This window comes from Aminobacter sp. UC22_36 (assembly GCF_044056035.1).
Classification (GTDB): Bacteria; Pseudomonadota; Alphaproteobacteria; order Rhizobiales; family Rhizobiaceae; genus Aminobacter.
Genome location: NZ_CP171996.1, coordinates 2,352,104 through 2,575,239 on the forward strand (window position 1 = coordinate 2,352,104; position 223,136 = coordinate 2,575,239).

Here is a 223,136-nt window from a genome sequence, read left to right on the forward strand (position 1 = left end):
GCCGCCGAGCCGCGACCTGCGCGAGACCAATGACGATAGCGGTCTGCTCGCCACGTTGGGGCGCGCGGACGAATATCTGACATTGCTCAAGCGGCTGTGGGCCAATGCGCAGCCTTTCGACTATGAGGGCGCGTTCTACCGCATCCATGGCGGCTTCGTGCCGATGAAGGCGGCCGACGGCGTCGACATACCGCTGCAATTGGGCGGACTGTCGGGTACGGCGCTCAAGATCGCCGGCCGGCATGCCGACCGGTTCGAACTGCTGGCGGGCGGGCTTGACGAGACGCAGCGGCTGATCGAGCGCGTAAGGGTGGCGGCCGAGCCATTCGGCCGGGCGCAGCGCATTCGCTTTTCCCTGCCGGTGCATGTCGGCGAGGCCGGGCCGAAGGCGTGGCAGCTTGGCGGTTCGCCCGAGCAGGTCGTTTCAGCGCTGGCCGGCTTTGTCGAACTCGGCGTGAGCGATTTCATCGTGCACGGCCTCAATGAGGCCGATGCTGTCGAGGCGTTCGGGCGCCGGGTCATCCCGTCGCTGCGCCGGGCATACAGGCGACAGGAGCCAGGGCACGTGCATCGACGCAGCCGGCCAGTGGTGTTGCGTCAGGTCGTCTGAAGACGCATCAGGCGTGGTGCAACGCGTCGGTGAGGATATCGTCATTGGCGGCGTCGCGCACCTGGGCGAGGCTGCGGTTGTCGAGCACCCCGGCAATCGCTTGCCGGACCTCGAGCATCATGTGCCTGATCTGGCAGGTGGCTTCGTCGCAATCGTCGCAAGGCTGGTACTGGGTGCGGCTGGCGCAGGGGATCGGCGCCAACGGCCCGTCGAGCACACGCACGACATGGCCGATCTTGATCTCCGCGGCCGGCTTGGCGAGGCGGTAGCCGCCGTCCTTGCCCTTGCGGCTCTGGACGAAGCCGGCATTGCGGAGTTCGCCAAGGATCGCGTCGAGGAACTTTTTCGGAATCTTGTTGGCGGTCGCGATGTCGCCGACGAAGGCGAGCTGGCCGGCAGGCAGTTGGGATAGGTGGACGAGGGCCTTGAGGCCGTATTTGCCTTTTTTAGTCAGCATGGTGAACGCATGTCATCGGCTTCGGCTGCTTGTCGCAGCGTGAGGTTGCTTGCCGAGGATAACGATTCGTCCCCATCGCATTCCGGCCTTCACCAGAGATAAATTCCACAGACTTGATATACAAGCCGAAACGCGTTGATTTTCCGTAAGTTTTGCGGGTTTTGGCCGCAAACGAAGCAGAATCAGCCCGCTGCGAACACCTTGGCGCGCTCGATGGTGATGATACCCTGTTCGCGGGCGCTGACCTGGGTCTCGGGCGCGACGTCGAGCTCGACGGCTGCGCCCGTTGCCGTCAGCGCCAGGATGCGCCGCCCGGCCGGCCGGTCGATGACGCGGGCGACAGTCGCGGGGATGCCATCGCCGCTGCTGCTCCAGCCGAGATCGCTTGGCCGCAGGAAGATTTCGACCGGGCCGTCGGCAAAGCCGGGGGCGGGGATTCGCGCCTCGCCAAGGCGGGCGATGCCACCGGAAACCGCGGCTGTGAAGCGGTTGGTGTCGCCGAGAAAGTTCATGACGAAGGCGGAGGCCGGGTTGCGGCAGACATCTTCGGGCGTGCCCTGCTGGACGATCTGGCCCTTGTCGAGGATGACGACGCGGTCGGCGAGATCGAGGGCTTCCTCCTGGTCGTGGGTGACGAACAAAGTGGTGATACCGAGTTCCTGGTGGATCTCGCGCAGCCAGCGCCGCAGGTCGCGGCGGACATTGGCGTCGAGCGCGCCGAAAGGTTCGTCGAGCAGCAGCACCTTGGGATCGACGGCGAGCGCGCGGGCAAGGGCGACACGCTGGCGCTGACCGCCGGAGATCTGGCCGGGGAACCGTTCACCGAGGCCATCGAGCTGGACAAGCCGCAGAAGGTCGCTGACGCGCGCGTCGATGGCGGCCCTGTCGGGGCGGGTTTTCGACACCTTCATGCCGAAGGCGATGTTCTCAGTGACTGTCATGTGCGGGAACAGCGCGTAGTGCTGGAAGACGAAGCCGACGCCACGGTCGCGCACCGGAATGTCGGTGGCATCCTCGTCGCCGAAATAGATGTGGCCGGCATCGGCATATTCGAGGCCGGCGACCATGCGCAGGATGGTGGTCTTGCCCGAACCGGAGGGCCCAAGCAGGGCAACCAGTTCACCACTTCCGATTTCGAGCGAGACGCCATGCACGGCGCGGAAGGTCTCGAAGGTCTTCACGACGTTGTCGAGGCGGATTTTCATGACGAAACCTCAGCGGAAGTGGTCTTTGGTGCGGCTACGGGGGCTGCAAGTGCGGGGCGACGACGGGCGCGGCCGGCGCCCTGGCGTTCGAGCAGCACCTTGGCAACGAGGGTAACGACGGCGAGCAGCGCCAGGATCGAGGCGGCGGCAAAGGCGCCTGCGGTCTGGTAGTCGTGGTAGAGCAGCTCGATATGCAGCGGCAGCGTGTTGGTCTGGCCGCGGATGTTGCCCGATACCACCGAGACGGCGCCGAACTCGCCCATGACACGCGCGTTGCACAGCACGACGCCGTAAAGTAGCGCCCAGCGGATGTTGGGCAGCGTCACTGAAAAGAAGGTGCGCCAGCCAGAAGCGCCGAGCGATGTCGCGGCTTCTTCCAGATCACGCCCCTGCGCCTGCATCAGCGGGATCAGCTCGCGGGCGACGAAGGGAGCGGTGACAAACATCGAGGCGAGCACGATGCCGGGCAGGGCGAACAGGATCTTGATGTCGGCCGATTCCAGCGCCGGGCCGAACAGGCCCTGCAGGCCGTAGACGAAGAGATAGGCGACGCCGGCGACGATGGGCGAGATGGAGAACGGAATCTCGATCACGACCAGCAGGAAGCGACGGCCCCAGAAGTCGAATTTGGTGATCGCCCAGGCGGCGGCGACGCCGAAAGTGGTGTTGATCGGAACTGCGATCAGGGCGGTGACCACCGTCAGCCCGATGGCATGCAGTGTATCAGGATGGGCGATCGCCGCGGCATAGACTGCGACCCCTTGCGAGAAGGCCTGGTAGCCGATGACGACCAGCGGCGCGACGATGACGATGGCGACCAGTGTCAGAACGATGCCGATCAGGGCGCGGCGGAAGGCTGGTGCGTCGCCGACGCGGGGCGGGCGGCCTTTGGCGGGTGCGCTCATCTCAGCCCCTCGCCGTGTAGCGCAGGGCACGGGCCTGCAGGATGTTGGTGATGGCGAGCATCAGGAAGGCGGTGATGAGCAGCACCGAGGCGATCGCTGCGGCTGCCTGGTAGTCGTATTCCTCGAGCCGGATGAATGCCAGCAGGGCGGTGATCTCGGTCGACATCGGCTGGTTGCCGGCGATGAAGATGATGGCGCCGAACTCACCGAGGCTGCGGGCGAATGACAGTGACAGGCCGGCAAGCAGAGCGGGGGCCAGCAGCGGCAGGATGACGCGCAGGAAGATCGAGCGGTCGCTGCCGCCAAGCGTTTGGGCGGCTTCCTCAAGGGCCGGGTCGAGGTCTTCCAGCACTGGCTGCACAGTGCGCACGATGAAGGGCAGACTGGTGAAGGCCATGGCGACCATGATGCCGAGCGGGGTGTAGGCGACCTTGATGCCGGCATGGACCAGCGCCGAGCCGAACCAGCCGTTCTCGGCAAACAGCGTCGTCAGCGCGATGCCGGCGACTGCCGTCGGCAGGGCGAAGGGCAGGTCGACGAGTGCGTCGATGAAACGGCGGCCGGGAAAACGGTAGCGCACCAGCACCCAGGCCAGCGCCATGCCGAAGACAAGGTTGAAGGCGGTCGCCCCCAATGCGGAAAACGCGGTGACGCGGTAGCTGGCGACCGCGCGTGGTGACGAAACGATGCGCCAATAGTCCTCGAAACCGAGGCTGGCCGCCTTGAAGACGAGCGCTCCGAGCGGCAGCACGACGATGATCGAGACGTAGACGAGGGTAATCCCCAGCGCCAGGGGAAACCCTGGCAGAATGCGGCGCGCCACTGAAATGCCTTCCTAGATGCATCAATGCGGAAAGCCGGCATGGCCGGCTCTCCAATTCTCAACAATAATGGCTACAGCGCCGCGCGTCCTTGGACGCGCAAAGGACGCTGTAGCATCTTGAGTTGTGCATGATCCTTTTCCGAAAATCGATATCGATTTTCAGGGTCATGCACCTCAGGTCAACGCTCGCCGTAAATCTCTTCGAGCAGGCCGCCCGAGCCGAAATGCTCCTTCTGGACCTTGTCCCAGCCGCCGAAGACATCTTCCACGGTGACGAGGCGAACCTCAGGGAACTGGTCCTTGAATTCGGCGGCGACCGCCGGCTCATGGACACGGTTGCCATGCTGGGCAGCGATGCGCTGGCCTTCGGCCGTGTAGAGGAAGTCGAGATAGGACTTGGCCAGATCACGTGAGCCACGCTTGTCGACGACCTTGTCGACGATGGCGACCGGGAATTCGGCGAGCAGGCTGACCGATGGGATGACGCTCTCGACCTTGTCGGAACCGTATTCCTTGGCGATCGAGCGGGTCTCGGCCTCGAAGGTAATCAGAACGTCACCGATGTTGCGCTCGACGAAGGTGGTGGTGGCGGCGCGACCACCAGTGTCGAACACCGGCACGTTGTCGAACAGCTTGGTGACAAACTCCTTTACCTTGGCGTCGTCGCCCTTGAAGGCTTCCTTGGCGTAGGCAGTAGCCGCGAGATAGGTGTAGCGCGCATTGCCCGAGGTCTTGGGGTTGGGGAAGATCACCTTGACGTCTTCGCGGACGAGGTCGGACCAGTCCTTGATGCCCTTGGGGTTGCCGGCGCGGACGAGGAAGGACGGCAGCGAATAGAAGGGCGAAGCCTGGTTGGCGAAATCCTGCTTCCAGTCGTCTGATACAAAGCCGTTCTTGACCAGGAATTCGATGTCGGTGACCTGGTTGAAGGTGACGACGTCGGCCTCGAGGCCCTCGACGATGGCGCGCGCCTGCTTGGAGGTGCCGGCATGCGACTGGTCGACTGACACGCCCGAGTTCTTGGCGATGAAGGCCGCGTTTTCAGCGGCGAACAGTTCGCGGGCGACGTCGTAGGACGCGTTGAGCAGCTTGTCGGCGGCGGACGCCTGCAGTGGGCCGGCGAGGATCGCGGCGAGGGCCACGCCAACGAGAAGGAAACGTTTCATGGGGGCATTCTCCTGAGACAAGCGGCAAATGGCTAAACTTTACCGCAAGATAGCCGGCGACCTGTTTCAGGTAGAGGCAGGGGCGGGTTGCCTCTGCGCTTGTATGAGGAATTTTCTTCTATCTCGCTGCTAATTGAAGAAATCGAATTCCGGTTTCGCGATTTCAGAAAGGCTGCGTGCGGAATGCCCGACTATTTGTCGGTGACTCCCGCCTCGGCGAAGCTTGCCATCCTGGCGTGGCATTCCAGCGCCGAACGCACGAGATTGACGGCGAGGCATGCGCCCGAACCTTCGCCAAGGCGCATGCCCATGTCGAGCAGCGGCGTCAACTGCAGCGCTTGGAGAAGCTGGCGGTGGCCGGCCTCGGCGGAGACATGGGCCGACAGCGTATGCGCTAGGCCTTCCGGGTGGAGCTTTGCCAGGGGCGCTGCTGCTGCCGTGACGACGAAGCCATCGAGCAGGACAGGCACGTTGTGGTGGCGCGCGGCAAGCGTGGCGCCGAGGATGGCGGCGAGCTCACGGCCGCCGAGATTGGCGGCGACGGCCAGCGGATCAGTGAGCGTTGCGGCGTGACGGGCGAGGCCGGCATCGATGGCGGCGAATTTGCGCGCCAGGCCGGAATCGTCGACGCCGGTGCCACGGCCGGCCCACTGCCGAGCGGTGCCACCGAACAGGCCGGCGGCGATGGCAGCTGCGGGCGTCGTGTTGCCGATGCCCATTTCGCCGAAGCAGACGAGGTCGATATCCGGTGTCACCGCGTCATAGCCGGTCGAGACTGCGGCGAGGAAATCGGCATCATTCATGGCGACGGTCTGGGTGAAATCGCCGGTGGGACGGTCGAGTTCGAGCGGGATGACGGCGAGCTCCGCGCCGGCAAGGCGGGCCAGCTGGTTGATGGCAGCGCCGCCACCGGCGAAGTTGGCGACCATCTGCACCGTCACTTCGGACGGATAGGCCGACACGCCTTGGGCAGTGACGCCATGGTTGCCGGCAAAGACGATGACCTTGACCTTGTCCAGCCTGGGCATGTCGCGGCCCTGCCAGCGCGCCAGCCAGGCGGCGATGGATTCGAGCTTGCCGAGGCTACCGCGCGGCTTGGTCAGCGTGTCCTGGCGGCGGGCGACGGCGTCGGCGGCAGCATCGCTACCGGCCGAAAGATCAAGGCAGGCGGCGCGCAATTCATCTGATGATTTGAAGGCCATGGCTGCGAAAACTCCTGATATGATTCAAGCCAAGATGGCGGAAGCGGCGAAAAGTAGAATGATCTCGGCGAGTTGCTGGATGGCGCCGATGGTGTCGCCGCTCTGGCCGCCGATCTGGACGAGGCAGAGTTTTCGAAACGCGACAAACAACAGCGCAAGACAGATGGCGGCCACCACCGCACCCTTGAGGCCGAGCAGCAACAGCGCCAGCGCGCCGATGGCAAGCGCTGTCAGGACAACGCTGTCGGACAAGGTGCCGACGCCAGCCGACAGCCCGTCGAGGCGCGCCTGCGGCAACATCTGCATGAACATGGGGATCAGCGCGCGCGCGGCGACATGGGCGACGACGAGGCCGCCAAGGACATGGCCGGGCGTGGCAAGTTCGCCTATGGCGCTCCAGCGCGCGAGGATCGACAGCGCCGATGCGCAGGCACCGTAGGTGCCGATGCGGCTGTCGCGCATGATCTCGAGCTTGCGTTCACGCGTTCGCCCGCCACCGAACCCGTCTGCCGTGTCTGAAAGCCCGTCCTCATGCAGGCAGCCTGAGACCAGCATGCCTGTCGTCAAGGCGAGGGCTGCGGCAAGGCTGGGCGCGAGGCCGAGCAGTGTGGCGACGGCGTAGGCGGACCATGCGATGACGGCGACGACGAGACCGATCAGGGGGGCAGTCCAGATCGCGTCGGCGAGCGAACGGTCCTTGGCCTCGAAATGCGGCAGCGGCAGGCGGGTGAAGAACACCAAGCCGATGCGCAGGTCGTCGAAGATGGTTGCCGGCGTGCTCATCTCAGGCCTTGGCGATCGCGTGGAAGAAGGTGCCGGTGACATGGCCGCGTCGACCGCCGAATGTGCCGAGCGGATTGCCCTGGCCGTCAGCGATGTCGCCGAGTGGGGCATCCTCGCCCTTCTTGACCGTCTGGGCGTAGTGGAATTCATGGCCCCGGATGGCGCTGCCGGCATTGCCTAGCGGGCAGGCCGCAGCAAGGCGCGCCTGGCGATAGCCGAGGTTCATCTTGCGCTTGGCGAAGCTGGTGGCGTGGTCGAGCAGGCCAAGCATGGGATGGGTCACTGCCTCGGCGTCTTCAATGGTCTCGCCCAGCACCATGAAGCCACCGCACTCACCGTGAATTGGCCTGGTTTCGGCGAAACGGCGGGTGCCCGACAGGAAGTTGGAAGCTGCGGCGAGCCGGCCGAGGTGAAGCTCGGGGTAGCCACCGGGTAGCCAACAAACGTTGCAGGAGGGATCGGGCGCCTGGTCGGCCAGCGGTGAGAACGGCACAAGCTCCGCCCCCATGGCGCGCCAATGGGCAGCGACATGCGGGTAGAGAAAGGTGAAGGCGGCGTCCTGGGCAAGCGCGATGCGCTGGCCGGGCGGTGGCAGGGCAAAAGACTGGTCGCCCGCCCCCGGCGCCAGCGGCGTCGCCAGCGCGATGATGGCGTCGAGGTCGAGTGAACGCTCGACCATGTCGGCGAGTCTGTCGATATGGGCGAAGAGGTCGGCGTGCTCTTCAGCTTGGACGAGGCCGAGATGGCGTTCTGGAATGGACAAAGTCGGGTCGCGCAGGATGCCGCCGACGACGGGCAGGCCGAGTGCTTCGATGGCATCGCCGGCGAGCTTGCGGTGACGGTCGCTGCCGAGGCGGTTGAGGACGACACCAGCAATGCTGACGTCCGGATCGTAGGTGGCGAAACCCTTGGCGATGGCGGCAGCGGTTTGCGATTGGCCCGACACATCGAGCACCAGCAGCACCGGCAGGCCGTAGAGGCGGGCGAGATCGGCGGCGGCACCGGAGCGGCCCTTTTCGGCCGGGATGCCGTCGAACAGGCCCATGGCGCTTTCGATGATGACCAGGTCGGTGTCGGCTGCGGCATCGGTGGCCAGCGTGTTGAGCAGCGACGGGGCCATCGCCCAGCTGTCGAGATTGACGCCAGGCAGGCCGGTAGCGGCCTTGTGGAAGCCGGGATCGATGTAGTCGGGGCCGGACTTGGCGCCGCGAACACGCAGGCCACGGCGGGCAAGAGCGCGCAACAGGCCGATGGTGACGCTGGTCTTGCCCGAACCGGAGCGCGGCGCGCCGATGATCAGCCCGCGCGCCGTCATTTTTGCCCCAAAAGTTCAGCGCGCAGCGCAACGATGCCGCCGACGACGATGAGCGAAGGCGAGACGACCTTTTCGCGCTCGGCGGTGGCAACCAGCGTGCCGAGCGTCGCCGTCACCGTCCGCTCCTCAGGCGTCGAGGCATTCTCGACAAAGGCGGCGGGTGTATCCGCCGACAGACCGCCTGCCATCAACTCGGCCACCGTTTCGGCGATGTGGGTCAGACCCATATAGATGACGATGGGCTGGCCGGTGCGGGCCAGCGCCGCCCAGTCTGGCCGGTCGTCGCTGACTGCGGCAAAGCCGGTGGCGAGAATGATCGCGCCGTTGACGCCGCGCATGGTGGCCGGGATGCCCGCGGAGGAGAGGCCGCCGAATGCCGAGGTGATGCCTGATAGCACGCGCCACGGAATGTTCTCGCGCGTCAACACCAGTGCTTCTTCAGCACCTCGGCCGAAGACGAAAGGATGGCCGCCCTTGAGCCGCACGACCTTGCGGCCTTCGCGCGCCAGCTTGACCAGAAGCGCATTGATGTCGCCCTGCGGGATCGACAGCCGGCCGCCGCGCTTGCCGACGAAAATTTTTTCCGCTTGCTCGGCGATAGCGATGATTTCGGGCGACACCAGCGCGTCATGGACCAGCGCGTCGGCCTGGTCGAGCGCCGACAGCACATCGAGCGTCAGCAGGCCGGGATCGCCGGGACCGGCGCCGGCCAGCCAGACATGGCCGGGCTGGAGTTCGTGCTGCCGGTAGTTCAGGCGCGAGATGGCTTTTTCGAGACTCATGCGTGTCGCTTTCGCCGATGACGCACAGGCTTTGCCAGCCTATAGATCGCGTCATGAATGAAGAAGATCGTCCGCTCAAGCGCGGCTGGACCACCGGTGCCTGCGCCACCGCTGCCACCAAGGCGGCGTGCATGGCTTTGAAAGTAGGGCAGTTTCCCGATCCGGTTGAGATCACCTTGCCGGGTGGTCAGAACGTGGCTTTCGCACTGGCAAGGAACGAGCGCGACGACGGCTGGGCGATGGCCGGCATCGTCAAGGACGCCGGCGACGACCCTGACGTCACCCACGGCGCGCTTGTCATGAGCACGGTGCGACCGGGCGCTGCTGGCAGCGGCGTTGTGTTCAAAGCGGGTAAGGGTGTCGGCATGGTGACGCGTCCGGGCCTGCCTATCGCGCCGGGCGAAGCCTCGATCAACCCGGTGCCGCGCAAGATGATGACAGGCGTCGTCGCCGAGGTTCTTGGCGAGGGCGCCGATGTCGAGGTCGAGATTTCCGTCGCCGGCGGCGAGGAGATGGCGCTCAAGACGCTCAACCCGCGCCTCGGTATCCTCGGCGGCATCTCCATCCTGGGCACGACGGGCATCGTCATTCCTTATTCCTGCTCGGCGTGGATCCACTCGATTCATCGCGGCGTCGACGTGGCACGCGCCATGGGCTTCGGCCATGTCGCGGGCTCCACAGGCAACGCCTCCGAAATGGCGGTGCAGAAGTTTCACGGATTGCACGAGGTGCAGTTGATCGACATGGGCGACTTTGTCGGCGGCATGCTGAAATACATCCGCGCCCATCCGGTGCCCAAGGTCACGATTGCCGGCGGCGTCGCCAAGATGACCAAGCTGGCGCAAGGGCTGCTCGACCTGCATTCGAGCCGCGGCTCGGCGGATCTCGACGGCCTGGCGGCGGTTGCGGTCGAGGCTGGTGCAGACGCCGGGCTCGAGGCCCGCATCAAGGGCGCAAATACGGTGGCCGAAGCCTTCAGCGAGGCGAACAAGGCCGGCATCGCCATCGGCGATGCGGTCGCGAGCGCTGCATGGCGCACGGCGGCAAGCGTGTTCGACAGCTCCGACATCGCGGTCGAGATCCTCGTTTTCAACCGCGAGGGCGAGCTGAGGGGGCATGCGCCCTTCGCGCCAAGTCATAACCCGTCGCGGCCCCTGAAGCGGCGCTGATAATAGGCGTCGTAGAGCGAGCTTTCGCGGAAATCCTCTGCCGCCAGCGACTGGCCAACGAAGATGATGGCGGTGCGCTCAATCGGGTCCTTCGCCAGTTCGGCCGCGATCGTCGCCAGCGTGCCCCTGACGATACGCTCGTCCGGCCATGAGGCGCGGAAGACGACAGCCACCGGGCACTCCGGCCCGTAATGCGGGGTAAGCTCTGCTACAACCTGATCGATGGCGTGGATGGACAGGTGGACGGCGAGCGTCGCACCGGTGCGACCGAAACCGGCGAGGGTTTCGCCGGGCGGCATCTTCGAGGCGCGGCCGGAGGTGCGAGTCAGCACCAGACTTTGCGCCACTTCGGGAATGGTCAGCTCGCGCTTCAGTGCTGCTGCGGCTGCGGCGAAAGACGGCACGCCGGGGGTCAGCGTGTAGGGGATGCCGTGCTTTTCCAGCCGGCGAATCTGTTCGGCAACCGCGCTCCACACAGAGAGATCGCCGGAATGCAGGCGCGCGACGTCGTGCCCGGCCTTGTGGGCGGCGACATATTCCGCCTCGATTTCGTCGAGCGACATCGGTGCGGTGTCGACCAGCCGTGCATCCGAGGGGCAGTAGGTCAGAAGCTCCGGCGAAACAATGGAGCCGGCGTAGAGGCAGACCGGGCAGGAGCCGAGCAGGCGGCTGCCGCGCACAGTGATGAGGTCTGCCGCGCCCGGGCCGGCGCCGATGAAATGAACGGTCAAGCAAGGGCTCCAGAACTGGCAATGGCGCAGGTGGCCGGACCGACAACGGTGCGCGGGCCGAGCAGGGTGGCATCGGCGCCGGCGGCGGCGAGAGCCGCTGCTTCCGATACGGATGGCGTATTGGCGGCTTCCAGCGAGGCTTGCGAGCGGCTCAGCGTGCGTGAACTCGGCGGCCTTCAACTCGGCGTTCTCGACCACGAGCAAGGGTAGGTCGAGCCGCCGGGCGGCGGCCAGGATGCCCGGTTCGTCGCGCTTTAAGCTTGCTGTGGCGAGCGCCGTCAGTGCGGTGACAGCGAGACCGTGCGTCTCGAGCGCGGTTTCGATCGCCGAGAGGATGTCTTCTTGTGCCGCACCTTTGCGGCAGCCTATGCCTGCAACCATCATGGCTTCACCCAGCTCCATTGCGTGACCGGCATCGCCGGCCGCCAGCCGGTCATCGAGCCAACAGGGGCGGCGCGGGAGACTTGAAGGCGCAGAAGTTCGCCGCCGAGGGCCGCATGGCGGGCGAGCAACAGCGCTTCCATTTCGAGGGTGACGGCGTTGGCGACGAGGCGCCCGCCGGGTCGAAGAGCGGCGATGGCCGCGTCGAAGACACCTGAATCCGAACCGCCACCGCCAATGAAGATCGCTTCGGGCATGGGCAGGCCGGCCAATGCTGCCGGTGCTGCGCCGCGCACGAGCTTCAGACCGGGCACGCCGCAGGCGCTTGCATTGCGCGCGATGCGCTCCGCGCGCTCGGCGTTGTGCTCGATGGCGATGGCCTGTAGCGAAGGGTGGCAGAGCATCCATTCGATCGATATCGAACCGGAGCCGGCGCCGATGTCCCACAGCAGTTCGCCCCGGCGGGGGGCGAGGGTGGAGAGGGTCATGGCGCGGATTTCGCGCTTGGTGATCTGGCCGTCATGCTCGAACAGGTCGTCGGCAATGCCACAGGCCAGCGGCAGGATGCGAGCCTGAGGACTTGATTCAATCTCGAGCGCCAGAACGTTGAGCGGATTGATGTTTTGGACGTCGAACGCGCCAGCGATTGCCTCGCGAATGCGCTCGTTGCCGCCGCCGAGGGCTTCAAGCACAATCAGGCGTGAGCCGCCGAAACCGCTGTTGGCGGCAAGTTCGGCGATCTGTGCCGGCGCTTCGCCGTCCGAGGTGAGCGCGATGATGCGCGCGCCGGGCTGCAGCAGCGGGCGGATGAGGTCGATGGCATGGCCGTGCAGCGAGACGGTCTCGACGTCCTGCAGCGCCCAGCCCAACCGCGAGGCGGCGAGCGAGAAGGCGGATGCGGCCGGCAGCACGTGCATGTCAGATGTTGCGACTTGGCGCGCCAGCGTTACGCCGACACCATGGAAAAAGGGATCGCCGGAAGCGAGCACGCAGACTTTTTGGCCGCGTAGCGCCACGATATCACGCATTTCGTTGTCGAAAGGTGTGGGCCAGGCGCGGGCTTCGCCGCGGATCAGCTCGGCTGCCAGGGTCAGATGACGCTTGCCACCGAAGACGTGGGCAGCGGCCGAAATCGCGCGCTTGGCCTCGTCGCCGAGACCCGCCACACCGTCCTCGCCGATGCCAACGACGGTCAGCCATTTTTGCCCTGCGTTATGTGCGTTTGTCATGTCGCAGTGCCCCTCATCCGCCTGCCGTCACCCTTCTCCCCGCAGGCGGGGAGAAGGGTGAAGCGGCGACGTTGACGAACCCCACTCCCCGTTCTTACGGGGAGAGGGTAAGGGTGAGGGGCAGTTTCATTCGAACACGGACGATCATGAAGACGGTTTTGATCCTGGGCGGCACCACCGAAGCGCGCCTGCTGGCGGCGAAGCTTGCCGCGCGTGGCGATCTCGACATCACGCTGTCGCTGGCCGGCCGGACCGAAAAGCCGGTCGAGCAGCCGGTGCCGGTGCGAACAGGCGGCTTTGGCGGCGCGCAGGGGCTGGCCGATTGGCTGGCCGGGCACAAGACCGATCTTCTGATCGACGCCACCCATCCTTATGCCGCGCGCATCTCGGCCAATGCGGCGGAGGCGGCACGCATTTCCCGAGTGCCAATCCTTGCTTTGCGCCGTCCCGGTTGGGAGCCGGTCGAAGGCGATCGCTGGACGCTGGTGGATGATGCCGAACAGGCTGTCGGTGCGCTGCGCGAAAAACCGCGCCGCGTGTTCCTGGCGCTCGGCCGGCAAGAGGTGGCGGCGTTCGAGAATGCGCCCAGGCATGCCTACATCATCCGCAGCGTCGACCCAATCGAACCGCCGCTCGGCGTGTCCGATGCGACCTACATCCTGGCGCGCGGGCCGTTTGCCGAGGCCGACGAGCGAGTGCTGCTCACCAAGCATCGCATCGACGTCATCGTCGCCAAGAACAGTGGCGGGCAGGCGACCTATGGCAAGATCGCGGCGGCGCGGGAACTCGGCATCGAGGTGATCCTGTTTCGCCGGCCGCAGCTTCCCGACGTGCCGTCCGCACCAAGCGTCGCCGCTTTGGTCGCGATGGTCGATCATTTCGCCGCTCCAGCCGAAAAGCGTGGCGTGTAGACCAGCGGGCGCTTGCCGTCGCGCTCGATCAGGCGCGTTTCCGGCGAACCGATGACGACGCAAGTCGCCATGTCGGCCTTGGTCGCGTCGGCTTCGCCGAGCGAGACAATGTCGATGCGCTCGTCGGGCCGGCCGGCCGCGCGGCCGAAGATGACCGGCGTCGATGCCGGCAGTTGGGTGCGCAGCGTCTCGAGGGCGCTGCCGAGCTGCCAGGGGCGAGCCTTGCTGATCGGATTGTAGAGCGAGATGACGAAACCGGCCTGAGCGGCTGCTGTGAGGCGGCGCTCGACCAAATCCCACGGCTTCAGATTGTCCGACAGGTTGATGGCGCAGAAGTCATGGCCGAGCGGCGCGCCGACACGGGCGGCGACGGCGAGCATGGCGGTGACGCCGGGCACGACCGCCAGATCGATGTCGCGCCACTCCCTGGGGCCGGCCTCGATGGCCTCGCAGACAGCCGCGGCCATGGCGAAGACGCCGGGATCGCCGCCGGAGACCATAGCGACGCGATGGCCGCTTGCTGCCATTTCGAGGGCCGCGTTGGAGCGCGAGATTTCCTCACGGTTGTCGGAAGCGACGCGGGTCTGGTCGGGGCGCAGCTCCAGCCTGTCGAGATAAGGCTTGTAGCCGTAGAAGTGGCTCGCCTCTGATACAGCGCGGCTGGCCTCGGGCGTGACCTGGTCAGGATTGCCGGGCCCAAGGCCGATGACGACGAGGCGGCCGCTCACAGCTCCGCTCCCGGCTTGCCGGCCCAGCCGGGCACCAGCACGATGGCGAAATAGGGCGCGATGTCGTCGGCCTTGTCGACGAGTTGCATATGCTGCGTCGTCGGCATGGTGCCGCGCTCGACATAGATGGCGCGGCCGAGCTTGCCGGTGGCTTCCAGGGCCTTGCGGATCTTGGGCAGGTTGCGGCCAACCTTCATGATGACGGCGGCGTCGGTGTCGGCGAGGCGGCGGGTGAGCTCGAATTCGCTCATGGTTCCTGGTAGCACCGACAGCACGTCGTCGCCCTGGACGATCGGCACACCTGTTTGCGACCAGCAGCCGGACATGGCGGTGACGCCGGGGATGACCTCGGTCGGGTAGAGATGCGACAGCCTGATATGCAGGTGCATGTAGGAGCCGTAAAACAGCGGGTCACCTTCGGACAGGATGGCGACGGTGCGGCCCTGGTCGAGATGGGCGGCCACTGTTTGCGCCGATTCCTCGTAGAAGCCTGTGATGGCGGCGCGGTAGTCGTTGTGATCCTTGTCGATCTCGGTCGTGACAGGATAGACGAGCGGCAGCTCGATGACATCATGGCGGAAATGCGCGTCGGTGATGGTGCGGGCGTTGCCGTTGGCACCGCGCTTGGCGAAATGGGCGATCACGTCGGCCTCGGCCAGCGCACGCACCGCCTTGAGCGTCAGCAACTCGGGGTCGCCGGGACCGGTGCCGACGCCGATGAGGCGGCCTTTTGGTGCAGTGGTCACAGGCCCGGCCTCGCCAGTGAATTGAGTGCGGCGGCCGTCATGGCGCTGCCGCCGAGGCGGCCACGCACGATGGCATAAGGCACGCCATAGGAATTCTCGGCCAGCGCGTCCTTGGATTCGGCGGCGCCGACAAAGCCGACCGGCATGCCGATGATGGCGGCGGGCTTGGGCGCGCCATCGCGCAGCTTCTCGAGCAGATAAAACAAGGCGGTTGGCGCGTTGCCGATGGCGACGATCGAGCCGGCCATTCTGTCGCCCCAAAGGTCGATGGCGGCGGCAGAGCGGGTGTTGCCAACCTTTCGTGCGATCTCGGCGGTCTGCGGGTCGCGCAATGTGCAGATCACCTCATTGTCGGCGGGCAGGCGGGCGCGGGTGACGCCACGTGCCACCATCTCGGCGTCGCAGAAAATCGGCGCGCCGGCCCGGAGGGCGCTGCGTGCCGCGGCAACGAAATCTTCAGAGAAGACGAAATGCTCGGCGGCCTCGACCAGACCGCAGGCGTGGATCATGCGCACGGCGACATCGGCTTCTGCCTCGGAAAAGCGCGTGAGGTCCGCCTCCGAGCGGATGATGGCGAAGGAGCGTTCGTAGATGGCCGTGCCATCATGAATGTAGTCGTAGGCGGCCATGTTCATCCCTGTGCTATCGTTCGCGCCAGACGCTTTGCACCCAGCCGGGTAAGGCAAGCAGTCGCGTTTTCGCGCGATCGCCGTTCGGCGGCGACAAGAGCCACCAGCCGGCCAGCGCCAAGTGCCGCTTCATATCCTGCGGTGTAACCAGCCGGTAGTCCTTTTGCCGTTCCGCCGACGACAAATGCCGCGCCTTTTTCGTCACCGACGATGGTCAGCGCCGCGGGGCCGGGATGGGCGCAGCCCTTGGCGCAGCCGGACACATGCAGGCTGAGCGTCGGATCGAGGTCTTGGCCAATTCCTTGGGCAATTTCGGCGGCGACATCGCGCGCGGCAATCATGCCCGAAGCGCAGGCCGGCGCGCCGGGGCAGGCGGCAATGCGGATGCGGGGATCGGCGGGGGCAGTGACGAAGCCGAGAGTTTTGGTCGTTTCTGTCAGGGCGTCGCATGCCGGGTGGTCTAGACCCAGGACAAGTACGGTCCGACCGTGGGCGGGCCGGATGCCGGTCGCGCCGCGTTCGATCGCCGCCTCGCAGAAGGCGATCAGCGTAGCTGCGTCGATGCTACCGAAGGGCAGGGCGATGCCTAGTGCGGTCCGATCATCGGTCAGCGGGAGGATTCCGATTGGGGACGAATCGGTTGGTGCGATTGGCTGATAAATCGAGTGAGGCGTGGCCGATCCTGGGACAGCAGCAGCGATCTGCGAAGGATTGAGATCGCGGGCTCGGGCTTGGCGGCCGAGCGCTGCAATGGACTGCAGGATCGCAACTGCTGCACCGCTCGCGGCATGGGCATCGTATTCGCCGACAAACGTCGCAGCCTGCTCATCGCCAGCTACCGACAGGCGCCAGCGTGACGCGTCGACCGCCACCAGCCTGACATCGGCCATGATGGCGCCCAGTCCGACCTGTCCACGGCCGTCGACGACGACCGAAACCTTGGGGCCGAGGCGCGAGGCGAGGCCGGCGTCGGAGATGGCCGTGCGGATGCCAGTTGCCACAGAGGCGGGGTTGGCGACCTCGCGTGGATCAATGCCGGCGAGCGGGCTGGTGTCGACGGGCACGCCGGTGCGCACCGCGATGCCGAGCGCATCGATTTCCTCGGCCAGCAGGCAGGCGCTTGTCTCGGTCAGGCCCCTGATCTGCATGCTGCCGCGCGCGGTGATCTCAACGATGCCGTTGCCGTGACGCTGGGCGGATTCACAGAAGTCCGATCAACGCCTTGGGTGCGATTTCGCCAGCGAGCGGATTGAGCCGGACAAGCAGGCCATCGCCGGTCAGCATCGGCGCCGAGAGTGCAGGGCAGGCGCCGCGACGCGAAAAGGTCGTCATGCCGCGACCTCCTTCGCCGACGCTTCGGCGATCAAAGAGGCGAGGTCGTCGTCGATCGAATTACGCAAGGGGTGCCAGAGCCCGCGCCGGCGCGCGGTGGCAAAACGTTCGGCGATGAATTTCGCAGCGGCGGGGTTCTCGCGCAGCATGAAGGCGCGCACATCCTCATTGCCGACATAGGCATCATGGACGGCCTCGATCAAGGCACCTGGAATGGCGTTGGTGGTTTCGGCAAAACCGATCAGGCGGTCGACCGTCTCGGCGAATTCGGAGGCGCCGCGCGGGCCGTGGCGCATCTGGCCGGCGATGAAGCGGGCATTGGTGGCACGGGCGCGAACGACGCGGCCAACCGCCTCCGTGACCGAGCGGGGCCGAGGCTTCTGCGGGTCGGTCGTGTCGAGCACGATGACGTCGGCATTCCTGCCGAGCGCTGCAAGGGCAGCGGAAAAGCCGCCGATGAAGGCGACGTCGGCGGAGCCTTCGAGAATGTCGCGGCCGGGGTCATCGCCGGTGTGAACCAGAAGGTCGGCCTCGGCGATGCGGCCGGCAAAGGCGCCGGGTGCGGAAATGCCTTCGCCTTCGGCACCGCCATAGGCGTGTGAGGCGGCGTCGAGATAGGCGCGGCCAAGTTCGTCGCGCGTGGTCCAGTCGCCGGAGGACAGCAAATCTTCCGGACCAGCGCCGTAGGTTCCAGGCGATGAGCCGAAGATGCGCGGCTCGACCTTGCCGCAAGCGCGGGTGCTGGCGGCGAGCGGGTTTTCGCTGTCGTCCTCGTCGCGGATGGCGACGGCGCGGGTGGCGGCGTCGATCAATGCGATCTGGGTCGGGAACATGTCGCGGAACAGGCCTGAGATGCGCCAGGTGACGTCGACACGCGGTCGGCCGAGCGCTGCCGGCGGCAATACTTCAATACCCGTGACGCGGCCGGTGGCGGAATCCCACTGGGGACGGCAACCCATCAGCGCCAGGCCCTGGGCGATCTCCTCGCCGCCGGTGCGCAGCGAGGCACTGCCCCAGAGATCGATGACCAGCGCGTGCGGCCAGTCGCCATGGCCTTGCAGGTAGCTGCGCATGATCTCGTCGGACGCTGCCTTGCCAAGGTCGAAGGCCGTCGGCGTCGGCATGGTGCGCGGGTCCGCGGTAAACAGGTTCCGCCCGGTGGGCAGCACATCGGTGCGGCCACGCGCCGGCGCGCCCGAAGGGCCGGCTTTGACATGGCGGCCGTCGAGGGCGGCGATCAGGTTGTTTCGTTCGCCCTTCGCACTGTCTTGGCGGGCAAGGTCCGGCTCATCCTCGTCAGCCCGCCCGTAGACGTGCAGCCCGTCCTTGATGGCGAAATCCTTGAGGTCGCAGAGCCAGGCATCGATGCGGCGCAGCGCCTCGTCGGGGGCGTCGGTGTTGGCGACGCCGGCTTCGCTGGCGAGGCCGGTCTGGGCAGCGGTCTCGACGATGAGCTTCGCCAGCCGGTCGCGGCGACGCCGGTCGAGCCCGTCGGCCTGGGCATATTCGTCGACGAGGCGCTCGAGCTTGTGCTGGTTCTCGTCGAGGCCCGCAGCGGCAAGCGGCGGTGGCAGGTGGCCGAGGGTTACGGCGGCGATACGACGCTTGGCCTGGGCCGCTTCGCCTGGGTTGGACACGATGAAGGGATAGATCACAGGCAGCGAACCGGTGACGATCTCGGGAAAGCAGGTTTGGCTCAGCGCCACGGTCTTGCCGGGCAACCATTCGAGCGTGCCATGCGCGCCGACATGGACGATGGCGTGGACGCCGAGCGATTTCTGCAGCCACAGCCCGAAGGCGAGCAGCGCGTGGCGTGGCGGCAACGTCGGGTCGTGATAGTCGGCGCGACGGTCGGCGGAGCGGCCGCGATCGGGGGCAAGGGCGACGGTGACATTGCCGAAAGTGGCGGCGCGGAAGGGGAAAAGGAGCTGCTCCTCGCCAACGATGAGCTGCCCCTCAGCCTTACCCTCTCCACGTGAGGCGTCGGCGTATCGGCTATCTTCCTTCACCCCGTTCTTGCGGGGAGAAGGTCCGGCAGGGGATGAGGGGCGGCGCGACGATAGAGTTGTTTCGGCCTCCAGCGCAGCTTCCCCCCATGCCGCGTCAACCACGTTCCTTGCATCCGTTGGCAGATCAGCGGAAAGCGCGAGATAGTCGTGAAGCACCAGCCCATGCCCGCCTGCTTCAATCAGGTCGAGCAATGCGCGCGGCGATTCCGGGATCGATTCAACCGTGTAGCCGGCGTGTTTGAGGTCGTGCAGCATGGCGAGCACGCTGTTGGGTACGTCGAGGCCGACGGCATAGCCGGTACGACCCGGGGCGCTGGGATAGTCGGGGATGAGGATCGCCAGCTTGCGCTCTTCGGGCGGCGTCTCGCGCAGCCTGAGATGAGCCGCGATCCGGCGGGCGACCTGTTCGACACGATCCGGCTCGGGCTGGTTGGCGACAGCGCGGAAACCAAGTGCCGGATCGAGTTCGCTCTCGGCCTTGAAGGAGATGGCGCCGGCGAGGATGCGGCCATCGAGCTCGGGCATCACCACATGCATGGCGAGGTCGGCGGGTGCCAGGCCGCGCGGGCTGCCTTCCCAGGCTTCGCGGCGCGTGGTGGCGACGATGACCTGGAATACCGGCACGCCGGCGCGGTCGAACAGCGTTTCCGTGCCAGGCTCGGCACCGGCGGCAAAGGCGGTGGCGGTGACGATGGCCGAGGGCTTCAGCTGCGCCAGAGCCGTCTCGACGAAGGCGAGGGAATCCTTGTCCTTGAGGCTCGAGACGAAGATCGGGGCAGGGTGCAGGCCTTGTGCGCGCAGCGCTTCGACCAGCGCGTCGATGGGCGCGACATCGGCGGCGAGGAGCATCGAGCGATAAAACAGGATGGGGACTATGCTTCCTTCTCCCCGTTCACGGGGAGAAGGTGCTCCGAAGGGGCGGTTGAGGGGCTGCGCGAGGGTATCAGGTGTGGGCGATTGCCCCTCATCCCCCTGCCGGGACCTTCTCCCCGTGAGCGGGGAGAAGGGGGCTGTCATCACGCCCCGTGCCGGATCATAGTATCCCGCCTTCGGCACCGCCACGGGCGCAACGGCTGCCGCTTTCGCACCGGCCAGCCCAGCCAGACGCGCGACCAGCGCCTTCATGTTCTCGGGGCCGCCTTCGCGGAAATAGCCGAGCAGCGCGTCGAGTTCGGCACGTGGCAGCGTCGAGGCTTCGACAAGCCTCAAATCCTCGTCGTGGCTTTCGCCTGGCAGAAGTGCGAGCGCGATGCCCCTTTCGCGTGCGATGGCCGCAAGTTGGTCGCAGCCATAACGCCACCAGTCGTAGCCGCCGAGGATTCGCACCAGAATGACCTTGGCGTGGGCCGCGACACTGTCGACCCAGAGATCGACCGACATCGGGTGCCTGAGATCGCGCAGGCTGGCCAGCCGCATCGACGGCAGGTTTTCCGCATCCGTCTTCCAGGCGTTGGCGAGGCCGGCCAGGTCGCTGTCGGTGAAGGACAGCGCCACCACATCCGCAGGCTTCTGCCTGAGGTCGACCGGCTCGATCAAATCGTCGAGCGTGGCGGATGTGGTGGTCAGGATATGCATTGCTGCGATCCTTCGAAGGTGCAGTGAGACGGCCCCCTCATCCGGCCCTGTGGGCCACCTTGTCCCCGCCAAGGAGAAGAGATGCGCGCCAGCTTTGACACGCTCATCTCCGGCGCGGAGGTCTGGTGAGGGGGCAATTCAGCTCACCCTACCAGAATACGCTCGATTGCAGGGCGGTCGAGGCCCTTGAGGCCGATGACGACGAGGCGCGAGCGGCGATCGTCCTGGGCTGTCCAGGCGCGGTCGTAATAGTGGTTGACGCGCGGGCCGACAGCCTGAACGAGCAGCCGCATCGGCTTGCCGCCGACATCGACAAAACCCTTCACGCGCAACACGTTCTCTTCTTCGGCGGCAGTGGCGACACGCTTGGCCAGTTCGTCCGGGTTGGCGATCGACGGAATCTCGATGACGAAGGTGTCGAAGTCGTCGTGCTCGTGGTCGAAGGCGCCGTCGTGATGGGTCTTGCGGTTTTCGATGTCGTCCTCGACGGCAAGGCCGAGGCCGAGCAGCACCGACGGGTCGACCTTGCCATGCGCCGACGGCACAATCTTGACGGCGCGTGCCAGGTGCTCGCGAACGATCGCGCTGGCGCGGGCATGGCCGGCCTCGTCGAGCAGGTCGCTCTTGGACAGGATGATCAGGTCAGCGCAGGCGACCTGGTCCTCGAACACTTCCTCGACCGGGTCGTCGTGGTCGAGCGAATCATCTGCGCTGCGCTGGGCGGCGAGCGCTTCCATGTCGGAGGCAACCTTGCCTGCGGCAAGCGCAGGGCCGTCAACGACAGCGATGACGCCGTCGACAGTGACGCGGCTCTTGACGCTCGGCCACTGGAAGGCCTGGACCAGCGGCTTGGGCAGCGCCAGGCCGGAGGTCTCGATCAGGATGTGGTCGACGCGCGGCGTGCGCGACAGGATCTGGTCGAGTGCTGGGACAAAATCGTCGGCGACCGTGCAGCAGATGCAGCCATTGGCGAGTTCGACGATGTTTTCTTCCGGGCAGGTGTCGATGCCGCAGCCCTTGAGGATTTCGCCGTCGATGCCGACGTCGCCGAATTCATTGACGATGATGGCAAGGCGCTTGCCCTTGGAATTCTCGATGATGTGGCGGAGCAGCGTGGTCTTGCCGGCGCCGAGAAAGCCGGTGACGACGGTGCAGGGAACGCGATCGACGGAGGCGGTCATGTGTCTTCCTTCAGGAGGTTCAGGGGAGGGATGCGCGCGATGAGGCCGCGCTTGAGGCTGTCGGGACGGCCGCGCCAGGGGATCAGGCCGTCGGTCGAGGTGGCGAAGAGTTTGGCGCCAGTGACGAGATCGTCGCCGGAGGCGATGTCGAGGTCGCCGAAGACGTAGCTCCACGAGCCGTCACGCAGGATGGCGGCACTCAGCCGGCGCTTGCAGTTGCCGAGACATTCGACGCTGCGCACGGTGATGTCTTCGCCGGCCGCTGCCTGGCGCGCAGATTCGGCGAGCTTGGCGCCGGCGCGCGGATGGGTGTCGGAACCAAGTTCGTCGCGGCAGGACGAGCAGACGAGAATCGTCACCTCCGCCGCACGCGCGTTTTCGGCGCTGCCGGATGCGTCCAGAGTTTCGACCGGGAGTGTATCGTCGAGTTCCAAAATGCCAGGCTCCTTGCCTGGGACACCCGCCAGGCGATCGGATCAATGTCGCAGACGGCAGGTCTCCTGGCTCGCGAGTCGTCGCTTTCGTGCCGCCTTCCCGGGAGGAAATCCCAGTGGTCTTGGGCCTAAGCTCGTCGCTTACAGTTGCGGGGACAGCCGCGGATTTGACGCCATCGGCGCGCACCGCATTCCCTCTTAGCCTCCGCCTTTGCGGGCGAAGGACCGTCTGCCGGCGATTTAGGCTTTCGCGAGGGGTGGAGTCAACGTGAGGGAGCGACCAACAATGTCGCTCAGTGCCGGGCCGAGGTCGCCGGCCGGAGTGACTTCGATGCGCTCAAGGCCGAGCCAGTCGCGCATCTGCTTCAGCTCTTCAATAAGCTCGGCCGCCGTTTCCGCTGGGGCGCAGGGTTCGGAATAGGCGGCATGGACACGCAATATACCTGCGGGCCGGTCGGCCTTGAGGTCGACGCGGGCAACGATGCGTTCGCCAAGCAGAAAAGGCAGCACGTAGTAGCCATACTGGCGCTTGTCTGCCGGAGTGTAGATCTCGATGCGATAGCGGAAGCCGAACAATTGCTCGGCGCGCGTGCGCTCGAACACCAGCGGATCGAAGGGTGCCAGCAGGGCGCGGGCCTGGACCTTGCGCGGGATGCGGGCGTCGGCGTGCAGATAGGCCTGCTTGTCCCAACCCTCGACGCGCACGGGAATCAGTTCGCCCGTCTCGACCAGCTCTTCGAGCCGGCCTTTCATGTCGGCGGGTGAAAGCCGGAAATAATCGCGCAGGCAGCCGGCTGTGGCGACGCCGTGGGCGCGGGCCGAGATGCGCAGCAGTTCGCGATGGGCGTCGGCCGGGGTCGGGACGGGCAGTTCGTAAATAGCCGAGGGCAGAACGCGCTCGGGCAGATCGTAGAGACGTTCGAAGCCCCGGCGCGAATGGGTGGTGATGCGCCCGGCCCAGAACAGCCATTCGAAGGCATGCTTTTCGCGGCTCCAGCCCCACCAGCCGCCCGAGCCCTTGGCGCCTTCGATGTCGGACGCGGCGATCGGGCCGCGGTCGACGACCTGGCGAAAGATGTCGTCGACATAGGCTTTGTTGTCGCGGCCAAATTTGGCGAGCGCGCCATACATTTCGTCATGGTCGGCGGCGCGCGCCATGCGCCAGCGCATCAAAGGGAAGGTTTCGAGCGGCAGCAGCGAGGCCTCGTGCGCCCAGTACTCGAACAGCAGCCGTTTTTTCGACTGCATGGCGTCGTCGAGCAGTGCCATGGGGTAGGGGCCGAGTTCGCGAAAAGAGCGGCATGTAGTGGGCGCGCACGACGGCGCTGACCGAGTCGATCTGGAACAGGCCGATGCGGTCGAGCACACGCTGGAGATGCCTGCGGGTGACCGCGCCCGTCGGGCGCGGGTCAGCAAATCCCTGGGCCGCGAGCGCGATGCGGCGGGCGGTGGCGAGCGAGAGTTTTTCCTTCATTGCGGCAAGCTATCGCAGTCTCTTGAGGAGTGACGCAAGGGCACGAGAATCGGTCTTTGCTGCAAATGCTAGCAGAACTGCGGTTCCGGGCTTGTCAGGAGTATAAACCTGAGTAAAATTCGAAGGAAATCAAACGCGAGCCACACGCGCAGGATTTTGGTCCAGCAGTGGGCTTTGCCACGTTTTGGCCAAGGTTGGACTTGCTTCGACCGACCGGCTGCGCTAACCGTCGCCGCATTGCAGCACGACCGTTTCGTCCGGCTCGGCGAGAATCTGTCGCGCTTCCGGAAACGGACCCCGTGCTGTAAATCTGGGTGGATAGGCCACCAACGGAATTCGCAGCATGAACGCTCTCCTGAGTTCGTATCTGCCCATCGTCATCTTCATCGGTGTGGCGCTTATCGTCGGCATTGCGCTTATCGTGGCGCCTTTCCTTGTCGCCTACCGCAATCCGGATCCGGAAAAGCTTTCTGCCTACGAGTGCGGCTTCAACTCGTTTGACGACGCCCGCATGAAGTTCGACATCCGCTTCTATCTGGTCTCCATCCTGTTCATCATCTTCGATCTCGAAGTGGCGTTCCTGTTTCCCTGGGCGGTGTCCTTTGGCGAGATCGGCATGCTCGGCTTCTGGTCGATGATGATCTTCCTGGCCGTGCTGACCATCGGCTTTGTCTATGAGTGGAAAAAGGGAGCGCTGGAATGGGATTGAACGACGCCTCCGGCACCCTGATCGCACCGAAGCCGAAAGGCATCATCGATCCGAACACCGGCAAGCTCATCGGTTCTGACGACGCCTTTTTCGGCGACCTGAACAGCGAGTTGTCCGACAAGGGTTTCCTCGTCACCTCGTCGGAAGCGCTGATCACCTGGGCGCGCACCGGTTCGCTGATGTGGATGACCTTCGGTCTGGCCTGCTGTGCTGTCGAGATGATGCACATCTCGATGCCGCGCTATGACGCCGAACGCTTCGGTATCGCGCCGCGCGCCTCACCGCGCCAGTCGGACGTGATGATCGTCGCCGGTACGCTGACCAACAAGATGGCGCCGGCGCTGCGCAAGGTCTACGACCAGATGCCGGAACCGCGCTACGTCATCTCGATGGGATCCTGCGCCAATGGCGGCGGCTACTATCACTATTCCTATTCGGTGGTGCGCGGCTGCGATCGCGTCGTGCCTGTCGACATCTACGTGCCCGGCTGTCCTCCGACCGCCGAAGCACTTCTCTACGGCATCCTTCTTCTCCAGAAGAAGATCCGCCGCACCGGCACGATCGAGCGGTGATCCCAGATGAGTGAAGCCCTGAACGACCTTGCCGCATACATTGCGGAAAAGCTCGATGCGGACATCGAAGAAAGTGCGGTCGCCTATGGCGAGCTGACGCTGACGGTGAGGGCCGCCGATATCGTCGACGTGATGACCTTCCTGCGCAGCGACGTGCAGTGCCAGTTCATCTCGTTCATCGACGCCGCCGGCGTCGACTATCCGCAGCGCCGCAAGCGCTTCGACGTCGTCTATCACTTGCTGTCGCCGCGCCAGAACCTGCGCATCCGCGTCAAGGTCAGCACGGACGAGGACACGCCGGTGCCGTCGATCACCTCTGTCTATCCCGGTGCCGACTGGTTCGAGCGCGAGGCCTACGACATGTACGGCATCCTGTTCTCCGGCCACCCGGACCTGCGTCGTCTGCTCACGGACTACGGTTTCGAAGGCCACCCGCTGCGCAAGGACTTCCCGCTCACCGGCTTCGTCGAGGTCCGCTACGACGACGAGCAGAAGCGCGTCGTCTACGAGCCGGTCGAGCTCAAGCAGGAATTCCGCAATTTCGACTTTTTGTCTCCTTGGGAAGGCACCGAATACGTGCTTCCGGGCGACGAAAAAGCCAAGACGAATTGAGGCGCCGAAATGGCTGAAACCTCCGTCCGCAACTTCAACATCAACTTCGGCCCGCAGCATCCGGCGGCGCACGGCGTGCTGCGCCTGGTGCTCGAGCTGGACGGCGAAGTCGTCGATCGCGTCGATCCGCATATCGGCCTGCTGCACCGCGGCACCGAAAAGCTGATCGAGCAGAAGACCTATCTGCAGGCTATCCCCTATTTTGATCGGCTCGACTATGTCGCGCCGATGAACCAGGAGCACGCGTTTTCGCTGGCTGTCGAGCGCCTGCTCGGCATCGACGTGCCGAAGCGCGGCCAGATCATCCGCGTGCTCTTCTCCGAGATCGGCCGCATCCTGTCGCACCTGCTCAACGTCACGACGCAGGCGATGGACGTCGGCGCGCTGACCCCGCCGCTGTGGGGCTTCGAAGAGCGCGAAAAGCTGATGGTGTTTTATGAGCGGGCCTGCGGCGCGCGCATGCACGCGGCCTATTTCCGGCCGGGTGGCGTCCACCAGGACCTGCCGCAGAAGCTGGTCGAAGACATCGGCAAGTGGATCGATCCGTTCCTGCAGACTGTCAAGAACCTCGACGACCTGCTCACCCCCAACCGCATCTTCAAGCAGCGCAACGTCGACATCGGCGTGGTCTCGCTCGACGATGCCTGGGCCTGGGGTTTTTCGGGCGTGATGGTGCGCGGATCGGGTGCTGCCTGGGATCTGCGCAAGAGCCAGCCCTACGAGTGCTATTCCGAGATGGAATTCGACATTCCGATCGGCAAGAACGGCGACTGCTACGACCGCTACCTGATCCGCATGGAAGAAATGCGCCAGTCGGCGAGCATCATGCGCCAGTGCGTCGATCTCTTGCTCGGCAAGGAAAGCGTCGGTCCGGTCTCGAACATGGACGGCAAGGTGGTTCCGCCGAAGCGCCAGGCGATGAAGCGCTCGATGGAATCCTTGATCCATCACTTCAAGCTCTACACCGAAGGCTATCGCGTGCCGGCAGGCGAGGTCTACGCAGCCGTCGAGGCGCCCAAGGGTGAATTCGGCGTCTTCCTCGTTTCCGACGGCACCAACAAGCCATACCGCTGCAAGTTGCGCGCGCCAGGTTTCGCCCATCTCCAGGCGATGGATTTCCTGTGCCGCGGCCACATGCTGGCGGATATCTCAGCCGTTCTCGGCTCCCTCGACATCGTGTTTGGTGAGGTCGACCGCTGATCATGGGACGGATGTTGACCACAGCGCTCATGTCGATGCTGGCGCCCTGTGCGGCCTCCGCAGGCGATCTCGCGTCTTCATCCGTTGTGTCGTCGAAGGCGCTGCTCGCTGATGGTTTTCGCCCGATTGCCAATGGCGAGTTGTTGGTTGAGAGGTCTTTCGGCGTTGACCGGATGGAGACATCTCGGGTTTCCTTGATGGCGGAGGAGTTCGTCGCCCAGGTGCCGGGTATGCCCCGTCCTCGCGCCGAGATGGTGCGCTGGCTCGGCGATCGCTACGAAAGCTATGTTCGCCTTGCTCTCGGCAAGGAAGAGTTTGTGTGTATTTTGGCGCAGCCCGAGCGGTGTTACCGCGCGGATAGCTCAAGAAACTAAGAGACAAGTAAAGCGAATATCATGTCAGTCCGCCGTCTCGCAGAAGCCAGCGTCCAGCCAGCGTCATTCGCCTTCAACAAGGCGATGACCGCGCAGGCCAAGACCTGGATCAAGAAGTACCCCAAGGGCCGCGAACAGTCGGCCGTCATCCCGCTGCTCATGCTCGCGCAGGAGCAGGACGGCTGGGTGACCAAGGCTGCGATCGAGCATGTCGCCGACATGCTTGATATGCCCTATATCCGCGCCCTCGAAGTCGCGACCTTCTACACCCAGTTCCAGCTCAAGCCGGTCGGCACGCGCGCCCATATCCAGGTCTGCGGCACGACACCATGCATGCTGCGCGGCTCGGAAGAGCTGATGGATGTCTGCCGTTCGAAGATCCATCACGACCAGTTCCACACCAACGAGGCGGGCACGCTGTCGTGGGAAGAGGTCGAGTGCCTTGGCGCTTGCGTCAACGCACCGATGGTCATGATCTTCAAGGACACCTATGAAGACCTGACGCCAGAACGTCTCGCCGAGATCATCGACCAGTTCGAGGCCGGTAAGGGCGCGCAGGTCAAGACCGGCCCGCAGACCGGTCGCGTCTTCTCCGCGCCGCTGACCGGTTTCACCTCGCTCAAGGAAGAGAAGGGCGTTCTCAAGACGACCCGCGACAAGGAGGCCAAGGCGGCTTCCAAGGCTGCCAAGGCAGCTTCCGTTGGGGCCGTCGTGCCGCCGTCCAATGCCGCCAAGCCCAAGACCGACGCGATCGAGACCAGCCCGGCGGTGAAGTCGCCTTCGACAGTCAAGGCAGCGCCCGCTGCCGAGAAGGCTGCAAGCGTTGCGGCTCCCAAGGCTGCTGCTGTGGCCAAGCCTTCGCTGGAAGACAAAAACCGCCCGGCTGGCATCGCCAAGCCGGCTGCCGTCGACGACCTCAAGCTGATCTCGGGCGTCGGCCCGAAGATCGAGGGCACGTTGCACGATCTCGGAATCTTCACCTTCGGCCAGGTTGCGTCGTGGAAGAAGGCCGAGCGCGAGTGGGTCGACGGTTACTTGAATTTCAAGGGTCGCATCGAGCGTGACGACTGGGTCAAGCAGGCCAAGGCGCTCGCCAAGGGTGGTGTGGCCGAATACATCCGCGTCTTCGGCAAGAAGCCGGTCTGAGGAGCAAGAACATGCTTGAAGACAAGGACCGCATCTTTACCAACATCTACGGCCGCTTCGACCAGTCGCTGGCCGGGGCGATGTCGCGTGGCCATTGGGACGGCACCGCCGGCCTGATCGAAAAGGGCCGCGAGTGGATCATCAACGAGATGAAGGCGTCGGGCCTGCGGGGCCGTGGCGGCGCTGGCTTCCCGACCGGTCTCAAATGGTCGTTCATGCCCAAGCAGAACGCCGACGGCCGTCCGTCCTATCTCGTCATCAATGCCGACGAATCCGAGCCGGGCACCTGCAAGGATCGCGACATCCTGCGCCATGACCCGCACACGCTGGTCGAGGGCTGCCTGCTCGCCGGTTTCGCGATGGGCGCCGTTGCCGCCTACATCTATGTGCGCGGCGAGTTCATCCGCGAGCGCGAAGCGCTGCAGCGCGCCATCGACGAGGCTTATGACGCCAAGCTGATCGGCAAGAACAACAAGAACGGCTACGACTTCGACATCTACGTCCATCACGGCGCCGGCGCCTATATCTGCGGCGAAGAGACCGCGCTGCTCGAAAGCCTTGAGGGCAAGAAGGGGCAGCCGCGCCTCAAGCCGCCGTTCCCGGCCAATGTCGGCCTCTATGGCTGCCCGACGACGGTCAACAACGTCGAGTCGATCGCTGTCGCGCCGACCATCCTGCGCCGTGGCGCGGCCTGGTTCTCCGGCATCGGCCGCCCGAACAATGTCGGCACCAAGCTGTTCATGCTTGTCGGCCATGTGAACACGCCCTGCACGGTCGAAGAGGCCATGGGCATCAGCTTCCGCGAGCTGGTCGAAAAGCACGGCGGCGGTATCCGCGGCGGCTGGGACAATCTGCTGGCGGTCATCCCCGGCGGCGCGTCGTGCCCGTTGGTCAAGGCCGAGGACATCATCGACTGCCCGATGGATTTCGACGGTCTGCGTGAGCGCAAGTCGTCCTTCGGCACGGCTGCCGTGATCGTCATGGACAAGTCGACCGATATCGTGAAGGCGATCGCGCGGCTCAGCTATTTCTTCAAGCATGAGAGCTGCGGCCAGTGCACGCCGTGCCGCGAAGGCACCGGCTGGATGTGGCGGGTCATGGAGCGCCTGGTGCGTGGCGAAGCGCACAAGCGCGAGATCGACATGCTGCTCGACGTCACCAAGCAGGTCGAAGGCCACACGATCTGCGCTCTGGGCGATGCGGCCGCATGGCCGATCCAGGGCCTGATCCGTAACTTCCGCCCGGAAATCGAGCGGCGCATCGACGAGTTTTCGCGCAATTCGCATCGTGCCGAGCCGGTGCTGGTGGCGGCGGAGTAAGGGTTTAAGTCAGAAAGTGCGGACCAAAGGTCCGAAATAGGAAACGACGAGGCAGAGGCGAACGGCGAAGGCGACAAGGAGCTATCAATGTCGACATTTCCCATTCCCGAAAGTGCAGTGCCTGAAATGGAACGCTTGGAGCAGATGAACAGGGACTTCGTGGCGATTTTGCCCAAGGAGTTTGCCGGCACGGCGAACCTCATGGTGCATCCAGCCGCAGGTTTCGTTGCTGTTTCAGCGCTTGGTGTCGGTCTCGCCAGTCACGCCATGGGCGTTTGGATGGGGGCCGTATCAGGCGCATCGGAAGCCGCGCAGCGTCTGTTTTCGCCGGACTTTGGCGATTTCACCGGTGCGGCGCACGTCAAGACGGCTGGGACAACTGCCAGGCGCCCGGACGCGGAGACAGCTTCGCTGATCGCCGAGGTAAAGAGCCTGGCGCGCAAGCTGGAGAAGACCGAAGCAGAGCCGGTGGCTGCTGCTGCGGTCGAAGCGGTCGTTGTCGAGGCTGTTGTAGAAGAAGCTCCGGTCGGGCTTCAACCGGAGGACTTCAGGCAGCCGGCGTCAATCGAGAAGCCGGAAACGCCTGACGATCTCAAGGCCATTTCGGGCATAGGCCCGAAGCTGGAGCAGGTGCTGAACGGCCTCGGCATCTGGACCTACGGCCAGATCGCTGGCTGGACGGCGGAAGAGGTGGCCTGGGCGGACGACTATCTCGGCTTCAAGGGCCGGATCGGCCGCGACGACTGGATAGGGCAGGCGGCGACGCTTGCTGGCGGCAAGACCGCCGCGTGAATTGTGGATTTCGGGGCGCAGCGCAGGCCGCGCCCCTTGCAGGACGGAATGCGGATCATCCGCGGGATTTGAGGCGAAATGGCAAAGCTTAAGGTCGACGGGAAAGAGATTTCGGTACCCGACCACTATACGCTGCTGCAGGCTGCGGAAGAGGCAGGCGCGGAAGTGCCGCGCTTCTGCTTCCATGAGCGGCTGTCGATCGCCGGCAACTGCCGCATGTGCCTTGTCGAGGTGAAGGGCGGACCGCCCAAGCCGGCGGCGTCATGTGCCATGGGCGTGCGCGACCTGCGTCCCGGCCCGAACGGCGAGACGCCCGAGATCTTCACCAACACGCCGATGGTCAAGAAGGCCCGTGAAGGCGTGATGGAATTCCTGCTCATCAATCATCCGCTCGATTGCCCAATCTGCGATCAGGGCGGCGAATGCGACCTGCAGGACCAGGCGATGGCCTTCGGCCTCGACGGTTCGCGCTACAATGAAAACAAGCGCGCGGTCGAAGACAAGAACATCGGCCCGCTGGTCAAGACGATCATGACGCGCTGCATCCACTGCACGCGCTGCGTCCGCTTCACCACCGAAGTGGCCGGTATTTCCGAGCTTGGCCTGATCGGCCGCGGCGAGGATGCCGAGATCACCACCTATCTCGAGCAGGCGATGACCTCCGAGTTGCAGGGCAACGTCATTGACCTGTGCCCGGTCGGTGCCTTGACCTCCAAGCCCTATGCCTTCCAGGCGCGTCCGTGGGAGCTGACCAAGACCGAATCCATCGACGTGATGGACGCTGTCGGTTCGGCGATCCGCGTCGACACGCGTGGCCGCGAAGTGATGCGCATCATGCCGCGCATCAACGAGCAGGTGAACGAAGAGTGGATCTCCGACAAGACCCGCTTCATCTGGGACGGCCTGCGCACGCAGCGCCTCGATCGGCCTTACGTCCGCAAGGGTGGCAAGCTGTTGCCCGCGACCTGGCCGGAAGCGTTTGCGGCGATCAAGGATGCCGTCGCCAAGACTTCGGGCGAGCGCATCGGCGCGATCGCCGGCGATCTCGCCACCGTCGAGGAAATGTATGCGCTCAAGCAGCTGATCTCCTCGCTCGGCTCGAACAACATCGATTGCCGCCAGGATGGTGCAGCACTCGATCCTTCGCTCGGCCGCGCCAGCTACATCTTCAACCCGACCATCGAAGGCATCGAACAGGCCGACGCCATCCTGATCATCGGCGCCAACCCGCGCTTTGAGGCTTCGGTGCTCAACGCCCGCATCCGCAAGCACTGGCGCTCGGGCAATGTGCCGGTCGCCGTCATCGGCGAGATCGGCGACACCCGCTACGACTACGAGCAGCTCGGCTCGGGTCCGGACACGCTCAAGGACCTGGCCGAAGGTAATGGCAAGTTCTTCCAGGTGCTCAAGAAGGCTTCGCATCCGCTGATTATCGTCGGCCAGGGCGCGATCGCGCGCTCCGACGGTGCGGCCGTGCTCGGCCAGGCAGCCAAGCTTGCGACATCAGTCAAGGCAAGCCGCCCGGACTGGAACGGTTTTGCCGTGCTGCACACCGCAGCTGCCCGCGTTGGCGGCCTCGACGTCGGCTTCGTGCCGGGCGAGGGCGGCAAGAACGTTGCCGGCATGCTCGGCGACACCGACGTGCTGTTCCTGCTCGGTGCTGACGAACTCGACCTGGCCAAGGCCGCGAACGCGTTCGTGGTTTATGTCGGCACGCATGGCGATACCGGCGCGCACCGCGCCGATGTCATCCTGCCGGCTGCCGCCTACACCGAGAAGTCGGGCACCTACGTCAACACCGAAGGCCGCGTGCAGCAGACCAGCCGCGCCGGCTTTGCGCCGGGCGAGGCCAAGGAAGACTGGGCGATCCTCAGGGCGCTGTCCGACGTGCTCGGCCACAAGCTGCCCTTCGATTCGCTGCCTCAGCTGCGCGCCAGGCTCTATCAGGAGTTCCCGCATCTCGCCCGCATCGACGAGATCGACTCCGGCGACAATGACGACATCGCCAAGGTCGCCAAGCTCGGCGGCCGGCTGAACAAGGGTGCTTTCACCTCCGTGGTGAAGGACTTCTATCTCACCAACCCGATCGCACGTGCGTCGGCGGTGATGGCCGAGTGTTCGGCACTGGCCAAAAACGGCTTCAAGCAGGCGGCGGAGTAAAGGCTGTCATGGATACCTTTTTCTCCTTCTACGTCCTGCCGGCGTTGATCATCCTGCTGAAGTCGGTCGTTCTGATCGTCGTTCTGCTGATCTTCGTTGCCTACATCCTGTACGCCGACCGCAAGATCTGGGCAGCGGTGCAGCTGCGCCGTGGTCCGAACGTCGTCGGCCCCTGGGGCCTGCTGCAGGCATTCGCCGATCTTTTGAAGTTCGTCTTCAAGGAACCGATCATCCCGTCGGGCTCCAACAAGGGCGTGTTCCTGCTTGCCCCTGTCGTTTCGGCGGTGCTGGCGATCTCGGCATGGGCGGTGATCCCGGTCAGCGAAGGCTGGGCGATCGCCAACGTCAATGTCGGCATCCTCTATGTCTTCGCCATCTCCTCGCTCGAGGTCTATGGCGTGATCATGGGCGGCTGGGCTTCGAACTCGAAGTATCCGTTTCTCGGCGCGCTGCGTTCGGCGGCCCAGATGGTGTCCTACGAAGTCTCGATCGGCTTCGTCATCGTTTGCGTGCTGCTCACCGTCGGCTCGCTCAACCTCACCGACATCGTGCTGTCGCAGGGCGATGGCATCGGCACGCGCCTTGGCCTGCCCAACACCTTCCTCGACTGGAACTGGCTGGTCCTGTTCCCGATGTTCGTGATCTTCTTTATTTCGGCGCTGGCCGAGACCAACCGTCCGCCCTTCGACCTGGTCGAAGCCGAGTCGGAGCTCGTCGCCGGTCACATGATCGAATACTCGTCGACGCCGTTCCTGCTGTTCTTCCTCGGCGAGTATGTCGCCATCGTTCTGATGTGCGCGCTGACGACGATCCTGTTCCTCGGCGGATGGCTGCCGCCGTTCGACTTCGCGCCCTTCACCTGGGTGCCCGGCGTGATCTGGTTCGTGCTCAAGGTCTGCATGGTGTTCTTCATGTTCGCCATGGTGAAGTCCTTCGTGCCGCGCTACCGCTACGATCAGCTGATGCGTCTGGGCTGGAAGGTGTTCCTGCCGATCTCGCTGGCGATGGTCGTCATCACCGCCGCCGTACTCAAGCTTACCGGAGCCGCCTGATGTCCGCTCTCGCCCAAGCCGCCAAATCGCTGCTTTTGCAGGACTTCGTCGGCGCCTTCTTCCTGTCGATGCGCCAGTTCTTCGCGCCCAAGGCGACGCTGAACTATCCGCATGAAAAGGGTCCGGTCAGCCCGCGCTTCCGCGGCGAGCATGCGCTTCGCCGTTATCCCAATGGCGAGGAACGCTGCATCGCCTGCAAGCTGTGCGAGGCGATCTGCCCGGCGCAGGCCATCACCATCGAGGCCGGCCCGCGCCGCAACGACGGCACCCGCCGGACGGTGCGCTACGACATCGACATGGTGAAGTGCATCTATTGCGGCTTTTGCCAGGAAGCCTGCCCGGTCGACGCCATCGTCGAGGGCCCGAACTTCGAATTCGCGACGGAAACGCGCGAGGAGCTGTACTACGATAAGGACAAGCTGCTTGCGAATGGCGACCGGTGGGAGCGCGAGATCGCGCGCAACATCGCGATGGATTCGCCTTATCGCTGAGGCTTGAACAATGGACGGGCCAAGTCGGCTCGTCTAAGGAACGCGCGACCTGCACCGGAGGCGGAGCAAGGACGTGAACAGGGCAGGGCGCACAAGCGCACTGTCCGAAAGGAAAACCGGGGGAACCCATGCTCAACGGACTTGAAGCGGTATTTTTCTACCTCTTCGCCTTCATCGCGGTGGCGTCGGCCTTCATGGTCATTTCGGCGCGCAACCCGGTTCACTCGGTGCTCTACCTGATCCTGACGTTCTTCAACGCAGCGGGCCTGTTCCTTTTGACCGGTGCCGAGTTCCTGGCGATGATCCTGCTCGTCGTTTATGTCGGTGCGGTGGCGGTGCTGTTCCTGTTCGTCGTCATGATGCTCGACGTCGACTTTGCCGAACTGAAGTCGGGCGCCCTGCAATATGCGCCGATCGGCGCGCTTGTCGGCCTGATCCTCGCCGCCGAGCTGATCGTGGTGACCGGTGGCTATGCCTTCACCCCGAAGCTCGCCACGGCCGTAGCCCAGCCCACGCCCGATATCGCCACGCGCCACAACACGGCAGCACTCGGCGACATTCTCTACACAGACTACATCTACTTCTTCCAGATCGCTGGCCTTGTGCTGCTGGTCGCCATGATCGGCGCCATCGTCTTGACGTTGCGCCACAAGCCGAACGTCAAGCGCCAGGACATCTCGGCCCAGGTCGCCCGTACCCCGGCGACCGCGATCGAGATCAAGAAGGTCGAGACAGGCAAGGGAATCTGACCATGGTTGTCGGCATCGCGCACTATCTGACGCTTTCGGCGGTCCTGTTCACGCTCGGCGTGTTCGGCATCTTTCTGAACCGCAAGAACGTCATCGTCATCCTGATGTCGGTCGAGCTGATCCTGCTCGCGGTCAATATCAATTTCGTGGCGTTCTCGGCCCAGCTCGGCGATCTCGTCGGCCAGGTGTTTGCGCTGTTCGTGCTTACGGTCGCTGCTGCTGAAGCGGCAATCGGGCTTGCCATTCTGGTCGTATTCTTCCGCAACCGCGGCTCCATCGCGGTCGAAGACGTGAACATGATGAAGGGCTGACGGGACAAAAATGTATCAGCTAATCGTCTTCCTTCCGCTTCTCGGCTTCCTGATCGCCGGCCTGTTCGGCCGTTCGATCGGAGCGAAAGCTTCCGAATACATCACCTCGGGCCTGTTGGTGGTGTCGGCCGCTCTTTCCTGGGTTGCCTTCGTGACCGTCGGGCTTGGCCACGTCGAAGTGTTCACCGTGCCGGTGCTGCGTTTCCTCGACGTCGGTGGCATACAGGCCGATTGGGCCCTGCGCATCGACACGCTGACGGTGGTCATGTTGGTCGTGGTCAACACGGTGTCGGCGCTGGTTCACATCTACTCGATCGGCTACATGCACCACGATCCGCATCGGCCGCGCTTCTTCGCCTATCTGTCGCTGTTCACCTTCGCAATGCTGATGCTGGTGACGTCGGACAACCTCGTCCAGATGTTCTTCGGCTGGGAAGGGGTGGGCCTCGCGTCCTATCTGCTGATCGGATTCTGGTACAAGAAGCCGTCGGCCAACGCCGCCGCGATCAAGGCTTTCGTCGTCAACCGCGTTGGCGACTTCGGTTTCCTGCTCGGCATCTTCGGCTTGTTCGTGCTGTTCGGCTCGGTCGAATTCAGCACCATATTTGCCGGTGCCGCTTCCTACCTGCCGGCTGAAGGTGCCGCCGAGCACGGCGATACCGTGCTGAACTTCCTCGGTTATGCGCTCGACAAGCACAATGCGCTGACGATCGTGTGCCTGCTGCTGTTCATGGGCGCGATGGGCAAGTCGGCGCAGGTGCCGCTGCACACCTGGCTGCCGGACGCCATGGAAGGCCCGACGCCTGTGTCGGCGCTGATCCACGCGGCGACCATGGTCACCGCCGGCGTGTTCATGCTGGCCCGCATGTCACCGGTGTTCGAGTTGTCGCATTCGGCCTTGACCGTGGTGACCTTCATCGGCGCCATCACGGCGATCTTCGCCGCGACCGTCGGCCTGGTGCAGAACGACATCAAGCGCGTCATCGCCTATTCGACCTGCTCGCAACTCGGCTACATGTTCGTCGCACTCGGCATGGGCTTCTACTCGGCGGCGATCTTCCACCTGTTCACGCACGCCTTCTTCAAGGCGCTGCTGTTCCTCGGCTCGGGTTCGGTGATCCACGCCGTTTCCGACGAGCAGGACATGCGCAAGATGGGCGGCCTGCGCAAGCTGATCCCGACCACCTACTGGATGATGGTCATCGGCACGCTGGCGCTGACCGGCGTCGGCATCCCGGCGACGATCATCGGTACGGCCGGCTTCTTCTCCAAGGACGCCATCATCGAAGGCGCATTCGTCGGCCACAACGCTGTCGCGGGCTTTGCCTTCGCGATGCTTGTCATCGCCGCCTGCTTCACCAGCTTCTACTCGTGGCGCCTTATTTTCATGACCTTCCACGGCAAGCCACGCGCCACCGCCGATGTCATGCACCACGTGCATGAATCGCCGCCGGTGATGCTGGTGCCGCTGATGGTGCTTGCTGTCGGCGCGCTGTTTGCCGGCGTCCTGTTCCACGACCAGTTCATCGGCGAGGCCTATAACGAGTTCTGGAAGGGCGCGCTGTTCACGCTTGAGACCAACCACATCCTGCACGACTTCCACAGTGTGCCGATGTGGGTGAAGCTTGCGCCGTTCGCCGCGATGCTTGGCGGTTTCGCTATGGCCTACCTGTTCTACATCCGCTCGCCAGAGATGCCGAAGATCCTGGCCGAGCGCCATCGCGGGCTCTACGCCTTCCTGCTCAACAAGTGGTACTTCGACGAGCTGTATGACTTCCTGTTCGTCCGCCCGGCCAAGTGGCTCGGCCGCTTCCTGTGGAAGCAAGGTGACGGTTGGCTGATCGACGGCTTCGGCGCCGACGGTATCTCGGCTCGCGTCGTCGACGTCACCAATCGCGTCGTCAAGCTGCAGACCGGTTACCTCTACCACTATGCCTTCGCCATGCTGATCGGCGTGGCGGCCCTCGTTACCTGGATGATGCTCGGGAGCTCCTTCTGATGTCTGGCGTTCCCATTCTGTCGCTGGTCACCTTTTTGCCGCTGGTCGGCGCGTTCCTGATCCTTCTGATCAGGGACGACGGTGACGCCGCGCGCCGCAATATCCGCAATGTCGCGCTTTTGACGACGGTGTTCACCTTCGCGGTGTCGCTGCTGATCTGGATCTATTTCGACAATGCGGAAGCTGGCTTCCAGTTTGTCGAGAAAGCAGCCTGGCTCGACTCCGGCATTTCCTACCACATGGGCGTGGACGGCATTTCGATGCTGTTCGTCATCCTGACCACCTTCCTGATGCCGCTGTGCATCCTGGCAAGCTGGGAGTCGGTGGAAAAGCGCGTCAAGGAATACATGATCGCGTTCCTGATCCTGGAAACGCTGATGATCGGCGTGTTCTGCGCGCTGGATATCGTGCTGTTCTACGTCTTCTTCGAAGCCGGCCTGATCCCGATGTTCATCATCATCGGTGTGTGGGGCGGCAAACGCCGCGTCTATGCCAGCTTTAAGTTCTTCCTGTTCACGCTGCTCGGCTCGGTGCTGATGCTGCTCGCTGTCATGGCGATGTTCTGGCAGGCCGGTACGACCGATATCCCGACGCTCCTGGCGCATGACTTCCCGGCCAACATGCAGACATGGCTATGGCTCGCCTTCTTCGCCTCGTTTGCGGTGAAGATGCCGATGTGGCCGGTGCACACCTGGTTGCCGGATGCGCACGTCGAGGCGCCGACGGCCGGTTCGGTCATCCTGGCGGGCATCCTGCTGAAGATGGGCGGTTACGGCTTCCTGCGCTTCTCGCTGCCGATGTTCCCGCTGGCTTCCGAGTTCTTCGCGCCGATGGTCTTTGCCCTTTCGGTCATCGCCATCGTCTACACCTCGCTGGTGGCGCTGATGCAGGAAGACATCAAGAAGCTGATCGCTTATTCGTCGGTCGCCCACATGGGCTACGTCACCATGGGCATCTTCGCGATGAACGAGGCTGGCGTGCAGGGTGCGATCTTCCAGATGCTCAGCCACGGTCTCGTCTCGGGTGCGCTGTTCCTGTGTGTCGGCGTCGTCTACGACCGCATGCATACCCGCGAGATCGCGGCCTATGGCGGCCTGGTCAACAACATGCCGAAATACGCGGTGGCCTTCCTGATCTTCACCATGGCCAATGTCGGTTTGCCCGGCACCAGCGGCTTCGTCGGCGAGTTCCTGACGCTGTTTGGTATCTTCCAGGTCAACACTTGGGTGGCGCTGATCGCCGCGACCGGCGTGATCCTGTCGGCGGCCTATGCGCTGTGGCTCTACCGCCGTGTCGTGTTCGGCGCACTGACCAAGGAAAGCCTGAAGGGTCTGTTCGACCTGTCGGGCCGGGAGAAGGTGGTGCTCTATCCGCTGGTCATCCTGGTCATCTTCTACGGCGTCTATCCGGCGCCGGTGTTCGACGCCACGACCGCTTCGGTCAAGGCGCTGATCAACAACGTAACCGTATCGATCGACGCCGCGCAGACCGCGGCGGCGAACTGACAGGGGTTTTGCGAACCATGACGCCCGAACTCCTTTCGAGCCTCTCGCTCTCCATGCCGGAGCTGATCATCGCCGTCGGCGCGCTGGCGCTGCTGATGGTCGGTGTCTTCTCCGGCGAGCGCGCCAACTCGACCGTGACTGGCCTCGCCGTCGCGCTGCTGATGGCAGCCGGCGCCTGGATGCTGGTGTTCGGCCATGACGGTGCGGGCTACGGCACGGCCTTCATCTCCGATCCGTTCGCGCGCTTCATGAAGCTTCTGACGCTGCTCGGCGCTGTTGTGACGCTGATCATGTCGGTCGGTTTCGCCAAGGCCGAGAAGTTCGACAAGTTCGAATTCCCGGTGTTGGTCTTGCTGGCGACGCTCGGCATGCTGCTGATGATCTCGGCCAATGACATGCTGGCGCTTTATCTCGGCCTCGAGCTGCAGTCGCTGGCGCTCTACGTGATCGCTGCGATCAACCGCGACAACGTGCGTTCGACCGAAGCGGGCCTGAAGTATTTCGTCTTGGGCGCATTGTCGTCGGGCATGCTGCTCTACGGTATCAGCCTCGTTTACGGCTACACCGGCCACACCTCGTTCGATGCGATTGCCACAGCCCTTGCCGGCGGCGAGCGTCAGCTTGGACTGGTCTTCGGCTTGGTATTCGTGCTTGCCGGCCTGTGCTTCAAGATCTCGGCGGTGCCGTTCCACATGTGGACGCCCGACGTCTATGAAGGCGCGCCGACTCCGGTGACGGCGTTCTTCGCCGCAGCCCCCAAGATGGCGGCGATGGCGCTGATCGTGCGCGTCACCATGGGCGCGTTCGAGCCGATCGGTTCCGATTGGCAGCAGATCATCGTCTTCATCTCGATCGCCTCGATGGTGCTCGGCGCCTTTGCCGCGATCGGCCAGAGGAACATCAAGCGCCTGATGGCTTATTCGTCGATCGGTCACATGGGCTACGCGCTTGTCGGCCTCGCCGCCAACAGCGAAGCCGGCGTGCGCGGCGTGGTCATCTACATGCTGATCTACCTGGTGATGACGCTAGGTACCTTCGCCTTCATCCTGGCGATGCGCCGCAAGGACGGCAATGTCGAGCAGATCTCCGATCTCGCTGGCCTGTCCTCGACCAATCCTGTCATGGCGACGATCCTGACCATCCTGATGTTCTCGCTGGCCGGCATTCCGCCGCTCGCCGGCTTCTGGGGGAAATGGTACGTCTTCCTCGCGGCGATCAACGCCAATCTCTACGCGCTCGCGATCATTGGTGTCCTGGCCTCGGTGGTAGGCGCCTTCTACTATCTGCGCATCATCAAGATCATGTGGTTCGACGAACCGGTCGGCGGCTTCCAGCCGATGGCGGGCGAACTTCGCCTCGTGCTTGGCCTGTCTGGCGCGTTCGTGCTGTTTTACGTGCTGATTGGCGGCCCGATCGGGCAGATGGCGGAAGCTGCTGCCAAGACCTTCTTCTGACGGTATGGGATTCCAACTCGCACCGACCGCACGTACCGACGGTTTCCGCCTCGAAGCCCATGACGCGGTAGGGTCGACCAACGCGCTGGCGCTGGAGCGGGCATTGGCCGGCGACCCGGGCAAGCTCTGGGTCGTGTCGAAGAAACAGGAAAGCGGGCGTGGCCGACGTGGTCGCGCCTGGGCGACGCCGGAAGGCAATCTCGCCGCGACCCTGCTCAAGGTGCTCGACCACGATCTGCAATATGCGGCGACGCTCGGCTTCGTTGCCGGGCTGGCGCTTGCCGATGCACTCGATGCTGTTGCGCCCAATGCCCGGTTTTCGGTTGGCGTCGATGGCGGCAGCGGGCAGGGCGTCAAGCGTTTTGAGCTGAAATGGCCGAACGACGTTCTGGCCTCGGGTGCCAAGCTTGCCGGCATCCTGCTTGAATCGACATTGCTCGGGCAAGGACGCCTGGCGATTGCAATTGGCATCGGCGTCAATGTCGTGGCGCATCCGACCGACGTGCCTTATCCCGCAACCTCGCTTGCCAGTCTTGGTGCCGGCGCCGATGCCGAGACGTTGTTTCTGGCGCTTTCCGATGCCTGGAGCGAGAACGAACACATCTGGGCTGGGGGGCGGGGACTGGCATCGATCCGCAAGCGCTGGCTTGCGCGTGCCGCTGGCCTCGGCAGCGAAGTCGCCGTGCGGATCGAAGGAAATGTGGTGCGCGGCGTCTTCGAGACCATCGACGAGGATTGCCGCTTTGTGATCCGTGACGCAAAAGGTGAAACGGTAAAGATCGCCGCTGGCGACGTGCATTTTGGCGCGGTCGCTTCGGCCGGCGCGGCCTGACAGGCCTGAAAGGATTTCTGGTATGGCGAAAGCGGAAAACGCTGAGCTCGTATTCGTACCGCTAGGCGGTGTCGGCGAGATCGGCATGAACTTCGCTCTCTATGGTTTCGGCCCGGCGAATGCGCGCGAGTGGATCATCATCGATGTCGGCGTGACTTTCCCCGATGCGACGCTGCCCGGCGTCGACCTTGTGCTGCCCGACACGCGTTTCATCGAGGAGGAACTGAAGAACCTCCGCGGCATCATCATCACGCATGCGCACGAGGATCACTACGGTGCGCTGCACGACACCTGGCCGAAGCTCAAGGCGCCGGTGTGGATGACGCCGTTCGCCGCTGGCCTGCTGGAAGCCAAGCGCCAGTCGGAGCAGGGCGCGCCGAAGATCCCGGTGACCATCTATCGTGCCGGCGAGAAGTTCACCGTCGGTCCGTTCGAGATCGAGGCGATCGCGGTCAGCCACTCGATCCCCGAGCCGGTTTCGCTGGCGATCACCAGCCCTGCCGGCACGGTGATCCACACCGGCGACTGGAAGATCGACCCGGCGCCGGAGATCGGCCCGATGATCGACGAGGCGCGTTTCCGCGCCTATGGCGACAAGGGCGTGCTGGCACTGGTCTGCGATTCGACCAACGCGTTGCGCGAAGGCGACTCGCCGTCCGAGCAGCAGGTCGGGCAGGGACTGCGCAAGGTCATCGAAGAAGCCAAGGGCCGCGTTGCCGTCACCACCTTCTCGTCCAATGTCGGTCGTATCCGCTCGATCGCCGAAGCCGCGCGCGACGCCGGGCGCCAGGTCCTGGTGATGGGCCGGTCGCTCAAGCGCGTCATCGATGTGTCGAGTGAACTCGGCTACATGGACGGGCTGCCAGAATTCGTCTCCGAGGAGGACTACGGCTACATTCCGCGCGAAAACCTCGTCGTCATCTGCACGGGCAGCCAGGGCGAGCCGCGTGCGGCGCTCGCCAAGCTGGCGCGTGACGAGATGAAGTCGGTGGCGCTGTCGCCCGGCGACACCGTGGTGTTTTCCTCGCGCACCATTCCCGGCAATGAGAAGGCGATCCTCGAGATCAAGAACCAGCTCATCGACCAGGGCATCAAGATCATCGAGGACGGCGACGCGCTGGTCCACGTTTCGGGTCACCCGCGCCGCAGCGAACTCAAGCGCATGTATGAATGGGTTCGCCCGCGCATCGGCGTGCCGGTGCATGGCGAGGCCGCTCACCTTGTCGGCCAGGGTTCTTTGATGTCGATGTCGGGCATTCCCGAAGTGGCGCAGATCCGTGACGGCGACATGCTTCGGCTGTGGCCGGGGGCTGCCGAAATCATCGACCAGGTGCCGTTCGGCCGCGTCTACAAGGACGGCAAGCTGATCGGCTCCGACGAGGCGATGGGTATCCGCGACCGACGCAAGCTGTCATTTGCCGGCCATGTTGCCGTCAATGTCGTGCTTGACGACAAGTACGAACTCGCCGGCGACCCCGATCTGGTGGCCATCGGTGTCGCCGAAACCGACGCCAGCGGCGAGGATCTTGATGAATTGATGCTCGATGCGGCAATCGGCGCTGTAGACTCGATACCCCGCGCGCGCCGAAAAGACCTCGACCTGGTGCAGGAAGCCGTGCGTCGCGCCGTGCGAGGTGCTGCCAACGAAGCCTGGGGCAAGAAACCGCTGGTGACGGTGTTCGTCACCCGCTGAAGACAGGACTGACGATGCTCGGACGTCTCAACCACGTGGCGATTGCCGTACCGGATCTGGCAGCGGCGAGCGCTGTCTATCGCGACACGCTCGGCGCCAGGGTCACCGAACCGCAGGCGCTGCCCGAGCATGGCGTGACCGTGGTGTTCATCGATGTCGGCAACACCAAGATCGAACTGCTCGAGCCGCTGGGTGAGGGCTCGCCGATTACGGCGTTCCTCGCCAAGAGCCCGTCGGGTGGCATGCACCACGTCTGCTACGAGGTCGACGACATTCTGGCCGCCCGCGACCACCTCAAGGCGACGGGCGCCCGCGTGCTCGGCGACGGCAATCCGAAGATCGGGGCGCATGGCAAGCCGGTGCTGTTTCTCCACCCCAAGGACTTCCAGGGCACACTGGTAGAACTGGAGCAGGCATGACCTGGGTTTCACTCGCCGCGATGTATTTCGTCTTCTGGTGGCTGACCTTGTTTGCCATCCTGCCCTTTGGCCTCAAGACCCAGGACGAAGACCACAATGTGACGCTCGGCACCGAGGCGAGCGCGCCGCGGGGGCCGCATATGCTGCGCGCCATGTTGTGGACGACGCTGGTGACGGCCGTGGTGATCGGGGCGTTCTATTTCGTCACCAAGGGGCTGGGCTACAGCTTCGACGACTTCCCGCAGTTCATTCCCGAGATCAATTGACGCATTCCCCAGGCTGGGGCCCCAGGCTAAGAACGTAGTTAGTGTCGCTTCTTAGCGAAGCGCCATAAGCTGATGTTTGGCCAAAAAAAATGCAAGGCACGAAGCCTTGCAATTTAAACGCGTCCGATCTGCTTTCCGTTGCCGGCGGCAGCGAGTTATCGCGCCTAGATCGCATCCTCCCAAGACTTTGACCGCGTAGGAGAGCGAATTTTTCTCCGCCCTCTCGGTTATCGGGGCACATTAGACCAAGCGGAAATGAATTGTCACGCGGAATTTTGCTTCTGAGCGGGCAATCCTGTGCTGCAATGCACAATTGTTTGGCAGGTCAAACCGATCAACCTGTCAGGGCATTCTGACGCTGCCGCGAAAGCAGGCGCGCGGGTTTTCATTCCGCCTTGAAATGGCTATGAAGCCCGTTCAAGCAAGCCTCTTTCTCGTGCCGATTCCGGCATCATCGTTTTCATGGAACATTCGATGCGTCTGTCGCGCTATTTCCTGCCCATTCTCAAAGAAAATCCCCGTGAGGCCGACATCATTTCGCACCGGCTGATGCTGCGTGCGGGCATGATCAGGCAGCAGGCGGCGGGCAGCTTCTCGTGGTTGCCGCTGGGCAAGCGCGTGCTCGACAAGATCTGCCGCATCGTGCGCGAAGAGCAGGACCGGGCCGGCGCGCTCGAAATCCTGATGCCGACCATCCAGTCGGCCGACCTGTGGCGTGAAAGCGGCCGCTATGACGACTACGGCAAGGAGATGTTGCGCATCAAGGACCGGCACGAACGCGACATGCTGTTCGGCCCGACCAATGAGGAAATGGTCACGGAAATTTTCCGTTCCTACGTCAAGTCGTACAAGGACCTGCCGCTCAACCTCTACCACATCCAGTGGAAGTTCCGCGACGAGGTGCGCCCGCGCTTCGGCGTCATGCGTTCCCGCGAGTTCCTGATGAAGGATGCCTATTCCTTCGACCTCGACTTCGAGGGCGCCAAGGCTGCCTACAACAGGATGTTCGTGTCGTACCTGCGCACCTTCACGCGGATGGGCCTGCAGGCGATCCCGATGCGTGCCGACACCGGCCCGATCGGTGGCGACCTGAGCCACGAATTCATCATCTTGGCTGAAACCGGCGAAAGCCAGGTGTTCTGCCATCGCGACTATCTCGGCCTGCCGGTGCCGGGTGCTGCGACTGACTTTGCCAATGACGGCGAGATCGAGGGCATCGTCAAGCAGTGGACGACGCCTTACGCGGCGACCGAAGAAATGCACGACGAGGCTGCCTGGGCCGCAGTGCCCGAAGCTGACAAGGTGTCGGCGCGCGGCATCGAGGTCGGCCACATTTTCCACTTCGGCGAGAAGTATTCCAAGCCGATGGGCGCCAAGGTGATGGGCCCCGACGGCAAGGAGCATTTCGTGTCGATGGGCTCCTACGGCATTGGCCCGAGCCGCCTGATCGCCGCCATCATCGAGGCGAGCCATGACGAGAACGGCATCATCTGGCCGGAAGCCGTGGCGCCGTTCGATATCGGCCTGATCAACATGAAGGTTGGCGACGGCGAGTGCGACCGTATCTGCGACGAGCTCTACAAGGCGTTCGAAGCAGCCGGCAAGGATGTGCTCTATGACGACACCGACCAGCGCGCCGGCGGCAAGTTCGCCACCGCCGACCTGATTGGCCTGCCCTGGCAGGTGATCGTTGGCCCGCGCGGTGCTGCGGCCGGCGAGGTCGAGATCAAGAACCGCAAGACCGGCGAGCGCGAGACGCTGCCGGTGGCGCAGGCACTGGCCAAACTGGGCGCCAAGGCATGAACCAAGTGGTGGCGGCGAAACCGGCGGGCGCAGGCCCTTTCTCGGTGTTCGAGCGCATGGTGGCGTGGCGCTACCTGCGTTCGAAGCGCAAGGAGACGGTGATTTCCGTCATCGCTTCGATCTCTTTCCTCGGCATCATGCTGGGCGTTGCCACGCTGATTGTGGTGATGGCTGTCATGAACGGTTTTCGCGCCGAGCTTCTGACCCGCATCCTCGGCGTCAACGGCCACCTTGTCGTGACCGCGACCGACACGCCGCTTGAGGACTATGTTGCCGTTGCCGACCGCATCAACGGTGTAGCAGGGGTCAAATACGCGATCCCGCTGGTCGAGGGTCAGGTGCTGGCCCAGGGCAATGTCGGCGCGGGCGCCGGCGCGCTGGTGCGCGGTATCAGGGGCAGCGACCTCGGCAAGGTGACGCTGGTCGCCAACAACATCAAGCAGGGTTCCATCGTCGGGTTCGACACCGGCGAGGGCGTCGTCATCGGCAAGCGCATGGCCGAAAACATGGGTCTGGTGCTGGGCGATTCCATCCGGCTGATTTCGCCCGACGGCGACATCACGCCGATGGGCACCACGCCGCGTGCGAAAGCCTATCCGGTTACGGGCATCTTCGAAGTCGGCATGTCGGAATATGACAGTTCGATCGTCTTCATGCCGCTCAACGAGGCGCAGCTCTATTTCAATTCGGAAGGCAAGGTCGGGTCGATCGAGATCTATGTCGACAATCCTGATGACGTCGATGCCCTGAAGACCAAGGTGGAGGAGGCGGCGCAACGGCCGATCTTCCTGACCGACTGGCGCCAGCGCAACCAGACCTTCTTCTCGGCCCTGCAAGTCGAACGCAACGTCATGTTCATGATCTTGACGCTGATCGTGCTGGTGGCCGCACTCAACATCATTTCCGGCCTGATCATGCTGGTGAAGGACAAAGGCCACGACATCGCGATCCTGCGCACGATGGGAGCGACGCGTGGCGCTGTCATGCGCATCTTCCTGATGACGGGCGCTGCCATCGGCATGACCGGCACCATCGCCGGCGTTCTGCTCGGCGTGGTGATCTGCCTCAATGTCGAGCGCATCAGGCAGTTCTTCTCCTGGCTGTCGGGCACGGTGCTGTTCAACCCCGAGCTCTATTTCCTGTCCCAGCTGCCGGCCAAGATGGATGTCGGTGAAACCGTCTCGGTGGTGCTGATGGCGCTGGTGCTGTCGTTCCTGGCAACGCTGTTTCCGGCGTGGCGGGCGGCAGCGCTCGATCCGGTCGAAGCGCTGAGGTATGAATGATGGGCATCGAAACCGTTATCGAGCTCAAGGGTGTCGAACGCCACTATGAGCAGGGGTCGCGCAAGCTGACGATCCTCAACGACGCCAATTTTGCGCTCAAGGCAGGTGAGATGGTGGCTCTGGTGGCGCCGTCTGGCGCCGGCAAGTCGACGCTGCTGCACACCGCCGGCCTGCTCGAGCGCCCGGACGCCGGCGATGTCTTTTTGAACGGCCGCGCCTGCGGGCGGTTGTCGGACGACGAGCGCACCGCCATCCGCCGCAACGACGTCGGTTTCGTCTACCAGTTCCATCACCTGCTGCCCGAGTTCTCCGCCTTGGAGAATGTGATGATGCCGCAATTGGTGAAGGGGCTCACACCGGCCCAGGCGAGCGAGCGTGCCGAGCAACTGCTCGACTACATGAAGATCGGTAAACGCGCCCAGCACCGTCCCTCGGAGCTTTCCGGCGGCGAGCAACAGCGCGTCGCGATTGCGCGTGCGGTGGCCAATGCGCCGTTGGTGCTCCTGGCCGACGAACCGACGGGTAACCTCGATCCGGTAACGGCGAGTTATGTCTTTGACGCGCTTTCAGCGCTGGTGCGCCAATCCGGCCTGGCAGCGCTGATCGCCACCCACAACCACGAGCTTGCAGGGCGCATGGATCGCCGCGTCACGCTGGCCGGAGGCAAGATCGTGCCGCTGTAGGGCTGCCTTTCTTCCATCAACGGTGTTTTAGGGGCGAGCCGCTATTCGCTTCACATCTTCTGCAGTTTATTGCAGGTCGCGGTTCGCGGCCCGACGGGGGAATACGCGCTGTGGAGTTCCGGCATAACCGGGCACCCCGCGCTCTTGCCACGGGCGCGCTGATTTCCATTCCGCCATGAAATGGCTATGAATCCTTTGCATTGAAGCCGCTGTGCGCCGTGTCAGGCGCGGCCTTCCTCATTCTTGGACCAGTCGATGCGTTTGTTGCGCTGTTTCCTGCCCTGGCAGGTCATCATCGGACCGCGCGGTGTTGCCGCCGGCGATGTCGAGATCAAGAACCGCAAGAGCGGCGAGGGTGAAACGATGGCACTGCCCAGCGCCCTCCAGCGCCTGGGCGTTGCCGCATGAGCCAGACGGCAGCAGCCAAGCCGGCAGGCGCAGGGCCTTTCTCGGTGTTCGAGCGCATGGTGGCGTGGCGCTACCTGCGCTCGCGCCGCAACGAAACGATGATCTCGGTGATCGCCTCGATCTCCTTCCTCGGCATCATGCTGGGCGTTGCCACGCTGATCGTCGTGATGGCGGTGCTGAACGGTTTCCGAGCGGAGTTGCTGTCGCGGATCCTTGGCATCAACGGCCATCTCATCGTCACGCCGGTCGATCTGCCGCTGGAGGACTATGCCGAGCTTGCCAAGCGGATCAACGGTGTCTCAGGCGTCAAATACGCGATCCCGCTGATCGAAGGTCAGGTGCTGGCCCAGGGCAATGTCGGCGCCGGCTCCGGCGCACTGGTGCGCGGTATCAGGGGCGAGGATCTTGGCAAGCTCACGCTGCTTGCCAACAACATCAAGCAGGGTTCCATCGCCGAGTTCGATACGGCCGGCGGTGTCGCAATCGGCAGCCGCATGGCGGAGAATCTCGGCCTGGCGCCGGGTGACACCATTGCGCTGACGTCGCCTGACGGCGATGTCAGCTCGCTTGGCACGACAGCACGCCAGAAAGGTTATCCGGTGACGGCGATCTTCGAGGTCGGCATGTCCGAGTATGACAGCTCGATCGTCTTCATGCCGCTCAACGAGGCGCAGCTCTATTTCAATTCGGAAGGCAAGGCGCAGAGCCTTGAGGTTTATCTCGATAATCCCGACGATGTCGAAGCGATCAAGCCAAAGGTGGAGGAGGCGGCGCAGCGGCCGATCTTCCTGACCGACTGGCGCCAGCGCAACCAGACCTTCTTCTCGGCCCTGCAGGTCCAGCGCAACGTCATGTTCATGATCCTGACGCTGATCGTGCTGGTGGCCGCACTCAACATCATTTCCGGCCTGATCATGCTGGTGAAGGACAAGGGCCACGACATCGCGATCCTGCGCACGATGGGAGCGACGCGTGGCGCTGTCATGCGCATCTTCCTGATGACGGGCGCTGCCATCGGCATGACCGGGACGCTCGCTGGCGTTCTGCTCGGCGTGGTGATCTGCCTCAATGTCGAGCGCATCAGGCAGTTCTTCTCGTGGTTGTCGGGCACTGTGCTGTTCAATCCCGAGCTCTATTTCCTGTCCCAGCTGCCAGCCAAGATGGATGTCAGCGAGACCGTCTCGGTCGTGCTGATGGCGCTGGTGCTGTCGTTCCTGGCGACGTTGTTTCCGGCATGGCGGGCGGCCGCGCTCGATCCGGTCGAAGCCCTGAGGTATGAATGATGGGCATCGAGCATGTCATCGAGCTCAAGGGTGTCGAACGCCACTATGAGCAGGGATCGCGCAAGCTGACGATCCTCAACGACGCCAATTTTGCGCTCAAGGCAGGTGAGATGGTTGCTCTGGCGGCGCCATCTGGCGCCGGCAAGTCGACGCTGCTGCACACCGCCGGCCTGCTCGAGCGCCCGGACGCCGGCGATGTCTTTTTGAACGGCCGCGCCTGCGGGCGGCTGTCGGACGACGAGCGCACTGCCATCCGCCGCAACGACGTCGGTTTCGTCTATCAGTTCCATCACCTGCTGCCCGAATTCTCCGCGCTGGAGAATGTGATGATGCCGCAACTGGTGAAGGGCCTGAGCCCCAAGCAGGCGAGCGAGCGTGCGGCACAACTGCTCGACTACATGAAGATCGGCAAACGCGCCCAGCACCGTCCCTCTGAGCTCTCCGGCGGCGAGCAACAGCGCGTGGCGATTGCGCGTGCGGTGGCCAATGCGCCGCTGGTGCTGCTGGCCGACGAACCGACGGGCAATCTCGATCCGGTAACGGCGAGTTATGTCTTTGACGCGCTTTCAGCGCTGGTGCGCCAATCCGGCCTGGCAGCCCTGATCGCCACCCACAACCACGAGCTTGCAGGGCGCATGGATCGCCGCGTCACGCTGGCCGAAGGCAAGATCGTGCCGCTGCGCTAGCGGCACGATGGGGCGGAACCGCGCCTGCCTTGCATTGCGGCCGTGCGCAGCGGTGCCATTTTCAAATCTGATTGCCTCTCACAGCTGACGCCTGTTTGTTAACGGGCGGCGGCCGTTTTGCGCTCGCATAAATGCTTCATTTACTCTCGAATCGCTTGCGGCGGGTGCCTGCGCCCGAATGCAATGCCTCGCGTTGACATTCGAACAGAAATAGAACAAATTGAGAACATATTAAAAACAGGAGCAACAGATGACCGAGCTGGTACAAGATGTCATTTCGATGGTCTGCATGAGCACCTTCCTCGTCACCATGGCGATGTGGATCGGCGCGCTCTGATTTGAGCGCCTGTTGGGTGTTTTTTTGCCGCTGGCATTCCCAACCAGAAAACAGTGAGGCACCGGGCCATCCCGATGCCTGGAGGAGGCGGGACGCCGCCGCGATTGAGCAGGTGGATGAAGCGCGTCGACCGGCGCGCCAGGGAGGTGGCCTCAGGCCGTTTTCCGAACCGGGGCGGAAACGATGTCGGCCGGCCCGAAAATCTCCTCGAAGGCACCTTTGAGCGCGACGTCGAGGTCGGCCATCGTCACTGGAAGGCCGAGGTCGACGAGACTGGTGACGCCGTGATCAATGACTCCGCAAGGCACGATGCCGGAGAAGTGGCCGAGTTCCGGTTCAACATTGATGGCGATGCCGTGGAAGCTGACCCAGCGGCGCAGGCGGATGCCGATGGCCGCGATCTTGTCTTCCGCCGGCGAGCCGTCGGGTAGAGCGGGGCGGTCGGGGCGGACGACCCAAACACCGACGCGGTCCTCGCGGCGTTCGCCTTTCACGTTGAAGGCGGCAAGGGCTGAAATGATCCAGGCTTCGAGCGCCGCGACGAAGGCGCGAACGTCTTCGCGCCGGCGCTTGAGGTCGAGCATGACATAGGCCACGCGCTGGCCGGGGCCGTGATAGGTGTATTCGCCACCGCGGCCGGTCTTGAACACCGGAAAGCGGTCGGGCTCGACCAGATCCTGTTCCTGGGCGCTGGTGCCGGCGGTGTAGATTGGCGGATGCTCGACCAGCCAGACCATTTCGCCTGATGTGCCCTGGCGAATCGCATCGGCGCGCTGTTCCATGAAGGCGAGCGCCTGATCATAGGGGGTGAGACCGGGCTCGATTCGCCATTCGACGGGCGCTGAGCCGGGAAGGGCGAGAAACGACGTGGCGATAAGGCTGCGTTCGGTCATGTTGGGGGTCCGTTCGTCGACCTGATATGGCTGCTCGGGGCCGGAACGTCCAGTGCCTGAGCCTGGAAAGCCGGCTATTGGCGGCTGCCGTCAGGGACTTCCGCTGGGGCATGCAAGAATGATGGACGAATATTGCACAGGGCGCTTGTTTCCCCGGAAACGATTTGCTACATGCCGCGAGCCGGTTCGGACCGGCCCTTCGTGACAGTGCGGTCGTGGCGGAATTGGTAGACGCGCAGCGTTGAGGTCGCTGTGGGGCAACCCGTGGAAGTTCGAGTCTTCTCGACCGCACCATCACTTTTCAGATGACTACCAATCATCTGAGCAAGCTGTACCAGCCGGGCTGGGGAGCTTGAGCCTCGCCGGGCCAGCCGGCTTTTTCCAAGACTTTACAGAAGATTGTGCAGCTTTGCTGCAGTTGGTCGCGATGCCTGCGATCCAGGATGTTGCGTTGCGGCGCGTCCTGAGGCGCGCAGGGAGCGCTTTGCTATGCTGCCTAGCCGTCGCCAATTCGGCTCCAGCTTTTGACGTGTCGAGTTTAGGTACAGGCGGCGGCGGTTTTGCCGCTTTGATACGGTTGCCCGGAGCCATCAAATGGCCCCGGGCAGGTCCTGTGAGGAGGTCTTCTTAGCGACCGCGCCAGGCAAGCAGGCGCATGGCGTTGGCGGTGACAAGCACAGTGGCGCCGGTGTCGGCGAGGATCGCTGGCCAAAGCCCCGTCAGGCCGATGATGGTGGTCACCAGGAACACCGCCTTGAGGCCAAGCGCGATGGTGATGTTCTGGGCGATGTTGCCCATCACGGACTTCGACAGCGCGATCATGTCGGGGATGTCGGCGACGCGGCCATGCAGGATCGCGGCGTCGGCGGTTTCCAGCGCAACATCGGTGCCGCCGCCCATGGCGATGCCGAAATCAGCAGCGGCAAGAGCAGGGGCGTCGTTGATGCCGTCGCCGACCTTGGCGACAATCTGGCCCTGCTTCTGCAACTCACGCACGATGCGCTGTTTGTCGTCGGGCATCAGGCCGGCGCGGATGTTGATGCCGAGACCCTTGCCGATCGCTTTCGCCGTCGCCTCGTTGTCGCCAGTCAGCATCACGGTGGCGATGCCGTCGGCCTTGAGGGTGGCGAGAGCCGCGATGGCATCTGGGCGCGGTTCGTCGCGCATGGCGAGGATGCCCGCGACCTTGTTGTCGACCAGCAGCACCGAAACGGTCTTGCCGTCGGCGTTGAAGACGGCGATCTGGCTCTTCAGCTCGGCAGACAGTCCGGCCATTTCTTCGGCAGCGCTCGGCGAAGCCAGGAACACGTCTTCGCCGCCGACCGTGGCGGTGACACCTTTGCCGGCGATTGCCTTGGCGACGCTGGCCGGGGGGATCGGCACGCCGTCTGCCTTGGCGCGGCCCAGGATGGCGAGCGCCAGCGGATGGCTGGAGCCTGTCTCCAAGGCGGCTGCCAGCGACAGGACCTTGGCTTCGGAACAGTCGACGCCGACAATGTCGGTGACCTTGGGTTTGCCTTCGGTCAGCGTGCCGGTCTTGTCGAGCGCGACCATGGTCACGCGGCGCATGCCTTCGAGCACCGCGCCGCCCTTGAGCAGCAGGCCGCGCCGGGCGCCGGCGGACAGGCCGGCGGCAATTGCGGCGGGCGTCGAGATGACCAGCGCGCAGGGGCAGCCGATCAACAGGATGGCGAGACCCTTGTAGATCCATTCTTCCCATGAACCGCCGGCGACAAGCGGTGGCAGGATGGCGACAAGTGCGCCGACGACCAGCACAGCCGGAGTGTAATAACGCGAGAAGCGGTCGATGAAACGTTCGGTCGGCGCCTTGCTCTCTTGAGCCTCTTCGACCAGCTTGATGACACGGGCGATGGTGTTGTCGGCGGCAGCGGCGGTGACACGGACCCTGAGCACCGCATCGGTGTTGATCGTGCCGGCAAAGACGTCGTCGCCCATGGTCTTTAGTTTGGGCACGCTCTCGCCGGTGACTGGAGCTTCGTCGAGCGTGCTCGAACCTTCGACGATGGTGCCGTCGGCAGCAACGCGGTCGCCAGGCCGGACGAGCATGATCGCACCGACCTGAAGCGCATCGGCTGCGATTTCACGGGTCGTGCCGCCTTCCTCGACCAGCGCGGTCTTGGGGACAAGATCGGCTAGTCCGCGAATGCTGGCCCGCGCACGGCGAGCGGCGACGCCTTCCAGCAATTCGCCGATGAGAAACAGCAGCACGACCATCGTTGCTTCTTCGGTGGCGCCGATGAACACGGCGCCCACGGCAGCGATGGTCATCAGCGTCTCGATCGAGAATGGCGTGCCGGTGATAGCGCCGACAAAAGCGCGGCGCGCCACTGGCACCAACCCGACCGCAAGGGCAGCCAAAAACGCCCAATGGCCGAGCTGGGGCAGCAACTGGCCGATGGCATAGGCGGCGACAAGGGCTGCGCCGCAGGCGATCGTCAGTTTGGCCTTGCGCGATTGCCACCACGGGCCATCGTCGAGATCGAAATGATCGTGGCCGGCGCTTGCGGCGTCCGCTGCCGGCCTGCCATGGTTGTGTCCAGAGTGATCGCCATGGTCATGCCCAGCGTGATCATGCCCAGCATGGTTGCCGTGATCATGGCTGGCGTGGCCGCCATGGCTGTGATCGTGGCCGCAGGAGGGGCCGTGCTTGTGGTCGTTTGCCTCCGCGCTGCGGGCGGCGCCCAGTTCGGCGACGGAGTAGCCGAGCGCCTTCACCTGTTTCGAGATCGCGGCGGAAGGTGCCGGTCCCTGATGCGACACAGTCATCGTGCCGGCGGAAACCGAAATGCCGACCTCGGTGATGCCGGGCAGGCGGCTGACCGCGTTCTCGATCTTGGTCGCGCAAGAGGCGCAATCCATACCGCCAACGCGGAAGCGTGTTTTGCCGTGGCTGGCATCGTTCATGATGGGTCCTTTCAATCCACTATGAAGCAATGCTAGAATCTCTAGCCACTAGAGGATCAAGGGGTTTTTCGATGAATCTGCCAATTGGCGAACTGGCGCGGCGCACCGGCGTGAAAGTGCCGACGATCCGCTTCTATGAACAGATCGGCCTGATCGCCGCGCCGCCGCGCACCGAGGGCAACCAGCGCCGCTATGGCAAGGCCGAGATCGACCGGCTCAACTTCATCCGCCATGCCCGCGAACTCGGTTTCGAGGTCGACCACATCAGGGAACTGCTTGTCATGTCGCAGGAGCCGCAGGCCTCGTGCCACCAGGCCGACAGTATCGCCAAGTCGCATTTGCGGGAGGTCGACCGGCGCATCGAGCGGCTGCAGGCGCTGCGTGGCGAGCTGTCGCGCATGATCGACGAGTGTGGCCATGGCCGTATCTGCGACTGCCGTATCATCGAAGTGCTGGCCGATCACAGGCAATGTGTCAGCGAGCATGTGGCCTGATTGAAACAGCCGCCAACTGCATGTTTGATGCCGATTGGTCGGGCAGTATTTCATTTGATATTCCGGCCCTTTGCGGGCTAGGGATAACCCACCTCGAATCCCGAAATCCGCAAGCGGGAAGCGCCGATGGAAGCCCGACACGACCATATGCACGGCGCCGACGCCGCTGACGCTGTCCGCGCCGAAATCTATGGCGATGACGGGGTGATCCTTGCGCCGTTCCTGGCGCATATCGGCGCTGCGATCGCCGACCGCGACACGCTGACGCTGAAGCGCGACGTCTCCGTCCTGCACCAGTCCGAACTCGGCGACCTGCTCGAAGCCCTGCTGCCTGAGCAGCGGCTGGCGCTGGTCGAACTGATGGGCTCGGATTTCGACTTCTCGGCGCTGACCGAGGTCGACGAGGCGATCCGCCTCGATATCGTCGACAACCTGCCCAACGCGCAGATCGCCCAGGCCGTCCAGGAACTCGATTCCGACGACGCGGTCTACATCCTGGAAGACCTAGACACCGAGGACCAGGACGAGATCCTGGCGCAACTGCCGTTCACCGAGCGCATCAGGCTGCGTCGCTCGCTCGACTATCCCGAGGAATCGGCCGGTCGGCGCATGCAGACCGAGTTCGTCGCGGTGCCGCCATTCTGGACCGTCGGACAGACCATCGACTATCTGCGTGACGACAAGGACTTGCCTGATCGTTTCAGCCAGGTTTTTGTCATCGATCCAACCTTCAAGCTGCTCGGCGCCGTTGACCTCGACCAGATCCTGCGCACCAAGCGCGCGGTCAAGATCGAAGAGGTGATGCACGAAACGCGTCATGCCATTCCGGCCACGATGGACCAGGAAGAGGCGGCGCGCGAATTCGAGCAATACGATCTGCTCTCGGCCGCCGTCGTCGACGAGAATGAGCGGCTGGTCGGCGTCCTGACCATCGACGACGTTGTCGACGTCATCCAGCAGGAAGCCGAGGAGGATCTGCTGCGCATGGGCGGTGTCGGTGACGAAGAGCTGTCCGACACGGTGGCCGCGACTTCGCGCTCGCGGGTGCCGTGGCTGCTCGTCAATCTGGGCACCGCCTTCATCTCGGCCTCCGTCATCAGCCAGTTCGGCGCGACGATCGAGGAGATGGTGGCGCTGGCGGCGCTGATGCCGATCGTCGCCTCGCTTGGCGGCAACGCCGGCACCCAGACGATGACGGTGACTGTGCGCGCACTCGCCACCCGCGACCTCGACATCTACAATGCCGGGCGCGTCATCCGCCGCGAGGTGATGGTGGGCCTGCTCAATGGCGTGGTGATTGCGACCATCCTCGGGCTTGTCGCCGGCCTGTGGTTTCACAATCCGGACCTCGGCTTTGTCATCGCCGCGGCGATGGTTCTCAACATGCTGGCGGCAGCGCTCGGCGGCATCCTGATCCCGCTGCTGCTGGACAAATTCGGCGCCGATCCGGCGATCTCATCGTCGATCTTCACCACGATGATCACCGACGTTATTGGCTTCCTCGCCTTCCTCAGCCTCGCCACCTGGTGGCTGCATCTCGGCGCGGCGGCAGGTTAGTCGTGCTCGATTGACTTTTACGTAAATCGCGTGCGAGACTCCTTGGGGATCAGCGATGGTCCTTTTGGCCGCGCGGCGCTCACCGTTGCCCGGTGTAGCGCCTCGGCTAGTGCCCGGCATGATTTCAAGGCGGGGCGATACGTCCGCCGGGTGGAGAGACGATGCGGGAATATTATTCGATCACCGAACTGACCCGCGAATTCGATATTTCGACGCGAACGCTGCGCTTTTACGAAGACGAGGGGCTGGTGCAGCCGGTCCGCCGCGGTCGCACCCGGCTGTTCCGACCGTCTGACCGGCAGCTCATTCGCCAGATCATGCGCGGCAAGCGGCTCGGCTTCTCGATCAACGAGATCCGCGAGATCATCCAGATGTATCGCGAACCGCCCGGCGAGGTCGGTCAACTCAAGCTGATGATCAAGCGCATCGAGGAAAAGCGCGAAGATCTGCGTCAGAAGCGTCGCGATCTCGAGGAGACGCTGGCCGAACTTGACCAGGCCGAAGAGTCCTGTGTTGAACGGTTGGTCGAGTTGGGCGTCAACACCTGACAGCCGATAGCCGAGCGGGTCATCCGCCCCTTGGTGGTTCGGACTCACCAACGGCATTGTGGTATGGTTGGCTGCCCTTCGGGAGTAGCTCCGATGTCGATGCTCGTCAGGATGGTTCGCGGTTGGCCCGTCGTGAGCTTCGTGCTGCTGGCATTCGCGATCACCTGGATAGCCTTCATCCCATTCTATCAGGCAGGTGGCGAAGCCATCGCCTGGTTCACATTCGGCCCATTTGTCTCTGCCTTGGTCATTTCGGCCATTCTGGGCGGTTGGCCGAAGGTCCGTGCCCTGCTTGCGTCGGTGGTGAAATGGCGTGTGCCTCCCGTGTGGTACTTGGTGGCGATTGGCATGCCGGTGGTGGTGCAACTGCTCGCAATCTGGCTCAACCCCTTGTTTGGGGCCGCGCCGCCAAATTGGGCGAACGTGCCTGCGATTGCGGAAATCGCCGTCATGGTTGCGCTGCTGCTGGTCTTCAGCGGTCCGCTTGGCGAGGAACCTGGCTGGCGGGGTTTCGCGCTGCCGGCGTTTCTGCACGATCACGGAGCGCTGATTGCAAGTCTGGTGCTCGGATTGATCTGGGCGGCCTGGCACTTGCCCCTGCTGTTACTGAACGACTACGGCATTTCCAGCGCGCTCAACGTCATGGCAGCGGCGGTGGTGTTCACGTGGCTGTACCAGAACTCGGCGGGAAGCGTGCTGCCGGCGATCCTCATGCATGCATCGCACCAGAACAGCGTCCGGTTTCTCGGTCGCGTGTTTGAGGGCAGCGATGCAGTCCAGCATCAGTGGATCGGCTTGATGCTCTGGCTGGCGGTCGCACTCGCGATCGTTGCTGCGTATGGAACGCACAGCTTCCGCGGCCACGACGCAACCGTTGTCACGAGCTAGATCCAGCGCCGAACTTTCTTCGTGTAGTCGATGTATTTCTTGCCGAAGCGAGCCTGCAGGTGCTTTTCCTCTGGCACGATGGCGAGCTTTTGCGTGGCAAAGGCCGCGATCACGGCAAGGATGATGAACCAGACATTGGCTGTGATCAGCCCGATGGCGATCATCAGCAGCGTGTTGGCGAAGTAGATCGGGTTGCGGGTGAAGGAAAAGGCACCTGAGGTGACCAGATGCTCCGACGGCCTGTCGGGGCGGATGGTGGTCTTGGCACGCTTCAGCGTCTGCATGGCGGAATAATACATCGCAATGACGCCTGCCACTGCCAGCCAGCCGGCGGCATAAAGCAGGTCCGACAGCGGCTCGGTGATCCATGGCAAGGGATAAAGCAGTCCCAGCACCACAGCCATAGCGATGGCTGCGAGGTAAATGATCGGCGGCCAGGGCACCTTGCTAGGGGCGGCGTTGAGGTCTGTCACTGCGCTCCTCCTGGTATCGTCTGATTGTCGGTGCTGGTCGTGCACATGGCAGCGGTCTGGCCGACATGCGCCTTGAGCTCCGGACTCTGGTCGGCGGCATAGAGCCGGTCGAACGAATCATCTTTCTGCAATTCGTCGAGCATGCAGACACAGTAGCGCGAGCAGAAATCAGTGTCGCGGCTCTGCTCGCATGAAAGCTGGCAGGATTTCAGGAAGGTGACTTCGCGGGTTTCTACCGGGGCGGGGAAGACCTGGGGCGAAGAGCCAGACCAGCGAGATCATCACCGGCTGATGAATGAGGTAGAATGCAAGGCTGTGGCGGCCGAAGAAGGACAGCGGACGCGACCATGCGCCAGGCTGCAGCCGCGACATTTTTTCGATCAGGCCTGCCTTGAGCGCTAGCCCGGCTATGCCGATGCCGGCCAGCACCGCACCGAAGAAGGGAAACAGCGGGACGAAATCGTTGGAGCGCGGGTTGGCGGTGGACAGTCCGATCCAGACCAGCGCCGGGTGGTTGAAGGCTTCCGAGCGCAGATAGTTGGGAGCGATGACGACCAAAGCGGCGATGACCAGCGTCAACAGTGGTGGCAGGCGCAGGAAGGCAAGGCCAAGAACGCTCGCCAGGGCGATATGGTGCAGGATGCCGAAGAAAATGAAGGTGTCGGGGGTGGCGAACCATGTTGCGACGGTGATCGCCAGCGCCGCCGCCACCACCATGGCGAGCCGCCTGAAATATCCGGGCCAGCGGATGCCCTTGGCATGTGCCAGCACCAGGCTGACGCCGACGAGGAACAGGAAGCTCGAGGCGATGCAGCGGGCGAACAGCTTCCAGTTGCCATAGGCGGTCATGCCCGGGTCGGCATAACCGAAGAATTCGAGATCCCAGGCGAAGTGGTAGATCGCCATGGCGACAAGGGCCACGCCACGGGCGATGTCGATGACCGACACGCGCCGGAAGGGGGCTTGAACTTGTTCAGGGCTCGGTTGCATCGTCATGGTCATTCGCTTTTGCGTTTTCGGGTGTTGCAGCGCCCATGCAGCACTATCATGGTTGAAGCGGGGCGGAAGAGAGCCGGACGGCCGGTCGTGCACAGGCAATTGAAGGGGCGGGAATGACCGGACGGATGATGTCGCTGACGGAAGAACTGGTGGGCCGTTGCTATCGCGAGGTCGCCGATTCGGGGCCCGACCCCGACGCAGTGCATCTCGACGATGCCGACTATGAAGCGATGATCAACGAAACGCTTGCCGAACATCCGGAGGGCGGGCCGTTGTGGCTGTTCGCTTATGGTTCGCTGATCTGGAAGCCCGAGATCGAGCACACTGAAGAAAAGGTGGCGCTGGCGCGCGGCTGGCACCGCTCGTTTTGCATCAGCATGAACCGCTGGCGCGCCACCAGGGAGCAGCCCGGCCTGATGATGGGCATGGATCGCGGCGGCCAGTGCAAGGGCGTGGCGCTCAGGCTCACGGACGGCGACCGCCGCGAGCAGCTCGACAAGCTGTTCCGCCGCGAAATGACGCTGAAGCCCTCGACCTACAAACCGCGCTGGCTGAATCTCGCCACCGACAATGGCCCCCTGACCGCGCTTGCTTTCGTCGTCAATCGCGGTGGCCGCGCCTATGCCGGCGCGCTTGGCGAGGACGAGGTCGTGGAGCGGCTGGCGACGACCTGCGGTCACTGGGGATCGGCGGCAGACTATCTCTACAATGTGGTCAAGAACCTCGAACAGCGGGCGATCCACGACCGGCATATGTGGCGGCTGCAGCATCTGGTCGCCGAGCGAATCGCGGCGCGTAGCTGATCGCCAAAAGCCGCATTCGCGCCGTCTGGCGTCGGAATTTGGTTTGCCGCCCAAGCCATTTGTTTCTATAGTTGCGGCGTCGTCGGTTCCGTTACGGAATCAAGAGGGAATGCGGTAAGGGCCATTTGAAGGTCCGAAGCCGTGGCTGCCCCCGCAACTGTATGCGGTTAGCTCTCCCCAAATGCCACTGAAGCTTGCTTCGGGAAGGCGGGGAAGGGTGCCGATCCGCAAGCCAGGAGACCTGCCGGCGACAGGCACTTATCTCTGTGCCCTCGGGTGGAGGGCGAAAGGACTTATGATGAACACTGTTTCTGCTCTCGGCACCGACGTCTCTTCGCAGTCGCGTAGCATGCAGCTGGCGCTTGCCGCGCTGCTCGGCCTTTTCGTTGTTGGCTTCCTCGGGTTCTCGCATATGGACGTGGTGCACAACGCTGCCCACGACTATCGCCACTCGATGGCTTTCCCCTGCCACTAACCAAGGCGATCCAACAATGTCCATCTTCAGAAACGTCGTGTTCATCGCGGCGATCAGCGGGCTATTGGCCGGCGTGGTCCTTGCCGCACTCCAGACCTATGCAACCGATCCGCTGATCTTCAAGGCGGAGACCTATGAGAATGCCGGCGGCGGCCATGAGCATGCCGCCGCACCAGTTGCCGGCACTGAGGCGACCGCCCCTGCGGCCGGCGCCGAAACCACTGCGGCACAGGCTGCGGCGCCAGCCGAAGAAGAAGCCGAAGCATGGGCTCCGGCCGATGGCGCTGAGCGTTTTGCCTATTCGGCGCTCGCCAACATCGTCAGCGGCATCGCTTTCGGCCTGATCCTGGTCGCCGTTTCCGAGTTTGCCGGTGGCATCGCCAACTGGCGCCAGGGCGTGTTCTGGGGCTTTGCCGGCTTTGCCGTGTTCACCCTGGCTCCCGGTCTTGGCCTGCCGCCGGAACTGCCGGCGATGCCTGCCGCCGATCTTGTCTCTCGCCAGATCTGGTGGGCGCTGACCGTTGCCGCCACCGCAGCCGGGCTGGCGCTGATCGCCTTCAAGCAGTCGTTGCCGCTGGCGATCCTCGGCGTCGCGCTGATCGTCGTGCCGCACATCGTCGGTGCGCCGCAACCGGAAAGCCACGAGTCGCCGATCCCGGCCGACCTGCACCACAGCTTCGTCGTCGCCGTCACCATCACCAATCTGGTGTTCTGGGTCGTGCTGGGCGCTGTGGCAGGCTATGTGCGTAGCCGCTTCATGAGCGAGCCGGCGCCGTCGCTGAACGGCCGCCTTGCCTGAGAAGCTGACCTTCCTGCTCGGCGGTGCGCGCTCTGGAAAGAGCGCGCATGCCGAGCGGCTCATCACGCAATGTCCTGCGCCGTGGTCGTATGTCGCCACGGCGCAGGCTTATGACGACGAGATGCGCGAGCGCATTTCGATCCATCGCGGCCGCCGCGGCGAGGGCTGGCGGACGCTCGACGCGCCGCTGGATTTGGTGGGCGCGCTTGCCAGCCTGCCTGATGGCGCGCCTGTCTTGGTCGACTGCCTGACGCTCTGGATTACCAATCATATGCTGGCCGATCATGACGTCGAGGCCGAATGTGCGGCGCTCGTCGAGGTGCTGTCGCGTCCGCGCGGGCCGTGGTTCGTGGTCTCCAACGAGGTCGGGCTCGGCATCGTGCCCGACAATGCACTGGCCCGCCGTTTTCGTGACGATGCCGGCAGGCTCAATCAGAAGGTGGCGGCCGTGGCCGAAGAGGTGCTGTTTCTGGTCGCCGGCCTGCCGATGAAGGTGAAATGAGATGAAGACGATCGACGAGCAGGAAGCCGAACGCCACCGCGCCAAGATGGCCAAGCGCAAGGCGGTTCAGGATGCCGAGGTCGCCGGCAAGACCATCGTCGAGAAGGGGCTGCTGATCGTCAACACAGGTCCCGGCAAGGGCAAGTCGACGGCCGCATTCGGTCTGGCGCTGCGCATGCTGGGTTATGGCCAGCGGGTTGGCGTCGTGCAGTTCATCAAGGGCGCCTGGCATTCGGGAGAACAGGATGCCTTCGCCGCCTTCGGCGATCGCGTTGTCTGGCACACGATGGGCGAGGGCTTCACCTGGGAGACACAGGACATCAAGCGCGACATCGCCGCTGCCGAAGCAGCATGGGCCAAGGCGCAGGAGCTTCTGGCCGATCCGAGCATTTCGCTTGTCGTGCTCGACGAGCTCAACATCGCGCTGCGCTACGACTATCTCGACCTTGAAGCCGTGGTTGCTGCGCTCAAGGGCCGGCGCGAGGGGCTGCATGTCGTGGTTACCGGCCGCAACGCCAAGGCAGCATTGGTCGAGGCCGCCGACCTGGTGACCGAGATGGGCGCCACCAAGCATCATTTTGCGTCAGGCGTGAAGGCGCAGAAGGGTATCGAGTTCTGAGCGGCTGGCGGCGTCAGAGCCAGATGGCAAAGCCGACCAGGCCGATGGCGCCGACAAGGATGGCGTCAGCCGTCCAGTAGAGGCGCAGGGCTGCGCGGATGTCGTGGGCATTGGCGTCACGGCGGCCGCCTGATCCCATGAAGGCGTCCTCGACCAAAACGCCGCCATAGGCACGCGGCCCGGCAAGGGCGAGGCCGAGCGCACCGGCCATGGCGGCCTCGGGCCAGCCGGCATTGGGTGAACGGTGTTTTTGGGCGTCGCGCCAGACGGCCTCCCAGGCGGCCTTCGGCTCGGCGCCGGGCACGAGGAAGGCGGCGAGCACGATGGCAAGTGCGGTCAGGCGTGAGGCCGGCAGGTTGATGAGGTCGTCGAAACGGGCGGCGGCCCAGCCGAAGGCTTCGTGGCGGCTGGTGCGGTGGCCGATCATCGAATCGGCGGTGTTGGCCGCCTTGTAGGCAGCACCTCCGGCGAAGCCTGAGATAGCGAGCCAGAAGGCAGGTGCGGTGATGCCGTCGGAGAAGTTTTCGGCCAGGCTCTCAATGGCGGCACGGCTGACGCCTGATACGTCCAGGCGTTCGGGGTCGCGGCCGACGATCTGCGAGACGGCCTTGCGGCCGGCAACTAGGCCGCCGCTGTCGAGCGCGTCGGCCACGGCCTTCACGTGGCTGCCGAGGCTGCGCTGGGCGACGAGGGTGGAAGCGGCGATGGCCGTCAGAAGCATGCCGAAGGGGACAAGACCGAACAGGCGCTCCATGGCGAAGGCGATTGTGGCGGGCACGGTGACGATGACGACGAGGGCGGCCACGCCCCAGATGCGGCGCTGAGCGTCGGTATCGGTGGCTCGGTTGAGGCTGATGTCGAGAAAGGATATCAGCTTGCCGATCCAGATCACCGGATGACCGATCTTGCGCACAAGCCGGTCCGGATAGCCGAGACCGAGTTCAACCAGAAGCGACAGGAAGGCGAGCGGAAAAGACATGACGCTTCTTGCAGGACGTAGGACAGGGACCGTGGACCACGGCGGCAGCCTGGAACGGGCGAGGGCGCTGTTTCCGGGAGCGCCCGAACCATTCGTCGACCTGTCGACCGGGATTAATCCAAACTCCTATCCGCTTTTCGAGCTGCCTGCCACAGCCTTGTCGCGCCTGCCCGAGCCGGGCCGGGCGCGCGACCTCGCAGCAGTTGCCGCCACTGCGTATGGCGCGCCCTCGGCCGCCCATGTGGTGCCGGCGCCGGGCACGCAGATTCTGCTGCCCCGCATCGCCTCGCTGGTGCGGCCAGGTCACGCCTTCGTGCTCGGGCCGACCTACCAGGAGCACGCGCGGGCTGCAGCGATCGCCGGTCACCAGGTGGCCGAGACAAGCGATTTCAGCCAGCTTTTCGACGCCGACCTCGCCGTTGTGGTCAATCCGAACAATCCGGACGGCCGCGTTATCAAGCGCTCGGACCTGCTCGAACTGGCAGCCAGCCTGCGCGCGCGCGGCGGGCTTTTGGTCGTCGACGAGGCGTTCATGGATGTCGGCCCGCAAGCGCAGAGCCTTGCCGGCGATGTCGAGCAGGGCGGCATCGTCGTGCTGCGCTCCTTCGGCAAATTTTATGGGCTCGCCGGCATCCGGCTCGGCTTCGCGCTGGCCCATCCTGACATCGCCGAGCGACTGGAGGAGGAACTGGGTCCCTGGTCGGTGGCGGTGCCGTCGCTCGAATATGGCATCAAGGCGCTGTCGGATACTGACTGGCAGCGCGAGATGCGCATCACGCTCGGACAGGCCGCGCATCGACTCGACCAGACATTTGCGCGAGCTGGAGTCATCGTCACTGGTGGCACGTCGCTGTTTCGCCATGTCGACATCCCTGATGCCGCCGGGCTGTTCAGGGCGTTGGGGCGAGAAGGCATTCTTGTGCGCAGCTTTGTTGACCGGCCGACGCAGCTGCGTTGCGGCTTGCCGGGGCACGAGGTTGCATGGCGGCGGCTGGATGTTGCGTTGGGCGACTGGGCGCAGGACCGGCAGGACGGGAAAACCAAGCCATGATCTATGTCAGCCCGCTCTCCAGGATCGAAGAAACGGTGGTGCGCGTCGGTGCCGTGCGGCTGATATCGCTACTGTCAGTCGGGACAGAGATGGCACGGCCCGCGGCCATCCGCGCCGAAAACCACCTGTTGATGAACATGCACGACATCGCTACCGCGCAGGACGGCATGACGTTGCCTGGTGAGGCGCATGTGCGGCAATTGCTCGACTTTGCCCGTGCGTGGGATAGGTCGAGGCCGCTGGCGATCAATTGCTGGGCCGGTGTCAGCCGCTCGACGGCGTCCGCCTACATCATTGCTGCGGCGCTCGATCCTTCGCGCGACGAGGTGGAGCTTGCGGCGACGCTGCGCAGGCATTCACCCACGGCCACACCCAATCCGCGCCTGATCGCGGTGGCGGACCAGATCCTTGGCCGCAACGGGCGGATGGTCTCGGCTATCGCCGCTATCGGACGCGGTGCCGACTGTTTCGAAGGCGTGCCGTTCGGGCTTGAAGTCTAGGCGATCCAGTCGGCCAGCCTGGCCTTGCGGATGTCCTGCAGCAGCCGGACAAAACCGTCCGCCTGATGGGCTGCGGTGAGGCGGCCTTTTTCTGCGGTAGCGATTGCCGCATTGCCGACGACGCCATGTGGATTGAGGTCGGAAGCGATCCAGGAAAAACCGTGCGGGCCGTGCGGTCGCAGTAACTCGAACTCACCTTCGGCGCGCTCGAAGCTCGAGGCAAAATCCTCTGCCTTTGCCATGTCGACCAACTCGGGCTGGAAGTGCAGCATCAGCGATGTCTCGACGTCGCCGCCATGGATACCGAGCCGGATCTCGGGGGCAGGGTAGAGGCCGTCGGGAGTGCCGAAACGGCCCCAGCTCGACCGTACCGACAGGGCATCGAAGCGGACGCGCAGTTCGCGCGAGACGATGCCCATCACCTCTTCGTTGCCACCATGCGAGGTGACAAACACGAATTTGCGGATACCTGTCCGGGCAACCGACGCGCCGAGTTCTGTCCAGGCGTCGACCAGCATATTAGCCGGCAGGCTGAGCGTGCCGGGTGCATGGATGTGCTCGTCGGATTTGCCTACAGCCTGGATCGGCAGGAAGCGAGCGTCGAGGTTTTCTGGAAGCCGCGAAAAGACCTGCGAAAGCATGCCTTCCATGATCGTCAGGTCGGTCGACACAGGCAGATGCGGCCCGTGCTGCTCGACGGCCGCAACGGGGATGACGGCGATGGTCGTTTCAGGATCGATCGCCGTGAAATCGGCCGCCTTGAAGTCGCCCCACCAGACGCGTCGCTGCTTTTTCGTCACTGCCCGGCCTCGCCGCATGAAACTCGCATTCGACTGAATATGTCAGCGCGGCCAAATTTGTAAGGGGCGGCTACGTCCGCACGCGTTCGGCCCTAGGGTCGTACATCGGCTTGAGCGACGCATCCGCGGCGAAACGCTGGCCGGCGATCTCGATCTCGTAGGACGAGCCGAGCACATCGGCTTCGGTTTCGTTGGCGCAGGGCACGTAGCCCAGGCCGACGGCGCCGCCGAGATGGTGGCCGTAATTGCCTGAGGTGATGGTGCCGACGATTTTTCCGTCGCGCACGATCGCTTCATTGTGGAACAGCAACGGCTCGGGATCGGTAAGGCGGAATTGCACAAGCCGGCGGGCAAGGCCGGCGTCGCGCTTGCGCAGCACGGCGTCGCGGCCGATGAATCCGCCCTTGCCTGATTTCACGGCAAAGCCGAGACCGGCTTCCAACACGTGATCCTCGTCGGTGATGTCGTGACCGAAATGGCGGAACGCCTTTTCGATGCGGCAGGAATCGAGTGTGTGCAGGCCGCAAAGCTTCAGCCCGAGGTCGGCGCCGGCCTCCTCGATGGCCTCGAAGACATGGGCAGCCTGGTCGGTCGAGACATAAAGTTCCCAGCCGAGCTCGCCGACATAGGTGACGCGATGGGCGCGGGCGAGACCCATGCCGATCTCGATTTCCTGCCAGGTGCCGAACGGATTCTTGTCATTGGAAAAATCGTTGGGACTGATTTTCTGGATCAGGTCGCGTGACTTCGGTCCCATCAGGCAGAGCACCGATTCTGCCGCGGTTACGTCGGTGATGACGACGAACTCGTCCGCCAAATGCTTGCGGAACCAGGCGAGGTCGCGCTGCAGCGTGGCGCCGGGCACAACGGCCAGGAAGCCCGTTGGCGACAGCCGCGTGACGGTGAGGTCGCTCTCGATGCCGCCGCGCTGGTTGAGCATCTGGGTGTAGACGATTTTCCCTGGCTCGACGTCGATGTCGTTGGCGCAGAGGCGCTGGAGGTAGGCCAGCGCGTCGCGGCCTTCGATGCGGATCTTGCCGAAAGAGGTCATGTCGAACAGGCCGACGCCGCTGCGCACGGCGAGATGCTCGTCGCGCTGGTTGTCGAACCAGTTCTGCCGATTCCAGGAGTATCTGTACTCACGTTCCTGGCCAGGCTTCGCGAACCAGTTGGCGCGCTCCCAGCCGGCGACCTCGCCGAACACCGCGCCGCGCGCTTTCAGGTGTTCGTGCAGGGGCGAGCGCCTGACGTTCCGCGAGGTCGCCATCTGGCGATAGGGAAAGTGGTCGGCATAGAGCAGGCCAAGCGTTTCCGACACACGCTCCTTGAGATAGCGCCGGTTCTTCTGAAACGGCTGGGCGCGGCGGATGTCGACCTCCCACAGATCGAAGGGCGCCTCGCCGTCGTGGATCCATTGCGCCAGCGCCATGCCGGCGCCGCCCGAAGACACGATGCCGATGGAGTTGTAACCGGCTGCCATCCAGTAGCCGCCGAGTTCCGGCGCCTCGCCGAGATAATAGCGGTCGTCAGGGGTGAAGCTCTCGGGACCGTTGAAAAACGTATGGATGCCGGCTGTTTCGAGCATCGGCATGCGGTTGACGCCCATTTCGAGGATCGGCGCGAAGTGGTCCATGTCCTCGGGCAACTGGTCGAAGCAGAAGTCCTCGCGGATGCCGTCCATGCCCCAGGGTTTGGCCACCGGCTCAAAGGCGCCGAGCATCAATTTGCCGGCGTCTTCCTTGTAGTAGGCGCATTCGTCGGGAACGCGCAGCACCGGCAGGCGACCCAGGCCCTGGATGGCCTCGGTGACGAGGTAAAAATGCTCGCAGGCATGCAGCGGGATGGTGACGCCGTTCCGGGCCCCAAGCTCGCGCGCCCACATGCCGGCGCAGTTGACGACGATGTCGGTCTCGATGGTTCCCTGTTCGCCGCCTTGCGACCATGACACTCCGGAAACGCGACCGTTCTTGGTGTGGACGCTGGTGACCTTGACGTTCTCGACGATCCTGGCGCTGCGCTGGCGCGCGCCCTTGGCCAAGGCCATGGCGATGTTGGCCGGATCACACTGGCCGTCGAGCGGCAGGTGCACCGCACCAACCACGTCGGCGACATTGAGATGCGGGTACATCTCCTTGACTTCGTTGGGCGAAATCTCGCGCACGTCGACATTGAAGGCACGCGCCAGCGAGGCCTGGCGATAGATCTCGTGCTTGCGCTCCTCGGTCAGCGCGACGGTGATGGAGCCGACCTGGCGCATGCCAGTGGCGACGCCGGTTTCGGCCTCGAGCTTGACGTAGAGATCGGCCGAATATTTCGCCAGCCGTGTCATGTTCTGCGAGGCCCGCAGCTGTCCGATCAATCCCGCCGCGTGCCATGTCGTGCCTGATGTAAGCTGCTTGCGCTCCAGAAGCACGATGTCGGTCCAGCCGAGCTTCGCCAGATGGTAAGCGACAGAGCAGCCTGACACACCGCCGCCGATGATGACGGCGCGGGCACGGGCGGGAATTTCGGTCATGCAGCTGATCTCTCATAGCTATTGGCGAAGCGCCTCAGGCGGCCGGCGGCCTCCCGCAGCACGTCGTCAGGCTGGCAAAGACTGATGCGGATATGGCCCGCCGCGGCATCGCCAAAGCTGACGCCCGGCATGACGGCGAGCTTTTCGCGTTCGAGCAGGTTCCAGGCGAATTTCTCGCAGTCGGGCTCGATGGCGCTGACGTCGAGCATGACATACATGCCGCCCTCCGAGCCGCGCACGGTGACGTTGTTCAGCCCGCGCATCTGGTCGATGAACAGCGTGCGGCGGCCGGCATAAGTGCCTGCTATCTGCTCGACGCCGAAATCGTTCTCCAGCGCCTCGATGGCCGCCCGGCTGACGAAATCGGTCAGGCCGTAGGTGGTGACGAGGTTGAGGTTGATGACCAGCGAGACGAGATCGGCCGGCGCTGTGAGCCAGCCGATGCGCCAGCCGGTCATGCCGTGACTCTTGGACATCGAATTGATGACCAGCGTGCGCTCGGCCATGCCGGGCAGGGCGCGCGGCGACACGTGCTCGCCGCCACCGAGGGTCCAGTAGACTTCGTCGGAGAGCAGCCAGAGATCGCGCCGGACGCAAAGCTCGGCGATTTCCTCCAGGCATTTCCTGGAATAGACGGCGCCGGTCGGGTTGTTCGGGGTGTTGATGAGGATCGAGTGCGTGTTGGGCTTCAGCGCCTTCTCGATCTCGGCGGCACGCGGCTGGAAGCCATCTGATGCGTGCGCCTCGACGACGGTGTAGCTGGCGCCGGCGGCGCGGAACGTGCCGGGGTAGGTGGCATAGTAGGGTGCGACGACCACGGCGTGGTCGCCCGGATCATGCGTCGCTTGCACCGCGGCGTAGAGAGCGGCCTGGCCGCCCGGCGTGGCGATGATTTCGGAAAGTGCGGTGTCGACGCCGGTGCAGCGCGTGGAGATCCTGGCCATGGCGGCACGCAGGCGCGGCAGGCCGGGCAGTTGCGTGTAGTGGTGGAAGCCAGCGCGCACAGCGTCGACGCAGGCCTCGACCGTCTCCGACGGCGTGTCGAAGTCGTGATCGCCGACCGACAGCATGATGATGTCCTCGCCGGCCTGCTTGCGCGTCATGGCGGCGAAATGCACTTCCCAGCCGTCCTTGCCCGAGGGAACGATGCCGGAGATGCGGGAGGATGGTTTTGGCATATCAGGCTCCCGCATCCTGCAAGGTCGCCAAGCGGGCAAGCGTCAGCCTGCTCGCGCCGTCGAGCCTGGGCGTCAGCGCGCCGTAGCCTGGCATCGACGGATGTGGTGTGTCGCCGGCATGATTGTGCGTGGCGGTGATTACCAGCACCTGCGCGCCAGCAGCCTCCGCTGCGCGAATGCCGGCGGGCGCATCCTCGAACACCAGGCAGTCCTGTGGCTTGTGACCAAGTCGCTCGGCGCCGAGCAGGAAGCAGTCGGGTGCAGGCTTGCCGTTGGCGACGTCTTCGCCGGTGACCATTATCAGCGGAATTGGCAGGCCGGCTGCTTCAAGCCTGCGCATCGCCAGCCTGCGGGGCGCCGAGGTCACGATCGCCCAGCGTTCGGCAGGCAGGGCGTTGAGGAAGTCGGCTGCGCCGAGGATGGATTCGATACCCTCGACGTCGTCGAACTCGGCCTGTGTCAGCTCCTCGATCTCAGTTATCAGATCGATGCCTGGAAGGTTCAGCCTGCTGATCGTCTCGAATGCCCGCACCCCGTGAATGGTCGGCAGGAAGGTTTCGACGTCGAGCCCATGTTTTGTCGCCCAGGCGGTCCAAACGCGTTCGGTGGAGGCAATCGAACTCAGGATCGTGCCGTCCATGTCGAACATGAAGGCGCCAAAGCCTCGATCAACAAAGGGGAGTGTCATTAGGAACGCAGCCTTTCGTTTCCGGGATCCCACAAGGGCTTGTCTTCCTGGACCGTCGCCTTGAAACGCTCGCCGAAAATCTCGACTTCCACTTTTGCGCCAGGCGCGGCCAGATCGGCCCGCAGCATGCCCAGCGCAATCGATTTGTCCACCCTGTAGCCCCAACCTCCTGACGTGGTCTCACCGACAATCTGGCCATTGTGCCAGAGCGTCGACATATAGGGCGCGTCGCACTCGCCCGGATTGTCGATGACAAGCGTGGCGAAACGCTTCGAAACACCCTGCTGCTTTTCGTTAAGCAGTGCCGCCTTGCCGCGGAAGTCGGGCTTGTCCCATTTGACGAAGCGCTCGTGCCCACCCTGCAGGATGGTGTAGTCGGTCGAAAGATCGCCCTTCCAGGCGCGGTAGCCCTTCTCCAGCCGCAGCGAGTCAAGCGCGAACATGCCGAAAGGCTTCAGGCCATGCTTCTGGCCCGCCGCCCAGACAGCATCGAAGACAATGGCCGTATCAGCAACCTTGGTGTGGATTTCCCAGCCGAGTTCGCCGGCGAAGGAGACGCGCACTAGCTTGGCCCAGCGTCCGGCGATGGTGGTCTGCTGATGTGTCAACCACGGCGCGGAAAGGTCGGCCTCGCAGACCTCGACCAGGATTTTCCGCGAATTGGGCCCGGCAAGGATCTGGGTGGCATACTCCTCGGTGCGGTCGATGAGCTTGAAGGCCGCATCGGCCGGCATGTGCGACTTCAGCCATTCGAAATCGTGCCATTGCGCGACAGCGGCGGTTATCAGCGTCATCAGTGTCTCGCTGTGGCGAACCACCGACATTTCGGTGACGATACGGCCCTTGTCATCGGCGAAGTAACACAAGCCGATGCGGCCGACCTTGGGCACGCTGCCGGTGACCTGTGTCTCCAGCCATGCCGCGGCGCCGGGACCGTCGAGGTTGAAGCGGCTGAAGCCGGGCAGGTCGAGAATGCCGGCGGCATCACGCACGGCCAGGCATTCCTCGCGGATGCGATTCTCCCACGGGCCGGAACGGGCGAAGGTCTGGGTCGATTCTTCCAATGTGTCGTCGCCCCGCTTTGCATACCAGGTGGCACGCTCCCAGCCATTGTAGGCGTTGAACTGGGCGCCGAGGGCTGCGATCCGGTCGTGGATGGGCGATAGCTTGCGGTAACGCGCCGCCGGCCAGGCGTGACGCGGGAAGTGGATGGCGTATTCGTGGCCGTAGACTTCCATGCCCTTGGCAACTGCATAGTCGGGAGCCGAGGCAAACGAGGTGAAGCGGCGCGGGTCGCAGGACCACATGTCCCATTCGGTCTCGCCCCTGGTCACCCATTCGGCCAAAACCTTGCCGGCGCCGCCCGCCTGGGCGATGCCGAAGGTGAAGACGCAGGCCTCGAAGGCATTGGGCATGCCCGGCATCGGACCGATCAGTGGGTTGCCGTCGGGGGCATAGGGGATTGGGCCGTTGATAATCTTGGACAGGCCGGCGGTGCCCAGGATCGGGACGCGACGGACGGCGTCGTCGAGATACCATTCCAGCCGCTCGAGGTCGTCGGGGTATAGCTGGAAAGAGAAATCATCAGGCATCTGGTCGTCTGGTGTTGCCCAATGGGCGCGGCAATTGCGCTCATAAGGGCCGAGATTCATGCCGTTCTTTTCCTGGCGGAGGTAGTAGGAGCTGTCGACATCACGCAGCAACGGCAGCTTTTTGCCCGCCTCGCGCGACCAGGCGGCGAGCTCAGGAAGCTCGTCGAACAGGATGTATTGATGGCTCATCACCATCATCGGCACGTCGCGGCCGAACATCTTGCCGACCTCGGCGGCGCGGTATCCAGCGGCATTGACCACCTTTTCGCAGCGGATCTCGCCCTGTTCGGTCGAAACGACCCATTCGTCATTGTCGCGGCGGACTGAGATCACCGGACAGAAGCGGAAGATCCTGGCGCCCATGTCACGGGCGCCCTTGGCCAGCGCCTGCGTCAGTTGGGCCGGGTCGATGTCGCCGTCGTTGGGATCGTAGAGCGCACCCTTAAGGTCATGCGTCTCGATGAAGGGGTAGCGGCGCTGGATCTCGTCGAGGCCGATGACGTCGATGTCCATGCCCTGGTAGCGGCCCATACCCTTGGCGCGCTGGAACTCCTGCATGCGCTCCTTGGTGTGAGCGAGGCGGATCGAGCCGGTGACGTGATAGTTCATCGGGTAGTCGACCTCGGCCGCCAGCCCGCGATACAGCTCGGTCGAATAGCGCTGCATGTTCATCAGCGACCAGGATGACGAGAAGGTCGGCACGTTGCCGGCGGCATGCCAGGTTGAACCCGAGGTCAGCTCGTTCTTTTCGAGCAGCACGCAATCGGTCCAGCCCGCCTTGGCGAGGTGATAGAGCGAGGAGACGCCGACAGCACCTCCGCCGATGATCACCACGCGCGCCGTGCTCGGCAACTCAGCCATGACTTCCTCCCTAAGCGTGCGATCAGTAGACCGGCGGCGATACGACCCAGATGACCACCGCCGGTGTCGTGCCTGGATTCCGCCAGCGGAACGGCTTGTGGTCGAAACGGAAACTGTCGCCTTCGCCCAGGCTGTGCCAGGTGCCGTCGATCTCGATGTCGAAACAGCCAGAGACGACGTAGCCGGCCTCTTCGGTGGGGCGCGCCGCCGGCTTGGCCATGCCGGCACCCGGCGCGAAGATCGAGCGCAGCATCTCGAAGCTGCCGCCAAGGTCGGGCGACAGCAGCTCCTCGACCAGGCCGGATTCACTGCTGCCCAGCGTCCGGCGCCGCCCGGAGCGGACGATGACGCCACGCTCGACCTCGTTGGTCGCTTCGTGCGTGAAGAACAGGCTTATCGGCACGCCGAACAGCGCGGCAAATTCCCTGAGGTCGCCGATCGACGGTGTCGACAGTCCGCGTTCGACCTGGCTGACCCAGCCAACCGAGCGACCGAGCTTGAGCGCGATCTCGGCCAGCGTCAGCCGACGTGATTTGCGCAGGGCGCGGAGGTCGTTGGCGAGCAGGTCGCTGGCTGCGTCGCTTTCCTTGCGTGCCGGGATCGTTGCAACGGGACTCAAATGGATGCTCTCGTGAAATTCCAAGTCATAATTTCATGAAGCGGCATCGTCGTGAAAATTTCAAGCCTATTTTCATGGTTCAGCAAGTTTCTCTTGCGAGACTCTTGGCGAGAGTGCAAAGGCTCGGTTTCGAACGGGCGGTGAGGGGCGTTCCGAAAAGATCGATGCCATAGGGACAGCTCATGCTGGCACCGGACCAAAAACCGCTACCGCTCGACGAAACGGCGATTGTCGACGAAGCGATCATGTCGCGCCGCTCGGTGCGGGCCTTCTTGTCGACGCCTGTCGACGAGGCGGTCATTCGAGACATCCTCGATGTTGCCGCGCGTGCGCCATCGGGTACCAACATGCAGCCGTGGAAGGTCTATGTGACCTCCGGCGAGACCCAGCAGCGCATCGGCGAAGCCATTCTCAATTCAGGCGTGCGTGCCGAAAAAGCCGTCTGGGACGAGTACAAATATTATCCCGACCAGTTCTTCGAGCCCTATCTCGGCCGCCGCCGCGCCAACGGCTTCGGGCTCTACAGCACGCTCGGCATCGGCCGCCGCGACGTCGATCGCATGCGGGCGCAGCACGACCGCAACTTCGTCTTCTTCGACGCACCGGTTGGCATGATCTTCACCATCGACCGCCGGCTCAATCAGGGCTCGTGGATCGACTACGGCATGTTCTTGCAGAACATCATGATCGCGGCGCGGGCGCGGGGGTTGCACACCTGTCCGCAGGCGGCGTTTGCGCCCTATCATCGCCAGATCCGGCCGGTCCTCGGCATCCCCGAGGAAGAGGTCGTGGTCTGTGGCATGGCGCTGGGCCACGAGGACACTTCAAAGCCGGAGAGCACCTTCCGCACCGACCGGGCGCCGCTCGACGAGTGGGTTCAGTTCGTCAGGTGAGCGATGGCGGAAGCCGAAGCCGCATAAGAACGCGGCCTCGGCGAGTTGCCTGAAGGTCAGTTGGAGGCGCCCTGACCAGCCGCAAATCCGAGGTTGGTCGGTCGCTTTAGGTAGCTGTTGGTCGAAGTTGAACGCACGTTGTCGCGGGTTGCCTCGATCCTGAAGTCACGCCCCCAGAGACGGCCATGGCCCAGCAGCAGAAAGCCATAGTGAATGCTTTCGGCCTCCTGCGGCACGTCGAGAACGACTTGCAGTTCCGTCCAGTCGGTCGTTCCCTTCAAGGCCCCGTCTTTGCGGCGGGTGATCATGTTGTCGAACCGAAGGACCTGGCCCTTGGCTCCATCGACCCTCATCCAGATCGAGCCGGCATTGGCATCCTCGGTCCTGAGGCAGGCCGTGATCTTCACGCTTAGGCCGCGGTAGTCATCGGCGAGAATGCTCTGCATCAGCGTGCCGAAATGCTTGTCCTCGAGCACGACGCCTTTGCCCCGAGCGTATCTGCTTTCGATCAATGCGGTGCCAGGCTGCTGCGGATCGAGGCCGAGCCGGTAATTGTTGCGTTCGGTGTTGTCCATGACAAGCCAGTCTTGCGGCAACGTCAGCTCATCGTCACCCTTGGCGGCCGCGATGCGGGCGGCAAGCGTGTTCCAGTCGGCAATGCCGAGTTGCTGTGCGACGAGCTCGAGGCAGTCGCTATGCGAGAGTGCGACATCGCGTTCGGCCAATGCCTTGCGCAACGCTTTGGCCATCAGTTTGGCGTCGAGAAAAGAATGCATGGTTCGATCCTTGGCTCGGGCGAACGTTGGAAAGTGCCAGTGCTCGCATTCTGGCGGATCGCCCGTGCTGAAGGTCAAACCGCGTGAAAGATCGTGCATTCACCTTCCCAAAAGGGGCGAGCGGCAGGCTGCACGAGCCATGGTGATTTGAAGTGATTCCGCCGGTTGATGTCAATCGCGGTTCAGCGGGCGGGATTCTCGCGGCGTTCGGCGAGATAGCGGCGCAGGCCGGCTTCGCCGCGCGGCGTGGTCCAGCGATGGTTCCAGGCGAAGGCCGGGCGCAACAATGGCGACAGCAGGCGCAGGATGGGCCGCTCGACGATGACCTGCCAGGCCAGCGCAACATGCGTGCCTTGGCCGGACGGCGTCAGTACGGCGCGCCAATGGCCGTCGAAATCGCCTGAGGTTTTCACGGCGACAACCTTGCCCGGTTCGAGTTCGACCGCTTCGAGAATGAAGTTCAGCTCGTAAGGCAGGAAGCCGCGCGCGCGAGCCCGCACCTTGCCGCCGACAGTCGGCTTGTCGAAGACCGTCAGCTTCTCGACGTCCTTGTAGACGTCGCCCCACCACAGTGGCAGCAGCGTCGCGTCGGCGAGCACGTCCCACACCTGCTGCGGCGGTGCTTCGGGGATCTCCCAGGCTTCATCGAAACGGAACGAGTTGCTCGCCATGGCGCTTTCCCGACACCAAGAGCGCCCGTCTTTCGGGCTGCAGCGATCTTAGTTCAACGACGATCTGTCCGCCACGGCAACGCCGGCGTCAGATTTCGAAAAGGCCCGAGATGGTCTCGCGCAACCATTGATGCGCGGCGTCGCCGTCGCGGCGCCTGTGCCAGATCTGCTCGAAGGCGAAGGACGGTATCGTAAATGGCGGCTCGAAGGCAGCGAGGCCGCTTGCTGCCGGCACTGCCGGGTGCAGGCGGCGCGCGATGGTGAGCACGAGGTCGGTTCCGGCGATCAGCCCGGGGGCGACGCCCCAATGCGGCAGCACCAGTGCGATGCGCCGTTTGTGCCCGGCGGCGGCCAATGCCACGTCGATCTCGCTTTCGACGTCGGCGCGCAGCGCAACCAGCGCATGGGGCCGTTGGAGATAGGCGGCAATGTCCATTCCAGCCGCTTTGCCCAGCAAATTGGCATCGGCCAGGCAGGCATAGTCCTCCTCGAACAGCCGCTGCCGCCGGACGGCCTTGTCGAGCGCATGGAAAACGCCGATCGCGATGTCGACCTCGCCGTCCATGACCTGCGCCGCCATGGCTTCGCGGCCGGCCTGGCTGACCTGGAGATCGATGCCTGGCGCGCGCTGGCGCAAAAGCGGCAGCAGGCGCGGCAAAACGACGGTGGCGCCATAGTCGGACATTGCGAGGCGGAAGCTGCGGCGTGCCGTGGCCGGATCGAAGCCGCTCGGGGCGAGCAGTTCGTGCATGCGTTCCAGCGCCTCGGCGAGCCGCGGCGCAATCTCCAGCGCACGCATGGTCGGCTGAAGCGCGCCGCCATGCCGGACCAGCAGCGGATCGTCGAGCAGATGGCGGAGACGGCCAAGCGCGTGGCTGATCGCCGGCTGGCTCTTGTTCAGGCGGATGGCGGCACGCGAGACATGGCGCTCGGCCAGAAGCGCGTCGAGCACGACGAGGAGGTTGAGGTCAATGCCGGCGAGATTATTCATGCCGTGCATATTGCGGCTACGAATTACGAATTTCCATCAGAATTTCGGATGTCCTAGGCCTTGGAAAACAAGGAGACATGTCATGCCGAACCTAGCTTCATCCCTGCTCGCCGCAGCGCTGGTCGCCGGTGCCGCCATCCCGTTTCAGGCCGGCGCGAATGCCATGCTCGGGCGGCTGCTCGGCCATCCGCTCTGGGCGACGATGGTCTCGCTGGCCGTCAGCGTGGCCCTGGCCGTGCCTGTCATGCTGGCGTTCAAGGTCCCAGTGCCTACCTTCGCGACTGCCGCTGCCACTGGCCCATGGTGGATCTGGATCGGCGGCGCTGCGGGCGTGGTCTATGTCACGGCGGCGCTGCTGCTGGCGCCGAAGATGGGGGCGGCGAGCTTCATCGTCGCCGTCATCGGCGGGCAGATGGTGGCTTCGCTGGTCATCGACCATTTCGGGCTAATGGGATTTATCCAGCGCCCCGCCAGCTTCGCCCGGATTGCTGGTCTCGTGCTGATCGCCATCGGGCTCGTCGTCACCCAGTGGGCAGGCGCGGCGAAGGCAGGCTAGGTTGGATACTCAGGAGCGAAAACCATGAAGAAGAATGTCGTGCTGCGCGTGGCGCGGCCCACCAACGATCTCGAGGCCACCGTCCGTTTCTACCGCGACGGCCTCGGGCTCGACGAATTGGCCCGCTTCGAGAACCACGATGGTTTCGATGGCGTGATGCTCGGCAAGCCTGATGAGGCGCATCATTTCGAGTTCACCCGCGCCCATGGCCACGATGCCGGCAGGGCGCCGACGCAGGACAATCTTGTCGTATTCTACCTGCCTGTTTCAGACGATTGGCAGGCGGCTGTCGCGCGCATGAAGGCGCATGGCTATCAGCCCGTGTCGTCATTCAATCCCTATTGGGACAGGCGAGGCGTGACCTTCGAGGACGACGACGGCTACCGCGTCGTGCTGCAGAATGCGGACTGGGGCACGCCGTCTGCCGGCATCATCTGACCTCGTACCCGACTTCGTCTGATGCATGGCACAGCATCTTCCAGAACGAGCGGGCGAAGGAGCGGAAGACGTAGAGGTCGAAGGTGTCGGGGCCGCTGCGCTGGATCTGGGTGAAGACGTCGTGGTGGGTGGTCGAGATGCCGGAACCCTGGGGAAAGGCGGCCAGCGCAAAGTCGACGGCAAAGAGCTTTGCCAGCACCCATTCCGATTTCGAGCCGCCAATTCGGATCGCTATGCGTCCATGCGACAGGTCGGTGACCGATCCGATTGCCGCTGTGACTTTGACGGCAAAGGTGGTGGCAAGCCCTTCCGAAGCGTCTGATACCAGGAACTTTCCGGGAGCGAAGCCGAAGGCGGCGTAGCGTTCCGATGATGCGCCGGCGCCCGCGCCGTCGGCCAGCTTGAGGCCGGTGACGGAACCGATGGCAGCCATCAGCTTCTTTTCCTCGCCCGGCCAGGCAGCCAGCTGGACGATCGAGCCGGGTGCGATCTCGGACAAGGTCACGCCGACGCCGTCGACGAAATTGCCGTGCGAGCCAGGCCGGAATACGGGTTCGAGCGGTGAAAGCTGCTCAACCATGCATGCGTTTCCCTTCGGGATCGAAGAAGTGGTGGCTGACGATCTCGACCGGGCCGAAGCGGTTGCGCAACGGGTCGGAGATGTAGGCGCGCTTGCCGTGGCGAGCCTTGCCGCCTGAGACCAGCGCCAGCGCGATGTACTTGCCGAGTGCCGGTGAGAAGCAGGCGGCGGTTATGTGTCCGAGCGAGCCGTGCGGGTTTTCGATGTCGAGGTCTTCGACGATATGCGCGCCGCCATTGAGCGGCCGATTGTCGAGGGAGATGAGGCCGACAAGTTCGAGGCGCCCGGAAGCGACCAAGCCTTCGCGGTCCATCATCGCCGAGCCGATGAACGGCTTCTTTTTCGACAGCATCCAGCCGAGGTGCAGGTCCCGTGCCGAGGTGCGGCCGTCGATCTCGGCACCGGTGACGTGGCCCTTTTCGATGCGCATCGTTCCCAGCGCCTCAAGCCCATAGGGCACCATGCCGAAAGGCTTGCCGGCCGTCACCAACGCCTCCCAGACATGGGTACCGTGGCCGGCGCCGCTGTAGACCTCAAAGGCCATTTCGCCGGAGAAGGACAGGCGGCAGATCATGACAGGCGCCCCTGATATCTCGCCATGGACGATGCCCATGAAGGGCAGGGCCTCGTTGTCGACCCTGGTGCCGGTGACGCAGGACGCCAGGATTTCCCTGGCCTTCGGCCCGCCGATAGCGGCACCAGCCCACTGGTCGGTGACGGAGGTCAGGTGAACCTTCAATTCCGGCCAGACGACGTCGAGGAAATATTCGAGATGCTGCATGACCTTGCCGGCATTGGCCGTCGTCGTGGTCATCAGGAAATCGTGTTCGCCAAGCCGCCAGGTGGTGCCGTCGTCGAAGACCAGGCCGTCTTCGCGCAGCATCAGGCCGTAACGCGCCTTGCCTACGGGCAAGGTCGAAAAGACGTTGGAATAGACGCGGTCGAGGAACTCGGCGGCATCCGGTCCCTGGACGGCGATCTTGCCGAGCGTCGAGACGTCGACAATGCCTGCTGTTTCGCGGGTTGCCTGCGCTTCCCTGACATAAGCCTGCTCGATCGTCTCGCCTGCGCCGCCATAGATCATCGGGCGGAACCACAGGCCGGCGGAATACATCGTCGCGCCGTTTTCCAGGTGCCAGTCATGCATCGGCGTGAGCCGCTCCGGCTTGAGGTCGCCGAAGCGCTCGGCGGCAAGTGCACCGACCGAGACCGGCGCGTAAGGCGGGCGGAACCGGGTCGTGCCGACCTCTGGGATCGGCTTGCCCAGGGCTTCGGCCATGATGGCAAGGCCGGGCACGTTGGAGCCCTTGCCCTGGTCGGTTGCCATGCCGAGCGTGGTGTAACGCTTCAGGTGTTCGACCGAGACGAAGCCTTCGAGGTGGGCGAGGCGGACGTCGTCCGATGTCACGTCATGCTGGAAATCGACGAAGGATTTGCCTTTCGCCCTGATCTCGAAGACCGGCGCTGGATTGGGATCGAGCGGGGCCGGTTCGACGTCGGGCGAGGTGCTGATGTCGAGCGGCGGTCGGCCCGCTGCCTTGCGACCGGCGGCGAAACCTTCCGAAATGGCTTCGGTCGTCGAAAAAGTGCCGTTGAAAGCGCCGGCGCCGCACCAGCCATTGCCTGTCTCCGGCGGCAGGAAAGCCTGGAGGTCATCGCTCCAGACTGGTCGTGCACCGGCCTGGCTGGCGAGATGGATGGTCGGCGACCAGCCGCCCGAGACAATGAGGCAATCGGCGCCGATGTCACGCGCGCTGCCCGGCGATACACCAGAAGCGGCGGAGAATGGCGCGAGCTTGACGCCGGATAGCTTCTTGCCGCCCTCGGTGCCGATCACTGCATGGCCGCTGAGCAGTTCGGCTCCTGCCTTGCTCGCGAGCTTGCGACAGGCATCCGAAACGTCCTGGCGCAGGTCGGCGATAGCCACGATCTGTGCGCCGGCCTTGGCGAGCGCCGCAGCCGCGCGATAGGCGCTGTCGTTGTTGGTGAGCACCGCGATCTTCTCACCTGGCAACACGCCGTACTGATTGGCATAGCGCATCGCTGCACTGGCCATCATCACGCCGGGGCGATCGTTGCCGGGGAAGACCAGCGGACGTTCGAACGCACCAGTGGCCAGCACGACGTTTTGAGCGCGGATGGTCCAGTGGCGATGGCGCGGCGCGCCCTTGGGCGAGTGTGTCTTGTGATCGCCGACACGCTCGATGGCGGCAAGCGTGTTGCCGTCGTAGTAGCCCCAGACAGTGGTGCGCTTGAGCAGGCGGACGTTGCCGTTGTCCTTGAGTTCGCCGACGATGTCGGTAGCCCACGCGGCTGCCGGCTCGCCGTCGATGGTTTCGCCCGACCAGTTGGCCGAACCGCCGAAGGATGGGTCGAGTTCGGCAAGGATGACGCGCGCGCCTGATGCCGCCGCCTCGTGCGCTGCGGCAAGGCCCGCGGGACCGGAGCCGACGACCAGGACGTCGCAAAACGCGTTCATGCGCTCGTAGCGCGACGGATCCGGTGCGTGGCCGGCACGGCCGAGGCCGGCGGCGCGGCGGATGATCGTTTCGCACAGCATCCAAAAGCGCGTGCCCTTGAGCGGGCCGATCACCGGGCCCATGAAGGTCTTATAGTAGAAGCCGGCCGAGATGAACTTGCCGCCAAGCTGGTTGATGGCGCTGACATCATAAGCGAGCGACGGGAAGCGGTTCTGGCTGACAGCGACAAGGCCGTCATAGATCTCGACCATGGTGGCGGGAATATTCGGCTCGCGGACTTCGCCGCGCAGAACCGTGACCAAAGCGTTGGGTTCGTCGACGCCTGCCGTCAGCACGCCGCGCGGCCGGTGGTACTTGAACGAGCGGCCAAACAGCGACACGCCATTGGCAAGCAGGGCCGAAGCGAGCGTGTCGCCGTGGTGGCCGGCATAGGCTGTGTCGTCGAAGGTGAAGCGGATGGTGCGCAGCCGGTCAATGCGGCCTCCCGATGGTGTGCGGCGCGGGCTCATGCTTTTGCTCCCGGCTTGCGGCGGCCGTGCGGCGCAGCACCATGCTCGCGGGCGAAACGCACGCTCGAAATCTCGTGGGTCACCGTGTCGCGCACGACGGCGAGATGGGCGCGGCAACCGCCGGAATGCTGCCAGATCTCGTTGTGGCGGCCGGCCGGATTGAGGCGATCGTAGACATAGGCGTTCCAGGCCTCGTGGTCGGTCGAAGCGGGATCGGGGCGTGCGCGATTGCCGTCGCCCTGGTAGGCGAATTCGGAGACGTCGCGCGGACCGCAATAAGGGCAGGTGATCAGCATGTGTTCGAACCCCTGGAGCCTGTTCCATTCAGATGCATCGGAATGGGGGCTCTAACTTTTTGCTGGAGCATGGTCTTTTCCGAAAACCGGTATCCACTCTTCGGGATCATGCTCTAGTGCATCCGCGGCGTCGGACCCTGGCCCTTGTCGTCGATGACGGTGCCACGGCTGAAACGGTCGAGCGTAAAGGGCGCATTGAACTCGTGCGGCGCGTCCTTGGCGATGGTGTGGGCAAAGCACAAGCCGGAGGCCGGTGTTGCCTTGAAGCCGCCGTAGCACCAGCCGCAATTGAGATACATGCCGGGCAGGGGGCCGGTGGTGATGATCGGCGAGCCGTCCATCGACATATCGCAGACGCCGCCCCAGGAGCGCAGCACGCGCACTGGCGCGAGCGACGGGAACAGCGCCAGCATCTCGCTCATCACTTCCTCGACGATCGGCAGGTTGCCGCGCTGGGCATAGGAATTGTAGCCGTCGAGGTCGCCGCCATAGACGAGGCCGCCCTTGTCGGACTGGCCGACATAGAAATGGCCCATGCCGAAGGTCAGCACCGTGTCGAGGAAAGGCTTCAGCGATTCCGAGACGAAGGCCTGCAGGACATGGCTTTCAATCGGCATGCGGTCGATGCCGGCAAGCTGCATCACCCGCCCGGTGCTGCCAGCGACGGCAATGGCGACCTTTTTGGCGCGGATCTCGCCGCGACTGGTCGAGACGCCGGTGACCCTGTCGCCATCGCGCAGGAAGCCGGTGACTTCGCAATTCTCGATGATGTCGACGCCACGGCGGTCGGCACCACGGGCATAGCCCCAGGCGACCGCGTCGTGGCGGGCGGTGCCGGCGCGTTCCTGCATCAGTCCGCCATAGATCGGGAAACGTGCCGACTGCGACATGTCGAGCCCGGGAACGCGGCGGCCGATCTCTGCCGGCGTCATCAGCTCGGCATCGACGCCGAGGTGGCGCATGGCGTTGCCCTTGCGCGCGAGGTCGTCGAGCTGGCCGGGCGTGTGCGCCAGATTGAGCACGCCGCGCTGCGAGAACATCACATTGTAGTTGAGGTCGTGCGAGAGGTTCTCCCACATCTTCATCGAATGTTCGTAGAAGCGCGTGTTCTGCGGCAACAGGTAGTTCGAGCGCACGGCCGTGGTGTTGCGGCCGACATTGCCGGAGCCGAGATAGCCTTTTTCCAGCACGGCCACGTTGGTGATGCCGAACTCCTTGGCGAGATAGTAGGCCGTCGACAGTCCGTGGCCGCCGCCGCCGATGATGACGACATCATACGAAGCCTTGGGGCTCGGCTTGCGCCACGCCGGCTTCCAGTCGCGATTGCCGCTGAGCGCGTTCTTGAGAAGTGAAAAGGCCGAATATTCCGCCATACTTCATGTCATCCTTCAGGCTGCGCCGGGACACTACAGCCAGCACTGCTGCGATCAAGCCAATATTCCGCCATTGTTTTTCGTCAGGCCGACTTTCCCATGGGCCAGCGCGCATCGGCTTGCCCGGCAGGATGCGCGTCTTTATCAATGGCTTGCTTTTTCGCTCGGCAATCAGACCGTGAGTCGCTGACAAATCATGTTTTTTTCCACAGCCCGGCGCATTGCTGCCACCCTGTTCATCGTCACTGCCGTGCTTGTGGCGCAGGCCGCAGCGCAGGACGTCGGCAAAGCGCCGGCAGGCGTCGTCTCCGACCAGCAGGAAGTCATTTCCAGCCTTGCTGCCAAGACGGATGCGCTGCAGAAGAAGATGGAGCTGAGTGCTGAAGACGATGCCGGTCTCGTCGACATCCGCCTGCAGCTCGAGCAACTGTCGCGTGAGCTCCTGCAAAGTGGCGTCGCTTTTCGTCCACGGCTGACGGAGATCAACACCCGGTTGGAGCAACTCGGCAAGCCGCCGGCCGACGGCCAGCCGGCCGAGCCCGCGGTGGTGACCAGTGAGCGCGAGAAGCTGAACGCGGAGAAGACCGAAATCAATGCCGTGCTCGGCGTTGCCGAGAACCTGTCGATCCGCATCGACAAGCTGATCAGCCAGATCACCGAAATACGCCGTGACCTGTTCCAGAATCTGCTGACCAAGCGCTACCAGATTAATTTCGCTCTGGGATCGGAGGTCGTCGACGCCTTCAAGACGGAGATGAACGACCTCTATCGGACGGTGTCGTCCTGGGTTCGTTTCGTCGCCAGCTTCAAGCTCAAGTCGATGCTGGCGGCAACGTTTTTCGCACTGGGCGCGGCAGCGGTCATCATCATCGGCGGCCGGCGCATGTTCGGGCGGATGTTCGAGCCCGATGGCAGGGTAGAGGAGCCGTCCTATCTCAGCAGGCTTTCGGTCGCGTTCTGGTCGACCTTCATGCAGTCGACAGCGCTGGTCGTGTTCCTTGGCGTCACCTACTACCTGTTCGACTATTTCGAGGTGCTGCGCGGCGACATCGGTGCGATGCTGTGGTCGCTATTCTACGTCATCGCCATCGTGTTCTTCGTTTCGCGCCTTGGCATGGCCGTGCTGTCGCCCAGGCTGCCCAAGTGGCGGCTCATCCCGGTCGAAAGCCGCGCTGCGCGCTGGCTGATGCTGCTGATCACAGCGACCGCCTTCTTCACCGGCCTCGATTACTTCCTGAGCTCGGTCTACCAAGTGCTGGGATCGCCGCTGGCGTTGACCGTCGGCGAGGCGCTGACCTCGACCGTCGTGATCGGCGTGCTGGTCATCCTGATCGGGTTGGTCAAGCCATTCATCGATCAAGACGGCCATCCGAAGCCGTGGCCGCGTCTTTTCCGCTACATCGTGCTTACTCTTGGCGGTGTCACGATCGCCGCGGCGCTGTTGGGCTATATCGGCCTGGCGCGTTTCGTGTCGCAGCAGATCGTCATTACCGGCACGATCCTGGCGACCATGTATATCGGCTTCCTGTCGTCACAGGCGATCAACGAGGAAGACGCTTTCATCAAGACGACGGTCGGCCGGCGCATCAAGCGGATGTTCACCCTCGACGATGCGACGCTCGACCAGCTTGGCCTCGTCACCAGCATGGTCATCAATCTGCTTGTGCTGATCGTCGGCGTGCCGCTGATCCTGTTTACATGGGGATTCCAGCCCGGCGACATGATCACCTGGCTCTACCGTATCGGCTCGGGCTTCCAGATCGGCAGCCTGACCTTTTCACCAGCCGGCCTTCTGTCGGGCGTCATGGTGTTTGCCATCGGCTATTTCGTCACGCGCTGGTTCCAGGGCTGGCTCGACGGCTCGGTCATGGCGCGCGGCAAGGTCGATGCCGGCGTGCGCAATTCGATCCGCCTCGCCGTGGGTTACGCCGGCGTGGCGATCGCCGGACTGATCGCGGTTTCGGCAGCAGGTATCGATCTATCCAACCTCGCGCTTGTTGCCGGTGCGCTTTCCCTCGGTATCGGTTTCGGTTTGCAGAATGTGGTGTCGAACTTCGTTTCGGGCCTGATCCTGCTTGCCGAGCGGCCGTTCAAGGTCGGCGACTGGATCGTCGCTGGTGCCGTGTCGGGCACAGTCAAGAAGATCAGCGTGCGTGCCACCGAGATCGAAACCTTCCAGCGCCAGTCGGTGATCCTGCCCAATTCGGACCTGATCAACAGCGCGGTCGGCAACTGGACCCATCGCAACAAGCTCGGCCGCGTCGATATCAAGATCGGCGTTGCCTACGATTCAGACGCCAAGCGGGCCCACGAGATCATGCTCGACATCGTGCGATCGCATCCGATGGTGCTGAAGAACCCGGAGCCTTTCGTGCTGTTCGCCAATTTCGGCCCGGCGGCGCTGGAATTCGAGATGCGCTTCTTCCTGGCCGATCTTCTCGGCAGCAACACCGTCCAGAACGATATCCGCTTCGCTGTGCTTGAAGCGTTTGAGCGCGAGCACATCGCCATCCCGTCGACGGCCCGTGCACATGACGTCAAGCCGCCCGAGAAATGGCCGACCGACGACGAGCAGGTCGAAGCGCAAGTGGCGGAAATCGAGGAGGCGCGCAGCAAGCGCGCTGCCGAGGCTGCCGCCAGCCGCAAGCCGGGAAGGTCGAAAAAGCCGGATCCGGAGTGAGCGCAACCGGGCTCGACCCAATTATGGCATGAACAAGGCATTCAGTTGCCGTTCAGCTTCAAACTCATATAAGCTCTCATGCAAACGGCGAAAATGCCTTGCTGAGATGAACAGGGGCGGTGGAAACACCGAGTGCAAATGAAAAGGTTTCTTGTCGCTGCAGGCGCGCTGGTCCTGGCAATGTCGGGCGCTGCGCATGCTGCAAGCGCGGTAAACCTCGACGCCGAACCGCGAACCCTGATCGTCACGGAAGGTGGTTCCAAGACGGAGCTTTCCCTTGCCGCCGGCGAAACGGTCGAGTTCTGCTCGAGCGGTTGCTTTGTGACGTTGCCTAATGGCGACCGCGAAGCGCTGACCGGCGGTGAAACAGTAGAGATTTCGGGCGGCGTCGCCCGCATCAAGTAAAGCTCGCGCGCCAGCGCTGGCGATGATCGAAAAGGCCGGGCTTCAGCTCGGCCTTTTCTGCATTCTGCTAACGTCTGTTTAAGCATGACTAGCGAAATGACTGGCGCTCGTTTAGCATTCCGCCTCGACCTTAACCATCCAGAACCTTGTAGCCGATATAGCGACAGGCAGGGTCCGGAAGGTTCACGCCGTCCGGCAGGGGCAGGGCAGGCAGTTCGATGGATGCGCGTTCAGACAACAAGGCAGTACCACTGGCGGTCGATCTCGATGGCACGCTGATCGCCAGCGATTTGCTGTGGGAAGGCCTTTTCGCCCTTCTCAAGAAGAACCCGCTCAACATCTTTCTGGTGCCGTTCTGGCTGCTCAAGGGCCCGGCGCGGCTCAAGCAGGCGATTGCCGCGGCGGTCGATATCGACCCGGCAACGCTGCCCTACCGGCCCGAGATCCTGAAGCGGCTCCGCGAAGAGCAGGCCAATGGCCGCAAGCTCGTGCTCGCCACCGGTACGCCGCGCAAATTTGCCGAAGCCATTGCCCACCATCTCGGCCTGTTCGATGCCGTGCTCGCCAGCGACGGTGGTGAAAACCTGACCGCCGAACGCAAGCGCAAGGCACTGGTCGAGGCCTATGGCGATGGCGGCTTCGATTATGCCGGCAACAGCCGCCACGACGTCAAAGTGTTCGACGCCGCGCGCGACGCGATCGTGGTTGCGCCCGACCGCGCCGCGGCGCGCTGGCAGGCCAGCCATGCATCGGAGCTTGTCGAAACGCCGAAGCCGAATGTGCGCACCATCCTCAAGATGCTGCGCGTTCACCAGTGGCTCAAGAATGTGCTGATCGCGGTGCCGCTGGTGCTGGCGCACAAATACTTCAACCTCGAGATGCTGGTGCCGGCAATCCTGGCTTTCATTTCGTTCAGCGCAGCTGCTTCGGCCATCTACATCGTCAACGATTTCTTCGACTTGGCGCTGGACCGGGCGCATCCGACCAAGCGCGAGCGTCCATTTGCCAGCGGAAAGCTGTCGATCCCGTTCGGGCTGGCGTCGGTCGGGATCCTGCTTGTCGTGAGCCTTGCCACGGCAGCCTTTACGAAAGTCGAGTTTATCGGTGTCCTTCTGGTGTATCTCGTTGCCACGACCGCCTATTCGCTGTCGGTCAAGCGCATGCTGCTGCTCGATGTGCTGACCCTTGCGGGGCTCTACACCTTGCGCATTCTTGCGGGTGCGGCGGCCACGGGCGTCGACGTGTCATTCTGGTTGCTGGCTTTCTCGATCTTCTTCTTCCTCTCGCTGGCGCTGGTGAAGCGTTATGTCGAGTTGCGCTCGTCCAGCCTCAGTGTCGGCGAGCGCATTGCCGGACGCGGCTACCGCATCGAGGATCAGGAGATTGTCGCCCAGGCCGGCATGGCGTCTGCATTTTCGTCGGCGCTGGTTCTGGCGCTCTACATCGACAGCAGTGCCGTGCGTGAACTTTATCAGCACCCGTGGCTGGTGTGGCCGCTGGCCCCGATCGTGCTCTATCTCACCATGCGCATCTGGATCCTGGCACGGCGCGACGAACTGCATGACGACCCCGTGGTCTTCATCATCCGCGACTGGCGCAGCCAGATCGTCGTGTTCATTGGCGCGGTGCTGCTTGTGGTGGCGGGACTGTGAGCGTGGGACTGGCTGATTACCAGAGCTTTGGCCGCGCCAATCCGGGCGCAAGCCAGGCGATCGATATCGCCGAGGCAACGCGGCTTCTGGCCGGGGGGACGGCACGCGCCGGATCGCTGCTCGCTTATGGCAATGGCCGCAGTTATGGCGACAGCTGTCAGAACAGCGCCGGCGCCGTCGTCGACATGCGGCCGCGCAAGCGCGTCGTTTCCTTCAACGCCGAGACCGGCCTGATCGAAGCCGAGGCCGGCACGCTGCTGGCCGACATCATTGCCTATGCCGCGCCGCACGGGTTTTTCCCGGCGGTGGTGCCGGGCACCCAGTTCGTCACGCTCGGCGGCGCCATCGCCAACGACGTGCATGGCAAGAACCATCACCGTCGTGGCAGTTTCGGCTGCCATGTCGAGCGCCTGACATTGCTGCGTTCGGACGGCCGCACCTATTCCTGCTCGGCGGTCGAGAACGCCCGGCTGTTCTGGGCAACCGTCGGCGGCATGGGGCTGACCGGCATCATTCTGTCCGCCGCCATCCGTCTGATGCGGGTGCCGTCGCTCGACATTGCCGAGACGGTGAAGCCGTTCGGCAATCTCGATGAGTATTTCGATCTCGCCGAGACGGCCGATCGCGACAACGAATATGCGGTCGCCTGGATCGACCAGCTTGCCAGCGGCAAACACGCCGGGCGCGGCTTGCTGCTTGCGGGCAACCACGCTGCCTATGGCGCGCGTACGGCAGAGCGCGGCACGGCGAGGCTGTCGGTACCTTTCCAGCCGCCGCTGACCTTGCTCAACCGGCCGTTCCTGAAGCTGTTCAATGCCGCCTATGGCTGGCGCCGCGGCCGCCTGACCGAAAGCCAGGCGAGCTATCAGAAATTCTTCTTTCCGCTCGATGGCGTTGCTGACTGGAACCGGCTCTACGGTCCGAGCGGGCTTTACCAGCACCAGAGCGTCGTGCCCGAAGAGGCCGCCCGCGAAACCATACCGGCGTTGTTGGCCGCGGCGCGACGGGCCGGGCAGGGCTCGTTCCTGACGGTGCTCAAGCGCTTTGGCACGCAGCGTTCGCCAGCACTGCTGTCGTTTGCGCGTCCGGGCTACACGCTGACGCTCGATTTTCCCAACCATGGCCAACGCACGCTGAAGCTGCTTGCCGAGCTCGACCGGATCACGGTGGGCGCTGGAGGTGCGGTCAATCCCTACAAGGATGCCCGCATGTCGGCGGAAACATTCGCCGCATCATTCCCGGACTGGCAGCGGCTCGAAGCGATGCGCGATCCGGCATTCATGTCCGACTTCTGGGCGCGGACCGCTGGCCGGCTGGGCACGCGCAATGGCGAGACGGCGCAGGCGGCCGAATAAATAGTCGGCGCTTGTTAGAGAAGCGCGGAAAAGTTCAAATTGCTGGGAAAGCTTCACAGAATATCAGGGGCTTTTCGATAGATTGTGCGAAGGACGGACAAAGCAATGAAATATATCATCTTCATCCTTTTCACAGTGATGACCAATGCGGCGGCGCAGCTGATGCTCAAACAGGGCATGATGTCGCTTGCACCGCTTTCTTTCGAAGGCACCAATCCGCTGATCAAGATACTGCAGATCGTCTTCAGTCCCTGGGTCTTCGCCGGCTTGCTGACCTTCGTTATCTCGATGGCATCGCATCTCTATGTGCTGTCGAAAGTCGAGCTCAGCTTCGCTTATCCCTTCCTGAGCCTGGCTTATGTCGCCGTTGCGGTGTTCGCCTATTTCGTCTTCCACGAGGACCTGAATGCCTGGCGCATCGCCGGCATCGCCTTCATCTGCGTCGGCACAGTGCTGATCGCCCAGAGCGGCCGCGACCATGGCGAAGTTGTCGCCGCGGCCTCGACCGAACCCACCAAGACAAGCGAGCTTTTGCGATGAGACACATCATTTTCGGAGGCGACGGTTTCGTCGGTCGTCATCTTGCGCCCAAACTGATCGCCGACGGCGAAGAGGTTGTCGTTGCCGACATCGTCAAGAGCGATCTCGCGCATTACCGCAACGTGCGTTTTGTCCATTGCGACGTCACCGATCCGGCCGCGATCGCAGCCGTTGGCATCAAGGCCGACGACATGGTCTACAATCTGTCGGCCAAGATGCTGTCGCCGCTCCAGGTGCGCGCCAAGCGCCACGACTTCTTCTTCCCGGTGAACTATTTCGGCACCGAAAACATCATCAAGGCGATGGACCACGCGGCAGCTCCCAAGCTGGTGCACTACACCACCGACATGATCTACGGCCACACGGTAACCCAGCCGATGACCGAAGAGCATCCGGTGGCGCCGCTGGGCGAATATGGCTGGTCGAAGCAGAAGACCGAAGAACTGGCCGCCGAGTGGCGGACGCGTGGCATGAACATTTCGCTGTTCCGTCCCCGCCTGATCATCGGCCCCGGCCGTCTCGGCATCCTGGAAAAGCTGTTCAAGCTGATCGACTGGAACCTTCCCGTGCCGATGATCGGGTCGGGCAAGAACCCATACCAGTTCATCTCGGTGTTCGATTGCGCCGAAGCCGCACGGCTTGCCTGGAAGGCCGGCGTGCCGAACGAGGCCTACAATCTCGGTTCGCTCAATCCGCCGCCGGTACGCAAGCTGCTTGGCGACCTGGTCAGGCATGCCGGCTCGAAGTCGATCCTGCTGCCGACGCCGGGCTGGGCGGTCAAGCGCACGCTCGACCTGCTCGACTGGATGAACATGCCGATCATGGATCCCGAGCAATATCTGATCGCCGACGAGGAATGCGTGCTCGACGTCTCCAAGGGCGAGCGTCAGCTCGGCTGGGTGCCGCAATACCGCGACGAGGACATGCTGATCGCCGCCTACAAGGAATATCGCGCCAAAAAGAACGGTGTCGCAGCGTCCACGCAGCACGCCCCGGCCGAATAGAGGATATGAACATGACGCTTGTCACCAAGCCGGATACGGCCCATTCGCATGCTGTCGCAGTGGCGCCGGCAACGACCTCGGCAAAGATCGCCAAGCCGAACCTGATGTCGGTCGAGCATGCCAAGGCGCTCGATGTCGCCAAGATGACCGACCTGTTCAAGGCGCATCTCAACCCGGGCCAGCTGCATTTCATGAAGCTGCTCGGCTTCCACAAGATCAAGATCGAGCGTGCCGAAGGCATGCACTACATTGATCAGAACGGCCGCAAAATCCTCGATTTCTTCGGCGGCTTCGGTTCGCTGGCGCTTGGCCACAACCATCCGCGCGTGCTCGAGGCGCGCAAGAAGTTCCAGGACGAAAAGCGCCACGAAATCGGCATCGCCTTCATGTCGCAATACGCCTCGGCGCTGGCCTACAATCTGGCGCAGATCTCGCCCGGCGATCTCGACATGGTGTTTTTCGGCTCGTCCGGTTCGGAAGCGATGGAAGCGGCGGTCAAGCTCGCCGAACGTGCGGCGGGTCCGGCGCGGCCCAAGATCGTCTACGCCGAGAATTCGTTCCACGGCAAGACCAAGGGCGTGCTCTCGATCACCGACGGTGCGCTTTATCGCGGCGAGTTCAAGCTCACCGAAAACACCGTGCGTGTGCCGTTCGGCGACATTAATGCGGTCGAGAACCTGTTCCGCTCCGACCCGGCGATCGGCGCCATCGTGCTCGAAACCATCCAGGGCGGCGGCGGCATCAACAAGGCGCCGGCCGAATACTGGCACAAGCTGCGCGCGCTGTGCGACAAGTACGGCGTGATCTGGGTTGCCGACGAAGTGCAGTGCGGCGTTGGCCGTTCCGGGCGCTTCTACGCCTTCGAGCACTACGATGTCGTGCCCGACATCACCGCTGTCGCCAAGTCGCTCGGTGGCGGCAAGGCGGCGATGGCTGCGATGATCGCGCGCCGCGACGTCTATATGAAGGCCTATGGCACGCCGAAGACGGCGATGATCCATGCCATGGCGACCTTTGGCGGCATCGGCGAGGGCTGCATCACCGCCATCGAGACGCTCAACGTGCTCTATGACGAAGGCCTGATCGAGAATTCGGCCGACACCGGCGCTTATCTCTTGGCGCGGCTGGAGGAGCTCCAGGCGAAGTACCCCAAGATCATCAAGGAGGTTCGGGGCCAGGGCCTGATGGTCGGGCTCGAGTTCCACGACTTCTCGCAGACGCTGCCGATGGTGCTGCGCCCGGTGGTCAGCGTGCTCGACGACAAGCTCAAGGGCTCGCTGTCGGGCTTCGTCGGTGCGCTGCTGCTGCGCGATTACGACGTGCTGGTGGCCTTCACTGAATACAACCGCAATGTCGTGCGCCTGTTGCCGCCGCTGACCTGCAGCCGCGCCGATGTCGACGTGCTGATCGCCGCACTCGACAGCCTGCTAGGGCGCGGCATCGTTTCGATCGTCAAGGATTTCGTAAAAAGCCAGGTGAAGTAAACCACCTCGCTTTAGGGCGGATGAAAAAAGCCGGGGCGCGTGCGCGCACCCCGGCTTTTTGTTTTGGTACCCGGTGTCGTTGAGCCGCCTATTTATCCAGCGCGCTGAAGAACCTGGGATGGACGAAGGCGTCGTAGCAGGCATCGAGCTGGATACGGCGATGCTGGGTCAATGCGCTCTTGTACATGTCGAAGAGCGTGGCGTTGGCCGTTGTCGGCGGGCACGTCGGCAGCAAGACGAGGTCCGTGTCGGCGACTGCGGCCTCTTCGGTCGAGCCGGGATCTGGCACGGCACGCATTGGATCGGCGCCGATGGCAATATGCAGTGGCGCCGAGCGGTCCATCAGCCAGGGAAACGGGTTGACGAAGTTCAGCGACATCAGCGTGTTGAAGCGGACGCTCTTGTCGGCCTCCAGCTTGCGGATCGAATCGACTGCTGTGTCGACATTGCTCAGATAGGTGATCTGGAAATCGAAGTCGGAATAGAGCAGCGGCGTCGGCAATTCACCGGCATTGGTGAGATCGGTGTAGAGCGAGCGATGCTCGGGATAGAACTTCAGCATGTGGTCGACACGGACAGCGACTTCGCTGCGCATGTTGACCGCGCCGAGCGTGCCCAGGTTGCGCTGGTCAAGCGGCAGGTTCTTGATCGCGCCGACATAGGCACGGGCTGCGCGTTCGATGACGAACAGCGCTGGCGGCAACACCACAGCGGCGGCAAGTCCCAGCACCGAGAGCAGCACCAGCGGTCTGCTGAGCAGCTTGGACGCCTTGAGCAGGATGGCAACGATCAGCGGTGCAAGGAAGATGAAAGCCTGGCTGCCGGTGTTTTGCGTCTCAAAGAGGACACCGGCGAAGAGAACCGCGAGCAGCCAGAGACCGTTGTGGTCGAGAAATCCTGAAACCGCAGCGGTGAACGAGGTCCGGCGGTCAGCGGCAAAGCGTTCGAACAGCTTGCGCCGGTCGGACCAGAGCAGGACCAGCGCCAGCGCCGACGTGGCGGCAACGACGCCGAAATTGATCGACATGGATTGCAGGAACCGCGGCAGCAGCGTGCCGCTGTTCATCGCCACAAGTCTCAGGATGTCGGTGACATAATGGCTGACCAGGCCGCTGGCCACCTCGATGACGGCAAGCACAGCGGCAAAGATGGCCAGCGCTTCCAGAGCGCAACGAAACTTCACGCGCCCAGCGAGGAATGCGTAAGCGGCAATGATGCCGCCGGCGACGAAGCCGGTGATCTTCAGGAAAAACAGCGCGGTCATGGCGAGCGAAATCAGCGCAACCAGCAGGTAGCGGTTGCGCACGAACATCAGGGCCGCCACCAGCACATACAGCACCTGGCAAACCTGGCGGTTGTAGATGCCGAAAGCGTCCGATCCCGGGAACGGGTAGAACTCGCGGGTATTGAAGGGCAACAATGCAAAGAGCAGGAACGGCACCAGCAGCGCGAAGCCGAGGCCGCGCGAGCGCTGACCGACATCCCAGAGCACCAGCGCCATCAACGGGGCGGTGACGGCGAGCAGCGACCAATGCGCCACAAGCGCCGGCTGCGCGTTCGGGAAGAGCGTCACCCAGCCTGCAAACACATAGTAGCCGAGCGGGCCAACCGGCGTGAAGAAGTCGTTGATCGGTACCTGGCCGTCGAAAATGCGGTTTGCCGCATCGTAGTAGATCACCACGTCCCAGTACATCGGGCCGATCGGCACGACGACGGGCAGTGCCAGCAAAGTGCAGACGAGCAGAAACGCCGCGGCCAGAAGAAATAGCGGGCTTCTTGTCTTGGCCCGCAGGCGCGAACTTAGGGATGCAGCAGGCGGGGAGAAAGTGGTGTTCATCTTCGGTACCTGCAGCAAGCCCAATCGACATGTCGGTTGTTGAATTCAACTACAGGTAAATGGCGACAAAACCGTTAAGCATGTCGGAATGGCCATGTTTGCAACGAGACCAGGATTCCGTTGCGGCTTGTTGGTCGGGCGGCGCATCGGGAAGCAACCGGAAGTGCCAGCGAGCGTTCTGCCGCGACTACACCACGGCTGGGCGGCGTGCGGTGTGCCAAGGCGACTGCGACGCGTCGGTGGCGAGGACACGAGCGCGGCGCTGTCTGATGATTGCCGGCAATTTTTGCGAGGTCGCGCGGCCTTGTGGCAATGTCGCAAACAGGCTGCAATCGGGCCACGCTGCCCTATAGTCTGCCTGCAAAATCATCTCGGAGTCGTGGTCAATGGCAGAGTTTCCGAAAACGGCGAAAGTCGTGATCGTCGGATTGGGCGGCATCGTGGGCGCATCCATTGCCCATCACCTGATCGAGCGCGGCTGGGATGACATCGTCGGCATCGACAAGTCTGGCGTCCCGACCGACATCGGCTCGACGGCGCATGCCTCTGATTTCTGCTACACGACGAGCCATGATTATCTTTCGGTCTGGACGACCCAGTACTCGATCGATTTCTACGAAAAGATGGGCCACTACGCCCGCATCGGCGGTCTCGAAGTCGCCCGCCGTGGCGACGACACCTGGATGGAAGAGATCAAGCGCAAGCTTTCCTCCGCCAAGGCCTTCGGCACCCGCGCGCACTACGTCTCGCCCGCCGAAATCAAGCAGATGTTTCCGCTGATCGAGGAAGATCAGGTGATGGGCGGCATGTTCGATCCGGATGCCGGACTCGTCGTTCCGCGTTCGCAGACGGTTGCCGGCAAGCTGGTGGATATTGCCGAAAAGTCCGGGAAGCTCAAGGTCTTCGGCAACACGCCGGCCCAGTCGCTGATCGTCGAGGGTGGCCGCATCAAGGGCGTCGTCACCCATCGCGGCACGATCATGGCCGAGCACGTCATCGTTTGCGCCGGCATCTGGGGTCGCCTGATTGCTGAAATGGTCGGCGAGGACCTGCCAGTCATGCCGGTCGACCATCCGCTGACCTTCTTCGGCCCGTACAACGTGTTCGAAGGCACGGGCAAGGAAATCGGCTTCCCATTGCTGCGTGACCAAGGCAACTCCGCCTATATGCGCGACACAGGCGACCCGAAGACCACCGAAGGCGGGCAGATCGAGTGGGGCTATTACGAGCAGACCAACCCGCGTCTTTGCCACCCGCGCGACATTCTCGAAAAGCACGAGGCGCGCCTTTCGCCCTCGCAGCGCGATCTCGACATGGAACAGATCCTCGAGCCGCTGGAAAAGGCCATGGAGCTGACGCCGGTCCTCGGTGAACTCGGCTACAATGAAAACCATTCCTTCAATGGCCTGCTCCAGGTGTCGGCCGCCGGCGGCCCTTCCTGTGGCGAGAGCCAGAAGGTGCGCGGCCTCTGGTACTGCGTCGCCATCTGGGTGAAGGACGGTCCCGGCTACGGCAAGCTGATCGCCGACTGGATGACCGACGGGCGCACCGAGGTCGACCACAACAGCATCGACTATGCGCGCTTCTACCCGCACCAGCTGGAAGAAAAATTTATCGAGGGCCGCTGCTACGAGGCTGCGCAGAAGATCTACTTCCCGGCCGTGCACACCCGCGAACCCTATGCCTCGGGCCGCGGCGCCAAGCGCTCGCCGTTTCACGAGCGCGAGAAGGAACTCGGCGGCTACTTCATGGAGCTCGGCGGCTGGGAGCGTGCGCATGGCTACAAGGCCAACGAGCATCTGCTGGAAAAGTATGGCAACCGCGTGCCGGTGCGCGAGAACGAGTGGGACTCCAGGCATTTCTGGCGTGTCTCCAATGCCGAGCACCTGGCGATGAGCGAGGATTGCGGCATCGTCAATCTCTCGCACTTCCACATGGTCGACATTGAGGGCCCCGACCATGTCGAGCTGCTGGAATGGCTTTGCGCCGCCAAGATCGGCGGCGACGGCAATATCGGCAAGGGCATCTACACCCACTTCCTCGACGACGAGGGCATGGTGCGCGCCGACTTCACCGTCTTCCGCATGGCCGACCGCTGCCGCCTGGTGAACGGCGCCGATGCCGGCCCGCGCGACTTCCACTACATGCGCCGCGTCGCCGAAGACCGCGGCCTTGACGTCACGATCACTGATGTCTCGGAAAAGTTCATTACCATCGGCATCTGGGGACCGAACGCCCGCGACACGCTGAAGAAGGTGGTTGCAGACCCGGCCGGCCTTGATCTTGAAAACTTCGCCTTTGCCGCGATCAAGCAGATCGAGATATCGGGCAAGCCGGTCACCGCCTTCCGCATCTCTTATGTCGGCGAGCAGGGCTGGGAGTTGCACATGAAGTACGAGGACGGCCTGGCCGTCTGGGATGCGCTGCGCGCCACCGGTGTCATGGCCTTCGGCGTCGAGACCTATGCCAATTCACGCCGCATGGAAAAGAGCCTGCGCCTGCAGAACGCGGACCTTCTTACCCAGTACAACCTCATCGAGGCGGACCTCGCCCGTCCGAAGGTCAAGGACGTCGATTTCCGTGGCAAGGCCAAGCACCTGGAGTACAAGGCGCGCGAGCACCAGCCTGCCATGCTCTGCACGCTCGTCATGACTGACAACACCGACGGACAGGGCGTCAAGCGCTACCCGGTCGGCACGCTGCCGGTCACGGATCCGGAAACCGGCGAAGTGCTGGTCGACGACCTCGGTCGCCGCTCCTACACCACCTCGATCGCCTTCGGCCCGACCATCGGCAAGAACATCGCGCTTGCCTATCTGCCGTGGGCCTATTGCCAGGAAGGGCGCAAGCTGAATGTCGAGTATTTTGCCGAGACCTACCCGGTCGAGGTGGTCAGCATTGGTTACAAGCCGCTCTATGACCCGGAGAATCTGAAGCCGCGTAGCTGATGCGGCAAACGTCGCGCAGTCGGAAATTCCTGTCGACCGGTCGACGCGGCTACCTCTCCTTGGCTCAGGTCTGATACGTTTAGCCAAACCAGCCGACCGGGGAGGGGGTTGTGGCGACCGTTCGATCGACAAGGCGCGTCGATGCGCTGACGTTCAGGGTGGCCGGGGTTCCCGTCCGGGTCCACTCGACCTTTGCTATTCCTGTGGTGCTGCCGTTCCTGCATGAATGGTTCGTGCGGCCGCAGCATGCGTTGGTTTTCACCGCCATTGTCGCTGTGCTGCTGTTCTCGGCGGTGCTGCTTCACGAACTCGGACATCTTTGGGCCGCACGCCGCCGCAATATCGCCACCGAGCGTATCGAGCTTTATCTGTTCGGCGGGCGTATTTGGTTCAAGCCGCTCAGCCAGCTTCGAGCTCAGTGGGCATGGATTTATGCTGCCGGGCCAATGGTGAACATTGCCATGGGGCTGTTGTGCCTGGCCGCCTACTATCTGGTCTCAGCCTCCGCAGGAGGTGATTTGCAACCTTGCCCCGCCACCGCTCGAGCCTTTGCGTCTGCTGGTGTGGACGTTTGCGCTGGGAGCGGTCCTCAATCTTGCGCTCGCATTTCTCAATCTACTCCCGGCGCTACCTCTCGACGGGGGATTCATCGCTAGGGAGTTGCTGCAGGCCAGGCTGAGTCTGCAAGCCGCGACGCGGATAGTCGGGATCTGCGGCCTCGTCCTGTCGATACTGCGCATAGTTGCCATTCTGTGGGTAGCATCGAAAGGCTTCCTGATCTGGCTGCCTCCGCCCTTCGGTCCGAACTGGCGGGCTGTGCGGGGCATCCAGAGGGCCAAGTCGCCGCGTCGCAAGCAAGTGCCGGAGGAAACTGAGAATTTGGAGTGGCGCGGCAAAGACGGGCGGCCAATCCGACGGTGACCTTGAGCGTGCATGTAGCTTGCCACCCTGCCCAAGGCCCATGCCAGCAAGTTTGCAACAAGAAATCTCAAGCCACGCGGCCTGGGCGTTCCAAGGCCAACTCGACGAGCGCAAGATAAGCAGCGTCGTCGGCGAGGTCCTTCCTTGCAATCGGCCTGCAAGCCCGCTCGAGAAAGCGTGGCAATTCCGCGGTAGGGTAACCACTTGCGGCGTGCTTCCCGACAATGTGATGGAAAAGTCCGGCTTTCTGGTCGGGCTTTTCTTTTGAAGCAGGCGAATCTCGCTTACCCTTCGCAAATGTCTGCCGTGGCCAAAGCTCTTCTCGCAGGCAGTGCCACTGTGGCGCTGATGCTTGGTCTCGGTCCCCAGGCAAATGCTGCCGAACAGGTCGATGTCGAGCTGGTGCTGGCCGTCGACGTTTCGCTGTCCATGTCGCCCGACGAACTTGAAATACAGCGCCATGGCTACGCAGCAGCGCTCACCCACGAGCGGGTGCTGCAGGCGATTGCCGAGGGCGCCTATGGCAAGATCGCGGTGACTTATGTCGAATGGGCCGGATCGACATCGCAGATTGTCGTCGTGCCCTGGACGGTGATTGCCAATCGCGCCGATGCCGAGCGCGTCGTGCGGCAACTGTCGGCCAAGCCACCCAATAGCGCGCGCCGGACCTCGATCTCCAGTGCGCTTGAATTCGGCACCGATCTTTTCGCCGAAAGCGCTTTTCGCGGCTTGAAGCGGGTGATCGATATCTCAGGTGACGGGCCGAACAACCAGGGACCGCCAGTGGATCTCATTCGCGACGCGGCGGTCGCGCAAGGCATCACCATCAACGGCCTGCCGCTGATGACCAATGGCGGCTTCGGCAACGCCTATGACGTCGAGGACCTCGACCGATACTATGCCGACTGCGTCATCGGCGGGCCGGGCGCCTTCATGATTCCGGTCAACGAATGGTCGCAGTTTCCCGAAGCGATCCGGCGCAAGCTGGTGATGGAACTGGCAGGGCCGGCCTCGCGCCACTGGGCCGCCGAGGAAGCGGCCCATCCACCGATCGTGCTTGCCCAGGCGCAGCCGAAATACGATTGCCTCATCGGCGAGAAGCTTTGGCGGGATCGCTCCTGGCTGTGGGACAGCCGATAGCTCCTCTGCTCTTGTTCGTCATTTTTGCCTGATGTCAAAGTTTGGCCATGGGGATGGCTTCTCTGCGCCTTCTGGCCCAAGTCGACGAGGAAAAGTGACGACATGAAACGCCTTGCAGTACTCGCCACCGCATCGATCCTGATGGCCGGCAGCGCCAGCGCCCAGTATGACGGCGATGTCGCCTGCGAGATGTACGAGCATAACGGCTATGGCGGCCGTGTTCTGCCGATGCGCGCCGACCAGTCGATCAGCTTTCGCGCTGGCCGGTTCTGGAACGACCGCGTTTCGTCGGTTCGGGTGGCGCCCGGCTGCACCCTCATCGTCTACCAGCACACCGGCATGCAAGGAGCGTCGCAGGAATTCGACAGCAATGCCCGCGCCATTGGCGGCTGGAATGACCAGATATCGTCGGCAGAATGTATCTGCGACGATTACCAGGACGACGGCGACGACAGCTTTCAGTGAGCTGCTTGGTCAGGCCGCGATCAGCTGCTTGCGGTCGATGCGCTCCTGCTGCGGCGAACGGGCATAAAGCTCGCGGTAGCATTTGGAGAAATGCGACGCCGACACGAAACCGCAGGCGACCGCGACCTCGACGACCGGCATCGACGATTGGATCAACAGATGCCGGGCGCGATCGAGCCTGATCTCGAGATAATAGCGGGCAGGGGATCTCCCCATTTCTGTACGGAACAGGCGTTCGATCTGGCGCCTGGACAGGCCGACATGGTCGGCGATCTCGATCAGCGACAGCGGCTCCGACAGATTGGCCTCCATCAGTTCGATGATGGTCAGCACCTTTGAGTTCTGCACGCCAAGACGCGCCCTGAGTGGCAGGCGCTGGCGGTCGGTCGGGCTGCGGACGCGGTCTGTCAGCACCTGCTCGCAGATGCGGTTGACGAGGTTGTCGTCGAAATCGTCGCCGATCAGCTTCAGCATCATGTCGAGTGCTGCCGTGCCGCCGGCGCAGGTGTAGATGTTCTGGTCGACCTCGAAGAGATCGGCATAGACATTGGCCTTGGGGAAGGCTTCGGAGAAGCCCGGCAGGTTTTCCCAATGGATGGCGCAACGCTTGTTGGACAGCAGGCCGGCATTGGCCAGCACATAGGCGCCGGTGCACAGGCCGCCGACGGCGACGCCGCGGTTGTACTCCTCGCGCAGCCAGGCAAATACCGACTTGTTGGTGTAGGTCTCGACATTGATGCCGGTGCAGACAATGACCATCGACGGACGCTCCGGCCCGGCCATTTTCTTGCGCTCCTCGTCGAGCGAAGTGTTGACGGCGCATTCGACGCTGTTGGAGGCGCGCACGGCCTTGCCATCGATGCTGGCGAGACGCCATTTATAGGCTTCGTAGCCGAGCATGCGGTTGGCGATGCGCAGAGGATCGAGTGCGGTCGCAAAGGCAACCATGGTGAAATCGGGTACAAGGAAGAACACAAGCGATCGTTTGATCGGATGTCTGATGGCGTTCAAGGAACCCTCACGCTGACCGGAAACGGCGCGAACTCGATGTCGCGAATAGCATAGCGTCAACAGCAAATTCCCTTGCTGTCAATGGGTTTGAAGCTGCCGCTAAAATTATATGTGCGACATGGCAAAACGACGCTGGCTCTTTTGGACGAGCAAATGGCGCGATTGAAACTATGCGCAGCGACAAAAGCCAAGGTGAAACGTTGGCGAAGCGGCATGCCGTGAAGATGAGGAATGGCCGTCGCAAAAAGAAAGAGCGGCTTGCGCCGCTCCAGAACTTCGATCCCGGGAGGAGATGGATCGAGAGAAATTCAGCCGACGAGCATGCCGAGCCGATTGGCAGCCATTGCGGCGGTCTGGCCAGGCATCGTCTTGGCAAGGCGCTGGCGCTCGATTGCGGTCGACAGCGAGCTATCGTGGCGGAAACCGAACAGGCGGGCAAAAATCTTCATGACACGTCTCCATGCATCTTGGTTACACGGGGTGCCTTCGCGTTGTGGAGTGGGGCAGCTCGTTTGATGATGCGCATATAGGGCTTGGCCGAGGTTCGGTATGCAGCAAATGCGAAGCGGCACACCTCAAAAACGACACGACATGCGACAGTCTTCGATCTTTATATCTGCGGGCAAGAAACAATCAATCTTTACAGATGGTTGGCTGGTAGGGTTGTCGCCATGTGAGCAGATCGGGTCAGGTGTGCAGCGGTCGCATGGCTGGACGAAGAAGTCGAAGCGAGGGACCTGCCGTAGCCGGCGCGTATGGCAGGTCCTGGCTTGTCTCAACCATGTTCAGGCCGCTTCGCCACCGTGGCCGCGGCGGTAGCCGGTCTTGGAATCGAAGGCCTCGGGCCAGCCGATGTCCTTCTGCAATTCGAGCGGCAACGAGCCGATCGAACGTGCGGTGTGGAAGCGGGCGCGGGCGGCGCTGAATTCGTTGGCGATACGCCCTATCGATGAAAGAATAGACATTGCGGTTTCCTTCTCCTGCTGGGCCGGTTCAAGGCCGGCTTGAGGTGCTCGCCCGGTGGGCACCGCTTGCTTCAACCGTCTCGCGCAAATTTCGCGCTTCGTAGTCCGGGCACTACCGATGCTGGCCGATGGCCGTGCTTCGATGGTGTTGACTATCTCTCACGGATGAGGTTCAATCAAACGAAATGAAATGATGTGTTCGATCAGAAATATTGAAGGTCATTGGCCATGAATGCACCACTCAATCACCCCTTGCCGCTGCTCGATCTCGACGTGCTGCGCACCTTTGTGGCGATTGCCGAGACCGGCAGCTTCACCACGGCGGCCAATGCGGTGTTCCGTACGCCATCGGCGGTGTCGATGCAGATCAAGAAGCTTGAGGACATCCTGGGTCGCTCGGTGTTCTTCCGCGATGCACGCTCTGTCACGCTGACCACCGATGGCGAGATGTTGCTCGGCTATGCCCGCCGCATGCTGGCGATCAATCGCGAGGCGGTGTCGAAGTTCATCATTCCCGACATTGTCGGCGTGGTTCGCCTGGGTTCGCCCGACGATTTCGGCGAGCGCGTGCTGCCGCATGTGCTCAAGCGTTTCGCCCAGACCCATCCGTCGATCGCCGTTGATGTCATCATCGACCAGAGCAGCAATCTCAGGCGCCGCATGGACGACCGCGCGCTCGACATCACGTTGCTGACCAATGCATGCAAGGCCAATGCCGCCGGGGCCGAGGTGCTATTGACCGAACCGATCGTCTGGGCCGGCGCCAGAGGCGGTTGCGCCCATATGCGCGAACCCTTGCCCGTCTCGATCTGGGAAGAGGGTTGCGCCTGGCGGGCAGGGGCGCTCGAAGCACTTGGTCGCGACGGGCGCAATTACCGCGTCGCCTATATGAGCGCGCATACCGCTGGCCAGCGTGCCGCGATCCTGTCTGATCTTGCGGTCGCGCCATTGCCGAGATCGTTCATTGGCAACGAACTGGTGGAACTCGGCACCAAGGACGGCATGCCGGAGATCGGCAACTACAGCCTGGCGATGATCGTGGCGCCCGAGGCCAGCGCGCCGGTCAAGGCCGCGGCCGAGCACATCCGCGCCGCCTTCGAGACCTTCAATTTGACCGGCAAGTTCTAGGTCGGTCGAACTGCTGCTTCAGCGCCTGACAGCAGTGGCCATCGAACGATAGATCTTCGCCATCAGCGACGAGGGCGGATTCCAGTCGAGGTCGCGCTGGATCTCGGGCGGCAGCGCATTCATGATGCGGGCGGTCTGGCGGGCGCTGCGTGCCTGCTTGTAGCGGGCGCCAATGCGGCCGAGATCGTCGAAAAGAGGCATCTGGCCCTCCCATCAATCGGCGTGGGTTTTGGCGAATCAGAGCGCGCGTGGGGTCGATTTCAACACTATGCGCAGGCGCCGGTCGGCCGCGGCAGGCCGGCCGGCGGTGCGCTGGCGAAAGGCGAGCAGGCGAACCTTTTCGGCGAAGGTCATGCGAAGCACGCTTTCGGCCTGGCGAACTCGATCACATTCGTTGCCGGGGCCAAGGGGCCGACGGGCCAGCCGAGTTCGATCTGGATGTCGATGGGCAACGCGTTGATCAGCATCGCCACGCGGCCGTATTTGTGGAGTTGACCCGCGGCGCCCGACCCATGACGGGTTGGTCCGTCGATCCAGCCGAGTTCGACCTGCAATTCGCGCGGCAAGGTGTTCATCATCTTTTCGATGTGGCTGTCGCGGCGTGCATGGCGCAAAACGGCGCCGTATTGATGGAACTCGCCAATGATGGACATGGTCGTCTCCCTGGGAGTGACGGGCCGGCAGCGCCACGCGAGACTGGATGCGCCGCCGGCCAGGCCAAAGTTTACATTCGCTTCTGTTTCAATTTGATATCGCTTGAGCGCTTTTATGTTTCATATTGCGCGCGATGTTGAAACATTCGCCGCTGTCAGCGGTCCGGCGACAAATGGATCGCGCGTTTCCTGTGATGCCTGCCGTGTTCCGGCGCTGGCCAGCCAATGTCCTTCTGGATCTCTGGTGGCAGCCGGTTCAACATCCGTTCCGACTGCGCCGCGTGCCGCACGTTCCGGATGGCCGCACCATAGCGGCCGATGGCGCTCATGATCGACATTGTCGTCTCCTGTTCATCCCACGGCGTCGCGCGCCCTTCGGGACGTGCGGTGAACGCTGCGGTTCGCTTGAATCGGTGCTTGTCCTTTCCAAAACCGGTGTCGATTTTCGAGGCCATGCACGTTTGCCACCTGGAGGCGGACCTCGCTGGTGGCTGACGAGCGGAAACTAGTTCGGGATTGTTTCGTATCGATTTCGCATCGATCGCAACTTACAGTGGAGTGGTTGCGTTACGGAAACACGCCCGATACGTGCATTGTAACACAAAAGCAGTTCGGCGAGGCATGGAATGCCTCGCCGAACCGTCAAGTCTACAAGGGCGGTCAGGTCAGTCGCGGGAGCGTCGAGCGGCGCGTTCCTCGCGTGAACGGCGACGCGGCGTGCCGTCAGATGGCTCGCCTTCCGCGGTCGCCTTGCGCGGCGGCAGCTTGACCGCTGCCGACAGCTTGGGGAACGGATCGACCTTGTTGGGCAGCGCCATGGCGTCGATGAACAGCTGCTGGAAGTGCGGTTCGAGCGCGGTCTCGATTTTCTCGATCCGGCCGACCTCCTGCTCGATCTCGCGGCGATGGTTGCGATTGAGCAGCGCCATCAAGGCGCCGGTGCCGGCGGCATTGCCGACTGCCTTGACCTCGTCGAGATCGCAATCGGGGATCAGGCCCAGAACCATCGCGTATTTCGGGTCGATGAAGGAGCCGAAGGCGCCGGCGAAGCGGATGGTGTCGACGGTCTCGACCCCTTGCTTTTCCATCAGCAGCTTCACCCCGGCGTAAAGGGCGGCCTTGGCCAACTGGATGGCGCGTACGTCGTTCTGGGTGACGGTGATGCGCGGCTCGCCCTGGCGGCCTTCGCGCAGCAGGTAGGAGAAGGTGCGGCCGTTCGCGATGATGCGCGGGCTTTTTTCGGCCATCGATCCGTCGATGACGCCATCTTCCGAAATGATGCCCGACAGATACATCTCGGCCACGACTTCGATGATCGCCGAACCGCAGATGCCGGTGACGCCTGTGGTCCACGAGGCCTCGTCAAAGCCGTCTTCGTCCGACCATTTGTCGGTGCCGATGACGCGGTACTTGGGCTCCAGCGTTTCAGGATCGATGCGCACGCGCTCGATCGCGCCGGGGGCGGCACGCTGACCCGAGGAGATTTCAGCACCTTCGAAGGCCGGGCCGGTGGGGACGATGCGGCAACGACCCGGTTCCTGTTGCCAAGAATGATCTCGGCGTTGGTGCCGACATCGACCAGCAGCATCATCTTGTCCTGGCGATAAGGCCCTTCGGACAGCGTGGCGCCGGCGGCGTCGGCGCCGACATGGCCGGCGATGCAGGGCAGCGTGTAAAGACGCGCGCCGCGATTGATCTCGATGTCGATCTCATGCGCCCAGAACTGCAACGCACCCGAGACGGCAAGCGCAAACGGCGCCTGGCCGAGTTCGGTCGGATCGATGCCGAGGAACAGATGGTGCATGATCGGATTGGCGACGAAGACGCAGTCGAAGATGTCCTCGCGGTTGGCCTGGCCTTCCTCGCAGACCTTGCCGATCAGCCCGTTGACCGCTTCGCGCACCGCCTTGGTCATCGCCTCACGGCCGTCAGGGTTCATCATCACATAAGAGACGCGGCTCATCAGATCTTCGCCGAAGCGGATCTGCGGGTTCGACGTGCCCGAGGATGCGGCGATGCGGCCCGACAGCAACGACACCAGATGCATGGCGATCGTTGTCGACCCGATGTCGCAGGCGATGCCGTAAGCCTCGTTCTTCAAGCCCGGGAACAAGCCGATGATGAAAGGCCGCGAAGAATCCATGTCGCGGTGGACCACGGCAGTTACGCCCCATTTGCCCGGGCTGACTTCCGGCTGGTCGGGTAGCTTGGTGCGCAGGATCTTCTGGACCTGGGCGATGAGATGGGGTGCGACCAGCAGGTCTTTCCAGCCCCAGTCCTTTTCGAGCGCTACCTTCAGCCGGTCGAGGTCGCCGAGTGGCTTGTGCATGTCAGGCTCTTCCAGCTCGACATAGCATAACTGGACGGCGGCGTTGCGCTCGATGACGCGGTCGGTGGCCGCCTTGCGCACGACCTGGGCGTTGATGACCGTATCCTGCGGCACGTCGATAACGAGGTCGCCCTGGATCGTCGCCGAACAGGACAGGCGTCGGCCGTCTGGCAAGCCGCGGACACGCTCGTAGCGCTCTTCCTTCGGGCCCTTGGGTGAGAGGTGGTCGTTGGAAGAGACGATCTTGTGCTTGGCGAAATTGCCTTCCTGCACTTCGACCTGGCAACGGCCGCAGGTGGCGCGCCCGCCGCAGACGCTTTCGACATAGACGCCAAGCGTGCGTGCCGCATCGAGTACGGGCGTTCCCACCGGGAACCGTCCGCGCTTGCCCGACGGCATGAAGAGCACCAGCGGATCGGAGATGTTGGCGGGAGAGTTCATTGCAATGCTCCGGTATGCACCGACCTTGTGGCGATCGGGTTACCCTTGATCTGCCTGCCAGTAACTTCTCCCCATGTGCGGGGAGAAGGAAATTTCTGCGACGGCTCCGTTTCCTCGCCTGAGAGGAAAGCTAGAGGACAAGGGAGCGCGTCGTGTGCCACGACAGGCTGTCAGCCTCGTCCCATGCGCGCTTCGCGTCCGCCGCGGCGGCGGCCGCCTGCGGCGTCGCCTGGCGCGTTGACGGCGACAGGTGCTGCCACCGCATGACCACCCTCTGATGGCTTGTAGTCCTTGTAGGTCTTGATCCAGTTGGTGCAGTGCTCGTCGGTGCCGTTGAGCACATTGGCGCCGCGCACCGCTTCCATTTCCTGCGGACGAACCGGGTTCATGATCGCCGACGTCATGCCGGCGCCGATGACCATCGGAATGAACGCGGCGTTGATGCCATGGCGGTGCGGCAGGCCAAACGAGATGTTGGACAGGCCGCAGGTGGTGTTGACCTTGAGCTCCTCGCGCAGGCGGCGCAGCAGCGCAAAGACCTGGCGGCCGGCATCGCCGAGCGCGCCGATCGGCATGACCAGCGGGTCGACGACGACGTCATGGGCGGGAATGCCAAAATCGGCGCAGCGCTCGACGATCTTCTTGGCGACGGCGAAGCGCACATCCGGGTCCATCGAGATGCCGGATTCGTCATTGGAGATGGCGACGACAGGCACGTTGTACTTCTTGACCAACGGCAGGATGGCTTCGAGCTTTTCTTCCTCGCCGGTGACCGAATTGACCAGCGGGCGGCCCTTGGCAACCTTGAGCGCAGCTTCGATCGCAGCCGACACCGAGCTGTCGATCGCCAGCGGCAGGTCGACGAGGTTCTGGACGATCTCAAGGGTCTGCACCAGCAGGCCAGGTTCGGTCTCGTTCGGGTTGACCGACGTGACGCCGGCATTGATGTCGAGCATGGTGGCGCCGCAAGCGGCCTGCTCCAGCGCGTCTCGGATGACCGTTTCGAAATTGCCGGCGATCATCTCGGCGGCCAGCTTCTTGCGGCCAGTCGGATTGATGCGTTCGCCAATCACGCAGAAGGGCTGGTCGAAACCGATAACGATTTCGCGGGTCGCCGAAGCGACGATCGTGCGGGTCATAGAGTTCTCCCTGAGATATAAAGATTTCTTTATATCGTTGTCTGGTTTCGTTCAAGCGCAGCCGGCCCGCGCCTGCTGTGTCAGTGCGCGGTCTTCACCATGTCGACCTGCGATTCGGTGACGTCGTCATGCAGGATATGCTCAAGGCGTTCGGCGACACGCTGGTCGTCCGCACGGGCCTCGCGCTTCCACGGGCGACGACCTTTCAGCACGCCCGATTCATCGACGATCTCGGCGACGTATTCCTCCTGCCGGTAGGCCATCACATGGACACCCGATACGCCTGATATCTCCTTGACCTCATTGATGATGTCGATGCAGAGCTGCTTGCCTTCCTTCTTCTGGTCCTGGGCGCCCTCCAGGCGGGCGATGATCGAGTCCGGGATGTGGATGCCAGGCACGTTGGCGCGGATCCATTTGGCTGTTTTGGCCGACGCAAGCGGGCCGACGCCGACCAGGATGAAGCATTTTTCGTCGTAGCCGAGGTCGCGCACGCGGTTCATGAAGGTGCGGAACATCGGCACGTCGAAGCAGTACTGGCTCTGCACGAACTGTGCGCCAGCGGCGATCTTCTTGCCCATATGGATGGGCCTGAAATCATAGGGAGGGGCGAAGGGATTGACCGCCGCACCAAGGAAAAGCTGCGGTGGCGTCGTCAGCTTGCGCCCCGACAGGAATTTGCCGTTGTCGCGCATGATGCGCACGGTCTCGAGCAATGACATCGAGTCGAGGTCGAACACCGGCTTGGCGCCGGGCTGGTCGCCTGCCTGTACGCCGTCGCCGGTCAGGCACAGGATGTTGGCGACGCCCATGGCGGCAGCGCCAAGCACGTCACCCTGGATGGCGATGCGGTTCTTGTCACGGCAGGCGATCTGCATGATCGGCGCGTAGCCCATGCGGGTCAGAAGCGCACAGATGCCGACCGACGACATATGGCAGTTCGCCCCCGACGCATCCACGGCATTGATGCCGTCGACCCGACCGTCGAAGATCTTGGCGCGGTTGTAGACGTCTTCGGGGTCGGCGCTGTCGGGCGGGTTCAATTCCGTGGTGACGGCGAATTCGCCCCGGCGCAGCACGCGCTCCAGCCTGCCGCGCGAGGAATGGCCGGGCAGGGGATCAAGCGGCAGGTCGATGCCATCGGGATGTTCGTCGGGCTGGCGCGGGCGCGGCGGGGTCATGCGGCTTCCTTGCTGGCGGTTTCGCGCGTTGCGGCGGCTTGCGCGGTCACCCTCAGCCATGCCGAGGTTTCGCGCAGCGACTGGTCGACCGGCTTTTGGACGTTGAGGATGGCGTCGCCCTTGACCATGTTGCGCGAGCCTTCCCAGGCCTTGACCCAGACGCACGGCATATCGGGTTCGACCTCGCAATTGCCATTGGCGCGCACGCCGCCGCACGGGCCGTTGCGCAGCTGCTTGGGCAGTTCATCGGGCACGACATGCCGGTGGAAGACAGCACGCACTGGCCGCACATGCGGCAGTCGAACATCAGGCCCTTGACCCGCTTCTCGACGAACTTGATCGGGGCTTCGACGCGGCCATAGCCGACCTTCTTCCACAAGGGGTGGAGCAGCAGGAAGATATCGGCGAACCGGCTATAGAACCATTCGAGCATACGCGAATGGCGGATCGACCACAGCCTTATCGTGTAGCTGCGCTGGACGCGTCGCTGTGGCGACACGTCGGCTGGCTTGTAGTCGCTTTTTGGCGCGGCCTTCTTGACCAAAGTCGCCTGGGTTACTGTCGGCTGGGTATCAACCATCTTCCTTGCCGCCTGCCTTGACGAGAGCGACCAGCCGCTCGCGTGTGAAATTCGCATCGATCTCGGTCATCGCCTTGTCGGCTTCGGCTTCAAGGTCGTCGCTGACCGGAACCGGCGCTGCCTTGCGCCATTCCGCCAGATAAGCGTCGGTGTCGCCGGCACCGGTGCGCATGGCGCACATGTCGATCGCTTCGGTGAAACGCAGCGGCAATTCGCGCTTGGCGTTCTGCCGGCCCTTCTTGACGATGACCTGGGCAGGGATGTCGCGCCAGTAGACGATGATCAGGTCGGCCATTTCGGTCTCGCTTTCGATGACGTTGAGCTTTGCCGCAACCATGGAGGTGCTGCTTGTTATGGGACGACGCGCGCGCATTCAAAAGCGACGCGGGGTCGTGTCGTAAAAAGATAAAGGCTGGATCGTGGTGTCGGAGCCTACCAGATGCCGCGACGGATGCCTGTCCAAAGGTACTGCCAGATGGTCGGATGGTACCATTGCTGCGAGGGCAGGCCGGTGTCGACCGGGGTCAACCGACCGGCAAGCGCGTCTTCGACGGCCTTGATGCAGATGTCGCGCGAGAAGGCGGCCTGACGCATGGCGTAGCTGGCGATGGTGTCGCCTTTGCCTGGTTTCCCCCTGGACTGATACAGCACCGAGCCGGTGTCGACGCCAGCATCGACGAGATGGGTGGTCGACCCGAAATTCTCAACGTCGCCGGTCGCCAGCGCCCAGTAGCCGCCATTCATGCCACGATATTTCGGGTTGATGCCGGAATGATAGTTGATGACCGGGCAGGGGATGGCGGCGAGCGTCTTGGCCGACAAAAGCCGGCAGCTGGCAAGAAACACCAGTGCAGGCTCGAGCTTGCGGACGGTCTCGATGAGTTCGGGGCCATTGGCTGAAGAAACCGCAACGATTTCCTGGCCGAAGCGCGGTTTGGTTTCCAGCTTCTCCGCGACAGCGAGGCTTTCGATGCCGGCGTGAAGGAAGCGTTTCCCGACACGGATGAGCACCATGGTGCCCAATTGGCCGACCACCTGGAACCAGCCGAGCTTCCTGGCACGGCGCATCAGCAGTTCGCGTTTGGAGTAGGGCGTTTCGAGAACGACCGATATTGGCCCGAAGCGGTCGGTCAGGCTGTTGATGATCGCCCAGATATGTTCACCGCCTTCGGTGACGAAGACGATCGGCCTGCGGTCCATCAGACTACCCCAGCCAGACCATGAAAGCGTGCGTGGCAAAGCCTGCCCCGCCAACCACCAGGCAGACCACTGCCAGCGAAGCCACACCGACGGCGCTGCCGACCGCAAACAGGATGCCGTCGCGTTCAGACAACGCCAAACCAAGCAGTGCCGTCGCAAAGGCGGGCAGCCAGTTGCCGAACGGAATCGGAAGCGTGATCGAGACGGACAGGATGAGCGCGATGATGCCGATGACCCGGTCGCCGCGTTTGCGCCAGAACGGCCAATAGCGCGGCCGCACCACCTGTTCGAGCCGGACGAGCCTTGGGATGACCCAGTCGGTGACCGTGCGGAACTGCTCGGCCGAAAGCGAGCGCTGCGTGATGAAACTGGGAAGCCAGGCGCGGTTGCTGCCGAAGGCCATCTGCGCGGCGACGATCAGCAGTGGCAATCCAAGGACAGCCGAGGCACCGGGCGGTAGCGGCAACATGTTGAAGGCGGCAAACAGCACCAGCAGTGGCGCGAAGCTGCGCTTGCCCAATGTGTCGCGGATGTCGCCAATCGAGATATTGCCTTTGGCGTCACGGGCGAGCTGGGCGAAGATCGCCGAAAGGCGGCGGCCGCGACGACGCTTTGGCGCGACATCGAATTCGCTCGCGTCGGATTGGTTTTCTTGCCCTTGCATTCAGCCTTCAGCCCACTTGCGACACGTTTTCCGACGTGCCCGTCCCCATCGCAGTGTGCGACGGCCAGGTTAATCCTTGATGACCCCGGAGGGTCCGAATGTGATGTCGCTCCGCGCTGAATGCAACGTCAGCGGCGGAATTCGATGATATCCAGCTTGGATTCGTATTTGGGCGCGGGGAATTCGATGCGCCATTCCGCACGACCGGTGCGGAAAGCATAGCCGATCTGGTCGGTTTCCGGGCCGCTGCCATAGGCCTTCGGCTTGTCGCCGGCGATGAAGCCCGAGCCGAGATAGATCGAACGTTTCTCGCCATCGTCGTAGAAACGCCCCTTGGTGCGCTGCGAGCCGCTCAGCTTTTCCAGCTGCCAGCCCGAGCCGTCGTCGCCGACCTTGCACTTGAACCAGCCATAGACGACGAGTTGGCCGATGCCGCCTGCCTTGATGGTGCGACATTGCCAATTGCCGGCCATGTCGAAGTCAGGGATGGAAAGCTGCGGCTTGGCGAGCAACTGATCGAGAGTGGCCACATCCGCCGGTGCCCCTGCCTTGGCTTCCTGCAGCGCTTGCTTGCGCGTGGCGTCGTATGTCTCGAGCCTGGCCTTGTCGGCCGGCGTCATCAGCTTCTGGACCACGCCATCGGCATGGGCCAAGCTCGCCGAAGCGGCGACAGATGCAGCAAGAATCAGTTTGCGAAAAGCCATGGCAACGTCTCCCAGGGGCCGAACCTCTGGAGAGGAATCAGGCCCTTTGATGATCTGCCGCAGTGGTCGCCGCATTGGCAAGGGCCTGAGGCAGGTCGCCATAGCCGGTGGCGCGACGCTCATAGACGAGGCCGAGCATTTTCGCGGCATCCTCGGCAACCTTGTCGAGCGCCGGATCGTCGGTCTGAGCGAGATAGATGAGCTTTTCGTAATTGCCGAAATAGTCGGTCACCAGTTCGGGGTGGCGGTCGAGGCCGAGCGGCTTGATGAAGAAGGCCTCGAACTGGCGGCACAGGAAGTCGGTCATGTAAAACGACATCATGTCGGACTCGCCGATTTGCGCATAGGCAGCAGCGCCCTGGTAGAAGGCAAAGCAATGCGGGCCGGCGATGCGCTCAACGCCATGCTTTTCGCAGACACGGTCGAGCAGGCCGCCGGTGCCGCAATCGGCATAGCCGACATAGATGTGCTGATACCCCTCTGCCTTCGCTTCGGTAATGGCCTGGTCCATGGCAGGCGCGATGCGGTTGGGGTGGAAATGAAAATCGGCGGGCAGGCAGGTCAGTTCGAGATGATCGAGCGCGAGCTGCTGCTTGACCGCCAAAACCTCGCGCGCGATCATGCCGCAGCCTATGACCAGCAGCCTGTCCGCCACGTCGGGTTTCGTTTTTTGCTTTGCGGCCATGGAACCAGTCGAACCGGCCTTCGTTGCTCTGGGACGAATTTATCGAGAGAGGGAGACACCGTCCATGAAACTGTCACGTCTGGCACCGATCGCCGTCATAACCTGCGCGCTCGCACTCGCCTCCTGCGCCAATACCATTCGCGGCGTTGGCAAGGATGTCAAAGGTACCGCGAACGCCATCGAAGACACAGTCCAATAAGGCACTACGTCGCCGTGCATCTCAGATCGGTATGAAAGGGCCGCGCTGCAAGGTGCGGCCCTTTTGCTTTATCCGGCAGCGCGCAGATTGTGCTTGCGCTTCATGTAGTCCTTGGCTGTTTCGACGGCGACAGCCGCGTCGCGGCAGTAGGCATCGGCGCCCACGGCCTTGCCGAATTCCTCGTTGAGCGGCGCGCCGCCGACGAGCACGACAAAGTCGTCGCGAATGCCCTTTTCCTTCATCGTGTCGATGACGACCTTCATGTAGGGCATGGTCGTCGTCAGAAGCGCCGACATGCCGATGATGTCGGGCTGGTGTTCTTCGATGGCGTTGAGATAGTTCTCGACCGGGTTGTTGATGCCGAGGTCGATGACGTCGAAGCCGGCACCTTCCATCATCATGCCGACGAGGTTCTTGCCGATGTCGTGGATGTCGCCCTTGACTGTGCCGATGACCATCTTGCCCTGCTTGGGCGCGCCGGTGGCGGCGAGCAGCGGGCGCAGGATGAACATGCCGGCCTTCATGGCGTTTGCCGAAAGCAGCACCTCGGGGACGAACAGGATGCCGTCGCGAAAATCTTCGCCAACGATGCGCATGCCTTCGACCAGGGCCTCAGTCAGAACCTTGTAGGGCACCCAGCCGCGCTCGAGCAGGATGTTGGTGCCTTCCTCGATCTCTTCCTTGAGTCCGTCATAAAGGTCGTCGTGCATCTGCTGCACGAGTTCGTCGTCGGAAAGCTCGGACAGGATGATTTCGTCGTCGGACATCTCAGGAGGCTCCCTCGGGGCGGCGCCAAAATGTGGCGGTCGGCTACTGCGCTATACCTAGCTTGCAAGTGCCGCAATTCCATAGCTGATTTGCGACCTCCTGCAAAACGAAAGCGACTGATAACTTGTCGACTTGCTTGTCGATTTTGCGACAGGCGTTGGCGCTGGCAAGCCGTTTCGATATGGGTGCATGATTACGATCTCGCGAGGAGCCGCGACAGGCGGCCAAACGTTTCAGGGATGATGGCGATGACAGAAAACCTCGTGACCGATCAGGAAGCGTCGAACGCGCGGCGCGGGCGTGGCGCAAGCGGTGGAGCGGCGGCACGGCGCGCGGCGCGTTCGGGCGGCGGTCCAGGCACCCAGCTCACTTACATCAAGCGCCAGATCAACGTTTATGAGGTCCTCAACGAGGAGGGGCTGGCCCTCATCGAGAAGAACGCCGACACCGTGCTCGAGGAAATCGGCATCGAGTTCCGCGACGACGCCGAAGCACTGCAGCTTTGGAAAGAGGCCGGCTGTGACGTCAAGGGCGAGCGCGTGCACTTTCCCAAGGGCCTGTGCCGCTCGCTGTTGAAGACTGCACCGTCCATCTATACCCAGCACGCGCGCAATTCGGAGCGCTCGGTGCAGATCGGTGGCAACGCCACGGTCTTCGCGCCGGTCTACGGTCCGCCCTTCGTGCGCGATCTCGACGGCAACCGCCGCTACGCCACGATCGAGGATTTTCGCAACTTCGTGAAGCTCGCCTACATGGCGCCGTCGATCCATCATTCGGGCGGTACTGTCTGCGAGCCGGTCGACGTGCCGGTGAACAAGCGCCACCTCGACATGGTCTACAGCCACATCAAATATTCCGACAAGCCGTTCATGGGCTCGGTGACCGCGCCCGAGCGCGCGGAAGACACCGTTGCCATGGCCAAGATCGTCTTCGGCGATGACTTCGTCGAAAACAACACGGTGCTGACCAGCCTGATCAACGCCAACTCGCCGATGGTGTTCGACGAGACCATGCTCGGGGCGCTGAAGGTCTATGCCCGCCACAACCAGGCTTGCATCGTCACTCCGTTCATCCTTGCCGGTGCGATGAGCCCGGTGACGGTTGCCGGCACGCTGACCCAGGTTCTGGCCGAGGTGCTGGCCGGCGCCTCGTTCACCCAGCTGATCCGCAAGGGCGCGCCGGTGCTGTTCGGCACCTTCGCCTCGTCGATCTCGATGCAGTCGGGCGCGCCGACCTTCGGCACGCCGGAGCCGTCACTGGTCTCGTACGGCGCCGCCCAGCTGGCGCGCCGTCTTGGCCTGCCATTCCGCACCGGCGGTTCGCTCTGCGCCTCCAAGGTTCCGGACGCGCAGGCGGCCTATGAAAGCGCCAACACGCTCAATTCGACGATCCTTGCCGGCACCAACTTCGTGCTGCATTCGGCCGGCTGGCTCGAGGGCGGTCTCGCCTCCTGCTACGAAAAATTCATGATGGACATCGACCAGCTCGGGATGACGCAACGGCTTTCCGAAGGCGTCGACCTGTCGGAAAATGGCCAGGCGATGGATGCCATCCGCCAGGTCGGGCCCGGTAGCCATTATCTCGGCTGCGACCACACCCAGGCCAATTTCCAGACGGCGTTCTACCGCTCCAGCATTGCCGACAACAATTCCTACGAGCAGTGGCTGGCCGAGGGCCAGAAGACTGCACCGCAGCGCGCCAATGAACTGGCCCGCCGCTGGCTCGAAAGCTACGAGGCGCCGTATCTCGATCCGGGCATCGATGACGGGCTCAAGGACTTCATCGCCGCGAAGAAGGCGTCGATGCCCGACGCCTTCACGTGAAAGGAGCCCGATACAGGCGGGGCTAAAGTCGCCAGCATCATTCACAAGGAAGTCTGGCGGAGTGCATTCTCCGATCCGGGCAAGGGTTGATGCGTGTCGCTTGTATGATTGACGACATTGCCGCTGCGCTGGATGAGCACGGACTTCATCTTGCGCGGCGGCTTCGTTTTCGAAGCAGGCGAGGATGCGCCGCCAGGTCTTTCAGGTGCCCGGGCCAGATCGGCGTTGCTGGTTGGCCAGGCCGGAGCAGCGCCGTGGTCGCATTTCCTGCGCTGGCGCGAGAGCCAGCCGGAAGATCTGAACAATCCGCTCGATACATGGTCGAGGACAATCATCGGTGCTGTGGCGACGCAGTTTGGCGCGCGGGCGGTCTCGCCTTCGGACAAACCCTATCTGCCGTTCCAGCAATGGGCGATGCGATCGGAAGGGCTCCAGCCGTCGCCGCTTGGCATCCTCACGCATCCCAAATACGGGCTGTGGCACGCCTATCGCGGAGCGTTGCTGTTCGATGTCGAGCTCGAGATCGAGGCGGTTGAGAAAGCGATTCACCTTTGCGACGCATGTGACGGAAAACCTTGCCTGAAATCCTGTCCTGTCGACGCCTATTCGTCGGCTGGCTTTGCCTATCAGGATTGTCTCGGCCATGTGCGTGGGACAGATGGTGCGCCATGCCGAACCGGTGGTTGCCTGGATCGCAACGCCTGTCCGTTTGGTGCTGAGTATCGCTATCCGGCCGAGGTGCAGGCCTTCCATATGAAGAGCTTCGCCTCGCTCTGACTGCGCCGGGCAGTTGCGGTTTGGTACAATCGGTTCTGCCAAAGATGCCGCCATGTGCGGTTGACGCAGCCAAACAACGGACCTATTCATCAAGTCATCAGATGACTTGATGAATAGGTTGATGCAACCCGCGATCCGTACCAATCTCGCCGACAGCGCCGCAGACAGCCTGCGCGCTGAAATCGTCAGCGGCCGCTGGGCCGTGGCCGAGCGCATTCCCAATGAAGCAGCACTCAGCGACATGTTGTCGGTGAGCCGCGGCACGGTGCGTGAAGCCGTTCGCGTGCTGGTCTCGCAAGGTCTGCTGGACACGCGCCAAGGCTCAGGCACCTATGTCCGCTCGGCGGTCGACCCTTCCGCGGCCCTCGACCGCGTCAAGCGCGCCGGCTTGCGCGATCAGTGGGAGGCACGTGCGGCGCTCGATGTCGAAGCGGCGCGGCTGGCCGCCCTGCGCCACACGCCTGCCGATCTTGCGCGGATGCGGAAGCTGCTCGTTGAGCGCGGCACAGTGGCCGATGGCGGGCATGAGGCTTTCATCAGCCGCGACATCGCCTTCCACAAGTCCGTCGTCGAAGCCTCGGGCAACCGGGCAATGATCGAGCTTTATGATTTTTTTACCGGCGCCATCGCCGAGACGATCAAGGCGACGCTGGCTGGCGAGCTGCCCGAGCCGGACGCTCCGGCGCATGCGGCGATCGTGGATGCCGTGGCCTCGGGCGATCCGGACAGGGCTGCTGCTGCCGTCCGCGCGTTCATGGCGCCGGTGCTTTTCGAACTCGAACGACTGCTTGCACAATGAACCAGATATTTGGGAGCCAGATATTTCGGAACCAGATATTTCGCGGGCCTGATCCCAAGGTGCATCTCGGCGTTGCCGTCGGTCTTGATGACCAGCTTATCGATGCCGAGGCCGACAGCCTGCCCAAGCCGCAGTCGCCCGTCCTGCGCAGCAGCAGCGCCCAGGTCGTCCTTGGCGCAAGCCTCGTGCTGATCGCCTTCAATCTGAGGCCGCTGTTTTCCAGCCTGTCGGTGCTGTTGCCGGAGGTAATGCTGGAAACCGGGCTCTCAACCATCGGCGCGAGCCTGCTGACGACCTTGCCGGTGCTGTGCCTTGGCCTGTTTGCGCCCTTCGCGCCGAAGCTCGCCCAGCGTTTCGGTGCCGAACGCACGCTGCTTGGCGCGCTGGCTTTGCTTGCGCTCGGGACGGGGTTGCGCTGGTTCGGCTCTGTTCCTCTGCTTTTCGTTGCCACCTTTCTTGCAGGTGCGGCCATTGCCATCGGCAACGTGCTGTTGCCGGGATTGGTGAAACGCGATTTCGCCGACAAGGCGGCGATGATGACAGGGCTCTACACCATGGCTTTGTGCGCCGGCTCGGCGGCGGCTGCCGGCTTCACACTGCCGATCGAACATCTGCTGACGGGCTCGTGGTCGGGGGCGCTTGCGGCCTGGACCGTGCCGGCGCTGATCGTGCTGATGGTTTGGACGCCGCAGGCCCTGGGTAGCCGACGGCAGGCAAGCCATAGCGGTTTTCGTGTGGTTGGCCTGTGGCGCGATCGGCTGGCCTGGCAGGTGACGCTGTTCATGGGGCTGCAGTCAGCGCTTGCCTATTGCGTCTTCGGCTGGTTGGCGCCGATCCTGCGCGAGCGTGGTTTCGATGCCGCCACCGCAGGCGCCATCGTTTCAGTGTCGGTGATGGCACAAGTGGTGACCTGCCTTGCGGTGCCGTCTTTTGCCGTACGCCGCAAGGACCAGCGCGGCGTCAATGTTGCGCTCGTCGTCGCTGCCGTGGTCGCGCTGCTTGGCATCCTGTTTGCCCCGACATCGACCGTGCTGTTCTGGGCGATCCTGCAAGGTATCGGGCAGGGCGGCCTGATCGCGGCGGCAATGACGCTGATCGTTCTGCGCTCGCCGGATTCGCATGTCGCGGCGCATCTGTCGGGCATGGCGCAAGGCGTCGGCTATGTGCTTGCCGCACTGGGGCCGCTGCTGGTCGGCTTGATTCGTGGCTGGACCGGCAGTTTTTCGGCCTCGGGCATCCTGTTCGTGGCGCTCGGTATTGGCGTGGCGGTGATGGGGCTCGGCGCTGGGCGCGCGCTGCATGTCAGCGCAACGACGGTGCGGATCGACAGCCGGGATTGATCTCACGACGTTGTTTGGGCCGGCAAAGCCACTATGTTCTCCGCAACCTGCGAACGGAGATAAGTCATGGCCCCGGCAACCAAGCGCGATATCGAGATCAAGACCGCCGACGGCGTTGCCAGGGCCGGGCTGTTCCGGACCTCCGACAAGGCGCGTTCGGGCGTCATCCTCTACATGGATGCGTTCGGGCCGCGTGCAGCACTCGACCGCATGGCCGAGCGGCTTGCCGGGGAAGGCTATGCCGTTTTGGTGCCGGACCTGTTTTATCGCAACGGTCCTTACGGTCCGTTCGACGCAAAAACCGCTTTCACCGAGGAAAAGACCCGCACCGAACTGCGCGCGCTGATTGGCGCAACGACGCAAGAAATGACTGCGCGCGACACCGGCGCTTTCCTCGACGCACTTGCGGCTGAAGGGATCACCGGTCCGGTCGGCACGGTCGGCTATTGCATGGGCGGTGGTCGCGCGCTCAACGCCGCAGCAGCCCATCCCGAACGTATCGTTGCAGCGGCGAGCTTTCACGGCGGCAACCTGGCAAGCGAGGCTGCCGACAGCCCGCACGGCCAGGCAACCAAGATCAAGGCGCGTGTCTATGTCGGCATGGCTGGTGTCGATGGCAGCTTTCCGCCCGAACAGTCGGCGTTGCTGGCTGAAAGCCTGCGCAGTGCGGGCGTCGACCACATCATCGAGAACTATGTCGGCATGGGTCATGGCTGGTGCGTTTCCGATCACGGCGTCTATGACGTTGCCGGTGCCGCGCGCCACTGGAAGCGGCTGACGACGTTCTTCGCCGAAACGCTGGCGTAACTTCCAACTTTGCCATCCCGACAGGTTCGGTTATCAGGCACGGGAACAGCTTTGACCGACCAACAGGGTTCGTGCGCCGAAAAAGGCGCTGGCGATCCAGCGGGAACACTCCGAAATGCAGTCCTTTGATGTCGTGGTGATCGGCGCCGGCGCCGCCGGCATGATGTGCGCTGCCGAAGCGGGCAAGCGCGGCCGCTCGGTGCTGATCATCGACCACGCTGCGGCACCTGGCGAAAAGATCCGCATTTCCGGCGGCGGACGCTGCAACTTCACCAACATCCACGCCAGCCCGAAGAATTTCCTGTCGCAGAACCCGCATTTCTGCATCTCGGCGCTGAGCCGTTACACCCAGCGCAACTTCATCGGCCTCGTTGAGCGCTACGGCATCGCCTATCACGAAAAGACGCTGGGACAGTTGTTCTGCGATGGTTCGGCGCGCCAGATCATCGACATGATGGTCGAGGAAATGCAGGACAACGGCGTCGAACTGAGGCTGTCGACGGCCGTCGAGGACGTCGGCAAGACCATCGAAGGGTTTGAGCTGGTTCTCGCCGGCAGCCGGGTGGCCTGCAAGTCGCTGGTGGTGGCGTGCGGCGGCAAGTCGATCCCCAAGATGGGCGCAACCGGCTTCGGCTATGAGATCGCCGAGCAGTTCGGACTGCCGGTGGTCGAGACACGGCCGGCGCTGGTGCCACTGACCTTCGACGCCAACACCTTGCAGAAGCTGACGCCGCTTTCCGGTATCGCTGTCGATGCCGATGTCGCTTGTGGCAAGACCAGCTTCTCCGAAGCCATGCTGTTCACCCACCGTGGCATCAGCGGCCCGTCGATCCTGCAGATTTCGTCTTATTGGCGCGAGGGCGACGAGATCGCGATCTCGATGCTGCCGGGGACCGACGTGGCGGCGATCCTGCGCGAGGCCAAGCGCGCCAACGGGCGCCAGGCGGTGCAGACCGTTCTCGCCGCCCACCTGCCCAAGAAGCTGGCCCAGGCGATTGCCGAGCGGCTCGGCTTCAACGGCAATCTCGCCGATCTGAACGATACGCATCTGAAAGCAGTCGATGCCGCTGTCAATCAGTGGCGTATCAAGCCTGCCGGGTCCGAGGGTTATCGTACGGCGGAAGTGACGCTTGGCGGCGTCGACACCAAGGTGCTCGACCAGAAGACGATGCAGGTCAAGTCGGTGCCGGGCCTTTTCTTTATCGGCGAGGTCGTCGATGTCACCGGCTGGCTCGGCGGCTACAATTTCCAGTGGGCATGGTCGTCGGGCTGGGCCGCCGGGCAGGCAGCCTGATCTTTCTCATCCCTGTTTTCGTTCTGCATCCAACGCACCCGCATCGCAACATCCTGCGGATACATAGGTTTCCGATACCGACTGCCACCTGAATCAATCACAAGGTGTGGTGCGGATGTTCTCGACAATCAAGGCGTTTGCTGTTTCGCTGGCGCTCGGAGGCGCGCTGGTGATACCTGTTATGGCCGACCAGCAACAATGCTCGTGCAAAAACCTGCAAAGCGTCCAGGAAGAGCTCAGGAACGCGGACTACGCGGCCAAGTTCTTCGCCGACATGGCGGCACAGCTCAAGGCAGTCGAGGACCCGCTGATCGAGGCGCACAAAATCCCGACCCATCCAGATTCCGACGTCAGCATCCATCATCGCTCGTCGCTGAAACGGACCGAAATCATGGGGAGGTTCAGCTTACCCCACCGCCCCGCCCATGGTTATACCGGGCCAGCGACGGTCGACATGAAATATGGCAGTTGCGAGCAGCAACCCGCTGCACTCGAAGCCCTGCGTGCCGGCTCCCAATGCAAGGAACTCGCTGACTTCTCCTTGGAACACGAAGCTGTTCACCGGGCGAAATGCGCAAGAGACACCGCTGCGGTGTACTGGGACAGATTGCCAAGCCAATTCGCAGCCGAAGAAGCGGAGCGCTATCGCGAACAGGCCAAGGCGACGCGCGCATTGCTCAAGCGCATCGTCGACGAAGGCACGGTTACTATCGAGGCAAGGCTCGAGCCGCGCATCATGGGGCCGCAATTCGACGTGACCTACTCCTATGTCACCCAATCGGTGGAGATGGAGGGGAACAGTTCGCCCGGATCCGACAAGTGGATGCTGAAGGGAAAAACGCGTCGGGCAGGCAAGATCAAGAGCGTAAGGATTGCCGGCATTTCATGCACCTCGAGCGGCCAGATCAACGACGACATCGATATGGCGCTGGAGCTCGACGGGCTGACCATGGCTCTCGACAACAAGTCGAAGGGCAGACCGGGCGACGTGAAGATCCGCTGCAAGGGCGGCCATGGCATGTCGATGCGCCCGCAAGGAGAAGTCGACGCCGGCAATGTCTTTGCTAAGGAGAGCTTCACCGTCGACACCGAGGTGTCCCAGGATGTCAGCACCTTGCCCTTCGCCAAATACGTGACAGGCGGCATGTCCGTCAGCGGCAAGAACACGGTAAGCGTCAAGCTGGTCTGCCCCGGTTCGTGACGGAGGTGTCGCGCCGCCCGGCATGTCTTGGGTTGGTGCCGAAATTTTTCTTCGCACCACCCCAAGGATTGCCTCAAAGCTTTCGTCCAACGGACAAATGATGGCGATGATGCTGGACGAAAGCGAAGCCTCCGATGGCGATCTGATCGGACGAGCGCGCGATGGCGACAGGACAGCTTTCGGCGAACTCGTCGAAAGGCATTACGGATTCGTCCATCGTGTCGCCTGGCGCTGGTGCGGCGACAGGTCGGATGCCGAAGACATTGCCCAGGAGGTCTGTGCGCGGCTGGGCCGGGCCATTCGCGATTATCGCGGCGGTTCCGCCTTCACGACATGGCTCTATGCGATGACGCTGAATGCCGCGCGTGACATGCAGCGCAAATCGGCGCGCGAGACGGCGAAGACCACGGCCTATGGTGTCCATGCGCTTGTCGCGGGAGATGGCGGGCCGGAAGCGGAAGATCCGGCCGAACGGCTGTGGGTTGCAGTCAGGCAATTGCCGGACAAGCAGCGCGATGCGGTTCTGCTCGTCTACGGCGAAGGATTGAGCCACGCGGCGGCGGCCGATGCGATGGCCATCGCCGAGACCACCGTGTCCTGGCATATCCATGAAGCGAAGAAACGGCTGAAGCAGCTCATGTGCGCGGCCGGGGAAGAGTGACCATGGTCGACGACAACGAACTCGACATGCTGCGCAACATTCCGACGCCTGCGCCAAGCACCGAGGCCAAGGCGCGTGCGCTTGCCGCGGCGATGGCGGCCTACGACCTCGAAAAAAATCCTGCGGCCACCCAAGGAACCGCCAACACCGGTCGTCTCACCGAACGAGCACGAAAGCTCTGGAGAGACATCATGCAAAAGAAGCTGATTGCAGCGCCGGCCCTTGCCGGTCTCGTTGCCCTGCCGATCGCCGGCTATGCCACATTCTATATGATGGAGGGCTCGCCATTCAATTTCGGCGCCGAGCAGGAGATCGCCGATGTGCCTTCCGGGCGTCTGAAGGAGCCGCTTGCCGCCGAGTTGAAGAAGACCGATTCAGGCGCGGCGCAGACCGCGCCGGCCAAACCGATGACTGCTGCCTCGCCGGCGGCCAAGGCGGAGGCAAAAGCGACAGCCGAAGAAGCTGACGTCATGAACGAGGCGGCGCCCGCCATGCCAGCACCGGCGCCGCTGGCCGACGCGGCAGCGCAGGTAAGCCGCATGTCCGCGCCGACCCTGACAACCGAACTGCAGGGCGTGATCGCGCCATCCGACATGCCGATGGCCCCGCCGGAAAACCGCGATCGCGTCGAGGATTTCAAGACCAATCCGGTGCGTTCGGCGCTCGAGGATCCGGTCTCGACCTTCTCCATCGATGTCGACACGGCCTCTTATTCCTTCGCCCGCCGTATGCTGAAGGAAGGGGTTCTGCCCCAGGCCGACACGGTGCGTGTCGAGGAAATGATCAACTACTTTCCCTATGACTGGAAGGGGCCGGAGGCGATCGCCACGCCGTTCAACACCACCGTCAGCGTCATGCCGACGCCGTGGAACGAGCACAGCAAGCTGATGCACGTCGCGATCAAGGGCTATGACGTCAAGCCGGCCGAGCAGCCGAAGGCCAATCTGGTGTTCCTGATCGACGTCTCGGGCTCGATGGACGAGCCGGACAAGCTGCCGCTGCTGCGCTCGGCCTTCCGCCTCCTGGTCAACAAGCTCAATGCCGACGACACGGTTTCGATCGTCACCTATGCCGGCAACGCGGGCACCGTGCTCGAACCGACCAAGGCGTCGGAGCGGGAAAAGATCCTGTCGGCCATCGACACGCTGGCGCCTGGCGGGTCGACGGCGGGCGAGGCGGGTATTCGCGAGGCCTATCGGCTGGCGCAGCAATCTTTCGTCAAGGACGGGGTCAACCGGGTGATGCTGGCGACCGATGGCGACTTCAATGTCGGCCAGACCGACGACGACGATCTGAAGCGGCTGATCGAAGACAAGCGCAAATCAGGCGTGTTTCTGTCGGTGTTCGGCTTTGGCCGCGGCAACCTCAACGACCAGATGATGCAGACCATCGCCCAGAACGGCAACGGCACGGCGGCCTATATCGACACGCTGGCCGAGGCCGAGAAGGTGCTGGTCGAGGATGCCTCATCGACGCTGTTCACCATCGCCAAGGACGTGAAGATCCAGGTCGAGTTCAATCCTGCCGCCGTCTCCGAGTATCGCCTGATCGGCTATGAGACACGCGCGCTCAACCGCGAGGATTTCAACAACGACCGTGTCGATGCCGGCGAGATCGGGTCGGGGCATTCGGTCACCGCGATCTACGAGATCACACCGAAGGGCGCGCCGCAGCAGATCGACAATTTGCGCTACGGCGAGGCAACGACAAGCAATGGCGGCGTGGCGAATGCCGACGAATATGCCTTCGTCAAGATCCGCTACAAGGCGCCCGACGGCGATACGAGCAAGCTGATCACGACGCCCGTGACCAAGTCCAACGAGGTTGCGAGCTTTGATGCGGCTGGCGCAGACCAGCGGTTCTCGGTTGCGGTCGCGGCGTTCGGCCAGAAACTGCGCGACGAGGACGCAACCGCGAAGTTCGGCTTCGACAAGATTGCCGAGATCGCCACCGCCGCGCGGGGCAGCGATCCGTTCGGATATCGCGCCGAGTTCCTGTCGCTGGTGCGGCTGGCATCGTCGCTGCAGGGCGCCAAGCAGTAAGACAACAGGCAAGGGCAGGTGGGCCGGCCGGCGGAAAGGGGGCTTTCCGCCGGCCATTCTTTTATGATCTCCAGGCGGCGGAAAGGGGGCTTTCCGTCGGCCGTTGTTTTGTGATCTCTAGGCGTCCACCCGAAAATCGAACAGGTGGTGCTTCGGAGACTAGGGATGGCCGACCGGCAACTGGACGAATGGGATATCGCGCATGGCGGCCTGCGCTCGCTGTCGTCGCGCGAGATCAAGGCGTTCTGGGACGGTTATCTCGCCCACCGCAACGATCCTCGCATCCGCCATGGCAGCCTCTACTCGCGCTGGCGCCACGTTGCCGACGATCTGGTTGTTTCGCTGTATCTGACCAACCGCAGCGTCGGGTTGTTCGTCAGGGGCCAACGTGGCGAAGGTTACGCCACCACGGTGAACCGGCTGTCGGCCTTCGAACCCGCTTTGGGCAACGCGCTTGGTGTCAGCCTGCGCGGCGAATATGCTCTCTGTTATTTACGCAACCATCCTGTCGCAATGATCGATGCGGCCAACTGGCCGCTGGCTTATGAGTGGCTGGAACGGCAGGAAAAGCACTTCAGTAATGTCCTGACCAACGTGGTTGTCGGCGCTTAGGCACCAAGCAGAGCGAAATTTGACTCGGCAGCCGGTGTCTCGGTCAAGCTATCTCGATCTATCTGCAAGTCATTGAAAATCATCTGTAATCGACCTGGTGACAGATCGACGAGGTGGCTCCTTGCCGGCCTGTTTTCGGCGTTCGGTCCAGGCTCGGACATAAAATTCGTTACGTTCTATCTTGCAAAAGATATATCTTTGAATAGATATAGCGGCATGAAGCAAATATCCTGGAGAGGCACTCACATGTTCAATCATCCCAATTTCCATGATCGTTGCCGCAGCGAATGGTCCATGTCGGGCCAGAATGAAGGCGGCAGGGGCGGCGGCAGGGGCGGCCGTGGCGGTCCCTTCGGCCGTCATCGCGGCGGTCCGTTCGGCGGACGTGGCCCGCGCATGTTCGACCCCGGCGCACTGCGTCTGGTCGTGCTCGGCCTGATCGCCGAGGAGCCGCGTCACGGCTACGACATCATCAAGGCGCTGGAAGCCAAGTTCCAGGGCGCCTACAGCCCGAGCCCCGGCGCGATCTATCCGATGCTGCAGATGCTGGAGGAGGCCGACCTGGTGGTCTCCGTCGCCAACGGCAACAAGAAGCTCTACTCGATCACCGAAGCAGGCCAGGCCTATCTCGGCGAAAACGCAGCCGAGCTGGCCAAGATCAACGGTCAGATCGAGGAGAACTCGACCCAGGTCAGTGGCGTCGCCCTCGGCGACGAGGTCAAGGCGCTCAACTTCGCCCTGTTCAGCCGGCTGCGCAGCGGCTCGTTGACGGCTGAACAGGGCGAGAAGGCGCGCGAGATCCTCAAGAAGGCGCGCCGCGACATCGAAGACCTCTGATTCTCCTGCCCCGGAAACGGTTCGAGCTCCCGCCACAAGGCGGGAGCTTTTCTGTGCAAAACTGATCGAACGGCCGCATTTGCGGGCCGCTTCGGACAATTCAATTCAAAAGCCAACTTGCCCTGGAACCCGATCGCAACGATCCCCGGCTAAGACAGCCGCGGGTGAACAAGGGGTGGCTAAAGAATGCTGGTTGGTGGCGTGATGTCGGGTGCGGTTTTGAATGTTCGCACCGCCGACCGCGTGGCGATGCCCGCCAGATCGGAAGCTGTCAGCCGCGCTGGTGATGCTGAAACGGATGGCTCGCCACAGGCGGCAATGCCCATCGCCAACAGCTATGTCTATGTGCCGACCAAACCGGTTCAGCAGGCGATGCAGGTCGCGGGCCAGAGCCCGTTGCGATCCAGGACGAGCGCCATCGACGACGCTCACCGTACGGCATGGTCGGCGCTCAACAACGATCGTTTCCGGCTGGCGATGGAAAAGCTCGCCGATGTGCGCACGTCGGATGCGGTGATGATGATGCGCCCAGCCGAAGGCGCGGGCACCGACGTCAGGTCGGCACTCGCGCGCTACGCAGAAAACAGCTGACGATTTCAGGAAATCTCAGCCGCGGCGGCGACGTTCGCGGCGGCCTTCGCTGGTCTCGGCGGCATTCGGCGCGGCCAGCTTGTTGCGCATCGGGCCGATGCGCTCGACGATCGCCTCGACGGTCGGACGCGCGTCCTTGTGGTGGGCGTCGAGCGCCTTGCGCATCGCGGCCAGATGTTCGAACGAGGTGCCGCAGCAGCCGCCGATGATCCTGGCGCCGCCATCGACAGCGAGGCGGACATAGTCCGACATCAACTCGGGCGTGCCCGAATAATGGATCTCGGTACCGCGGAATTCCGGAATGCCGCAATTGCCCTTGATGATGATGGTCGCGTCAGGCTTGGCCTCGCTCATGTCGAGCAGCGAAGCAAGGATGTCGGATGCGCCGACACCGCAATTGGCGCCGACACCGAGCGGCGCCTCAGCAAGGCCGTCGACGACGCCGTGGATGTCCTTGGGCAGCAGGCCCATCATGGTGCGGCCGGCGGTGTCGAACGAGCCGGTGTAGGTGTAGGGCAGGCCAACGCGAATGGCCGCCTCGGCTGCGGCGCGAATCTCGTCCGGGGCCGACATTGTTTCGATCCAGGCGACTTCAGCACCGCCGGCCTTGAGGCCTTCCATCTGTTCGGCGAAGGCGTTGACAGCGTCGTCATAGGTCATCGCGCCAAGCGGGACCAGGAGCTCGCCGGTCGGGCCGACGGAGCCCGCAACGATGACCCTGCGTCCGGCCTTTTCGGCGACGGCACGGGCGATTTCGGCAGCGCGCTTGTTGAGTTCGTGCACCCGGTCCTGCGCATGGTGCAGCTTGAGCCGGTGGCGGGTGCCGCCAAACGAGTTGGTGAGGATGATGTCGGCGCCGGCCTCGACGAATTTCTGGTGCAGCGACGTGATCTTTTCCGGCGCGCTTTCGTTCCACAGCTCGGGCGCTTCGCCGGCCTCGAGGCCCATGGCGAACAGGTTGGTGCCGGTTGCGCCATCGGCGAGCAGCACGCCCTTTTCGGCCAGCAGGGCATCGATCGGATTGGTCGTCATCGCAGCGACTTTCATATCAGGAGAATGGATAAGGATATAAAGAAGTCTTTATGTCTCGTCAACGTGCGTGTTTGCTACTACGCGGCCGTGACCTCGACCTCGATCTCGGTGCAGACACCGCCATTGGTGGGATAGTGGTCGACCGAACAGGCGGTGACGACGAGCAGCAGGTCGCGCTCGGCGCGCAAGGTGACATAGCCGCCGGGCGGATTGATCGAGGCAAACACGTCGATGGTGCCATCCGGTTGCGGCAGCGAATTCTGGAACAGGTCGACCGGGTCCGGCGTGAAGGGCAAAGTGATGCCTTCGGCGGCAAGCGCCGCATGCAGATTGTCCTGGCAGTTGGGGTGTTCGTCGAAGCCGGCGCGCACGTAGAGCGCATGGTTGCAGGCGGGATAGAGCATGTCGTGCGGCCCAGGCGAGGCATCCTCGACCAGTGTCAGCAGTGGCGCGCCCGTCGTGCCGTAGAAAAGCTCGCCGACCTTGGGAAACAGGCGCTCGCCAATGTCGCGTGTGTTCGACGTGCTGAGCCAGTCCTTCATATCTGGCGTGAAGGCCCAGAGGTCGGCGACCTGCTGGCCCTTGGGGTCGGTGATGCGGATAAGGTTGCCGCGGGCGACGCGGATGGAGCGGCCCGACTGGGCGGGCACAACGATATGCTTTTGATCTAGCATGGGTTTCCTCAAAATGCGGGGCGCACGCTGCCGCATCGGGGCGGGAAATTCAACCTAGGCCGATCAGCCCCAGCTGGCGGGAAACGATGCGACCGCCAGCCGTCTCGCAAAGGCTGCCGTTTCATGCGCGTTGATATCGGCGGCACGGATCAGATTGTCGAAATGGCGGGTCAGCGTGCGGATCGGATCGGTGGCGTAAAGCACCAGATACATGTCGCCGACATAGATCGCGGCGCGGGAATGGCCGAAGATCGTGTAGGGCACGGAGTAGCGCATGCGCCCGTCATAAAGAAACAGCCGGAAGGTCGGATAGAGATCGTCGAGCAGGTCGGCCATGTGGCGCAGCTGCTGCTTGCGGTCCTTGTCGGGAAAACCCGACCAGACGCCGAGCCCGCGCGCGAAGATCTCGAGCGTGTGGCGCGGCATGCAGACCTCCATGTCGGTCTCGGGCCGGCGGTTGTAGTCGATGCGGTATTGCGTTTCGCCGGCCTGGACCTCGCGGCTCTTGTTGGAGATGCCGGCCTCATAGTCGATCAGCGCTTCGGTGCGCAGAAGATCGGGAATGCCGGCTGGGACATAACGTATCTTGGTGCCGGCTGCCTCGGCGTGCCATTTGGCGATCAGCGTGCGTTCGAAGCCGCCCGAAGCTTCCTCGATCTCCAGGCTTTCGCGGATCTCGCCGGTGACACCTTCGTCCTGGCTGAGGCCAAGCAGCCAATCGAGTGAAACCTTGTGCGCGGTGGCGATTGTCAGCAGCGTTTCGGCGCGTGGCAAGCGGATGGTGGCACCTGAAAGCAATTGCGACAGCGCCGAACGGTCGATTCCGACTGACGTGGCAAACGCCGACTGGTTGAGACCGGAGCGTTGCACCAGCGCCTTGAGTCGCTCCCTGAAGACTTCGGATAGATCGCGTTTGTCCATGGCCTGCCCAATGTGGAATGGATTTGCGGGTACTCGGTGCTGTGCCCTAAAAAATAGATTCATCTTCCCGATTGTTTACTAAACATAACATCTGAGGCTTAAGCAGCGCAATGTAAACAATCTGTGCGCATTGTCTCGTTGCAGAAACGAATGACTACTGACAGCATTATGTCAGGAATCATCGAGTTCCAGGCATCGAAGGACAGCAGGCAGCAACATGGCCAAGAACGGAAACAAACGCGGCACGACCCCAACGGTCGAATGGCCGACGGTGTTTCTGATTGCCGCCTGCTACGCAACCTGGCTTGCTGCCGGCATGCTGCTCTGGCCCGTCTATCCGGTGGCGGCCCTTGCGGTGATGGCGCTGACGGTGGCGTTGCAGTCGTCGCTGGTGCACGAAGTTTTGCACGGCCATCCCACCCGCAATGCGCGTATCAACGAAGCGCTGGTGTCACTGCCGATCGGCGTTGTCTGGCCGTATCGGCGCTTCAAGACAATCCACCTACGCCACCATGCCGATGAGCGCCTGACCGATCCGTTCGACGACCCCGAAAGCTATTATCGCGCGCTGTGGCAGCACGACGACCTGCCTGAACCGATGAAGCTCTTGCTGCGGGTCAACAACACCATGGCGGGGCGGTTCGTGCTCGGGCCGCTGCTTGCCTGTGTCGGCTTCTTCATCGACGACGCCAAGCAGGTGCTGGCTGGCGACAAGGCCATTCGCAAGGCGTGGCTGCTGCATGGCGCAGGCCTGCTGGTCATCGTACCGATCGTGCAATTCGGCTTCGGCGTGCCGCTGTGGCTCTACATCCTTGTGCCGGTATGGCTCGGCCAGTCGCTGATTTCGATCCGGACCTTTGCCGAGCATCAGTGGTCCGAGCACCCGGAGGGGCGCACGGTCATCGTCGAGCGCTCGCCCTTGTCGCTGCTGTTTCTCAACAACAACCTGCATTTTGTCCATCACAAGAGCCCGACTGTCGCCTGGTACCGGCTGCCGGCGCTGTTTCGCGCCCGCCGCGCCGAATGGCTCAAGATGAACAAGGGTTACGCCTATCCGAACTATTTCGCGCTGATCAAAGCCTATGCCTTCCGCGCCAAGGAACCGGTCTGCCACCCGGCGCTGCGCCGCGCTCCCGAGCCGGGCAGGGCGTTCGTGCCGCGCGTCAGGGCGCGCAACGTCAACGGGCTTGGCACCGCACCCGTGCCGGCGGAGCCGCCCAAGGAATAGTTGCCGTACCGCTTGCCAATTCCCGCATTCAGGCCTGAAATGACACGATGAGCGACTTCGTAGCCGCACTGCCGATGTATGACTGGCCGGAAATGCGCGACGAGGTCGATGCGCAATGGGCAAGGTTGCGAACGGCATTCCGCCAGCTTGGCATCCCTGCACCCGAAGCCCTGGTCCGGCGCAATGGCGACCTTCCGGCGGTTCCCGACGGCATTCGCGACGCATCGGGTAAGGTGATTGCGCCCGACCCGGCTACCTTACCGCCCGAAGAACTCGACCTGCCGACGCTGTGGCGGCATCCTCAATTGCTGTTCGGCCAGACCTGCTGGGGGCCGATGGAAACCACGGGCCTTGCGGCTCAGGTCAGGGTGATCGGCCAGCCAAACTATGACCGCATCGAAGGCGGTCGTGGCGAACTCTATTCCAGCGCCATCGTCGTGCGGCGCGGATCGGTGACCGCCGACCATGCGCATGCGCCTGATGGCGACGCACCGCTCATCCCGCTCGATCTGATCCGTGACAAGCGCCTTGCCTTCAACAGCCACGATTCGATGTCGGGCTTCATCGGTATTTCGCGCGATCTTGCCGCCATGGGCGAGGGTTTGCGGATTTTTTCCGAACGGATCGAAAGCGGCGGCCATCGCGCTTCGATCGTCTCGATTGCCGAAGGCCGGGCCGACGTCGCAGCCATCGATTGCCAGAGCTGGGCGCTGGCGCAGCGCTTCGAGCCGGCTGCCCGGGACGTCGTGGTCATCGGCTGGACAGCAAAGCGCAAGGGCTTGCCTTACATCACCGGGCTAAACACGCCGCCCGTTTCGGTGACGTTGCTGAACCTGGCGCTGAGCCAGGCCGCACTTTGAACGCCGCACTTTGAACAGAGCGGGCGGCCTGAACCGCCCGCTCTGCCTGGCCAAGGCTTATTCGGGGCTTATTCGGACGGAACGCCCTTTTCCCATTTCGTCCAATCGCTGGTGACCGCATTTGCAAAGGCTGCGCCGACACGATAGGCGTTCGTGGCTGCCGGGCCAAAGCCGCCCGACTTGGCGCTCAGCGAATCGATGGGGCTCATGCCGGCGGGTTCGCGATCGAAGTTTGATGCCGTGCGCAGCACGGCGATGCGGTCGAAATCGAGCAGGCCGGCATCGGCGCCGCGCCGCAGCGCGGTCAGCGAGGCGTTGTCCTCCATCTGGGTCGTGCAATAGTTGCCCTTGCCCTCGGTCAGCAACGATACCCATTCGCCCATGCTTTTGGCGGTCATTGAGCCATGCCAGTAGGTGTCGGTGGACAGCGTGTCACAGATGCTGACCTCAGGGGCCGCGTTGCCGGGTGCTGTCGCGTAAGCCACGCGATAGGCCTTCGCTTCGGGGCTGTCGGCAAGCTCGACGCTCTTGGTCAGGGCAAATGCCTTTTGCAGAAGCTGCTCGTTGAGCTGGTAAACCTCGGTTGCCGATCCCCAGCTCGGCTTTTCGCCGGGGCGCTTGGCGCCCAGCCCGACCACGCCATCAGGCCAGTCGGCGGGAATCTGGCGTGGGTCGATTTCGTGGCGCAGGCCGGCATCGACGGCATAACGCGCCCAATGTGCCGAACCTAGGGTGCCGTCGGTGGGATCGACGCCGGCAATGCCGGCGATCACGATGTAGCTCTGCTTGAGGTCGACAAGACCACTGTAGATGAGAGCTGAAACCGAGCTCGCCGCGTTGGCATAACCCATCGCCGTCGTCATGACGCACAGGCCGGCCGCGTCGCAGGCAAGTTCCGGATACTCCTTGGCGAAGCCTGGAATTGTCAGTTTGGTCTCCAGCTTGTGGCCCTCGAGCCACGGTTTTGCCTCGCCTCCAAACATCGTTATAACAAGCACTTTGGGGGCCAGCGGCTGTGCCGACGCCATTGATGCGTTCGAGGCGAGGCCGCCGGCCAGGGCGAGGGCCGAAAGGCCAATGCGATAGATGTGCGTCATATGCGATCCGATCTGATAAAGAAAAACGGCGCCGTTTCAGGCCCGTTTTCACTATCGGTGCAGCTTGCCGCGGAAGCCACTCGCCAACGCTCCTGTCCACACCAAATCCGCCAGGCCAGTGATCTTGCGCCATCGCAGTAAAGTCGCCGGCGGGCGATTTCGGCTGCCGATCAACTGTTCTTCGCCGATGGAAGATCTCGAACGGGAAGCCGGGGCTTTGGGCGCCTAGCCGAGCAGGCGCTTGTCGAGCGGGTAACTCGACAGTTGCTCGTATCCGCTTTCCGTAATCAGGACCTGCTCCTCGATCTTCACGCCCTCATGCCCCCCGAGGCGCCCGATATAGCTCTCGACGCAGACCACCATGCCGGGCTCGAGCACGCCGTCCGGTGTATCGGCCGTCCAGTCGGAGGCGTGGGGCAGGGTGGGATATTCGTCGGCCAGGCCCACGCCGTGAAACAGCACGCCATACCGCGCCGGAAAGTAGTCGGGCGGCGGCACGGCAGCGCGTTCCACCAGTTCGCGGAAGCCGAGGCCGGGCCTGAGCAGCGCCGTATTGTAGGCGATCTGTTCGGCGGCAATCCTGTAGAGGTCGCGCTGCTCGCTCGTGGGCTCGCCGTCGCCGCACAGCCAGGTGCGCGACAGGTCGGCGCAGAAGCCGTAGGGGCCGATGAGGTCGGTGTCGAAGGCGACGAGATCGCCTGCCTCGACCACGCGCGACGAGCACTCCTGGAACCACGGATTGATGCGCGGTCCCGATGCCAGGAGGCGTGTTTCGATCCATTCGCCACCGCGGGCGATGTTGCCGCGATGCAGTTCGGCCCAGAGTTCATTCTCGGAGATGCCCGGCCGGAGCGCCGCTTCCATGTCGCCCATCGCCGCCTCGCAGGCGACGATCGAACGGCGCATGCAGAGGATTTCGTCAGGCGACTTGATCAGCCGGGCGTTCTCCATCACCGCCTCGCCGTTGCCGACCAAAATGCCGAACCGGGCGAGTGCGTCGACGCCGTCATGGTCGAGATGGTCGACGGCGATGCGGCTGTTGCCGCCGCCATGCTCGCGGAGGAGGTCGGCGATGCCTTCGGCCCAGCGCCGCACTTTGAGGTCCGTCAGTTCGCCGCTGTAGAGATACATCCACGACACTGCCGGGCGCACCTCGTCGACGACGCCGGAATGATCGGACAGGTGCTCGCAGGAGAAATAGTCGAACAGCACCACCGGGCCGTCGGTGGCGACGAAACAGTGACGGGTCGGGTTGTGCGCCACCCATAGCTGCATGTTGGTCGAGTCGGTAGCGTAGCGGATGTTGACGGGATCGTAGAACAGGGCGCCGGCATAACCGCGCCGCGCGAGCTCGGTGCGGATGCGGTCCAGCCGGTATTTGCGCAGGGCCGGCATGTCGGGCGCAGCGATGCCGGCCGCCGCCCATTCGGCTTCGGTTTGCGCTCCATAACCCAGAACGTGCTGGTTGAGCCCGGCAGCCTTGGTGCGCGCCTGCTCGCGCAAATCGTCCACGGAGCCCGGCTCGAACGGCATGATCTTGCGGTGGCGGCCGAAGTTGCCTTTTGCCGGGGTGTCCATCAGCTGCGACCTGCCGATGGTCGAACGTGGCATTCTGGCGGGCGCCCCTCTGTCCTGCCTGATATCTCCCCCTCAAGGGGGGAGATCGGCAGTTGAGGGCTCTGCGCTTCTTTTAGAGTGGTCGAAGCTGGGCGTGGCGAGTATGACAGCCAATCTCCCCCCTTGAGGGGAGATGTCCGGTAGGACAGAGGGGGGCAACGTAGAGCATTTGCGTTCCCAGCCCTGCTTGAGCCCTTATCCCCGCATCTTGTCACCGCTCGGATCAAACGGCGGCTCGACATTGATGCGGGCGGGGCGGCGGTGGCCGAGGATCTCGATCTCGAACAGACCTTCGGCCTCGTTGTCGGCAAGCGCTGCCGGCACGTAGCCCTGGGCCATCGATTTCTGGACATAATGGGCATAGCCGCCCGACGTCACCCAGCCGACCACACGCCAGTCGCCGTCGACGATGCCGCGCACGGCGGATGCGCCGGTGGCGGCGTCCGAACCGCGCACTTCCTTGCCTGTCTCATCGAAGCGCGGCGCGCCATAGCCATGCGGTTTCTCGATCGTGCCGAAATCCTTGGCGCCGACCTTGGCCCAGATCGGCTCGTCGCCCATCACGTCGGCATCCTGTGCATCGACATAGAACGAGACCCGGCGCAGCTTTGGTCCTTCGGCATGCTCCTTTGCGGCAGCCTCGCGACCGATGAAGTCGTTTTTTTCGAGCTTGATGAAGCGGTCCATGGCGCCTTCGAACGGGCCATAGATCGGCCTGAGCTCGCGGAACCAGGTCGGGAAGTTCTTCTCGAGACGCATCGACAGCAGCGCGCGCATGCCGAAATCGACGATGCCGAACTCCTCGCCGGCGCCCTTGATCGCCTTGTAGACAAGGCGCTGGTAGGCAGGCGCCATCCAGATCTCGTAGCCGAGATCGCCGGTATAGGTGATGCGGTTGACCATGCAGGGCGCGCCACCGACCGCCATCTCGCGGAAATCCATGAAGCGGAAGGCCTTGCTGGAGACGTCCTCGTCGACAAGCTTGGCCAGCAGCGCCTGCGACTTCGGGCCTGCAATCGACAGGCCGACGAGCGTCTGGTCGAAGCGGTGGATGCGCACCGATCCGTCCTTGGGCAGGTGCTGTTCAAACCAGCGCATGTGATACTTCTGCGCCGCCGACGAGCCCCAGATCATGAACTTGTCGTCGCCTGATTTGGCGATGGTGAAATCGCCGATCAGCCTGCCGAACTCGTTCAGCATCGGCGTCAGCACGATGCGGCCCTTCTTCGGCATGCGGTTGGTCATCAGCCGGTTGAGGAAATCCTCTGCCGCCGGTCCTGACACCTCGTATTTGGCGAAGTTGGCGATTTCGGTGATGCCAACGCGCTCGCGGGTCGCGCGAACCTCGTTGCCGATATGTTCGAAATCGTTGGAACGATGGAACGAGACAATGTCCTCCGGCTCCGTGCCCTTGGGCGCGAACCACAGTGGCGTTTCCAGGCCCCAGCTGTCGCCCATGACGGCGTTGTTGGCCAACATCATGTCGTAGAGTGGCGTCGTTTGTGCCGGCCTTGCGGCCGGGAGCTCTTCATTGGGGAAGCGGATCGAAAACCGGCGCGAGTAGTTCTCGCGCACCTTGGCGTTGGTGTAGCGCAGGCTCGCCCATTCGCCCCAGCGCGCGACATCCATGCCCCAGACGTCGAAGCCTGGGTCGCCATCGACCATCCAGTTGGACAGCGCAAGGCCGACACCGCCGCCCTGGCTGAAGCCGGCCATGACACCGCAGGCGACCCAGAAATTGGTCAGGCCCTGGACCGGGCCGACCAGTGGGTTGCCGTCGGGCGCGAAGGTGAAAGGGCCATTGATGACCTGCTTGATGCCGGCGTTGGCAATGCCGGGGAAGTGCTGGAAACCGATCTCGAGCGAAGGCGCGATGCGGTCGAGATCAGGCGCGAGCAATTCGTGGCCGAAATCCCACGGCGTGTTGACCGGCGACCACGGCTTGCAGGCCTTCTCATAAGTGCCGAGCAGGATGCCGTTGCGTTCTTGGCGCGTGTAGATTTCGCCCTTGAAATCGAGCACGCCGATCATTTCGCGGCCGGTTTCCTTGTTGAAGGCCTCGACCTCGGGCATCGGCTCGGTGAGCAGGTACATGTGCTCCATGGCGAGAACCGGCAGCTCGACGCCGACCATGCGGCCGACTTCGCGGGCCCAAAGGCCACCGCAGTTGACGATGTGCTCGGCCCTGACCGTTCCCTGCTCGGTGACGACGTTCCAGGTGCCGTCGGGGTCCTGCGTCAGCTCCTTGACCGGGTTGCGCAGCACGATTTCGGCGCCGAGCTTCTTCGCTGCCTTGGCGTAGGCGTGCGTCGTGCCGGAAGGATCGAGATGGCCTTCGACCGGGTCCCACATGGCGCCGACGAAGTGCTTTTCGTCCATCAGCGGAAACATCTTCTTGGCTTCGGACGGCGTGATCAGTTCGGTATCCATGCCGAGATAGCGGCCCTTGGCGTGGGCCAGGCGCAGGAAATCCATGCGCTCGGGACTGTCGGCGAGCATGACGCCGCCGGTGAGATGCAGCGAGCAGGACTGGCCGGAAATCTCTTCCAGTTCCTTGTAGAGCTGCACCGTATAAGCCTGCAGTTTGGCAACGTTGGGGTCGCCGTTGAGCGTGTGGAAGCCGCCGGCGGCGTGCCAGGACGAGCCCGACGTGAGTTCCGAACGCTCGATCAGCATGACGTCGGTCCAGCCGGCGCGAGCAAGGTGATAGAGCACCGAGCAGCCCACCACGCCGCCGCCGATGATCACCGCTTTCACATGGGATTTCATGAGGTTATGTCCAGTTGTGCGTAAAACGATTCAGGGAGATGAGGGTCAGGCGGTCGCCACGCCTTCGATTTCCAGAAGCCATGCATCGTCGAAGATGCCGGCGATGATGACCGACATCGCGATCTTGCGGTCGCCGAGCACTTCGGCGCGGATGCGGCGGTTGTCGAGGGCGAAAGCGCGGCTGGAAAGGAAGACCGTCACCTTGACCAAATTGTCGAGGTTCATGCCTGCGGCATGCAACTGCGCTTCGACATTCCGCCAGGCGAGCCAGCACTGGCTGTCGAAATCGTCAGGTACCAAACCATCCTTGGCGACCGGGATCTGGCCGCTGATGTAAAGCGTGCGCGAATTGTTGGTCACCTCGATCGCCTGGGCGTAGCCGCCTGCAGGCATCGGGGCGTCGGGCGAGTTGATCTCTCGTTTGTGCATGGGAAATCTCCTCAGAAATCGGTAGGTGCGCCGCCCTCGGCCTTGCGCTTGTCGACGAAGGCGTTGAGTTCCTCGCGGATGGCCGGATCCATCCATGGCTCCTCATAGGAGGCGAGGCGCTCCTTCCAGACGCGATTTGCCTTTTCGACAGCAGTCGGACTGCCCGCCTCGGCCCAGGTCTCGAAATTGCGCCAGTCGGAAATAACAGGCGAATAGAAGGCATTCTTGTAGCGATCCTGGGTGTGCTGGGTGCCGAAGAAGTGCCCGCCGGGGCCGACGTCGCGGATGGCGTCGATGGCAAGTGCCTCCTCTGACAGGTCGAGCGGCGTCAGGAACTCTGCCACCATCTGCAGCAGGTCGATGTCGAGGATCATCTTCTCGTACGAGCAGCGCAACCCGCCTTCGAGCCAGCCGGCGCCGTGAAGAATGAAGTTGGCGCCGCCCTGGATCGCGCCCCACAGCGAGAACACGCTCTCGTATGCCGCTTGCGCGTCGACCGCATTGGCGGCGCAGACATTCGAAGTGCGGTAGGGGATATTGTAGCGCCGGGCGAGCTGGCCGCCGATCAGCTGGGCCTTCATGTATTCAGGCGTGCCGAAGGCCGGCGCGCCCGACTTCATGTCGACATTGGAGGTGAAGCCGCCATAGCCGACAGGCGCGCCCTTGCGCACCATCTGGGTGAAGGCGAGGCCTGAGAGCGCTTCGGCATTCTGCTGCACCAGGGCGCCGGCAATGGTGACGGGAGCCATCGCACCCGACAGCGTGAACGGTGTGACGATCACCACCTGGCCCATCGACGACATCTGGATGATGCCCTCCATCATCGGCACGTCGAGCTTGAGCGGCGAATTGGTGTTGATGATGGTGTAGACCGACGGCTCTTCCAGCATCTGCTCGCGCGAGATGCCGCGCGCGATGCGGGCGATCTCGATGCCGTCGACGTTGCGCTCCTTGCCGAGCGAATAGATGTGGAACACCTTGTCAGTGAGCGTGGCGAGGTCGCGTATGCATTCGAGGTGACGGGTCGACGGGTGGATGTCGACGGGTTCGACCGGGTAACCGCCCGTGGTGTTCAAGATGTTGTGCATCTGGGCGAGCTTGAGGAAGTTGCGGTAGTCGACCTGGTTGCCCGGCCGCCGGCCGCGGTCGAGATCTGAACAGTTGGGTGCCGAGGCCATCTGCGAAATGACCAGATTGTTGCCGCCGAAACGCACATTATGGGCTGGATTGCGGGCATGCAGGGTGAATTCGGCCGGCGCATGTGAGATCAATTCGAGGATCATGTCGGAATCGAAGCGCACGCGCTCGGAGCCGTCGCGGACATCGGCGCCATGCGCCTTCATGATGCGGCGTGCTTCGTCGTGCAGCACGTCGACGCCGATCTCCTTCAGCACACGCAGCGACGCCAGATGGATCGATTCGAGTTGGTCATCCGAAATCAGCTTGGTCGGCGTGAAGGGTATCTTGAGCTGACGGAAGGGCGGTTGCTCGAACGCGGCGGAGCCACCGGCGCGCTTGCCGGCACGGCCACCACGGCGGGCACGGTCGGCGGCGTGAACCGGTTCGGCAGAGGGCAGGGCCACGGTCATGGGAATCCTCACGGCAAGCTTATTGTCGCGGGCATAATGGACCGGGCGAAAATCCCTCATTGCGGAGGCGGCGACCAATAGCGCGAGCAAAGCGACATGGCGGATGTGTCTGGACCGACGCTCCCCGGCGTGGTGAGGCATGCCGACCGCCGCTGTCAGCGGTTAGGATTGATCATTCCGATTCTGCTGGTGCCCTGCGATGACATTTCCTACCTCCACAGCCGAGCCACCAGTGCGATGGGCAGCACTCGCCAGCGTGACTGCGGCATTGGCCATGTTCGGCCTGGCGCAGGGGCTGAGCTATCCGCTGTTTTCGCTGCTGATGCAAAAGCAGGGGTTGTCGCCGGCGATGATCGGGCTGTCGGCCGCGATGATGCCGCTGGGGCTTGTCGTTTCGGCACCTTTCGTGCCGCTTGCCGTTCGGCTTGCCGGCGCCCGTTGGCTGGCGGTCGGGTGCGCGCTTGGCGGGGCACTCTGCTTCCTCGCCATCGGTTATCTGCAGGATTGGGTGGGCTGGTTCCTGGTTCGCTTCCTCATCGGGGTGATCATCAACCCGCTCTACATTCTCGGCGAGGTGTGGGCCCTGGCACTGGCCACGCCGTCGCGGCGAGGGCGGGTGATGGGCGTGTTCAACACGCTGATGGGGGTCGGATACGCGTCGGGCCCGCTGGTGCTTACGCTCGTCGGTACGTCCGGCTGGACGCCTTTTGCGGTCGCGGTTGCCGGGTTTGTCGCATGCGCCGTCACCCTGCGCATCGTTTCGGCCGATCTTGCCGGGTTCGAAGATGACGGCCAGGCTGTCGGTGGCGTTGCCGGCTTTGCGGTGCTTGCGCCGGCGCTGCTGTTTGCGGTGTTGGTTTCCGCCGCCAACCAGCAGAGCACCTACTCGCTGTTGCCGATCTTCGGCGCTGGCTATGGCCTGCCGGAGGCGGTACTGGCGGCGATGCTGACCGCGCTGTCGCTGGGGAACATCCTGCTGCAGATCCCGCTGGGCCTGATGGCGGAGCGTTTCGGCGGCAGGGCCATGATCGTGTTCTGCGCCGCCACCACGGCAGTGTGCGCCCTGTCGCTGCCAATGCTGATCGCAACCCCGTTCATCTGGCCGGTGCTGGTCGTGCTTGGGGCCGTCGGCTACGGCGTCTACACGATGGCGCTGGTCGAGCTGGGAAACCGCTTCAACGGCACCGCGCTCATTGCCGGAAATGCCGCGTTTGCGCTGATGTGGGGTGTCGGCGGCATTGTCGGGCCGCCCAGTTCGGGCATGGCCATGCAGGCAGTCGGCACGCTGGGACTGCCGATGGTCATGGTCGGGCTCAACGTGATGCTGGTTGCCTTCGCGCTCTATCGCAGTGCGATGCGCCGCTGACTGGATTCAAGTCGGGATAATGAGCAGTGTGGCGACGATCGATGACCGTCGCCACACTGCAAAATCAGTCGGCCTTGGCGATGTGCCAGACGCCGCCCTTGCCGTCGCCGGTTACGTCGCCGGCCTTCTTGTCCTGGATGAACGTATAGAGCGGCTTGCCTTCATAGGCCCACATCTTGGCGCCGTCGTCACGGGTGACGACAGTCCATTCGCCTTCGTCCTTGGCGTCGGCGGCTGCCATCAGCGGTGGCCAGTTGGTGGCGCAGTCGCCATTGCAGGCCGATTTGCCGGCGCTGTCCTTGTCGTAGGTGTAGAGCGTCATGCCTTTGGCATCGGTGTAGATTTTCCCGCCGGCGCCTTCCATGACCTTGGCCGGTTCGGCGGCGAAAGAGAGGGCTGAGCTGGCGAGCAGAATGGCAAATGCGGACAGGATGGTTTTCATGATTGTCGCTCCCTGGGCTGGGCCGGAAAAGCCAGCCACACATGCAGTCAACGCGTCAGGAGTTCGCTCTATTCCCACGATTTTGCTTGAAAGCGGAAATTTCGGGTGCTTGTGGATTGGCAAGGCGCCGGGTTAGAGTGCGCTCATGTGCGCATTTGTGGCCCATATCCCGTTGCCAAGCGCGGTTTCCACGCCATCTCCACGGACGCGGCATACGGAGCTTTTGCGGCTTTGCGCACGCATTGGCTATTCGCCGCCCGCCTGATCTCGAATCCGCCCCGGCGCTTGCCGGATTGATTCAAGAGAAAGGCACAAGTCTATGACTTATCAGAATTATTCGCTGAAGCAGCTTCAGCAGATCGATGCCGCGCACCATCTCCACCCGTTTACCGACCACAAGGAACTGCGCGACATCGGCTCGCGCATGATCACCCGTGCCGAGGGTCCGTTCATCTACGATTCGGAAGGCACGGAACTGCTCGACGGCATGGCCGGCCTGTGGTGCGTTAATGTCGGCTATGGCCGGGACGAACTGGCTGAAGCGGCTTACGCCCAGATGAAGGAAATGCCCTATTACAACTCCTTCTTCAAATGCTCGACACCGACGCCGGTGCTGCTGTCGAAGAAGCTGGCGGAACTTGCGCCCAAAAACATCAACCAGGTGTTCTACGGCTCGTCGGGTTCGGAATCGAACGACACGGCGCTGCGGCTGGTCCGCCACTACTGGGCGCTCGAAGGCAAGCCTGAGAAGAACCGCATCATCTCGCGTAAGATGGCCTATCACGGCTCGACGGTCGCCGGCACCTCGCTCGGCGGCATGGACGGCATGCACCATCAGCTCGGCGGCGCGGTGCCTAACATCGTCCATGTGATGATGCCTTATGCCTACGAACTCGCATTGCCTGATGAAAGCGACCACGATTTCGGCCTGCGTGCTGCCAAGGCGGTCGAGGACGCGATCCTGGAGGCAGGCGCGGACAATGTCGCTGCCTTCATCGGCGAGCCGATCATGGGCGCTGGTGGCGTCAAGATCCCACCGGCAAGCTATTGGCCGGAGATCCAGCGCATCTGCCGCAAATACGACGTGCTTTTGATGCTCGACGAGGTCATCACCGGCTATGGCCGCACCGGCGAGTGGTTCGCGGCACAGACCTTCGGTATCGAAGCCGATACGATCACCACCGCCAAGGCGCTGACCTCAGGCTACCAGCCGCTGTCGGCGCTGCTGGTCGGCGACCGTATTGCTTCGACGCTTGTCGAAAAGGGCGGCGAATTCTACCACGGCTACACCTATTCGGGTCATCCGGTCGCCTGTGCGGTGGCGCTCAAGAACCTCGAGATCATCGAGCGCGAAGGGCTGGTCGAGAGGGTGAAAACCGACACTGGCCCGTATTTCGCCCAAATGCTCAAGCAGCGCATTGGCAGCCATGGCCTCGTCGGCGAGGTGCGTTCGGTCGGCCTGATGGGCGCGATCGAGATCGTCAAGGACAAGGCAACCAAGGAGCGCTTCTCGCCGGGCGGCAGTGCCGCGGTTGTGGTGCGCGACCACGCCATCGCCAACGGCATGATGATGCGCGCCACCGGCGACTCGATGATCCTGTCGCCGCCGCTGATCTGGACGCGTGCGACCATCGACATGGCCTGTGACCGTATCCTCAAGGCGCTCGACCTTGCCGAAGCCGATTTGAGGAAAGCCTGATGCTAATATGCCGGGTGGGGGAAATCCTGCCGGCATTCACTCCGGGAGACAATGATGAGCGGCAAACCGATCGTGCCTTTGATCCAGTATGAGGATGCAAGCGAGGCGGTCCGCGCCGTCTATGACGACATCATGGCTGTCAGGAAGGTCGACTGGATCAACAATTTCTGGAAGGTGCTGGCGCATGATCCGGCACTGCTCAAGCGTACCTGGGAGTCGGTGCGTGAGGTCATGGCACCGGGCGCGCTCGATGCGCTCACCAAGGAACTGATCTACATCGCCGTTTCTGCGACCAATGGCTGCGAATACTGCACCTACTCCCATACGGCTGCGGCACGCAGCAAAGGCATGAGCGAAGCGCAACTGATGGAATTGCTCGCCGTCGTCGGCATGGCCAACGAGACGAACCGCCTTGCCAATGGCCTTAGGCCGCCTGTCGATGTGCAATTCGAGCCAGCAGGCTGAGGCGTATCGGCTTGTTCATGACAGTGCGGGAGCGTATATTGTGCACTGCACAATGAGTTCGCCCGCATATGCGGGCAGCCAAAAGTTGCCGGAGTGCGCCACATGAAGAACAGACGGTTGGCAAGGGCCTCGCGCCAATCCACCGCCATTGCCGGCAATTTGATGCTGGCGCCGATGGTCATGGCCATGCGGTTGCCAATGATGGCGACCGAAGCGCGCAATGGCGGGCCGCTGCGCGGTGAAAGCCTGGCGGCGGTGACCGAAAAGACCACGGCGCTCGCCGAGGGCATGGTGGCAGCGCAGATGTCGTATTTCCAGTCGGCAATGCAATTCTGGCCGGAAGTGCTGTCGGGGCGCACGCCTTCGGTGCTGAACGGCGTTGCCGCGCAGAAATCGGTCGCGGCTGCAATGCGGCCGGCGAGCAATCGCGTGCGCGCCAATTTTCGTCGGCTGGCGACGAAGTCCCACACGTAAAGGCTGGGGCTTAACGCAAAAACCGCGTCCCGGACGGGAACGCGGCTTTGCCACTTCAACGCATGGCCCTTCGCGACGCTTGACCAGCGAAGGTTTACAGCTCCGGTACGCGAGACCTGATCCGGAGCCAGAGGCGGCTGCGAAGCCCGCCCTTGCCAACCTTTTTAGCTGGACATCGTTACCGCGTGGTTATCGAGAGCTTAAGCAAACCTAAATTTTGAACTTTTTTGGACGGATCAGGCGGTCTCGCCACGCAGGAACTTGATGATGCCGGAGAAATCGGTGCCGCCATTGCCGAGCGCCGAATAAAGCGCATAGAGTTGGGTCGCCTCAGCACCGAGGGGGGTGACAGCGCCGGCCTGCTGGGCCGCTTCCTGCGACAGCTTGAGGTCCTTGAGCATCAGGGCCGCGGCAAAGCCCGGCTGGTAGTCGCGATTGGCCGGCGAATTCGGCACCGGGCCGGGGACCGGGCAATAGGATGTCAGCGACCAGCACTGACCCGAAGAGGTCGAGGCGACGTCAAACAGCGCCTGGTGCGACAGGCCGAGCTTTTCGGCAAGCACGAAGGCTTCGGCAACGCCGATCATCGAGATGCCGAGGATCATGTTGTTGCAGATCTTGGCTGCCTGGCCGGCACCGGCGTTGCCGCAATGGACGATGCGTCCGGCCATCGGCTTGAGCACCGGTTCGGCCACATCGAATGCCGTCTGTGCACCGCCTGCCATGAAGGTCAGTGTGCCAGCGGTGGCGCCACCGGTTCCACCCGAGACCGGCGCGTCGACCGACAGCAGGCCGTGCTGAGCGGCGATGGCGTGCGCCTTGCGCGCGGAATCGACGTCGATGGTCGAGGAGTTCGATGAGCAACACGCCCTGCTTCAGCTTTGGCGCGATGTCCTCGTAGACGGAAAGCACATGCTTGCCGGCCGGCAGCATGGTGATGACCACATCGGCATCCTTTGCAGCAGCGGCCGCATTGGCCATGACGGTGACGCCGTTGTTGCGCGCCGTCTCGAGATGCTCGGGCATCAGGTCGAAGCCGAGGACCGTGTGGCCGGCCTTGACGAGATTGGCGGCCATGGGGTTGCCCATGTTGCCCAGTCCGATGAAGGCGATGGTGGTCATTGGGTGGTTCCTCCATTGGGAAGGGAATAGGGCACTAAGGCAGTAGGGCAATAGGGCAATAGGGAGTGAAGGCCGCAGTTTACTGCCTCATTGCCTTACTCCCCTACTGCCCTCGACCTGCTATTTTCCAATCAAATGCCTGGCGATGATGACGCGCATGATCTCGTTGGTGCCTTCGAGGATCTGGTGAACGCGCAGGTCGCGCACCAGCTTCTCGATGCCGTAGTCGTGCAGGTAGCCGTAGCCGCCGAGCAGTTGCAGGGCGTCGTTGGCGATGTCGAAGCCGGTGTCGGTGACGAAACGCTTGGCCATGGCCGACCATTTCGAGGCATCATGGGCCTTTCGGTCGAGCTTGGAAGCGGCGGCGTAGAGGAACAGGCGCGAGGCCTGCAACTCGGTTTCCATATCGGCGAGGCGGAACTGCAATGCCTGGAAGCGGTCGATGGTCTGGCCAAAGGCCTTGCGCTCGGCCGTGTAGGCCAGCGCCTTGTCGAGCGCGGACTGGGCGCCGCCGACAGAGCAGGCGGCGATGTTGAGCCTGCCGCCGTCGAGACCGGCCATGGCGATGCCGAAGCCAGCACCTTCGTCGGAAAGCAGGTTTTCCGCCGGCACTTTACAGTCGTCGAAGATGACCTGGCGGGTCGACTGCATGTGCCAGCCCATCTTGTGCTCGTTGGCGCCGAAGGAGAGGCCGGGCGCGTCCTTGGGCACGACCAGCGTCGAAATGCCCTTGGGGCCGTCGGCGCCGGTGCGGACCATCGCGACGTAGACGTCGCTATCGCCAGCGCCTGATATGAACTGCTTGGTGCCATTGACGACGAAGTCGCTGCCGTTGCCGCCACTGCGCACCGCTTTCGTCTTGAGCGCGGCGGCGTCCGAGCCAGAGCCCGGTTCGGTCAGGCAATAGCTGGCGAGCCATTCCATCGACGTCAGCTTGGGCAACAGGCGCTGGCGCTGCTCCTCGTTGCCGAACCGGTCGATCATCGACGCGGCCATGTTGTGGATCGAAATGAAAGACGAGAAACCCGGGCAGGCATGTGCCAGCTGCTCGAAGACGAGCACCGCGTCGAGGCGGGTGAGGGCGGATCCGCCGACATCTTCCTTGACATAAAGGCCGCCGAAGCCGAGCTGGCCGGTCTCTCTGATGACGTCTTCGGGGAAGTGCTTGGCCTTGTCCCATTCGAGCGCAAAGGGCGCCACCTTCTCGGCGGCGAAACTGCCCGCCATTTCGCGGATGGCCAGCTGATCTTCGTTGAGCTCAAACTGACCGGCGGTCGCGTCGATTGCGGCGTCCATGTCGGCCTCCCTGTCGTTTTTTTGGCTATGCGCGGGCCTCAATCTAGACCAATGATGCGGCCGCGCAACCCGACCTTCAACAGAGCGGCTGTGCGCAAATGCATGGGCGAGAACGGATGTGACGACAAATTTTGATGGCCTGCAGCAAGCCTTCAGAGAATATGTTGAGGCAACCGATTCGGTGGTACCGGTAGGCTCGTTCCTCGGTGATATCGACTGGGAAATGCCCGCCCGCCCGTTGAAGCCAAACGGTGTCAAATGTTCGAACCTTCTCGATCGCACCATTGAATTGGCTCCCGCCGAGTTCTCGACCGTTGGCGAGAATTCTCGCAGAACAACGCGATGAACTGCGCTGGGGCCAGACCTACACAGCCGCCGATTTCGGCCAGCGTTTCATCGACAACTATGGCTGGGTGGAGCTTTTCGGCACCCGTGGCCACTATATCAACGACAAGGTCGCAGCAGGGTTTCTCGTGCTCGGCCCCGGTATCGAGTACCCCGACCATCACCATCTCGCCGAAGAGGTCTACATCCCGCTGACCGGCGGCGCCGCGTGGCGCATGGGCGACGCGCCGTTTCGCGAAAGATGTGGCGGCGAGGTGATCCATCACGCCTCCAACATGAAGCACGCCATGCGCACCGGCAGCGAACCGCTGCTCGCGCTCTATCTCTGGCGCGGCGGCCCGCTAGCGGCCAAGTCGACGGTGACCGGAACGATCGCCGGCGGAAAGGACTGACCATGGCCAAGGCGATCATGCTTCAGGGCACCGGCTCGGATGTTGGCAAGACGGTCCTTGTGGCCGGATTGTGCCGGGCGGCGCGCAATCGCGGGCTGAGCGTCAGGCCGTTCAAACCGCAGAACATGTCCAACAATGCCGCTGTCGCCGACATTCCGGGCGAGGCGGGCGGCGGCGAGATCGGCCGCGCACAATGGCTGCAGGCGATCGCCTGCGGCGTGAAGCCGTCGATCCACATGAACCCGGTGCTGCTCAAGCCACAGAGCGATATCGGCAGCCAGGTGGTGGTGCAGGGCAAGGTCTTTGGTCACGCCAAGGCGCGCGACTATCAGGAACTGAAGCCCAAATTGATGGGCGCCGTGCTCGATTCCTGGCAAAAGCTGGGCGAGGGTGCCGACCTGATCATCGTCGAAGGCGCGGGCTCGCCGGCCGAGATCAACCTGCGTCCGCGCGACATCGCCAATATGGGTTTTGCCACTCGCGCCGACGTGCCGGTGATCCTTGTCGGCGACATCGACCGGGGCGGGGTTATCGCCTCGGTTGCCGGCACGCACCTGATCCTGCCGGAAGAGGACCGGCGCATGATCGTCGGCTACCTCATCAACAAGTTCCGCGGCGATGCCAGCCTGTTCGACGAGGGCATAACGGCGATCGGCCGTTTCACCGGCTGGCACTGCTTCGGCGTCGTGCCGTGGCTCAAGGCGGCGGCACTGTTGCCGTCGGAGGATTCGGTGATCCTCGAAAGGCTGGCCGGCGGCGAGAAGCGGGCGCTCAAGGTTGCCGTGCCGATGCTCGGCCGAATTGCCAATTTCGACGATCTCGATCCGCTGCGGGCCGAACCGCAGGTCGAGGTGGTGTTCGTGCCGCCAGGCCAGCGGCTGCCCGACGACGCCGGACTGGTGGTCATTCCGGGATCGAAATCGACGATCGGCGATCTGATGATGTTCCGCGAAAACGGCTGGGACCGCGATCTCGAGGCGCATCGCCGGCGCGGCGGCCATGTCGTCGGCATCTGTGGCGGCTATCAGATGCTCGGTCGCCTGGTGCGCGATCCCGACGGTATCGAGGGCAGTGTGACCGAAGCCGAGGGGCTCGGCCTGCTCGATGTCGAAACGGTGATGGAGCCCGAAAAGACGGTGCGCAACGTCGAGGCGCGTTCGGTGCGCTATGGCGAGCCGCTGTCGGGCTACGAGATCCATCTCGGCAAGACGACGGGTGCCGATTGCGTCAGGCCCACCGCAGTCATCAACGGTGCCGACGACGGTGCGACCTCGGCCGACGGCAAGGTGTTTGGCACCTATATGCACGGCCTGTTTGGTGCCGACGGCTTTCGCGGGCGGTTCCTCGAAAGCCTTGGTATCAAGGGCGGCGGCATCGACTATCGCGCCGAAGTCGAGCGCGCGCTCGATGAGATCGCCGACCACCTCGAACGCCATCTTGACTGCGACGCGATTTTTGCCGCCGCGCGCTGATGCCAATCAGGCGGCCGGCTCGCCTGCTTTCGGCCAGTAGGTCCCAACGCTCCAGATATTGCCTTCGGGGTCGCGGCAGATGAATTCGCGGCTGCCATAGTCGCGGTCGGTGAGGTCCTGGACGATGACGGCACCTGCCGATTTGGCCTGGGCGTGGACCGCATCGACGTCTTCGACCGCCACATAGATGGACTTGCCGCCGTTCTGGCCGGGTTCGCCGACGATCGCGCCGTAAACGTCGGGGCGCGATGATCCGATCATGATCATCGACGAGCCCAGAGCCAGTTCGGCGTGGCCGACCTCGTCGCCGTCCATGTATTGGGCGTGCACGGAAAAACCCAATGCTTCGCCCAGCCAATCGATCATTCGGGCAGCGTTGTTGTAGCGCAGTGTCGGGAATATGCGCGGAGCTTCGAGAGCGGGCATCTGCTGCCTCCTTTGGGGCGTTGAACGATGACCCACTGTGGCCGAATGCCCGATAGCGGTATTGAACAAATGTTACCGGCTCAGACGAGCCCGGTCGGTGTCGCGCCGGCAAGCTCGCGGAACTCGCGGATGAGGTGCGCCTGATCGGCATAACCGCACTCGGCTGCAAGCTCGGCCCAGCCGGCGCGATTGGCCTGTTTTGAAAGGCTTGCGGCGCGATTGAACCTGACGATGCGCGCAATGGCTTTGGGTCCGACGCCGACCTGGTCGGCGAAGCGCGCGGCCAGGTGTTTGCGGCTCCAGCCGATCTCGGTGGCGATGTTTGCGATGCGGCTCCGGCCACCGCTTGCCATGATTTTTCCAAGCGCCCAGCTGACTTCGCTCGATGCTGAAGCCGTTTTGATCAGGCGTTCGACGATGAAAGCCTCTGTCATGTCGAGGCGCCGATGCCAGTCGGTCTGCTCGCCAAGCCGTTCGTGCAGATGATGACCCGAGGCACCAAGCAAGTCGTCGAATGGCACCATGCGGTCGGCCAGCTCGCTCATCGGCATGCCGAGGAAGCGGCGAGCGCCAAGCGGGGTGAAGTTGACCTGGATGCAGCAGGACCGGCCGAAGGAATCGATAACCACCGGCCCGGCATGAATGCCTGCGGCAAAACTGGCGAAACGGTCGTTATCGCCAGGCACGCGGCTCAGGCCGATGGCGAAGGGTTCGCCGAAGCTGATGACCAGCGGCACATCAAGCGAGGCGGCTTCGGTCTGGCGGCTGTAGAGGGGAGCAAGTTCGCGAAAGCCGATGAGGTCGGTGACGATCCCCGCAAGCATCGCCGACGGCGCGCGCCGCACATATTCGAACTGCCCGTGGACAGGCGCAGCCGGTGCTTCGGACGATCGTTGGCCGCTTGCCATGGTGCTGGTTCCGAGGGTCCATCAGACGTTACCAGCCCTGCAATTGACGGTCAAAGTAACGTCAGAAACCGATTATCAAGCGCAGCGGGTTGGTGGGGTCGATGAGCAGACGGATAGCGAGTGCAACGCAGGTGCAGACCAGGAGCGGCTTGATCAGCCTGGCGCCGTTGCGCATCGCCATGTGGGCGCCGAGCCGCGCTCCGAGGAACTGGGCGACCCCCATCAGCAGTCCGATCTTCCAGGCGACGACCCCGACAGAGGCAAAGACCAGGAAGCTGCCGACATTCGAGGCGAAGTTGAGCAGCTTGGTGTGGGCGGTCGCCTTGAGCACGCCGAACCCGGCAAGGGCGACGAAAGCGAGCATGAAAAATGAGCCTGCGCCGGGACCGAACACGCCGTCATAAAAGCCGATCAGCGGCACCACGGTCAGTCCGAACAACAGGGGCGGCAAGCGTTCGACGCGATCGACGTCGTCCATGTTGGGCTTGAACGCGAAGTACAGCGCGATCGTGATAAGCAGGAACGGCAGAAAGATGCGCAGGATGTCGCCGGGCAGGACCGTCGCCAGCATTGCGCCGAGCATCGCGCCGACGAATGAAATGGCTGCAAACGGCAATTGCTTGCGCAAATCGACATGGCCCTTGGCGGCGTAGCTGATGGTGGCCGAGCCTGAACCGAACAGCGATTGCAGCTTGTTGGTGCCGAGCGCCTCGAGTGGCGGCAGGCCGGCGAGCAGCAGTGCCGGAATGGCGATCAGGCCGCCGCCGCCGGCGATGGAATCGATGAAGCCGGCGATGAAGGCAGCCGCGATCAGGATCAGCAGGGTTTCGGTGGCTATGTCGAACATCGGTGCGGAGATCTGTCCAGGAGGATGAGGCCTTCGACCACAGCGCATCCGCTTGCGCAATAGCGCGTCGGCGGCAATGCTGGCCCAGCCATTGGGCCAAGTGTTTTTCGTCAAGCATTGCTCTATATCGGAACTGTAACCGCTTCGATGGAAGGGATTCGCATGGCGACAGGATTGCTGACCCAGATTCGCAACATGTTCGAGGGCGACCCAGGTGTGCGCAAGGTTGCCGACGATCCTGTGCTTTCGGCCGAATTGTTGCTGCTGTTCCGGATGATCCTGGCTGACGGCGTTGCCAGCGAAAGCGAGATGGTCGCTTTTCGTCGGATCTGCACCGAAGCCTTTGGCATTGCCGAAGGCAGCATCGATGCCGTTGTCGAGTATCTCAATGAGTTCGGCTACGAGACCAATGGTTCGCAGGCGATTGCGATGTTTCGCGATCTCGATGTCGAGCGGCGCAGGCAGCTGGCGCGCCACATGGCCGATATCGCCAAGGCCGACTCGCATCTGGCGGAGAACGAGGTCAAGCTTTTGCGCCGCACGCTGGACCTGCTTGGCATCAGCCCTGTCGACGTGGTGAAGCCGGCGACCTAGACCTTTTCAGCGCGGCCGGCCGGGTCACCGATGCTTCGCATTGTCCCGGCCTTCCTCAGCCTTTCATCGTGCCACTGGTCCGGTGAATTCGCTGCGCGAACCGGCTGCTCACCCCTGTTCCTGCAGCCGCCGGGCGATTGCCCGGTGCAGGTCGGGTGCTGCCGAGACAAGCGCCTGCGCCGCTTCCGTCTGCGGGTGGTCGAGAACGTCTGATGTCTTGCCGCGCTCGACGATCCTGCCTTCATGCATGACCAGCACATCGTCGGTGATGGCGCGCGCGACCGTCAAGTCGTGGGTGATGAACAGATAGGCGACGCCGAGCTTCTGGTTGAGCTCGGCGAACAGGTCGAGGATCTGCGCCCGGATCGATACGTCAAGCGCGGAGACGGGCTCGTCCGCGACAACAAGCTTTGGCCGGGTGATGATGGCACGCGCAATCGACAGGCGCTGGCGCTGGCCGCCTGAAAACTCGTGCGGGTATTTCTCCATGTCCGAGCGGCTGAGGCCGACTTCATGCAATGCGCGCCCGACCATGTCGCGGCGCTCCTTGCGGTCGGGCTTGCGCTCGAGCAGATGCAGTGGTTCGCCGACCAACCGCTCGACGGTGTGGCGGGGATCGAACGAGCCGTAGGGATCCTGGAACACCACCTGCATGTTGCGGCGGGCACGCCTCATGGCCGTCTCGTCGGCACGGGTGATGTCCGTACCGCGAAACTTGATCGTTCCGCTGGTCGGCGTATCGAGCGCCAGGATCATCCGCGCGAGTGTCGACTTGCCGCAACCGGAACGGCCGACAAGGGCCACCGAGGCGCCTGGCTTCATCGTCAGCGAGACGTTGTCGACGGCGCGGACCGGTTCTGGCCTGGAAAACAGTGATCTTCGTCGGCCCGGATAATCCCTGACGATGTTGGAAATTTCGAGCAGCGTCTCTTGCGCTGCCTCGTCGATATGCGGCTTCACCCGGGCCGGCACATGCATCGAAGCGAGCGCCAATTGGCGCGTGTAGGGGTGCGTTGCTTCCGAGAGCGTACGCGCGGTGTCGCCAAATTCCGTCACCGCCCCTTGCCGCAAGATGGTGATCTGGTCGGCCATTTCGGTGACGACAGCCAGATCGTGCGAGATGAACAGCAGGCTCATCTTGTTTTCGCGGACCAGTTCCTTGAGCAGGTCGAGAATCTGGGCCTGCAGCACGACATCGAGGGCAGTCGTCGGCTCGTCGGCGATCAGCAGCTTGGGCTTGAGCGCGCAGGCGATCGCGATGGCGACGCGCTGACGCTGGCCGCCCGACAATTCATGCGGGTATCGCGACAGTGGGAATTTCTGTTCCGGCAGGCCGACGCGATCGAGTATCTTCTTCGCGTGCTCTTCCGCCTCGGCGCGGCTTGCCCGCTTATGCCACCTGATGCCCTCGGCGACCTGCTCGCCGATCGTCTTGACAGGGTTGAGCGCGGTCATCGGCTCCTGGAACACCATGCCGATGTCGTCGCCGCGCAGCGCGCACATCTGGTTTTCGCTGGCAGCGAGAATGTCGATGCCTTCGAAGGCGATACGTCCCTTCATCTCGGCCGCTGCGGGCGTGAGCCGCATCACGGCAAGGGCCGTCATCGACTTGCCGGAGCCGGATTCGCCGACAAGCCCCATCACTTCGCCGGGCGCGATGGTCAGATCGATATCCTTGAGGATTTGCGTCCGGCCGATCTTGAGCGAAAGCTTTTCGATCTCGAGCAGGCTCATATCCGGCGCCTCGCACGCGGATCGAAGATGTCTGATATGCCGTCGCCAAGCAGGTTGAGCCCGAGCACAGTGAGCAGGATGGCGCAGCCGGGGAACAGGGCCAGCCATGGCGACACCATCATCAGCGTCTGCGCATCGAACAGCATGCGGCCCCAGCTTGGCATCGGCGGCTGCGTGCCAAGCCCGACATAAGACAGGGCCGCTTCGGCAAGAATGCCGAGCGCGAACTGGATGGTGCCTTGCACCAGCAGCAGGTTGGCGATGTTGGGCAGGATGTGCTCGATGGTGATGCGTGTCTTGTTCTTGCCTGCCGCGCGGGCGGCAAGGATGTATTCGCGCGGCCAGATCGACAGTGCCCCGGCGCGCGCGACGCGGGCAAAGACCGGAATGTTGAAGATGCCGATGGCGATGACGGCATTGAGCGCGCTGGGGCCGAAGACGGCCGTGATCATGATCGCCGACAGCAAGGCGGGAAATGCGAAGACGAGGTCGTTGAAGCGCATCAGCGCCTCGTCGATCCAGCCGCCACGCGCGGCCGCCCAGCAGCCGAGCGGCACGCCGATGCCCATGCCGATGACGACGGCGACAAGTGCCACGGCGATCGAGTTGCGCGCCCCGATCATGATCATCGACAGCACGTCGCGTCCGAAATGGTCGGTGCCGAACCAATGAGTGGCGGACGGCGGTTGCATCCGATCGGCAACGATCAGCCTGGTGACGTCGAAAGGCGTCCAGAAGAAGGACATCAATGCCATCGCCGCGACGATCAAGGTGATGAGCAGGCCGATGACAAAGGAGCGGTTGGCAAGCGCGTGGCCGAAGAGGTCGGCTAAGGTTCCGTCGCTGTGTGGTGTTGTGTCGCTCATTGCCGTGCCCTCAGGCGCGGGTCGACCACCGCATAAGAGAGATCGACGACCAGGTTGACCAGCACCACCGCGGCGACGAGCAGCATCACCACGCTTTCGACGACGATAAGGTCGCGCTGGGTGATCGCCTGGAAAACCAGCCGGCCGAGGCCAGGCAGGTAGAAGACGTTTTCGATGATGATCGTTCCGGCAAGCAGGAAGGCGAATTGCAGGCCCATGATCGTCAGCACCGGAATCATGGCGTTGCGCAAGGCATGCCGCCACAATACGGCGCGCATCGGCATGCCCTTGGCGCGGGCAGTGCGGATGTAGTCTTCGCCCAGGACCTCGATCAAGGCGGCACGCGTGACGCGGGCGAGAATAGCGGCCTGCGGCAAGGCAAGGGCCAGGGCCGGCAGGATCAGCGCCTTGAGCGCCGGCCAGATGCCGTTGCTCCAGCCGGGAAAGCCGCCGGCCGGCACCAGCCGCAACCAGACGGCAAAAACATAGACAAGTAGCAACGCGAACCAGAAGTTGGGCATGGCGACGCCGACCTGTGCCACGGCCATGGCCGCTGTGTCGCCGGCCTTGCCGCGCCGGGCGGCGGCGAACAACCCGACAGGAATGGCAATCAGCGTCGACAGCGTCAGCGCGATGACGGCCAGCGGAAACGAGACGACCAGCCGCTCCTTGATCAGGTCGATGACCGGCACCGAATAGGTATAGGATTTGCCGAAATCCAGTGACAGCAGGCCTCTGATCCAGTGGAGGTAGCGCAGGATCAGGGGCTGGTTCAGCCCCATCTGTTCGCGCAACAACTCGACCTGGGCGTCGCTGGCGTTCATGCCCAGCATCAACCGCGCCGGGTCGCCAGGCACGACCTCGAGCATCAGAAATACGACGAGCGAGGCGACGACGAGGGTCGCTATTCCGATCAACAGGCGTTTGAGCAAATAGACCGTCATCAAGCGCAAACTGCCCGAGAAAGTGCCGATCCGAAAGCTCGCAGAGGTTGCGCAGGGGCGCAGTTCACAGAACTCTTCCAATGCTCCCAGAAATAGTGGCGCTGGTTCTTGCGGCGGGGGCGTTCAGGTCGGCAAACCTCGTGCGGCGTTCTGAACCGTGGTGGGTGGCGCATTCCCAGGGGAGGCGCCACCCCAATCGTCAGTCGACCCATTTCACCTTGGTCAGATCATTGGCCTGGATGGGTGAGTTTTCCCAAAGACCTTCGACCTTGGCGTCCCAGATGCCGACCTTGGGCAGCTCGAACAGGAAGCCGTTGACGGCATCGTCGGCGAGGATCTTCTGCGCCTGCTTGTAGAGCTCGGTGCGCTTGGCCTCGTCGGAGGTCAGGTTGAGCTCGTCGATGACCTTGTTGAAGGCCGGGTTGTCGTAATTGAAGTAGTAGTCCTTGCGGGCGTAGATATCGATGTCGTTGGGTTCGGTATGCGAGACGATCGACAGGTCGTAGTCCTTGTCGGTGAATACCTGCTTGAGCCAGTCGGCCCATTCGACCGGGATGATCTGCAGGTCGATGCCGATCTCGCGCAGCTGCGAGGCGACGATTTCGCCGCCCTGGCGGGCATAACCGACAGGCGGCAGCTTGAGCGTCGCCTTGAAGCCTTCGGCAAAGCCTGCCTCCTTGAGCAACTCCTTGGCCTTGGCGATGTCGTGCGGATAGGTGCCGGTGAGGTCGACATAGGCCGGGTTGTGTGGGGCGAAATGCGAGCCGATCGGCGTGCCCAGGCCACCTGTCGCGCCATCGATCAGCGCCTTGCGGTCGATGGCATGCGCGATGGCCTGGCGCACCTTGAGATTGTCGAAGGGCGGCCGCTTGTTGTTGGTCGACAGCACCGTTTCGCCCTCGGTGGTGCCGATGACCACTTTGAAGCGCGGGTCGGCCTTGACCTGGGCGAGCGCGTCGCCGAGCGCGAAGTTCGGCAGCGCCTGCACGTCGCCCGAAAGCAGCGCAGGGATGGCGGCGGCGGCGTCGGGGATGATGCGGAACTCGGCCTTGTCGAGCGCCACCGGATCGCCCCAGTAGCCATCGGCCTTGACCAGCGTGATCGACGAGCCCTTGGCCCAGTTCTGGAACTTGAACGGGCCGGTGCCGACAGGCTTTTCCTTGTTGGTCTCGGCGCTCTCCGGCGCAACGATCACCGCGTCGCCCCAGCCGAGATTGTAGAGGAACGAGCCGAGCGGGTTCTTGAGTGTCACCTTGACTGTGGCCGGATCGACCACCTCGACTGTGTCGATCGGAGCAAACAGGCCCTTCTGCGCATTGACCGAGTTTTCGCCGCGGGCGCGGTCGAGTGAGAACTTGACGTCGTCCGCATTGAAGTCGCTGCCGTCGTGGAACTTCACGCCGGAGCGCAGCTTGAAGGTGTAGGTCTTGCCGTCATCGGAAATGGTCCAGCTCTCGGCCAGATCGGGTAGCACCTCGCCACGCGAACCGATGCGAGTCAGGCCTTCGAAGACGTTGGCGTAGAACACTTCGTCGATGGCTGCGGCAGCACCTGCGGTCGGATCGAGATGCGGTGGCTCCAGCGGCATGCCAAGCACCAGGTCTGTGCGCGCAGCGATTGCGGCGGTGCTGGATGCCAGCGCCAGTGCTGCGGCTGCCAGGATGGTTTTCCACTGCCTCATGCTCAGATCTCCCCGCTTCGACTTCGACGGGCCGGATAGAAGCGCGATTTTCCGGCCGAGTAAATCAAGTTTGTTGCAATTGCAGCGGTGCTGCTGAAATGAATTTCCTAGTGCCATTGGCCAGCGTTGCTTGACCGTTCAGCCGTTGAACTGGCCGCGCAACAAGATGTCGAGGCCGATTGCCATCACTTTCGCCGACTGGACCATGTCGTCGATGCCGACCCATTCGTCCGGCCGATGGGCGAGGTCGAGAATACCCGGGCCATAGGCGATGCAATCGTACAAATGGCCGATGCGGGCGACATGCTTCTGGTCATAGGTACCGGGCGAGATGACGTATTCCGGCTCCTTGTCGAAAATCTCGCGTATGCCCCTGGCGATAGCCGACGCCACCGGCGCGTCGCGCTCGGTCATCAGCGGCTGCACCTCCATGATGTCGCGAATCTCGTAGTCGAACTTCTTCCGCTCGCGCTTGAGGCGGTTGAGGATGCTTGTGACTTCGCCTTTGACGTCGACGATGTTCTCTTCCAGCAGGAAACGACGGTCGATGGTCAGCCGGCAGGAATCGGGCACGTTGGGCGAGGGCAGGCCGGGGCGAAAATCGTCGGTCTGGCCGCCATGGATTGAGTTGATGTTCATCGTCGAGCGCCGGGCACCTTCCGGCACCACCGGCATGCGCGTCGTCTTACGGTCGAGGGCGGGAAACAGCTCTTGCTCGAAGGCCTCCAGCACGGCACCCATGTGGCGCACGGCACAGTCGCCGAGGAATGGCATGGAGCCGTGGGCGATCTCGCCCTTGGTCTCGATCTCGGCCCACCAGACGCCACGATGGCCGAGGCAGATGCGATCCTTGTTGAGCGGTTCCGGAATGATGACGTGATCGACCTTGGGTTTTGAGAAGTACCCCTTGCCGGCGAGATAGGCGACGCCGCCGAAACCGCCCGACTCCTCGTCGACGGTGCCTGATATCTCGATGGCGCCGGTAAAATCCCGGTTGACGTCCATGAAGGCTTCGGCGGCGATGATCGAGGCTGCCAGCCCGCCCTTCATGTCGCAGGCGCCGCGGCCATAGACGCGGCCGTCGCGGATCGTGCCGGCAAATGGATCAACCGACCAGCCTTCGCCAGCCTCGACGACGTCGATATGGGAATTGAAATGGACGGTGGGTCCGGCCACCCGGCCGTCGAAACGGGCAACGACATTGATGCGCGGATAGCGGTCGGTGTCGCCTGGCGTGCCTTCGGCTCTGATGTATTCGACGCCGAAGCCGCGCCTGGCCAGGCGATTGCCGAGGTATTCCGCGCAAGGGCGATAGGCGTCGCCGGGCGGGTTGATGGTGGGAAAACGGATCAGCTCCGCAGTCAGTTCCGCCAATTCTTCACGGCGGTCGTCTATGATCTTGAAAAGCTTGTCATACATGCGGTCGACATTGTTCACTTTGTCTGGCTTCACCTTGCCCGGATCGTTACCAGTCTTGCGCATCCGTCAGCCGCTGTCGAGCGCGCAGGCTGCCTGTTTCGGGGCAACCCGCGCAAACCGTTCCACTCACGGGCGGACGGCGGTGACCTCGATCTCGACCAGCCAGCCGGGAGCAACGAGGCCGGCGACCTGCATGACCGAGCGGGCCGGCAGGTTCGGCTGCTCCTTGGTGCCGAAGAACTTGACGTAGCCCTCCATGAAGCCGGCGAAATCCATCTTACCGCCCTGTGCCGGATCGCCGACGAGGAAGACCTGCATCTTGACCACGTCGCCCATCTTGAGGCCGACGCCTTCGAGCGTCTTTTCGATCGATTTCAGCACCGATTCCGTCTGCGTTTTGGTGTCGCCATAGGCGGCAAGGCTGCCCTTCTCGGCCTTCTCGTCGACGACCGAGGGCACCGCGCCGCTGACATAGACCGTCGTCTTGCCGGCGGGGACTTCGACGGCCTGGGCGATCGGAAAGTCCGAATTTGGGTTCTTGTGGCGCACTACGTCCTCAGCCATCGCGTTGCCCGAGAGGAACAGGCCAGCCACGAGCGTGGCGGCGCAGATCCGCATTGTTGTCATGTCTTTCTCCTTTTGCCGCATGAAATGAAGCAGCCAGCAGGATCACCGGCTGCTTCGGTCGCTGGAGCTGGCGCTCCAAACCTGATGGATCCAGGCAGTCTGGTGGCCAATCCGGCGTCGGCGTGTCAGCGTGCGCCGGCGACGTCTTCTGCTGTCACCGGATCCTTGTAGTCGTTGCCGAAATTGGTCCTGACATAGTTGACCACGGCGGCCACCTGGTCGTCGCTCATCATGCTGCCGACCGGCGGCATGCCCTTCTGGCCATGCAGGATGACGTAGACCGGATAGCCGCCCGATTCCAGGTTCTCGTTCTTGGCAAGCGCCGGATACTTGCCGGCCCCGACGGCCCCCTGGCCCTTGTCCATGTGGCAGGCCTGGCAGACATTTGCGTAGAGTTCCTGGCCGGTCTTTTCGGAGAAATTGTCACCGTCGCTGAAGGTGGCGCCGGCCGAGTCGGCGAGGGCACCTCCAGCAGAAAATGCGGTGATGAAGGCAGTAGCGGCGAATAGGCCGATTGAACGTTTGGATTGCTGGGTCATGTCGACATGCCTTGCGAAAACGAGGGTTGAGGGATGGACGGACATCGCCGTCATCCCGCCACGACGCGCTGGTGCAGCCTGGTGATGGCATCGAGCGATGACAGGATCGCTCCTTCCATCCACGCCGGGATGTAGGAGGCGTGTTCGCCGGCAAGCACGATGCGGCCATCGATCTGGCAGAGATTGTCGTAGTGCTCCTTGCGCGCTTCCTCGGTCCAGTCGCCGGCGCAGCCGAGCGTGAAGGGCGAGCGGTGCCAGGCCATCGAGATGCCGTTTTCGAACTCATCCTTGTATTGCGGGTGGATCATCGAGCCGTATTCGACGGCACGCCTGACGCGTTCTTCCGGCGCCATCGAGGTGAATTCGTAGGAGTGCGGCCCGTTCCACGTGTAGGCGCCGAGCAACACGCCCTTGCCGTTGGTGTTGAAGCTGGTGCTCGGATAGGAGATCTGGGTGATCGGCAGGTCAGTGTAGCTGACGCCGCCGAAGATCAACTCGTCCTGTTCCCAGAAGCGGCGCTTGAACTGCAAGCCGACCTTGACCGACGAGGCATAGGGCACGGCCTCGATCGCCGCCTGCATCGGGGCGCCGACATTGATCTCGATCTGGCTGAGGATGGTCAGCGGAATGGTGCAGATGCACCAGTCGGCCTTTTCCTCGGCCATGGTGCCGGGCTTCTGGACATCCTCGTAGGTGACGGTGACGCCCTTGTCGTCCTGATGGATCTTCGAGACCTTGGCATTGTAGGTGATGAGGTCGCCGACTTCCTTGGTGAAGGCCTTGCCGATCATGTCGATGCCGCCAACCGGCTGGAACATCGTCGTCTGGAATTCGTAGAGGGCGAAATTGGCGAGGCTCCCCCACAGGCCGGAGCTCAATATGTCGGTCAGCGCAATCGGATCGCTCGGCACCGGTGCCGCACCGAGACCGCCGCCGGGATCCTTGGCGAAACCGCGGAATTCCGAATTTGCGACACTCTTGGTATAGGCATAGTCCTTGTCGAGCGCGCCCCAGGACTGCAGCGCTTCGACCAGCATCTCCTGGTCTTCCTTGGTGACGCTGCCTTCGAGCTTGCCGGTATGGGCGACCTTGGCCAGCAGCTCCGCGACATGGCCCTGGAAGTCGATCTTGATGTCGCGCACGCGCTGCGGCTTGCCACCGAAGGCTTTCGACGAATGCAGGAAGGCGTTGTGATTGAGCTGCTGGAACGGCTCCAGCGTGACGCCGAGACGTCGGCAATAGGCCAAAAGCCCGTTGTGGTGATAGGGAATGCGCCATGGGCCGGGATTGATGTAGAGGCCCTCGTCGAATTCGCATTTCTGCGTCGCGCCGCCGAGCTCGGTGTAGGTGTCGCCGCCGCGCAGCGTCCAGTTCCGTCCGCCCGATCTGTTGTTGTATTCGAGGATCTTTACCTTGTATCCGACCTGTCGAAGTTCGAGTGCGGCCGTCATGCCGGCAAGACCTGCACCCAAAATGAGCACGGTGGCGCCCTTCGGATCGCCCTCAAGCTTGACCGGTCCCTTGTAGCCGGATTCAACGGCCAGGCCGAGGCTGGTCATCGCCTGGTACATCGCGGCAGTACCTGCCGTAAGGCCGATCAACGACAGCAGGTTGCGCCTGCTCATTCCGCTAAGGTATTGGGATTGTTGCATTTCTGAGGTCCTCCGGGCGACGGTCCGCTGTTGGCCGCACGTTATCCGGCCGGAGCATGATGGAATGTGGCTCCAGCTGCACGAGGCAGCCTATGCCCATGCCGGGTCGAGTCAACTGGGCCAGAGGCGACGACGACCGGCGCTGGTTTGGGCCACCTGAAAGCCGGCAAAAGTTGCAAATGCCACCTGTGGTGGTGTCTGCAGGCCATGTTCTGCCTCCACGCTCAATTTACCAACCGTAGAGTTTTTCATGGTCCCATCTTCGCGCGGGCAGGGAAAAACTGCCGGATAGGGGAGTGTGCGATGATGTACAAGGCTCTCTTCATGGCCGCCGCATTGGGCTTTGCTGGCGTACCTACTCAGGCACTGGCGGATGTTCTTGTCGCCAGGGTCAATGTTTCGACACAGACGATGACTGTCAGCATGGGCGGACGCGTAATCCACCAATGGCCGGTGTCGACGGCACGCAGGGGCTACGTCACGCCGCGCGGCAGCTGGCGGCCCAAGCGCCTGCACCGGATGTGGTATTCGCAGAAATACGACAATTCGCCGATGCCCTATTCGGTGTTCTACAACGGTGGTTACGCCATCCACGGCACAGGCGCGGTCAGGCAGCTCGGCCGCCCGGCGTCGCATGGCTGCGTGCGGCTGCAGACGGCCAACGCCGCAAGGTTCTACGCCCTGGTCAGGGAAGTCGGGGCGAGCAACACGCGGATCGTCGTCACCAACTGACGCTTCGGGGCGGAAACATACGTATCATTTGCCCGGATACTGGCATTTCTGTTGCAAAATTGCTTCATGCCGAGACCAAAGTCCGTGAATGAACAGTCGATTGGCCGGCTCAAGAATTGCCGCCAATCAAGTTGGTGCTAATGTGCCTTTCAATTCAGTTTGGGGTGACGTGCCTGCGAAAAGGCCGGGGAGTGGGGGCTCCCCGGCCTTTTCATTTCGGGCGTGACATTAGCCGCCTGAACTAAGTTCTTTTCCAGACATAGACAAATTTTGCCGTAGAGAGCCATTTCAGGGCATTTCCTTTCAGTCGTGGCCTCGGTAGGACTCACACTCAGGGAGTTCGCCGGATGAAGTCAGAACCGCATGTAGCGCTTTCGGAGCCCGTCTCCGACGAGGTCCGCAAGACCACTTGCTACATGTGCGCCTGCCGCTGTGGCATCGACGTCCATCTCAAGGACGGCAAGGTTCGCTACATCGAGGGCAACCGTGACCATCCGGTCAATCGCGGTGTCCTGTGCGCCAAGGGATCGGCCGGCATCATGCAGCACTACGCGCCGGCACGACTGCGCGCGCCGCTGCTGAGGACAGGGCCGCGCGGCTCGGGTGAATTCAAGGAGATTTCCTGGGACGAGGCGCTGGCGCTTGCGACCGGCTGGCTCGACGGCGTGCGCCAGGATGACCCGAAGAAACTTGCCTTCTTTACCGGGCGCGACCAGTCGCAGTCGCTGACCGGCTTCTGGGCGCAGCAGTTCGGCACGCCCAATTATGCGGCCCATGGCGGCTTCTGCTCGGTCAACATGGCGGCTGCCGGCATCATGACCATCGGCGGGGCGTTCTGGGAATTTGGCGCGCCAGACTGGGACCGGACCAAGCTGTTCGTCATGTTCGGCGTCGCCGAGGATCACGATTCCAACCCGCTCAAGATCGGCATTTCCAAGCTCAAGAAGCGCGGCGCCCGCTTTGTCTCGGTCAATCCGGTGCGCACTGGCTATTCGGCCGTCGCCGACAACTGGATCGGCATCCGCCCCGGCACCGATGGGCTGCTGATCCTTGCCGTGGTGCACGAGTTGCTCAAGGCACGGAAGATCGATGTCGACTACATCGTGCGCTACTCCAACGCGACCTGGCTGGTGGTCGATGCGCCTGGAAGCGCCGAACACGGGCTTTTCGTGCGCGACGACAGCGGCAAGCCGCAGGTCTTTGAATCCGTGACCGAGCATGTCGTACCGCTTGGCGCCAAGGGTGCAAGGGCAGCTTTGTCAGGCCGGGTGGAATTGCCAGACGGCCGTTGTGCGGTGCCGTCGTTCCAGCTTCTTGTCGAAAAATACCTCGACCCGCAATATGCGCCGGAGGCGGTGGCCCAGGAAACAGGCGTGGCCGCCGAGGTGATCCGAGGCCTTGCGGCCGAGATCGCGCGTGTTGCCTTTGACGAGGCGATCAGCATCGACCAGCCATGGACCGACATGAATGGCGAGCGCCACGAGGCATTCATCGGACGGCCGGTGTCGTTCCACGCCATGCGTGGACTTTCGGCCCATTCCAATGGCTTCCAGACGGCACGGGCGCTGCACATGCTGCAGGTGCTGATCGGCGCTGTCGACTGCCCCGGCGCCTTCCGCTTCGAGCCGCCTTACCCCAAGCCGATCGAGGCGCATCCGACGCCGCACGGCAAGGCCGAGCATTTCGGCTCCAACAAGCCGCTGTCGGGTCCGCATCTCGGTTTTCCGCGCGGGCCGGAGGATCTGCTGCTTGACGCCGACGGCAAGCCGATGCGCATCGACAAGGCGTTTTCCTGGGATGCGCCGATCTCGGCGCACGGCCTGATGCACATGGTGATCGCCAATGCGCATGCCGGCGATCCATACCCGATCGACCTGATGTTCCTCTACATGGCCAACATGGCGTGGAACTCGTCGATGAACACGGCGGGCGTCATCAGGATGCTCGAGGACAAGGATCCAGTGACGGGCGAATACCGTATCCCGAAGATCATCTATTCCGACGCCTATTCCTCGGAGATGGTCGCGTATGCCGATCTCGTGCTGCCGGATACGACCTATCTCGAGCGCCACGACTGCATCTCGCTGCTTGACCGGCCGATCTCCGAGCCGGACGCGGTGCAGGATGCGATCCGTTGGCCTGTCGTTGAACCCGACCGCGACGTGCGCGGCTTCCAGAGCGTGCTGATCGACCTCGGCGCCCGGCTCAAGCTGCCCGGCTTCGTCGATAGCCGTGGCAAGGCTCTGTACAAGGACTATGCCGACTACATCGTGCGCCATGAGCGGCGCCCCGGAATCGGCCCGCTGGCCGGCTTCCGCGGCAGCAATGGCGACCGCACTGGGCGCGGGGCGATCAATCCGGAGCAGCTCAACCGCTATATCGAAAACGGCTCGTTCTTTTCGGCGCATATTCCGCTCGAAGCGCAGTTCTTCAAGCACGCCAACAAGGCCTACCAGGATTTCGCCGTGCGGATGGGCTTCTTCGACGAGCCGAAGCCGGTGACCTTCCAGCTCTATCAAGAGACGCTGCAGAAATTCCGGCTGTCGGCCGAGGGGCTACGCGAGCCGATGGCACCGCAAACGCATCGCGAGCGCATCCTTGCCACCTTCGATCCGCTGCCGATTTGGTACCGGCCGTTCGAGGAGGCTGCCGTCAGCCGCGAGGTATACCCTTATCACGCCATCACCCAGCGCCCGGCGGCGATGTACCATTCATGGGGTTCGATGAACGCCTGGCTCAGGCAGATCCATACAAGGAACCCGCTCTATGTGCCCGGCCCGATCTGCGACGAGATCGGACTTGTCGACGGCGACTGGGTCTGGGTGATTTCGCACCACGGCCGCATCAAGGTCGAGATCGCGCGCATGGAGGCAGTCAATTCCAGCACGATCTGGACCTGGAATGCCGTCGGCAAACGCGAGGGTGCCTGGGCGCTCGACAAGGATGCGCCCGAAGCCAAAAAAGGCTTCCTGATGAATCACTTGATCCACGAACTTCTACCGCCGAAGGGCGACGGCATGCGCTGGTCGAACTCGGATCCGATCACCGGCCAGGCAGCCTGGTACGACCTGCGCGTGCGTATCGAAAAAGCCGAACGGGCCGAGGCCAGCGAGCCGCATCTTGCCGCTGTCGCGCAACCGGGTGGCGCACGCCCGCATGTCGATGAGCTCCGCTACGGCCAGGAGTGGGCGAAATGACGATTGCTGCGGCAGCGAGGACGCGTCTCCTCTCCCCGCTTACGGGGAGAGGATGCCGGCAGGCAGGTGAAGGGCAGCATCCCCATCACCGGTTCGCGCTGCCCCTCATCCGCTCCTTCGGACCACCTTCTCCCCGTGAACGGGGAGAAGGGAGGGAGAGATCATGACCAGTCTGCCGTCATTACCGACACCCAAAAAGCTCGGCCTTGTCATCGATCTAGATGTCTGTGTCGGCTGCCATGCCTGCGTCATCAGTTGCAAGGAATGGAACACCGGCGGTTATGGCGCGGCACTGTCGGATCAGCACCCCTATGGAGCCGACGTATCCGGCACCTTCCTCAACCGGGTCCACACCTTCGAGGTCGTGCCGGAAGGCGGGCAGGTGATCGGCGAGGCGGGCGAAGCACGTATCGTACACTTCCCGAAATCCTGCCTGCACTGCGAGGACGCGCCCTGTGTCACCGTGTGCCCGACCGGCGCTTCCTACAAGCGCGCCGAAGACGGCATCGTGCTTGTCGACGAGAGCAAATGCATCGGCTGCGGGCTGTGCGCCTGGTCCTGCGCCTACGGCGCGCGCGAGATGGATCTGGCCGCCGGCGTGATGAAGAAATGCACGCTGTGCGTCGACCGCGTCTACAATGAGACGTTGAAGGAAATCGACCGCGTGCCATCCTGCGTACGTACGTGCCCCGCCAATGCCCGGCACTATGGCGATCTCGGCGATCCCAGTTCCGATGTCTCGCGCATGGTGACTGAGCGCGGTGGCTACGACCTGATGCCGGAGCAGGGCACGCGCCCGACCAACAAATACCTGCCACCGCGACCGCGCAAACCACTGGCCGCAAGTGCCGGTTCTGCGGTGCTCGCTGAAAACACTGACGGGGCCAAGGGCTTCTTTGCCTGGCTCGACGGTATGCTGGACCGAATCTGAAACATGCATCCCGCAGCTTCCATCATCTTGTTCACCACGCTTTCCGGGCTCGGCTACGGTCTGGCAGCGGTGCTCGGCCTCGGGCTTCTTGACACTTCAACCTTGCCGGCAAAGTTTGCCCACGTCGCCGCATTGATGATGATCGCCGGCGGCCTGATGTCGTCGACGCTGCATCTCGGCAATCCGCAGCGCGCCTGGCGGGCGCTGTCGCAGTGGCGCTCGAGCTGGCTGTCGCGCGAGGGCGTGATGGCGATTGCGACCTTCGTGCCGTTGACAATTTCGGCATGGTTCGCGGTGATCGAGGGGCGCTACCTCCCGCTGGTTGGGCTGGTGGGGACCGTGATGTGTGGCATCACTGTCTATTGCACTGCGATGATCTACGCCTCGCTGCGCTCGATCCAGGCCTGGAACAGCGGCCTCACGCCGCTGTGCTATCTGCTGTTTGCCGCGGCCGGCGGTTTCCTGCTCGCCTCTCTGGCCGGCTACTCGTGCGGTAGTGGCGGTCTGATGTGCTCAACTGCAGCCATTGTCTTCGTTGCGGCAGCGTGGATCGCCAAGCATCAATGGTGGAAGCGGCTGCGAACGCTGGTGCCACTCTCCACGCCCGAGAGTGCAACCGGGCTCGGCAACATTGGTCATGTCAGGCTGTTCGAGCGGCCGCACATCAACGACAACTACCTGACCCGCGAGATGGGCTTCAAAATCGCGCGCAAGCACGCGCTCAAGCTGTCGAAACTGGCGATCCTCGTCGGCGGGGTGGCGCCCATCATTCTGTTGCTGGCGGCTATTCTTGCCGGCGGCGCGGCAGCGGTGCCGGCTGCGGCACTGGCGGCGTGCTTCTACGCGCTCGGCCTGGTCGTCGAGCGCTGGTTGTTCTTCGCCGAAGCCCGCCATGCGGTGATGAACTACTACGGCGGATAATCGTCAGGAATCGGCTGAAATCTTGCCCGCCTTGTTGACCTTGCGGCGCTTGCCCTCGGTCAGGCCCCAGCGCTTGTGGAACCACATCCACTGGCCCGGATCCTCACGGATCCAGCGCTCGACGGTGTCGTTGAGCATCTGTGTGGTGGCCTGGACATCGACGGCGCCATCGTCGCGGCGCGGCAGTGTCAGCTTCTCTTCGATCGTCAGCCTGTAGCGTCCGCCGGGCAGGCGGATGCAGTGCGCCGGATAGACGTCGCAATCATAGTGACGGGCGAGCATGGCCAGCACCGGATTGGTCTCGCATTCGCGGCCGAAGAAGGTCGTCCTGAGACCGCGCTTGAATTTCTGGTCGACAAGCACGCCGACATTGCCGCCGCGGTCGAGAATGCCGGCCAGCGCAAAGGACGCGCCGCGCTGCGATGCCAGCAAGTCGCCCATGTTCGAAGCACGTGTCGAGAAGATGTATTCCGCCAAATAGGGGTTGTTCGGCGGGCGGAACAGCGATGTGATCTTCATGCCGAAGGTGGCGGCGGCGATCGGCAGCAGCTCGAAATTGCCGAGATGGCCGGTGAAGACGATGTGCGGCCTGTCCTCGCTGGCGATTTTGAGGAAATGGTCGCGGCCGGTCACTTCGATGCGACCAGGCGTCTTGGCCTCCGGATCATAATCGAAGATCTGCTCGAGGAAGATGTATTCCGCCCCAAGACGGCCCATATTGCCCCACATGTCCAAGGCAATGGCTTCGATTTCGGCTTCGCTTTTCCCAGGATAAGCAGCGCGCAGATTGGAAAGCGCGACGCGGTGACGGCCGAACCACGGGCCGACAGTGCGTGCGGCGCGATCGGCGAAGTTGAGCGCCTTGTCGACGGGCAGCAGCCGTAGCAGCTTGAGCGCGACCAGGGCGACCTGCGCCACCAGCCAGTAGTTCAGCATGCGCAGCCGCCCCATGATGCGCATCATCGTGGGGCTGGGGATCTGGCTGGCCTTCTTGCGGGGCAATTCGCTGATATCCTCAGTCGATGCGCAGGATGATCTTGCCGAACACGTCGCGACCTTCCATGCGCTTCAGTGCGGTGTCGATGGAGGTGAAGTCGACTTCGGTGTCGATGATCGGCTTGACCAGGCCGGCGGCCATCTTCTGCATGGCGTCGGCCATGTTTTCCATGCGGCAGCCAAAGGAACCGAGCAGCTTGAGCTGCTGCTGGAACAGCATCATCAGGTTGATTTCGGTCGAAACGCCCGATGTCGAGCCGCAGGTGACGAGGCGACCGCCGCGCTTGAGGCTGAACATCGAGCCGGCCCAGGTGTCCTTGCCGACATGCTCGAAGACCACGTCGACACCCTTCTTCTTGGTCAGCTTGCGCACGACGCCTTCGAAGCGGTCCTCGCGGTAGTTGATGACATGATCGGCACCGAGCGCCTTGGCCTTCTCGATCTTGTCGTTCGAGCCAACCGTGGTGATGACGGTGCAGCCCATCTTCTTGGCGAGCTGGATCGCGGCCGAGCCGATGCCAGAACCGCCGGCATGAATGAGAATGGTCTCGCCCGGCTCGAGCCTGGCGTTGTCGAACAGCATGTGCTCGACAGTGCCGAAGGTGACGGGCGCGACCGCAGCACCAATGGCGTCGACGCCGGGAGGGGCCGGCACAAGAAGACGCGCCGGGAGGTTGATCTTCTCCTGGGCGAAACCGTCGAGATGGAAACCATGCACGCCCGAGACGTGCTCGCAGAGATTGTCGCGGCCTTCGCGGCACGGGCGGCAAAGGCCGCAGGTGCGGGCGCCGTAGATCGAAACGAGCTGGCCGGGTGCAAGTCCGGTGACGCCGGGGCCGACTTCGTCGATCTCGCCGGAGGCCTCGGCGCCGATGACCAGCGGCAGCTTGCGCTTGGCGAACGCCATGCCGCGCCAGCCCCAGACGTCGATGTGGTTGAGCGCCACGGCCTTGATGCGCAAGGTGACTTCGCCAAGGCCGGGAGGGGGCGGCGGTGCAATGTCCACCTGCTCGAGCCGGCGGTCCTCAACGAGCTGCAATGCGCGCATGATGTCGCTAAATCCTTGTCTCTGGGACGTGTAGGCGGTCGCTTAGACCGGTTCCCGCGCCATGACAAGGCAGGTGTTCTGGCCGCCGAAGCCGAAGGAGTTGGAAAGCACGGTGCGAACCTCGGCCTTGCGCTTCACATTCGGCACCACGTCGAGCTCGATCGAAGGATCGGGATTGTCGTAGTTGATGGTCGGTGGAATGACGCCTTCACGCATGGTCATCAGCGAGAAGGCGGCCTCGATGGCGCCCGCAGCCGACAGCGTGTGGCCGATCATCGACTTGTTCGACGACACCGGGATCTTGCGGATGCGCTCGCCGAACACCGTCGACAGCGACAGATGCTCCATCTTGTCGTTTTCGGGCGTCGAGGTGCCGTGCGCGTTGACGTAGTCGATCTCATCTTCGGCGAGACCAGCGTCGGCAAGGGCCGCCTTGACCGCGGCGATTGCCGGCGAGCCGTCGGGCTTGGAGCGGGTGCGGTGAAAGTCGTCGGCCTTTTCGCCACAACCCCTGAGGATGCCGAGCACTTCAGCACCGCGCGCAAGCGCGCTTTCCAGCGATTCGAGCACCAGGGCCGCCGAACCTTCGGCAAGCACGAAGCCGTCGCGGTCCTTGGAGAAAGGCTTGGAGGCCTTTTCCGGCACGTCGTTGTTGGTCGACAGCGCCGACAGCAGCGAGAAGCGGATCAGCGCCTCGGCGGTTGCCGAGCCGTCGGCACCGACAGACAAAGCGCGGTCGCATTCGCCGCGACGAATGGCCTCGACGCCGAGCTGGATGGCGGTGGCGCCCGAAGCGCAGGCGGTCGAGGTGGTGATCGGCAGGCCGCGCGTGCCAAACCGGTCGGCGAGGCGGTCGGCGATCGAGCCGAACTGCGAGGTGTCGAACATGTCGAGTGAGTTCTGGCTGCGCGCGACTTTCAGCAGGCGCTCGGAGGCCGAGCCTTCATCGTCGCCGGCGTAAAGCGTGAAGCGGTCGCGCCAGTCGAGCTCGACAGGTGGTGACGCCAGGAACAGCGGTCCGTCGAAGTCGTCTGAGGCGAAGCCGGCTTCCTCGACGGCCTCAAGGGCTGCCGTTTCAGCCAGTTCGTAGGTCAGTGCGCTGGCGCCCTTGGTGCTCGACGGCAGGAAATCGACCATACCGGAGATGCGGGTGTTGAGCAGATCGGTGGGGAAGCGGGTGATGGGATGAATGCCCGACTTGCCCGACGTCAGCGCAGCCCAGTTGTCGGCCTTGCCGACGCCAAGCGAGGTGACGACGCCGATGCCGGTGACGGCAACGACGGGTCTGCCGAGGTGATCCTTCAGATTGGCCATGTTTTGTCCTGACACCCTTCAGCGCGGCGCGGAGACGAGCGCCATGCCTTCAAACTGGTGATAGCCGATCGCCGTTGCGAGAACATTGCGTGGCTGGCCCGCAAATTCTCTTTCGCCTGCTTCAAATGCCGGGTACCCGGCGCCGCGCTCGACAGCGAGAGCGGCCAGAGCAACCGCGAACGGAAACTGTGCTTCCTTCATGTGCCCCGTCAGCGACGAAAGGGCACGGGCGGCGATCGCCGGATTGGCGCCGAGCGCGGCTTTTTCGGCCGCCGTTGCAGCATGCGCGCCCGAAGCACCCGAGATTGCCAGCAATTCACCGTTCGGCAAATCGGTCTTGGCAAGCAGTTCGCCAATGCTGGCTTCGAGGCCGCCATTGCGGCGCCTGGCGCGGCCGGAAAGGACCGGGCCGAGTTGCGCGTAGATCTTCTGGCCGCGTGCTTCGGCGTGGTCGCGGGATTCAAGCACGAGGAATGCGCCGCCGGAACCGGTAACGACACCGCCACCTTCCGAACCCTGGCGCTGCCATACAGGCTTCCATGGACCGCGATGCAGATAACCGGCCAACTCGTAGCCGAGCAGCATGTCGGAATGTTCGGTCTGGAACGCGCCGCCGACCAGAACATGCGTCGACTGGCCCGAGCGGATCCGGGCAGCCGCGGTCTCGATGGCCGAAACGCCAGCGCCTTCCTCGCCCATGAAGGTACGGGAAGAGCCGGTGACCTTGTGGACGATCGAGATGTTGCCAGCGAGCAGGTTGGACAGCTGGGCCAGAAACAGCGTCGGCCTAAGTTCCGTCGTCAGCTTCTCATTGATCAGCACATCGCGGTCGGTGCGGTTTTCGGATGCGGCCAAGACGCCGGCGTCGACGGCCTCATCGCGCTCGCCGCCACCTGCCGCAACGACCATGTCCATGGTCGCACTGAGCTCGTCATTGCCCTTGATGCCGGCATCGTCGAGCGCCATGCCGGCCGTATAGGTGCCCAGCCGCTGCCAGGTTTCCATCTGGCGCTGGTCGCCGCGCTTGGCGATCTGCAAGCCCCAATCGATCTCGGGCAGGGGATGGATGGCATAGGGCTGGAAGCGTTCGGCGTCGATCACCGGGGCTGTGCCCGTTGTTGTCAGCTTGTCCCAATGGGCTGCACCGCCTTCTCCAAGGGAGGAGACGAGGCCGATGCCTGTGATGACGACGTCGCGATTGGCCATGGGCGGCTTCAGCGTGCTCAGGCGTTCTTCGCCGCGACGAGCGCGTCGATCTTGGCGCAAAGGTTCTTCATGACGAAGTACTCGTCGGTCGAAGCCTTGCCGTCGTTGACTTCCTGCGTCCACTTCTCAAGCGGCACCTTGATACCGAATTCCTTGTCGACGGCGAAGACGATGTCGAGGAAGTCGAGGCTGTCGATGCCGAGGTCATCGATGGTGTGGCTTTCGGGCGTGATGGTGTCGATGTCGATCTCGCTGGTCTCGGCAATGATCTTGGCGACTTTCTCGAAGGTCGTGGACACGGTTTTTCCTTTGGTGAGGGCGATCATGAACCCGGGACAGATTCTGCGCGCATAGTTTTGAGGGGCTGTCTAATCGGTTTTTCCGGACAGGAAAAGGCCAAATCCTGCGCTTTCGTTAAGCCGTCCGGCCCCGCACGCAAGGGAAGGCAGGCGACTTGAAGCACTAAAAGACGATGCGGCCAAGCACATGCAGCTTTTCTCCTTGCAGGCCAACGATCAAGGCTTCGCCTTCGCGGGCTGAGGCGCCGGTCAGCGCCTGAATGTTCTCCAGATGCGTGACGAGCACGATGTTGTCCGAGCCGGAATAGTTGCGGATGATGTCCATGACGGCGGCGATATCGGCTTCGGCCGTCGCTTCCGTCGGCTTGTCGAGGGCGGCCAGCGGTTCAACAAGGCGGTCGCCGAACGCAAGGCGCGCAGTGTCGAGCGTCCGGCAAAAGCGGCTGGCCAGCACGCGCTCGACCGGGGCGGCGCGGGCGGCGAACAGCGCGCCGATCTTGCGTGCCTGCTGGCGGCCGCGATCGGACAGGTTGAGCTGTGTCGCGCATTTCTCGATATCGAAGTTAGGCGGCTCGACCGTGCCGGTGGTCATCGCATTGCGCAGAAGCACGACATGGCCGCCATTGCGCAGCAGGGCCCAGCCAGCTTCCGTGGCCTGGGCGGGCAGTGCGCCGAACAACAGCATGATCGCAATGGTAATTCTGAGCATGAATGATCCCGAACAGGCGATGCGGATATAGGGAGGCCAAAGTGGATTGAAAGGCAAGGCGACGCCAAATGCTGTTCGCCGGTATCTGATCTTCACGCGCGAGCTTGATCGAGGCCGTTTCGAGGGCAATGCTGGGAGCGGTCGATTCCCCGATTGCTGAGCGCCGATGTCACCTCTTGTAGAAACAGTGCTCTTCGTCTTCGGCCTCGTGGCGCTAGGCTATCTCTCGGGCGCGACCGGTTATCTGCGCACCGAAACCGGCGATGCGCTGTCCGAATTCGCTATCGGGGTCGCGCTGCCGCTGCTGTTGTTTCGGACGATGATTGGCGCCGATTTCAACGGTTCGGCGCCCTGGGCGCTGTGGGCGACCTACTTCATCGCTGTGGCCGTGGCCTGGACGGCAGGGCATCTGGTCACGACCCGCGTTTTTGGCCGCGACGGGCAGGCGGGCGTGGTTGGTGGCGTGTCCTCGGCCTTTTCCAATCTCGTGCTGCTCGGCATCCCCTTCATGCTCGGCGTCTTCGGTCAGGAAGGCTTCGAGCTGCTGTCCCTGATCGTCTCGGTACATCTGCCAACCATGATGATGGCTTCGATCATCCTGTTCGAGATGTTCGGGCCACGACGCAACGAACCGATGCATCCGCTTGTCATCATTCGCGATTTCCTGCGCAAGATCCTGACCAATCCGCTGATCATCGGCATATTGGCCGGGCTGGCCTGGCGCGCGACGGGCATTCCATTGCCTGGCCTCGCCACCCGTTTCGTCGATGCGCTGGCCAACATTGCCGGGCCCGTCGCGCTGTTTGCGATGGGGCTTGGGCTCAAGAAGTTCGGTATCTCGGGCAACATCAAGCCAGCATTGGTGCTATCGGCCCTCAAGCTGATGCTGATGCCGGCCGTAGCGCTGCTGTTTGCCTGGCTATTCGGCCTGCCGCCCTTGTCGGCGAAAGTCGCGGTGGCGGCTGCGAGCCTGCCTTCGGGCGTCAATTCCTATCTCATTGCCACGCAGTTCGGTACCGGCCAGGCGTTGGCCTCCAACCAGATGACGATTGCAACGGCTTGCGCCGTGGTCACGACGGCGTTCTGGCTGACGATCGCGACAATGGTGTTCGGCTGAACCTGGACCAACGCATCTATGCCATCATGCGGTTGATCGCTGACCCGACGGCACGCTACTAAATTGCCCGGGCGCTTCGGGCGACAAGCTGTTCCGAACGCGCGCTTTTCGAGGATTTTCAGTATAAGCTTGCGTCCAACCGACGCCATTTCAGGAGGTGAAGCCATGCTTCAGAAAACCAGTCATTTCATGCGGCAGGCCAATCTCATCAACGGCGAATGGGTCCAGGCCGATTCCGGCAAGACCATCGACGTCATCAACCCGGCAACGGGTCTCAAGATCGGTACCGTGCCGCGTTCGGGAGGTGCTGAAACCCGGCGCGCCATCGAGGCCGCCAATGAAGCTTTCAAGACCTACCGCAAGACTTCGGCGCTCGAGCGCTCGAAGCTGCTGCGCAAGCTGCATGACGCGATCATGGACAATCAGGACGCGCTGGCCGAACTGCTCACCATCGAGCAGGGCAAGTCGCTGACCGAGGCCAAGGGCGAGATCGGCTCGTCGGCCGCGTATGTGCTGTGGTTTGCCGAAGAGGCGCGTCGCGCCTATGGCGACGTCGTGCCATCGCCATGGGCCGACCGCCGCATCCTCGTGACCAAGGAGCCTGTCGGCGTCATTGCAGCCATCACGCCGTGGAACTTCCCGTCGTCGATGCTGTCGCGCAAGCTCGGGCCGGCACTGGCCGCCGGCTGCACCGCCGTCGTCAAGCCGGCATCACAGACGCCGTATTCGGGCCTTGCCTGGGGTGCTTTGTGCGAGGAAGTCGGCTTCCCCAAGGGCGTGGTCAACGTGCTGACCGGCTCGGCCGGCGAGATCGGCGACGAGATCTGCGCCAACCCGCTGGTCAAGAAGATCACCTTCACCGGCTCGACCGAGGTCGGCAAGATGCTGATCGCCAAGTCGGCTTCAACAGTGAAGAAGGTATCGATGGAGCTCGGCGGCAACGCGCCGTTCCTCGTCTTCGACGACGCCGACATCGATCGTGCCGTCGAGGGCGCCATCACCGCGAAGTTCCGCAATTCCGGCCAGACCTGCGTCTGTACCAACCGCTTCTTTGCCCAGGCCGGCATCTACGACAAGTTCGTGGCCAAGCTGGCCGAGGCGTCGAACAAGCTCAAGGTCGGCTCGGGTCTCGATGCCGGCGTGCAGCAGGGCCCGCTGATCGACGAAAAGGCCGTCGAGAAGGTCGAGGAATTCATCGCCGACGCCACCGCCAAGGGCGGCAAGGTGGTTGCCGGCGGCAAGCGCCACGCGCTCGGCGGCTCGTTCTTCGAGCCGACGGTCATTTCGGGCGCGACGCCTGCAATGCTGTTCATGAAGGACGAGATCTTCGGCCCGGTCGCTCCCGTCTTCAAATTCGAGACCGAAGAGGAGGCGATCGCACTCGCCAACGACACCGAGTTCGGTCTCGCCAGCTATTTCTACACCGGCGACCTCGGCCGCGCCTTCCGGGTCATGGAAGGGCTGAAATACGGCATGGTCGGGGTCAATGAAGGCCTGATCACCACGCCGGAAGCGCCGTTCGGCGGTGTCAAGGAATCCGGCCTCGGCCGCGAAGGCGGGCATCAGGGCATCGAGGACTATCTCGACACCAAATATGTCTGCATCGGCGGGCTGGGCCTCTAAGGGGCTCCGGATCCCTCTGGCCGGATCCATCTGGAATGATCGAGCGCGCGCTCCGCAACGGGCGCGCGTTTTCTTTTGGATCTTTGACAGGAAGAATCCGGAAGTCGGTATAACGTGCTGTAATTGTTATGTTCGGCTGGCTCGGTTCTGGTGTCGCGTTTGGAATGGCCAAGTGCTCGAGAACGGGCCATCTTGCGGTGCCGCGAATCTGATGTCGCCGGGAAGGCGCGCTGTCGGAAAAACGTTGTCGGCAGGCGGGAGGAACTGGAATGACTTCAGCGTGGCGCATGTTCATCGGGGCGTTCGGGCTGGTGGCGCTGGCCATCGGCTTTCTGTCGGTCGTTTTCCTGACGGCGCCTGCGGCGCCGGGGCCCGACCTGGCGCGGTCCAAGAATTCGGCCAAGGGCCTTTATGCATTGTCCATTGCGCCCGAGGCCGGTGAGCCCAGGCAAGGCGAACTGCATGCCTGGGTGGTGACGGTGAAGACGCGGCAAGGTGTGCCGGTGGAGGGGGCTGCGATCAGCGTCGGCGGCGGCATGCCCGAGCATGCGCATGGCCTGCCGACGAGCCCTGAAGCGACGGCCTATCTCGGCGATGGCCGCTACCGCATCGAAGGCATGAAGTTTTCCATGACCGGCTGGTGGCAGCTGAAACTCGGCGTCACCGCACCTGCCGGCGCCGACGAAGCCACATTCAACCTGGTGCTGTGAGGCGATGGCGCGCGGCCTGCTAACCAAGCTGATTGCCGCGGCGGTGATAACGGCAGCGCTGGCAGGCTGCAGCGAAGCCGATTTCACCGACGCCGAAAAGCGCACCATCGCATCGATGTCGCTGTCGACACTTGCCCCCCTGGCGCCGGATCCAACCAACCGTTTCGCCGACGATCCCGGGGCTGCCGCGCTGGGTGCGACGCTATTCTTCGACACCGGCATGAGCCGCGACGGCAACGTCGCCTGCGGCACCTGCCACAAGATCGACAGGCAGTTCCAGGACGACCTGCCTCGCGGTGTCGGCGTCGGTGAGACAAATCGAAGGACCATGCCGCTGGCCGGCGTGGCGCGCGATCCGTTCTTTTTCTGGGATGGCCGGCGCGACAGCCTGTGGTCACAGGCGCTGGTGCCGCTGGAAAATGTGCTCGAGCATGCTGGCACGCGCACCGCTTATGCGCATTATCTCAAGCGCCGCTTCGGCGAGCGCTACGAGCGCATTTTCCGGCCGCTGCCCGACCTGTCGACGTTGCCGGCGAGTGCCGGGCCGTTCGGCACGCCGGCGGAGAAGGCCGCCTGGGCCGGGATGAGCGATGCGCAGCGCGAGGGCGTCGACCGCATCTTTGCCGACATCGGCAAGGCAATCGCTGCCTTCGAGCGCTCGCTGGTCCACGGCGAGACCCGCTTCGACCGCTTCGCCGATGCCGTGGCGCAGGGACGGGCGCCATCTGCCGAGGACGATCTGTCGGCCGAGGAACGGCAAGGCCTCAGGCTTTTCATCGGCAAGGCCAATTGCTCGACCTGCCATACCGGGCCACGTTTCACCGACAATCACTTCCACAACACCGGAGTGCCGCCCGTCGCCGGATTGCCCGCCGATCGTGGACGCATCGCAGTGGTCGACGAGGTTCTGGCCGATCCGTTCAATTGCCTGGGAAAACTCCGCGATGGCGGCGAGGAGGCCTGCGGTGAGCTGCGCTTCATGCAGAAGAGTTCGCCCGAGCTCGTCCGCGCCTACAAGACCCCATCGCTGCGCAATGTCACCGGGCGTCCGCCCTACATGCATGCGGGGCAGTTCGCCACTTTGGAGCAGGTCGTGAACAACTACGCGACCGCGCCGAAATCCGTCGAAGGCGAGAGCGAGATACATGCCGTGGCGCTCTCCGAAGGCGAGCGGACGGCGCTTGTGGCGTTCCTGAAGACGCTCAGCGAGTAGTCAGCGGTCCTTGACCGTTTCCATCGCCACGAATGTCGATGTCTGGGCGACATGGGGCAGGGCGGAGATGCGCTCGCCGAGCACGCGCCTGTAGGCGGCGATGTCTTTGGTGCGGACCTTGAGCAGATAGTCGAAACTCGCCGCCATCATGTGGCATTGCTCGATCTCGCGCACGGCGTGGACGGCGCGGTTGAAATCGTCGAGTGCGGCTGAACGGGTGTCGGAGAGCTTGACCTGGACGAAGGCGACATGACCTTCGCCCATGCGTTCGCTGTCGATGATCGCCTGATAGCCCTTGATGTAGCCGTCTTTCTCCAATCGCTTGACCCGCGCCTGCACGGGGGTCTTGGAAAGGCCGACTTTTGTGGCAAGCTCCGCCATCGACAGCCGTCCATCGCGCGAAAGGGCGAACATGATGTTGCGGTCGATACGGTCCAGTTGGTCTTCAGGCATGAAAGTGGCAGCTCAATTGGCGATCCAGGTGTCACAAACGTAGACGTTTTGGGTTGTAAAGTCGAATTCTTTGGACCGGCCAGTTTTCCAGCGATGTGCTAGCTTTCGTCAAAGGCTCGGCAGCGAGTTTCCGCCGGGCGCAGCCTCAACTTGCTCGACAGGAACGCCATGCCAGCGCTCGACCCGATCCGCCAGGAAATCCGCGCCAACTATCTCCCGGACGAAGCTGAAGCCGTAAGAAGGCTGTCGGCGACTGCCGCTCTTTCCCTAGATGACCGCAAGGCGATCTCCGCCCGCGCCGCCGACCTGGTGCGGGCCGTGCGCGGTTCGACCGATCCGCGGCTGATGGAAGTCTTCCTCTCCGCTTATGGCCTGTCGACCAAGGAGGGCGTGGCGCTGATGTGCCTTGCCGAGGCCCTGTTGCGCGTGCCCGACACCGAAACGATGGACGACCTGATCAAGGACAAGATCGCCCCGCATGACTGGTCGTCGCATTCGGGTGGATCGAGCTCGATCTTCGTCAATGCCTCGACCTGGGCGCTGATGCTGACCGGCCGCGTGCTTGACGAAGGCGAGGGGTCGATCGAACGCACGCTGCGCTCGATGGTGCGTCGCCTGGGCGAACCGGTCATCCGCACCGCGGTTGCCGCGGCGATGCGCGAAATGGGCGAGCAGTTCGTGCTCGGCCGCACGATTACGGAAGCCGTCAAGCGCGGCCGTTCGATGATCCAGAAGGGCTATCTCTATTCCTTCGACATGCTGGGCGAGGCCGCCCGCACCGAGACCGATGCGCTGCGCTATCACCGCGCTTATGCCGAGGCGATCTCGTCACTCGACAACGGCACCAACGGCCCCGACATCCGCTACAACCATGGCATTTCGGTCAAGCTGTCGGCGCTTCATCCGCGCTACGAAGTCTCGCACAAGGACGCGATGCTGCCCGTCATGGCCGAGCGCCTGCTGTCGCTGTGCCTGGCCGCCAAGCATGCCCGCATGGGTCTCAACATCGACGCCGAAGAGGCTGACCGCCTCGATTTGTCGCTCGACGTCATCGAGCGTGTACTGGCCGACCCGCAACTCGCCGGCTGGAACGGTTTTGGCGTGGTGGTGCAGGCTTATGGCCCGCGCACCGCATTCGTCATCGACTGGCTCTATGCGGTCGCCAACAAGCTCGACCGCAACATCATGGTGCGCCTAGTCAAGGGCGCCTATTGGGACACCGAGATCAAGCGCGCGCAGACGCTTGGCCTGCCGGGTTATCCGGTGTTCACCCGCAAGGCCAATACCGACGTCTCCTACATGGCTTGTGCCCGCAAGCTGTTGTCGATGACCGACCGCATCTACCCGCAGTTCGCTACCCACAACGCGCACACCGTCGCCGCCATCCTGTCGATGGCCAAGGACCGCACCTCTTTCGAGTTCCAGCGCCTGCATGGCATGGGCGAAGCGCTGCATGAGACGGTGCGCAAGTCCGAAGGCACGCGCTGCCGCATCTATGCCCCGGTCGGCGCGCATTCCGACCTGCTCGCCTATCTCGTGCGCCGCCTGCTTGAAAACGGTGCCAATTCGTCCTTCGTGCACCAGCTGACCGACGAGGATGTCGCGCCTGAGGACATCGCCCGCGACCCGCTCGAAACGGTGGAAACACAAGGGCCTGCGTCCAATCCCTCGATTCCGGCGCCTGCCTCGATCTTCGGTGCTGGGCGCAGGAACGCCAAGGGCTGGGACATCACCGACCCGGTGACGCTGGCTGCACTCGACAAGGCCAAGGCTGAATTCAAGGGCGCCGACAAGTGGGTGGCCAAGCCGGTCACCCGTGCTGCTGGCTACGGTGCGTCGCGCAAGGTGATCAACCCGGCAAAGCCGCAGGATGTTGTCGGAACTGTCACGGAAGCCGCCGCCAAGCAGGTGCCGACGGCCGTGCGTTTCGCCATCGAGGCGCAGCCGGCCTGGGCGAAGAAGCCCGTTGCTGAACGCGCCGCCATCCTGCGGCGCACAGCTGACCTCTACGAGGCCAATGCCGCCGAGTTCTTTGCACTGGCCACACGCGAGGCCGGCAAGTCGTTGTCTGACGGCGTCGCCGAGGTGCGCGAGGCAGTCGACTTCCTGCGCTACTACGCTGCCGAAGCCGAGAAGACCGAGGCCGGCACCGAGGCACGCGGCGCGATCGTCTGCATTTCGCCGTGGAATTTCCCGCTCGCCATATTCACCGGCCAGATCGCGGCGGCACTGGTCACCGGCAATTCCGTCATTGCCAAGCCCGCCGAGCAGACGCCGCTGATTGCTGCGCGTGCGGTTGCCCTGATGCGCGAGGCCGGCGTGCCGGAAGATGTGATCCAGCTCCTGCCGGGCGACGGCCCGACCGTCGGCGCACCGCTGACGGCCGATCCGCGCATCGCCGGTGTCTGCTTCACCGGCTCGACGGAAGTTGCCAAGCTGATCGAAAGGCAGCTTGCCGATACCGCTGCGCCCGACGCGATGCTGATCGCCGAAACCGGCGGCCTCAACGCGATGATCGTCGATTCCACCGCTTTGCCCGAGCAGGCGATCCGCGACGTTTTGGCGTCGTCGTTCCAGAGTGCCGGCCAGCGCTGCTCGGCGCTGCGCGTGCTCTACGTCCAGACCGACGTCGAAAAGAAGATGGTCGAGATGCTGAAAGGCGCGATGGATGCGCTCAGCATCGGCGATCCGTGGCAGCTGTCCACCGATGTCGGCCCCGTCATCGACGAGGACGCGCAGAGCTCGATCAGCGACTATTGCGCTGCGATGGAATCCAAGGGCAAGCTCATCGCCAAGCTCGAGGCGCCAGCCGATGGCCGCTTCGTTGCGCCGCACGTCTTCCGTGTCAAAGGCATCGAGGAGATGGAGCGCGAGGTGTTTGGCCCGGTGCTGCATGTCGCAAGCTTCGAGGCGGACCAACTCGACGACGTCATTGCGGCGATCAACCGCAAGGGCTACGGCCTGACCTTCGGCCTGCACACCCGCATTGAAGGGCGCGTCCAGCACATTGTCGATGGCATCCATGCCGGCAACATCTACGTCAACCGCAACCAGATCGGCGCGGTCGTCGGTTCGCAGCCATTCGGCGGCGAGGGACTGTCTGGCACCGGCCCCAAGGCGGGCGGCCCGCACTATCTTCGCCGTTTCCGCAAGGCGCCCGAAGCCGGCACCGTGCTGCCGGACGGCCACAAGGTGACGGCGACCGAACTTGTCGACAACCTTGTCAATGCCGGCGAATGGGCGACGCGGCCTGACCGTATCGCCATCCTGCGCAAGCATCTGCGCGGAAAAGGTGCTCAGGCGATTGCCGCTGCTGCAGGCATCGATTTCGGCCAGGTCGACCTGCCTGGACCGACGGGCGAGGCGAACACGCTGTCGCTCAACCCGCGTGGGCGCGTGCTGTGCCTGGGGCCGGATGCCGAGACCTTGCTGGCCCAGGCGATCCAGGCGCTTGCCGCCGGCAACGCGGTCCTGGCCGTCGCGCCTGGCGCGCCGGCTGCGGTGCATGCGCTGCTTGGCAAAGGGTTGCCGATCGCTGCGATCGACGGTCGTCCCGATCCGGTCGAGGCGCGTTCGCTTGATGTCGACGTCGTTGCCTATTCGGGAACCGAAGAGAGCATGCGCATCGTCCGCAAGGTGATTGCCCAGCGCAAGGGCCCGATCGTGCCGCTGATCAGCGAAGTGATCTACCCGGCTGCCTATGCCCATGAGCGGGCGGTGTGCGTTGATACGACAGCGGCGGGCGGCAATGCCAGCCTGCTGGCATCGGCCTAAAGGCATGATTCCGAAAAGCGGCAGCCGGTTTTGGATCATGCTCTCATAAAACGAAAGGGGCAGGCCGAAGCCTGCCCCTTTTTCAGATTTCTTCCGGCGCGCAACCAAAGCGCAGCAGGTTGCCGTGCGGGTCGTGGATATAGAACTCCTTCATCTTCCACGGCCGTACGGTAAATGGGCTCAACCTCTCGACACCACGCGCCGAAAACTCGGCGTGAAGGGCAGGAACCTCGCCGCCCCTGATGTAGCAGGACGTCACCTCGGGCAGCTTGCGGTCGTTTGACTTCCAGAAATGGATCTCGATCTCGCCGCGCCGCACGATCAGGTAGTCGTCCATCTCGGGACCGATGACCTCGAAACCGAGCCTGTCGCGGTAGAAATCGCGGCTTTCGCCGATGTCTGGCGAAGGCATGACAGGGATGCTGCGGGCGAAGTCGGTCAATTCTCAGGCGCCTTCGACGACCGAAAAGCCCTCGAACTGCGGATGGCCGACATAGGATGCCTTGGACGAGCCGGCATTCTTGTGGGCGTTGCGGAAGTTTTCCGACTTGGTCCAGGCGACGAAGTCGTCCTGGCTCGCCCACACGGTATGCGAAGCGTAAAGCGTATAGCCTTCGGCCTCATTCACCGGGCCGCGCAGCAGGTGGAATTCACGAAAACCCTTCATCTCGTTCAGCGATGAGTTCGCGGTTTTTCCAGACGTCTTCAAAGGCGGTCTCGGAGCCGTTCTGCACCTTGAAGCGGTTCATTGCGATGTACATGGTCTTCCTTTCAACGGGCCTTGCGTTGCGCTGTTGTAGTCCTTTGAGCGCTGCGTAGCGACACAACATTGGCGCCGGTGCTGTCACCGGCGATTCTCTGACTTGGGCCAGCCTGGCTCGTTGACTGGGCACGGTAGCTGGCGAGGTCGGTGACGTTTTCGCTTGCCCGAACTGCCGCCAGGCGGTCGAACAACTCGCGCATCTCGGGCAGCAGGCCATCACCCTGGCGTTTCACCATCTGATCGAATTTGTTCAGTCCGAACATGCGTTTATGCCTTTCGATGCGCGTGGCGCCAGGGGAGAGGAGTCTGGGCAAGGCCTGGTCTCAAATGCCGAAGGCGATGCCGGATCTGGTTTCGGTCCGCAGCGCCTTGAGACAGGCCGTCGCGTCGATGCCGCCGCCGGCGCAATCGGTGGCCTGGTTGATCAAGACACGGCTGACCTTCGTGCAGTCGGTACCCGACAGGTCGAACCGCGTGACCTTGGTCTTGCCTGCCGGCAGCTCCTTGAAGTCGAGCACTGTGAGCCTGTCGACAACGCCCGCCTCGTTGAACAGCGCGATCTCGAACGCCGCCTTGGAAAGCTCGGCGCCGAGATTGTTGGTCACGACGAAGGTGAAGCGGCAGCCCTTGTCGGAGGGCTGGGCAGCGTTGAGCTCGAGCACAAGCGCTGGGGCTGGCGGGGCGCTTTGAGCGCCCGCCATGCCTGTCGATGCAAGGAATGCGAAGCCGGCGAGGAGGCCGGCCGCTGATCGCGACTGCTGCATTATTGGTATCCGAACTGCTTGGCGAGGGTCAGCTTGAAAGTGCGGCCCTTGGAGCGGTCGTTCAACAGGTTCTCGCGGTAGTCTTCGTTGAACAGGTTCTGGACGCCGAACTGGCCTTCCCAGCCGACGAACTGGCCTTCGGTGGGCTTCCACGAGGCGAACAGATCGACACGGGTCCACGATCCGGATGGGCCATCGCCGGCCGCCTGGCTGGCTGGGTTGAACGGAACCGGCGCAATCGGGGTAAAGTAGTCAGGCCGGAACGCAAACGTCGTTGTGGCGCCCAAGGTGATGCCATGCTCGGGCAGGCGTCCGCCGAGCGTCAGCACCAGCTTGTCTTGCGGAATTGTCTCCAGCGTGGTGCCCGGCGCGATGGTATTGGCCGCATTACGGCCAACCCAACCATTGGGGTATTCGCCCTTGAGGTGGGTGTAGGCGAGGCGGCCGAAGACGTATTCGGACTCATAGGAGCCCTCGAGCTCGACGCCGTAGATGTTGATCTTGCTGACGTTGACATAATACGGGGCGGTCGCACCGATCGCGAACGGGTTGAGGCGGATGCCATCGGTGATGTCGTTGTGGAACGCCGTCGCCTTGAGGCTGACGGTGTTGTCCAGGCCCAGAACATTGTCATGCGAGGTGCCGAAGCCAACCTCGTAGTTGTTGGACGATTCCTTCTTGAGGTCGAGGCTCAGGCCACGAATCGTCGGCGGCGCGACCGAGGTCGAAAACAGTTCGTCGAGCGTCGGGAAGCGTTCGGTGTGCGCGATCGAGCCGAAGACGTTGAAGTTGTCGTTGAACTTGTAGAGGGCTGCGACCTTCGGCGAGAAGGCGGTGCCGTCGATGTCCTTCGCGCCGGGGATCGTGTCGGACGGGTCCATCGCATGGAAATCGGTGCGCGCGCCAGCAATCAGGGTCAGGCGGTCGTCCCAGACGAACTCGTTCTGGGCAAACAGGCCGAGCTTGTTTTCCTGGCCTTCAGGATGGGCTGTCAACCTGGCGGCACCCGAGGGGCGATCGGCAACGCGGTCCTGATGGCTGGCCTGGAAACCGACAGTCAGGAAGTTCTTAAAATTTTCGCCGGTGTAGTCGAAGGTGTTGTCGGCCTTCAGCTGGATGGTCTTGTAGCCGTAGTCGGTGTCGTTGAGAATCGCGGTATTGCCGGTGCTTGGCAGTGCCGGAGCGTTGGGATTGCCGGACTGGCTGTTTGTCGTGTCCGAGTAGGACAGGTTCACGTTGAGATCGAGCCATGGGTTGTCGGCGGCTTCGTTCTCGTAGCTCAGCACCCAGGTCTGGTCGATGACATGGCGGTCGGTGGTACCGAACCCTGCGACAGGATTGGTCGTGCTGGTCTGGGTATAGGGCTGATCGTCGGCGTCGCTGTCCCAGCGCTGGTACGACGCGCGAACGATCTGTTCGTCGTCGATGCGATAGGTGCCTTTGAGAAGGCCAGAGAATGCGTCGAATTCCGAACCGGCGAGTGTAACGCCGTTGGCCTTTTCCATGTCGTTGGAGCGGCGCCAGTTGCCCTGTGCCAGTACCTCGAACGCGTCGTTGAAACGGTGTGCCCAGATCGCCGAGGTCAGCGTGCCGTCGCCATTGCTTTCATAGGCGCCCTTGAGCCGGACAGCACCGCGGTCGCCTTCGGCGATGAAGTCGGAAGCGTCCTTGGTCGTGAAGTTGATGACGCCGCCCAGGGCGCCTGATCCGTAAAGCGTCGACGACGCCGGGCCGCGCAGGACCTCGACCTTCTTGTAGAGTTCTGGGTCGGAGAAGAATGAGCCCATGCGGTACTGCTCATTGAACTTCGGCGCGCCGTCGACCGTGACGACGATGCGGGCGGCATCGGCCGAGTTTTCCGTCGCGCCGATGCCGCGGATGTTGAAGGCCTCGCCGAAGACGCGGTCGGAACCGAGCACCTGCACGCCAGGGGTCGTCTTCAGGATCTCGCCTATGGTGGTCGCCTGCTTCTGGTCGATGTCCTCCTGGTCGATCACAGTCACCGCCTGCGGCGTGTCGATTGCGACCTTGGCCACGCCGGCGCTGACGACGAGGCGCTGCAGGACGGTGACGCGCGGCTTCTTGTCCTGCTCTGTGGTTTTTGCTTCCTGCGCGTGGGCCGCATGCGCGCCCACGAGTACCGCTATCGCCGCTCCGCCCAGCAGAGCTGCCTTATTCCGACCAACTAGCCCCATGTCCCACTCCAAATGTCCCGCGCTGGCTCGCATTTCGCTCGCTTGCAAATTTTCGTTCGCCGGCCACGCCTTAAATCTTGACTTGATCACTCCGGTATTGCACTGACTAATAAACATGAATGTTCGAGTCAACTAATAGATTTAAACATGAGGGCCTCGACCGGGCTTTTCCGGCGCGGCGAATGGATGAAGGAGTGGAATGAGATGAATTCACACAATCCGAACCATTTCCGTTCTGGCCAATTCCGCCAAGGCTATCGCCGGCCGGAAGGGCAGGTACCGGTGCGTCCAATTGCCGGAACCCTCGCGATCAGGACACTGACCAGCGAGTCGTTGTTTCTCGGTGATTTCGAGATCGGCATCGACCATGGCGGCGCTCTCTACCGCCTGAAGATCACCCGTCAGGGCAAACTCATTCTCAACAAGTAGGTGTTTCCATATGGACCAGCGCGTAAGGCCCAACCCACACGAAATCAGGCGGGCGCGAACTGACAACCCCAAGATGCGCGAGCGCGATCTCGCCAGCCAGCTCGGTATTTCCGAAGCTGAACTGGTGGCCGCGCATTGCGGCGAGGGTGTCGTTCGCATCGAACCGCGCGTCAATGACCTGCTTGCCGGCATCGAGGCCGTCGGTGAGGTCATGGCCCTGACCCGCAATGAAAGCGCGGTCCACGAGAAGATCGGCATCTACGACAAGGTCGTGCCCGGCACGCAGGCCGCGATGGTGCTCGGCGAACAGATCGACCTCAGGATCTTTCCGACAGCCTGGGTCCATGGCTTTGCCGTGGAAAAGCGCGATGGCGACGAAATCCGCCACAGCTTGCAGTTCTTCGATGCTGCCGGCATGGCGGTGCACAAGATCCATCTGCGTCCGGCGTCCAACCTCTATGCCTATCAGAAACTGGTGGAGTCGCTGATCAGCGACAACCAGGATCCTTCCATCGTGACGGTTCCTTCCGTCGCGAAGTCACCGGACGAGGAGACGTCGACCGGTGTCGAGGAGCTGCGCGATCGCTGGAGCAAGCTGACCGACACGCATGAGTTCTTCGGCATGCTGAAGTCGCTCAAGCTCGGTCGCCAGCAGGCCATGCGCATGGTCGGCCAGGACTATGCCTGGAGGCTGGAACATGACGCGCTGCCGGCCGTGTTCGACCGGGCGGCGGCCAGCGGCCAGCTGATCATGTGCTTTGTCGGCAATCATGGTTGCATCCAGATCCATTCCGGTGCGGTCAAGAACATCAAGCCGATGGGTCCGTGGCTTAATGTGATGGACGAGACGTTCCATCTCCATCTCCGAACCGATCATGTCCAGGAGCTCTGGGCTGTTCGCAAGCCGACCAAGGATGGTCATGTGACGTCGGTCGAGGCCTATGACGCCAATGGCGAGATGATCATCCAGTTCTTCGGCAAGCGTAAGGAGGGCCATGACGAGCGCGCGGATTGGCGCGGACTCGTCGAGGCCTTGCCGGTTGCGCAGCAGAACGCGGCGTAAGGAGAATGATCATGTCGACTACCCAACGGCTGCGCTCAGCCGCACTAGGCCTGTCGGTTCTGCTTGCATCTGGCACAGCCAGCCTGGCGGTCGAGGGAGCCTCGGTTCTGCCTGACCGCACGCGTGTCGCCTCCGTTGGCGGCTCGATCACCGAAATCGTCTATGCACTCGGCGAAGAACGGGCACTCGTTGCCCGCGATTCGACCAGCGTCTATCCAGAAGCGGTGTTCAAGCTTCCCGACGTCGGCTACATGCGGGCGCTGTCGCCCGAGGGTGTGCTGTCGGTCAACCCGACCGGCATCCTGGCGCTCGAAGGCAGCGGGCCGAAGGAAGCCATCGACGTCCTGAAGAAGGCCAGCGTTCCCTACATCCAGGTGCCGGAAGGCTTCAGCCATGACGGCATCCTGCAGAAGATCCGCATCGTCGGCAAGGCGCTCGGCGCCGATGCCAAGGCCGAGGCGCTTGCCGCCGACGTCGGCAAGCAGCTGTCGGATGCCGAGGCGCTGACCAAGGACATCGCGCAGGGCGAACGCAAGCGTGTGCTGTTCATTCTGAGCATGCAGGGCGGCAAGATCCTGGCGTCCGGCAACCATACCGCTGCCGACGGCATCATCGTGCTGGCGGGTGGCGTCAATGCAGTGGAAGGCTACCCCGGCTACAAGCAACTCACCGACGAGGCGGCGATCACCGCCAAGCCTGACGTGATCCTGATGATGGATCGCGGCGGCGGCACCGCAGTCCCTGACGACGAGCTGTTCGCCCATCCGGCCATCGCCTCGACGCCGGCCGGACAGGCCAAGCGCGTGATCCGCATGGACGGGGCCTATCTGCTCGGCTTCGGTCCACGGACGGCGGCGGCGATCAAGGATCTCGCCGTTGCGTTCTATGGCGATGCGGTCAAGAAGTAAGGCTTAGACAGTGGTGGAAGAAACGATCGCCGGCGCTGCCGGCGTGCAGGAGAGTGGTGGCCATGCACGTGGCGACCGCTCCGGCTGTGCTTTGCTGGCCATCGGCGTGCTCGCCATGGTCCTGGCTGTCACGGCGTTGTTCAGCCTGACCTGGGGCGCATCTGACGCCTCGGCGCTCGGGCTCGTTCACAGCTGGCTGTTCGGGGCGACGCCCGGCAATGAGGCGCTCTCCATGAGGGACAGTGTCATCGTCTACGACATCCGCTTGCCGCGTATCGTGATGGGCATGCTTGTCGGCGCGGCGCTTGCCGTATCGGGCGCAGTCATGCAAGGCCTGTTCCGCAATCCGCTGGCCGACCCCGGCCTGGTCGGTGTATCAGCCGGCGCAGGGCTTGGCGCGGTCTCGGTGATCGTGCTGGGGGCAACGGTGCTTGCGCCGTTGACCGCCTTGCTCGGCAGCTACGCGCTGCCGTTCGCGGCGTTTGGCGGTGGCCTGCTCACCACCATCATTCTCTACAATGTCGCAACCCGTCACGGGCGGACATCGATCGCCACCATGCTTTTGGCCGGCATCGCGCTGGGCGCGATGGCCATGGCGCTGACCGGTGTGCTGGTCTACATCGCCGACGACAGGCAGTTGCGCGATCTGACGTTCTGGCAACTCGGCTCGCTTGCGGGGGCAACCTGGCTGAAGATTGCTGGTGCCGGGCCGATCATTGTGCTGGCACTGGCGACAACACCGTTCATGGCCAAAGGGCTCAATGCGCTGGCGCTGGGCGAGGCGACGGCAAGTCATCTCGGCGTTCCAGTGCAGCGGCTGAAATATGTGGCGATTGTTGCGGTTTCGGCGGCAATCGGTGCTTCGGTGGCGGTCAGCGGCGGCATCGGCTTCGTCGGCATCGTCGTGCCGCATCTGCTGCGCCTGGCGATCGGGCCCGACAACCGCTACCTGCTGCCGGCATCGGCGCTGTTGGGCGCATGCCTGTTGCTTCTGGCGGACGCGGTCAGCCGCACCGTCGTCGCACCGGCGGAGCTGCCGATCGGCATCGTCACCGCGGCTGTCGGCGGCCCATTCTTCCTGTGGATATTGCTGCGCAAGCGCGGCGTCGTCGATCTTTGATGCGGCGAATTGTGAGGAAACAATGATCGAAGCACGCCAAGTCTCGGTCTCGATCGGCAGCACGCGTATCGTCAATGACGTCGATTTCACCGTGCGCCCGGGCGAACTGGCAGCGATCGTCGGCCCCAACGGCTCGGGAAAGACGACCTTTTTGAGGGCGCTGACGGGCGAACTCGCCTATTCCGGCCAGGTATCGCTCAATGGCCGCGACGCAGCCAAGCTCAAGCCGTGGGAAGCCGCGAGCATTCGCGCCGTGCTGCCGCAGTCGACGGCGCTGTCGTTCCCATTCACCGTTCGCGAAATCGTCAAGCTTGGCGTGACGGGAGGAAGGTCCGGTGCGCTGGCCGGGGAGGGCGACCGCTTGCCTGAGCGGGCGCTGGCCCGCGTTGATCTCGAAGGCTTTGCCGGGCGCTACTACCAGGAGCTGTCGGGCGGCGAGCAGCAGCGCGTCCAGCTCGCCCGTGTCCTGTGCCAGGTCTGGGCGCCGGTGCTGGACGGGCAGCCGCGCTACCTGTTCCTCGACGAGCCTGTGTCCAGCCTCGATATCAAGCACCAGCTGATCATCATGAACATCGCCCGCGATTTCGCGCGGCGCGGCGGCGGTGTGGTCGCGATCCTGCACGACCTCAACCTGACCGCGATGTATGCCGACCAGATCTGCGTCATGCATCGTGGCAAGCTGGCGGCCGCAGGGTCGCCGCAAGCCGTGCTTACCGACGAGCTGATCGAGAATGTATTCGGCTGCCGGCTGCGCGTGGGCACGGTGCCCGCGCCCAACATCCCGTTCGTGCTGCCGCAGTCGGCGGTTGCCTGACCGGCTTCAGCCCGCCAAAGCGTGCTGTTCGGGGAAATGGATGCCGAGCAGGTCGCGCATGTTCGGCCGTGCGGCGACCAGGTCGGCGATCGAGTAGCGGGCGAGCACTTCAAAGAACGCGTTCAGCGCCTCGCGCAGCGCCGAATTCAAGCCGCAGCTGTCGACGAGCGGGCATTCGGCCGCGTCATTTTCGAAGCACTCTGCCATGGCGAAGCTCTCTTCGGTGACGCGAACCACATCAAAAAGCGAAATCTGCTCAGCCGGCTTGGCGAGGCGCACGCCACCATTGCGGCCGCGCACCGTCTCGACCAGCTTGGCCTCGACCAGCGGCTGCAGGATCTTGAACAGGAACAGTTCCGACACCGTGTAAGCAGCGGCGATCTCAGGGACGCGGCTCAGCCGTCCGTCATTCGCTGCGCAATACATCAGGATGCGCATGGCATAGTTGGTCTGGCGTGTGAGGCGCATTGCGAGTTCCTTGCTCAGCGTTGAGTCCGCGAGTGACCTTTAATATGGACCATACCTTAGAACAATTCCAGACAGGGCTTCCAAAATATATGACATCAGTAGTCATATATTCGGCGCACACCAGCCGTGCATTTACGAATAGGTCCAACGGTTGATTTCGATGCTGCGCTGCACAATATGCGCCTTGTCGGGAGTCGCAGACTCTGGGGAGGAACCCATGAGGACTACGACATGGAACAGATCATACATGCCCAACGGCCGCTGACGGGCGTAATCCGCCAGCTCAGGCCGTCCGATCTGCCCCGCTTTGCCGAACATCTGCTGAGATTGGACGATCAAAGCCGGCGCGACCGGTTCAACGGCCTGACCGATGACGGCTTTCTGACAAGCTATGCCGAACGCAGCTTTCGCGAAGGCGTGACTGTGATCGGCTATGTCGAAGGCGACACGGTGCTGGCGGCGGCCGAATTGCACGAACGTGCCGAAGAGAGCGAACCGACAGCCGAGATCGCCTTCAGCGTCGAGCGCGAGATCCAGCACCGGGGCATCGGCGGGCGCCTGTTCCAGCGCCTTGTGGCGCAGGCGAGGGGGCTCGGTTACCTCCGGCTTTGGGTGACCACCCATGCAAACAACTCCGCCATGAAAGCCCTTGCCCGTCGGTTCAAGGCCAAGCTCAGCTTCCAACAGGGCGAGACCAACGGCGTCATCGAACTGGAAGCGGACGATGATCATCTGCCGGCGTGGAGTGCCAGCCCTGTGTTGCGTCGGCAGGCCAACCACAATGGGCTTCAAAGCCGGCTGTAGATCTTCGCGATCTCGTGGAATGCCAGCTTGGGGCTCCAGTTCACGGTGCCGCGGGCGAGGTCGATGCCCAGGCTTTTGACGATGGCGTGGCTTGCCATGTCGAGGTCATATCGCGGATCCGTGGAGTGCACCTCGCTCTCTGACAAGAACTGATAGACGAAGGCACCGTCGATCTTTTCTTCCTCGTAGATGCGCAGCAGATCGGCAATCTCGTCAGATTGGGTTTGTTCGCTCCTGACATGGCCCTCGCGGATACGCGGCGGGCTCTTCTCGAAGTCGATGATATCAAAGCCCATTCCGCCGCGCTGCTCGGCGCCTTCGAATGTGCAGCAGCCGAATTCGGTAATGACAACTGGTTTGCCATGGCGCCGCAACTTGTGCAGGCCCTCGACATAGGTCGCGCGATTGTCGGCGTCGCGATAATAATTCGCTGACACGATGTCGAACAACTTCCAGTCGACGTCCTCCCAGGGGATCGGACTGTAGGTGATTTCGCCTTTGAAGTGCTTGCGGGCGATTTCACTCGCCGCGGCCAGATGTTCGGCAAGCGCCTTGTTGATTTCAGGAAAAAGCGGAACCGGGGAGGCATAAAGCGTCGCCATGCGCTCCTGGAAATTGCTGCCTTCGATGAAGCCTTGCGTGAACATCGACAGCTCGCAACCGACATTGAGAACGAGTTTGCCGTAGCGTTGCCGAAGCGACTCGGCAGTCATTGCGACCTCACCGAGATAGGTCAGCATCTCCTGTTTGGTGGCGTCGAACAGGCGTGGCTGCATCCAGACCTGAAGTCCCTGGCTAAAAGCGGCGGTCGCCGCCTGTTCGAGACGCTGAATATTGGTTCCCAAAATGCTGATTGCGTTGCAATGCAACTGATCGCGGATGACATGCATTTCCTCATGCACTGCCGTGCGGTTCCAGATCTGCCGCGACAGCTGACCCGGCCAGTAGTTGGTGCCGGTGTCGTAAGCTATGCCGCGCAGGCTTAGCGGCTTGCGCGCGCTCACTTCAGTGGCATCGGGTTTCTCACTCGCCTTGGCCCGCCCGAAAACGACAGACGCCAGTGCCAGGCCAGCGGCAATTGACGCTCCGCTTTTCATGATCTGCCGGCGGCCGGGCGCAATTGCCCGTTTGGCCGGAACGGTTTCGTTCGCCATCTTTCACCCTCCAGATATGTCGAGGCCGTGTCGTCGATCCGGCGGGATCGCGTGACTACGCTTGGCGGTCGGCCTCCGCCGCCAGGAAACGTGTGATCATGCGTCGCAACATCGCTTTGTCTCGGTAGGGCTGGAAACCACTGTCAGCGGAGGCCCGGACGAAAGCGCCTTCGATAAGCACCAGGATCCAGTTTGCCGCTGTCACTGGATCGAGCGCAGGGTCGATCTGGCCGGCCGCAGCCGCTCGTTTCAGCACGGTGATGAGTCCGTCGCGGTTTTCGCGGTCGTTGCGGTCGAGCAGGGCGGCGAAATCCGCGTCGAGCTTTGCGTTGGCGATGACCTCGAGCATCAGTCCTGCCAGATGCGGGTACTCCGTCTGCGCGACCATGAATTCGGCGAAGCCCAGCAAGGCCTCGAGCGCATTGTCGGCCGTTGCCGCCTGTTCGAGCAGAGCGGCATTGTCGTGGCCGTCCTGTTCGAAGATCGCCGTGAAGATCGCCTGCTTGGAGGCGAAATAGTGGAACAGGTTGCCTGAACTCATGCCTGCCGCCGCGCAGATATCCGCGGTGCGGGTGTTCTGAAAGCCTTTGGTGGCGAAGCACTCGGCTGCTGCTGTAAGGATATGCCGGCGCCTGGCTTCATGCTTGGCCGGGTCAACCGTGCGCATGGGCAGCCTCCATTAGCGAAGTGCAAATGCTCTGGTTCATCGGCTCATTCATCCTGCGACTGCTCCTGCCGGGAACGTTTCCGGAGGCGCCGGCGCCCCACTTCATTGAAGCTTACGGCGATCGCCACGACAATCGGGACCACCCATTTCAGGCAGGCAAGCACCGGCTTCAGCCAGTCCGGCAAGCTAAGATGCAGCCAGCCAGGCCAAAGCCAGTGCAGGGACAGCCAATTCGGCCAGAGGTTGCGCAGCCATGACAGATCCAGGCTTGGCCAGGGAATCCACGACCAGTCAATGTTGGGGATCAGGAAGGCAAAAATCGCCCCGACGCCCAAAACGCCGGCCAAGACTTCTATGGCGGCCACCATCACGTGGCGCGATGCATAAAGCCTCGGGTTCTTGCGAGCGAAGGCAGCCAGCCTCGCCTTGAAGCGGATGGCTTTGGATCGTCGGGCACTGGAGGACGAGCGCATGTCTTAATAGTAGACCGCGTGCTCTGTTTATTCAATGGCAACTGCTGGATTTTGCCGGAAGGGTTGTAATCGGCTGCGCCACCTCGATATCTGACCAGCATGGGACATGTTTGTTGCGTCGACCCAGCATGCCGCATGCGAGGACGGAAATTGACCAGGAATGGACCGAAATGTCTGCGACAAACGAATCCTCGATGCCAATGACAGCTCGCGCGCTCAAGCCGGATGAGGCGGTCAAACTCGGCGCGCTGCGCCGGACCAAGTTCGTGGCCACCGGCGCGCTGGTCGTTTGTGTCGCGATCTTTGCCATCGCCAAATCGCTGCAGGGACGCTGGCCGTGGCTGGGCTTCGTCGCCGCCTTTGCCGAAGCCGCCACCATCGGCGGCTTGGCCGACTGGTATGCGGTGGTTGCCCTGTTCAAGCGCCCGCTTGGCCTCCCGATCCCGCACACGGCGATCATCCCGGCCAATCAGGAGCGTATCGCCGAAAATCTCGGTCGTTTCATCGAATCGAACTTCCTTGCCCCCGAGCCGGTGCGCGTGAAGCTGAAGGAGGTGGATTTCGCCGCACTCGTCGCCGACTGGTTGTCAGACCGGAGCAAGGCGGAGGGGTTGTCCCTATTCGTTGGCCGACTGGTGCCGCAGATGTTGCAAGCGATCGACGGCTCGGGCCTGCGCGAGTTCGCCACGCGCCGCTTGCTCGATCGCATCGGCAAGGTCGAGGTGGCCCCGTTGGCGGCTGAACTTCTTTCGGCTTTCACCGATGATCGCCGGCATCAACGCCTGCTCGACGAATTCACCAAGATCATCGGCAATTTCCTTGGTGACGAGCAGGCGCTGGCTGTTCTGCGCGAAAAGATCAGGGAAGAACTGCCGTCGGTGTTCAACCTGTTCCGTGCCGACGCCTATCTGCTCAAGCGCATCGTCGCATCCGCAGCCACTTTGCTTGAAGAGGTGAGGGCCGATCCCGATCATCCGCTGCGTGGTGAGTTCGACCACTTTGTCCACGGCTTCATCGACCAACTGCGTCATTCGCCCGACTATGCCCGGCGTGCCGAGCAGCTGAAGCGCAATTTCCTCGCCCGCCCTGAGCTGCGGGACCTGGCGCAAGATGTGTGGAAAAGCATGCGCGGTTTCATCGAACAGGACGTTGCGTCGGCCGACTCGATGACGCGAAAGCACCTGACCAGCCTGTTCGTTGAGGTCGGCCAGAACCTGGCGCGCGATCCCCATATCCGCGCCGACATGAATGCCGGTTTCGTCGTGGCGCTTGCTTCCTTCGTCGAGAGCCAGAAGAGCGGCGTGTCAGGCTTCATTTCCGAGCAGGTCAAGCGCTGGGACCTCGGCCAGCTGACCCGGCTGATGGAGATCAACATCGGCCGCGACCTGCAATACATCCGTTTCAACGGCATGCTGATCGGCGGCCTTGCCGGTCTTGCGCTCTATTCCGCCGAACTGCTGTTGCTGACGAATTGACCGTAACGGTTGCTGCTCTATTCTGATTTTGCACCTCCGGGAGCGCCTCGGAGCCAAACGGGAGCAAGTCATGGCCAAGAAGCCGGAACCGGAATCCTTCCTGGACATGTTTTCGAAGTTCGGCCGCGATCTGAAGATGCCCGCGGTCGATGTCGATGACATTGTCAGCCATCACCGAAAGAACCTCGAAGCGCTGGAAAAATCGGTCAGGGCTGGCGCCTCGGGCGCCTCTTCGCTGGTCGCCAAGCAGCGCGAAATGATCCAGAGCGCATTGCACGAAATCACCGAGGCCGCGCAAGGCATCCGCGCACCGGGCAATCCGCAGGAGCTGCTCAGTAAGCAGGCCGATTTCGCCAGGCGATCGTTCGAGGCAGCTCTCAAGAATGCCGGAGAGGTTGCTGAAATCGTGCGCAAATCGGGCACGGAATCAGTTGAAATCCTGCGCGAACGCATCCGTCAGTCGATGCAGGAAATCCGCGACAGCTACGACAAGAAGAAGTAGCTGCCCTCGGTCAAATTCTGACGCGGTGTCAAATGTCAGCTCTCTTGTGGGTTTCGCGAGACCGGCCGCGCATCGCCGGCTTTCGGATGCTAAGGAAAGTCGATCACCGCGGGAGCGCAGTGCGTCCATCTGGATGCACAAAGCCGCTCTAACACTTTGAATCTGGGTATTGTGCCTTCCGCGAATCGATACCGATTCGCGGGCCGGTACAGCAGGATTCAACTGGGGAAGAGGATGAAGGTAGGCATCGAGATGGGAGCATCGTCCGGCGGGACGAAGGCTCAGCTTGATCTCGAAGAACTTTTGGCGACCCGATTGCTGGTTCAAGGCAATTCGGGCTCGGGAAAGTCGCATCTGTTGCGCCGCCTGCTCGAACAGAGCGCGCCCTGGGTACAGCAATGCGTCATCGATCCCGAAGGCGACTTCGTCACGCTGGCCGATCGTTTTGGCCATGTCGTGGTCGACGCCCAGCGCACCGAGGCCGAACTCACTCGCATCGCTGGCCGCATCCGCCAGCATCGTGTTTCCGTCGTGCTTAACCTCGAGGGCCTCGATGTCGAGCAGCAGATGCGTGGTGCCGCCGCATTCTTGAACGGCATGTTCGATGCCGAGCGCGATTTCTGGTATCCGGTGCTGGTCGTGGTCGACGAGGCGCAGCTGTTTGCACCGGCCATAGCGGGCGAAGTGTCCGACGAAGCGCGCAAGATTTCGCTCGGCGCCATGACCAATCTGATGTGCCGAGGCCGCAAGCGCGGACTGGCCGGCGTCATTGCTACCCAGCGTCTGGCCAAGCTCGCCAAGAACGTCGCCGCCGAAGCATCCAACTTCCTCATGGGCCGCACCTTCCTCGACATCGACATGGCGCGCGCCGCCGATCTGCTCGGTATGGAGCGGCGCCAAGCCGAGATGTTCCGCGATCTGGCGCGCGGCAATTTCATTGCGTTGGGACCGGCGATGTCGCGCCGGCCGCTTCCCGTCGCCATCGGCCCGGTGGAAACGTCGGCGCGTTCGGTCAGCCCCAAGCTGATGCCGCTGCCTGATGCCAATGACGATACGCGCGAATTGATTTTCGCACCCGCACCGTTGGAGACGCGCCAAACGGTGCGGCGCCCCGCGCCGCCGACACCGACTCCTACGGCCGACATCATCGCCCAGCTGTCCCAGGTGCGCGCCGAGGCATCGGCGCCGGTCGCCGAACCAATATTCCCGTTGTTCGACGAAGCCGAGCGCGAGGCCCTGATCGACACGATCGTGCGCGAGATGGTCGAGGATCCGGACGCGGCGTTCCGTACCGATGCCGTGCTCTACCAGGATTTTCTTGTCCGCTGCCGCATCAAGCGCATGCAGGGCGAGCCGCCGCCGCTTTCTACCTTCCGCCGCCGCTATGCGGTTGCGCGGTCAGGCATCGACGATGAAACGGCGTCGAGCGACACCTGGCAGCAGGCGCTCGGCATGTCAGTGGCGCTTCCCGAGGATCTGCAAGCGGTGTTCCTGATTGTTGCACAGGCGGCGGTGAAGGGCGCGCCTTGCCCATCGGACGCGGCTATCGCGCATGCCTATGGCAGTCATTCGGCGCGTCGGGCACGGCGGCTGCTCACCTATTTCGAGGAACAGGGACTGGTGGTCGTGCGCACCGATTTTCACGGCAAACGCTCCGTCGCATTCCCGGAACTCGGCTGCGAAACCGCTCTTGGCGACCCTGAGCGAACAGACGATCTCCCTGAGCGAGAGGCCGCTGAGTAACCTCGGTTCTGCTTGGAGGTTGACAAGCGCGCACCGTTTATGGTCCCCAACGCAGCACTTGGCCAGCTGTCGTCGGGAGAGGATGCGTGCGCAAACCAATCGAGACCTATGAGGAATTGCGCCAGAAGATCGGGCAGGAGCTCGGCGTTTCCGATTGGGTGCTCGTCGACCAGACCCGAATTGACGCCTTTGCCGATTGTACCGGCGACCGCCAGTGGATCCACGTCGACCCTGAACGGGCGAGGCGGCGCAGCCCTTTCAGAACCACGGTCGCGCATGGCTTCCTGACCCTGTCGTTGATCGGAGCACTGGTGCAGGAGATCGGCGTGGTGCCCGACAACACGCTTGCCGCCTTCAACTATGGCCTCGACAAGGTACGCTTCGTGTCGCCTGTGAAGGTCGGTTCACGGGTGCGCATGCGCACCGTGTTGCTGTCGATGGCCGACAAGGGCCCCGGGCAATATCTGCTCAAGGCTGAAAACACCATCGAGATCGAGGGCGAAGACAAGCCGGCGCTCGTCGCCGAAACACTCGTCATGCTCTATGAGAAGCGCAAGAAGGCGACGGCCTGAACCGCCGCCGATTTCTTGCCTTTTCTACCGCGCCGCAGCGATCGTAATTGCGATCTCGCCGACACCTTCGACACCGCCTGATATGCGATCGCCGGGCTCGACGGCGCCGACGCCTGCCGGCGTGCCGGTGTAGATCAGGTCGCCCGCTTTGAGCTCCATCGCCTCGCTGCAGATGGCGATGACTTCCGGGATCGACCAGATCAGGTCGGCAAGGTCGCCTTGCTGCCTGGTTTCGCCATTGACGGCAAGCCAGACGCGCCCCTTGGCGGGGTGACCGACTTCTGGCGCTCGGACGAGCGGGCCGCATGGGGCGGACTGGTCGAAGCCCTTGCCCCAGTCCCAGGGCCGGCCCAGCTTCTTGGCTGCTTCCTGCAAATCGCGGCGGGTCAAGTCGATACCGACGCCGTAACCCCAGACGTGATCCAGCGCATCCTTGATCGCGATGTTCGAACCGCCACGGCCGATGGCAACGACCAGTTCGATCTCGTGATGCAGGTCATTGGTGAGCGGCGGGTAGGGGATCGTTGTGCCGCTGTCGACGACTGAGTCGGCTGGCTTGCCGAAGAAAAACGGCGGCTCGCGGTCCGGATCCTTGCCCATCTCGCGTGCATGCGCTGCGTAGTTGCGGCCGACGCAGAAGATGCGCCGAACCGGAAACCGATCCGGCGAACCGGAAATGGCGACCGAAGCTGGCTCGGGTGGAGCGATGACGAAAGTGACCAAGGGCAGCCTCCCATGAATGTGATGCGGGCTTTTCGCATGATCCGCCGGATCATTCCACTTGCAATCATCAGGCGGAATGCTCGTCGATGCTGAGTGTGGGAAGTTGGTGCCAAGTCAAAAGGGCGGCATCGACCTTCATTTTCTGCACTGGCCTGCACGCATTGCGTGTCTGGATCCAAAAAGTCGCTTGCAGCCGCTATTTGCAAGGATAGGATTTGCGCACCTGACTGGTCGGGGTCTGCCTGGCCGGTCGCGGCAACATGGGAGGTTTCATGTCGGAGGTATCTTTGGTCGTGAACGGCCGAAAGGTCAGTGGCGCGGTGGAGGACCGCACGCTTCTCGTTCATTTCCTGCGTGAGCATTTGGGACTTACCGGTACGCATGTCGGTTGCGACACGTCGCAATGTGGCGCCTGCGTCGTCCACGTCGACGGCAAGGCGATGAAGTCCTGCTCCATGCTCGCGGCACAAGCCTCGGGTTCGACCATCACCACGATTGAAGGCCTCGCAAACGGCGCCGACCTGCACCCGGTGCAGGCGGCATTCAAGGAACATCATGGCCTGCAGTGCGGCTTCTGCACACCGGGCATGATCATGACCGCCACCGACATGATCCGTCGTCACCCCGAAGGGCTCGACGAAGCCACCGTGCGCGCGGAACTCGAAGGCAATATCTGCCGCTGCACGGGTTACCACAACATCGTCAAGGCCATCCTCGCTGCGTCGAAAACGATGTCGAAGGCGTCCAGGAGCAAGGCGAAAAAGGCGGCGTGAGACAACGAGCGAATAGGGAATAGTGAATAGCGAGTAGGGGGCTTTGCCCGCTGCCGCCGTCACCTCTTCCTCCATTCGCTACTCACTACTCGCTATTCGCTTTTTCAGGTTCGGGAGGAACTCAGATGGGAATCGAAGGTATTGGCGCGCGAGTTGCGCGCAAGGAAGACAAGAAATTCATCACCGGTGCCGGACGCTATGTCGACGACATGGTCGTGCCGGGCATGAAACACGCGACCTTCGTGCGCAGTCCGCATGCGCATGCCGACATCAAGAAGATCGACACCAAGAAAGCGGAAGCGATGCCTGGTGTCATCGGCGTGCTCACCGGCAGGCAATTGAAGGCCGACGGCATCGGCAATCTCATCTGTGGCTGGATGATCCATTCCAAGGACGGTTCGCCAATGAAGATGGGCGCCTGGTCGCCGCTGGCGGTCGACCGGGTGCGCTATGTCGGCGATGCCGTCGTCGTCGTTGTGGCCGATACCAAGGGCCAGGCGCGCGACGCGGCGGAAGCGGTCGAGATCACCTACAAGGAACGCAAGTCGGTCGCCGATGCGGTCGAGGCCTTGGGCAAGGGCGCGCCGCAACTGCATCCCGAAGCCGATGGCAATTTGATCTTCGACTGGGGTATCGGTGATGCCGCCGCGACCGACGCAGCGCTCAAATCCGCAGCTCACGTCACGCGCCTCAACATCGTCAACAACAGGCTGGTGCCGAATGCGATGGAACCGCGCGCAGCACTTGGCCACTACGACAAGGCCGAGGATCACTACACCTGCTGGACCACCTCGCAGAACCCGCATGTCGCGCGGCTGGTGATGAGCGCGTTCTACAATGTTGCGCCAGAAAACAAGCTGCGCGTCATCGCCCCTGATGTCGGCGGCGGCTTCGGCTCAAAAATCTACATCTATCCCGAGGAAATCGTCTGCCTGTGGGCCTCGAAGCGGACCGGCGTGCCGGTCAAATGGGTGGCCGACCGCACCGAGAGCTTCCTGACCGACGCGCATGGCCGCGACCACCACACCACGGTCGAAATGGGTTTTGACAAGAACAACAAGATCGTCGGGCTGAAGGTCGACACCATCGCCAATCTCGGCGCCTACATGTCGCTGTTTTCCTCGGCGACGCCGACCTATCTCTACGCCACGCTGTTGTCGGGCCAGTACAATATCCCGGCGATCTACGGCAATGTGCGCACCGTCTACACCAACACCGCCCCGGTCGATGCCTATCGCGGAGCCGGGCGCCCTGAGGCAACCTTCGTGCTTGAACGCACGATGGAGATCGCAGCCCGCGAACTCGGCGTCTCGCCCGCCGAACTGCGGCGGACCAACTTCATCACCCAGTTCCCGCATCAGACGCCAGTCATCATGTGCTACGACGCCGGTGACTATGCAGCCTCGCTCGATGCGGCGATGAAGCAGGCCGACTATGCCGGTTTCGCCAAGCGCAAGGCCGCAGCAGCCAAGAAGGGCAAAAAGCGCGGCATCGGCATGAGCTGCTACATCGAGGCCTGCGGCATCGCGCCGTCGGCAGCGGTGGGTTCGCTCGGCGCTGGCGTCGGCCTGTGGGAGTCGGCTGAGGTGCGGGTCAATGCTGTCGGCACCATCGAGGTGCTGACCGGTTCGCACAGCCATGGCCAGGGACATGAGACGACCTTCGCCCAGCTCGTGAATTCGCGCTTCGGCGTGCCGCTCGACAGCGTTTCCATCGTCCACGGTGACACCGACAAGGTGCAGATGGGCATGGGCACATACGGCTCGCGCTCCGGTGCCGTCGGCATGTCGGCTATCGTCAAGGCGCTCGACAAGGTCGAAGCCAAGGCCAAGAAAATCGCCGCCCACCTGCTCGAGGCTGACGAGGGCGACATCGTCATCGAGAACGGCCAGCTCAAGGTCGCCGGTACCGACAAGAACGTGCCGTGGTTCCAGATGGCGCTTGCGGCCTATACCGCCCACAACCTGCCACAAGGCATGGAACCTGGCCTGAAGGAGACGGCGTTCTACGATCCATCGAACTTCACCTTCCCGGCTGGCTGCTACATCTGCGAAGTCGAGATCGATCCCGAAACGGGCAAGACGGACATCATCCAGTTTGTCGCCGCCGACGACTTCGGCAACATCATCAATCCGATGATCGTCGAGGGACAGGTGCATGGCGGCATCGCCCAAGGCGTCGGCCAGGCGTTGCTGGAAGGTGCCGTCTATGACGGCTCAGGCCAGCTTCTGACGGCGAGCTATATGGACTACACCATGCCGCGCGCTGACGACCTGCCGTCGTTCCAGATATCGACGTCGAACACGCCTTGTCCTGGCAATCCGCTCGGCATCAAGGGCTGCGGCGAGGCCGGTGCCATCGGTTCGCCACCGGCGGTCATCAACGCCATCACCGACGCGCTTGGCCACGACAACCTGACCATGCCTGCAACGCCCCAGAAGGTCTGGGCAGCGCTGCGCGCCGGCACGAAACACTGAGGAGGATGCAATATGTATTCCGTCAATTATCATCGCGCTGCCTCGGTCGCGGACGCCGTCAAGAAGATCAAGGCCGGCGACGCCAAGTACCTCGCCGGCGGCATGACGCTGATCCCGGCCATGAAGACCCGGCTTGCGGCACCTTCCGACGTCGTCGACCTGACGCACATACCCGATCTCAAGGGCGTCAAGGTCTCGGGCAAGACCGTCACCATCGGTGCCGCAACGACACATTTCGACGTTGCCAATGACGAGAAGCTGAAGAAGGTCTGTCCGGCGTTGTCGCATCTCGCCGGCCATATCGGCGATCCGGCGGTGCGCCATCGCGGCACCATCGGCGGTTCGGTCGCCAACAACGATCCGGCGGCCGACTACCCCTCGGCGTTGCTGGCGCTGGGGGCGACCATCGTCACCAACAAGCGCCAGATCGCCGCCGACAAGTTCTTCAAGGGGCTGTTCGAAACCACCCTCAAGGACGACGAGATTGTCACCGCGGTCACCTTCACCGCGCCGGCCAAATCAGGATACGCCAAGTTTCCGAACCCGGCGTCACGTTACGCCATGACCGGCGTGTTCGTGGCCAAGGGCAAGGATGGCGTGCGCGCGGCAGTCACAGGGGCGGGCGACGACGGCGTGTTCCGCTCCAAGGAAATCGAAGCCGCGCTGACCAAGAAGTTCGAGCCTGCAGCGCTGGAAGGCGTGTCGGTACCATCGAAGAACCTGATGGGCGACATCCACGCCACGCCGGAATATCGCGCCAATCTGGTGGTGGTGATGGCCAAGCGCGCGGTTGCCGCCGCCAACGCCTGACCGTGAACAAACGCAAAGTGCCAAAGGGGCCTCCGGGCCCCTTTTGATGTCAGAAAGGAACAAGACATGGCCGTTCGTCGCATCGTCGCCAATCTTCACGCCGCCGACCCGAGGGCGGCACAAGCGTTCTACGGCGAATTGCTTGGGCTCGATATTCTCATGGATCATGGCTGGATCCTGACCTTCGGCACCGGTGGTGCGATGACACCGCAACTCGGCGTTGCCAGCGAGGGTGGATCGGGTACACCGGTACCGGTGCTTTCGATCGAGGTCGACGATGTCGATGAGCTTTATCGCAGGGTGAAGGCTGCGCGCCATGAGATCGTCTACGATCTTGCCGACGAACCCTGGGGTGTCAGGCGGTTTTTCGTCCGCGACCCGTTCGGCAACATCATCAACATCCTCGAACACGCGACATAGAACGAAAGTCTGCGATTTCCGGATAGACATCTTGCCGGTCGGCCCTTGGCATTGGTCACGAAGGTGGCTTACATGCCGCCGGCCTGTCGCAACTCATCAGCATCCGGGAGCATAGTGGAATGGCGCGTCCGATTACCTCGATCGCCGATCTTCGAGCCATCGCCAAGCGCCGGGTGCCGCGCATGTTCTACGACTATTGCGATTCCGGTTCCTGGACCGAGAGCACCTATCGCGAGAACGAAAGCGACTTCGTGCCGATCAAGCTGCGCCAGCGCGTCGCCGTCGACCTGCGCAACCGCACGCTCGAGACCACGATGGCCGGCGAGAAGGTGTCGATGCCGGTGGCGATCGCACCAACCGGGCTCACCGGCATGCAGCATGCCGACGGGGAGATCCATGGCGCGCGTGCCGCCGAGAAGGCAGGCATTCCGTTCACGCTGTCGACGATGAGCATCTGCTCGATCGAGGACATCGCCGAAAACACCAGCAAGCCATTCTGGTTCCAGCTCTATGTCATGAAGGACCGCGATTTCGTATCGCGGCTGATCCAGCGCGCCAAGGCGGCGAAATGCTCGGCACTGGTGCTGACGCTCGACCTGCAGATTCTCGGCCAGCGCCACAAGGACGTCGTCAACGGCCTGTCGACGCCGCCGCGCATGACGATCCCTAACATCATCAACCTGGCGACCAAGCCGCGCTGGTGCCTCAACATGCTGCGCACCAACCGGCGCACCTTCCGCAACATCGCCGGCCACGCCAAGGGCGTCACCGACCTGCGCTCGCTGTCGTCATGGACAGCCGAACAGTTCGACCCGGCGCTGAGCTGGGACGACGTCAAGTGGATCAAGGATCAGTGGGGCGGCAAGCTGATCCTCAAGGGCATTCTCGATCCAGAGGATGCGGAGAAGGCAGCGGCAAGCGGCGCGGACGCGCTGATCGTCTCCAACCATGGCGGCCGCCAGCTCGACGGTGCTGTCTCTTCGATCTCGGCGCTGCCGGCGATTGTCGATGCCGTCGGCGACCGCATCGAAGTGCTGATGGATGGCGGTATCCGCTCCGGCCAGGACGTGCTCAAGGCCGTGGCGCTCGGCGCCAAGGGTGTGTTCATCGGCCGCTCGTTCCTCTACGGCCTCGGCGCCGGCGGGGAGGCGGGGGTGACCGCTTGCCTCGACATCATCCGCAAGGAGCTCGACATCACCATGGCCTTCTGCGGCCTGCGTGACATCAACGACGTCGACAGCCGCATCATCGCGCGGCGCTGAACCGTCGCCAAGCCGCCATTGGAGCTTGCAAACGCGTCGCTCAAGCCCAGGGCTTGAGCGTGGCCGTCAATTCAAATATGGGTCATGGTCGAGTAGCCCGAAGCCATCTCACGCATATCTGGAAAATCCAAACCGGCGCCGTTCTCTGGGGATGGCCGGCAGGGTCATTTGAGTGGGCTATTCGGAAAAGAGCCTGAGCCTCTACATCGCGCATCGTATCGAGCTCGTCGACTACGCGACGGCGATCGTCGGCGATCGCGCGCGCGGCGAAGACGTCGTGCAGGAGGCGTTTCTGCGCCTCGATGCGGCTGCCGCCGGGCGCACATTGGACGAGCCGGTCGGCTATCTCCGCCGCATCATCCGCAACCTTGCGATCGACTGGATACGCCGCCGCTCCCTCGAGGGCAGGCATGTCACTGATACCAGGGATGTCGAGGGTGTCGCGGAAGACTGCCCGTCGCAGGAGGATGTTCTCGCCCATCGCGACGAGTTGCGCATCGTCCTGGATGCGATGGCCGAACTGCCGGAGCGCACCCGCATCGCCCTTGAAATGCACAGGTTCGACGGGTTCAAGCTGAAGGACATTGCCGCGCATCTCGGTATCTCGGTCGGGCTTGCCCATGCCCTTGTCTTCCAGGGGCTCGATCATTGCCGGAGGCGGTTGTTCGATGGTTCGTGATCATTGCTGTCAGTCTGTGAAAAATGCATCTCGTCAAACGTCTTGTTACAGGGAGCCTGGTTTGAACTCTCATGACATCGACGTTGGCAGCTTCCTTGGGAGACAGTCTGATTAAACCGGGAGCCGACAAAGCGAAGCCGACCGAAGAGGCGCTGCACTGGCTGATCGCGCTTGAAGACAAGCCCGATGACGCAGACGTGGCGGCGGCGTTCGAGGCGTGGCTTGCGCGCAGCGATGACAATGTGAAGGCATGGAGCGAGGCGCGCCATGTCTGGAACGTGCTGGGCGAGGCGCATGAAGCCCACACCAGCCGTCGCGGCTCAGTCCAGCCAATCGTATCGGCACCCCGGCGAGCTCGTCGAAGCTGGGGCACCGGCTACATCACCACGTCGGTAATTGGTGCGGCCGCGATTTGCGTGGCTGTGCTGTTTCAGCCCGACATCAACATCTGGCTTCGCGCTGATTACACCACCGGCGTCGCCCAGACCCGCGAGATCCGGCTCGACGACGGCAGCGTCGCCTATCTTGGTGCCGACAGCGCTATCGATGTCGCGTTCGATCAGGCGTCGCGCAGTGTCCGGCTGCTTTCGGGAGAGGCCTATTTCGAGGTTGAGCCGGATGCTGGCCGGCCGTTTCGGGTCGACGCAGGCGACGTCGATACCACGGTTCTGGGCACCGCGTTCGATGTACGGATGATGGCCGAAGGTACCTCGGTCGCGGTCAATCAAGGACGTGTTGCCGTTGCCTCTTCCAATGCCGCCGAAGAGTTGGGTGGGCCGCTCGAAGCGGGCGATTGGGTTCATGTCAGCCGCGCCGGCAAGGTCGAGCGTGGCAAGGACGCACCTGATCTTGCGGGCGGGTGGCGAAGCGGGATGCTTGTCGTCAAGGACCGCTCCGTCGGTGAAGTGGTGGACGCGATCGGCAGATATTACCCGGGCAAGATCGTGCTGGCGGATTCTGCGATTGCCGGTCAGCGGATTACCGGTGTTTACAACCTCAACGAACCGATCGGCGCACTGACTGCGGTGGCCGCGGCACATGGCGCTCAAGTGCGCCAGATAAGCCCATGGCTGGCGGTCGTATCGAGCTGGTAGGCCTTGCCTGAAGCTTTTTTCATAAACATGAGTGCTTTTGTCTGAAAATCCGTGGGGCTGCTTCGTCCTTGTGGTGAGAGGGGAGTTCGACCGTCGGTCGGGCCCTCACGCTTGGGACAAAGGGTGCGGCATGCGCAAGGCGACGGGTGGCAGGTTTGGCGGGGCATTTGTTGCCGCGTTGATGGTGGGAACAGCATTGGCGGGCATCGGCATGACCCGTGCTGCCCTGGCGCAAGAGGCCGGCACGGCCCAGCAAAAGACCTTTGAGATAAAGGCGCAGTCGCTTGCCGGCGCGCTGACGCAGTTCGGCCAGCAGTCCGGCATGCAGGTTTCTGTCGATGCGGCCGCGGTTCGCGGACTGTCATCACCTGGCGTTTCTGGGGCTCTGACAATCACCGAGGCCGCCGCGCGGCTGCTTGCCGGCAGCGGGCTTTCGTATCGGGTTGACGGGCAAACCATGGTCATCTCCGATCGTGTCTCCAGTGCTCACGCGATACCGCCTGCTGATGGGGCGCTGGTGCTTGATGTCATCAGCGTGACGGGCGGTGGCAGTGCCGCCGAAAGGCCGTTCGAAACACCTGGTTCGACGAGCCACATTTCAGCAGAGCAGATTTCGCGGACGCCACCGACCTCGGTTGGCGACATGTTCCGCTCGACGCCAGGTGTTATGGCAGCAGGCAACCGGTGTCGGTGCGTCGGTCGACGTCAACATCCGTGGTCTGCAGGGGCAGAACCGCGTCAACGTCATGGTCGATGGCACGCGCCAGACCAACAATTCCTATCGCGGCTACCGCGGCAGCCGCAACGAGACCTATGTCGACCCCGACTTCATCGGTGGCATCGATGTTTCCAAGGGCCCGTCCGGCGGTGCCGGTGGCGTCGGCGCCATGGGCGGCGTGGTCAACATGCGCACGATCACCGCGCGCGACATCGTCACCGATGGCCAGGTGTATGGCGCACGCATCAAGACGAGCCTGGGCAGCAATACCATGAGCCCGCTTGATGCGGGTTCGACCAGGCTGCGTGGCGACGGACCGGATTTCTTCAATGGCGACGCCTGGTCGGGCAGCGTTGCGGCCGGCGTTATCAAGGACAATTACGAGTTCGTGGCTGCCTTCTCGAAGCGCAAGGCCGGCAATTATCTTGCCGGCACCAAGGGCAAGGCAAGCTATCTCAACGACAGCATGGCATTCAGGCCGCCGTTCGAGATGCCGCTGTCACCGTTCCGCCCGGGCACGGAGGTGGCCAACACCTCACAGGACGTCACCTCGTTCTTGACCAAGGGCAAGCTGAGCTGGGGCGACGGTCACTCCCTGACGCTGGGCTACATCTACTACCAGAACGACTACGGCGAAAACCTGGAGACCGATATTGATTATCTTTACTGGGTGCCGACCCAGAACAAGCTTAGCACTACCAAGACCAACACCTTCACCTCGACCTACAAGTACAGCCTCGAAGACGGCGGCTACATCGATTTCACCTCGAACCTCTGGTTCTCCGACGTGCGCTCGCAAAGTGGCGTTGCCGGCAAGCTGACCTGGAATCCGCTTTCCGATGGCAAGAACACAGCGACCACCTATGGCGGTGATGCGTCCAACGTCTCGATCATCGATTCGGCGATTGGCCAGTTCACCGTCAAGAACGGCGTCGAGTTCGTGCACGAACAGGCGCGTGAAAAGCAGTTGTTCTGGAACCCGGGCGACCCGGAAAATCCAATGCCGGTTGGCAACAACCCGAATGGCAACCGCTTGATGCTGAGTGGCTTCAACGAAACCAAACTCGAGGTCAATGACTGGCTGACCTTCGCCGGTGGCCTGCGCTACGACTATTACGAGGCGACCGGCAAAGGCATCGCCATCAGCCGCTACCCTGACAAGGAGGGCGCGCGCCTCAACCCGCAGGCAAGCGTTACCGTGACGCCGTTCGATGGCCTGCAATTGTTCGGCTCCTATGTCGAGGGTTGGCGCCCGCCCAGCCTGCGCGAAACCTCCTCGCCATTGCCCGGCGTCATCCCCAATCCTGACTTGCGGCCGGAAGTGTCGAAGAACGTCGAGTTCGGCATCAATGTCATGCGCGACGACGTGCTGACGTCAGGCGATAGCCTGCGCCTCAAGGCGGTGTGGTTCGACAACAATTACGACGACTACATCCTCCGCGGCCGGACACGCTCGGGCTCGTATACCTGGTCTAACATCGAACAGGCCGAGTTCCAGGGTTATGAGCTGTCGGTCAGCTACGATGCCGGCGTCGCCTATGTCGAAGGGGCGCTCACCAGTTATGCCGACATCAATTTCTGCAATCGTGGCGTCTGCAACGGCTCTGTCGGCGCTGACGACTATGGCGTCGTGACCATTCCACCAAAATATTCGGGCACCGTCACCGCGGGCGTGCGTCTGTTCGAGGAACGGCTGTCGCTTGGTGGGCGGGTCTATTTCTTTGGAGAACGTTTTGGCCGCTCGTCGATCGGCAAGGGTGGCATCAATGCGGCGACCTACTGGCCGGCGGCTGCGATTGTCGACCTGTTCGGCAGCTACAAGATCAATGACACCGCAACCCTCGATTTCAGCGCGGAAAACATCACCGACCGCTATTACCTCGATCCGATTGCAACAAGTGCGGTGCCGGCTCCCGGCAGAACCTTCCGAGCCAGCCTGACGGCCAAGTTCTGATTTGATCAAGCAGCCTTTTGACTGCCCGTTTGCAGAGAGAATATCATGACCGCCATCGAACTCGAAAAGCCTGTCGAGGCCAGCCGCGCCAAACGCCTGAAGGCGCGCACCAATACCACCCATGAACGGCTCGATGCGTCGATCATGGCCGGGCGGCCGTTCGAGGACCGGCAGCGATACGGGCTTTTCCTCCAGGTGCAATACAGCTTTCATCGCGACATCGATGCGCTGTATGCGAGCCCTGTCCTGGACGGCATGTTGCCCGATCTCGACGGCCGGCGGCGTCTGGGGCTGATTGCGCGAGATATCGCCGATCTCGGACTGCAACTGCCGGTGAACGCATCAGCGCCCGCCCTTGAAACCGATGCCGATACTCCGACCGCACTTGGCTGGCTTTATGTCGCGGAAGGCTCGAACCTCGGTGCCGCCTTTCTTTTGAAGGAGGCGGCAAAGCTGGGGCTTTCCGAAACCTTCGGCGCGCGGCATCTTGCGGCGGCACCAGAAGGGCGCGGCCTGCACTGGCGTACGTTCACGGCAGCGCTCGATGCGCTGCAACTGAGCGATGACGAGGAAGATCGTGCCGTTGCCGGGGCGGAGGCCGCATTCCGCCGCGTGTACGGGCTGGTCAAGGAGGTTTTCGGATGACCACAGGCTTCAAGGACATGCTTGGCTGAATGAAGCCTTTGCTTCACCGTGGCGCCGGCAAGGCGGCATTCAAGGCGAAACGCGTCGGGCTCATCGTGCTCGGCACCCTGATGCTTGTCCTTGATAACGCCGGCGCATTCCTGCCTGTCATGCCAACGACGATCTTCCTGATCCTGGCGGCTTGGTGTTTCGGGCGTTCGTCGCCGCGCATCGAGGCCTGGATGCTCAATCATGCCAGCTTCGGTCCGACCTTGCGGGCCTGGCGGCAATATGGTGCCGTGCCGCGCAAGGCGAAGATCCTGGCCTGCCTGGGCATGGCTTCGGGCTATGGCCTGTTTTTCGTTGGCGCAAAGCCCGAGCCATCGCTGGCTGTCGTGGTCGCCGCATTTGTCGCGGTGGCGGCCATCTATGTCACCACGCGACCGGAACGGAATGATGCCGCCGGCGATGCCGAAGCCCCCGATGAGGCGCGCCCGACGGCCAGGCAGAACGAAGATGTTTGAGTGCCTGTTGGTGGAACAGCTCGCCCGCACTGATTTTGCGTATCAGCATGGTCGGGGTCAGGTGGCTGAAGTAGTCGCGACAGACATCGTCGACCGGCACGATCGCCTTTCCGCTGTATTGAGCCATCAGGAGAAATACAGTGTTCATGGCCATAGCAACCTCACGATATGCCAGATGAGCACCGCTCCGAGGCTGACAATCATACCGCCGATCAGGATCGTCTCGCAGAGCCCGAACATAGGCTGCGCCGCGAAAGGCTGCGGAGCATCCTCGACATAGTCCCGCGGTGGAGCGTCGGCGATCATTCGGGCATCGCGGCGCGACAGCATCTCGCGCGACGCTGGTTCGAGAGCCTGCATTCGCCGCAGGCGGGCGATGGCATCGCGGGCACCCATGGTGTTCAGCCCGCGCGGGCCGCCGCCCTGATCATTCTCCCGACGCCGGGATCATGCTATGCTGGCGCCACTGAACCTCCCAGGAGCCCCGCTGCCGAAAGGTGGCGGGGCCTTTTTGCGTGTGTGCAAACAAAAACCCCGGCGCAAGGCCGGGGTTTGCAACTGGGATGCCTGCTGCTCAGAACTTGTATGCCAGACCGACCCGGACATCGTTCGTCTTGAAGCCAAAGCGGCCTGTGAGTCCCGCGTTGGTGAAGTCCAAATCACCATAGTCCGTGTATCTATACTCAGCCCGTGCCAGAAGGTTGTCGGTGAAGGCATATTCAACACCCACACCAACCGTCCATCCGACGAGGGTGTCGCTGAATTCCTGAATTGGCGTCCCACCGGCGACAATCGTTGCGTCCGCTCCGGCAAATGCCACGCCACCGGCGATGTAAGGTAAGAACCGATCCACGGCATATCCGAGCTTGGCACGCACCGCGCCAGTCCAGTTCAGCTCATAGTCGACCCCACCACCTGGAACTGGAAAGCCTAAGACGACTGCTTGGCCAAGGCCATCAATGCCAGACCATGCAATATCGGCGTCAACGCCTACCACGATATTGTTGGCCAGTTGGTGATTGTATCCGGCATAGACACCACCCAACCACCCATCGATATCCGCAGGTGCAACAGCCACGCCGCCATCAGACGACAAGTTGCCATCGCCCCAGCCATAACCCGCCTGAAGACCGATGTAACCGCCAGTCCAGACGAACCCTGCCGGCAAGATTTCAGGGGATGGCTCAAGCGCGACCGCATCGGCCGCCGAAGCGATGCCGGACAGGCCGAGCAAGAACACGTTCGTTAGAAACAACTTATTCACAGCAGTTCTCCGAAATTGAATCCCCAGCAGCAAGTAACATGTGGCCGAGAAGTTCATACGGACTCTTGTCCAGCCTCTTAGAATTCGCAAAGTAGAGTTGCCAAAATGCAACAGCTTTTTGAGTCTGCGGGGCTTTGCAACCATGCGCAAGGGAAAGCGTTGGTAGTGCCGGGGGCGCAACTAAGGAGAACGATCGTGAGGAAACTCATTATTGCACTCGGTGCCGCTGCTCTCATGAGCGGTGCAGCCTGGGCCGCTTCCGTCGACGGCGTGGTCAAGGAATACATCAAGGAGACGAAAGTGATCACGCTGGAGGACGGCAAGAGCTTCACTGTGCCCCCAGATGTGGCGATTCCCCCGGAAGTTGCTATTGGCGCAAAGGTCTCGATTTCAACCGCCGATGACGATGCTACCAAGGTGACTGGGGTAACGCTCTCGCCGTAAGAATTTCTAGCATACGCCCCCGAAGGCAACAGCTGGCGGGGGCTTCTTTTTGTTTCTGCGGGATGACCCCTAATTGTCGCCAAGGGCGTCCAACATCATCGACATGAGCTTGTCGCGCGCCCTCATCTGCAGTGAGTTCCTGTGGCTCGGGAGCCAGAAACTGCGGTCGCGGGGTTTTTCTGAGTTTGGCATGAACAAAAAGCCCGGCGCGATGACCCGGGCTCCTTGTCTTTGTCCGGAAGGATCAGAACTTGTAGTTTATGCCGAACCGGAGAGCATCGAAATCTGCATCCGTAGTGAATTCCGCAGGACCGGTGCGATCCGTCCATCCTAGGTCAATGTGCATATACTCCAACTTGGCAGTCCAGTTCTGAGTGAACGCATATTCGACGCCAGCACCAGCGGCCCATCCGACGTTGGTATGCTCGTTGTCCCACACTGGGCCGGCGCCTTCGAGTTCACCATGCACCCGTCCGACTGCCAAGCCGCCAGTACCGAACACGAGCAGCCGGTCGATTGCGTACCCCAGCCTGACGCGGGCAGTGCCGTACCACTCAATCTCTGTTGAACACGCGTCGTCGCAACCCCAGCTGCCACCTATATCCGCCTCACGTCCGTCTATACCCGACCACGAAAAGTCGGCCTCAACACCCGCAACCCAGTTTGGGTGGAACTGATAGTTGTAGCCAATTGTCACGCCAGCGGTGAGGCCACCAATGTCCATCGGCTGACTTGGGCGATACGCATCGTCATCAAATCGTGTATCGCCCCAGCCGTATCCTGCCTGCAGGCCGACATAGCCACCGCTCCAGACAAAGCCGGCCGGTGCAATCTCGCTTGCGGCCACATCGGCGGCGAGCGCCTGACCCGAGCCCCAAATGATGAGCGCTGCCGCCACAACCATCGTTTTCATCTATGCTGTGCTCCCCAATATCCCCGCGCATCCAGGCGGTGCTTTCGAGCCCCCGTGTTGCATTGTCCAACGCTCCTGTCTTGGGCTGGAGAGCACTCGAATTGTCGCGGATTGCGCTCGGGGATTTTTTTCGATTCGCCTTCAGCTGCATTCCAAGCCGCAGGCCTGCTGTTTCCCGCCGGTTGCGGCAGGTCTCCCTGAGTCTAGTAAGGTGACGCGTCCGGAACCCGCTAGGATTGTCTCCCCGCCCTTTAGGAATCGCTTAACTACGACTTGCCCCGATCATGGCGACAGGGACAATGCACGTTGACGTATATTAGCGACTCTCTATTCCTCTCTTGGCGGTACTTGCCCGTCCCTCAATCGGTGCCTTTCAAAAGGGAAACCCGAATGCGTTCAAAGTCACTCCTCCACGTTAGCCTGCTCATGCTGCGCGCCTCGGCCGCGCTGGCACTGACAATTACGCCCTTTCATCTGTCGTTCGATGGGGGCCTGCCCAAGCTAGCTGCCACAGTTGCAATGGCCGACGATGACGGCGGCTCAGAAGCGAATGATGGCGATAGCGACGACGGCGACAGCAATGATGGCGACACCAACGACCACGACGACGGTGATGCCAATAACAGCGATGACGGTGACAGCGACGACGATAGCGCCGAGGTCGATCAAAATGACGACAGCACCGTCGCCTCGGCAATCGTGAAGCTATTCAAATAGCCTGGAAGTCGCCAACGCGATGCAAGAAGTCATTCCATGTCGGGCACTTCACCAGCCTGGTAGAGGACCGTCGGCTCGCCGTACTCGCCAATGGCGGGGTTGGCCTCTCGCGACCATGCGATAACACCAGCATGCTCGCTCTCGATCGTCTTGGCTAAGCGCCTGGCTGCATCCTCGCTCTGCATCTGGCGAGGATCGAACGCAGGTTTCAGGTCGCCTTCGTCGTCGCGGTTGAACGCGGCGACGACGATCAGCTTCGGCATCTTCGGCTGTGGGAGGATGTTACCGGTGCTCGACATCGAGGGATCTCCTAGATCAACGACGCCTGGGGTTGAGTTGAAACGAGCTGGCTCGGTGGGAGGTCTACGGTCGTCAGCATATCGTCAGGCAGCGGACGCTGCAGCTTGCTCGCCTCTGACCAGGGCGCGGTGAGCCATGTTTCAATCTCGGCTTGCGTCGTCAGGATGACGGGCATTGCCTTTTCGTGGATCGGGGCGACGACAACGTTCGGGCTGGTTGTCAGGAACGCATAGACTTCCCAGTCGAGCACGCCGTCACGAATGGTCCAGGCACCGCGCCAAGGCGTCCACAAACCCGCGAAAACGGCAAGCGGCTGGCTTTCGTTGAGCGCAAACCAGAAATTGCGATGCCGGCCGGTGAGGGGGTCCTTGTCGCCTTCGACCGGGCTCGGCTCGGCGAAGCTAGTGAACGGCACCACGCAACGGTTTTCGACACCGAGATAGGGTGCCCAGTGCTTGCTGTCGGTCCGTCGAATGTTGGTGACGCCCTGGTCGGGCTCCTTTTCCAGCAGAGCCTTGAAGTCGACCGTCTGGCCTTTCGCCTCGAGCTTTGCCGCCCGGGCCTTGGTCGCCTGGAACTGCACGTTTGAAGCCGTGGGCATGCCCCAGTTGAGCATGGCCATCTGGCGTCGGCCTTCGAAGTTGCGCACCACAGGCCCGTTGCGACCGGGATAGACGTCGATCGATGGTTCAAGGTTGCCTGCGATGTCGTCGAGCGCCTTGGTCAGCGCGCGCAGTTCATCTTGCGAGGATGACAGCGAGATCGAGGCGATCGTGCTGGCTGCGATCCCGCTGCGCCAAGCCATGCTGAAGTGCTTCATCACCTTGAAGCCGTTCAACGAGACCTATTCGCTCTTGGATGAGCATGTTTCGAGGCTAGATGCGGTGCTGCAGAAGATCACCGGCAAAACCATCGAATACCGCGGGCGCGATCTTGGGTTGCTGCCTCGTCGTGATGTTTGACGTCGTGCCGGTTGCAACTTTAGTTGTTATGGTCCCACGGCTTCGCCGCCCGCTATCGGCGTGCGACCGGGAACATGGCAGAAAGACTACGAGAGGTTCAAGAACTCAAGTGTTCCCGTCAGCCGCAAATGCCCGCTGCGAGCGGCGACGACGCGGTAGTGTTCCCTTCCTGGTGATCTCCAAGTCCGCTATCGGCTGGGCCGCATGCGCGACCCATGACCATGCCGCATACTTGTCGCCGACCTGGCGAAGGTGGGTATAGCGCTTCAGGCTTTGCCATGACCGATGGCCGCTGACAGCTGCAACATGCGGAATGCTCTGCCCCATCTCAAACAGCCGCGATATGCCCTCGTGCCGAAGGTCATGAAAGCGAAGGTTCATCGCGGCGGGGCCGTCGCTCGAGCTGAAGCCAAGCAGCTGGCACGCGCGTGTGAAGGCCGCTCCGATGGCATCGGTGGTGTAGGGGAATATCTCATCGGCTAGCCGCGGCATCGAAAGCGCAACGTCAAGGCCCTCTTGTGGCAGGTCGCACCAGACGTCGTTGCCAGTCTTCTCCCCGGGGTTTTTCATGTCGCGCACGAGGATGCGTTTGCCAGGGATGTCGAGATCGTCCCATCTGATCCTGACGATCTGTTCCTGCCGCCGGGTGGAGAAGAGTGCAAAGATGACGATCTTCTGCATCGGTATGGCAGTGCTGCGGCGCGCCTGGCGATCGCCAAAATGAGCCATCAACGCTTCGAGCTGCTCGATGGTCGGGCGCTGGTCGCGTTCGCGCGACTTGCGCACTGTGCCCAGCTTCTTGAGCACTATCCACGCATCGGCCATGCCCTGCGGAACTAGCGGATATTTCCATGCAGGCCGTGCGATTGAGAAGATCGCGCCCAGATGAGACAGGTAGTTGCCTACCGTCTGCGGCTCGACACCCGTCGCAAGCTTCTCCTGGGCAAACTCGACGATTTCGGCCCTGCCAATCTGGGAGCAATGCATTTTGGCGATGGGAAATTCCTTGATCGCTCTCAGCACCTGGGCCTTGGTCTTGCCGATTTCCTTTTCGGACTCTTCGATGTAGCGATCGATGACCTTGTCCAAGGTGGGGTCGCCGGCCTTGATCTGCTCAAGGGCACCCGGCTTGGCCAGTTCCGTTTCGCGCTTTTCCAGCCACGCCGCTGCCGCTTGGCGCCGGTCGAATGTCCTGTTGTCCCGGTGAACAATCTTGCCATCGCGCTTGATGACGATCTGCGCTAGATAGGCGGACGTCCCGTCCTTGCGCTTGCGTTCGTTGATCGTCCCCATGCGCCGGCCCCTGCGGTACAACTTGGGTGGCAGAGGTACAACAATGTTGTACCGGGGCAACGGAATGCTACCAAACCTCCGGAAATCCGCCGGAAATGTGCACAACATGACAGCGTCCAGAATGACCGAATACGAGAAAAAAAGTAACGATTACAATAGATTTAAGGTCTCTGTCGCGCCAATGATGGATTGGACGGATCGGCACTGCCGGTTCTTCCACCGCCAGATGACGCGCAAGGCGCTGCTCTATACCGAGATGGTGGTTGCCGATGCTGTCATCCATGGCGCTCGTGAACGGCTGCTCGGTTTCGACGTTTCCGAGCATCCGGTGGCGCTGCAGCTCGGCGGGTCGGATCCGGTCAAGCTTGCCGAGGCGGCACGCATCGGCGAGGCGTTCGGCTATGACGAGATCAACCTCAATGTCGGCTGTCCCTCGGACCGCGTGCAGTCGGGGACCTTTGGCGCTTGCCTGATGAAGACGCCCGATCTCGTCGCCGAAGGCGTCGCGGCGATGAAAGGTGCGGTCCAGATTCCCGTCACGGTGAAGTGCCGCATCGGCGTCGATGACCAGGATCCCGAGCCGGCACTCGACACATTGGCCGATGGCGTGTTCGCAGCCGGCGCCGATGCGCTGTGGGTGCATGCGCGCAAGGCCTGGCTCGCAGGGCTGAGCCCCAAGGAAAACCGCGACATCCCGCCGCTCGACTACGGCCGCGTCTATCGCCTGAAGGCCCGGATGCCCGAACGGTTTATCGGCATCAACGGTGGCATCCTGACGCTCGAGGAAACGCGTGCGCATCTCCAGCATGTCGACGGTGTGATGCTCGGACGCGCCGCCTACCACACGCCTGGCGTTCTCAGCGGCGTCGATGCGATGTTGCAGGACCTACCGGCGCAAGATTTTGATTTCGCCGCGCTGATCGAGGTCATGGCCGACTATGCCGGCAGGCATATCGCCGCCGGTGGCCGCCTCGGCCATGTCAGCCGCCACATGGTCGGGCTTTTCCACGGACTTGCCGGCGCCAGGCGCTTCCGCCAGATATTGTCGACCGATGCCAACAAGCCTGGTGCCGGGCCGCAGGTGCTGCGTGACGCATTCGCTGCTGTCGACCTGAGCAGCCGCAGCGAAGCGGCGTAGAGTCGCCGGAAGGCTCGCTGCACTGGTCGTCGGCCCCTCATTTTCCGCGGACACGTCGCATTACAGCTGCCGTCGAACCCGGTTTCCAGGTCACTGAAACTGATGCCGAAAGCATGCTCATCAAGACCGCTGTTCGGCTGCCTTTCCACTGATGCATCGGCTCTCATGGGGGCGTGGCGGGCTGGCCTCGCCACCTGGTTTATGTGATCATTTGACGGGGAGCATTTCGAGGAGGCGACTTCATGTGCCGATTGCTGGGGCGGGCCATCGCGCATGAGGACGGCGTTTGATGGAAACGCCGCAACTGCCAGCCTTGCGATCCTATCATTCGTGGATCGCCAACGAGACGCTGGAAGATTACTCGCTGCGCTATGCGGCGCGGTCGTTTCGCCGCTGGTCGCCCTTCGTGATTGCCAACACCGCGCTCGGTGGCATCTCGTTTCTGGCTCTGGAGGCCATCGGCGGCGCGATCACGCTCAGCTACGGCTTCGCCAACGCTTTTCCGGCGATCCTCGTGACATGTCTGTTCATTTTCCTGACAAGCCTGCCGATCGCCTACTATTCCAGCCGCCACAACATCGACATGGACCTTTTGACGCGAGGTGCCGGCTTTGGCTATGTCGGCTCCACCATCACCTCGCTGATCTACGCCACCTTCACGTTCATCTTCTTCGCCCTTGAAGGGGTGATCATGGCGCAAGCGCTCAATCTGTTCGCAGATGTGCCGCTGGTGCTTGGCTATGTCATCTCGTCGATTGTCATCATCCCCATCACCTTCATGGGGGTGACGCTGATCAGCAAGCTGCAACTGCTGACCCAGCCGATCTGGATCGCCATGCATCTGGCACCGTTCGCCTACATCCTGTTTGCCCATCCCGACACGCTCGACGAGTGGGCGGCGTTTGTCGGCAGCGACATCGGCGGCGAGGGGTTCAACTTCCTCGCTTTCGGCTCGGCCATTGGCGTCTTGTGCGCGCTGTCCATCCAGATCGGCGAACAGGTCGACTATCTGCGCTTTCTGCCCGACAAGACGCGTGACAACCGCTTTCGCTGGTGGGCGGCGGTGATTGCCGCCGGCCCGGGCTGGATCGTCGTCGGGGGCTTCAAGATCCTCTGCGGCAGCCTCTTGGCCGTGCTGGCGATCCAGGCCGGCCTGTCGCGCTCGACAGCCCTCGAACCCATCCACATGTACATCATCGCCTACGAGTATGTCAGCGCCGACCCGCGTGTCGTGCTCGCCCTCGCGGCAATCTTCGTGCTGATTTCGCAGGTCAAAATCAATGTCACCAACGCCTATGCCGGGTCGCTGGCGTGGTCCAATTTCTTCTCGCGCGTCACCCACTATCACCCGGGGCGGGTGGTCTGGCTGGTGTTCAATATCCTGATCTCGCTGCTGTTGATGCTGCTCGGTATCTTCCAGACACTCGAGCTGGTGCTGGCGGTCTATTCGATCATCGCCGCTGCCTGGATCGGCTCGATCTTTGCCGACCTGGCCATCTTGAAACCGCTGCGGGTCAGCCCTGCATTCCCCGAGTTCAAGCGCGCCTATCTCTACAATTTCAATCCCGTCGGCTGCGGTTCGATGGCGTTGGCGTCTTTCGTTGCCTTGCTGTGCTTTTCCGGCATTTTCGGTGTCATGGCCCAAGCCTATTCCGCGCCGATCGCCTTTGTCACTGCGCTTGCCAGTGCCGTGGCAATCGGTGTCGCGACCAAGGGCCGTTACTATCTGGCCCGCCAGCCGGTCGATCTGCCGGCCACCGTCCCGGACGCCAATCTGTGCGCCATCTGCGGCGTCACTTACGAGCGCTCGGACATGGTGCATTGTACCTTCTACGAACAGCCGATCTGCTCGTTGTGCTGCAGCCTGGATTCGCATTGCCACGACGTATGCAAGTCGCCGGTCGGGGTGCTGGAGACTTCACGTTCGCGGTATTTTGGCCGAGCGTTGCCGCACATACGCGACAAGATCGCACCTCACATGGGCCAGCGCCTGCTCAAGGTGGCGGGCGTGCTGTTTACCCTGGCGGTGATATCAGGCGGTGTGTTTCTGCTCACCTACCGATTGATCGAACCAGGGTCGGAACAACCCCATCTGGCCAGCGGGCCGCTGCTGCTGCGCGTTTTCCTGGCGTTGTTGCCGCTTCTCGGCATCGGCGCCTGGTGGATCGTGCTGTCGCAGGAGAGCCGCGAGCTCGCCGAGCGCGATCTCGTCGCCTCGCTGGAAAAGCTGCGCCAGACCCAGCAGGATCTGGCGAGCAACGAACGCCTGGCCGCCATCGGCCAGATCACCGCAACCGTCAGTCACGAGCTGCGCAATCCGCTGGGCACGCTGGTGACATCGGCCGACGTGTTGCGGCGCTCGTTGAAGAACGCCGAAGAACCTGTGCATGGCGAGCTGCAGCGCCTGCAGCGGAACGCCTGGCGCTGCGTGCGCATCATCGAGGACCTGCTCGATTTTTCGCGCAAGCACGCCTTGGTGGTCACGCCGATCGCCATCGACCGCTGGGTGGCGCAACATGTCGCCGAGCAGGATGCCGCGCGGCCTATTCAGCTCGAACTTGCGGCCGGATGCAAGATTTCCGCTGACGGAGAACGGTTGCGGCAGGCGTTCTCCAATGTGCTGGCGAACGCGCTTCAGGCCTGCGAGGGGCACACGGCGGATGACACGGCAATTGTCGTTTCCACGCGCTGCGAGGACGGCAATGCCATCATCTGCGTCGCCGACAATGGTGCCGGCATGTCGCGCGAGACTGCGGCCAGGGTGTTCGAACCGCTGTTCAGCACCAAGGCGTTTGGCGTTGGGCTGGGTATGCCGCTCGTCAAGCGCATCGTCGAACAGCATGGCGGCTCGGTGCTGATCGATAGCGAGCAAGGCCAAGGCACGCGTGTTTCAATCGTGTTGCCACGGGCCGGCGCAGGATCGTCATGACCGACCAGACCGACTTGCAGATCGACTTCATCGGCGACGATGTCATCCCGCACGGCACTGAGCTGGCTGAGAAGAAGCGCGTCCTCATCGTCGATGACGACGAGGATTTTGCCGCGAGCCTTGCAGGACTTCTCGACCTTGAAGGTTATCAGGCGATCGTCGCGCATGATCCCTTGTCGGCCCAGGCCGCATTGGCCACACACCAGCCGGCGGTTGCCCTTGTCGATGTGCGGTTGGGCGTGGGCAATGGTGTCGATCTGGTTCGGGCGTTTCGCCAGCAAAGCCCCGATCTCGTCTGCCTGATGGTTACGGCTTATGCCTCCGTCGAGACGGCGGTGGAGGCGTTGCAGGCGGGTGCCTACGACTATCTGTGCAAGCCGTTCTACAGTGCCGACCTGCTGGCGACGCTGGAGCGCTGCTTTGAGCGCACACGCCTGATGGAGGAGAAACGCCTTGTCGCCGAGCGGCTCGGGCAGATGCAGCGCATCGAGGCGATGGCGCAGCTGACCGGCGGCATCGCGCATGACTTCAACAACATTCTGGCTGTCCTGCTCGGCAATTTGCGCTGGCTTCAGGAACATGTGCAGGGCGCGCCGCAGCAGGCGCAGATGGTCGATGACGCACTGGAGGCGATCAAGGCGGGAACCGAATTGACGGCACGTCTGCTCAACTTCGGCCGTCAGGAAGGTGGCGGCACTGTCCTGGTCAGTTTGCACCAAGCGCTGCCCGATCTGATGCGCGTCTTGCGCCGTACCCTGGATGACAAGGTCAGCATTACGCTCCAGTTGGCGGACGATCTGCATGAAGTCGAGGTTCATCCTGCGCAGCTCGAAACCAGCTTGCTCAATCTTGCGTTCAACGCGCGCGATGCGATGCCGGACGGCGGTAAACTTCGGTTCGAAGCTTGCAATTTTGTCGTCAGGCCGGACGATGCCCGTGTCGCATCAGGCCTGTTGCCGGGACAGTATGTGGTGCTGTCGGTCATCGACACAGGGCATGGCATGCCGGTGGCCGTGCGCCGACGGGCACTGGAGCCGCTGTTCAGCACCAAGCCTGCCGGCAAGGGCAGCGGCCTGGGGTTGCCGATGGTTGATGGTTTCGTGCGGCAGTCAGGCGGCCGCCTCGGCATTTCCAGCAAACTCGACGAAGGCACACGGATCAATATGTATCTGCCGCGCGCGCCTCAGTCGCGGCCCTGAGCGGCAAACATGTAGCCGACGCCGCGAATGGTCTTGATGAACTGCGTATCGCGGGCATTGTCGCGCAGCTTGCGGCGTATCTTGCCGATCAGCACATCGATGCTGCGGTCATAGGGTGTCCAATTGCGGTTGGCGACGATATCCAGGATCTGCTCGCGCGACAGGATGCGTCCGCGCCGTTCGACAAGCGCCGACAGGATCTGGAATTCCTGGCTTGTCAGCCGCACGTTCTCGCCATTGGGCGACGATAGCTTGTAGCGGGTTGGATCCAGCTGCCATCCGTCGAAACATACCGCGTTGGGGCGATCCGTCGCCGCTGGTTCGGGCAGGTTGATGCGCTTGGCGAAGCGCCGCATGACCGTTCGTACCCGCGCCAGAAGCTCACGCGGCTCAAAAGGCTTGGTGATGTAGTCGTCCGCCCCCAATTCGAGACAGACAACTTTGTCGATCGTGCTGTTTTTGCCTGACAGCACGATCAGGGGCAGGTCGTATTGGGAGCGCAGGTTGCGCGCCAGGGTGACGCCGTCCTCACCAGCGGGAAAACCCAGGTCCAGAATGACCAGATCAAACGGTTCGTCGGCGAGGGCACGACGCATCGAGCGCCCGTCATGGGCACTCGCCATGACGTAACCTTCGCTTGCCAGGAATTTTTCGAGAAAGCTGCACAGCAGACGATCGTCGTCGACAATGAGAATGCGTGATCTTGGGTCGGCAACTGACATGGTTGCTACGATAATCGCAATTCGTGGGCGCGGTCGAGAAGGGAAGATGGCCATTGGCCGCAACCGGCACTGCTCGTAAGCGCGCGGGCGCCGGCTGGCAGCTGCCACCTGCCGGTGTTTCTGTCTAACAATTTGAAAGTTATATCTAAAATATCGGGGTTGTTGCGTTTGGCGGGCGCTGACACAAGCCATTTGGTTACAAAAAATTACATAGTGGGCTGGTTTCCGATGCATGGCGATTACAAGCCGCACCTAGCTTGGCCTCGCACGGCTGTGTCGGGTTGCATCGCGCTCTCGGCGCAAGGACGAGGAAGGCGCGCAAGCCACCCTCCCGCAAGCCGGCAATTGAGGAGGAACAGCCCAATGCCACAAACAATATTTTCAGTCGATTTGAACAAGGCGCCGGAAGATCATGCCATCAAGACGCACAACCGGTGGCACCCAGACATTCCGATGGTCGATCATCTCAAGCCGGGGCACACCTACCGGGTCGAATGCCATGACTGGACGGGAGGCCAGATCGGCAACAACAACAGTGCCAATGACGTCCGCGACGTCGACCTGACGCGTGTCCATTATCTCAGCGGCCCGTTCGGCGTCGACGGCGCCGAGCCAGGCGACCTGCTGGTTGTCGACATCCTCGACCTTGGCGCCAAGCCCGACTCGGAATGGGGCTTCAACGGCCTGTTCGCCAAGGAAAACGGCGGCGGCTTCTTGACCGAGCACTACCCTGAAGCCAGCAAATCCTGCTGGGATTTCCATGGCATCTACACGACGTCGCGCCACATTCCTGGCGTGCGTTATCCCGGAATCATCCATCCCGGCCTGATCGGCTGCCTGCCCGACCACAAGCTGCTTGCCGAAGCCAACCGTCGCGAAGCCGAACTGGTGGCCACCGATCCCGGCCGCGTGCCGCCGCTGGCCGCCTTGCCTTATTCCGATACGGCACTGATGGGCCAGATGAAGGGCGATGCGGCGAGGAAGGCCGCGGCCGAGGCCTGGCGCACGGTTCCGCCGCGCGAGCACGGCGGCAACTGCGACATCAAGAACCTGTCGCGCGGTTCGAAGGTCTATTTCCCCGTCTATGTGAAGGGCGGCGGGCTCTCGATGGGCGACATCCACTTCTCCCAGGGCGATGGCGAAATCACCTTCTGCGGCGCCATCGAAATGGCTGGCTGGGTCGACATCAGCGTCGATGTCATCAAGGGCGGCATGGCGAAATACGGTGTCATCAACCCGATCTTCAAGCCAAGCCCGATCGACCCGCATTTTGACGACTATCTGATCTTCGAGGGCATCTCGGTCGATGAGCACACGGGCGAGCAATATTATCTCGACGCCCATGTCGCCTATCGCCGGGCCTGCCTCAACGCCATCGAGTACCTCAAGAAGTTCGGCTACTCCGGCGAACAGGCCTATATGATCCTGGGCACGGCTCCTGTCGAAGGCCGCATCGCCGGCATCGTCGATATCCCCAATGTCTGCGCCACCTTGGCCATCCCGACGGCAATCTTCGACTTCGATATCAATCCCAACGCCCACGGACCCAAGAAGCAGGACTTCAAGGCCGACGTCGCCAAGACGAGCTGATCAGGCCGCAACAACAACTAACAAACCGCCGGTCGGGAGCGTGTCCCGACCGGCGTTCTCCTGGGAGGGGATTTCATGCTGCTCGGATTTGGTTTGCTTTACGTTGGCGCCGTCCTGTTCCTGAACGGGCTTTGGCTGCTCGGGAAGATCGAAGACCGCGAGATTGTCGTCATCAATGTCGTCTCCGGCGTCGTGACGTTTTGCGCGTCGCTGGCCTGGGCGTTCGGACCCAACGCTGACGCTGCGTCCATCAAGGGGGCGGCGCTGACGATCCTGTTTTCGACGACCTATTTTTGGGTCGCCTATAACAGGGTCGTGAAAGTGGACGGACGCGGCCTTGGCTGGTTCAGCTTGTTCGTTGCCATCACCACGGTTCCAGTGGCGGTACAGGGGCTTTCCACCGCCCAGACGTCGACCGATTTCTGGCTGGCGTCCAACTGGGTGATCTGGGGCGTGCTATGGTTCCTGTATTTCCTGCTCTTGGCGCTGCAGCGCCCGGTCCTGCGGCTGACGGCCATCGTCACCTTGCTTGCCGGCATCGTTACAGGCTGGCTGCCGGGCTTCCTGCTGCTGGACGGCAAACTGTAACGCCGCAGTAGCCGAGGGGAAATTCGCGTTCTCGTAGGCTCTCGATGAGACTGGCAGGGCGAAGCAGTCGCTCGCCCCGCCGCCTTCTTTCTGTTCAATCGCCTGGGAGGCCGGCAATGCCGCTTTACAACTATGTTTGTGACGACTGTGGGCCCTTCGAAGAATGGGTGCCGATGTCGGATGCGCTCAGGGCTTGCGCATGCCCGCAATGCGAGGAGCAGAGCAACCGCGACGTGGCTGCGCCACGTTTAAGCCTGATGAATGGCAAATTGCGCCGCGCACTCGCCCGTTCCGAACAAAGCGGCACCGAACCGAAGGTGGTCAAGAAGGCGCATCTCAACGGTTGCGGCTGTGCCCTGTGCAAGATCGGCAACAAACCGACGCCAACGCGCAAGAAGTGGATGATCGGACACTAGCCTCCGACACGCCCTAGTCGCGTAGGATCATCCGGTCGCCGCGTACGTCGAAGCCTGACAGCGAGCCGATGAAATTCATCCCGAGCAAGCTTTGCTCGAGCCCCTGGTCGGCGACGAGCAGGGGCAGGTTCTTGCGCTCGATGGTGCCGATCTGGACGCTGGTTGCGGTGATGCGCGCGGCATGGGCGATGCCGTTCGCCGTCGACACCGGTATGGTGAAACTCAGGCTTTCGGGATCGAAACCAGCGCGTCGGGCATCGGCGACAGTCAGCACGGTGCTGGTGGCGCCAGTATCGACCATCGCCTGGATCGTCGCGCCATTGATTTGCAAGCGCGCGCCGAAATGCCCGTTCGGCAGCTTGTCGAGGGTCACGGTGGCACGGCCATCGCCATCCAGCGCCGACATCGGACTGCCCGGCACCAAGCCGGCGGTGACGCGGCTGGCGACGTCCTGTAGTTCGTAGCGATACTGATAGCCCGCGACGAACACCAGCACGATCAGCACCCATAATGCCAGGCTGCGCAATGTGTCGCCGAGGCGCGTTCCCCGGCGCAGGATGCCGGCACCAATGACCAGCAATAGCGCGCCGATATAGATCAGCTGACCGAAGCTGTCATTGTTCAGGCCGAGGGTTTCGCCAGACGAATGGTTGAACAGCAAAAGCAGCAGTCCGCCGCCGAGCAAGGCTATGACGACCCAGTAAAGGCGGCTCATGTCTGCGGGATATCCTCAGTTGGACGCGTTTTCGCGGGCCATGCGCGACCGGCGGGTCTCGCGGCGCGGCTTGCGCTCGATGGTTTCCAGGCGGGCGGGCAGCGTTGCCATGACGGCTCGGCGCGTCTCCGGCGTCATGTTGGACCAGGCGCCGACCTCGTCGCGAGTGCGGCCGCAGCCGAAGCAATAGCCGGTCGTGTCGTCGATCGAGCACAGCATGATGCAAGGGGTTTCAATCGCGGTCATCACGTCGTCCATGCGGATATGCTTTGCGCCGATGTATACACCGTGCCAGTCACAGATGATGTAGCCTGCGCGTCATTGCAAGCGCTTTCCCGCGACGTCACGTCTCGCTGTGCCAATGCCATCTCGCGATTGTTTTCGCTCGTCGAGGCAGCTATGCCGCGCATGACGATGATGAACGGCAGGCCGCACCCATGACCAACGCTTCTCCCTTTGACGATTTTCGCAACCTGTTTGGACATCTGCCGGAGGGTGATGTCGCGCAGGCGGGCAAGGTGTGGGCGTTGTTTGCCAAGGCCGACAAGCCGAAAGGCTCGCTCGGTCGCATCGAAGACATCGCAGCCTGGCTCGCGCGCTGGACGGGCCGCGCGCCGCCCTCGGTGCTCAAGCCGATGGTTGCGATCTTCGCCGGCAATCACGGTGTCGCGGCACAGGGCGTTTCGCCGCGGCCGATGGAGGCGACGGCCCAGCGGGTCGAACTGTGCGCCGCCGGTGGCGCTGCGATCAACCAGATCTGCCTTGCTAATGATCTTGGCCTGAAAGTGCTCGACCTGGCACTGCATTTGCCAACCGCCGACATCACCATCGAGCCGGCGCTCGACGAGCGCGGCTGTGCCGCCACCATGGCCTTCGGCATGGAGGCGATTGCCGGTGGCAGCGACCTGTTCTGCATCGGCGACCTCGGTGTCGCCAATACCACGATCGCAGCTGCCCTTTCGTCCGCGCTATTCGGCGGCAAGGGTGCCGACTGGGTCGGACCCGGTTCTGGTGCCGACGCTGCCATGCAGGCGCGCAAGGCCGATGTTGTCGACCGTGCGCTGGCGCTGCATGGACCTCACATCAAGGACCCGTTCGAAGCCTTGC

Annotated in this window: 213 protein-coding genes, 1 tRNA gene, 11 pseudogenes and 2 riboswitches (2 of these 227 running past the window's edge); of the genes and pseudogenes, 120 read left to right on the plus strand and 105 right to left on the minus strand. The window is 63.0% G+C overall.

Annotation, left to right across the window (positions count from 1 at the left end; genetic code table 11):
* Positions 1-610: the 3' portion of an LLM class flavin-dependent oxidoreductase gene (locus ACHMW7_RS14685; RefSeq protein ID WP_395450928.1), read on the plus strand. The gene continues 311 nt to the left of window position 1, outside the view; only the last 610 of its 921 coding nucleotides appear in the window; its start codon lies off the left edge, out of view; it ends in the stop codon at positions 608-610.
* Between the two features lie 7 nt (positions 611-617).
* Here the strand turns inward: ACHMW7_RS14685 and ACHMW7_RS14690 are convergent, their stop codons facing one another.
* From ACHMW7_RS14690 to cobA, 9 genes are all read right to left on the minus strand, one after another.
* A complete protein-coding gene (locus ACHMW7_RS14690; RefSeq protein WP_395450929.1) occupies positions 618-1,067 on the minus strand; it encodes an RrF2 family transcriptional regulator in 450 nt (149 codons plus the stop codon).
* A 182-nt stretch (positions 1,068-1,249) separates the two neighbouring features.
* Positions 1,250-2,272: a sulfate/molybdate ABC transporter ATP-binding protein gene (locus tag ACHMW7_RS14695; RefSeq protein WP_395450930.1), complete on the minus strand. Its 1,023-nt coding sequence runs from the start codon at positions 2,270-2,272 to the stop codon at positions 1,250-1,252.
* The gene (gene cysW, locus ACHMW7_RS14700; RefSeq protein WP_395450931.1) at positions 2,269-3,177 is read right to left on the minus strand and encodes a sulfate ABC transporter permease subunit CysW; all 909 of its coding nucleotides are present in this window, start codon (positions 3,175-3,177) and stop codon (positions 2,269-2,271) included. Before cysW ends, ACHMW7_RS14695 begins: the two co-directional genes overlap by 4 nt.
* 1 nt (position 3,178) lies before the next feature.
* Complete coding sequence (cysT, locus tag ACHMW7_RS14705) at positions 3,179-4,000, minus strand: sulfate ABC transporter permease subunit CysT (protein ID WP_395450932.1); 822 nt, start codon at positions 3,998-4,000, stop codon at positions 3,179-3,181.
* A 179-nt stretch (positions 4,001-4,179) separates the two neighbouring features.
* Positions 4,180-5,166 carry a thiosulfate ABC transporter substrate-binding protein CysP gene (cysP, locus tag ACHMW7_RS14710; protein WP_395450933.1) on the minus strand — a complete coding sequence of 329 codons (987 nt, stop codon included), beginning with the start codon at positions 5,164-5,166 and terminating at the stop codon, positions 4,180-4,182.
* A gap of 191 nt (positions 5,167-5,357) precedes the next feature.
* The gene (gene cobT, locus ACHMW7_RS14715) at positions 5,358-6,368 is read right to left on the minus strand and encodes a nicotinate-nucleotide--dimethylbenzimidazole phosphoribosyltransferase (protein WP_395450934.1); all 1,011 of its coding nucleotides are present in this window, start codon (positions 6,366-6,368) and stop codon (positions 5,358-5,360) included.
* A 24-nt stretch (positions 6,369-6,392) separates the two neighbouring features.
* Positions 6,393-7,151, minus strand: a complete 759-nt coding sequence (gene cobS, locus ACHMW7_RS14720) for an adenosylcobinamide-GDP ribazoletransferase (protein WP_395450935.1) — start codon at positions 7,149-7,151, stop codon at positions 6,393-6,395.
* A gap of 1 nt (position 7,152) precedes the next feature.
* Positions 7,153-8,466, minus strand: a complete 1,314-nt coding sequence (locus ACHMW7_RS14725) for a cobyrinate a,c-diamide synthase (protein ID WP_395450936.1) — start codon at positions 8,464-8,466, stop codon at positions 7,153-7,155.
* Positions 8,463-9,248, minus strand: coding sequence for a uroporphyrinogen-III C-methyltransferase (gene cobA / locus ACHMW7_RS14730; RefSeq protein WP_395450937.1), 786 nt, complete (start codon positions 9,246-9,248; stop codon positions 8,463-8,465). The genes ACHMW7_RS14725 and cobA overlap by 4 nt, the downstream gene beginning before the upstream one ends.
* Before the next feature lie 53 nt (positions 9,249-9,301).
* Between cobA and ACHMW7_RS14735 the strand changes: the two genes are divergently transcribed.
* Positions 9,302-10,417 carry a cobalt-precorrin-5B (C(1))-methyltransferase gene (locus ACHMW7_RS14735; protein ID WP_395450938.1) on the plus strand — a complete coding sequence of 372 codons (1,116 nt, stop codon included), beginning with the start codon at positions 9,302-9,304 and terminating at the stop codon, positions 10,415-10,417.
* On the opposite strand, the gene cobM is transcribed toward ACHMW7_RS14735, so the two are convergent.
* From cobM to cbiE, 3 genes and pseudogenes are all read right to left on the minus strand, one after another.
* Positions 10,384-11,148, minus strand: a complete 765-nt coding sequence (cobM, locus tag ACHMW7_RS14740) for a precorrin-4 C(11)-methyltransferase (protein ID WP_395450939.1) — start codon at positions 11,146-11,148, stop codon at positions 10,384-10,386. The genes ACHMW7_RS14735 and cobM overlap by 34 nt on opposite strands.
* Positions 11,145-11,532 (minus strand): annotated as a pseudogene (locus ACHMW7_RS14745) (cobalamin biosynthesis protein). Before ACHMW7_RS14745 ends, cobM begins: the two are co-directional and overlap by 4 nt.
* On the minus strand, positions 11,529-12,758 hold the full coding sequence (gene cbiE, locus ACHMW7_RS14750; RefSeq protein ID WP_395450940.1) for a precorrin-6y C5,15-methyltransferase (decarboxylating) subunit CbiE: 1,230 nt from the start codon (positions 12,756-12,758) through the stop codon (positions 11,529-11,531). The pseudogene ACHMW7_RS14745 and the gene cbiE overlap by 4 nt, the downstream one beginning before the upstream one ends.
* Before the next feature lie 146 nt (positions 12,759-12,904).
* On the opposite strand from cbiE, the gene ACHMW7_RS14755 reads away from it, so the two are divergent.
* Complete coding sequence (locus ACHMW7_RS14755; RefSeq protein WP_395450941.1) at positions 12,905-13,669, plus strand: cobalt-precorrin-6A reductase; 765 nt, start codon at positions 12,905-12,907, stop codon at positions 13,667-13,669.
* Here the strand turns inward: ACHMW7_RS14755 and ACHMW7_RS14760 are convergent.
* The 9 genes and pseudogenes from ACHMW7_RS14760 to ACHMW7_RS14800 form a co-directional block, all read right to left on the minus strand.
* Entirely contained in the window at positions 13,633-14,397 is a 765-nt protein-coding gene (locus ACHMW7_RS14760) for a precorrin-3B C(17)-methyltransferase (RefSeq protein WP_395450942.1), read from the minus strand. The two genes, ACHMW7_RS14755 and ACHMW7_RS14760, sit on opposite strands and share 37 nt — an antisense overlap.
* The gene (locus tag ACHMW7_RS14765) at positions 14,394-15,143 is read right to left on the minus strand and encodes a precorrin-2 C(20)-methyltransferase (protein ID WP_395450943.1); all 750 of its coding nucleotides are present in this window, start codon (positions 15,141-15,143) and stop codon (positions 14,394-14,396) included. The genes ACHMW7_RS14760 and ACHMW7_RS14765 overlap by 4 nt, the downstream gene beginning before the upstream one ends.
* Positions 15,140-15,772, minus strand: a complete 633-nt coding sequence (locus ACHMW7_RS14770; RefSeq protein ID WP_395451330.1) for a precorrin-8X methylmutase — start codon at positions 15,770-15,772, stop codon at positions 15,140-15,142. The genes ACHMW7_RS14765 and ACHMW7_RS14770 overlap by 4 nt, the downstream gene beginning before the upstream one ends.
* 2 nt (positions 15,773-15,774) lie before the next feature.
* Positions 15,775-16,920, minus strand: coding sequence for a precorrin-3B synthase (cobG, locus tag ACHMW7_RS14775; RefSeq protein WP_395450944.1), 1,146 nt, complete (start codon positions 16,918-16,920; stop codon positions 15,775-15,777).
* Positions 16,921-16,972: 52 nt separating this feature from the next.
* A complete protein-coding gene (locus ACHMW7_RS14780; RefSeq protein ID WP_395450945.1) occupies positions 16,973-17,104 on the minus strand; it encodes a hypothetical protein in 132 nt (43 codons plus the stop codon).
* Positions 17,101-20,688, minus strand: a complete 3,588-nt coding sequence (cobN, locus tag ACHMW7_RS14785; protein WP_395450946.1) for a cobaltochelatase subunit CobN — start codon at positions 20,686-20,688, stop codon at positions 17,101-17,103. The genes ACHMW7_RS14780 and cobN overlap by 4 nt, the downstream gene beginning before the upstream one ends.
* Before the next feature lie 143 nt (positions 20,689-20,831).
* The gene (gene cobW / locus ACHMW7_RS14790) at positions 20,832-21,869 is read right to left on the minus strand and encodes a cobalamin biosynthesis protein CobW (RefSeq protein WP_395450947.1); all 1,038 of its coding nucleotides are present in this window, start codon (positions 21,867-21,869) and stop codon (positions 20,832-20,834) included.
* Entirely contained in the window at positions 21,866-22,303 is a 438-nt protein-coding gene (locus tag ACHMW7_RS14795; protein ID WP_395450948.1) for a DUF1636 family protein, read from the minus strand. Before ACHMW7_RS14795 ends, cobW begins: the two co-directional genes overlap by 4 nt.
* A gap of 38 nt (positions 22,304-22,341) precedes the next feature.
* Positions 22,342-22,548, minus strand: a riboswitch (cobalamin riboswitch).
* A pseudogene (locus tag ACHMW7_RS14800) lies at positions 22,544-23,669 on the minus strand (winged helix-turn-helix domain-containing protein). (Overlaps the previous riboswitch by 5 nt.)
* Here ACHMW7_RS14800 and ACHMW7_RS14805 point away from each other — a divergent pair.
* The 27 genes and pseudogenes from ACHMW7_RS14805 (at position 23,610) to ACHMW7_RS14935 (ending at position 49,578) form a co-directional block, all read left to right on the plus strand.
* Positions 23,610-23,810 (plus strand): hypothetical protein, encoded by a 201-nt coding sequence (locus tag ACHMW7_RS14805; protein WP_395451496.1) that lies wholly within the window; start codon positions 23,610-23,612, stop codon positions 23,808-23,810. The pseudogene ACHMW7_RS14800 and the gene ACHMW7_RS14805 sit on opposite strands and share 60 nt — an antisense overlap.
* Positions 23,811-24,120: 310 nt before the next feature.
* Positions 24,121-24,486, plus strand: a complete 366-nt coding sequence (locus ACHMW7_RS14810; protein ID WP_115731525.1) for an NADH-quinone oxidoreductase subunit A — start codon at positions 24,121-24,123, stop codon at positions 24,484-24,486.
* Positions 24,477-25,058 (plus strand): NADH-quinone oxidoreductase subunit B family protein, encoded by a 582-nt coding sequence (locus tag ACHMW7_RS14815; RefSeq protein ID WP_280226602.1) that lies wholly within the window; start codon positions 24,477-24,479, stop codon positions 25,056-25,058. The genes ACHMW7_RS14810 and ACHMW7_RS14815 overlap by 10 nt, the downstream gene beginning before the upstream one ends.
* Positions 25,059-25,064: 6 nt before the next feature.
* Positions 25,065-25,670: an NADH-quinone oxidoreductase subunit C gene (locus ACHMW7_RS14820; RefSeq protein ID WP_395450949.1), complete on the plus strand. Its 606-nt coding sequence runs from the start codon at positions 25,065-25,067 to the stop codon at positions 25,668-25,670.
* A 9-nt stretch (positions 25,671-25,679) separates the two neighbouring features.
* Positions 25,680-26,870 carry an NADH-quinone oxidoreductase subunit D gene (locus ACHMW7_RS14825; protein WP_395450950.1) on the plus strand — a complete coding sequence of 397 codons (1,191 nt, stop codon included), beginning with the start codon at positions 25,680-25,682 and terminating at the stop codon, positions 26,868-26,870.
* Positions 26,871-26,884: 14 nt separating this feature from the next.
* The gene (locus ACHMW7_RS14830) at positions 26,885-27,244 is read left to right on the plus strand and encodes a hypothetical protein (protein ID WP_395450951.1); all 360 of its coding nucleotides are present in this window, start codon (positions 26,885-26,887) and stop codon (positions 27,242-27,244) included.
* Between the two features lie 21 nt (positions 27,245-27,265).
* The gene (locus ACHMW7_RS14835; RefSeq protein WP_395450952.1) at positions 27,266-28,390 is read left to right on the plus strand and encodes an NADH-quinone oxidoreductase subunit E; all 1,125 of its coding nucleotides are present in this window, start codon (positions 27,266-27,268) and stop codon (positions 28,388-28,390) included.
* Positions 28,391-28,401: 11 nt separating this feature from the next.
* On the plus strand, positions 28,402-29,709 hold the full coding sequence (nuoF, locus tag ACHMW7_RS14840) for an NADH-quinone oxidoreductase subunit NuoF (RefSeq protein ID WP_395450953.1): 1,308 nt from the start codon (positions 28,402-28,404) through the stop codon (positions 29,707-29,709).
* 87 nt (positions 29,710-29,796) lie between these two features.
* Positions 29,797-30,501, plus strand: a complete 705-nt coding sequence (locus ACHMW7_RS14845) for an NADH-ubiquinone dehydrogenase (RefSeq protein WP_395450954.1) — start codon at positions 29,797-29,799, stop codon at positions 30,499-30,501.
* 78 nt (positions 30,502-30,579) lie between these two features.
* Complete coding sequence (nuoG, locus tag ACHMW7_RS14850; protein WP_395450955.1) at positions 30,580-32,661, plus strand: NADH-quinone oxidoreductase subunit NuoG; 2,082 nt, start codon at positions 30,580-30,582, stop codon at positions 32,659-32,661.
* 8 nt (positions 32,662-32,669) lie between these two features.
* Positions 32,670-33,713, plus strand: coding sequence for an NADH-quinone oxidoreductase subunit NuoH (gene nuoH, locus ACHMW7_RS14855; protein WP_067960748.1), 1,044 nt, complete (start codon positions 32,670-32,672; stop codon positions 33,711-33,713).
* Positions 33,713-34,204: an NADH-quinone oxidoreductase subunit NuoI gene (nuoI, locus tag ACHMW7_RS14860; RefSeq protein WP_055970601.1), complete on the plus strand. Its 492-nt coding sequence runs from the start codon at positions 33,713-33,715 to the stop codon at positions 34,202-34,204. Before nuoH ends, nuoI begins: the two co-directional genes overlap by 1 nt.
* A 128-nt stretch (positions 34,205-34,332) precedes the next feature.
* Positions 34,333-34,953, plus strand: coding sequence for an NADH-quinone oxidoreductase subunit J (locus tag ACHMW7_RS14865; protein WP_214388936.1), 621 nt, complete (start codon positions 34,333-34,335; stop codon positions 34,951-34,953).
* A 2-nt stretch (positions 34,954-34,955) separates the two neighbouring features.
* Positions 34,956-35,264 carry an NADH-quinone oxidoreductase subunit NuoK gene (nuoK, locus tag ACHMW7_RS14870; protein ID WP_067960754.1) on the plus strand — a complete coding sequence of 103 codons (309 nt, stop codon included), beginning with the start codon at positions 34,956-34,958 and terminating at the stop codon, positions 35,262-35,264.
* Between the two features lie 10 nt (positions 35,265-35,274).
* Positions 35,275-37,263 carry an NADH-quinone oxidoreductase subunit L gene (gene nuoL / locus ACHMW7_RS14875; RefSeq protein WP_395450956.1) on the plus strand — a complete coding sequence of 663 codons (1,989 nt, stop codon included), beginning with the start codon at positions 35,275-35,277 and terminating at the stop codon, positions 37,261-37,263.
* The gene (locus tag ACHMW7_RS14880) at positions 37,263-38,768 is read left to right on the plus strand and encodes an NADH-quinone oxidoreductase subunit M (protein WP_395450957.1); all 1,506 of its coding nucleotides are present in this window, start codon (positions 37,263-37,265) and stop codon (positions 38,766-38,768) included. Before nuoL ends, ACHMW7_RS14880 begins: the two co-directional genes overlap by 1 nt.
* A 17-nt stretch (positions 38,769-38,785) precedes the next feature.
* Positions 38,786-40,222: an NADH-quinone oxidoreductase subunit NuoN gene (gene nuoN / locus ACHMW7_RS14885; protein ID WP_395450958.1), complete on the plus strand. Its 1,437-nt coding sequence runs from the start codon at positions 38,786-38,788 to the stop codon at positions 40,220-40,222.
* A 4-nt stretch (positions 40,223-40,226) separates the two neighbouring features.
* On the plus strand, positions 40,227-41,054 hold the full coding sequence (locus ACHMW7_RS14890) for a biotin--[acetyl-CoA-carboxylase] ligase (protein ID WP_395450959.1): 828 nt from the start codon (positions 40,227-40,229) through the stop codon (positions 41,052-41,054).
* A gap of 22 nt (positions 41,055-41,076) precedes the next feature.
* Complete coding sequence (locus ACHMW7_RS14895) at positions 41,077-42,747, plus strand: ribonuclease J (RefSeq protein ID WP_395450960.1); 1,671 nt, start codon at positions 41,077-41,079, stop codon at positions 42,745-42,747.
* Between the two features lie 14 nt (positions 42,748-42,761).
* On the plus strand, positions 42,762-43,166 hold the full coding sequence (gene mce, locus ACHMW7_RS14900; protein WP_395450961.1) for a methylmalonyl-CoA epimerase: 405 nt from the start codon (positions 42,762-42,764) through the stop codon (positions 43,164-43,166).
* Positions 43,163-43,432 carry a DUF1467 family protein gene (locus ACHMW7_RS14905; protein WP_395450962.1) on the plus strand — a complete coding sequence of 90 codons (270 nt, stop codon included), beginning with the start codon at positions 43,163-43,165 and terminating at the stop codon, positions 43,430-43,432. The genes mce and ACHMW7_RS14905 overlap by 4 nt, the downstream gene beginning before the upstream one ends.
* 474 nt (positions 43,433-43,906) lie before the next feature.
* Positions 43,907-45,235 carry a proline--tRNA ligase gene (gene proS / locus ACHMW7_RS14910; RefSeq protein WP_395450963.1) on the plus strand — a complete coding sequence of 443 codons (1,329 nt, stop codon included), beginning with the start codon at positions 43,907-43,909 and terminating at the stop codon, positions 45,233-45,235.
* Positions 45,232-46,518, plus strand: coding sequence for a lipoprotein-releasing ABC transporter permease subunit (locus tag ACHMW7_RS14915; protein WP_395450964.1), 1,287 nt, complete (start codon positions 45,232-45,234; stop codon positions 46,516-46,518). The genes proS and ACHMW7_RS14915 overlap by 4 nt, the downstream gene beginning before the upstream one ends.
* Positions 46,518-47,201, plus strand: coding sequence for an ABC transporter ATP-binding protein (locus ACHMW7_RS14920; protein ID WP_395451331.1), 684 nt, complete (start codon positions 46,518-46,520; stop codon positions 47,199-47,201). The genes ACHMW7_RS14915 and ACHMW7_RS14920 overlap by 1 nt, the downstream gene beginning before the upstream one ends.
* A 276-nt stretch (positions 47,202-47,477) precedes the next feature.
* Positions 47,478-47,609, plus strand: a pseudogene (locus tag ACHMW7_RS14925) (His/Gly/Thr/Pro-type tRNA ligase C-terminal domain-containing protein); the annotation flags it as partial.
* Complete coding sequence (locus ACHMW7_RS14930; RefSeq protein ID WP_395450965.1) at positions 47,606-48,892, plus strand: lipoprotein-releasing ABC transporter permease subunit; 1,287 nt, start codon at positions 47,606-47,608, stop codon at positions 48,890-48,892. The pseudogene ACHMW7_RS14925 and the gene ACHMW7_RS14930, both read left to right, overlap by 4 nt.
* The gene (locus tag ACHMW7_RS14935; protein ID WP_395451332.1) at positions 48,892-49,578 is read left to right on the plus strand and encodes an ABC transporter ATP-binding protein; all 687 of its coding nucleotides are present in this window, start codon (positions 48,892-48,894) and stop codon (positions 49,576-49,578) included. The genes ACHMW7_RS14930 and ACHMW7_RS14935 overlap by 1 nt, the downstream gene beginning before the upstream one ends.
* A gap of 489 nt (positions 49,579-50,067) precedes the next feature.
* On the opposite strand, the gene lipB is transcribed toward ACHMW7_RS14935, so the two are convergent.
* Entirely contained in the window at positions 50,068-50,808 is a 741-nt protein-coding gene (lipB, locus tag ACHMW7_RS14940; RefSeq protein WP_395450966.1) for a lipoyl(octanoyl) transferase LipB, read from the minus strand.
* A gap of 209 nt (positions 50,809-51,017) precedes the next feature.
* Here lipB and ACHMW7_RS14945 point away from each other — a divergent pair.
* Positions 51,018-51,102 (plus strand) — tRNA-Leu (locus tag ACHMW7_RS14945).
* Positions 51,103-51,435: 333 nt separating this feature from the next.
* Here ACHMW7_RS14945 and ACHMW7_RS14950 read toward each other — a convergent pair.
* Complete coding sequence (locus ACHMW7_RS14950) at positions 51,436-53,733, minus strand: heavy metal translocating P-type ATPase (protein ID WP_395450967.1); 2,298 nt, start codon at positions 53,731-53,733, stop codon at positions 51,436-51,438.
* Positions 53,734-53,804: 71 nt separating this feature from the next.
* Here ACHMW7_RS14950 and ACHMW7_RS14955 point away from each other — a divergent pair, with 71 nt between their 5' ends.
* The 4 genes from ACHMW7_RS14955 to ACHMW7_RS14970 all read left to right on the plus strand — a co-directional run bounded on the left by ACHMW7_RS14955 (position 53,805) and on the right by ACHMW7_RS14970 (position 57,220).
* Positions 53,805-54,227 carry a helix-turn-helix domain-containing protein gene (locus ACHMW7_RS14955; protein WP_184767269.1) on the plus strand — a complete coding sequence of 141 codons (423 nt, stop codon included), beginning with the start codon at positions 53,805-53,807 and terminating at the stop codon, positions 54,225-54,227.
* Between the two features lie 126 nt (positions 54,228-54,353).
* Positions 54,354-55,784 (plus strand): magnesium transporter, encoded by a 1,431-nt coding sequence (gene mgtE, locus ACHMW7_RS14960; RefSeq protein ID WP_395450968.1) that lies wholly within the window; start codon positions 54,354-54,356, stop codon positions 55,782-55,784.
* Positions 55,785-55,945: 161 nt separating this feature from the next.
* Complete coding sequence (locus ACHMW7_RS14965; protein ID WP_214388907.1) at positions 55,946-56,332, plus strand: MerR family DNA-binding transcriptional regulator; 387 nt, start codon at positions 55,946-55,948, stop codon at positions 56,330-56,332.
* Between the two features lie 93 nt (positions 56,333-56,425).
* Positions 56,426-57,220 (plus strand): type II CAAX prenyl endopeptidase Rce1 family protein, encoded by a 795-nt coding sequence (locus ACHMW7_RS14970; RefSeq protein ID WP_395450969.1) that lies wholly within the window; start codon positions 56,426-56,428, stop codon positions 57,218-57,220.
* Here ACHMW7_RS14970 and ACHMW7_RS14975 read toward each other — a convergent pair.
* Both ACHMW7_RS14975 and ACHMW7_RS14980 read right to left on the minus strand, forming a co-directional pair.
* Positions 57,217-57,693, minus strand: coding sequence for a methyltransferase family protein (locus ACHMW7_RS14975; protein ID WP_395450970.1), 477 nt, complete (start codon positions 57,691-57,693; stop codon positions 57,217-57,219). The two genes, ACHMW7_RS14970 and ACHMW7_RS14975, sit on opposite strands and share 4 nt — an antisense overlap.
* Positions 57,690-58,689, minus strand: a pseudogene (locus ACHMW7_RS14980) (DUF1624 domain-containing protein). The gene ACHMW7_RS14975 and the pseudogene ACHMW7_RS14980 overlap by 4 nt, the downstream one beginning before the upstream one ends.
* A 116-nt stretch (positions 58,690-58,805) precedes the next feature.
* On the opposite strand from ACHMW7_RS14980, the gene ACHMW7_RS14985 reads away from it, so the two are divergent.
* The 5 genes from ACHMW7_RS14985 (at position 58,806) to cobO (ending at position 61,890) form a co-directional block, all read left to right on the plus strand.
* Entirely contained in the window at positions 58,806-59,495 is a 690-nt protein-coding gene (locus ACHMW7_RS14985) for a gamma-glutamylcyclotransferase (protein ID WP_395450971.1), read from the plus strand.
* Between the two features lie 66 nt (positions 59,496-59,561).
* Positions 59,562-59,759: riboswitch (cobalamin riboswitch) on the plus strand.
* 34 nt (positions 59,760-59,793) lie between these two features.
* A complete protein-coding gene (locus tag ACHMW7_RS14990; protein ID WP_067960811.1) occupies positions 59,794-59,970 on the plus strand; it encodes a CbtB-domain containing protein in 177 nt (58 codons plus the stop codon).
* A 16-nt stretch (positions 59,971-59,986) separates the two neighbouring features.
* On the plus strand, positions 59,987-60,769 hold the full coding sequence (locus ACHMW7_RS14995) for a CbtA family protein (protein ID WP_395450972.1): 783 nt from the start codon (positions 59,987-59,989) through the stop codon (positions 60,767-60,769).
* A complete protein-coding gene (gene cobU / locus ACHMW7_RS15000; RefSeq protein WP_395450973.1) occupies positions 60,762-61,271 on the plus strand; it encodes a bifunctional adenosylcobinamide kinase/adenosylcobinamide-phosphate guanylyltransferase in 510 nt (169 codons plus the stop codon). Before ACHMW7_RS14995 ends, cobU begins: the two co-directional genes overlap by 8 nt.
* A gap of 1 nt (position 61,272) precedes the next feature.
* On the plus strand, positions 61,273-61,890 hold the full coding sequence (gene cobO, locus ACHMW7_RS15005) for a cob(I)yrinic acid a,c-diamide adenosyltransferase (protein WP_395450974.1): 618 nt from the start codon (positions 61,273-61,275) through the stop codon (positions 61,888-61,890).
* A gap of 13 nt (positions 61,891-61,903) precedes the next feature.
* Here the strand turns inward: cobO and cbiB are convergent, their stop codons facing one another.
* Positions 61,904-62,869: an adenosylcobinamide-phosphate synthase CbiB gene (cbiB, locus tag ACHMW7_RS15010; RefSeq protein WP_395450975.1), complete on the minus strand. Its 966-nt coding sequence runs from the start codon at positions 62,867-62,869 to the stop codon at positions 61,904-61,906.
* Between cbiB and cobD the strand changes: the two genes are divergently transcribed.
* Positions 62,868-63,920: a threonine-phosphate decarboxylase CobD gene (cobD, locus tag ACHMW7_RS15015; RefSeq protein ID WP_395450976.1), complete on the plus strand. Its 1,053-nt coding sequence runs from the start codon at positions 62,868-62,870 to the stop codon at positions 63,918-63,920. The genes cbiB and cobD overlap by 2 nt on opposite strands.
* Positions 63,917-64,420: a tyrosine phosphatase family protein gene (locus ACHMW7_RS15020; protein ID WP_395450977.1), complete on the plus strand. Its 504-nt coding sequence runs from the start codon at positions 63,917-63,919 to the stop codon at positions 64,418-64,420. The genes cobD and ACHMW7_RS15020 overlap by 4 nt, the downstream gene beginning before the upstream one ends.
* Here the strand turns inward: ACHMW7_RS15020 and ACHMW7_RS15025 are convergent.
* The 6 genes from ACHMW7_RS15025 to ACHMW7_RS15050 all read right to left on the minus strand — a co-directional run bounded on the left by ACHMW7_RS15025 (position 64,417) and on the right by ACHMW7_RS15050 (position 72,673).
* Positions 64,417-65,220, minus strand: coding sequence for a creatininase family protein (locus ACHMW7_RS15025; protein WP_395450978.1), 804 nt, complete (start codon positions 65,218-65,220; stop codon positions 64,417-64,419). The two genes, ACHMW7_RS15020 and ACHMW7_RS15025, sit on opposite strands and share 4 nt — an antisense overlap.
* Positions 65,221-65,290: 70 nt before the next feature.
* Positions 65,291-67,735 carry an FAD-dependent oxidoreductase gene (locus ACHMW7_RS15030; RefSeq protein ID WP_395450979.1) on the minus strand — a complete coding sequence of 815 codons (2,445 nt, stop codon included), beginning with the start codon at positions 67,733-67,735 and terminating at the stop codon, positions 65,291-65,293.
* The gene (locus ACHMW7_RS15035) at positions 67,732-68,913 is read right to left on the minus strand and encodes a pyridoxal phosphate-dependent aminotransferase (protein ID WP_395450980.1); all 1,182 of its coding nucleotides are present in this window, start codon (positions 68,911-68,913) and stop codon (positions 67,732-67,734) included. Before ACHMW7_RS15035 ends, ACHMW7_RS15030 begins: the two co-directional genes overlap by 4 nt.
* A 1-nt stretch (position 68,914) precedes the next feature.
* Complete coding sequence (locus ACHMW7_RS15040; protein ID WP_395450981.1) at positions 68,915-69,601, minus strand: HAD-IA family hydrolase; 687 nt, start codon at positions 69,599-69,601, stop codon at positions 68,915-68,917.
* Positions 69,601-72,054 carry an FAD-dependent oxidoreductase gene (locus ACHMW7_RS15045; protein ID WP_395450982.1) on the minus strand — a complete coding sequence of 818 codons (2,454 nt, stop codon included), beginning with the start codon at positions 72,052-72,054 and terminating at the stop codon, positions 69,601-69,603. The genes ACHMW7_RS15040 and ACHMW7_RS15045 overlap by 1 nt, the downstream gene beginning before the upstream one ends.
* A 22-nt stretch (positions 72,055-72,076) precedes the next feature.
* Entirely contained in the window at positions 72,077-72,673 is a 597-nt protein-coding gene (locus ACHMW7_RS15050; RefSeq protein WP_395450983.1) for a helix-turn-helix domain-containing protein, read from the minus strand.
* A gap of 182 nt (positions 72,674-72,855) precedes the next feature.
* Here ACHMW7_RS15050 and ACHMW7_RS15055 point away from each other — a divergent pair, with 182 nt between their 5' ends.
* Entirely contained in the window at positions 72,856-73,566 is a 711-nt protein-coding gene (locus tag ACHMW7_RS15055) for a nitroreductase (RefSeq protein WP_395450984.1), read from the plus strand.
* A 56-nt stretch (positions 73,567-73,622) separates the two neighbouring features.
* On the opposite strand, the gene ACHMW7_RS15060 is transcribed toward ACHMW7_RS15055, so the two are convergent.
* The 3 genes from ACHMW7_RS15060 to ACHMW7_RS15070 form a co-directional block, all read right to left on the minus strand.
* On the minus strand, positions 73,623-74,342 hold the full coding sequence (locus tag ACHMW7_RS15060) for a glyoxalase superfamily protein (protein ID WP_395450985.1): 720 nt from the start codon (positions 74,340-74,342) through the stop codon (positions 73,623-73,625).
* 182 nt (positions 74,343-74,524) lie between these two features.
* On the minus strand, positions 74,525-75,013 hold the full coding sequence (locus ACHMW7_RS15065; RefSeq protein ID WP_395450986.1) for an SRPBCC family protein: 489 nt from the start codon (positions 75,011-75,013) through the stop codon (positions 74,525-74,527).
* A gap of 88 nt (positions 75,014-75,101) precedes the next feature.
* On the minus strand, positions 75,102-76,004 hold the full coding sequence (locus ACHMW7_RS15070) for a LysR substrate-binding domain-containing protein (protein WP_395450987.1): 903 nt from the start codon (positions 76,002-76,004) through the stop codon (positions 75,102-75,104).
* Between the two features lie 82 nt (positions 76,005-76,086).
* Here ACHMW7_RS15070 and ACHMW7_RS15075 point away from each other — a divergent pair, with 82 nt between their 5' ends.
* Together ACHMW7_RS15075 and ACHMW7_RS15080 are read left to right on the plus strand one after the other, a co-directional pair.
* Entirely contained in the window at positions 76,087-76,560 is a 474-nt protein-coding gene (locus tag ACHMW7_RS15075; protein ID WP_395450988.1) for a DMT family transporter, read from the plus strand.
* 24 nt (positions 76,561-76,584) lie between these two features.
* On the plus strand, positions 76,585-76,998 hold the full coding sequence (locus tag ACHMW7_RS15080; protein ID WP_395450989.1) for a VOC family protein: 414 nt from the start codon (positions 76,585-76,587) through the stop codon (positions 76,996-76,998).
* Here ACHMW7_RS15080 and soxG read toward each other — a convergent pair.
* The 4 genes from soxG to ACHMW7_RS15100 all read right to left on the minus strand — a co-directional run bounded on the left by soxG (position 76,991) and on the right by ACHMW7_RS15100 (position 82,236).
* Positions 76,991-77,578 (minus strand): sarcosine oxidase subunit gamma family protein, encoded by a 588-nt coding sequence (gene soxG / locus ACHMW7_RS15085; protein ID WP_395450990.1) that lies wholly within the window; start codon positions 77,576-77,578, stop codon positions 76,991-76,993. The genes ACHMW7_RS15080 and soxG overlap by 8 nt on opposite strands.
* Complete coding sequence (locus ACHMW7_RS15090) at positions 77,571-80,567, minus strand: sarcosine oxidase subunit alpha family protein (protein WP_395450991.1); 2,997 nt, start codon at positions 80,565-80,567, stop codon at positions 77,571-77,573. The genes soxG and ACHMW7_RS15090 overlap by 8 nt, the downstream gene beginning before the upstream one ends.
* A complete protein-coding gene (locus ACHMW7_RS15095; protein WP_395450992.1) occupies positions 80,564-80,863 on the minus strand; it encodes a sarcosine oxidase subunit delta in 300 nt (99 codons plus the stop codon). Before ACHMW7_RS15095 ends, ACHMW7_RS15090 begins: the two co-directional genes overlap by 4 nt.
* Before the next feature lie 113 nt (positions 80,864-80,976).
* A complete protein-coding gene (locus ACHMW7_RS15100; protein ID WP_395450993.1) occupies positions 80,977-82,236 on the minus strand; it encodes a sarcosine oxidase subunit beta family protein in 1,260 nt (419 codons plus the stop codon).
* 196 nt (positions 82,237-82,432) lie between these two features.
* Here ACHMW7_RS15100 and ACHMW7_RS15105 point away from each other — a divergent pair, with 196 nt between their 5' ends.
* The 7 genes from ACHMW7_RS15105 (at position 82,433) to ACHMW7_RS15135 (ending at position 91,356) form a co-directional block, all read left to right on the plus strand.
* Positions 82,433-84,916 carry a mechanosensitive ion channel domain-containing protein gene (locus ACHMW7_RS15105; protein ID WP_395450994.1) on the plus strand — a complete coding sequence of 828 codons (2,484 nt, stop codon included), beginning with the start codon at positions 82,433-82,435 and terminating at the stop codon, positions 84,914-84,916.
* A 138-nt stretch (positions 84,917-85,054) separates the two neighbouring features.
* The gene (locus tag ACHMW7_RS15110) at positions 85,055-85,321 is read left to right on the plus strand and encodes a hypothetical protein (RefSeq protein WP_214388855.1); all 267 of its coding nucleotides are present in this window, start codon (positions 85,055-85,057) and stop codon (positions 85,319-85,321) included.
* 218 nt (positions 85,322-85,539) lie between these two features.
* Positions 85,540-86,973, plus strand: a complete 1,434-nt coding sequence (locus ACHMW7_RS15115; RefSeq protein ID WP_395450995.1) for a UbiA family prenyltransferase — start codon at positions 85,540-85,542, stop codon at positions 86,971-86,973.
* Between the two features lie 2 nt (positions 86,974-86,975).
* A complete protein-coding gene (locus ACHMW7_RS15120) occupies positions 86,976-88,328 on the plus strand; it encodes an FAD-dependent oxidoreductase (RefSeq protein ID WP_395450996.1) in 1,353 nt (450 codons plus the stop codon).
* A gap of 105 nt (positions 88,329-88,433) precedes the next feature.
* The gene (locus ACHMW7_RS15125; protein WP_395450997.1) at positions 88,434-88,868 is read left to right on the plus strand and encodes an EamA family transporter; all 435 of its coding nucleotides are present in this window, start codon (positions 88,434-88,436) and stop codon (positions 88,866-88,868) included.
* Complete coding sequence (locus tag ACHMW7_RS15130) at positions 88,865-89,872, plus strand: NAD-dependent epimerase/dehydratase family protein (RefSeq protein ID WP_395450998.1); 1,008 nt, start codon at positions 88,865-88,867, stop codon at positions 89,870-89,872. Before ACHMW7_RS15125 ends, ACHMW7_RS15130 begins: the two co-directional genes overlap by 4 nt.
* An 11-nt stretch (positions 89,873-89,883) precedes the next feature.
* Positions 89,884-91,356, plus strand: a complete 1,473-nt coding sequence (locus ACHMW7_RS15135; RefSeq protein ID WP_395450999.1) for an aspartate aminotransferase family protein — start codon at positions 89,884-89,886, stop codon at positions 91,354-91,356.
* An 88-nt stretch (positions 91,357-91,444) separates the two neighbouring features.
* On the opposite strand, the gene ACHMW7_RS15140 is transcribed toward ACHMW7_RS15135, so the two are convergent.
* Positions 91,445-93,193 (minus strand): hypothetical protein, encoded by a 1,749-nt coding sequence (locus ACHMW7_RS15140; RefSeq protein ID WP_395451000.1) that lies wholly within the window; start codon positions 93,191-93,193, stop codon positions 91,445-91,447.
* A 386-nt stretch (positions 93,194-93,579) separates the two neighbouring features.
* Here ACHMW7_RS15140 and ACHMW7_RS15145 point away from each other — a divergent pair, with 386 nt between their 5' ends.
* The 5 genes from ACHMW7_RS15145 to ACHMW7_RS15165 all read left to right on the plus strand — a co-directional run bounded on the left by ACHMW7_RS15145 (position 93,580) and on the right by ACHMW7_RS15165 (position 98,667).
* On the plus strand, positions 93,580-96,141 hold the full coding sequence (locus ACHMW7_RS15145) for an FAD-dependent oxidoreductase (RefSeq protein WP_395451001.1): 2,562 nt from the start codon (positions 93,580-93,582) through the stop codon (positions 96,139-96,141).
* A gap of 110 nt (positions 96,142-96,251) precedes the next feature.
* On the plus strand, positions 96,252-96,797 hold the full coding sequence (locus ACHMW7_RS15150) for a site-2 protease family protein (RefSeq protein ID WP_395451002.1): 546 nt from the start codon (positions 96,252-96,254) through the stop codon (positions 96,795-96,797).
* Positions 96,703-97,062: a site-2 protease family protein gene (locus ACHMW7_RS15155; protein WP_395451003.1), complete on the plus strand. Its 360-nt coding sequence runs from the start codon at positions 96,703-96,705 to the stop codon at positions 97,060-97,062. Before ACHMW7_RS15150 ends, ACHMW7_RS15155 begins: the two co-directional genes overlap by 95 nt.
* A gap of 297 nt (positions 97,063-97,359) precedes the next feature.
* Positions 97,360-98,202: a DUF1194 domain-containing protein gene (locus ACHMW7_RS15160; protein WP_395451004.1), complete on the plus strand. Its 843-nt coding sequence runs from the start codon at positions 97,360-97,362 to the stop codon at positions 98,200-98,202.
* A gap of 102 nt (positions 98,203-98,304) precedes the next feature.
* The gene (locus tag ACHMW7_RS15165; RefSeq protein WP_395451005.1) at positions 98,305-98,667 is read left to right on the plus strand and encodes a peptidase inhibitor family I36 protein; all 363 of its coding nucleotides are present in this window, start codon (positions 98,305-98,307) and stop codon (positions 98,665-98,667) included.
* Positions 98,668-98,676: 9 nt separating this feature from the next.
* Here the strand turns inward: ACHMW7_RS15165 and ACHMW7_RS15170 are convergent, their stop codons facing one another.
* The 3 genes from ACHMW7_RS15170 to ACHMW7_RS15180 form a co-directional block, all read right to left on the minus strand.
* Entirely contained in the window at positions 98,677-99,615 is a 939-nt protein-coding gene (locus ACHMW7_RS15170) for a GlxA family transcriptional regulator (RefSeq protein ID WP_395451333.1), read from the minus strand.
* A 371-nt stretch (positions 99,616-99,986) separates the two neighbouring features.
* Entirely contained in the window at positions 99,987-100,127 is a 141-nt protein-coding gene (locus ACHMW7_RS15175; protein WP_395451006.1) for a hypothetical protein, read from the minus strand.
* Positions 100,128-100,463: 336 nt separating this feature from the next.
* Positions 100,464-100,643, minus strand: a complete 180-nt coding sequence (locus tag ACHMW7_RS15180) for a hypothetical protein (protein ID WP_395451007.1) — start codon at positions 100,641-100,643, stop codon at positions 100,464-100,466.
* A 228-nt stretch (positions 100,644-100,871) separates the two neighbouring features.
* Here ACHMW7_RS15180 and ACHMW7_RS15185 point away from each other — a divergent pair, with 228 nt between their 5' ends.
* Positions 100,872-101,771, plus strand: a complete 900-nt coding sequence (locus ACHMW7_RS15185; RefSeq protein WP_395451008.1) for a LysR substrate-binding domain-containing protein — start codon at positions 100,872-100,874, stop codon at positions 101,769-101,771.
* Between the two features lie 18 nt (positions 101,772-101,789).
* On the opposite strand, the gene ACHMW7_RS15190 is transcribed toward ACHMW7_RS15185, so the two are convergent.
* From ACHMW7_RS15190 to ACHMW7_RS15245, 12 genes and pseudogenes are all read right to left on the minus strand, one after another.
* On the minus strand, positions 101,790-101,972 hold the full coding sequence (locus ACHMW7_RS15190) for a hypothetical protein (protein ID WP_395451009.1): 183 nt from the start codon (positions 101,970-101,972) through the stop codon (positions 101,790-101,792).
* A 149-nt stretch (positions 101,973-102,121) separates the two neighbouring features.
* A complete protein-coding gene (locus ACHMW7_RS15195) occupies positions 102,122-102,424 on the minus strand; it encodes a hypothetical protein (protein ID WP_395451010.1) in 303 nt (100 codons plus the stop codon).
* 155 nt (positions 102,425-102,579) lie between these two features.
* Positions 102,580-102,879 carry a hypothetical protein gene (locus tag ACHMW7_RS15200; RefSeq protein WP_395451011.1) on the minus strand — a complete coding sequence of 100 codons (300 nt, stop codon included), beginning with the start codon at positions 102,877-102,879 and terminating at the stop codon, positions 102,580-102,582.
* Positions 102,880-103,089: 210 nt separating this feature from the next.
* Positions 103,090-105,194: pseudogene (locus tag ACHMW7_RS15205) on the minus strand (ASKHA domain-containing protein).
* A 170-nt stretch (positions 105,195-105,364) separates the two neighbouring features.
* Positions 105,365-106,333 (minus strand): methyltetrahydrofolate cobalamin methyltransferase, encoded by a 969-nt coding sequence (locus tag ACHMW7_RS15210; RefSeq protein WP_395451012.1) that lies wholly within the window; start codon positions 106,331-106,333, stop codon positions 105,365-105,367.
* 80 nt (positions 106,334-106,413) lie between these two features.
* Positions 106,414-107,514 (minus strand): methylenetetrahydrofolate reductase, encoded by a 1,101-nt coding sequence (locus ACHMW7_RS15215; protein ID WP_395451013.1) that lies wholly within the window; start codon positions 107,512-107,514, stop codon positions 106,414-106,416.
* Positions 107,511-108,094 (minus strand): annotated as a pseudogene (locus ACHMW7_RS15220) (methylenetetrahydrofolate reductase C-terminal domain-containing protein). The gene ACHMW7_RS15215 and the pseudogene ACHMW7_RS15220 overlap by 4 nt, the downstream one beginning before the upstream one ends.
* A complete protein-coding gene (locus ACHMW7_RS15225) occupies positions 108,087-108,389 on the minus strand; it encodes a virulence factor (protein WP_395451334.1) in 303 nt (100 codons plus the stop codon). The pseudogene ACHMW7_RS15220 and the gene ACHMW7_RS15225 overlap by 8 nt, the downstream one beginning before the upstream one ends.
* Positions 108,390-108,526: 137 nt before the next feature.
* Positions 108,527-109,294, minus strand: a complete 768-nt coding sequence (locus ACHMW7_RS15230) for a formyl transferase (RefSeq protein WP_395451014.1) — start codon at positions 109,292-109,294, stop codon at positions 108,527-108,529.
* Between the two features lie 4 nt (positions 109,295-109,298).
* A complete protein-coding gene (locus ACHMW7_RS15235; RefSeq protein ID WP_395451015.1) occupies positions 109,299-109,958 on the minus strand; it encodes an exopolysaccharide biosynthesis protein in 660 nt (219 codons plus the stop codon).
* 128 nt (positions 109,959-110,086) lie between these two features.
* Complete coding sequence (locus ACHMW7_RS15240) at positions 110,087-110,662, minus strand: DUF4893 domain-containing protein (RefSeq protein ID WP_395451016.1); 576 nt, start codon at positions 110,660-110,662, stop codon at positions 110,087-110,089.
* 37 nt (positions 110,663-110,699) lie between these two features.
* Positions 110,700-111,347 (minus strand): DUF1638 domain-containing protein, encoded by a 648-nt coding sequence (locus ACHMW7_RS15245; protein WP_395451017.1) that lies wholly within the window; start codon positions 111,345-111,347, stop codon positions 110,700-110,702.
* A 64-nt stretch (positions 111,348-111,411) separates the two neighbouring features.
* Here ACHMW7_RS15245 and ACHMW7_RS15250 point away from each other — a divergent pair, with 64 nt between their 5' ends.
* On the plus strand, positions 111,412-111,546 hold the full coding sequence (locus ACHMW7_RS15250; protein ID WP_395451018.1) for an entericidin EcnAB: 135 nt from the start codon (positions 111,412-111,414) through the stop codon (positions 111,544-111,546).
* A gap of 68 nt (positions 111,547-111,614) precedes the next feature.
* On the opposite strand, the gene ACHMW7_RS15255 is transcribed toward ACHMW7_RS15250, so the two are convergent.
* Complete coding sequence (locus ACHMW7_RS15255; protein ID WP_395451019.1) at positions 111,615-112,313, minus strand: corrinoid protein; 699 nt, start codon at positions 112,311-112,313, stop codon at positions 111,615-111,617.
* A gap of 249 nt (positions 112,314-112,562) precedes the next feature.
* Between ACHMW7_RS15255 and ACHMW7_RS15260 the strand changes: the two genes are divergently transcribed.
* The 12 genes and pseudogenes from ACHMW7_RS15260 to ACHMW7_RS15315 all read left to right on the plus strand — a co-directional run bounded on the left by ACHMW7_RS15260 (position 112,563) and on the right by ACHMW7_RS15315 (position 125,098).
* Positions 112,563-114,137, plus strand: a complete 1,575-nt coding sequence (locus tag ACHMW7_RS15260) for a trimethylamine methyltransferase family protein (protein ID WP_395451020.1) — start codon at positions 112,563-112,565, stop codon at positions 114,135-114,137.
* An 89-nt stretch (positions 114,138-114,226) separates the two neighbouring features.
* Positions 114,227-114,914, plus strand: a pseudogene (locus ACHMW7_RS15265) (hypothetical protein).
* A 121-nt stretch (positions 114,915-115,035) separates the two neighbouring features.
* Positions 115,036-115,713, plus strand: coding sequence for a FadR/GntR family transcriptional regulator (locus tag ACHMW7_RS15270; protein ID WP_395451021.1), 678 nt, complete (start codon positions 115,036-115,038; stop codon positions 115,711-115,713).
* Positions 115,710-117,053, plus strand: coding sequence for a CynX/NimT family MFS transporter (locus ACHMW7_RS15275; RefSeq protein WP_395451022.1), 1,344 nt, complete (start codon positions 115,710-115,712; stop codon positions 117,051-117,053). The genes ACHMW7_RS15270 and ACHMW7_RS15275 overlap by 4 nt, the downstream gene beginning before the upstream one ends.
* A 66-nt stretch (positions 117,054-117,119) precedes the next feature.
* Positions 117,120-117,860 (plus strand): dienelactone hydrolase family protein, encoded by a 741-nt coding sequence (locus tag ACHMW7_RS15280; protein WP_395451023.1) that lies wholly within the window; start codon positions 117,120-117,122, stop codon positions 117,858-117,860.
* Between the two features lie 115 nt (positions 117,861-117,975).
* Positions 117,976-119,154, plus strand: a complete 1,179-nt coding sequence (locus ACHMW7_RS15285; protein WP_395451024.1) for an NAD(P)/FAD-dependent oxidoreductase — start codon at positions 117,976-117,978, stop codon at positions 119,152-119,154.
* Positions 119,155-119,269: 115 nt separating this feature from the next.
* A complete protein-coding gene (locus ACHMW7_RS15290) occupies positions 119,270-120,355 on the plus strand; it encodes a hypothetical protein (RefSeq protein WP_395451025.1) in 1,086 nt (361 codons plus the stop codon).
* A gap of 100 nt (positions 120,356-120,455) precedes the next feature.
* Positions 120,456-121,016: an RNA polymerase sigma factor gene (locus ACHMW7_RS15295; RefSeq protein WP_395451026.1), complete on the plus strand. Its 561-nt coding sequence runs from the start codon at positions 120,456-120,458 to the stop codon at positions 121,014-121,016.
* A gap of 2 nt (positions 121,017-121,018) precedes the next feature.
* Entirely contained in the window at positions 121,019-123,058 is a 2,040-nt protein-coding gene (locus ACHMW7_RS15300) for a von Willebrand factor type A domain-containing protein (protein ID WP_395451027.1), read from the plus strand.
* A 165-nt stretch (positions 123,059-123,223) separates the two neighbouring features.
* On the plus strand, positions 123,224-123,670 hold the full coding sequence (locus ACHMW7_RS15305; RefSeq protein WP_395451028.1) for a hypothetical protein: 447 nt from the start codon (positions 123,224-123,226) through the stop codon (positions 123,668-123,670).
* Positions 123,671-123,916: 246 nt separating this feature from the next.
* Entirely contained in the window at positions 123,917-124,507 is a 591-nt protein-coding gene (locus tag ACHMW7_RS15310; RefSeq protein WP_395451029.1) for a PadR family transcriptional regulator, read from the plus strand.
* A 186-nt stretch (positions 124,508-124,693) separates the two neighbouring features.
* A complete protein-coding gene (locus ACHMW7_RS15315; RefSeq protein ID WP_395451030.1) occupies positions 124,694-125,098 on the plus strand; it encodes a hypothetical protein in 405 nt (134 codons plus the stop codon).
* A gap of 15 nt (positions 125,099-125,113) precedes the next feature.
* On the opposite strand, the gene bmt is transcribed toward ACHMW7_RS15315, so the two are convergent.
* The 3 genes from bmt to ACHMW7_RS15330 form a co-directional block, all read right to left on the minus strand.
* Positions 125,114-126,130, minus strand: coding sequence for a betaine--homocysteine S-methyltransferase (gene bmt, locus ACHMW7_RS15320; protein WP_395451031.1), 1,017 nt, complete (start codon positions 126,128-126,130; stop codon positions 125,114-125,116).
* A gap of 77 nt (positions 126,131-126,207) precedes the next feature.
* The gene (locus ACHMW7_RS15325) at positions 126,208-126,804 is read right to left on the minus strand and encodes a DUF1989 domain-containing protein (RefSeq protein WP_395451032.1); all 597 of its coding nucleotides are present in this window, start codon (positions 126,802-126,804) and stop codon (positions 126,208-126,210) included.
* Between the two features lie 63 nt (positions 126,805-126,867).
* Positions 126,868-127,725 carry a helix-turn-helix domain-containing protein gene (locus tag ACHMW7_RS15330; protein ID WP_395451033.1) on the minus strand — a complete coding sequence of 286 codons (858 nt, stop codon included), beginning with the start codon at positions 127,723-127,725 and terminating at the stop codon, positions 126,868-126,870.
* 217 nt (positions 127,726-127,942) lie between these two features.
* Between ACHMW7_RS15330 and ACHMW7_RS15335 the strand changes: the two genes are divergently transcribed.
* Both ACHMW7_RS15335 and ACHMW7_RS15340 read left to right on the plus strand, forming a co-directional pair.
* Positions 127,943-128,953, plus strand: coding sequence for a fatty acid desaturase (locus ACHMW7_RS15335; RefSeq protein ID WP_395451034.1), 1,011 nt, complete (start codon positions 127,943-127,945; stop codon positions 128,951-128,953).
* 47 nt (positions 128,954-129,000) lie between these two features.
* Positions 129,001-129,813 carry a phosphate/phosphite/phosphonate ABC transporter substrate-binding protein gene (locus ACHMW7_RS15340; protein WP_395451035.1) on the plus strand — a complete coding sequence of 271 codons (813 nt, stop codon included), beginning with the start codon at positions 129,001-129,003 and terminating at the stop codon, positions 129,811-129,813.
* 68 nt (positions 129,814-129,881) lie between these two features.
* Here the strand turns inward: ACHMW7_RS15340 and ACHMW7_RS15345 are convergent, their stop codons facing one another.
* The 5 genes from ACHMW7_RS15345 to ACHMW7_RS15365 all read right to left on the minus strand — a co-directional run bounded on the left by ACHMW7_RS15345 (position 129,882) and on the right by ACHMW7_RS15365 (position 137,314).
* Positions 129,882-130,910, minus strand: a complete 1,029-nt coding sequence (locus ACHMW7_RS15345) for a purine-nucleoside phosphorylase (RefSeq protein WP_395451036.1) — start codon at positions 130,908-130,910, stop codon at positions 129,882-129,884.
* A gap of 225 nt (positions 130,911-131,135) precedes the next feature.
* On the minus strand, positions 131,136-132,488 hold the full coding sequence (locus ACHMW7_RS15350; RefSeq protein WP_395451335.1) for a M24 family metallopeptidase: 1,353 nt from the start codon (positions 132,486-132,488) through the stop codon (positions 131,136-131,138).
* Positions 132,489-132,722: 234 nt separating this feature from the next.
* Positions 132,723-135,296, minus strand: a complete 2,574-nt coding sequence (locus tag ACHMW7_RS15355; protein WP_395451037.1) for an FAD-dependent oxidoreductase — start codon at positions 135,294-135,296, stop codon at positions 132,723-132,725.
* A 45-nt stretch (positions 135,297-135,341) separates the two neighbouring features.
* The gene (locus ACHMW7_RS15360) at positions 135,342-135,725 is read right to left on the minus strand and encodes a RidA family protein (RefSeq protein ID WP_395451038.1); all 384 of its coding nucleotides are present in this window, start codon (positions 135,723-135,725) and stop codon (positions 135,342-135,344) included.
* 11 nt (positions 135,726-135,736) lie between these two features.
* Positions 135,737-137,314: a trimethylamine methyltransferase family protein gene (locus ACHMW7_RS15365; protein WP_395451039.1), complete on the minus strand. Its 1,578-nt coding sequence runs from the start codon at positions 137,312-137,314 to the stop codon at positions 135,737-135,739.
* 199 nt (positions 137,315-137,513) lie between these two features.
* Here ACHMW7_RS15365 and ACHMW7_RS15370 point away from each other — a divergent pair, with 199 nt between their 5' ends.
* Entirely contained in the window at positions 137,514-138,680 is a 1,167-nt protein-coding gene (locus ACHMW7_RS15370) for an MFS transporter (protein WP_395451040.1), read from the plus strand.
* A gap of 64 nt (positions 138,681-138,744) precedes the next feature.
* Here ACHMW7_RS15370 and ACHMW7_RS15375 read toward each other — a convergent pair whose 3' ends face one another.
* On the minus strand, positions 138,745-139,122 hold the full coding sequence (locus tag ACHMW7_RS15375; RefSeq protein WP_395451041.1) for a hypothetical protein: 378 nt from the start codon (positions 139,120-139,122) through the stop codon (positions 138,745-138,747).
* Positions 139,123-139,441: 319 nt separating this feature from the next.
* On the opposite strand from ACHMW7_RS15375, the gene ACHMW7_RS15380 reads away from it, so the two are divergent.
* The 3 genes from ACHMW7_RS15380 (at position 139,442) to ACHMW7_RS15390 (ending at position 141,760) form a co-directional block, all read left to right on the plus strand.
* Complete coding sequence (locus ACHMW7_RS15380; RefSeq protein WP_395451042.1) at positions 139,442-140,821, plus strand: aspartate aminotransferase family protein; 1,380 nt, start codon at positions 139,442-139,444, stop codon at positions 140,819-140,821.
* 51 nt (positions 140,822-140,872) lie between these two features.
* Positions 140,873-141,286, plus strand: coding sequence for a carboxymuconolactone decarboxylase family protein (locus ACHMW7_RS15385; RefSeq protein ID WP_395451043.1), 414 nt, complete (start codon positions 140,873-140,875; stop codon positions 141,284-141,286).
* Positions 141,287-141,388: 102 nt separating this feature from the next.
* On the plus strand, positions 141,389-141,760 hold the full coding sequence (locus tag ACHMW7_RS15390) for a hypothetical protein (protein WP_395451044.1): 372 nt from the start codon (positions 141,389-141,391) through the stop codon (positions 141,758-141,760).
* Between the two features lie 236 nt (positions 141,761-141,996).
* On the opposite strand, the pseudogene mmsB reads toward ACHMW7_RS15390, so the two are convergent.
* Positions 141,997-142,882: pseudogene (gene mmsB / locus ACHMW7_RS15395) on the minus strand (3-hydroxyisobutyrate dehydrogenase).
* Positions 142,883-143,002: 120 nt separating this feature from the next.
* The gene (locus ACHMW7_RS15400; protein WP_395451045.1) at positions 143,003-144,178 is read right to left on the minus strand and encodes an isobutyryl-CoA dehydrogenase; all 1,176 of its coding nucleotides are present in this window, start codon (positions 144,176-144,178) and stop codon (positions 143,003-143,005) included.
* Between the two features lie 314 nt (positions 144,179-144,492).
* On the opposite strand from ACHMW7_RS15400, the gene ACHMW7_RS15405 reads away from it, so the two are divergent.
* Together ACHMW7_RS15405 and ACHMW7_RS15410 are read left to right on the plus strand one after the other, a co-directional pair.
* On the plus strand, positions 144,493-144,915 hold the full coding sequence (locus ACHMW7_RS15405) for a dimethylsulfonioproprionate lyase family protein (protein WP_395451046.1): 423 nt from the start codon (positions 144,493-144,495) through the stop codon (positions 144,913-144,915).
* Between the two features lie 2 nt (positions 144,916-144,917).
* On the plus strand, positions 144,918-146,387 hold the full coding sequence (locus ACHMW7_RS15410) for a cobyric acid synthase (RefSeq protein ID WP_395451047.1): 1,470 nt from the start codon (positions 144,918-144,920) through the stop codon (positions 146,385-146,387).
* A 6-nt stretch (positions 146,388-146,393) separates the two neighbouring features.
* On the opposite strand, the gene ACHMW7_RS15415 is transcribed toward ACHMW7_RS15410, so the two are convergent.
* The 3 genes from ACHMW7_RS15415 to ACHMW7_RS15425 form a co-directional block, all read right to left on the minus strand.
* Positions 146,394-146,813, minus strand: coding sequence for a VOC family protein (locus tag ACHMW7_RS15415; RefSeq protein ID WP_395451048.1), 420 nt, complete (start codon positions 146,811-146,813; stop codon positions 146,394-146,396).
* 80 nt (positions 146,814-146,893) lie between these two features.
* Positions 146,894-147,721 (minus strand): helix-turn-helix domain-containing protein, encoded by an 828-nt coding sequence (locus ACHMW7_RS15420; protein ID WP_395451049.1) that lies wholly within the window; start codon positions 147,719-147,721, stop codon positions 146,894-146,896.
* A 61-nt stretch (positions 147,722-147,782) separates the two neighbouring features.
* A complete protein-coding gene (locus tag ACHMW7_RS15425; RefSeq protein WP_395451050.1) occupies positions 147,783-148,568 on the minus strand; it encodes a TSUP family transporter in 786 nt (261 codons plus the stop codon).
* Between the two features lie 162 nt (positions 148,569-148,730).
* Here ACHMW7_RS15425 and ACHMW7_RS15430 point away from each other — a divergent pair, with 162 nt between their 5' ends.
* Entirely contained in the window at positions 148,731-149,162 is a 432-nt protein-coding gene (locus tag ACHMW7_RS15430) for a TerB family tellurite resistance protein (RefSeq protein WP_395451051.1), read from the plus strand.
* Between the two features lie 108 nt (positions 149,163-149,270).
* Here the strand turns inward: ACHMW7_RS15430 and ACHMW7_RS15435 are convergent, their stop codons facing one another.
* The 8 genes from ACHMW7_RS15435 to ACHMW7_RS15470 all read right to left on the minus strand — a co-directional run bounded on the left by ACHMW7_RS15435 (position 149,271) and on the right by ACHMW7_RS15470 (position 158,624).
* On the minus strand, positions 149,271-150,896 hold the full coding sequence (locus tag ACHMW7_RS15435; RefSeq protein WP_395451052.1) for an ABC transporter ATP-binding protein: 1,626 nt from the start codon (positions 150,894-150,896) through the stop codon (positions 149,271-149,273).
* Positions 150,893-151,762 (minus strand): ABC transporter permease, encoded by an 870-nt coding sequence (locus ACHMW7_RS15440; RefSeq protein ID WP_395451053.1) that lies wholly within the window; start codon positions 151,760-151,762, stop codon positions 150,893-150,895. Before ACHMW7_RS15440 ends, ACHMW7_RS15435 begins: the two co-directional genes overlap by 4 nt.
* Entirely contained in the window at positions 151,759-152,706 is a 948-nt protein-coding gene (locus ACHMW7_RS15445; protein ID WP_395451054.1) for an ABC transporter permease, read from the minus strand. The genes ACHMW7_RS15440 and ACHMW7_RS15445 overlap by 4 nt, the downstream gene beginning before the upstream one ends.
* A 199-nt stretch (positions 152,707-152,905) precedes the next feature.
* A complete protein-coding gene (locus ACHMW7_RS15450; protein WP_395451055.1) occupies positions 152,906-154,387 on the minus strand; it encodes an ABC transporter substrate-binding protein in 1,482 nt (493 codons plus the stop codon).
* A gap of 138 nt (positions 154,388-154,525) precedes the next feature.
* On the minus strand, positions 154,526-155,806 hold the full coding sequence (locus tag ACHMW7_RS15455; protein ID WP_395451336.1) for an acetylornithine deacetylase/succinyl-diaminopimelate desuccinylase family protein: 1,281 nt from the start codon (positions 155,804-155,806) through the stop codon (positions 154,526-154,528).
* 126 nt (positions 155,807-155,932) lie between these two features.
* Positions 155,933-156,433 carry a RidA family protein gene (locus tag ACHMW7_RS15460; protein ID WP_395451056.1) on the minus strand — a complete coding sequence of 167 codons (501 nt, stop codon included), beginning with the start codon at positions 156,431-156,433 and terminating at the stop codon, positions 155,933-155,935.
* Positions 156,434-156,558: 125 nt separating this feature from the next.
* The gene (locus ACHMW7_RS15465; RefSeq protein WP_395451057.1) at positions 156,559-156,972 is read right to left on the minus strand and encodes a c-type cytochrome; all 414 of its coding nucleotides are present in this window, start codon (positions 156,970-156,972) and stop codon (positions 156,559-156,561) included.
* 50 nt (positions 156,973-157,022) lie between these two features.
* The gene (locus ACHMW7_RS15470; RefSeq protein WP_395451058.1) at positions 157,023-158,624 is read right to left on the minus strand and encodes a flavin monoamine oxidase family protein; all 1,602 of its coding nucleotides are present in this window, start codon (positions 158,622-158,624) and stop codon (positions 157,023-157,025) included.
* 306 nt (positions 158,625-158,930) lie between these two features.
* On the opposite strand from ACHMW7_RS15470, the gene ACHMW7_RS15475 reads away from it, so the two are divergent.
* The 4 genes from ACHMW7_RS15475 (at position 158,931) to ACHMW7_RS15490 (ending at position 164,405) form a co-directional block, all read left to right on the plus strand.
* Entirely contained in the window at positions 158,931-159,356 is a 426-nt protein-coding gene (locus tag ACHMW7_RS15475) for a L,D-transpeptidase (protein ID WP_395451337.1), read from the plus strand.
* Between the two features lie 347 nt (positions 159,357-159,703).
* On the plus strand, positions 159,704-162,553 hold the full coding sequence (locus tag ACHMW7_RS15480) for a molybdopterin oxidoreductase family protein (protein ID WP_395451059.1): 2,850 nt from the start codon (positions 159,704-159,706) through the stop codon (positions 162,551-162,553).
* Between the two features lie 163 nt (positions 162,554-162,716).
* Positions 162,717-163,484 (plus strand): 4Fe-4S dicluster domain-containing protein, encoded by a 768-nt coding sequence (locus tag ACHMW7_RS15485; RefSeq protein ID WP_395451060.1) that lies wholly within the window; start codon positions 162,717-162,719, stop codon positions 163,482-163,484.
* Between the two features lie 3 nt (positions 163,485-163,487).
* Positions 163,488-164,405 carry a dimethyl sulfoxide reductase anchor subunit family protein gene (locus ACHMW7_RS15490; protein WP_395451061.1) on the plus strand — a complete coding sequence of 306 codons (918 nt, stop codon included), beginning with the start codon at positions 163,488-163,490 and terminating at the stop codon, positions 164,403-164,405.
* Between the two features lie 3 nt (positions 164,406-164,408).
* On the opposite strand, the gene ACHMW7_RS15495 is transcribed toward ACHMW7_RS15490, so the two are convergent.
* From ACHMW7_RS15495 to ACHMW7_RS15520, 6 genes are all read right to left on the minus strand, one after another.
* Positions 164,409-165,368 (minus strand): lipid A biosynthesis lauroyl acyltransferase, encoded by a 960-nt coding sequence (locus tag ACHMW7_RS15495; protein WP_395451338.1) that lies wholly within the window; start codon positions 165,366-165,368, stop codon positions 164,409-164,411.
* A 52-nt stretch (positions 165,369-165,420) separates the two neighbouring features.
* Complete coding sequence (locus tag ACHMW7_RS15500) at positions 165,421-166,449, minus strand: zinc-binding dehydrogenase (protein WP_395451062.1); 1,029 nt, start codon at positions 166,447-166,449, stop codon at positions 165,421-165,423.
* Between the two features lie 42 nt (positions 166,450-166,491).
* A complete protein-coding gene (locus ACHMW7_RS15505; protein WP_310317817.1) occupies positions 166,492-167,763 on the minus strand; it encodes a beta-ketoacyl-ACP synthase in 1,272 nt (423 codons plus the stop codon).
* 18 nt (positions 167,764-167,781) lie between these two features.
* Positions 167,782-168,969: a beta-ketoacyl-ACP synthase gene (locus ACHMW7_RS15510; RefSeq protein WP_395451063.1), complete on the minus strand. Its 1,188-nt coding sequence runs from the start codon at positions 168,967-168,969 to the stop codon at positions 167,782-167,784.
* 17 nt (positions 168,970-168,986) lie between these two features.
* Positions 168,987-169,295, minus strand: coding sequence for an acyl carrier protein (locus ACHMW7_RS15515; protein WP_395451064.1), 309 nt, complete (start codon positions 169,293-169,295; stop codon positions 168,987-168,989).
* Between the two features lie 136 nt (positions 169,296-169,431).
* The gene (locus ACHMW7_RS15520) at positions 169,432-169,977 is read right to left on the minus strand and encodes a histidine phosphatase family protein (RefSeq protein WP_395451065.1); all 546 of its coding nucleotides are present in this window, start codon (positions 169,975-169,977) and stop codon (positions 169,432-169,434) included.
* A gap of 166 nt (positions 169,978-170,143) precedes the next feature.
* Between ACHMW7_RS15520 and ACHMW7_RS15525 the strand changes: the two genes are divergently transcribed.
* The 4 genes from ACHMW7_RS15525 to ACHMW7_RS15540 all read left to right on the plus strand — a co-directional run bounded on the left by ACHMW7_RS15525 (position 170,144) and on the right by ACHMW7_RS15540 (position 174,640).
* Positions 170,144-171,094 carry an AEC family transporter gene (locus ACHMW7_RS15525; RefSeq protein ID WP_395451066.1) on the plus strand — a complete coding sequence of 317 codons (951 nt, stop codon included), beginning with the start codon at positions 170,144-170,146 and terminating at the stop codon, positions 171,092-171,094.
* Positions 171,095-171,259: 165 nt separating this feature from the next.
* Positions 171,260-172,717 (plus strand): NAD-dependent succinate-semialdehyde dehydrogenase, encoded by a 1,458-nt coding sequence (locus ACHMW7_RS15530; RefSeq protein ID WP_395451067.1) that lies wholly within the window; start codon positions 171,260-171,262, stop codon positions 172,715-172,717.
* A 269-nt stretch (positions 172,718-172,986) separates the two neighbouring features.
* On the plus strand, positions 172,987-173,427 hold the full coding sequence (locus ACHMW7_RS15535; RefSeq protein WP_395451068.1) for a FixH family protein: 441 nt from the start codon (positions 172,987-172,989) through the stop codon (positions 173,425-173,427).
* Positions 173,428-173,431: 4 nt separating this feature from the next.
* Positions 173,432-174,640: a cytochrome-c peroxidase gene (locus ACHMW7_RS15540; protein ID WP_395451069.1), complete on the plus strand. Its 1,209-nt coding sequence runs from the start codon at positions 173,432-173,434 to the stop codon at positions 174,638-174,640.
* On the opposite strand, the gene ACHMW7_RS15545 is transcribed toward ACHMW7_RS15540, so the two are convergent.
* The gene (locus tag ACHMW7_RS15545) at positions 174,641-175,093 is read right to left on the minus strand and encodes an Lrp/AsnC ligand binding domain-containing protein (protein ID WP_395451070.1); all 453 of its coding nucleotides are present in this window, start codon (positions 175,091-175,093) and stop codon (positions 174,641-174,643) included. It abuts the gene before it with no gap.
* A 168-nt stretch (positions 175,094-175,261) separates the two neighbouring features.
* Here ACHMW7_RS15545 and putA point away from each other — a divergent pair, with 168 nt between their 5' ends.
* Positions 175,262-178,867, plus strand: coding sequence for a bifunctional proline dehydrogenase/L-glutamate gamma-semialdehyde dehydrogenase PutA (putA, locus tag ACHMW7_RS15550; protein WP_395451071.1), 3,606 nt, complete (start codon positions 175,262-175,264; stop codon positions 178,865-178,867).
* A gap of 82 nt (positions 178,868-178,949) precedes the next feature.
* Here the strand turns inward: putA and ACHMW7_RS15555 are convergent, their stop codons facing one another.
* The 5 genes and pseudogenes from ACHMW7_RS15555 to ACHMW7_RS15575 all read right to left on the minus strand — a co-directional run bounded on the left by ACHMW7_RS15555 (position 178,950) and on the right by ACHMW7_RS15575 (position 182,589).
* Complete coding sequence (locus tag ACHMW7_RS15555) at positions 178,950-179,309, minus strand: bleomycin resistance protein (protein WP_395451072.1); 360 nt, start codon at positions 179,307-179,309, stop codon at positions 178,950-178,952.
* A gap of 3 nt (positions 179,310-179,312) precedes the next feature.
* Positions 179,313-179,628, minus strand: a pseudogene (locus ACHMW7_RS15560) (antibiotic biosynthesis monooxygenase family protein).
* 10 nt (positions 179,629-179,638) lie between these two features.
* On the minus strand, positions 179,639-179,893 hold the full coding sequence (locus ACHMW7_RS15565) for a hypothetical protein (protein WP_395451073.1): 255 nt from the start codon (positions 179,891-179,893) through the stop codon (positions 179,639-179,641).
* Between the two features lie 60 nt (positions 179,894-179,953).
* The gene (locus ACHMW7_RS15570) at positions 179,954-180,331 is read right to left on the minus strand and encodes a hypothetical protein (RefSeq protein WP_395451339.1); all 378 of its coding nucleotides are present in this window, start codon (positions 180,329-180,331) and stop codon (positions 179,954-179,956) included.
* A 62-nt stretch (positions 180,332-180,393) separates the two neighbouring features.
* The gene (locus ACHMW7_RS15575) at positions 180,394-182,589 is read right to left on the minus strand and encodes a TonB-dependent hemoglobin/transferrin/lactoferrin family receptor (protein ID WP_395451074.1); all 2,196 of its coding nucleotides are present in this window, start codon (positions 182,587-182,589) and stop codon (positions 180,394-180,396) included.
* Between the two features lie 204 nt (positions 182,590-182,793).
* Between ACHMW7_RS15575 and hemP the strand changes: the two genes are divergently transcribed.
* From hemP to ACHMW7_RS15600, 5 genes are read left to right on the plus strand one after another with little or no spacing between them, the layout of a single operon-like run.
* A complete protein-coding gene (hemP, locus tag ACHMW7_RS15580; RefSeq protein ID WP_395451075.1) occupies positions 182,794-183,018 on the plus strand; it encodes a hemin uptake protein HemP in 225 nt (74 codons plus the stop codon).
* A gap of 10 nt (positions 183,019-183,028) precedes the next feature.
* A complete protein-coding gene (locus ACHMW7_RS15585; RefSeq protein WP_395451076.1) occupies positions 183,029-184,081 on the plus strand; it encodes a hemin-degrading factor in 1,053 nt (350 codons plus the stop codon).
* Positions 184,082-184,092: 11 nt separating this feature from the next.
* On the plus strand, positions 184,093-184,989 hold the full coding sequence (locus ACHMW7_RS15590) for a hemin ABC transporter substrate-binding protein (protein ID WP_395451077.1): 897 nt from the start codon (positions 184,093-184,095) through the stop codon (positions 184,987-184,989).
* 10 nt (positions 184,990-184,999) lie between these two features.
* Positions 185,000-186,109: a FecCD family ABC transporter permease gene (locus tag ACHMW7_RS15595; RefSeq protein ID WP_395451078.1), complete on the plus strand. Its 1,110-nt coding sequence runs from the start codon at positions 185,000-185,002 to the stop codon at positions 186,107-186,109.
* Between the two features lie 22 nt (positions 186,110-186,131).
* Complete coding sequence (locus ACHMW7_RS15600) at positions 186,132-186,923, plus strand: heme ABC transporter ATP-binding protein (protein ID WP_395451079.1); 792 nt, start codon at positions 186,132-186,134, stop codon at positions 186,921-186,923.
* A 6-nt stretch (positions 186,924-186,929) separates the two neighbouring features.
* Here ACHMW7_RS15600 and rirA read toward each other — a convergent pair whose 3' ends face one another.
* Positions 186,930-187,391 (minus strand): iron-responsive transcriptional regulator RirA, encoded by a 462-nt coding sequence (gene rirA / locus ACHMW7_RS15605; RefSeq protein ID WP_395451080.1) that lies wholly within the window; start codon positions 187,389-187,391, stop codon positions 186,930-186,932.
* Positions 187,392-187,622: 231 nt separating this feature from the next.
* Here rirA and ACHMW7_RS15610 point away from each other — a divergent pair, with 231 nt between their 5' ends.
* Entirely contained in the window at positions 187,623-188,195 is a 573-nt protein-coding gene (locus tag ACHMW7_RS15610) for a GNAT family N-acetyltransferase (protein WP_395451081.1), read from the plus strand.
* Here ACHMW7_RS15610 and ACHMW7_RS15615 read toward each other — a convergent pair.
* From ACHMW7_RS15615 to ACHMW7_RS15625, 3 genes are read right to left on the minus strand one after another with little or no spacing between them, the layout of a single operon-like run.
* Complete coding sequence (locus tag ACHMW7_RS15615; protein WP_395451082.1) at positions 188,180-189,349, minus strand: hypothetical protein; 1,170 nt, start codon at positions 189,347-189,349, stop codon at positions 188,180-188,182. The genes ACHMW7_RS15610 and ACHMW7_RS15615 overlap by 16 nt on opposite strands.
* A 55-nt stretch (positions 189,350-189,404) precedes the next feature.
* Positions 189,405-190,016, minus strand: a complete 612-nt coding sequence (locus ACHMW7_RS15620) for a TetR/AcrR family transcriptional regulator (protein WP_395451083.1) — start codon at positions 190,014-190,016, stop codon at positions 189,405-189,407.
* Between the two features lie 44 nt (positions 190,017-190,060).
* Positions 190,061-190,489 carry a hypothetical protein gene (locus ACHMW7_RS15625; protein WP_395451084.1) on the minus strand — a complete coding sequence of 143 codons (429 nt, stop codon included), beginning with the start codon at positions 190,487-190,489 and terminating at the stop codon, positions 190,061-190,063.
* Between the two features lie 194 nt (positions 190,490-190,683).
* Here ACHMW7_RS15625 and ACHMW7_RS15630 point away from each other — a divergent pair, with 194 nt between their 5' ends.
* From ACHMW7_RS15630 to ACHMW7_RS15645, 4 genes are all read left to right on the plus strand, one after another.
* Entirely contained in the window at positions 190,684-191,964 is a 1,281-nt protein-coding gene (locus ACHMW7_RS15630) for a DUF445 domain-containing protein (protein WP_395451085.1), read from the plus strand.
* A 70-nt stretch (positions 191,965-192,034) separates the two neighbouring features.
* Entirely contained in the window at positions 192,035-192,466 is a 432-nt protein-coding gene (locus ACHMW7_RS15635; RefSeq protein WP_395451086.1) for a phasin family protein, read from the plus strand.
* Between the two features lie 234 nt (positions 192,467-192,700).
* A complete protein-coding gene (locus tag ACHMW7_RS15640) occupies positions 192,701-194,209 on the plus strand; it encodes a helicase HerA domain-containing protein (protein ID WP_395451087.1) in 1,509 nt (502 codons plus the stop codon).
* Positions 194,210-194,295: 86 nt separating this feature from the next.
* Positions 194,296-194,781, plus strand: a complete 486-nt coding sequence (locus ACHMW7_RS15645) for a MaoC family dehydratase (RefSeq protein ID WP_395451088.1) — start codon at positions 194,296-194,298, stop codon at positions 194,779-194,781.
* Between the two features lie 24 nt (positions 194,782-194,805).
* Here ACHMW7_RS15645 and ACHMW7_RS15650 read toward each other — a convergent pair whose 3' ends face one another.
* A complete protein-coding gene (locus tag ACHMW7_RS15650; protein ID WP_395451089.1) occupies positions 194,806-195,504 on the minus strand; it encodes a fumarylacetoacetate hydrolase family protein in 699 nt (232 codons plus the stop codon).
* Positions 195,505-195,776: 272 nt separating this feature from the next.
* On the opposite strand from ACHMW7_RS15650, the gene ACHMW7_RS15655 reads away from it, so the two are divergent.
* From ACHMW7_RS15655 to ACHMW7_RS15705, 11 genes and pseudogenes are all read left to right on the plus strand, one after another.
* Positions 195,777-196,277 carry a (2Fe-2S)-binding protein gene (locus tag ACHMW7_RS15655; RefSeq protein WP_395451090.1) on the plus strand — a complete coding sequence of 167 codons (501 nt, stop codon included), beginning with the start codon at positions 195,777-195,779 and terminating at the stop codon, positions 196,275-196,277.
* Between the two features lie 125 nt (positions 196,278-196,402).
* Positions 196,403-198,754 carry a xanthine dehydrogenase family protein molybdopterin-binding subunit gene (locus tag ACHMW7_RS15660; RefSeq protein WP_395451091.1) on the plus strand — a complete coding sequence of 784 codons (2,352 nt, stop codon included), beginning with the start codon at positions 196,403-196,405 and terminating at the stop codon, positions 198,752-198,754.
* A gap of 12 nt (positions 198,755-198,766) precedes the next feature.
* Positions 198,767-199,564: an FAD binding domain-containing protein gene (locus ACHMW7_RS15665; RefSeq protein ID WP_395451092.1), complete on the plus strand. Its 798-nt coding sequence runs from the start codon at positions 198,767-198,769 to the stop codon at positions 199,562-199,564.
* 66 nt (positions 199,565-199,630) lie between these two features.
* A complete protein-coding gene (locus ACHMW7_RS15670) occupies positions 199,631-199,984 on the plus strand; it encodes a VOC family protein (protein WP_395451093.1) in 354 nt (117 codons plus the stop codon).
* A 119-nt stretch (positions 199,985-200,103) separates the two neighbouring features.
* Entirely contained in the window at positions 200,104-201,246 is a 1,143-nt protein-coding gene (locus tag ACHMW7_RS15675; RefSeq protein WP_395451094.1) for an L-lactate dehydrogenase, read from the plus strand.
* Positions 201,247-201,418: 172 nt separating this feature from the next.
* Positions 201,419-201,925: a sigma-70 family RNA polymerase sigma factor gene (locus ACHMW7_RS15680; RefSeq protein WP_395451095.1), complete on the plus strand. Its 507-nt coding sequence runs from the start codon at positions 201,419-201,421 to the stop codon at positions 201,923-201,925.
* Between the two features lie 71 nt (positions 201,926-201,996).
* The gene (locus tag ACHMW7_RS15685) at positions 201,997-203,019 is read left to right on the plus strand and encodes a FecR family protein (protein ID WP_395451096.1); all 1,023 of its coding nucleotides are present in this window, start codon (positions 201,997-201,999) and stop codon (positions 203,017-203,019) included.
* Positions 203,020-203,341: 322 nt separating this feature from the next.
* Positions 203,342-203,644 (plus strand): annotated as a pseudogene (locus ACHMW7_RS15690) (secretin and TonB N-terminal domain-containing protein); the annotation flags it as partial.
* Between the two features lie 37 nt (positions 203,645-203,681).
* Positions 203,682-205,691 (plus strand): TonB-dependent receptor domain-containing protein, encoded by a 2,010-nt coding sequence (locus ACHMW7_RS15695; protein ID WP_395451097.1) that lies wholly within the window; start codon positions 203,682-203,684, stop codon positions 205,689-205,691.
* A gap of 45 nt (positions 205,692-205,736) precedes the next feature.
* Positions 205,737-206,336, plus strand: a complete 600-nt coding sequence (locus ACHMW7_RS15700; RefSeq protein WP_395451098.1) for a biliverdin-producing heme oxygenase — start codon at positions 205,737-205,739, stop codon at positions 206,334-206,336.
* Positions 206,337-206,365: 29 nt separating this feature from the next.
* Complete coding sequence (locus ACHMW7_RS15705) at positions 206,366-206,839, plus strand: YbaN family protein (protein ID WP_395451099.1); 474 nt, start codon at positions 206,366-206,368, stop codon at positions 206,837-206,839.
* Positions 206,840-206,855: 16 nt separating this feature from the next.
* Here the strand turns inward: ACHMW7_RS15705 and ACHMW7_RS15710 are convergent.
* The 3 genes and pseudogenes from ACHMW7_RS15710 to ACHMW7_RS15720 all read right to left on the minus strand — a co-directional run.
* A pseudogene (locus ACHMW7_RS15710) lies at positions 206,856-206,987 on the minus strand (pyocin activator PrtN family protein); the annotation flags it as partial.
* Complete coding sequence (locus ACHMW7_RS15715) at positions 206,984-207,235, minus strand: hypothetical protein (RefSeq protein ID WP_395451100.1); 252 nt, start codon at positions 207,233-207,235, stop codon at positions 206,984-206,986. The gene ACHMW7_RS15715 and the pseudogene ACHMW7_RS15710, both read right to left, overlap by 4 nt.
* Before the next feature lie 178 nt (positions 207,236-207,413).
* Positions 207,414-208,103, minus strand: a complete 690-nt coding sequence (locus ACHMW7_RS15720; RefSeq protein ID WP_395451101.1) for an outer membrane protein — start codon at positions 208,101-208,103, stop codon at positions 207,414-207,416.
* 195 nt (positions 208,104-208,298) lie between these two features.
* On the opposite strand from ACHMW7_RS15720, the gene ACHMW7_RS15725 reads away from it, so the two are divergent.
* Positions 208,299-208,547 carry a hypothetical protein gene (locus tag ACHMW7_RS15725; RefSeq protein ID WP_395451102.1) on the plus strand — a complete coding sequence of 83 codons (249 nt, stop codon included), beginning with the start codon at positions 208,299-208,301 and terminating at the stop codon, positions 208,545-208,547.
* A 244-nt stretch (positions 208,548-208,791) separates the two neighbouring features.
* Here ACHMW7_RS15725 and ACHMW7_RS15730 read toward each other — a convergent pair whose 3' ends face one another.
* Complete coding sequence (locus ACHMW7_RS15730; protein ID WP_395451103.1) at positions 208,792-209,460, minus strand: outer membrane protein; 669 nt, start codon at positions 209,458-209,460, stop codon at positions 208,792-208,794.
* A gap of 390 nt (positions 209,461-209,850) precedes the next feature.
* On the opposite strand from ACHMW7_RS15730, the gene ACHMW7_RS15735 reads away from it, so the two are divergent.
* A complete protein-coding gene (locus ACHMW7_RS15735; protein ID WP_395451104.1) occupies positions 209,851-210,177 on the plus strand; it encodes a hypothetical protein in 327 nt (108 codons plus the stop codon).
* A 29-nt stretch (positions 210,178-210,206) separates the two neighbouring features.
* Here the strand turns inward: ACHMW7_RS15735 and ACHMW7_RS15740 are convergent, their stop codons facing one another.
* Together ACHMW7_RS15740 and ACHMW7_RS15745 are read right to left on the minus strand one after the other, a co-directional pair.
* The gene (locus ACHMW7_RS15740) at positions 210,207-210,476 is read right to left on the minus strand and encodes a hypothetical protein (RefSeq protein ID WP_395451105.1); all 270 of its coding nucleotides are present in this window, start codon (positions 210,474-210,476) and stop codon (positions 210,207-210,209) included.
* Between the two features lie 11 nt (positions 210,477-210,487).
* On the minus strand, positions 210,488-211,282 hold the full coding sequence (locus tag ACHMW7_RS15745; RefSeq protein WP_395451106.1) for an SOS response-associated peptidase: 795 nt from the start codon (positions 211,280-211,282) through the stop codon (positions 210,488-210,490).
* On the opposite strand from ACHMW7_RS15745, the gene ACHMW7_RS15750 reads away from it, so the two are divergent.
* The gene (locus tag ACHMW7_RS15750) at positions 211,251-211,439 is read left to right on the plus strand and encodes a hypothetical protein (RefSeq protein ID WP_395451107.1); all 189 of its coding nucleotides are present in this window, start codon (positions 211,251-211,253) and stop codon (positions 211,437-211,439) included. The two genes, ACHMW7_RS15745 and ACHMW7_RS15750, sit on opposite strands and share 32 nt — an antisense overlap.
* Before the next feature lie 105 nt (positions 211,440-211,544).
* Here ACHMW7_RS15750 and ACHMW7_RS15755 read toward each other — a convergent pair whose 3' ends face one another.
* Positions 211,545-212,732, minus strand: a complete 1,188-nt coding sequence (locus ACHMW7_RS15755) for a tyrosine-type recombinase/integrase (protein WP_395451108.1) — start codon at positions 212,730-212,732, stop codon at positions 211,545-211,547.
* 121 nt (positions 212,733-212,853) lie between these two features.
* On the opposite strand from ACHMW7_RS15755, the gene dusA reads away from it, so the two are divergent.
* The 3 genes from dusA (at position 212,854) to ACHMW7_RS15770 (ending at position 217,998) form a co-directional block, all read left to right on the plus strand.
* The gene (gene dusA / locus ACHMW7_RS15760; RefSeq protein WP_395451340.1) at positions 212,854-213,870 is read left to right on the plus strand and encodes a tRNA dihydrouridine(20/20a) synthase DusA; all 1,017 of its coding nucleotides are present in this window, start codon (positions 212,854-212,856) and stop codon (positions 213,868-213,870) included.
* 289 nt (positions 213,871-214,159) lie between these two features.
* Positions 214,160-216,799, plus strand: coding sequence for an ATP-binding protein (locus tag ACHMW7_RS15765; RefSeq protein WP_395451109.1), 2,640 nt, complete (start codon positions 214,160-214,162; stop codon positions 216,797-216,799).
* Positions 216,796-217,998, plus strand: a complete 1,203-nt coding sequence (locus ACHMW7_RS15770) for a sensor histidine kinase (RefSeq protein WP_395451110.1) — start codon at positions 216,796-216,798, stop codon at positions 217,996-217,998. Before ACHMW7_RS15765 ends, ACHMW7_RS15770 begins: the two co-directional genes overlap by 4 nt.
* Here ACHMW7_RS15770 and ACHMW7_RS15775 read toward each other — a convergent pair.
* The gene (locus ACHMW7_RS15775; protein WP_395451111.1) at positions 217,983-218,912 is read right to left on the minus strand and encodes a response regulator transcription factor; all 930 of its coding nucleotides are present in this window, start codon (positions 218,910-218,912) and stop codon (positions 217,983-217,985) included. The genes ACHMW7_RS15770 and ACHMW7_RS15775 overlap by 16 nt on opposite strands.
* A 171-nt stretch (positions 218,913-219,083) precedes the next feature.
* On the opposite strand from ACHMW7_RS15775, the gene fmdA reads away from it, so the two are divergent.
* From fmdA to ACHMW7_RS15790, 3 genes are all read left to right on the plus strand, one after another.
* Positions 219,084-220,310: a formamidase gene (gene fmdA, locus ACHMW7_RS15780; RefSeq protein WP_395451112.1), complete on the plus strand. Its 1,227-nt coding sequence runs from the start codon at positions 219,084-219,086 to the stop codon at positions 220,308-220,310.
* 75 nt (positions 220,311-220,385) lie between these two features.
* Positions 220,386-220,898 (plus strand): AmiS/UreI family transporter, encoded by a 513-nt coding sequence (locus tag ACHMW7_RS15785; protein WP_395451113.1) that lies wholly within the window; start codon positions 220,386-220,388, stop codon positions 220,896-220,898.
* A gap of 116 nt (positions 220,899-221,014) precedes the next feature.
* A complete protein-coding gene (locus ACHMW7_RS15790) occupies positions 221,015-221,314 on the plus strand; it encodes an FmdB family zinc ribbon protein (RefSeq protein WP_395451114.1) in 300 nt (99 codons plus the stop codon).
* Between the two features lie 13 nt (positions 221,315-221,327).
* On the opposite strand, the gene ACHMW7_RS15795 is transcribed toward ACHMW7_RS15790, so the two are convergent.
* A complete protein-coding gene (locus tag ACHMW7_RS15795) occupies positions 221,328-222,029 on the minus strand; it encodes a TIGR02281 family clan AA aspartic protease (protein ID WP_395451115.1) in 702 nt (233 codons plus the stop codon).
* A 15-nt stretch (positions 222,030-222,044) separates the two neighbouring features.
* The gene (locus ACHMW7_RS15800; protein WP_395451116.1) at positions 222,045-222,275 is read right to left on the minus strand and encodes a DUF1289 domain-containing protein; all 231 of its coding nucleotides are present in this window, start codon (positions 222,273-222,275) and stop codon (positions 222,045-222,047) included.
* A gap of 191 nt (positions 222,276-222,466) precedes the next feature.
* Between ACHMW7_RS15800 and ACHMW7_RS15805 the strand changes: the two genes are divergently transcribed.
* Positions 222,467-223,136, plus strand: partial view of a nicotinate-nucleotide--dimethylbenzimidazole phosphoribosyltransferase gene (locus ACHMW7_RS15805; RefSeq protein WP_395451117.1) — the 5' portion only. It continues 326 nt past the right edge of the window; 670 of the gene's 996 nt are visible here — the first part of the coding sequence; the start codon lies at positions 222,467-222,469; the stop codon falls past the right edge of the window.

What these genes read in the sequence shown, in the direction of transcription:
- ACHMW7_RS14690 (WP_395450929.1), bottom strand. Translation starts at nt 1,067, where the DNA reads ATGCTGACTAAAAAAGGCAAATACGGCCTCAAGGCCCTCGTCCACCTA.
- ACHMW7_RS14695 (WP_395450930.1), bottom strand. Translation starts at nt 2,272, where the DNA reads ATGAAAATCCGCCTCGACAACGTCGTGAAGACCTTCGAGACCTTCCGC.
- cysW (WP_395450931.1), bottom strand. Translation starts at nt 3,177, where the DNA reads ATGAGCGCACCCGCCAAAGGCCGCCCGCCCCGCGTCGGCGACGCACCA.
- cysP (WP_395450933.1), bottom strand. Translation starts at nt 5,166, where the DNA reads ATGAAACGTTTCCTTCTCGTTGGCGTGGCCCTCGCCGCGATCCTCGCC.
- cobT (WP_395450934.1), bottom strand. Translation starts at nt 6,368, where the DNA reads ATGGCCTTCAAATCATCAGATGAATTGCGCGCCGCCTGCCTTGATCTT.
- cobS (WP_395450935.1), bottom strand. Translation starts at nt 7,151, where the DNA reads ATGAGCACGCCGGCAACCATCTTCGACGACCTGCGCATCGGCTTGGTG.
- ACHMW7_RS14725 (WP_395450936.1), bottom strand. Translation starts at nt 8,466, where the DNA reads ATGACGGCGCGCGGGCTGATCATCGGCGCGCCGCGCTCCGGTTCGGGC.
- cobA (WP_395450937.1), bottom strand. Translation starts at nt 9,248, where the DNA reads ATGAGTCTCGAAAAAGCCATCTCGCGCCTGAACTACCGGCAGCACGAA.
- ACHMW7_RS14735 (WP_395450938.1), top strand. Translation starts at nt 9,302, where the DNA reads ATGAATGAAGAAGATCGTCCGCTCAAGCGCGGCTGGACCACCGGTGCC.
- cbiE (WP_395450940.1), bottom strand. Translation starts at nt 12,758, where the DNA reads ATGACAAACGCACATAACGCAGGGCAAAAATGGCTGACCGTCGTTGGC.
- ACHMW7_RS14755 (WP_395450941.1), top strand. Translation starts at nt 12,905, where the DNA reads ATGAAGACGGTTTTGATCCTGGGCGGCACCACCGAAGCGCGCCTGCTG.
- ACHMW7_RS14770 (WP_395451330.1), bottom strand. Translation starts at nt 15,772, where the DNA reads ATGGCCGCCTACGACTACATTCATGATGGCACGGCCATCTACGAACGC.
- cobG (WP_395450944.1), bottom strand. Translation starts at nt 16,920, where the DNA reads ATGCAGATCAGGGGCCTGACCGAGACAAGCGCCTGCCTGCTGGCCGAG.
- ACHMW7_RS14780 (WP_395450945.1), bottom strand. Translation starts at nt 17,104, where the DNA reads ATGACGACCTTTTCGCGTCGCGGCGCCTGCCCTGCACTCTCGGCGCCG.
- cobN (WP_395450946.1), bottom strand. Translation starts at nt 20,688, where the DNA reads ATGCATATCCTGACCACCACATCCGCCACGCTCGACGATTTGATCGAG.
- cobW (WP_395450947.1), bottom strand. Translation starts at nt 21,869, where the DNA reads ATGACCGCCTCCGTCGATCGCGTTCCCTGCACCGTCGTCACCGGCTTT.
- ACHMW7_RS14810 (WP_115731525.1), top strand. Translation starts at nt 24,121, where the DNA reads ATGAACGCTCTCCTGAGTTCGTATCTGCCCATCGTCATCTTCATCGGT.
- ACHMW7_RS14815 (WP_280226602.1), top strand. Translation starts at nt 24,477, where the DNA reads ATGGGATTGAACGACGCCTCCGGCACCCTGATCGCACCGAAGCCGAAA.
- ACHMW7_RS14820 (WP_395450949.1), top strand. Translation starts at nt 25,065, where the DNA reads ATGAGTGAAGCCCTGAACGACCTTGCCGCATACATTGCGGAAAAGCTC.
- ACHMW7_RS14825 (WP_395450950.1), top strand. Translation starts at nt 25,680, where the DNA reads ATGGCTGAAACCTCCGTCCGCAACTTCAACATCAACTTCGGCCCGCAG.
- ACHMW7_RS14835 (WP_395450952.1), top strand. Translation starts at nt 27,266, where the DNA reads ATGTCAGTCCGCCGTCTCGCAGAAGCCAGCGTCCAGCCAGCGTCATTC.
- nuoF (WP_395450953.1), top strand. Translation starts at nt 28,402, where the DNA reads ATGCTTGAAGACAAGGACCGCATCTTTACCAACATCTACGGCCGCTTC.
- ACHMW7_RS14845 (WP_395450954.1), top strand. Translation starts at nt 29,797, where the DNA reads ATGTCGACATTTCCCATTCCCGAAAGTGCAGTGCCTGAAATGGAACGC.
- nuoG (WP_395450955.1), top strand. Translation starts at nt 30,580, where the DNA reads ATGGCAAAGCTTAAGGTCGACGGGAAAGAGATTTCGGTACCCGACCAC.
- nuoH (WP_067960748.1), top strand. Translation starts at nt 32,670, where the DNA reads ATGGATACCTTTTTCTCCTTCTACGTCCTGCCGGCGTTGATCATCCTG.
- nuoI (WP_055970601.1), top strand. Translation starts at nt 33,713, where the DNA reads ATGTCCGCTCTCGCCCAAGCCGCCAAATCGCTGCTTTTGCAGGACTTC.
- ACHMW7_RS14865 (WP_214388936.1), top strand. Translation starts at nt 34,333, where the DNA reads ATGCTCAACGGACTTGAAGCGGTATTTTTCTACCTCTTCGCCTTCATC.
- nuoK (WP_067960754.1), top strand. Translation starts at nt 34,956, where the DNA reads ATGGTTGTCGGCATCGCGCACTATCTGACGCTTTCGGCGGTCCTGTTC.
- nuoL (WP_395450956.1), top strand. Translation starts at nt 35,275, where the DNA reads ATGTATCAGCTAATCGTCTTCCTTCCGCTTCTCGGCTTCCTGATCGCC.
- ACHMW7_RS14880 (WP_395450957.1), top strand. Translation starts at nt 37,263, where the DNA reads ATGTCTGGCGTTCCCATTCTGTCGCTGGTCACCTTTTTGCCGCTGGTC.
- nuoN (WP_395450958.1), top strand. Translation starts at nt 38,786, where the DNA reads ATGACGCCCGAACTCCTTTCGAGCCTCTCGCTCTCCATGCCGGAGCTG.
- ACHMW7_RS14890 (WP_395450959.1), top strand. Translation starts at nt 40,227, where the DNA reads ATGGGATTCCAACTCGCACCGACCGCACGTACCGACGGTTTCCGCCTC.
- ACHMW7_RS14895 (WP_395450960.1), top strand. Translation starts at nt 41,077, where the DNA reads ATGGCGAAAGCGGAAAACGCTGAGCTCGTATTCGTACCGCTAGGCGGT.
- mce (WP_395450961.1), top strand. Translation starts at nt 42,762, where the DNA reads ATGCTCGGACGTCTCAACCACGTGGCGATTGCCGTACCGGATCTGGCA.
- ACHMW7_RS14905 (WP_395450962.1), top strand. Translation starts at nt 43,163, where the DNA reads ATGACCTGGGTTTCACTCGCCGCGATGTATTTCGTCTTCTGGTGGCTG.
- proS (WP_395450963.1), top strand. Translation starts at nt 43,907, where the DNA reads ATGCGTCTGTCGCGCTATTTCCTGCCCATTCTCAAAGAAAATCCCCGT.
- ACHMW7_RS14915 (WP_395450964.1), top strand. Translation starts at nt 45,232, where the DNA reads ATGAACCAAGTGGTGGCGGCGAAACCGGCGGGCGCAGGCCCTTTCTCG.
- ACHMW7_RS14920 (WP_395451331.1), top strand. Translation starts at nt 46,518, where the DNA reads ATGGGCATCGAAACCGTTATCGAGCTCAAGGGTGTCGAACGCCACTAT.
- ACHMW7_RS14930 (WP_395450965.1), top strand. Translation starts at nt 47,606, where the DNA reads ATGAGCCAGACGGCAGCAGCCAAGCCGGCAGGCGCAGGGCCTTTCTCG.
- ACHMW7_RS14935 (WP_395451332.1), top strand. Translation starts at nt 48,892, where the DNA reads ATGGGCATCGAGCATGTCATCGAGCTCAAGGGTGTCGAACGCCACTAT.
- lipB (WP_395450966.1), bottom strand. Translation starts at nt 50,808, where the DNA reads ATGACCGAACGCAGCCTTATCGCCACGTCGTTTCTCGCCCTTCCCGGC.
- ACHMW7_RS14950 (WP_395450967.1), bottom strand. Translation starts at nt 53,733, where the DNA reads ATGAACGATGCCAGCCACGGCAAAACACGCTTCCGCGTTGGCGGTATG.
- ACHMW7_RS14955 (WP_184767269.1), top strand. Translation starts at nt 53,805, where the DNA reads ATGAATCTGCCAATTGGCGAACTGGCGCGGCGCACCGGCGTGAAAGTG.
- mgtE (WP_395450968.1), top strand. Translation starts at nt 54,354, where the DNA reads ATGGAAGCCCGACACGACCATATGCACGGCGCCGACGCCGCTGACGCT.
- ACHMW7_RS14965 (WP_214388907.1), top strand. Translation starts at nt 55,946, where the DNA reads ATGCGGGAATATTATTCGATCACCGAACTGACCCGCGAATTCGATATT.
- ACHMW7_RS14970 (WP_395450969.1), top strand. Translation starts at nt 56,426, where the DNA reads ATGTCGATGCTCGTCAGGATGGTTCGCGGTTGGCCCGTCGTGAGCTTC.
- ACHMW7_RS14985 (WP_395450971.1), top strand. Translation starts at nt 58,806, where the DNA reads ATGACCGGACGGATGATGTCGCTGACGGAAGAACTGGTGGGCCGTTGC.
- ACHMW7_RS14990 (WP_067960811.1), top strand. Translation starts at nt 59,794, where the DNA reads ATGAACACTGTTTCTGCTCTCGGCACCGACGTCTCTTCGCAGTCGCGT.
- ACHMW7_RS14995 (WP_395450972.1), top strand. Translation starts at nt 59,987, where the DNA reads ATGTCCATCTTCAGAAACGTCGTGTTCATCGCGGCGATCAGCGGGCTA.
- cobO (WP_395450974.1), top strand. Translation starts at nt 61,273, where the DNA reads ATGAAGACGATCGACGAGCAGGAAGCCGAACGCCACCGCGCCAAGATG.
- cobD (WP_395450976.1), top strand. Translation starts at nt 62,868, where the DNA reads ATGACGCTTCTTGCAGGACGTAGGACAGGGACCGTGGACCACGGCGGC.
- cbiB (WP_395450975.1), bottom strand. Translation starts at nt 62,869, where the DNA reads ATGTCTTTTCCGCTCGCCTTCCTGTCGCTTCTGGTTGAACTCGGTCTC.
- ACHMW7_RS15020 (WP_395450977.1), top strand. Translation starts at nt 63,917, where the DNA reads ATGATCTATGTCAGCCCGCTCTCCAGGATCGAAGAAACGGTGGTGCGC.
- ACHMW7_RS15030 (WP_395450979.1), bottom strand. Translation starts at nt 67,735, where the DNA reads ATGACCGAAATTCCCGCCCGTGCCCGCGCCGTCATCATCGGCGGCGGT.
- ACHMW7_RS15035 (WP_395450980.1), bottom strand. Translation starts at nt 68,913, where the DNA reads ATGCCAAAACCATCCTCCCGCATCTCCGGCATCGTTCCCTCGGGCAAG.
- ACHMW7_RS15040 (WP_395450981.1), bottom strand. Translation starts at nt 69,601, where the DNA reads ATGACACTCCCCTTTGTTGATCGAGGCTTTGGCGCCTTCATGTTCGAC.
- ACHMW7_RS15045 (WP_395450982.1), bottom strand. Translation starts at nt 72,054, where the DNA reads ATGGCTGAGTTGCCGAGCACGGCGCGCGTGGTGATCATCGGCGGAGGT.
- ACHMW7_RS15055 (WP_395450984.1), top strand. Translation starts at nt 72,856, where the DNA reads ATGCTGGCACCGGACCAAAAACCGCTACCGCTCGACGAAACGGCGATT.
- ACHMW7_RS15060 (WP_395450985.1), bottom strand. Translation starts at nt 74,342, where the DNA reads ATGCATTCTTTTCTCGACGCCAAACTGATGGCCAAAGCGTTGCGCAAG.
- ACHMW7_RS15065 (WP_395450986.1), bottom strand. Translation starts at nt 75,013, where the DNA reads ATGGCGAGCAACTCGTTCCGTTTCGATGAAGCCTGGGAGATCCCCGAA.
- ACHMW7_RS15070 (WP_395450987.1), bottom strand. Translation starts at nt 76,004, where the DNA reads ATGAATAATCTCGCCGGCATTGACCTCAACCTCCTCGTCGTGCTCGAC.
- ACHMW7_RS15075 (WP_395450988.1), top strand. Translation starts at nt 76,087, where the DNA reads ATGCCGAACCTAGCTTCATCCCTGCTCGCCGCAGCGCTGGTCGCCGGT.
- ACHMW7_RS15080 (WP_395450989.1), top strand. Translation starts at nt 76,585, where the DNA reads ATGAAGAAGAATGTCGTGCTGCGCGTGGCGCGGCCCACCAACGATCTC.
- soxG (WP_395450990.1), bottom strand. Translation starts at nt 77,578, where the DNA reads ATGGTTGAGCAGCTTTCACCGCTCGAACCCGTATTCCGGCCTGGCTCG.
- ACHMW7_RS15090 (WP_395450991.1), bottom strand. Translation starts at nt 80,567, where the DNA reads ATGAGCCCGCGCCGCACACCATCGGGAGGCCGCATTGACCGGCTGCGC.
- ACHMW7_RS15095 (WP_395450992.1), bottom strand. Translation starts at nt 80,863, where the DNA reads ATGCTGATCACCTGCCCTTATTGCGGTCCGCGCGACGTCTCCGAATTC.
- ACHMW7_RS15100 (WP_395450993.1), bottom strand. Translation starts at nt 82,236, where the DNA reads ATGGCGGAATATTCGGCCTTTTCACTTCTCAAGAACGCGCTCAGCGGC.
- ACHMW7_RS15105 (WP_395450994.1), top strand. Translation starts at nt 82,433, where the DNA reads ATGTTTTTTTCCACAGCCCGGCGCATTGCTGCCACCCTGTTCATCGTC.
- ACHMW7_RS15110 (WP_214388855.1), top strand. Translation starts at nt 85,055, where the DNA reads ATGAAAAGGTTTCTTGTCGCTGCAGGCGCGCTGGTCCTGGCAATGTCG.
- ACHMW7_RS15115 (WP_395450995.1), top strand. Translation starts at nt 85,540, where the DNA reads ATGGATGCGCGTTCAGACAACAAGGCAGTACCACTGGCGGTCGATCTC.
- ACHMW7_RS15125 (WP_395450997.1), top strand. Translation starts at nt 88,434, where the DNA reads ATGAAATATATCATCTTCATCCTTTTCACAGTGATGACCAATGCGGCG.
- ACHMW7_RS15130 (WP_395450998.1), top strand. Translation starts at nt 88,865, where the DNA reads ATGAGACACATCATTTTCGGAGGCGACGGTTTCGTCGGTCGTCATCTT.
- ACHMW7_RS15135 (WP_395450999.1), top strand. Translation starts at nt 89,884, where the DNA reads ATGACGCTTGTCACCAAGCCGGATACGGCCCATTCGCATGCTGTCGCA.
- ACHMW7_RS15140 (WP_395451000.1), bottom strand. Translation starts at nt 93,193, where the DNA reads ATGAACACCACTTTCTCCCCGCCTGCTGCATCCCTAAGTTCGCGCCTG.
- ACHMW7_RS15145 (WP_395451001.1), top strand. Translation starts at nt 93,580, where the DNA reads ATGGCAGAGTTTCCGAAAACGGCGAAAGTCGTGATCGTCGGATTGGGC.
- ACHMW7_RS15160 (WP_395451004.1), top strand. Translation starts at nt 97,360, where the DNA reads ATGTCTGCCGTGGCCAAAGCTCTTCTCGCAGGCAGTGCCACTGTGGCG.
- ACHMW7_RS15165 (WP_395451005.1), top strand. Translation starts at nt 98,305, where the DNA reads ATGAAACGCCTTGCAGTACTCGCCACCGCATCGATCCTGATGGCCGGC.
- ACHMW7_RS15170 (WP_395451333.1), bottom strand. Translation starts at nt 99,615, where the DNA reads ATGGTTGCCTTTGCGACCGCACTCGATCCTCTGCGCATCGCCAACCGC.
- ACHMW7_RS15175 (WP_395451006.1), bottom strand. Translation starts at nt 100,127, where the DNA reads ATGAAGATTTTTGCCCGCCTGTTCGGTTTCCGCCACGATAGCTCGCTG.
- ACHMW7_RS15180 (WP_395451007.1), bottom strand. Translation starts at nt 100,643, where the DNA reads ATGTCTATTCTTTCATCGATAGGGCGTATCGCCAACGAATTCAGCGCC.
- ACHMW7_RS15185 (WP_395451008.1), top strand. Translation starts at nt 100,872, where the DNA reads ATGAATGCACCACTCAATCACCCCTTGCCGCTGCTCGATCTCGACGTG.
- ACHMW7_RS15190 (WP_395451009.1), bottom strand. Translation starts at nt 101,972, where the DNA reads ATGCCTCTTTTCGACGATCTCGGCCGCATTGGCGCCCGCTACAAGCAG.
- ACHMW7_RS15195 (WP_395451010.1), bottom strand. Translation starts at nt 102,424, where the DNA reads ATGTCCATCATTGGCGAGTTCCATCAATACGGCGCCGTTTTGCGCCAT.
- ACHMW7_RS15200 (WP_395451011.1), bottom strand. Translation starts at nt 102,879, where the DNA reads ATGGCCTCGAAAATCGACACCGGTTTTGGAAAGGACAAGCACCGATTC.
- ACHMW7_RS15210 (WP_395451012.1), bottom strand. Translation starts at nt 106,333, where the DNA reads ATGACCCGCACGATCGTCGCTTCGGCGACCCGCGAAATCGTTATCGGT.
- ACHMW7_RS15215 (WP_395451013.1), bottom strand. Translation starts at nt 107,514, where the DNA reads ATGACCCCGCCGCGCCCGCGCCAGCCCGACGAACATCCCGATGGCATC.
- ACHMW7_RS15225 (WP_395451334.1), bottom strand. Translation starts at nt 108,389, where the DNA reads ATGGCCGACCTGATCATCGTCTACTGGCGCGACATCCCTGCCCAGGTC.
- ACHMW7_RS15230 (WP_395451014.1), bottom strand. Translation starts at nt 109,294, where the DNA reads ATGGACCGCAGGCCGATCGTCTTCGTCACCGAAGGCGGTGAACATATC.
- ACHMW7_RS15235 (WP_395451015.1), bottom strand. Translation starts at nt 109,958, where the DNA reads ATGCAAGGGCAAGAAAACCAATCCGACGCGAGCGAATTCGATGTCGCG.
- ACHMW7_RS15240 (WP_395451016.1), bottom strand. Translation starts at nt 110,662, where the DNA reads ATGGCTTTTCGCAAACTGATTCTTGCTGCATCTGTCGCCGCTTCGGCG.
- ACHMW7_RS15245 (WP_395451017.1), bottom strand. Translation starts at nt 111,347, where the DNA reads ATGGCCGCAAAGCAAAAAACGAAACCCGACGTGGCGGACAGGCTGCTG.
- ACHMW7_RS15250 (WP_395451018.1), top strand. Translation starts at nt 111,412, where the DNA reads ATGAAACTGTCACGTCTGGCACCGATCGCCGTCATAACCTGCGCGCTC.
- ACHMW7_RS15255 (WP_395451019.1), bottom strand. Translation starts at nt 112,313, where the DNA reads ATGTCCGACGACGAAATCATCCTGTCCGAGCTTTCCGACGACGAACTC.
- ACHMW7_RS15260 (WP_395451020.1), top strand. Translation starts at nt 112,563, where the DNA reads ATGACAGAAAACCTCGTGACCGATCAGGAAGCGTCGAACGCGCGGCGC.
- ACHMW7_RS15270 (WP_395451021.1), top strand. Translation starts at nt 115,036, where the DNA reads ATGCAACCCGCGATCCGTACCAATCTCGCCGACAGCGCCGCAGACAGC.
- ACHMW7_RS15275 (WP_395451022.1), top strand. Translation starts at nt 115,710, where the DNA reads ATGAACCAGATATTTGGGAGCCAGATATTTCGGAACCAGATATTTCGC.
- ACHMW7_RS15280 (WP_395451023.1), top strand. Translation starts at nt 117,120, where the DNA reads ATGGCCCCGGCAACCAAGCGCGATATCGAGATCAAGACCGCCGACGGC.
- ACHMW7_RS15285 (WP_395451024.1), top strand. Translation starts at nt 117,976, where the DNA reads ATGCAGTCCTTTGATGTCGTGGTGATCGGCGCCGGCGCCGCCGGCATG.
- ACHMW7_RS15290 (WP_395451025.1), top strand. Translation starts at nt 119,270, where the DNA reads ATGTTCTCGACAATCAAGGCGTTTGCTGTTTCGCTGGCGCTCGGAGGC.
- ACHMW7_RS15295 (WP_395451026.1), top strand. Translation starts at nt 120,456, where the DNA reads ATGGCGATGATGCTGGACGAAAGCGAAGCCTCCGATGGCGATCTGATC.
- ACHMW7_RS15300 (WP_395451027.1), top strand. Translation starts at nt 121,019, where the DNA reads ATGGTCGACGACAACGAACTCGACATGCTGCGCAACATTCCGACGCCT.
- ACHMW7_RS15305 (WP_395451028.1), top strand. Translation starts at nt 123,224, where the DNA reads ATGGCCGACCGGCAACTGGACGAATGGGATATCGCGCATGGCGGCCTG.
- ACHMW7_RS15310 (WP_395451029.1), top strand. Translation starts at nt 123,917, where the DNA reads ATGTTCAATCATCCCAATTTCCATGATCGTTGCCGCAGCGAATGGTCC.
- ACHMW7_RS15315 (WP_395451030.1), top strand. Translation starts at nt 124,694, where the DNA reads ATGCTGGTTGGTGGCGTGATGTCGGGTGCGGTTTTGAATGTTCGCACC.
- bmt (WP_395451031.1), bottom strand. Translation starts at nt 126,130, where the DNA reads ATGACGACCAATCCGATCGATGCCCTGCTGGCCGAAAAGGGCGTGCTG.
- ACHMW7_RS15325 (WP_395451032.1), bottom strand. Translation starts at nt 126,804, where the DNA reads ATGCTAGATCAAAAGCATATCGTTGTGCCCGCCCAGTCGGGCCGCTCC.
- ACHMW7_RS15330 (WP_395451033.1), bottom strand. Translation starts at nt 127,725, where the DNA reads ATGGACAAACGCGATCTATCCGAAGTCTTCAGGGAGCGACTCAAGGCG.
- ACHMW7_RS15335 (WP_395451034.1), top strand. Translation starts at nt 127,943, where the DNA reads ATGGCCAAGAACGGAAACAAACGCGGCACGACCCCAACGGTCGAATGG.
- ACHMW7_RS15340 (WP_395451035.1), top strand. Translation starts at nt 129,001, where the DNA reads ATGAGCGACTTCGTAGCCGCACTGCCGATGTATGACTGGCCGGAAATG.
- ACHMW7_RS15345 (WP_395451036.1), bottom strand. Translation starts at nt 130,910, where the DNA reads ATGACGCACATCTATCGCATTGGCCTTTCGGCCCTCGCCCTGGCCGGC.
- ACHMW7_RS15350 (WP_395451335.1), bottom strand. Translation starts at nt 132,488, where the DNA reads ATGGACACCCCGGCAAAAGGCAACTTCGGCCGCCACCGCAAGATCATG.
- ACHMW7_RS15355 (WP_395451037.1), bottom strand. Translation starts at nt 135,296, where the DNA reads ATGAAATCCCATGTGAAAGCGGTGATCATCGGCGGCGGCGTGGTGGGC.
- ACHMW7_RS15360 (WP_395451038.1), bottom strand. Translation starts at nt 135,725, where the DNA reads ATGCACAAACGAGAGATCAACTCGCCCGACGCCCCGATGCCTGCAGGC.
- ACHMW7_RS15365 (WP_395451039.1), bottom strand. Translation starts at nt 137,314, where the DNA reads ATGACCGTGGCCCTGCCCTCTGCCGAACCGGTTCACGCCGCCGACCGT.
- ACHMW7_RS15370 (WP_395451040.1), top strand. Translation starts at nt 137,514, where the DNA reads ATGACATTTCCTACCTCCACAGCCGAGCCACCAGTGCGATGGGCAGCA.
- ACHMW7_RS15375 (WP_395451041.1), bottom strand. Translation starts at nt 139,122, where the DNA reads ATGAAAACCATCCTGTCCGCATTTGCCATTCTGCTCGCCAGCTCAGCC.
- ACHMW7_RS15380 (WP_395451042.1), top strand. Translation starts at nt 139,442, where the DNA reads ATGACTTATCAGAATTATTCGCTGAAGCAGCTTCAGCAGATCGATGCC.
- ACHMW7_RS15385 (WP_395451043.1), top strand. Translation starts at nt 140,873, where the DNA reads ATGATGAGCGGCAAACCGATCGTGCCTTTGATCCAGTATGAGGATGCA.
- ACHMW7_RS15390 (WP_395451044.1), top strand. Translation starts at nt 141,389, where the DNA reads ATGAAGAACAGACGGTTGGCAAGGGCCTCGCGCCAATCCACCGCCATT.
- ACHMW7_RS15400 (WP_395451045.1), bottom strand. Translation starts at nt 144,178, where the DNA reads ATGGACGCCGCAATCGACGCGACCGCCGGTCAGTTTGAGCTCAACGAA.
- ACHMW7_RS15410 (WP_395451047.1), top strand. Translation starts at nt 144,918, where the DNA reads ATGGCCAAGGCGATCATGCTTCAGGGCACCGGCTCGGATGTTGGCAAG.
- ACHMW7_RS15415 (WP_395451048.1), bottom strand. Translation starts at nt 146,813, where the DNA reads ATGCCCGCTCTCGAAGCTCCGCGCATATTCCCGACACTGCGCTACAAC.
- ACHMW7_RS15420 (WP_395451049.1), bottom strand. Translation starts at nt 147,721, where the DNA reads ATGGCAAGCGGCCAACGATCGTCCGAAGCACCGGCTGCGCCTGTCCAC.
- ACHMW7_RS15425 (WP_395451050.1), bottom strand. Translation starts at nt 148,568, where the DNA reads ATGTTCGACATAGCCACCGAAACCCTGCTGATCCTGATCGCGGCTGCC.
- ACHMW7_RS15430 (WP_395451051.1), top strand. Translation starts at nt 148,731, where the DNA reads ATGGCGACAGGATTGCTGACCCAGATTCGCAACATGTTCGAGGGCGAC.
- ACHMW7_RS15435 (WP_395451052.1), bottom strand. Translation starts at nt 150,896, where the DNA reads ATGAGCCTGCTCGAGATCGAAAAGCTTTCGCTCAAGATCGGCCGGACG.
- ACHMW7_RS15440 (WP_395451053.1), bottom strand. Translation starts at nt 151,762, where the DNA reads ATGAGCGACACAACACCACACAGCGACGGAACCTTAGCCGACCTCTTC.
- ACHMW7_RS15445 (WP_395451054.1), bottom strand. Translation starts at nt 152,706, where the DNA reads ATGACGGTCTATTTGCTCAAACGCCTGTTGATCGGAATAGCGACCCTC.
- ACHMW7_RS15450 (WP_395451055.1), bottom strand. Translation starts at nt 154,387, where the DNA reads ATGAGGCAGTGGAAAACCATCCTGGCAGCCGCAGCACTGGCGCTGGCA.
- ACHMW7_RS15455 (WP_395451336.1), bottom strand. Translation starts at nt 155,806, where the DNA reads ATGTATGACAAGCTTTTCAAGATCATAGACGACCGCCGTGAAGAATTG.
- ACHMW7_RS15460 (WP_395451056.1), bottom strand. Translation starts at nt 156,433, where the DNA reads ATGACAACAATGCGGATCTGCGCCGCCACGCTCGTGGCTGGCCTGTTC.
- ACHMW7_RS15465 (WP_395451057.1), bottom strand. Translation starts at nt 156,972, where the DNA reads ATGACCCAGCAATCCAAACGTTCAATCGGCCTATTCGCCGCTACTGCC.
- ACHMW7_RS15470 (WP_395451058.1), bottom strand. Translation starts at nt 158,624, where the DNA reads ATGCAACAATCCCAATACCTTAGCGGAATGAGCAGGCGCAACCTGCTG.
- ACHMW7_RS15475 (WP_395451337.1), top strand. Translation starts at nt 158,931, where the DNA reads ATGTACAAGGCTCTCTTCATGGCCGCCGCATTGGGCTTTGCTGGCGTA.
- ACHMW7_RS15480 (WP_395451059.1), top strand. Translation starts at nt 159,704, where the DNA reads ATGAAGTCAGAACCGCATGTAGCGCTTTCGGAGCCCGTCTCCGACGAG.
- ACHMW7_RS15485 (WP_395451060.1), top strand. Translation starts at nt 162,717, where the DNA reads ATGACCAGTCTGCCGTCATTACCGACACCCAAAAAGCTCGGCCTTGTC.
- ACHMW7_RS15490 (WP_395451061.1), top strand. Translation starts at nt 163,488, where the DNA reads ATGCATCCCGCAGCTTCCATCATCTTGTTCACCACGCTTTCCGGGCTC.
- ACHMW7_RS15495 (WP_395451338.1), bottom strand. Translation starts at nt 165,368, where the DNA reads ATGATGCGCATCATGGGGCGGCTGCGCATGCTGAACTACTGGCTGGTG.
- ACHMW7_RS15500 (WP_395451062.1), bottom strand. Translation starts at nt 166,449, where the DNA reads ATGCGCGCATTGCAGCTCGTTGAGGACCGCCGGCTCGAGCAGGTGGAC.
- ACHMW7_RS15505 (WP_310317817.1), bottom strand. Translation starts at nt 167,763, where the DNA reads ATGGCCAATCTGAAGGATCACCTCGGCAGACCCGTCGTTGCCGTCACC.
- ACHMW7_RS15510 (WP_395451063.1), bottom strand. Translation starts at nt 168,969, where the DNA reads ATGGCCAATCGCGACGTCGTCATCACAGGCATCGGCCTCGTCTCCTCC.
- ACHMW7_RS15515 (WP_395451064.1), bottom strand. Translation starts at nt 169,295, where the DNA reads ATGATCGCCCTCACCAAAGGAAAAACCGTGTCCACGACCTTCGAGAAA.
- ACHMW7_RS15520 (WP_395451065.1), bottom strand. Translation starts at nt 169,977, where the DNA reads ATGCTCAGAATTACCATTGCGATCATGCTGTTGTTCGGCGCACTGCCC.
- ACHMW7_RS15525 (WP_395451066.1), top strand. Translation starts at nt 170,144, where the DNA reads ATGTCACCTCTTGTAGAAACAGTGCTCTTCGTCTTCGGCCTCGTGGCG.
- ACHMW7_RS15530 (WP_395451067.1), top strand. Translation starts at nt 171,260, where the DNA reads ATGCTTCAGAAAACCAGTCATTTCATGCGGCAGGCCAATCTCATCAAC.
- ACHMW7_RS15535 (WP_395451068.1), top strand. Translation starts at nt 172,987, where the DNA reads ATGACTTCAGCGTGGCGCATGTTCATCGGGGCGTTCGGGCTGGTGGCG.
- ACHMW7_RS15540 (WP_395451069.1), top strand. Translation starts at nt 173,432, where the DNA reads ATGGCGCGCGGCCTGCTAACCAAGCTGATTGCCGCGGCGGTGATAACG.
- ACHMW7_RS15545 (WP_395451070.1), bottom strand. Translation starts at nt 175,093, where the DNA reads ATGCCTGAAGACCAACTGGACCGTATCGACCGCAACATCATGTTCGCC.
- putA (WP_395451071.1), top strand. Translation starts at nt 175,262, where the DNA reads ATGCCAGCGCTCGACCCGATCCGCCAGGAAATCCGCGCCAACTATCTC.
- ACHMW7_RS15565 (WP_395451073.1), bottom strand. Translation starts at nt 179,893, where the DNA reads ATGTTCGGACTGAACAAATTCGATCAGATGGTGAAACGCCAGGGTGAT.
- ACHMW7_RS15570 (WP_395451339.1), bottom strand. Translation starts at nt 180,331, where the DNA reads ATGGCGGGCGCTCAAAGCGCCCCGCCAGCCCCAGCGCTTGTGCTCGAG.
- ACHMW7_RS15575 (WP_395451074.1), bottom strand. Translation starts at nt 182,589, where the DNA reads ATGGGGCTAGTTGGTCGGAATAAGGCAGCTCTGCTGGGCGGAGCGGCG.
- hemP (WP_395451075.1), top strand. Translation starts at nt 182,794, where the DNA reads ATGAATTCACACAATCCGAACCATTTCCGTTCTGGCCAATTCCGCCAA.
- ACHMW7_RS15585 (WP_395451076.1), top strand. Translation starts at nt 183,029, where the DNA reads ATGGACCAGCGCGTAAGGCCCAACCCACACGAAATCAGGCGGGCGCGA.
- ACHMW7_RS15590 (WP_395451077.1), top strand. Translation starts at nt 184,093, where the DNA reads ATGTCGACTACCCAACGGCTGCGCTCAGCCGCACTAGGCCTGTCGGTT.
- ACHMW7_RS15600 (WP_395451079.1), top strand. Translation starts at nt 186,132, where the DNA reads ATGATCGAAGCACGCCAAGTCTCGGTCTCGATCGGCAGCACGCGTATC.
- rirA (WP_395451080.1), bottom strand. Translation starts at nt 187,391, where the DNA reads ATGCGCCTCACACGCCAGACCAACTATGCCATGCGCATCCTGATGTAT.
- ACHMW7_RS15610 (WP_395451081.1), top strand. Translation starts at nt 187,623, where the DNA reads ATGGAACAGATCATACATGCCCAACGGCCGCTGACGGGCGTAATCCGC.
- ACHMW7_RS15615 (WP_395451082.1), bottom strand. Translation starts at nt 189,349, where the DNA reads ATGGCGAACGAAACCGTTCCGGCCAAACGGGCAATTGCGCCCGGCCGC.
- ACHMW7_RS15620 (WP_395451083.1), bottom strand. Translation starts at nt 190,016, where the DNA reads ATGCGCACGGTTGACCCGGCCAAGCATGAAGCCAGGCGCCGGCATATC.
- ACHMW7_RS15625 (WP_395451084.1), bottom strand. Translation starts at nt 190,489, where the DNA reads ATGCGCTCGTCCTCCAGTGCCCGACGATCCAAAGCCATCCGCTTCAAG.
- ACHMW7_RS15630 (WP_395451085.1), top strand. Translation starts at nt 190,684, where the DNA reads ATGCCAATGACAGCTCGCGCGCTCAAGCCGGATGAGGCGGTCAAACTC.
- ACHMW7_RS15635 (WP_395451086.1), top strand. Translation starts at nt 192,035, where the DNA reads ATGGCCAAGAAGCCGGAACCGGAATCCTTCCTGGACATGTTTTCGAAG.
- ACHMW7_RS15640 (WP_395451087.1), top strand. Translation starts at nt 192,701, where the DNA reads ATGAAGGTAGGCATCGAGATGGGAGCATCGTCCGGCGGGACGAAGGCT.
- ACHMW7_RS15655 (WP_395451090.1), top strand. Translation starts at nt 195,777, where the DNA reads ATGTCGGAGGTATCTTTGGTCGTGAACGGCCGAAAGGTCAGTGGCGCG.
- ACHMW7_RS15660 (WP_395451091.1), top strand. Translation starts at nt 196,403, where the DNA reads ATGGGAATCGAAGGTATTGGCGCGCGAGTTGCGCGCAAGGAAGACAAG.
- ACHMW7_RS15665 (WP_395451092.1), top strand. Translation starts at nt 198,767, where the DNA reads ATGTATTCCGTCAATTATCATCGCGCTGCCTCGGTCGCGGACGCCGTC.
- ACHMW7_RS15670 (WP_395451093.1), top strand. Translation starts at nt 199,631, where the DNA reads ATGGCCGTTCGTCGCATCGTCGCCAATCTTCACGCCGCCGACCCGAGG.
- ACHMW7_RS15675 (WP_395451094.1), top strand. Translation starts at nt 200,104, where the DNA reads ATGGCGCGTCCGATTACCTCGATCGCCGATCTTCGAGCCATCGCCAAG.
- ACHMW7_RS15685 (WP_395451096.1), top strand. Translation starts at nt 201,997, where the DNA reads ATGACATCGACGTTGGCAGCTTCCTTGGGAGACAGTCTGATTAAACCG.
- ACHMW7_RS15700 (WP_395451098.1), top strand. Translation starts at nt 205,737, where the DNA reads ATGACCGCCATCGAACTCGAAAAGCCTGTCGAGGCCAGCCGCGCCAAA.
- ACHMW7_RS15705 (WP_395451099.1), top strand. Translation starts at nt 206,366, where the DNA reads ATGAAGCCTTTGCTTCACCGTGGCGCCGGCAAGGCGGCATTCAAGGCG.
- ACHMW7_RS15715 (WP_395451100.1), bottom strand. Translation starts at nt 207,235, where the DNA reads ATGGGTGCCCGCGATGCCATCGCCCGCCTGCGGCGAATGCAGGCTCTC.
- ACHMW7_RS15730 (WP_395451103.1), bottom strand. Translation starts at nt 209,460, where the DNA reads ATGAAAACGATGGTTGTGGCGGCAGCGCTCATCATTTGGGGCTCGGGT.
- ACHMW7_RS15735 (WP_395451104.1), top strand. Translation starts at nt 209,851, where the DNA reads ATGCGTTCAAAGTCACTCCTCCACGTTAGCCTGCTCATGCTGCGCGCC.
- ACHMW7_RS15740 (WP_395451105.1), bottom strand. Translation starts at nt 210,476, where the DNA reads ATGTCGAGCACCGGTAACATCCTCCCACAGCCGAAGATGCCGAAGCTG.
- ACHMW7_RS15745 (WP_395451106.1), bottom strand. Translation starts at nt 211,282, where the DNA reads ATGGCTTGGCGCAGCGGGATCGCAGCCAGCACGATCGCCTCGATCTCG.
- ACHMW7_RS15755 (WP_395451108.1), bottom strand. Translation starts at nt 212,732, where the DNA reads ATGGGGACGATCAACGAACGCAAGCGCAAGGACGGGACGTCCGCCTAT.
- dusA (WP_395451340.1), top strand. Translation starts at nt 212,854, where the DNA reads ATGACCGAATACGAGAAAAAAAGTAACGATTACAATAGATTTAAGGTC.
- ACHMW7_RS15765 (WP_395451109.1), top strand. Translation starts at nt 214,160, where the DNA reads ATGGAAACGCCGCAACTGCCAGCCTTGCGATCCTATCATTCGTGGATC.
- ACHMW7_RS15770 (WP_395451110.1), top strand. Translation starts at nt 216,796, where the DNA reads ATGACCGACCAGACCGACTTGCAGATCGACTTCATCGGCGACGATGTC.
- ACHMW7_RS15775 (WP_395451111.1), bottom strand. Translation starts at nt 218,912, where the DNA reads ATGGCTTGTGTCAGCGCCCGCCAAACGCAACAACCCCGATATTTTAGA.
- fmdA (WP_395451112.1), top strand. Translation starts at nt 219,084, where the DNA reads ATGCCACAAACAATATTTTCAGTCGATTTGAACAAGGCGCCGGAAGAT.
- ACHMW7_RS15785 (WP_395451113.1), top strand. Translation starts at nt 220,386, where the DNA reads ATGCTGCTCGGATTTGGTTTGCTTTACGTTGGCGCCGTCCTGTTCCTG.
- ACHMW7_RS15790 (WP_395451114.1), top strand. Translation starts at nt 221,015, where the DNA reads ATGCCGCTTTACAACTATGTTTGTGACGACTGTGGGCCCTTCGAAGAA.
- ACHMW7_RS15795 (WP_395451115.1), bottom strand. Translation starts at nt 222,029, where the DNA reads ATGAGCCGCCTTTACTGGGTCGTCATAGCCTTGCTCGGCGGCGGACTG.
- ACHMW7_RS15800 (WP_395451116.1), bottom strand. Translation starts at nt 222,275, where the DNA reads ATGACCGCGATTGAAACCCCTTGCATCATGCTGTGCTCGATCGACGAC.